This window comes from Chitinophaga qingshengii (assembly GCF_014529935.1).
Classification (GTDB): Bacteria; Bacteroidota; Bacteroidia; order Chitinophagales; family Chitinophagaceae; genus Chitinophaga; species Chitinophaga qingshengii.
Window position 1 is genome coordinate 57,672 of sequence record NZ_JACVFC010000007.1, and the last position, 196,316, is coordinate 253,987.

Below are 196,316 nucleotides of genomic sequence, written 5' to 3' on the forward strand. Positions count from 1 at the left end.
AATCTACATCGCTGATCAGGACTGCATAAGGACATTTGTCCTATAATAAGCCGGATTTGTGTATTTGCCCCTTTGCCCTCGTCAGCGATCGCTGCGTGATGCCCAGGTAGGATGCCAGGTCCTGCGTAGCTATGCGCTGAACGAGCATCGGTTCGCTGGACAGAACATGACGGTATTTATCTGCAGCCGACCTGTTATTGTAATTCAGCAGATAACGTTCCTTTTGGTTATATTCCTGCTCCATCACCGATTTTATAACTCCGTTCCAGGCAGTCACCTGGCCGAGCAGATACTGATAGTCCGGGTAACTTATTCTATAGATTACACTATCTTCTATAGCCCTGATACTCCTTCTGGATTTTTCCTGCGCCACAAAATCCGGAAACGAGGTGACAAATTCATTTTCAAACTTAAAGCAGGTTATATTTTCCTTCCCTTCTTTGTCGATAGCATATGCCTTTACAGCGCCGCTGGCGATAAATCCAATATGACGGCAGTATTCATCCTCACGAATAAAAAAATCACCCTTTTTTAAGCGGATCGGTTTGAAGAACTGCGCGGAAAAGTTGATTTCTTCGGCTGATAGTCCTCCGGTTGAGGATAGGTAATTTTCAAATACGTCAGTCATTTCGCAATCTTTTCATCCTTTTATTTTCTTCTTAACCGTCTATGGATCACAGACCAAATCCAGCGTCCAAATCCAGCGTCCAAATCTAAGAATTATTGTACATTCTAAACTGATAATTATTTATTGTATATTCAAAAAAGGGTTGCAGATGCAGCCTTTTTAGTGTACTTTATTTGCCCGTGAATATCAAAGGAAATTGAAGCCGCCTGAATCGTAGGATGCAGGCGGCTTTTTTTTTGTATTTTTTCGATATGCCGGGTCAGGTATACCGTAGTACCATCACTCCCAGTGATACCAGCAGCAGGAATATATTAAGAGCCATGGAGGCGTATTCGCCGCGTTTGTAGTGTATGGGAGCAGCCATCATCATTATCAATGTAAAACCCAGGGCGGAAAAGGAAGTCAGCAGTGGCAGTATACCAATGGCCACCGGAACGATAACACCAATCGCGCCCAATATCTCCATAATGCCAATAAGCCGGATAACCGGATAGGATAAGCTGGCTACCCCCGTTTGGCCTATCTGTACCAGTTTGTCTCTTTTTTGGGTGGATTTCATCATGCCGGAATAGCCAAAAACGGCGGCCAATAAGCCTTGTGCGATCCATAAAAGCGTGTTCATAACCTTATAGTTTTATACCACAAAGTTTGGCACAGCACAGCTTTTTTCTCTTGACATTTATCAAAAAGTATAATCCGCCCGGATACGGCTCAGTGTTTCCGGTGTAATGCCCAGGTAGGAAGCCACCATCCCCAGTGGCACCCGCTGTACGATGGAGGGCATTTGTTCCATCAGTTTCCGGTAGCGCTCCCGGGCGGTGGCAAAGTGAAGATCGTCAAAGCGTTGTTGCAATTGTACCAGTCCGTAGCTTACCAACAATCGCCCGAAACGCTCTATTTCATGGTTTTCATCATATAATCTTTGCAAATCGTCATGACCAATGGTCCATAATACCGTTGGTTCCAGCAGCTCTATACTGCGTATATCCGGCATGCCGGTAATAAAACTGACAATAGACGTGGCGAAGGTTTTCTCTACACTGATCCAGTCGGTAACATCCTTTCCATCTTTTGTATAATAGGTCCGGGTAAGCCCTTTTTCTATAAAATATACATGCCGGCATACTGATCCTGCTTCCAGCAGATGATGGCCCTTTGGAAAGGATACCTTTTTAAGAACGCCTGCCATCGCCAACTTGCTATCGGCAGAAAGCGTGATGAATGTTTTTATCACATCAAAAAAATCATTCAGGTGCGGATCGTAAATCGGAGCCTGCATAGCTGTAAATTAAATAACGCATTAAAAATAGTATAAATATTTTTTTATATGTAAATTCACCCCTCAGAATACTAGCAACACGAGAGACAACCACTATCCTATGCCTACAAAAATACGCCTGCTGCTCATCACTTTGGCAGCCGCCACCTTCGTTTCCTGCAAAGCTACTACCGAGCTGGTTTACATTAACGTATGGAAGCCTGCGCCGGTAACCATACCGGCCCATGTGAAATCTGCCGGTGTAGTGAACAGGACCACCATTACCGCACAAAACAAAGCGATAGACGTCGTGGACAAGATATTGAGCCTGGAAGGAGCGCAACTGGACAAAGAAGGGGCGCAGAGTAGTGTAAGCGGACTGGCAGACGAACTACGGAAGAACAACCGTTTCAGCGAGGTAAAAGCGCTGGGTGAGCTGGACTTGACCACCAATGCTCCGGGACTTTTTTCCGCGCCGCTTTCCTGGGAAACCGTAGATAAAATATGCCGGGAATATCAGGTGGACGCCCTTTTCTCCCTGGAGCTTTTTGACACCGATTCGAAGATCAGTTATGCGGCTATTCCGGTTTCTTTGAAAACACCACTGGGTAATGTACCTGGTATAGAGCATAGGGCCAGCATGCTGACCAGTGTAAAAACCGGCTGGCGGATCTATGATCCTGCCGGCAGGAATATTGTGGATGAATTTCCTCTTAACAGGGATCTTACGTTTTCCGGCAGAGGTATTAACCCGGTCGCAGCTGCCGCTGCGCTGATCAACCGTAAAGAGGCGGTAAAGGCAGTGGGCTTACAGGCAGGACAGTATTATGCGACGCGACTTATTCCTTATCGTACAAGGGTAACCAGGGATTACTATGTGAAAGGCACTGATAATTTCAGGACGGCCCGGCGTAAAGCACAAACCGGCAACTGGGACGGCGCGGCGGTGCTATGGAAAAAAGAAACCGCAAACCCTAACCGCACGGTAGCCGGCAGGGCGTGCTATAATATGGCTATCATCTGTGAGATCAACGGGGAGCTTGATCTGGCGATTGAATGGGTGCAGAAAGCTTACGAGGAATATAATAACCGGCTTGCGCTGAAGTATATCCGGTTGCTGAAGAACCGGCAGGCCGGCAATGAAGTGCTGAAACAGCAGGAGGTAGAGTAAACATTTATGAATAATTCCTGCCACTTATCAGTTGAAAACTGCCAGTTAGGCAAATAATGGCTTTGCTTGCAGGAGGCGATTATTTTTTTACTATTTTTAATCCTGATAAAGAGAACGCACTACTTATGTCCTAATGATCAGTATTGTGAAAATTTTTTATTATTCAATGATGCAAAAGTTTGTAGCAGCCAACCCCGCTGGTACCCCAAAACGTAAATTGATAAAATGAAAATCATGCCATGAGTGCATTGGCCGTAGCCCCATATGTGCAGTACATTGAAGCGTAATCTCCGCCTGTGCGGTTTACCCAATTGTAATTAAAATATAGCCCCAGCTATTACGGGGTGCCGGTTTGCAGCCTTCGATCGGTTATGCGCTGTCATTGACAGAATACCAAAGAATATTTTCTGTGGTGGAGAGATAGTGTGTAAACTATCTACCGGTTCTCTATGCCTGTATGGGAATATCATTACGTCATACATATACCTGTCTATCAACTTCAATCATTTATAAAAACCAATTTAGCATGAAACGGTTATCACATGTAACGATGTTTTTTTTCTGTATGTTCCTGGTATCGGCAGGCTGTAAAAAAGGTGATCAGGGACCTGCCGGCCCGCAGGGAGAAAAAGGCGCAACGGGACAACAAGGTGTACAAGGCCCCGCCGGTAGCAGGATTTATAGCGGGAATGGGGCAGCAGCAACCACGCTTGGGACTAATGGTGATTTTTATCTGGATCTTTCCAGTTCCGATTTTTATGGCCCGAAGACAGCCAACGGCTGGGGAACACCGATTAAACTGATGGGTGCTACAGGAGCAACCGGAGCTACAGGCGCCACTGGAGCCACCGGTGCTACAGGTGCTACCGGCGCTACCGGCGCAGCGGGTAGCCAGATACTCAGCGGTACCGGCGCACCTGCCGCTACTGTAGGAAACGACGGTGATTACTATTTGGATAAATCCAGTTATAATTTATACGGACCTAAAACAGCAGGAGCATGGGGTGCTGCCTTATCATTGCAAGGCCCGCAAGGTCCGCAGGGGCCTGTAGGTCCGCAAGGTCCGGCAGGCACGGCCAATGTGATTTATTCTACCTGGAAATATGCGACTAACTTCAGTGATACAACAGTAGATAACTCCTCTGTGAAGGCAGGGTATGTATCAGCGCCCGGTATTACTGCCAATATTCTCAATTCGGGAACAGTGATAGTCTATTTTACCTATGGCAGCGGAACTTTCGTGCTGCCCTATACCGGCAATGCCGGTGGTAAAGTCAGTACCATATCATTTATACCAATGTTAAACAAAATACTGGTGACACGCTTTACGCATGATAACTCTAACAGCATCAACCTGAGTACGGTGTTGCAGTACCGTTATATCATTATTCCCGGAGGGGTAGCCGGCGGCAGACAGGCTGATCATCCTGATTACAGTGATTATATTGCTGTGTGCAGATATTATCATATCCCGGAATAACCGGAAATATGGTGACGTTATCGAAACCGCTGCCAGGTGAAATTTGTTTAATGAACGATAATTATCCTTAAATTACAGGCCGTTTTTTTAAATCATACCGGAAAAAATATATGAAGATAATTGATAAACTCGCCTGGATAGAAATTGAAAATAAGTCGATATTATCCACCAGGTCTCTCGGAAAACAGAGGTACTATATTCCGGGAGGGAAAAGAGAAGAAGGTGAAAATGATGAGCAGGCACTCTGCCGCGAAATATGGGAAGAGCTGAGTGTTGAACTGGATGTCCCCACACTGAAATTTGTAGGAACATTTGAAGCGCAGGCGGACAGTCACCCTGATGGGGTGTTGGTGAAAATGACCTGCTACATGGCAAACTACAAAGGCACGTTAAAAGAGTGCTCGGAAATAGAAGATTTCAGGTGGTTGAAGTATGCCGATAAAGACAAGATATCTGAAGTGGATAAATTGATTTTTGATTTTCTAAAAGAACAGGATTTGATTGACTAATAAAAGCGAAACTGTGTCAATGGCTGATCATTTTTCAGCCATTGACACAGTCTTTTAAACATCAAACACTCAATACAAGCGCTTTTGCCCTTCCCATCCTGTACTGCGCAGGAATTGTTCCCAGTTAAGGCTCCCGGGGTTGATTTTTCTGCTCCAGGCTAAGTCCCGGTCTCCCCTGAAATATCCATATTCTACTGCATACTCCACCATGCCGGTGAGTTCCTGTACTAACAGTTCATTTGAACCGAATGCCGGAAAATGATACAGCAGCTCTTCCCGTGAATAGGCTGAACTATACACAGCCTTCTTGCCGGTGACGCTGATAAATGTATCCACCATTTCCTGCGGGGAGATAATATCGCCGATGACAGGCAGGGACTGGCCTGCGTACTGGTCCGGGTGGGAAAGAATCTCCAGAACGGCCGGTCCGGTAGCAGTAAGCGGGTCCACAAACGGAGCGCGGAAGTCTTTAGGTAAATAGATAGGAAATACCAGGGTATCCTCCTTTAAGACCGGCGTGTAAAATTCCATCAGGTTCGTATAAAAGAAAGCCATGTAGATAAATGAGCTTTTAACGGGCAGGGTACGGATATAGGCTTCAACGTTAGCCTTGTCCGTAAAATGCGGGGCTGATTTTTTACCTGCTGTCCGTTGATCGACATTTTCCAGGCTGCTGAAGATGATATAGGGTACCTGCGCTTCCACGGCTGCATCCGCCAGCTGTTTACCTAATTCAAACTCGTGGGTGGCTGGTGGCGCAATGTTAGGCGTCATCAGGAACGCGGCATCAGCGCCCCGGAATGCCTGCACAAACGCTTCTTTGTACCCCAGGTCAAGGGGAATACTTACCAGTTCCGCACCCTGCTGAGAGAGGGACTGCGCTTCCGGCGAATCAATACGGCGGGTAATACCCCGTACCCGGTATTTACCGGAAGCTAAAAGGGTACGGGCCGCACTGAGTCCCTGTTTACCCAAAATTCCCACAATGGTCACCAGTGGTTTATCTATTGTTGAATGGTTCGTCATGTTCATGAATTTTTATACTATAAAGATTATAGTTGCAAAACTATTTTTAGTAGGGTACATTTGCAATAACTATCAAAACAGATAGGTACCAAAAATCGATTACATGAAAACAGAATGTATTGGTGACCATGTAAAACTGAACGGCAAAGTATATCCCTGCACCGTGAGTTTGACCATGGATCTGGTAGGCGGAAAATGGAAGGCGGTGATCTTATATCATTTAAAAGGAGAACCGAAAAGATACAATGAACTGCGTAAAGAAATGCCTTCCGTTACGGAAATGACCCTGAGTTTGCAGTTAAAACAGTTGGAGAAAGACGGGTTGGTAATAAGAAAGGTGTACGGTAAGAAGCCGCCGATCAAAGTGGTGTATAGTCTGACAGATTTTGGCAAGACATTGATTCCTGTTCTGGAAGCGATTACTGCATGGGGAAACCAGGTGGTGAAGGAGAAAGGAGAGTTTGTGTATTAATCTTGTGTATAGATTAAATAAGGCTGTATACGTATGGACCAGTCGCCCGGAGCAAGATAATTTTTTACGATGGGAATGAAGTCCTGTAGTGTGGCGTCAAAAAACGTTTCAGTATGCAAGATCCCCGACAAAAGATCCAGGTGTTTTTCACCGGATGGATTGACGTGGGTAGGGTAGGGCGCCCACTGAAAATTTCGGGGATGCAATTCTTTTATAACCCTGATCAGCAGCCAGCCGGCAGCTACCGGAAGAAAAGAGACAGGGTCAGTTACATGTAACATCACACCGTGACAGGTCTGACCGGCATATTTGCCTTCAGCAGGTGTAAATACTATCGGGCGTGCATATACGTTGTTGGAGAGGGCGGGTATCATTTCATTGAACAGCCGGGCCGTTTCATTGGCCAGTAACCAGGGGGCGCCGGCTATACGAAATGGAGTTGCGGTTCCTCTGCCTTCACTGCAATTCGTTGCTTCCAGGAAACACAGCCCCGGATATAATAAAGCCGATTCAAACACCGGAATGGCCGGAGATAAGGGAACAAAGGAAAAGTTCCAGTCGGCATAATACATATGCCGTTGCCAGTGGTGGCAGGCGATCACTTCCAGCTGACAATGAATTCCCCGTGACTGATTGAAATAACGGGCCAGTTCTCCCAGGGTACAGTTATGCCTGACCGGTATTGACCAACGGCCTATAAAGCTGCTGCAGTGTATTTCATCGAGTAGCGGGCCTTCCGCCAGTATCAGATTACCCGATAAGGGGTTGGGCCGGTCGGCTATGATAAAGGGGATATTAAAAGCAGCACAGGCTTCCAGTACATGCGACATCGTCCATAAGTAGGTATAAAACCTGCTGCCGATATCAGGAATGTCGAACAATACCACGTCAATATCACTAAGATCGGACTTCGATGGCGCCAGCTTGTCGCCATACAGACTGGTGACCGGCAGACCGGTCAGCGTATCGGTCATATTACCCATCGCATGTCCATCGGCGCCGGTGGTATCCAGGCCATGTTCGGGAGAGAATAATTTTACAACGTTAAACTCCTGTTGCAACAAAGCTACCCGTGATGGAACGAACTGCCTCGTGGTGGCCGCGTGATTGGTCACCAGGGCGATACGTTTGTTTTTCCAGAGGGGCGGTTGTGCGAGTAACACATCGATGCCAGATAGTAGTGTATGCATGTGAAACGAAGGTAATGATTTTCAATAGGTCATGTTTTTGGTATTAATTGTTTGTAATAAAAAGATTATGAATTTTATTATTGTTTAATGTGTATTGTTGGGAGATGTTAACCGCCGGATGTTTTGCATTCCTATCTATAATTTGTTTTTCGGGTATAAAAAAAGTTTATATTAGCAATACGGAAATCGGATAAAACCGGTACCGGATACAGTAACCTGTAAGCGATACCTGTAAAACCGTTTCTTTATGATGAACCGATACTGTTGTTGAGTTATTGTTGACCCGATACGTTAACCAGACGTTTGTTTATCATAGTATATAAACCATATTTTTCCCTGATCCAAAATCAGCTTATTGAACCGATATTCTTATGTCCGCCATTTGTTTATCCTAAAAAACATCAGGTTGTATGTCTCTTAACACCACTACCACCATTTCCATTGATGGGCATGAGTTCCGTCAGTTTCACCGTCTTACGCTTGAACAAACGATTGATGGCCATCATACGTTTGAATTGCTTATCAGCTACGATTGGCTGGCCAGCCTGGGAAAAGGGATATTTACTGCCAGCCGTAAATTCCTCGGAAAAGAGATCAGTATCCTGGTGTCGCCGGTAGAAAAAGGTGATGAACCACTTACTTTCAATGGCCTGGTCACCGCCGTCAACACCGGTAAGGAAAACGACGGTACCCATGGATTCTGCGTGATCAGTGGCTGTAGTCCCACTATCATCCTGGATGGGGAACCTCATATCCAATCCTTCGAGCGGCAGTCTCTCTCTGAAATGGTACAGACCTGCTTTAGAAACGGCAACCCCTATATTGGCCGGCCAATGGTATCCCCGGCATTTACCGGCGTATTGCCGTATACGGTACAGTATAAGGAAAGTCATTATGCCTTTCTGCAAAGGATGGCCAACCGGTATGGTGAATGGTTCTTTTACGATGGCCAGCAGATTGTTTTCGGTACCTATACGCCCCGTAAAATCAAACTAACCCATCAAACCAATCTTGTGAGCTTTGACCTGCAACTGAAGGTGCTGCCCAACAACCGGCAGTTTCACGGCTATGAGTACAGCCAGGACAGCTCTTTACAAACAGCCCTCAAGGCAGGCGGCAAGATGAACGGTTATACGGAAGAAGTGGCCGGCATCAGCAAAAAATTGTATAGTAAACCTTCCTTATATAAAAACGACCAGGGTTATGACGATGCCAAAGTACACCTGGAACAACTGTCCGACGTGCATCAGCAAAGCCGGCAGGCGCAACAGGTACAGCTACAGGCGGCCAGCAAACATCCTGGTATACGTGTAGGCGATACCGTTTCTATCCTGGAAAGGCAGTATGGCATCGAAGACCATGGCTCGTTTACAGTAACTTCTATCCGCCATCAATGCACGGGTAACGGTCAATATTCCAATCAGCTGACCGGCATACCGGATGATATTGCCAGGCCGCAGCGCCAGCCAGGTATACCGCCTGTCTGCGAAGCACAGAGTGCTATCGTAATTGACAATAACGACCCCGCAGGACTGGGACGCATAAAGGTCCGCTTCCGCTGGCAGCAACAGGGCGCAACGCCCTGGATCCGGCAGATAGCGCCGCATGGCGGCGGACAGAAAGGGATCTACTTTATCCCTGAAACAGGAGAAGAGGTATGGGTCGATTTTGAAGGGGGAAATCCCGAATTGCCTTTTGTACTCGGCGCAGTGTATAACGGTAACGCCAAAAGCGACTTCGCCGACGCAGAGAATAATATTAAAGCCATCAAAACCCGCAGCGGACACATTATCCGCCTGGACGATACCAATGGAAAGGAAAGCATCACCATCACCGATAAAAACAACAACATTATCGTACTGGATACCAGTACTTCTTCCATCACCATTACCGCCCCTGAGACGATGACGCTCAACGCGAAGAATATGAAGATTAATGTGGAGAATAATCTTGAAACCCGCGTTGGCAACAACAGTACCCTGCATGTAGAGAATAATATCAATACCATCGCTAAAAATAAGATCGACTACCAGGCCGGGCATGACTTCGCATTGGGAACAGCCCGCAATTTTTATGTAAATTCCAATGCGGTGGTGGATATCTTTGGTAAAAAACAGATCATCCAGTACGGTGAGAAGATCGATATGGGCGCCGCACAAAATATGCATCTGCATGGTCAGCAAACACTGGTCAGCGCAAAAGACAAAATAGAATATAAGGCGCCGGAAATGAATAAAGTCCCCAATAAAGGCGGGTTCAGCTACACCAAAGAACCTGCTATTGTGGACGTGTTCTGGATGGATGGCGATATGGCAAAAGAAATCGGCAGCATCAAACCCGGCGAAAAGGCCAGTATCTATGTACAAACCAGGAATGTGGATGCCGGCGAAACAGTAAAAATTACCTTACTGGAATCCTTTACCGATGGCAGCGAAAAGGAGAAACAACTGGAAGGTACGGTAGATGAACAGGGCCTTGCGCAGATGAAGGAAGTTTATGAAATGAAACATTAATCGCCGGTATCATGAAAGTAACCAGTAAAGTCGCCATCAAACAAGTGACCGCCGGTAAAGCGGAAGAACACTACAAAGACAAAATATTAAGTAATCCTCAGCTGGAGGAACATATTATTGTTATCGGCACGCAGCAGTTTAATCACTCGCTGTTAGGCGCTATCAAACGCGGTTTTGACGCCGGTCCCAACGGTAAGTTTATGTTTATCCACCAGGCTATCCGGCGTATCCGTCTCAACCCTGAATTAAACTGGACGGTTGTCATCTACAAAGAGGGATACACCTCCGGCCAGATTGGCGCTATGTCAGTGGCATTGGCAAATATAATAAATGGGATAAGGGTAATTGAAGCCGCAAGAAGGGAACACGTTATTAATTATATCAATACGCAAGATGGAAACAACGGTGCAGATACGAGTGATGTCCGAAAAGCTGTGAAGGTGAAACGGTTGCTATTTTATTGTCATGGTTTGGTGAACAGGCTGGCTATTGGGATCACGAACCTGAGTACCACGGATGATATGCTGGATATTACACACAGTGCGGTACAGCAGTTTAATAAAGCCGCTTTCCTGCCGGATGCCATCATTTATTGTTTTGCATGCCGTACAGGATTGGGGAATCCAAAAATTGATACCTCCGTATATAAAACGGATTTCTGGGGAAAAGAGACCACGGAAAGATATGATCTCTATTCTGCACAGAGCCTGGCTCAGGCGTTCGCCAACATTACCGGCGCCGTTACCTACGCATACCTGTGCAGGTCTGATTATGAAGATACCCTGAACACATCGGATGAACTGGATTTTATGGATTATTATAAGTCGGGCGCCAAACACGAACGGGAAAACAGCCAATATGACTACCTGTTGCAGAAAGATGGCAAGACGCCTGCTGACGATAAACGTTATGCAGAATTAAAGGCGGTATCTGCCGGAAGAAGAACCGTTGATGGCGGGGTTTTTGATCCTCAGGGAGCAAGAAATAACGTGAAGGGAGGCGAAACACCAAGAGGATTGCCACAGGATATGAAAACATTCAGACCTTTAAATTAAGATAAAATGAGGAAGATCCTTGTCGTCCTGATGATGGCGCTTACCGCCTATACTTCAGGCTGCAAAAGTCAAAATAAAAACAGCATGAGCAAAGAATACACTGTACAAACACTGGAAGGTCCCTATCCTGTAAATAAACGTGTGGAAAAATTAGGTTATAAGGTAATCGGGGAGTGGAAGCTCTGGAATCCCAACCCCCTGCCTGTTTCCGATAGTGATATTGTATTTATTAAAACCAAACTGCCGGAATGGCTGGCTGAAAAAGCCGGTAAACCCGACGATCGGGCTGTCAGCGCTTTTCAGCAGGTGCCGGATACGGAATTGCGTAAACAGCTACGCTATAGCTTTACTTTTTTTGGTCCCGGTCTGACGGAAACAGACGCTTACCTGTTGCAGCTGAAATATGATAATAAACCGGTGAATATATACATCCCGAAGAGTGACAGCGGTATTGTGTATCCTTTTAAAGACGAGGAGTGGAACAGAAATTTAAGCTATAATGACAAAAAGTAAGATCGTTGTAATTATCGTGCTGAGTATTTGTTTGGCTTTTGTATCCTGGATATACACTGAGAATAAAGCCATAACCCTGCAATCAGACGGAACATATCACTATTGGCCCATTGTAACGGAATATATTGTATTTGACCCTTATGGAGATGCAGCGTTGAGCGACGGCGCAAGGTGGCTAATAATGATATCCTATTTTATTATTTATAGCATCCTGTTACTGATCATACTGAAATTGTGGAACAAATATAAAACCCGCCCTTATGTCAAAGGTTTTAAAAGCTGAAATCACGAAAGTGGAAACTGCCGGCGTACAGCAGGAATTCTACGGAAAGATGCTGGATGCAAGTCCGCTGAAAGTAATGCTGGACCCCGGCCATGGTGATCAATACATCAGTAAAAAAACAGGAAAGCTGATTGCTGGTATAGATCCGGGAGCGGTAGCCAATGACGGTAAAACCTATGAGAAAGACATTACCCTGCTGGTATGCAATTCCATCAAAAAGTACCTGGATGCCTTTGGCGTAGCGAATGCCATGACCAGGACCGGAGACCTGAAAAATGCCGGTAAGAAACTGGAATGGCGTATTCAGAAAGCACTGGATGTAGCGGCGGATTTTTTCCTGTGTATCCATGTGGATGCCGCCGGGGTACCGAACAAGGCCGCCGGCACTTCGGTGTTTTATTGCAAGGGCGATGAAAAACAACAGGCGTTCGCCCAGGCCATTATGGATGAGATCACACTATTCGAAAAAAGAGGCGTAAAGGATGATACACAAACCCAGCACCCCCGTTTATACGTGCTGAGGGAATTCAACAAAGAAAAGAAAGAAGGGGCGGCATTGGTGGAATTAGCCTTTCTGGATAATGATAAGGAGCTCAAAATATTACAGGAGCAGCACGATCAGATCGGAAAAGAAATAGCGACAGGCGTATATAAACACATCTTCAAAAAAGCGCCTGTGGAAACACCTAAGGAGCAAAAGAGCAGCTTCTTTATTGATTTTTTTCAAATGCCGAAATTATGAGGAAAGTATGGATAGGACTGTTACTGTTATTAGGTGGCGTATTGATGTGCAGTGCGCGTACCGCTGACTTTACGCTGCTAAAGGATTTACAGGGGAAATATGCCGCGCAACTGTTAACCAACTGCGCACTCAACGGCACTTTCCTGAAGCCTTTTTCAGCGCCCCTGCGGAATAAATACTATAAAGATGAGACTGATTTTTATCTGAAGGAACAACGGACAGACTCGCTAAACCAGTTGCTTTATTCCCTGGAAGAATATCTGAAAAAACTACCGCCAGCGAAGAAAGAGCAGGTATTGCAACAGATGGATAGCTGGTGCTTTTTCTGGATTACGGTCCAGCATTCCACTACCCGGGCGGAAATATCATCGGAGTTTTTACTGGAAGATATCCTCTATGAGATAGTACCCTTTAAAAAACTGATCGGCAAATACTTTAAAGTACCCGCTCAAACACCTTCCAGTCTGTCATCTACGCAGATGGACCTGGTGATGAATGATATCTACAACTACTATGCAACGCAGCCGGTAAAGAGCCAGCAGAAGATACTCAACAATTATTTTATGCTACTGGGCAAATATAAAAATTGACAAGATGGGCGATCAAAAATATTATGTAGTAGATGGGGCTACACTGCAATGCGATAAAGGCAGCGCTCCCACGAAGCTAAAGGTAACCTCCCAGCAGACAGAAAAGCTGAAGGACAAGCTGCAGGCTACGGTACAGGACTGCAAGCCCAACGAAAACATCATGCCCTTCGGTAGCTGCAGCATCACCAAAGGCAGCTGTTCACCTGCTACCATGCCCTGGAAAGATCCTTCAAAGTTTGTCGATAACAACGGTATAGATGAGTTACTGGATAAATCTACCTGCCAATGTACGGTAGGGGGTAAGATCTCTATCATGGACCCGGGACAAAAATTTATTTTTGAAACGGTGTCAAAAGACGATCAGTCCAATGAAATCGTGGAGCACAAAGAATGCCATTGTGTGGAGGATGCTGCATGGATGAAACTGGTGCTGAGCGAAAACGCTAAAAACATTGTGGAATCTGCTGGTAAACGATCGCCGGAGATCATGAAGTATTATGCCAATACGCCGTATGAAAATGATCAGAAGATCACCGATAGCAATAATTCCTGGTGCGCGTCTTTTGTCAACTGGATCATGGAAAATTCCGGGATGGAAGGCCTTAAATCAAAGGATGCCTATGATAAAACCCGGGCTTTAAAATGGAAGGAATGGCAGGGAGGTAAGGTGATCGCTAACCCGGTGTATGGGGCTTTGGCCATCAAACAGCGTAAGGGCGGCGGCCATATCGGGTTTGTAGCCGGTACCCGGGAGGTAAAAGGGAAGGGGAAAAAACTGGTTGTTATTGGCGGTAACCAGGGAAATGCACTGAAGGCTGCATTGTATGCACAAAGTGATTTTCTCGCGTTTGTGGTGCCCAAAGACTATGAGGTATGCCTGGCTTGTTATGAACTACCGGAATATTCCGATAAAGCGGAGAATTCTTCTACTGAATCATAATCCTATCTGTTATCATGATAAGAAAATTTTTTATGCTCCTGTTGGCAGGTTGCCTATGGCTGGCGGCTGTCACACAGGCACAGGTGAAACGTTACAGCTGGAACCATCAGGATACTACCTGGCAATTGATGGTCACCAACAAACAAACCCGGCAGGAGAAAAATAAGACCATCACTTTTTCGCTGCTGAAAACTATTGGTCCCCGGGTATTGCAGAAGGTGACCGGTGTTGGAAAACTCAATGCAGAAGGGGACACCGAGAGTTTTACCGATGAAGATGATATCGCCATTGACGCCCTTGAATATATCTATGAAACCCCTGCCAGTTATCTTTCTGTAAAATTACCCTACGACAAAGTAGAACTGGCCTTTGTGGAGCTGCATGACAAACGAAAAGATACCGCCGTTCGTTTGCTGATGAAGCAGGCTACGCACAAATAGGTGATGAAGGCTGTGAAAAAATGGCTATCTTCATGGGCCCTATTATTTACCTATGGTTCAACTACTTACCTTTAAACGCTTTCATACTGCAGAGCAGGCTGCCGAAATAATCACCCTTTTGCAGGAACATCATATCCCTGTGGAGTATGAAGAAGAGGTCCTGCTGGATAAAATATATGCTGGTCAGAACTTTGATCAGCGACACCTGGTTAAAATTCCGGCTGGTTATTTCTCACAGGCAGACTCCCTGTTGAAAAGCCAGATCAGGGTGTCTCTTGATGAGGTGGAGCCGGACTACTACCTGTTGGCTTTTTCTACAGAGGAACTGAAAGAAGTCATCGATAAAAAAGACGAATGGGGCGACTATGATTATGCATTAGCCCTGAAACTATTGGAGAAGCAGGGTATTTCCTATTCACCCGAACAATTGAAGCAACAGGGAGAGAGCCGGTTGGATACACTTTCTCAGCCGCAGGCGCTACCGCTCTGGTGGTTGGTGGTAGGTTATATTTCCCCATTGTTCATTTTTACCATGATTCCTTTTACCCTTGTTTGTTCCCTGTTAGGCATTTTCATTGGAGGATTTGTTTATCTGACAAAAAAGACGTTGCCGGATGGTTCCCGGGTGCCTGCGTTCACTGCCAAAGCGCGGACCCAGGGTAAGTGGATGATGGTCATTGTCTTCGTTTTGGACGTGATATGCTGGCGGGAATTGATCAGCCGGATGTAATACTATCCCGCAGGGATATACGTATTAATGGTTTCCAGGTGTTTATAGGAAACCGACTTAATCAGTGTCAGTGGTTTCTTATCCCTGAAAATCCTGAGCCCACGGCCGATCGCTACCGGGATAACAAACAGGTGATATTCATCGATCAGGTTATGGTCAATGAGACTGCTGACGAAGTCGGCGCCTCCATAAACGAGGAGGTCCTTACCGGGTTCTTTTTTAAGCGCCTGTATGGTAGTAACGAGGTCGCCGTTGGCGACTTCCGCGTTTCGGCCCCTGATGGTAGTTGTCGTATGGCTAAAAACAATTTTACGCATGTGCACCATTCTTTGTGCCAGCGGTTGTTCCCGGCTACCGGGTTGATGGTCGAGGATATTTTCCCAGTGATCAATGAACCCCTGGGCCATTTTACGGCCTATCAGAATGGTGTCGCAACTGTCAGCCAGTTCAATAACGGGTTGTTGACCGGAACCGGTATGTATCCAGTCCAATTCTCCATGGGGACCGCCAACAAAACCATCGATGCTGATGTGTACCTGAAGTTTTAGTTTACGCATGGATGTAAAGATGGAAAGAAGATCGGAGTTGGACAGGGGCTGTATGCGACAATTTAAGGGGCTGTTTGTAACATTTTGTTTAACTTGAAAAACCAACAGTGAATGTTATGAATAAACTCCTGATTGTACTGGGCGCTCCTAATGATCACCTGGGCAATTTATCGGCCGTCGCGAAAGACCGGTTGACCTGTGCGGCTCATTTTTATACCTCCAACGATGATTTTAAGCTGGTGTGTACCGGCGGTTTTGGCGAACACTTCAATACCACAGATCAGCCGCATTATTACTACGCTAAACAATTCCTGATCAATAACGGGGTACCGGAAAATGTTTTCCTGGATTGCCCGCCTTCCGCCAATACCTGGGAAGATTTTCAGCTGACAAAGGACCTGGTATGGGACCTGCAGCCCGATATACTGGTCATTATCACGTCTGATTTTCATCTTCCCAGGGCGAAAACATTATTTGATAAAATTATTCACTACCCTAAAGTTGTTTTTGTGCCTGCATCGTCGTCTCTCACGGAGGCAGAGCTATTGCCTTTGCTGGAACATGAGCAGCGGGCATTGACAAAAATAAGGACGACTACTGTTTAGCCAGTTTCGGAACCAGGGTGGTGCCTGGTTTTATTTCGTCTGAAGCTCTTGTCAGCAGGGTGTCTCCAGCTGTAAGGTTACCAAATATTTCTATTTTATCTCCCAGGTTGATACCATTACGCACGTCCACCCATTCGGTTTGACCGTTTCTCAGGCGGATCACAAAACGTTTTTCCAGGTTGGTCACAACCGCAGAGGAGGGTACCAGGAAGGTAGGCGCTTTTCTGCCCAGTTTCAGCACGGCATTGGCATACATGCCGGATTTGAGCTGTTGCTGAGGGTTTGCAAAAAGAAACTCCCAGGTTTCTGTTCTGTTGCTGAGATTTAATGCGCCGGCTTTACGGGATAACGTTGCCTGGTAAACAACATCCGGTTGGGCATCTACCGTAAAATCAATGGCGGGCGATTCGGCAGTGGCGGCGGTATAAGCCTCGGGCACGGGTACCCGTAAACGAAGTGTGCTGATGTTTTCCAGTACCAGCAATGGTTTGGGATTACCGGCACTCACTAACGTGCCCGGATCTACGTTTCTTTGTGTCACAATACCGTTAAAGGGCGCACGGATGGTGAGGTAATCTTTCAATTGAGCGAAGGCACTGGTTTTGGAGCGGGCGGCATTGAGCGCGGCGCTGTCTGCCATCATCTGGCTGTTGGCTTTTTCCAGTTCTCCGGCGGCGATTGTGCCCTCTACCCGGGCGGCGTTCACAATACGTTTGTAGGCGTCCAGGCTACCCAGGTAACGGGAGCGCGCTGTTTGCACATCTGCATTGGCCTGGGAATAGTTGGCCAGTGCTTCGGGGGCCTCCAGTACGGCCAGTAGCTGTCCTTTGCTCACTTTGTCGCCTATATCCACTTTCAGGCTGCCTACATACCCACTTACTTTCGCAAAAATCTCTGCACGCTCCAGGGGTATTAACTCCGCCGGAAAAGTCATGCGTTTGTTCACCGTGTCTTTATGAAGCAGGAAGACCGCCACGGAATCAGGGGCAGCCCTCCGGGATACTTCAGCATTTTTTTCGTTGGATTGACATCCTGCCCCCATTATCAGCAACACAAGTCCTATCGTGGTATATGAAAATCTCATGGTATCTTTTTTTATATCTGGTCAGTTGATGAATTCGTTTCGTAGTACCTGCTCTCCGGATCTTCCGGATGCAGGGAAGGGCTATGCCAGGCTTTTTTACCAGCTATACCGGCGTAAATGGAAGGCAGGAAGATAAGGGTGCTGATCGTTGAAAAAATCAATCCGCCGATAACCGCTATACCCAATGGCGCTGTTTGATCACCTCCTTCGCTGAACCCGATGGCCATCGGAATCATGCCGGCAATCATTGCGAGGCTGGTCATGAGTATGGGACGTAAACGGTTGCCGGCGCCGGTGACGGCGAAACCAGCGGTTGATTGTTTACGGTATAGCTCCCCGTTGGTGATCAGCAGAATAGCATTGGCGACGGCGACGCCTACCGCCATGATGGTGCCCATGTAGGACTGTATGTTCAGGGATTGCCCGGTTACCCATAGCAGCAGCAGCGCCCCGGCAATAACGGCCGGGATAACGGATAACACGGCCAGGGATAAACGAAAGGACTGAAAATTGACGGTCAGCATCAGGAAGATCACCACGATGGCAATCAGCAATCCGGTTGACAACTCATTCATGGTTTGTGCGAGCAGGTCGGCCTGTCCGCGGAGCATAATTTTAACGCCTGGCGGCAACTCTCCCAATGACGCGATGGCGCTTTTCACTGCTTTCACTGCGGTGCCCACATCTTTTTTATGAATATTCGCTGTCAGCGTAATGAAGCGTTGTTGGTTGATACGGTCATACTCTCCGGGGGAGGTTACCCTTTGGGTGGTGGCCACATCTCTGAGGAAAACGCCGTTTGCAACGGGTACCAGTCCCAGCGCATCGCTGTTGTTGACGCGGTACTGCGGGTATTCCACCTGTACCTGGTAAGCGGTACCGGTGTTTTTATCCAGCCAGTAATTCGGTTGCGTAAAGCGGCTGGAAGAGGTGGCCGCTACGGTTGATTTAGTGATCTGGTCTACCGTTAAACCTAATTGACCGGCCTTTACCCGGTCGATGTTCAGTTTTACGCCGGGATACTCCAGTGGTGTGGCTACCTGCACATCCCGCAGGTAGCTGATGGCCTGTAGTTTTTGATTCAAGGCTGCGGCTATCTTACGGCTTTGGGAAAGGTTTTTACCCATCACTGCAATTTCGATAGGGTTGGAAGTCCCCATATTCACCACCTGTTCGGTCATATCTCCCGGCTCGAAGGAAAGCATAGCAGCCGGCATCTCTTTTTTCACTGCCTTGCGTAAGGCCTCTTTAAACGTTTCAATGGCGATGCCGTTACCCTTTTGCAGTTTTATTTTTAATACGGCTTCGTGTGGGCCGCTGGTCCAGAGATGAATAAGATTTACCGGATAGCTGGACGGCTGTACGCCCACAAAGGCGGAGCTGATCTCTATCTGGTGGCGGCTGATACTGTCGGCCAGGTGCAGCAGCCGTTGGGTGGCTTCTTCAGTTCTTTCCACACGGGTACCGGTGGGAAGCCTTAGCCGTACCTGCGCCTGGCCGGCATCTGTTTTCGGAAATATGTCGGTGCCCAGCAAATAAAAACCGGCGGCCATGAGGCTTAATGCCAGTACCAGGTAAACAGGCGTAGCCCATGCGGCGGCTTTCATAAAGCGGGTCAACCAGTTTTCGTACTGTGTCCTGAACTGTTTGAATCGTTGGGTGGCATGCGCTTCTCCGCTTTGAAGACGGTCTTTCAGCAGCCAATGCGAAAAAACCGGGACCACCGTTTGTGACAACACGAAAGAGGCTATCATGGCAAAACCTACTGCCAGCGATAAAGGCAGGAACATCGCACCGGGAATGCCTGTCATAAACAAGGCTGGTACAAATACAGCAATTACGCAGAGGAGAATCAGCAGTTTGGGTAAAGCTATCTCCCGGCAGGCATCCCATATCGCCCGGGCCTTCGACTTCCCTGATTCCTGGTGGTGATGTATGTTTTCAATGGTAACGGTCGATTCATCTACCAGGATACCGATGGCGAGCGCCAGTCCGCCCAGGGTCATGATGTTCAGCGTTTGTCCGAAAATGCGCAGGCAGATGATGGCAGATAACAATGCCAGCGGGATCGTCATCACCACAATCAGCGCGCCCCGCAGGTCGCGCAGGAATAATAACACCATCAGCCCGGTGAGTAAGGCGCCGAGTATACCTTCCATGGTAAGACTTCTCAGCGCATTGATCACATAACCCGACTGGTCAAACGCATAGGTGACTTTGATATCGTCGGGTACCGCGGCCTGCATATCCGGCAATGCTGCTTTCACGCGTTGTACCACGTCCCAGGTGGCGGCGTCCGCGCGTTTGGTAACGGGGATGTACACGGAGCGTTTGCCGTTGATGAGTGCATAACTGGTGGTGACATCGCTGCCCAGTTCTACCTGGCCGATATCCCTGACATAGACCGCCGGGCCAGCGCCCAACTTCAGGGGCACGTTCTCCAGTTCTTTCACATTTTCCACGACTGCATTCTGAGACGTGATCAGTGTCTGATCGCCTTCGCGGATATTGCCTGCGGGTGTAATACTGTTGGATTTCGCCAGCGCCTGTACCACTTCATCGGGCGAGAGGTTGTAATTCCTGATTTTTTCGGGATCTACCTTGATGATAACGGTTTTCTGGTTACCACCGAAGGGTGGCGGCGCAGACACGCCGGGCAGGGTAGAGAACATAGGCCTCACCTTAAACAACGCCAGATCCTGTATTTCACCGAGGGAACGGGTGTCCGACGTAAATACCAGTTGACCTACCGGCACGCTGCCGGCGTCAAACCGGGTTACAAAAGGGGGAACGGTGCCCGGCGGCATAAAGGCCCTGGCGCGGTTCACATACCCCACTACTTCACCCATTGCCTGGCTCATGTCAGTGCCTTCGTTAAACTGTATTTTGATAATGGTCGCTCCCTGAATAGATTTGGATTCTACATATTTCACACCGGTCACATACAGGAAATGGTATTCATAGTAGGAAGTAATAAACCCCTCCATTTGTTCCGGAGAAAGCCCGCCATAGGGCTGCGCCACATAAATAGTGGGCAGACCCATTTTAGGGAAGATGTCTATTTTCATGTTTTTGATACTCAGCCATGAAAAAAAGACGATCGCCATAAAGGCTACCACCACCGCCACGGGTTTACGCAATGCCATTGCTATTAATCGGATCATACCCTTGCTAGTTAACCTGGTTTAAAAATAAATTCAGATCGCCGTTCACTGCGGCTTTATACAACAACGCCTTCCATACCGCCATATAGGCTGTTTTATTGTCCGTCGCTGCTTTTACAAGGGCGTATTGGGCCTGCATCAGATCTGAAAAATTGGCCAGTCCGGATTGGTAGCGGGACTGCATGGCTTTGTAGGAGAATGCCGCCGATTCGTAAAACAGCGGACTTTCTTTGGATACCATCAGCGCGGTGCTCAGGGTGGTATCCGCCAGTTCGCTTTGTTTCCTGACCTGCAGGGTGATTTCATTCATTTTTTCTTCATTGGAGCGGATGAGGAAGTCCTGCTGTTGTACCTGTGATTTTATCCGGGCAAACTGAAGAATAGGTATACTTAATTGTAAACCGGCGCCATAGTTATATCGTTGGAAAGCCAGTCCCTCTGTGGATTTTACGTTGCCGTTATAGTCGATGCCGGAGCCCCTGGCATAGGCGGTACCCCATACACCGAGGGTGGGCATAGTGGTTTTGCCCAGTACTTTCCTGCGGGCTTTGCTCAGTGCTATATTGGAAGCATAGAGGGAGAGGAGCGGGTTGCGGGCGGTGTCGGCTGCCAGGTAAGCCGTGGGTACCCTGCTGAAGTAGCTGGTATCGGAAACGGCTGGCGGCTGGTCTGTTGCCAGCAGGGCTGAGAGCGTGATGATGGTTTGTTCCCGGTACTTGCGGCTATTCAGCAGTTCTACCTTTGCCCTGGACATTTCCGCCTTCAGCAGGGCGGTATCTACGCCGGGTTTGATACCGTTGACCACCAACGTTTTAGCCACTGATAGATTGGCTTCCGTTCTGGCGACGTTTTCCAGGAAAACTTTCTCCAGTTCCTTGGCCATAATGATATCCAGGTAGGCGTTGATCACTTTTACCTGGTGCTGAAAGATTTCGTTGCCGGCATCGGCGTGGGCGAATTGGGCGCCGGCCCGGGACAGGTCCACCTGTGAACCCCGTTGCCCGAAAGTGACGGGCTGCCAGTTGAGGAGCAGACTGGTAGCGCTGCCAAATACGCCATCATAGTGATTGGCGGCTGAAGGCGGGCCACTGATAGGCATCAGCAGTTGAGGATAGGACATGCCGGTGATATTGTTGTAGGTGGCATAGTTGACCTGATAGGCTGCATCCAGTGAAGGAATAAGCGTGCTTTTACTGGCTGTGATGCCTTTTTGGGCGGCTTTTGTTTCCCATGCCCTGGATTTTAATAGGGGATAATTTTGGGTAGCTTGTTGTAATAATGCTTTCAGCGGTATTTGCGAAAACAGCTCCGGTGGGCCTGCAGTTAACAGGCAGACCAGGCATAATAATAGCCTCCGCGGCAATCGATACATATGTTCGGATGTTTAGAAAGATAACATAGGATAACAGCGTCTGGTTCAGGCAGGTACCGGCATATCCCTCTCCATGCACCTGCAAGGGTGGCGGACGCAAATATGGTAATTAAAGGGGGCGTTTTATGGTATATTTGAAAATATCGTGGTATGCACGATTAGTTGTTTTTCCGGAAGGCAAGCGGTGTTTGGCCGGTTTTCCGTTTGAAGTATTTCACAAAATGAGAGGGGTCGTGGAAATCGAGCACAAAAGAGATTTCCGCGATGGTATTATCGGTATAGATCAGTTGCCTTTTGGCTTCGCTCACAATAAATTCCGCCAGTATATCTTCCGCCGGCTGATTCACCGCTTTGCGACAGGCAGCACTTAAATTCTGCGGAGAAGTGCTGAGCTGTTCGGCGTAGTAATGCACTTTATTTTTGACGGTTTGTTCGCTGTTTAACAATGCAAGAAAGGAGTGATACAGGTTGGCGCTCGTTTCCATTTTGCCGGCCATGGGTTTTACATCTTCCAATACCAATGCCAGCAACGCTTTCAACAAACCTTCGATGATATGGAAAGCGTATTTTCCTTCCCGTTTATTGGTTTGCGTGAGCAGCTCGAAGAGGCTGTGGACCGCAGCGGTCTGCTCGGGGTAAATACAACTCTCCCGGCTGATCTGTGTCATCAGGGCCTTTAACTCACTATCCAGGCTGTCTTCTATGAAACTTTTTTTGATAATGATCACGAATCCATCCGGTTCGCTATCCAGCTCCCAATAGTGTACCTGGTCTTTCCGGATAAAGTACATCACCGGCGGCGCCACCTCGAATTTCCGGGAGTCGATGAAATGTTGGCCGCTTCCCTGTGACAGGTAAAGTATCTCAAAATAGTTATTGTGTTTGTGAGGAGTCGTCTTTCTGATTTCTTTTTTAAAAGGAGCAATCTTGATCGACTTACCCGACTCACTTTTATCTTTTATTTGCAGTTTGGTCACCATACAGCAGTAGTGCCTTTGTGGCCAATTTACAACGTTTTATCGTTTTTTACCGGTTAAAATTTTCCTATCTCTATCATACAAGCCCCCCTTTCCTCCAGCTGATAGCTGACCTCCACTATGCCTTTTTTATAGGTAGATAGTAGCCTTCTTCCTGACACGCTGGTCACATATACCTTACCCGTTGCCGGTAACCCATAGTCACGGGCACGCATATGGAACCTTACCGGCAGCGCTTCTTCGCTGATACTGGCAACGGCTACGCCCAGCCTGCCATTGGCGGCTTTCCAGGCGCCGGTGTACAACAGCGGCACCCGTTGCTCCTGCCGGGTAACGCGGTCCTGGTGTTGCCCGGTGTAAATAGACAACCTGGAAACAGCGATGTTTTTCTCCGGAATAACCATTTCCGGCGGCCGCATAAACCGTCCATAGAGCAGGTAGGGCAGACTTTTGTATCTCGTTTGTACGAGCCTTATCAGATAATCGATTTCCTTTTTTTTATCGATAGCCAGTGTTTCGTGGTAGTTGGCGATGGTGGGCTGCTGTCCCCATACGAAGGCGCGCGCCTGTTCCATCAGGAACTGCTCATCAAATTCAGCAGGAAGTGGCTGTTCGGAGGTGGCAGGTGCATATGCCGCCGGCCACAGCTCATCATAAGGTGGGGATACCAGGGAAGCGTAACTGCCGAAAGTAATGGCATAATCATGATACACTGCCTGGAAGAAGGGAATGGTGGCTGGTCCGGTTACGCCGGCATAACGTTCCCTGCTTACCTGCAATGACAAAAAAGCATCCAGGTAGGGGAGCCATGATTCGCCACAGCCTTCACCTGCCAGGATGGTGTTGTTTTGAGTACGGATCTGCTGCGTGAGTTTTCCAAAGTGAGATACCCAGTAATTACCACCGCCGGTGCTATGGCCGTGCGATGGGTCGTAACAGCGCTGATGCAGACAGGCCTGGTCCATGTAAATACCGCTGGTACCATAGTCATGGATCGCCTGGCGGGCGAGTGCCGCATACTTGTTTTTCCAGAAGCTGGTGGCCAGACACATCGGTGTTAAGGAATGTTGGGTAAAGATGTTGTATATATGTGCGCCGGTATTGCCTGCCTTATCTTTCACGGCCCAATTCAGCGCATGTTCAGCTTCAAAACTTTTGGTAGCGGTGCCCCATTGGAATGCGTTCATATATACGAGCGCGTTAACACCTTGCTCCCGTGCCTTGTCAATAGCGGATTTGAAGGCGGTGTCGCCTTCCCGTGGCGGGAAGTATTCCGGGAATCCATCGTCGTAAGAGCAACCATGCCACCAATGCCACAATACATTCACGGGCAGACCTATACGTTGTTTGATATCCAGGGCCGGGGTGAGTACGTTACCGGAACGGCCCCGGTTCCAAACCCATAGCGCTGTCGCTGCCGTTGGGTTTGGGATAGCCTGTTTCCGGAAACGGCTGTCCCGGCACCATCGCTGTCGGATAGCCCATTCCCGGTAAATGGTAGCGGCTGAAAGCCAGTCACCTTTAAACGCGCCGATAACGGCATCATACGGTAAAGTATATACGCCGTCGCCGGCGGCAATAACAGGGTAATGCTCCATTTGGTAACTCAGGCGCCGGAGGCTATCCGTGGAGATGGAAAACGATTTGGCATAACTCTGTGCATCGTTGCAGGCGGCGTAAAAGCCATGGGTACGTGGATTGTACAACGACAGCACCTGCATAGACAATAGGCCGGGATAATGCCAGGTATAGTGTTGTGCCCCGCTACGGGGGGATTTATACAATTCACCCAACCATACCGGTACTGCCAATTCTTCGTCGCCCATATCCTGTAAACCGCTGATTTGGGGAAAAACAATCTTATCGGGCCGTTGGCCGCTAAGGCCGGATAGTGCAATATTCCAGTCCGCAAAAGGTTGTTCACCCTGCAAACGGATAGTCACCTTCACCGCCAACGCAGCCAGCTTGTCTTTAAACCGGCTCCACTCCAGGACCAACGTATGTGCGTCGGGCCTGGAGAAATGGAAGGTTCCGGCCTGGGGTATCGTTATCTTCGATTGGAATAGTGCAAGCTCCCAGAGGGAAGCCCCCTCCGTACTTTTACGATCCAGGAACTCTAAAGCGTTCTTCAGATCATAAAAAGAAAGGAGGGTACCGGTGTTGGCGTCAAATGTAAGCCGGATGGACTTGTTCTGCAGCACGATGTCCGCGGCATAGGAACGGGTAGCCGTCGTCAGCCATAGCAACGCTGTCAGCGATAAAAAATATAGCCTGTTCATCAGTTATTTTTCCATGTAAGCCGGAGCGGCTGCCTTTTGTCGTTTTACGATGATCCCGCACAAACGTTTATACAAGTCCTTATCGGCGGTATTGGTGGACTGGTACAGCTTTAGTATCGTATTTTCCGATTGATAGTAAGCCAGTTTTTTGGTATCGTAAACCTTGTTTTGTTCAAACACTTCCAGGTAGTCATATAGTTTTTGACCTTTGCCGCCCAATACTCTTTCATCAAATTCCACTTCGAGGTTGATGTGATATTTATTGGCTTCGTTGCAGGCTTCCTGTAAACGGGCATAGGGCACATCATCGGCGAAGAAGTAATTGGGTTGCAGGTATACGTCGCTGAAGCCATAGGGCTTGTAGTTATCGTAGCCGGGCGATTTCCACCAGGGTATCCAAAGAAAGGCGTTTTTCCCTTTTTTCGAATAATCGCCAATAGAAGCGATGATAGGGGCGGTGTTTTCTACTTCTTCCGCTATCCAGTAAAAGCCTTCCAGCTCAATGTTAGCATAGGCTGCCGCGGTGAATTTTTCTTTCACCTGGTCCATGAACCATTTGCAGGCGGTGATCCTGTCTGCGTCTTTAGAGAAATCGAGCATTTTACCATTGAGGGTTCCCCATTGGGTAGCGGCTTTCATGGGTTCGGGAATACCTACGATCACTTTCCTTTTACGGGTAGGCGTGCCCGTTTTAGCGATCACCCCGGTGATACATTCATCCAGTGCAGCAAAGGAATAACCTTTCCGGAAGTATTTGCTGATGAGCGCATCCCAGTGTTCTTTGAGCGCCGGTTCGGGGGAGTGACCGGTAGTATAGGCGTGCCCGTTACCATCCTTCAATTCCAGGAACAGGAACCCGTCAAACATCCAGTCGGTGGTGGCATTGTCGTCGTATGCCACGTATGGATAGAAGGCGTCTTTGGTCCATGTCTGTGGCCCATCGGCGCCGCCGCCATAGATGAGTACCAGGTCGCGGATACTTGTTTTTTGCACATCGTCTGTACCTGCCGGCGGCGTGGCGGTGGTATCTTTCTTTTCATTCCCGTCATAGTCGGGATACATATATTTTTTATTGCACGACGTGGTGGGTATGGCCAGCAGCATCAGTATCCAAAGGAGAATATTCTTCTTCATGTTCAGGTATCTTTTAAAAAGTTGAGCGTTAATTCATATACGGTGGGTTCACGACCTTCTGACGGGCGGTTACGATTTCGCAGAACTTCCGGTATATGCTGTCCAGTGGCGGATGGTAATCTTTCTGTGTATAGAGTTGCAGGATAGTGTTTTTCGATTGGTAATAAGCCAGTTTCATATTGCCGTACACGTTATTACTGCCGAAAACATCCATGTATTCATTCATTTTAGTCCGGTAGGAGGCCGTGTACAATACGTTTTCATCGAACTCCATTTCCAGGTAGGTATGATTGGCGTAGGCGGCGTTACAGGCGTCTTGCAGGCGGGAATACGGCACGGTAGGGTAGAAGAAGTAATTCGGCTGCAGATAGGTATCGCTGAACCCGAAAGCTGTCGGATTATTGTATCCCGGCGATTGCCACCACGGTATCCAGGTAAAACAGTAGTTTTTGGGCGCCAGGTAATTAGCTACATCGAGTGTGACGGTGCTGGCATTGCCTACTTCTTCTCCGATCCAGTAAAAACCATCCAGCACCAGGTGCCGGAAGTTAGCGGCGTTGAAACGGGCGATCACCTCGTCTATGAACCATTTGCAGGCCATGGTCCGGTGCGCATCATTTTGGAAATCGAGCCATATGCCCTGTGCCATGCCCCAGTTGGTACCGGCAGATTTTAGAGGTTCGGGGATGCCGATAATGATCTTCCGTTTGTTAGGAGGCTGACCGGCGCTCCAGGTGGCGTCGTCTATGGCCTGGTCTAATGCGTGCAGCGAACGCCCGGCGGTGAAATATTTATCGAGCATCGTGTTCCAATTGGCTTTCAGCGCAGGTTTATTCGGATCGCCATGACCTGCGGTAAAGGAATAATCCCACTGGTCTTTTAATTCCAGGAATAAAAATCCATCGAACATCCAGTCATATAGATTCTGTTTGTTTTTATATACTACGTATGGATGAAAGGCATAAGGGTCCCATTGCTGGTCGCTTTCCGTGCCCGCGCCGTATATGAGTACCATATCGCGGGCTTTTGTTTTAGGCATGGTCAGGGTAAGACCGGAAGCTCCGGTGGTGACAGTAGCGGAGCGATTATTTTCAATACCTGTTTCACTCAGTCCTTTTCTGCAGGAGGTTGCGGCGAGCATCAGTAATATGCCCAGGCAACCGTAAATCGTCTTATAGGTGATCTTAAAACAATTCATAAAGGTGTGTTTTAAACAGTGAAAAACAGGGGCGCCGCGGCGCCCCGTTAAAGCTATTCTACCTGGTATTCCATGTTGAATTTTCTGACGCCGGCATTAGCGGCGGCTTGTGAAGAAATAGCCGTGGTGGCTACGTATATATCTGCACGAAGACCATTCACCACTACCTGCACATCACCGGAACTGAGATCGGTTGTCATGCCCAGCGGTGCGGATTGGAACAGTTTCAGGTCTGTATAACCCGGATCTCCCGGCGCCAGCGGCAGTTTGGTTTTGTCGGTGATTTCAAATACCAATACCCTGGATTCGCTGTTGCTCCGGATACCTTGCGCCAGCATGGCTACAAAACGATCTCCGTTGACGGTGAATACATCATAAGCCAGTATTTTGTAGGGATGGTTCACAGGATTCAACCGGTAGTAGGTACCGGCGGCGTCCTGTATTTCAAAGCGGCTGCCTTTGCCGTCCGTTTCTGCAGCGCCTTCATTATACCAGCAAAAGTATTTATCGGAAGCTGCATCGGCAGTAAGTCTTTTAACGGCGGCAATATCCCAGGTACCGCCTGTTTTAGCAGGATCAAACCGGGTAACAACCGGGCGCGGAGAGGCGGCAGCTCCGTTGTTCAGTTCCCACGTATAGTACTGCCCGTTAGGCATAGTGGTATACATATAGGCTTTACCGGATTTACTATCGCCTTTGATATTCACTTTGTTGATACCCAGTTGTGCAGGAATGAATGTTGGATCATCCCAGGAAACCAGGTTCATGATTTGCTCCGGGCTGCTTTGCAGGTCGTTATAACGGTAAAGGATAAACCCTTTTCCGGATTCGTTCCAGGTGGTTACCAGGAACCGGCCCTGCTCATCGGTCATTACGCGGGAAGAGAAAGTGGTAGGTGGATCTATCTTTTTCATCAGGCGGCCGTCATTGGTACTGAAGGCAAACAGTTTGCCGTCTGTATTCCAGTCGTTGAATTCGGGAATGAAGAAGTAATCTGCTGATACGGCGAGGTTCCTGATGTTGGTCCGGGTAAGTCCCAGTTCTTCTACGGATTTAAACCATACTTCCCTGAAACGTGCTTTTATAAAGTTCGTGGGCCGGATGGCAATGTAGTGGGTGCGTACGGTACCAACACCATCTGTTACTTTTATTTCCAGAGGATGGGTGAAGTCTACCGGCACATCTTCTTTCAGCTCCGGCGTCATGGTACAGGTAGGTTCCAGTTTCACTTTCGTTAACAACTGTGTAACGTTCAGCGGGTCTTTGGGCGTATTGGGAATATCGATGAAGAGCGTATCTCCGTTATTATACGGTGCTGCCTGGGAGGACTGGTAAACTTTTGTCTGTCCTGCCTTGTGTACGGTAAATTCCAGCAAACCTTTCGTATAGTTCATGCCCGTTTTCCGGACGGTTAACGTATACGGCTGCCGGGCGCCATTGGCAGCTGTAACGGCAATCTCCATCGGGTCTGAGAGATTCTTGATGCCAGTCAGCCCCGGAGCGATGGTAGCGCCTATGGGGATAGAGGCCACAATTTCCATCTTTGAAATATCGGTGGAGATCAGGGTGTCATTGCCTGGCAGGTAGATAGGCACGTCGAAAGATATCTTACCATCCGTGATAACGCCGGGATATTGTTTGTCGGTGCCGGCAAACTTCACGTAGATAGATCTGACTTTATTATCGCTGCTGTCGATGAGCGCATCCGGCTTGTGACAGGCCATGATCAGCAGGCAGAGCAGGAACCCTATATATTGGAATGTTTTCATGAAACGACTGTTTAGAGATGAATTATTGCCAGGCGGGATCTTGTTTACACGCGAGATTGTTTTTGATCTCGAAATCAGGAATAGGCATAGTGTAATATCGTTCCGGGAAAAAGCGGTCGGCTTTGTCGCAGTCTACGAGGTTGTATTCATAACTGTCGCCTGTCTTTTTGATTTCCATTCCGTGCATCCGTACGCCGTTAAGCACGGTGCCGGCTTTTTTCCATCTTCTTAAATCCCAGTAGCGGTGCCCTTCAAACGCGAATTCGCACATCTTTTCTTTCTGCAGATCGTTTAAATATTCTTCCGGTTTGTCTTTAACAGGTAGCGGTGGAAGTCCCACGCCTGGCCGTTCCCGCAACATGTTCAGGTAGCGGTAAGCCGTAATGAAATCATTTTTACCTCTGCCATAGGCTTCTGATAAAATGGTGATGATTTCTGCATAACGGATCTCTATCCAGTATTGATCTCCTTTTTCTGCCACAAAATCTTTCACTTTGTTTTCCAGGAATTTACGGATGAAATAGCCGGTTACAGAGCGGTTCCGGGCGTTCCCATCGAAGTATTCAATGTAGCTGTCGGTGCCGCCTGCATAAGTCTGTAATGTCCGGCCTTTCCAGGGAGCGCCGTTATACAGGATGGTGGCATAAAAACGCGGGTCGCGGTTCGTATAGGGGTTAGCTTTATGATCGGGATTATCCCAGCTGAAACGTTCCCAGCGGTTTCCTGTTTTGATGTCGAATTGGGACACTAGTTCTTCTGTGGGAGAAGCGTAGCCGCCGTAACGTTCTATATCGCCGGTAGGCGCAAAATAACGGTCAAAGTTGTTGGTCAGGTCAGGCCTTTTGTAATAGGCTGCCAATATGATTTCTTTGTTATGAGGCGTGCTGAATACTTCTTCGAAGTTATTCACCAGTGCATATTTCATGGCTTCCACTTTTCTGCCGGCACTGATAGCATCATCCCATTGCTCCGCATAGAGGGCGGCCCTGGCGAGGAGCGCATAGGCGGCGCCTTTGGTAATACGGCCGGTACCGTTATTGTCCCACGCTTCGGGAAGCTGTTCGGCAATGGCTTTCAGTTCACCGGTCACCCACTGCCAGCTGGCGGCAGTGGTGGCGCGTGCTTTGTTTTTCTCCGCAGGGCCGTCCAGTTTTTCGTCGTCTACCCGCAGTACCACGCCACCGTGACGGGTAATCAGTTTGCTGTATACAAACGCCCGCAGAAAGCGGATCTCCGCCAGGCGTACGGCTAAGTCGCTGGCATTGATATTGGAGCCATACTTCCCCGCATCAATGATAAACTCGTTCAGTTTCCGGATATGCCCGTAGGCGGCAGACCAGGGACTTACCGCTTCCGTGGTGGCGGGCGACAGGAAAGCCGGGGAGAGGCATACCCTGTTATGGTAAGTGTCCATGTAGGTTTGGGAATACTTGAGGATATCGGAGTATCCGTCACTCAGATCCGGGCCGCCTATTTCGGAGAATTGGTACAGGGCGCCATAGAGGCTGTTGACGTAAAGATCAAGGTTGCTGGTATTTTTCCAGACGACGCCGTTGGAATACTTATCACCGGGAGCAACATCCAGGGTCCGGGTGCAGGACCAGGCGCAGGATACCAGCAGGAGTATGTATATTATCTTTCTCATGTGTACGTGAATTAAAAGGTCAGGTTAGCGCCGGCGCTATAGGTGCGTTGCTGCGGATAATAGCCGTTGTTGACGCTGGGGCTCTCCGGATCAATGTATTTGAACCGGGAGAAAGTGAGCAGGTTGGTACCGGCGACATATAGCCTCAGTCCTTTGATGTTGATGGTGCGCAGGGCGGCCGGCGACAGCGTATAGCCGAACACGGTATTCTTCAGGCGGATGTATCCTCCCGGTTCTATCCACCAGGTAGCGTCGAGCGAGTTACCACCGCTGGGAATCAGTGACAGCCTGGGATACCGAGCATTGGTATGCTCCGGTGTCCAGGAATTTTCCAGCAGGTAGCGCGGACTGTTGTAGCCGTTGCCGTAAAAAGGTTTGGTAAAGATGGTGTTGTCGGGGATACCGTTGTCGTACATACCGCTCAACAGGATGTCGTTCAGCGCTGCCCCCTGCCACATCATGGAGAAGTCGAAGTTATGATACCGCAGTTCGAGATTGAAGGCGTACATCAGTGGCGGCATACCGGGACGTGTAGCGACGGCCATATCATCTTCACGGGTCAGTTTACCGTCACCATTCATATCCTTGTACATGATATCGCCCAATCTTTTGTAACCCCCGCCCGGAGGAGCGGGACTGTTTTTTAATTGTTCCTCCGTTTGGAATAAACCGGTGGCTACATAGGCCAGGCGTTGCCCGATGGATTTCCCGATCATATTTTGCCATGGCTGCACGTTCTCTGGCTGGATGATAGACAGGATACGGTTTTTGGAGTAACTGAAGTTACCGGACAAGGTATATTGCAGTTGGCCGATATGATGTTTGTGGGAGAGCTGTAATTCGATACCGCGTACATCTACCGACCCGCTGTTTTCTATTTCGGGATAGTTACCCCCTAACGACGATGGGTATACGCTGCCGGTGTGTTGCAATATATCGTACGTGTATTTATAAAAAACATCTACTTCCGCGCTCAGCAATCCTTTCCACATGGTGAGTTCCGCGCCCAGGTTGTAGGTGCGGGTTTTTTCCCAGGTGAGATGGGTGCTGGGATAGGAGGTGGAAGAACTCAATCCGTAAAGCGTATTCAGTTTATCGCCCAGCGCTATCACAGGGGATTGTGTGAGGTTGAAGTATTGTTCATAGAGAAAAGGCGTTACGTTATCGCGGCCCAGCATACCGGCGGAGCCGCGCAGCTTCAGGAAATCGACGTTCCGCACCTGATCTTTGAAAAACTTTTCTTCAGAGATCACCCAGCCGGCTGATACGGAAGGGAAGAAACCCCAGCGCGACGCTTTGGGAAATTTATAAGAGGCATCATACCGGAAAGCTACTTCCATCAGGTATTTATGGGCATAGGCGTAATTCAGCCGGCCGACATAACCTGCCTGTACGCTGGTGGTGCTGCCGCCAGCATTGGGTATGGGCGGAAGCTGTTGCCCGAAAGACAGCTGCGGGATATCTTTCAACAGGTATCCCCAGCGGGATGCATAGAGGTTATTGCTGTTGCCTTTCTGCCATTCATAGAGGAACAGCGCACCGATATGATGTTTACCGGTTTCGCGTTCATATTCCAGGGAAGGTCTTACCACCGTATAGTCGAAATTATCGGCGGTTTGTATCAGGCTGCCGTTGGCCATAAAGCCGTCTGCCAGTGATTTACCGTATTTCCCGGTTTCTGAAATAAAAGCATTTACGTAATAGGGAGTAGCAAATGTTTTGGCATCGGCATATTTCCGGTCGTAGCTGCCAAACAGCGATGCTTTTAATCCGCTGATGAAAGCGGGCGTATAGCTGATTTTGGCAGAAGATTCTATCATCGTATTGGCGGATTGCTGAAACCCGCTGAGTTCCGCCACTGCAAAGGGATTTAGCGTCATGTAGGAAGACCCTGTGGGTAATCCTTTGTATTCAAAGGGAAGGAAAGGGTACATGTACAACGCCTGGGAGATGGGACTGAAGATAGATTGTTTTTCATACGAAGCAGCGCCCGGCGTGTGCAGCTTTTCCGTACGGCCGGCCAGGTTCAGGGATATAGCCCAGTTTTTGGCGGGTGTCATATCGAGGTTGGCCCTTACGTTGTATCGTTCCAGTTTCATGTCTTTTACGATACCTCCCTGTTGCATAGCGCCGATGCTGGTGAAATAGCGGATATTGTCTGAACCGCCGCTGACGGAGAGGTTGTGTTGATTCACGAAAGCCGGTTTGTTGAGGAACTCCCGTTGCCAGTTGGTATTTTCCAGTCCGTCGGATGGATCGCCGTTAGTCATGGCGGCGATCTGTTCATCGGAGAACCATTTTCTGTTCCCATCCATTTCATTGGCTTTATTGTGCCAGTAGGCATATTCGGTGCCGGTGAGGAAGTCGGGGAGCTGGGTGTTTTTAGAGACCGTGGCGGAGCCGGTATAGGAAAAGAGCGGTTTGCCACCGGCTTTACCTCTTTTAGTGGTGATGAGGATCACGCCGTGGGCACCTTTTACGCCGTATACCGCCGAGGCGGCGGCGTCTTTTAAGACAGACACCGTTTCAATATCATTCGGGTCTATATGGCCAAATGCACGTTCTACACCGTCTACCAGGAACAATGGGGACGAGTTGTTGAAGGTACCGAAACCTCGTACCAGCATATTCGCATCATCGTAGCCTGGTTGACCGCTGGGCTGCTGGAAGCTTACCCCGGGCAGTTTGCCTGTCAGCATCTGGCTTACGTTGGTCATGGGTGCGCGAACGAGGTCGTTGGCGGATACCTGGGCCACAGCGCCGGTGACATCCATTTTCTTTTGGGTGGAGTAACCTACTACAATTACTTCGCCCAGCTCACCGCGACTGGCTTTGAGCCGGATATCGATGTGTTCGCGGGAGAGTACAGCTACTTCCTGTGTTTCGAACCCCAGTAGTTTGAAGGACAGGGTGGCGGAACTGCCGGCTTCCACCTGGTAGCGGCCTTTGTCGTCCGTGACGGCACCTTTGCCGGTACCTTTCACCTGTACGGTAACACCCGGCAGGGGATTACCGGTGCTGTCGGTCACGATGCCACTGATGATCCCTGGAGGGGGTAGTGTGGCATTCGTTTTTACCGCGGTAATAAATACATTCTTTTCGGCGATGCGGTACACGTAGTTCAATCCTTTGAAACACTGTGCCAGGGCAGCGTTAATGTCGGCATCCTTAACCTGGACGCTGGCATTGATACCTTGCAGTTGAGCGTCATTATAGAAAAACACATAACCAGTTTGTGCCTTGATCCGCTGAAGGATGGTGGTCAGCGGTTTGTGTTGTTCATCCAGTGTGATTTGCCCATATCCTTTGGCACTTATCTGCAGCAATGCAAGGAGCAGCAGCAGGGTGGTCAAACTTATCCGCATAATCAGTTGTTTTGTAAAACCGTATGGCCTGGCCGGCGTTGGCTTAATACTGGCCCATAACGGGGTACAGGGATATAAAATATCCCGTGATGTGGTGGAATTCATTAATTTTAGACTGTTTTAGGCTGAAACTGTTTTTGAAATGTCATCATCTAAGAGAACGGTTAGCCTGAACGTAGCCGGAATGTGCCGCAAACACTTCCGGCTTTTCAGTATCTACCGGGTAAGCGGACGCTGTTTTTTCATAATTGTTTTGATTAATGGTTGATAAAATAAATATGGATACTGTTGTTATGGCATTTATGGTCTGACGACAATCGTTTTATCGTTCCCGTTATTAACTACTTCAAATTTAAATCCTACGAATTCCAGCATTTCCAGTGCTTTCGAAAGGGGGAGATTGCGGTAAATGTCGCCGGAGAATGTCTGCGGAGGCATACCTCCTTCGTATTCCACGGTTACATTGTACCAGCGGCTTAGCTGTCGCATGACAGTTTGTATATTGGCTTGCTCAAAGCTGAAAAGACCGTTCTTCCAGGCGACAGCCAGGCTTGTATTCACCGTTTTGACGTTTATTTTACCGGTCTGCGGCTGGTACAACGCCTGTTGGCCGGGACGCAGTATGATGGCTTTACCGGCGTTGTTTAGTGGTGTTACGCTTACCGATCCTTCCAGCAGTGTGGTGTTGACAGACGCTTCATCCGTATAGGCGTTGACGTTGAAGCTGGTACCCAGTACGGCTATACGTTGCTGGCTGGTTGTCACCATAAAAGGTTGTCGTGCATTAGCGGCTACTTCCAGGTATACCTCGCCGGTAATGGTAACATCGCGTTCTTTACCGGTAAAAGCAGTTGGATAGGTAATGGAAGACGCCGCGTTGAGCCAGGCGGTGGTGCCATCCGGCAGCAACAGTTTAAACTGGCCGCCGGGGGGCGTAGTCAGCGTGTTATAGCTGATGTTTTGTATGCCATCGCCGCCTTTATAGGCAATGCTGCCGCTGTCGAGCTGTAGCACGGTGGCGCCGGATTGCCTCGCCAGTTCGCCGGTACCGGTTTTATCCAGGATGATTTTTTTGCCGTTGGACAGGGTCAGTACCGCTTTATTGCCAGGTGTGGTATCCTGACTGGCTAATGGAGACACGATAGGTTTACCGCCGGGGTGCATAAAGTAATAGTAACCGCTGCCTGCCAGCAGGCCTGTTACTACAGCGGCAGCTGCCCATTTCCATAGCACGCGTACCCTGGAATGCCGCTGCCGTGATCCGGTAGCAGCCTGCATCATCGCATTTTTTTCTGCCTGAGAAAAAAAGATTGTGGTATCGGCAGTATCGTCGTAGGTGGCATCCATCAGCTGTGTGATCAGCTCCTGGTTGGTTTCATCGGCCAGCACCTGGTTCAGTGCCTGCTTTTCTTCTGCTGAAGCGGCGCCTGAAAATACTTTATACCATAAATCGCGTACTTGTTCGGGTGACATACTATAAAGACACCGGGAAAGATGCCAGGGGTATATGCCGGGGGAAATATTTTTTTATTAATAGGAGAGGGGAAGTAATACGACCAGCAAAACCGGGAAGGGCACACGGTGACGCACATACTCCCGGATGAATTGCAGCGCCAGTTTCCGGTATTTTTTAACAGATTCCGGGGATAACTGCATTTGTTCCGCAATTTGTTTGTGGGACAGTCCCTGCTTTCTCACCAGTTCAAATACTTTCCGCTGCTGCGGTGGCAGCTGGCTGACCGCCTGTTCGATGACAGGCAGGTACTGTGCCAGGCCTTCGTCATCGCCGGGCGTAGCGTCGCTGTTCTCCATATCCTGCAGCCAGTCCTGGTATTTGAGCGTCATGCGTGCCTGGTCCCTGATATGATTGTAGGTGAGGTTACGGGCGATGATAAAGAGATATTTTCCCGCGTGGCCTACTTCCGGCAGCGTAGCGCGTTTATGCCACACCTTTATAAAGGTGTCCTGTACAATTTCCTGGGCTACCTCCCTGGAATGGGTGAGTTTATATACAAAAGCCCCCAGCCGGTCGCTATAGGCATACAACAGCTGTTGGAAGGCTGTTTCATCGCCTTCGGATACCCGCAGCAGTAACTGCTGCTCATTATGTAGCTGCCGTGTTGACAATCAGTTGTTGCAATTCTCCGTACAATCTTAATAATTTTATACAAGAAAGGGAAGTGAAACTATTTTATCTGTTTAAAATGCAGGTGTCTGTATTCATCTTTTGGAAGATGAATATTGACTATCCTACAAGATAAATTCCATGCAACAATCTGAAATTTATCAGGCTGGTTTTCAAATAACACGCTACCTTCGCGATTGATTTTTTAGTTTACATGTTACCATTGAACCTCCGGGATACTCCGGATGCTGAGTTATGGCGGATGGCCCGGGAAGGCAGCCTGCCGGCTTACGGAGAGCTATACGAACGCTATTGGGAAACGCTATATGAAACCGCTTACTGGCGCCTGTACGACAAACCCGCTGCCAAAGACATCGTGCAGGAAGTATTTATATATTGCTGGCAAAAAAGAGAACAGATACAGATTACTGAATCTGTGATAGCCTATTTGCGGGCGGCGGTACGATTTAAAATACTCAACTATCTGAAGTCGGAACAGGCGAGAGATAAATATCGTCATCTCGCCGGCAGGGAGCTGCCGGAGATCACGCATGCCACAGAAGAAACCCTGGCCAGCGCCGACCTGGAAGCCAGCTACCGCCGCGAACTGTTACGGCTACCCGAAAAAATGAGACTACTATTTATGGATAGCCGCGACAACGGTCTCTCCGTCCGCGAAATAGCGGAAAAGCACGCCCTTTCTGAACAAACCGTTAAAAACCAATTGTCATCAGCCCTTAAAAAACTAAGGGAAGGACTGGGTAATTTTTTCCTGGAATAATTTTTTTTCTCCGGCATAGTACTACCGGAATTTGAGGATTGTCTATTAAACAACAGCATATGAGTCACCCTGATCAACATATCATCGAACGACTGCTTGAAAGGCACGAACTGGGTATCTGTACGCCAGAAGAACGTGCGATTCTGGAACGGTGGTATGCTGCTTTTCCCACTGAAGGGAGTGTTTTTGAAGATGAAGTAGAACGGCAAACCACGCGGGAATCGATGAAAGCAGGGCTCTTTGCTGCGATTGGCGCCTCTACAGAGGTGGCTGCCGATCCTGTTCCGGAGAAAAGGCCTGTCCGGCATTTGTATTGGCGTGCCGCTGCAGCGGTGTTAGTGCTGATAGCAGCCGGCGGACTGTTTTATCTCTTTAGCAGCAAACCAACACCGGTGACTTACACCCTGGTGACTGCACCAGCCGGAAATAGTATTTATCACCTGCAACTGCCGGATGGTTCTGCACTATGGCTGGAACCAGGTACCAGGCTGCGTTATGCTGATCAATTCGGGAAGCAGAGCCGGGATATTCAGATGGTGGATGGCATGGCTTATTTTACGGTCGCCAAAGGAGCGTCGCATCCTTTCACGGTCAGCACGCCTGCCGGTATACAGGCAAAAGTGCTGGGCACTGAATTCACGGTGAAGGCCTACGAAGGCGTGCCGTATGTAGCGGTCGCCGTGCGGGAGGGCGTCGTCCAGGTATCGGACAGCAATGCGGTGATAGGAACACTCAAAGCAGATCAGGAAATCGTTTATCAACTGGATGCCCATACGGCCACCCGTACCGATGGCCCGGTGAACGATTGGCGAAAAGGCAGCCTGACACTGCAGAACAGCAGCTTTACGGAAGTTGCCCGTATCCTGCAGAACCGTTACCAGGCAAAGGTAACCTTCGATACAGCGATGATGGCACCTTACCGTTTTAATCTGCAAATAAACGAACAGACCTCGCTGAAGGATGTGATGGAGATACTCAAAGCACTGAGTGGCATAACCTATACGCTCAGCAACGGCCAGGTAGCGGTTACCGGCATGCAACAATAATCATTTAACAACAGGGCTACACCCGATGAAAGTCGCCATGGATGCGACCAGGGATTGCCATGCTTTTTAAAAACGAAATAATGCGTCATTTTTTAATTGTCCTGTTACTCTTATGCGGATTGGCAGCTGCCAGCCAGCAACAAGCCATAAATGTCAGCATCAGTATTCCGGAAACCACCCTGGAAAACGCGCTGAAGTTATTACAGCAACAAACAGGGATACAAATATCTTACGAATATACCCGGGTGCGGGGAATAACCATTAAAGCACGTCATTATAAAGATGTATCACCGGAAATTATTTTAAAAGACCTGCTGAAAGGCACTACGTTGACGTTTAAGCGCCGGGGAGACCAGTTTATTATTGGTCCGGCGGTAAAAATGGACCGTACCCTGAGCGGCTTTGTGGAAGATGCCGTTTCCGGTGAAAGATTGATTGGCGCCTCTTTAGCGGTGCCGGAATACCAAACGGGAACCATTACCAATGCTTATGGATTTTACAGCCTCACCCTGCCGGGCGATTCCGTCAGGGTAGTGCTGTCCAGCATGGGCTATGAACGGTTGGATACCGTGGTGGCCATGCAACAAACAAAAAGTATCTCCTTTCGCCTGAAGACACTGAGCAGCCGGTTGGAGGAAGTAACTATCCGTGGAGTGAAGACAGAAAATATCGTCACCTCTTCCCAGATGAGCCATATCAATGTATCAGCAGCGCTCGTACGGGCTACGCCGCGTTTGCTGGGAGAAGCGGATCTGTTCAAAACCCTCCAGCTGTTGCCAGGTGTTAAACAAGGTTCGGATGCTACCAGTGCCCTGTTGGTTAGAGGGGGAACGCCGGATCAGAACCTCATCCTGCTCGATGGTGCTCCCTTATATAATCCTATGCACCTGATGGGTGTTTTTTCCACCTTCAATACCAGTATATTGAAAGATGTAACGCTTTATAAGGGCGCATTCCCCGCCCGTTATGGCGGCAGGTTGTCTTCTGTGGTGGACATCTCTACAAAAGATGGTGATATGCATAAAATGCACGGTGATTTTTCTGTTGGCCTGCTGTCTGCTCAAGCCATGGTCGAAGGTCCTATCAAAAAGGAAAAAACCACTTTTGTATTATCTGCCCGAAGGTCCTATCCGGATCTCTTCGCCCCAATATACCTGAATACGCAGGACGATGTACCGGATAAATTCGGCTTGCATTTCTACGATCTCAATGCAAAACTGCATCATAAGTTCTCGGATAAAGACAAATTGTATGTGGGGTTTTACGGTGGCCGCGACAAGTTTAGGACCCGGTACAAATATTTCGGAAAGGACTCCCAGGGTGATGAGGGCAATTATTACGTGACGAATACCAGTATGCAATGGGGAAACTATAGTGGTACTATCCGCTGGAATCACGTGTATTCGCCGAAGTTATTCTCCAACCTCATGGTACTGGGCAGCGACTACCGTTTTAAATCTGATTTTGATCAGCAGGGGGAGTCCAAAGGGGAGCGTTACTCCGATCAGCAAAAGCTCGTTTCCGGTATCAGTGACTACGGCGCCAGAATAGACTTTGATTATCTGCCCAGGCCCGGCCATGTTATCAAAGCCGGTGCTGCATATATGTTTCGCAACTTTACGCCGGGTGCATTAAGGACCAGGCAAACCGATAAAGACGCGGTAACGGTGGATTCCGTTAATAATAACCACGATATCCGCGCCACTGAAACAAACCTGTACGCAGAAGATGACTGGAACGTAACGCGGCAGCTGAAAATAAATGCCGGTTTGCATTTCAGTGCGTTTAAGGTAGAAGGACGTAACTATACCTCGTTGCAGCCCCGCATGAATGTCCGTTACCTGTTGCCGGGCGATTGGGCGTTGAAAGCCTCCTATTCACGAATGACGCAGTATATCCACCTGTTGGCTACCAACTCCATCACGTTGCCGGCAGATCTTTGGGTACCAGCTACCAATAAGATAAAACCGCAGGAAGCTGACCAGTTTGCATTGGGTATCGCTAAAAATTTTTTAGGTGGACAATTGGAGTTTTCTGCGGAAGGTTATTATAAGAAAATGCGCCATGTGATTGAATATAAGGAAGGCGCGGATTATCTCACCAGCAGCAAAGGAGATACCTGGCAAAGCCTGGTGGCTGCCGGTGAAGGGAAGTCCTACGGAATGGAGTTGTTCCTGCAAAAGAAAACAGGAAAGCTGACCGGCTGGATTGGTTATACGCTGGCCTGGACCTACCGTACAATACCTGAGGTGAATGATGGCCGGGAGTTTCCCTATAAATATGATCGCCGGCACGACCTGCATATCGTTGGTATTTACCAATTGCGCAAAGGGATTGAACTCTCTGCGTCCTGGACCTACCAAAGCGCTTCACCCTTCACGATTCCGGTATCGGTGTATGAAAAAGTCGTGGAGCCTCTGCGTGACGAGGGCTGGTTCTACTTCCCTTCCTCCCAACGTGTCGATGGACGCAATAATGTCCGCTTACTGGCATATCACCGGCTGGATCTCGGAATCAGTTTTATCCGGTATAAAAAGAATGGTCTGATACGTACGTGGAATGTCAGTGTACTCAACGCCTATAATCGCCTGAATCCCTTTTTCTATTACCTGGAAACAATTAATCCGATGGAGGTGCAGACTTCCATTACCTCGGTTAGCCTGATGCCTGTTCTACCGAGCGTTTCCTACAACCTGAAATTTTAAGAAATGAAAAAAGTATACATGCTGCTGATATGTAGCTGGTTAATAATGGCCTGTAAAAAACAAGTGCCCATACATTTCCCGGAAGAGGCAAGCCGGCCTGTATTGAGTCTGTTGATGGAAAAGGATAGCATATTGGTCGCGCGTCTGACACGTTCCGCCCGTGCGGTGTTCGCAAACAAGTTTCCTCAAATAACAGATGCAACTATACAGTTGTATGAAGATGGGCAATTCAGGGAAAACCTGACCATGTTCGAAAAGTACGAATACGTGTTTTATAAAAGTACTGTTAAGGTAAAGGCAGGCTCAACCTATCGTTTGGTGGCCAAAATACCAGGTTACGGCGATTTAGAGGGTAGCGATTATATACCTGCACCGGTGAATGTGGGGGAATTGAGCGTCAATCCAATACCTGGCAGTAAAGGGCACCAGTCCGGCGAGATAAAAGCCCGGATATCCGTACAAATACACGACAAAGGGGGAGAGCGGAACTACTACCGTATCCGGATATACATACCCTATTATTACAAGGATCCCGACGGGACCCTGTATACAGAAAAATACCCGACCTCCTTCACCACAGGCAATCCGCAGGATACCTGGTTCGATGCCAAACAAAGAGATCAGTTCTTTATAGAGGATGCCCTTTTTGACGGCGGCAGTCCGCGTTTTAACCTCGTGATAGACAGGTGGAATAAAGTAAATGAAGCGATAGTAGAGGTGACGGCCCTTACTGCTGATAGTTATAAATATCTGTACAGTACTGCTATGGCCGAAGAAAAAAATGATGACCCGTTATCGGAAAAAGTAGTTGTTTTCAACAATATTAAGAATGGCTATGGGATCGTTGGCGGAATGTTGCAACAACTATATTCCGTAAAGCCCTAAAGACGCTAACATGTACTTTCATCTCCCGGATATATTGTAACAGTTTTGTTTGGGAGCATGTAAAGACTACTTTCGAAAACCCGCCCGGAACTCTTTCCGGGCGGGCTTGTTTTATATAACGGTTACTTTTGAAAGATCAGCTACATGCAGACCTTTTAGTGCAGTATAAGTGAGTTTATCCATCGTTGATCCCTCAAAACGAATGGTCTTGAAATCAAGATGCGATCTGTTGGTCAGGGAAAAAGGAAGGGTAAAAGATACGTTCCTCAGGGTAGCGCCGCAGAAGGACACATCTTTCAGGGCAGACTTGTTGAACCACACACCGGCTAATGTTTGTCCTTCAAAGTTAAGTCCCCGCAAATCACAGTGATTAAAATCAACACCCTTAAAGATGCAATTATCAAAACGTGTTTTGCTGAGATCGGCTTTGATGAAATGGACCTCAACCAGCATTACGTCTGTAAACTTCGCACCGTGTCCGGACATGTGCAGCTTGGTACGTACCAGAATAGTTTCATGAAAACTGGCATCGGTGAGGTCTGTGATAGAAAATTCACAGTCTGTCAGATTAGCGCCGTCGAAATTGGCTCCCTGTGCATCCAGGATTTCAAATGAACTGCCGGTTAAGTCGGCGCCGGCAAAGTTGGCTTTGCGCAATGAGCTTGTCCTGAATTTTCCTTTATGTAAAGTAACACCGGCAAAGTCGTGTTCCTGCAGATTGGTAGCACGGAGGTCTATCTGCACCTGCCGTTCTGCGGAAGGCGCCGCCTCTTTTTCCGCTGGTGTAACCGGTACTTTCGCAGGTGTGATGGTTGTGGCCTCGTTATCCAAAAAATAATTAAGCTCTACACCCAGTGTTGCTGCCAGCCGGTTAAAGGTGGTGATATCGGGCATGGATTCTCCCCGTTCCCATTTCCCGACTGCCTGGGGGCTGATGAATAGTTGCTGACCAAGCTGTGCCTGGGACATCCTTTTCGCTTTCCGCGCTTGGGCAATTTTACCGCCGATGATCCTGGTATCCATATGAAGTATATTTTTATTTTTTGGATACTGCAAAGATATCCTGCTTCATCTTTGCCATCTGCCAAAAGAACGCAACCAATAGTTGTAAAGCCACTACTTATAGTTGGTTGCTTAGGGTGAAGGTATCTAAACTTATTGAAGTGTCCATATCAACCCGTTACAAAGTCGGTTTAGCCCTACCCCAAAGTTCACGATGGATAATACCTTCGCTAAGTAAGATTTCATCAAACAAAAAAATAAAACCATGACACAGGTAGCACATAAAGTGTTGACCACACAGGAAGTGGCAGCAAGGTTTCATGAACTGGCGCAACAGGAAAAATGGTTCGACATCCAGCAGGAGTTTTTTTCCGATGATGTGAAAAGCATTGATCCGCCGGGTTCTCCTTTTATGGGGTATGCAGAAGGTAAAGCAGCGGTACGTCAAAAAGGGGAGGAGTTTGTATCCCGCATTGAAGCGGTACACCGGGTATATACCAGCGCGCCGATTGTCACAGCCAATCACTTCGCGGTGGTAAGGGAAAAAGACCTGACCGTAAGGCCACATGGCCGGATTCAAATCAATGAAATCATGTTGTACGAAGTAAAAGACGGGCAGATTATTGCGGAACAGTTTTTCTACTAACACCAATTGATAACTTCCCCCGGGACTTCAGTCCCGGGTATCTCCCCATCATCGGGCCGATGGGGAGATAGGTGTGTTTGTTTATTGTCTGCTTAATACAGCCTTGGGTACAAATAGCGTTTCGCTGAAATCCGGGATATCCGGACAAATACCATTTTTCCATTTTTCAAGGGGAGATATTTCTCCGGCCGCTATCAGCGCCTCCAGTGGCCCCGTCAGTCCTGCATCCTTCAACATTTCAAACAAAGGCCGGTTGATTAATTCATGCGGAGATAAAAAGGATGTTTTTACCAGCCATACTAAACCGAATATCTCCGGCTGATTAAAATTCACCGCAAAACGGGTCGTCTGTTCCATGAAAATACGGGTAAAATCGAGCCCCCGCTGTGGTACGGAATATAAATGTTTAACCTCGGTGCTGCCGGAATCGGATACGGCATTCATCCACCAGGCCGGCGCTATTATCTGATGAGCGGTCGCCAGGAATTCTTTCGACAGGGCAGGCGTTATGCTTCCCCTGGCCTGCAATGTTTTCTGCAGTAAATCCGCCTGCATCACGGCAATAGACATGCCGGTACCATGAATAGGGTCGAAGCTGCAAAAAGCGTCCCCCATAGCGATAAGCCCTACGGGCCAGTCTCCCATCTTCTCATAATGCCGCAGCGTAACGTCTTTGATCCGGTAGCCTCTGGGCGCCTCCAGTGGGATAGCCTGTTGCAGGATATCGTTTAAAACAGGGATGTTCAGTTTTTGCAATTCCTTTTCAAAACCTTCGGTGTCTGTAGGCGGGTACAAACCGCCGATGTTTCCCAGGATAATTTCCATAGTAGCGTTTTCCATGAAAGTCACCACACAGGTTGGCGACTCCGGTTGCTCCGGATTTTCGATGTGTAGCAGGTTCCATGGGAAGGACCGGAAATGGGGCACCGTATAATGCCGCGTGCTGTATCCCAGCTGTGTATGCACCACTTCGGCTTCCGGAATCGTATAGCCGTGCCTGATAAGCCATTCATTCAGCCTGGAGTAAAAGCCGGTAGCCACTACCACCAGATCTGCCGCTATCGGGAAAGCCCCGTTTCCTTTGGTAACCGCTACGCCTGTACAGTTATTGAACTGGTCGATGATCAGATCATTGACAGTGGTGGCGGGCATGATTTTTATGTTCCTGTTTTTTAAAACACGTTGCCGGATATGCCACTCCAGGAACGGCCGGCTGCAGGCTGCGTCATTACCGGGATCGGACAGGGTCAGCTCCCCGAAAGGATAAAAAAAACAGATGTTTTTTCCCAGAGAACCGGGAGCGCCGTTTTGCAGCAGTTCGTTGTTGAGTCCCGGAAACAGCTGTTCCAGGATCATCCGTCCCCTGGGGGTCAGGTGATGGGGATGATAGGCCTGCGGTGTGCCTGGCCTGGTTTCCGGTGTGGCGGGTAAAGTGTCCCGTTCAATAATGGTTACTTCCTGGCAGTAGTCTGATAATACATGCGCTGCTGTGAGTCCGGCGATACCGCCACCGATGATGACCGCTTTTTTCATATGGATCATTTTTTAGGTAAAGCTCCATTTTCGGTTTCCATCGCCGTGGTACCAGCGGGATTAAATTTTATACCAGCCGGATTTTGTGAGAACGGTGCTGGTATAGTAGCGGCTAACAGGTAAATTTGTTACCGGTAATCGTATGCTCATGGACAATACAAAGTTTATCTGCAGTAATAATCCCGATGATCTTTTCCTCAACAGCCTGGTAGGGGCGGAGTTTCAATCCAGGGAGTTTATAGAGAAGAAGTTCAGCTTTTCTGCGCCCGCACTGGAAGCCAATGTGCGCAACACATGGTTCGATGGGATACGCATCGGGTATTCGGAATGGGAATTTAAAAAAGACCAGGACTTCAGCTGGACAGGCGATCTTGAACTGGTGACCCTTTATTTTAACCTCCGGGGAAAAGTGAGCACCGATACATCGGTGTATGGGTATGACTTTACATTTGGCAACTATCAGCATAACGTGTCCTATGCACCACGAAGCGGCGGGTTGATTAAAAGCCACGACGGAAAGCTGGTCAATTTTATGGTACAGTTCCAGACAACTAAATTCCTGGAGCTGATCAATGACTTTGGGCCTGCCTTGCAGCAATTTGGTGAATCTGTGAGCAAAGGCATTCCCTGCCGGCTGTCGCCGGAGAATATGTATATCAATGCCGCTTTGTTAGGGGTGATCAATAGTATTCTGCATTGCCCGTTTGAAGGCGGTATGCGGAAAATAATGTTGTATGCCCGGTGCCTGGAACTATTGGTATTGCAAACCGATGCCAGCCAAAAGCTGCAGCACGCCGGTAGCACCATCCTGAAAACGGATCATGATAAGGAATGTGTATTATATGCCAGGGAATATTTACTAGAACACATGGACAATCCGCCTACATTGCCCGAATTGGCGAGACTGTCAGGAATCAATGAGTTTAAACTGAAGAATGGATTTAAGCAGTTGTTTGGCAACACGGTATTTGGTTACCTGGCAGATCAGCGGCTGGAGCTGGCAGCCAACCAGATGGCCGATAATTCCCAGAGCATCAGCAGCATCGCGTTAAAAGCAGGTTATTCGTCTGTGCAGCATTTTAATAAAGCCTTCCGGAAAAAATTCGGTGCGCCGCCGGGAAAACTGCGGAAATACTAGTACTTTACGATTAAACAGTACTCATCTTGAGCCTCGATACATTATATGAAAGCCTTTGCCTGCGCAAGCGGCCTGAAGATATCGCCGTCCTGATCAGGGATGAGACAGGCGCGCATCTTTCTTCAGCAGAATTGGCATTATTGGATAAAGCAGCGTCGCTCGCGCTGCGCAACCAGGTATGGCAGTATACTTCCATGCTGGAATCATTTGCGGCTGTAGTGGGCGCGGAGCAACAGATTAATACGGCCATTCAGTTGTTTAAGGTAGACCATCCGAACGGTGCTGTTACAGACCCGCAGGTAGTAGATACATTTTTAGCAACGGTGAGTCCGTTGATACATAAAAATCCTGGTTTCAGCAGTTATAAAACAGACCGGTTAAACCGCGAGGCGCGGGCCGCCGCAGGGCTGGACCTCTCCAAACGCCGGTACAATAAGTTGTTCCGTTGTTTGCGTCATTTGGAAAAGAAACTGCGTACCATGATCAGTCAGGCGGAAAAAAGCAGGTTTCAGCGTATTGGTAAACATGCGTTTGCGGAAGATATTTCCCGGGAAGATTTTATGGCAGATACCCACAGTGCCTGTTTTATCGCCTACTATACTGCCCGTTGTAACCTGCGCAGCGAATTTACGATAGACGGGCAACAACGTCCTTACGATGAAATTGCGGATATGTTGTTGCAACGTTGTCTGCTTCATCCCGAAACGGCCAACTGGTGGGCTATTGCCCAGGTGTATGTTGCCCCGCATGTACTGGATAAACTGACGGCGGAACAACAGGGCTTTTTACTCGGTAAATGGACTACCTTATTGCAACAAATAGCTACGCTTTTGGAAAATCTCTGGACCACCAACGAGTTTAACCAGATGACCATGGTGGTAAAGCGGGGTAATGATTCTTCTACCTGGAATAATACCGCCGCTGCCTGGAACAAGGCCCGTGATAGCTGGATAAACCTGCACTACGCCCTGGGAATGGACTTTATGCTGGATGAGATATGTTTTGGAAAAGCAATGCGGCTGATAGCCGGTGATGTGGCGGCCTGGCACCATGCCATGGGTAATAACGGCGATAAAAACCTGTTGGTATGGAATCAGCTGCCCTTACCCTGGGAGGTATTGTCAGGAAAAACTACGTGTAACCGTGAGCGTGTGGCGGCTGCTTGCAGGAAAGTGGGGCTGGACCCACAGCAATCCGGCTGGCTGGCGCCCAGAAAACATCAGGCAGTGCCTTTTCGTGCTACGCCGGAATTGGTGCATGGTGTTACCATTACAAATCCCTATCTTGCTAAAATATTAAAACAACACAAATACTTTTCAGGAAAAATAACTGAATAATATTAACGGAGTAGTTCAGTGGCAGAACGTCCGGCACTTCATCCGGATGGACGCAGGTTCGAGCCCTGCCTCCGTTTACTTTTAAACAAAGGTTGCTTCCTGAGCAGCCTTTTGTATTTTATATAGAATAAATTATATCTTGTTCTGATAAAACAAATAACCCTCTATGAAAAAGTTCTGTTTAACCTATGGCCTCTTATTAGGCAGTGTCCTGTCATTGTCTGTTCAAGCGCAAAATTTAAACCCTCCTGTGGGTATTGGTACCACTACTCCTAATCCTGATTTTTCCCTGCATGTAGTAGGCAAGTCCCGGTTCGATGGCACTGCTCATTTTGGAGACTGGTATGATCCTAGTGTTTATGGAAAAGGTATCCAGATTTCAAGGCCTCCCGATCAGGGGGACAATCAATTCCATCTTTCTTTTATCCGCGCAGGGATAAGTGTTGCGGGGATTGGATTTTTGAGAAACAGCAGCGTGCTCGCTATTCAGAATACAGGTGATAATGCCCAAACAAACGGCATTTTCCTGGATAGCGAAGGCCGCACAGGAATTGGTGTGCGTAATCCCGACCAGAAGTTGCTGGTAGCCGGAAATATTGCCGTAGCCAATGTGGGCGACAAAATTGGTGTGGGCATGCATGATCAAATGGTCTATGACGGTCAAAACCAACCACATTATGGTATGCAGTGGACGCTCGATAGCTGGGCCGCCAACGAAGGTCCTACTTATTGGTTAAGCGGATACGGTGGCATGAAGTTTTTCACCGGTGGCGCGCCACAAATGGCGATCACCCGCAACGGCAATGTCGGTATCGGCAATATTGCCCGCAGTAATCCATATAAACTCGCTGTAGAAGGCACCATCGCTGCCAGAAGGGTAAAAGTAACGCAGGAAACCTGGGCCGACTTTGTGTTTGATTCGTCCTATGTGTTGCCTTCATTGAAGGAGGTAGAACACTTTACTAAGCTCAAAGGGCATCTTCCCGGTATTCCTGCTGCTACCGAAATCGCGGAGCAAGGCCTGGATCTGGGAGATATGCAGTTACGTCACATGCAGAAGATCGAAGAGCTGACGCTCTATTTAATTCAGCAGCAACAGCAACTGGAAACACAACAAACCAAAATGACAGCACAGGAAGATTTGATTATCCGTTTGCAACAGCAACTAAAAGACCAGGAAAAGCGTTTGCAGGCCCTGGAAAAGAAATAAGCTATCATCAGTTTATACAAAGACGTTATCCCGCAGGATAACGTCTTTTTGTATCTTGCAGGCTGATGGATAAATAGCATAAAACATGGATTTTGGCGCTAACTGGCAACAATATGATCAATTGGACCTGGCCCTGCCGCCTGATGGCTGGCCTGCCGCTTCAGTCTTAAAAGGCGCGCCGGCCGATAGTGTGCTGAGAATAGGCACGTCAGGCTGGAGCCGGAAAGAGTACCCCGGTACGCTGTATCCTAAAGGAACCAAAGATATGCTGGCCACCTACAGCCAGCTGTTCAACTGCGTAGAACTGAACGCTACCCATTACAAGATTTACAGTCCCGATGATATCCGTAAATGGGCGGAAAAAGTAAAAGGACGGGATTTTCGTTTCTGTCCGAAAGTACCGCAGTCTATCAGTCATCATAGTACTTTGTTGAATGCCGCTACGGAAACAGCCGCTTTTCTGGAAGGAATAAGAGCGTTTGAAACCCAGCTGGGACCGGTATTCCTGCAACTGAGCGAACACTTCTCTCCGGTACGTAAACTCAACCTGTATAAATACCTGGAGCAGTTACCCCAGGATATCCGCTTTTATGTGGAAGTACGGCATCCTGATTGGTTTGGCAACGCTGCCGAAAGGGAAACATTTTTCCGTACCCTGCATCAATTGGGTATCGGGGTAGTGATGACGGATACGCCCGACAGACGGGATTGCCTGCATATGACGCACACGATCCCGCACCTGTTCCTGCGTTTTGTTACCAAGGGCGGGCATCCGCTGGATGTAACCCGGTTACATGCCTGGAAGGAGAGGATCGATACCTGGAAAGAGCAGGGATTGCAGGATATTTATTTTTTCCTGCATGTGCATCAGGGGCAATATGAGGCGGACTTTTACCAGACGGTGAGAACGGTTTTTGGACTGGCCGGACAGCCGGCACAGCCGCAACAGCAGCAGATGTCGCTGTTTTAAGGCGCCGGAGATTATAACGTTCGGATAACATTTCCGCTGCCGGAAAAGTGCGAACTTACAGCATCACTAATACCCCAAAGTTATGCGTACCCTATTAAAAGTCATTATGGATGTGACAGCCGGTAATGAAGCCATTAAGAATAACCGGCTTCCTGAAATTATCAAAGCTACCATCGAAAAAATCAAACCTGAAGCGGCATTTTTTCTTGCAGAAGAAGGTTGCCGTACCGGTTATTTTGTATTTGATATGAAAGATCCTGCTGAGATTCCCGGGATAGCAGAACCATTTTTTATGGAGCTGAAAGCTAAACTGAGTTTCCAGCCAGTAATGAACCCGGAAGATTTGAAAAAGGGACTGGCGGCTGCCATCAAATGATGACGATTTTCTGCGGAGAAAATATAAAAATAGCCGGTGTGACATAAAATTACACTGGCTATTTTCGTCAGACCGTAAATTCAACTTCTCTTCAAAATGTTTTTTATGGCCCTGTACGTCCCGTTTTTATGATATTACTGTGTCAATACATAATATACTAACACCTAATTTTGCGGCGTAATCGAATCATTAGCCGCAAAAAAAATGACCAACAGCACTGTTAAACGCATCAAAGAGCGGAATATCGGTATCGGCACCTTCCTCGCTTTTGCCATGATACCCATGTCAGGCTTCGCTACTGACATTTACATTCCCTCGCTGCCAGGTATGACCCACTCCCTCGGCATCTCAGATAGCCAGGCTCAGTTAACACTCAGCCTGTTCCTGATCAGCTATGGCCTTTCGCAACTTTTTATCGGTGGTCTGCTCGACAGCTTCGGCCGGTATAGGATTGCCCTGGTGTCCATGTTCCTCTTTTGTATGTCCTGCGTTGTTATCGCCAATACCCATAGCGTATACGTCGTATATGCCATGAGGATAGTTCATGGTATTACCATCGCAGCTATGGTGGTGGCTAAACGCGCCTTTTTCGTAGACCTCTTCGCCGGCGAAAAACTAAAACATTATCTGAGCTTTTTTACCATCATATGGTCTACAGGGCCTATCGTGGCGCCTTTCATTGGAGGATACCTGGAAGAAAGTTTCGGTTGGGAATCCAACTTTTATTTCCTGGGTGGTTTTGCAGCACTGCTGTTTATACTCGAATTATTTTTCAGCGGGGAAACCATCAAACAAACTGTTCCCTTCCATCCTGCCAGAATAGTAGCGGTATATTACGAAATGATACGCACCAGCAGCTTTACGCTGGGTATCGGCATGTTGGGACTGGCTTATTCTATGGTGATGATTTATAACATGTCTGGTCCGTTTATCATTGAACATCATTTTAACCTGTCACCCGTGATCACCGGTTATTGTTCCCTCTTCCTGGGATTTGCCTGGATGGTAGGAGGTTTCGTAGGCAAGGGTTTAATCAGCAAGCCCTTTGTCCGGAAAATGAATATCAATGTGCTGCTGCAGCTGGTATTCGCAGTGGCGCTGTGGGGAACTTCCCTGATATTTAACCAGCTATGGCCTATCCTCGTATTTGCCTTCCTGGTGCATGTGGGAGCAGGATTCACGTATAACAACTATTTCACCTACTGCCTGCAACGATTTCCCAAAAATGCGGGTATCGCCGGAGGGCTTACCGGTGGTACGGTGTATATCATCGTATCTATGCTCAGCGCCGGTATCACCTATGTGTTGCCCGCTAAAGACGGTCAGAACCTTTCTTTCAGCTACATAGTGCTCATTGTGGCCAGCGGGCTGACGATGTACCGGGTATTGACAGTGAACAGAAAAGAAGAAGCTGCTTTACGACAGGGGACAGCGGGTGTGGTTTAAAGCGCTTTAAATTGGGAGACGTTGACACCCGTATACATTTTAAAAAACCGGCTGAAATGGGCGGGACTTTCAAAACCAAGTTCATAGGCGACTTCCTTGGCGGTTTTATCCGTATAAAGCAGGTGACGCTTCGCCTCCAGGACGATCCTTTGTTGGATCAGCCTGGAGGGAGCGGGCTGCTCGAGCAACGCAAAAATGTTACTCAGTGTTTTAGGCGATTTGTTTAATGCTTCTGCATAATACTTCACGCTGTGCTCTTTTTTGTAGGAACATTCCAGCAGCAGGGAGAATTTCCGGACGATATCCATTCTTTCATCAGAAAATCGCTGATAACTTTCACACTGCTGTTTGGCAGTACGCGTGGTTTTAATGATCAGGTGTTTGAGCAGCGTGCGTAACATTTCGCCCTGGAAATTATCTTTGGACCGGCATTCGGCCATGAACATTTTCTCCAGGCATTGTATTTCTCTTTTTTCTGTTTGATTTAGTTTGATGAACATAGGATGTTTGATTCCGTAAAACAGGAATCCCACACAACCTACTTCGGTATCATGATCCACGATGCAGTAAAACTCCCGGTTAAACTGCCAGGCAACCAGGTTTTGCGGCTTTTCAAAAACAAAATGCTGAGCGGATACCAAGGGTAATATGGAATCTTCCGGCATTATATACGACAATCCATCTATGGTCACCTGCTGTCTTTTACCTTTGTTGCAGACAAAAGTATTGATAGGCACCGTGGGCTGATGCAGCCCCGCTCCTTTAAAGTGCTGATTGTTCACATGCATCGTGAATCGCGCCAATGTTGATTTTTCTTCGTATTCGTTCACCATTTTCTAAAAGATGACCTGCTATTGCATCGTTACCTTCATGATGCCGGAAATGGCAGGCAGGGTAGTAAATGCGTTGGGATTGGGTACCTCCTCGATATTTTTGCTGTCCGGCTGTGGCGTGCCGCCCATGTTTACCTGGTTAACACCCGCTCCGGGGAATTGATTCAGTGCTGTTCCATTATCAAAAAGCCCGATGGTACCGGAAATATCTCCTTTCTGCATGGCATCGGCCCCATTGCCTTTTGAGGCGAAAAACCAATCATTCGATAATCCATACATGGTAGCAATAGCTACTCTGTCTCCTGAAGTTACACTCAATTGTTGAGAAACCTTACTACCCGCCTGATTACCGATTTTAGGCAACAGTACCGTACTACCGGACGCTGCTAGTATATACACGTTTTTAACACCCTGAACGGTTTTCAGGTAGGCCGCCAAATCGCTGGCATCACCGGTTTGTGCGAGCTTTTTTAATCCTTTGCCGGCATCCATCTGCCCGGTTTTATAAATAGGATTGTCAATACCATTGTACACCACCACCAATACAGGCGATAACGGTGTGAAGATGCCGGTTTGTCCGCTGATGTAGTTGCCCAATACGCTGTTATCACCCATTTCGGCCAGGTTAGTTAACCCGTTGGCACTGGGTTTGGTAGGGTCGTACAGGGGAGTGGGAGAGAGCAGGTTGCCGCCGGCGATATAGGATACTGCCCATACGCCCGGACTAAATGGCGTTGGATTGGTAGTGTTCCCGGAGGTATTCGTAATGGTCAGGGTGAAAATGGAATTGCCATTATAATGGAGGGAGGCCTTCATCAGGGATGGTGCCGGCGCATAGGTATTCCCCTGGCTATCGGTTCCATTTACCTCCGTTACATTTTTGGGTGTACTTTCAGCGGTCCCCGGATGTGCTACCATTGCGCCAGGGGATTGATTGATCCGGGTACCGTTGTCCCATAGTTTAATCTGACCGGATACATCGCCTTCAACCGGTGTACCATCATCCTTAAAAACCTTGATACCCGGATTGGCTGGTGCAAAGAAAAGGTCGTTAGACCATCCATACATGGTAGCAAAAGAAACGGCTTGCCCCTTTCCGGCGGAAAACTGAATGGAGATAGACTCTCCGGGCATAACAACCGGCGAGGCGCCGCCGTTCTTAAACAGCCCGGATTCTACCAGTGGCCGGGAGTCCAGTACATTTTCTATCGTTATTGTCGCGGAAGATGGCATGTTCATATCACCATCGTCTTTGCTGCATGCGGACAAGAACAGGGAAATACCTGCCAGGGCTGCCCATCCCGGATATTTGTTTTTCATACTTGTGTCAATTAAGGATGAAAACAAAGATAAAGGTCGATGCAGGGCGTTTCGGTATCTATATTTCCCTCAGACTTGACGAATTTTCCCGAATATATGTGAAAATCGAGCTGATCAGTCAGCCATGGGATTGGCTTTTAGATTGGTAACCAGGTTCACGTGCTGAATATGCTGATCCCTGAAAGTGGCCAGTAGTTTTTTAACATGCTGGTAAGGGGCTTCATTATCGGCTTTTACACAGTATTTCAGGGAACGAAGCTGCTCATGCTGTGCGGAGGTGGCATATTCCAGCCATACGGCTACCTCATTGGCAGTACTGTCGGTAGGAATGCCGGTTTCGATGGCATGCCCTTTCCGCTGACCGGCGCTCATGGCCAGATAGTTTTTCAGGTGTTTCAGTTCTGTGCCAATACTGGTACCGATTACAAAATTGTATTTCTCTCCGGCAGTGAGGCCCAGCTTAAACTGCTTGTCCAACGCATCGATGAGCTGTTGCCGTTTGGGTTGCCCGTCCATATCAAAGAATACCCTGCCTTTTTTATCCATCGTGAAGAGTATCACATCTGAATCAGGCAATAGCTGGGTATTGATGGAGGAGGGTGTTACCACCGCTACGGGTTCGGCTGGTTTGAAACGGGTAGCCAGCATAAAAAAAGTGAGGAGCAGGAACACCATGTCTGTCATGGCTGTCATATCTACGAGCGTGCTCTTGCGGGTAACTTTTGACCTTGGCATAAGTGGATCTTTTAGCAACAAAATTCCGCTGAATGCCAATGGTAAGAAAGGTACGTTTACGCCTTTTTATGATACTTTTACGCCTCCAGTAACGCCGCTTTTCTGTAGGCGGCAGGGGTAAGGTCCGCATGTTTGCGGAAATATTTGATAAAGTTGGATACCTGTAGAAATCCTAATTCAAAAGAAATTTCACTGGTGGTTTTACTGCTGTATATCAGTAACCGCCGGGCTTCCAGCATCACTTTCTCATCAATTACCTGTTTGGGCGATTTGTCCAGCAGTGCGGTAGTGGCGGCATGTAACCGTTTTTCGGTGAGATGTAGTCGTGCTGCATAAGCAGCTACTGATTTAACGGAGCGATAGTCCCGGTCCAGTAACTGCCGGAAGGCGTTCAATTGCTGACTGTCTTTGCTGATAACCGCCGGTGCAACGGTATCCTTTAATTTTCGTTCTGCGGCAATAATGAAATGCTGGAGCAGGTTACGTGTTACAATGCGGGAAGTGGCACCGTTTTCCGGCGCATTTTCCAGTTCCAGCATCGTTACCAGCATGGGAAATACTTTGTCTTCAGCAGTTACTTTGATATATTGTAATGGCTGAAGCCTATTGAACAAGGGACTGTTGTTTAAGAAATCAGCATCATCCGGCGTAACACAGAAAAACTGTTCAGTAAAGCAGATAGCGGTACCGTCATACTGTTCGTCCATCAGTATATGTACACGGTCTTTACCGATAAACAGGATGGTGTCTTTAGTGATGGCTATCTCTTCCTGGTCTACCTGTATCCGGGTGGCCGTATTGTGGAACCAGAACATCATATAGGCATCCGTCCTTAACGCATTGTGTAACCAGTCACGGTTTTGTTTTACAAAAGGCGCCATCGGCTGTATCCGGAACTCGGTATTTTCCACATCGGCGAGGTGAAGTGATTGGATGTTTTTTTGTTGTTTGGTGATCCGTTTTTTCATGTTGATAAATTTCGGTGCTACACTTTTTTCATCTTCCATATACCAGCTCCGCCTCCGATAAAGGCGCCTTCAGCTGTCTCGAGTATTTCTCCCAAATGCTCCCATTCCCCGAAAAATGTTTCCTGTAATGGGTTGTAATAGCCGCTATAGGAAATCTCAGGTGTAGTAACGGGTGCTGAATATTCTTTGACGAAACTAATGAACTGATCGTCTATATAACCTTTGATCGTTGTCGGTGAAGAGGGTTTATCGTCCAAATCGGTACATGTTCCTTCAAATTCTTCGTTGCCGGTATCGTGCAGCTCCAGTTCAAACATTACCCTGGTTCCGAAGTAGTGATCACTGTAACCTTCTCCGTAGACATAGAAGCCGCGCCATTTACCGGCGATAGAAAACTGGGACATAGGGATTTTTATTTGCTGTAAATATAAAACAAACCGCGGTAGAAAACAGATCTGCCGCGGTTGTATCATTATGCTGTCCGCAGCTTTTCTTCCAGCTGTTGCAGCGCATTGTTAATCACTGATAGTTGTTCTTTCACCTGTCGCGTGTGCGGGTAACGTGCCAGCAGGTCTTTCAGTAGCTGATAGCCTTCGGCGAGTTTGTCGGACTGTAGTGTTTTAGCCGCCTGTTGAAATAACTGCACTGCTGCTTCCTGGTCCGGATCGTATACCGGGAAATGTTTATAGGCAAAGGCTTCCCACAAATCCTGGTCCCAGGGCCAGTGTTGTTGCAGGAGGTCTTTGTTCATATTTTTCAGCACCTGCGGAAACTGTTTGTTTTTCAGCACCGGGTCCAGCTGATGCGCCAGCTGGCATACGCCGGCATAGATGAGCGTAGCGGCGTCGGAGAGAGCCGCAGGTACCGGCTGGCCATTCAAACGGTTCACATAGTCATTCCATTTTTTCCAGAAGGTATATAACATACGGTCCCCCAGCGGATTGTGGCGGGTGAGCTGCTGATATCCCTTGAAGAGCACCGTTAGAAACTGTTCCAGCTGCTGATTGTCGCCGTATAACTGTTTCGCCCATACGCTGTTGGTGTTGCGGAACAGGTGTTCCAGCACCAGGTAGGGCAGGGTGGCATTGGCATCGTCTCCGGCGGGAAGTTCGCCGAATACCTGTGTGATCAGATCGCCCGGCTCTATGGCAAATACGAGGTCGGCAACAGGCCATTGTCCGTAGGGGCAGGTCCAGCCACCGGCATACTCCCAGTCATTGAAAGTTTGTATGCGTCGTTTGGAGTGTATCTGTGGCATATGATGCTGCATGAACTGCGCATACCGCTCTTGCGTAAAGAGGCGGGTAAGCCGCTCCCGGTAGGCCAGATCAATAAAGCCTACCTGCTCCAGGTATTTGCGCACTACATACACGCCTTCGGTGTCCGGTGAAGTGAGGATATAATCCAGGCTAAGTGTTACCAATTCCGGCGTGACGAGCTTGCCTTGTTGCAGGATACCGGTTACCTGCTGTAACAGTCCCGAGGATTTCGGTGTTTGCAGCAGCATTTGGTACAAGGCAATGATTTCTGCTTTTTTGATGGTGCGGTTGTTCCAGGCATCGTTGATGAGGCGTTGTACTTCCATGAAACTCTGCATGCCGTTATTTTTCAGCATGGCTTCTTTGAGCGTAGGCAGGAAAGCGCCGGTTTGATCGGTTTTCTCTGCGCCCTGTAATAGCCAGCTGGCGCCGGTAACGGACACGAGGTAGGGCAGTTCGGCCCGAAGGGACGGATGTTGTTCTGCCAGTTGCCCGATCAGTTTAACCCATTCATCGAGTGGCTGCTGCGGATACCAGGCAATGTGCCGGTAAAGCGCCTGCAAGAGGGAAGGGGCAAGCTGACTGAAATCTGCTTCCAGTGTTTTCAGCACCCGGTACACCCGGTCCAGTTCATGGATGTCTTTGGCCTGATCCAGCAGCAGGCCCAGGCTTTTACGCAGGTGCGGATCGTTGCGGTAGGAGAAGGTCTGTAGCCGGTCAATGACCAGTTGTTTCAGGGTGGCCGGGTACCACTGTCCTTCCAGTATATCACCGTACAATTGCAGCAATGCCGGTTGGAAGCTCTCCTGTATGGTCACTTCACAGGCGGCTGTCGCCAGTTGTACCTTTAGTGAATGATCGGTTTCGCTGACGGCCAGTTCTACCAGCAACTGGTCTGTGGCGGCGGATTTGCGGCCGGTTTGCAGGACCACCTGTACCAGCGCGCTACGCAGTGCCAACAGCGGCTCTTTCCGGATAGCGGCTGTCAGTGCGGGCTCCAGCTGTTCCTGCCAGGCGGCGAAGCGATGCGCGAGCAGCGGTAGCGTGGCTTCTCTTACATACGGATTGTTATCCTGCAATCCACTGATGATCAGTTGCGGCAGGTCTGCCTGTTGCAGCAGGTGCAGCAAACGGATCTTCAGGCCGGCAGATGGTGTAGTGGTAAACAATTCCACAAAGGAAGATTGTAATTCCGGATAGGCGGTGAGCCTGTCGGCCACGAGTGCCAGCAGATCGGGCAGGTCCGGCATTTGTTGCAATGCCTGGAAAATGTTTTTAAACAGGGCCTCGTCTACCGTGCGCATACCAGCCAGCAACTGAATGATGGCGCCACGTACCGGTAAGGAAGTCTCCGTGGGTATCAGGGCCGTGAGCTGTGACAATACGTTAACCGGCACTTGTGGTAAGGTGGACAGGAACTGCAATGCGGCCAGGCGCAGCCGGGTAGGTTCCAGCGGACCGGTAAAGTATACCGCCATGTCAGCGGCGGCAGGCAGCGGTAGCTGTTGCACCAGTACCAGCAGTGCCTCATGACATGCTACCGGCGACTGTGGCAAATAGGCGCCGATTTTTTCGATGGTGGCGGCAGATTTGCTGACACAGTGTTGCAATCCTTCAATGCTGGCCTGTTGTATTTCGGTGTCCAGATCATAGGCCATGGTTTCGGCCAGTACATCCTGTATCCCGCTGATATGGGCGGCCAGGGCAGCGAGCCTGCTCACGGCCATATAGCGTAAGGGGCGTTCCGGATCGAGACAGGCTACCCCGGCCAGTGTCTGAATATACGTAGGGTGATTAGTGACACGGGCGCCGTCCAGTTCACATAACTGTTGCAGGATCGCCTGTTTCACAGCAATCGTGGATTCTGCGGAAACGGCTTCACATAGTTTGGTGATGCCTTCTGCCGTCTCCAGGAAAGGACGCAGCTGGGAGAGGGCGGTCAACCGCTCTTCGGTACTGCGTTCTGTAGATAATAGTATATCGAATAATGCGATTTCTTCCGGCATATGCTGTTAATGAAGATGATGAAATGGGTTAATCGGCAAAACCAGGACCGGCGGCTTCCGGTGCGACAGGAGGAGCGACGCTGCGCAGCAGGTCGTCTATATCCATACCCGCAGCGCGGCAAGACCGTTGGAGGGCGTCCTTAAAAGAATTGTCTTCCGGCATACCGGGCAACTGTGCAGCGATTTTCAGCAATGCCGGCGCCGGCTCCCAGGTGTTGTTGGCCTCGAGATATTGCAGGTAAGGTACTACGCCGGCAGCGGTGGTCTGCTGCTGCAAGTGTTGCCGGAAAACATTCTCCAGCTGGGCTTTCCAGATGATGCGCAGCAGCTCGTCCAGCTGAATCATGTTGATATACCGGCCTCTTTTCTCCAGCAGCTGCCAGAGTCCTTCGCGCAATTCTGCGTTGGCAGGGTTGCTCTTCAGGATGAGCAGGTACCATTTAAATTTGGATTCATTGCCCAGATCGGTGTGCAGCAGCTGATTCAGCGCATACCGGCTCATATCGTCATTGATACCGGCTTTGACGGAAAGGAAGTTGAGTATTTCTATATCGGTCACGCCGGACTGGTACAGACTATTACTATTAGCAGGATTGATGGCGGCAAACAGCACTTTGTTAGCCATCTCCGGATTATCATCATAAAAAAGCCACAGGTGTGGGAAAATACCACTCAGGTCGCGGGTTACTTCAGCTTTGTGCAGCCACTGTTCCCAGTTGATCTGTGCGCCGCCGTTATGTGCGATGGCTTTCTCCTGTACTTTGGTGGCGAGTTGCTGTAGCTCCTGGTCGTTGCTATGGTCTGCCAGTTTACCGAACACCTGCACGGCCGCAGCGGATAACTGTGGAATAAAGCTGATTTTGCGGGCCAGCAGCCGTTGTTGTTGCTGCGGCAGTTCTTTATGCAGCAATACCGGTGCGGCTGCGGCAATAGTGGCGTTGTTCTCCGGCGTAAGCGGGAGGTAGAGGATGGCTTGCACCGCCCAGCTCCGGATGGCCGTGGAAGGTGCTTCCAGGGCGCGGAGATAAAAACGGTTCCAGGTGTCGCCGGTATTCATGGCACTGGTGATCGCTTTCAGGATAATGGCTTTGCAGGCATCATGCTGTTCTTTTTCATAAGCGGTCATGAATTTCTCCAGCAGCGTTGGTTTGACGGGCACCAGCCGGCCCAGGATATCATAAACAGCGACGGCGAGGTCCAGTGGAACATCGCGGTCCGGCAGCTGCCACAGGGCGTCTGCCAGCGCTTCGTTTTTTTCGGTGTAGGGCGCCAGCAGTTGCAGCAGCTGTAAGGCTACGGCTATATGTTTTTCCGTTTGCAGGCATTGCGTCAGATGGCGGATGGTATCAGGCGTCAGCGTGAGGCTGTAGGCAAAAACAGACATGGCGGCCTGGCGTACGGCCGGATCAGGATCTTCGCGCAGCGCATGCAGCAGGGTATCCAGTACATCGTTATCACTCACGCCATGCACGGCCAGCAGCTGTATGCTCCATTTGCGGAGCAGCGGATTTTTATCGGAGCGGACCAGCGTGCACAACGCCGCTTCCGGAACGGTAGAACGGTCGAAACAAAAACGTAACACCATTTCTTTGATAACATCCGGGGTGGCGGGTTGCAGCTGTTGCGCCAGCAGTGCCGGTTCCAGCTGGTCGCGCAGCAGGAGGCGGTTGAGCAACAGCAGTTTATCGTCGGTATCGGTACTGTCCAGCAGGCTGTGATAGAAGGCCAGGTCTGCTTCCGTAGCATGGACGGGAATCAGCAGCCAGCTCAGTATCTGCCGGTTTACATCGGCATTTTGTTGTTGTTGATAAAAAGCGATGAGCCGTTCCCGTGCCGGGGCATAGGTCAGTGAAAGCCTGCCCAGCAGCGGCAGGATAATATCCCGCGATTCGTCCTGTTGAAGGGAGACCGCCAGCAGGTCGGCGAAACCTTGTTTGTCCGGGATCTGTTGCAGATCTACGGCAGCGAGTCGTTGCAGCATAGCAGCTTTCAGCCGGGTATCTGTCTCTGCGGCCAGTAGTTCCATCCACTTGCTGATCACGGCAGGATCATGGAGGGAGCCGGCTGCGGTGGAGAGTAAGGAGTATTTATTGTCCGTATCGGAGAGCGGCGCCATGTCGAGCATCAGGAGCGCCTGTTCTGTGCCGGCATTCCTGCGTTCGCGGATGGTGGCGATAGTTTGACTTAGGTCCATGTTGACATGCTTTTATCAGGAGGTCTTCAGTGTGCCGGGTTTTAATCCGGACAAGGCGTTGGCCAGCGTCTCCTGTTGTTGTTCATCTAAAGAAAGTTTCAGCACGGCATCCAGTGCTTTTTGCCGGGAGCCGGTATCTGCCAGTTCGTTTTTGACTACGTTGATCAGGATATCGAACTTTTTTTCTACGCCCGGGCGCAGGTAGCCATCGAGGGCAAGCCGTACCAGTTCACGGTCGTTGTCATACAGCAGTACGTCTTCCAATGCCGGCGGTATCTGCGGATACAGCTCTGCTGCATTGGCGAGTATACCGGCGCAGGTAACCCGGAAAGGAGATCCCGGCTCGGTGAGTTCGGCGCAGAAGACATCCACCAGCTGCGGATGGCGGGATACAGACAGGGCTTTGATCTGGTTGAACAATACCTCGCGTAATGTTTCGTTGTGTTCGCGCGTGAAGAGCTGTACCACCGGGTCCAGCATTTTCTCCAGGCTGATTTTGCCGATGAGCAATTGCAGTACTTTCTGGCGTTGTGCGGTGCTGGGCAGGTCTTTTATGCTCTGCAACAGCAGCTGGCTGATCTGCTCATCCCTGCCGGCATAAGGCGCCAGCATGTCCGTGAGCTGATTAAATTCTTCATCATTAAAAACACCGGGGTTGCCTGCGAAGGCAGTGGCCACGCTGTTTCTGATCTCCGCGATGCGCATCATCGGTTTCAACTGCTGCAACAATGTGAGGCGAACGCCTTCCGAGCGGTCGGTCGCCAACAGGCCGGCCATGCTGATGAGCTGTTCGTTGGTGCGTTCGGGTTGTTCGCCCTGTAGTTGCAATGCCTGACTGCGGATAGAAGCATCGCCATCATGGGAGGCGGACCACAGCAGCTGTAGCAGGATGGCTTCATTCCAGGGTTTAATACGGGATAATGCTGTCAGCGCTTCGTGACGGGCATCTACATCGTTGTCTGTACGCAGCACCGGAATCAATACATCCGCATAAGCTGCTTCCAGCAGCCGTGCTGCCGCCAGCCGCTGCAGGATGCGGAACCGGATACCACGGTCGTTTTTTACATCCAGATAAGGCTGCAGACCGGCCACCATCTGCGCACTCCAGGAGGGGCATTTTTCGGCGATCTCCACAGCCTGCAACTGTAATATCGTAGGGGCGTTGACGTTCTTCAGCAGCGCGGAAAGTGCCACTTCTTCCGAAATAGCAGGAAGGGAAGAAAGGGTATCCTGTACGGCTATACGCTCTTGTTCACTCAAGGTTTCCTGGCCAGACAGCTCTACGAAGAATACGGCCAGGCGCGGGTCCTGATGGATGCTATCCTGCAACCGGTATAACAGGGCGGTACGGGTGTCGCGGTCTTTCTCCTGTTTGTATACATCCAGCAGCGCCTGAAACAGCGGTGCGGTATCAGCAAAACGGGAAGTGTTGAGGGCCGACAGGAAACGCAGCAGCTGATCGCGTGTTTCTTTGTCTTTGGTGAGGGGCAGTACTTCCAGTAACGCGGTGGTTACTTCGGGTACATGCAGGTTCTGGGAAGCCATCTGGATAATCTGTGCTTTGATCACCTGTTCGGAATGGGGGCTGCCCAGTACTTTGCGGATAAGCCCGGGCAAAGCATGCTCGGGGCGTTGGGTCGTATTTTCCATGCGGTCGTTTTGATGGTTTAATGGAATCAGGCGGCGCTGACTGCGTCAATTTTATCCAGTAAAATGATGGTGCGATGGCCATCATCCGTTCTGAGCTCTACCACGCTGGCGCTGATTTGGGCCACAATACCCCTGACGGTGTGGCAGGAGAAATAGATATGGACGGGTAACTGTTCTTGTTTACTACTCTCGAGCATGACAAGGAATACATTCGATTCGGACATATGGTTAACATTTTTGTTTTGTTTCCGGATGGCGTAAATATAAAGTATTTCGTGGTGGCAGCCATCGCTGAAAACGGGTAATTACCTTACCATTTTGATAAAAACCTTTCCGTTTTGGTAGGGTTTCTTTCTAGGGGAAAAATCACAATATATTAATAATCAAATAATTAAATAGATAAATGCTTGTGGCATTCCTTTGGTGGCGTTTTTTTTAAAACACTATACCATGTTACGGTTAAGAACAAAATTGATCCTCGGTCTTACCTTCCTGTTTGCCGTGACATTAGCCATCAGTATGCAGGGGATTTACCGGATTTATCAGCTGGACCGCGACGCACGGCAGATCCTGCAGCAGAATCTGCACTCTATCGTTTACAGCAACAATATGTTGCGGGCGCTGGAAACATCGCCGGTGCAACTTTCCCTGCTGCAACAGAACCTGGAACTGCAACAGCATAACATAACGGAACACGGGGAAGATGCATTAACCGCCAGTGCCGCCGCCCTGGTAAAACAATTGCAGGCCGATCCCGGAAATGAAGCGTTGGTGAAATCCCTGCGGCATAACGTTCTGCAGATAGCGGAACTCAACCAGGAAGCGATTGCCCGGAAAAGTACTGTGGCGTCGAAAACGGCGTCCAACGCTATCCTGGCACTGTCTGTATTTACGCTGTTATCCCTGAGCGTATACATCATCTTTATCCTCAGTTTCCCACAGATTATCAGCCGGCCAGTGGGTATGCTGTCTACTGGTATCCGCCAGATCGCGGAAAAAAATTACCGTACCCGCATTGATCTCCGTCCCGGCGATGAGTTTGGTGAGCTGGCAGCCGGCGTGAACAGCATGGCGGAAAAATTACAGGTCTATGAAAGCAGTAACCTGGAACAGCTGAAAGCCGAGAAAACAAGATTGGAAACGATCATCAACAGTATGCATGATGGTGTGATCGGGTTTGATGAAAAAAGAAATATCCTGTTTATGAATACGGTGGCCAAGCGGCTCTGCGGACCGGTAAAAGCGCCTGGCAATACCGTGCTGGAGACTATCGTCCGGCATCCGGCGCAGCAACAGCTTACTATCGCCCACAGCGGTCAAACCTATACTTTCATCAAAGAAATAATGCAGGTGGAAAATAACAGCGAAGTGATGGTATTACGGGACATCAGCGCTATACAGGAACTGGCGGCCGCTAAAACCAAATTTATTGCCACCGCTTCCCATGAACTGAAAACACCCATCGCGTCTATGCAATTGAGTCTCAGCCTGCTGGGCGATATCCGTACCGGTCCGTTGCTGCCGGCGCAGCACGAACTGGTGAACAGCCTCGGGGAAGATGTGGACCGTATACTCAAGATCAGCACTGCAATATTGGATGCGACAGACGAACAGTTATATGCTGTCTGACCGGCATGATCGATCATATTTAATCTCACCAAAACATGACAACGGGAAATATTTTGTTGGTAGAAGATGAGGAAAAGGTCCGTCATCTGTTAAAACGTATTATTACCCTCGAAGGCTTCGCGGTACAGGAAGGTGCTCACCTCAAAGGGGCCCGCCGCCTGTTGGAAGAAGGGGGCGTAGACGTGGTGCTGTGCGATGTGATGTTACCGGATGGCAATGGTATAGACCTGGTAAATTATATCCGCGAGCGGCAACTCCCGGCGGAAGTGATCCTGCTGACGGCCTATGGCAATATTCCCGATAGCGTACGCGCTATCAAATCGGGAGCCTTCGATTATCTCACCAAAGGTAATGACAACACCCGTATTATACCTCAGCTGTTTCGTGCCATGGAAAAGGTCCAACTGCAACAGCGGATACAGCATCTCGAAACCCGTATTGGCAGCAATTATGCTTCCTTCCAGGAAATCATCGGTACGGCGCCGGATATTAAAATGGCCCGTCAACTGGCGGCGCAGGCAGCACCCAGCGATGCGCCGGTATTGCTGCTCGGAGAAACCGGTACCGGTAAGGAGATGTTTGCACAAGCCATTCATCATGCCAGTGGCCGCGCTGCCAGAGACTTTGTGGCGATCAACTGCAGCGCTATCGGAAAGGATATCCTGGAAAGTGAACTGTTCGGATATAAAGCCGGCGCTTTCACCGGCGCGGCAAAAAACAAAAAGGGCCTCATGGAAGAAGCCCATCAGGGTACCCTTTTCCTGGATGAAATAGGAGAGATGCCCATCGCATTGCAGGCTAAACTCCTGCGCGTACTGGAAAGCGGCGAGTTCATCAAAGTCGGCGATACCAAACCAACGAAAACGGATATACGGATTATTGCAGCTACCAACCGTGATATTACCCGGGAAATAGCCGAAGGGCACTTCCGCGAGGACCTCTTCTACCGCCTGAATATGTTCACCATCCTGTTACCGCCTTTGCGCGACAGACAGGAAGATATACCTGTATTTGCTGCCTATTTTATGCAGTGCTTTGCCCGTAGAAGTGGTAAAGCAGTGAATGGAATGAGCAGTGAGTTTATTGCACAGCTAAAGCAGCATGACTGGCGTGGTAATATCCGCGAACTGAAGAATGTCATGGAGAGAGCTGTTATCGTTGCCAACGGCCCGGAACTAACACCGGATACGTTGCCGCTGGAAGTTCGCTGGCAGAAAGGGGCGCGGCATACTTCAGGTACCTTCGATCTTGCCGATGTGGAAAGGGAACATATACAATGGGTGGTCCGTTATGCTGCCGGTAACAAAGCCAAAGCAGCCAGATTGCTGAATATAGGTTTATCTACCCTCTACAGGAAAATGGAAGAATACAACCTGGTTAAATAGGAAACCCAGGGCTGAAAGCCCTGGGTTTGTTTAAAAACGTACTATCAGGTCCATGGCAGCTGTGAACTGGTCCCGGCGCAGCCCGTTATCATAAGGGGTGGCATCATTGCGCCAGGCCCGCTCGTAGCGCACTTCCGGGCGTATACGTAACAACGGGTTAAAGTGATGGACCCAACCAATGGTATGACTGGTATACAGTGTGGGAAAGCCGGTACGGTTGCCCTGCGGATCGTTGAGCAGATCGTTGCGCACACAGAGATAGTCTTTCTGTGATGAGAGTTGTATCAGAAAATAATTCACCGCACCCACCGCAGAGGCGATACCGGGGATCGTGGCGCCCAGCCCCGTATTCATGTACCATTCTTTCGGTGGGCCATCGATAGCGGTACCTCCCACCGCTGCATCATGCTGCCAGATATAGTAGACCTCTGTATTCATATGCACTTTGGGACTAAAGCGGTGTCCCCAGGTAGCCACGACCATTTGCAGATTGTCGTGTTCGTTTTTGTAGCGCCCCTGGCCCAATGAATTGATACCACCATACAGCGAATTATTGTTATTGCCGGAAACCCAGCGGGCCATTAACAGACCATTTACACTGGATGAGTTGCTCCAGGGGGCCATGTCGTTGCCGCCATGTACGCCGGCAAACAACTGCCAGTGCGCGTTTAACCGTAGCGCAGCATGAACGCCGGTGAAGGTGTAGGGATCTACGGTAAACATCAGCGAATGGGAATACAGGTAATTGTCCGGTGCCCATTGGGCTTCGATGTCCGCCGGCGAAATAAAACGACCGGCTTTAATCAGTAATCCTTCTGCTACTTTAGGCAGGTACAACATGGCGTATACCTGTGTGGGGTCATACCCGTAAAGCTGATTCCGTTTCAGTAACTGGTCGCTGAAAATACCTTTCGCCAGTGTGTACCGGTAGTCGGTCCCGAAAATATTATCTACCACGAAGCCCCAGTCGGCATGGTCTGTTTGTACGGTATTGGGTTGTCTTTCCACCCGCAGGATCAACTGGTCCAGCACCACCCTGTTGGGCACCAGGTTATAGGAGGTGGGGGCATTGGAGTTTTTAGAGGTGCTGAAATTAGCGCCCACACTGGCCCAACCATAAACTTTAATGCGGCTTTTGTTGCGGGCGAGGCCCAGCAATTTCGTTAGCGGATAGTCCGGGGCATCAGCAGGAATACCAATTAAAGGGTTGCCTACCCATTCCCCGCTGGGAAAAGGCGGGGAGGCCAGCGGCGAAGGAAGACTTCTGCCATTAGTGCTGCTGTCGGCAGCGATGGATGATAAGTGCGTACTGTCTTGTTGTGCGTATCCCTTCGTAATGATTAGTGTGAAAATCAGCGGGATAATAAATCCATGTTTCATGTCCGGGTAAAATTGATTTTGTTGAACGCTCAGGAGTTACCAAACCTATGCCCTGATTACCCACTTTGTTGCGCTCTGTCTTAATAATATTTACCATAAAGGATTACAGCTGATGACTGCTTTTTGTTGGCATTAAAAAAAGATAATATCTTCCTGTTCAAAATGATAAAGTGCTTCAAAATGGTAAAAGCGTACCTCACCTGATTCAAACTGATACTGTTTTTTCATAGTGATAAAGACGATATACGCAGTGGCTGGTTTTAAAAAATTGATAATCAGTTTTTTTAGTGTAGTCCTTTTTATGGCATCCCGGTTGATGCCCTTTCTTTAAAACAACAAAATCATGAAAGGAATTAAATTATCCCTATGGTTGATGATAGCCGGTTTCAGTGCATCAGGGCAACAAAAAATTACCGGTATCTATTTAACACAGACCGATTATCTTCAGGATCATCCAAGTTATACTGCTACTAATGGGATAGCTTATAAAGCTAAACTATATACATTCGCTCCCAAAAAATATATCCTGCTAACGGGTGGTGGGGAACAGGTGAAACTGGAGAAAGATCATTTTTTTGCTTTACAGTTGAAAGATGGGAAAACATTCAGTATGCAGGGCGGCGAAAGTTATGAGCTGCTAAACCGTAATCCCCGGTTGTTATTATACCGGCGTAAACTACCGGTTGCGCCCAAAAGCTTCCCGACCACCCCTTACCTTTATTATTTTTCCGCCGGAAATAGTACGATACAGCAACTAACCATAACGAATATCAAGAGGGCTTTTGCAGATATAAAAGACCTGTCCTACTGGCTGGATGCTACTTTCCGGAGCAATGATGAGCTGACAGCGTATGATACTTTCCATCATATGTATAAGCTGGAATGGCTGGTCCGGTAGCCTGAAAAAAAACTGCTTTTTCGCTTGACTCTTACCTTACGTCATACCCTATATTTGTCCCGACAAGGTATAAATCCAAACGATGGACAACTATTCTGTAAAAAAGATTTCCAAACTGGCAGGGGTGAGCGTGCGCACCTTACACCTGTATGACAAGATGGACTTACTGAAGCCTTCCGTCCGTACTGCAGCCGGGTACCGGCTATATGGCGAAAAAGAACTGCTGCGTTTGCAGCAGATCCTCTTTTACCGGGAACTGGATTTCCCGCTGAAAGAAATCTGTACCATTCTGGATGATCCTGCATTTGATCTGATGCAGGCGCTGGAAGGGCATAGAAAAGCGCTGTTAGCCAGGAAGGAAAGGATAAACACATTGATTGGTACCATCGACAAAACATTGGTAACACTTAAAAACAAGACTATGTTACAGGTAGAAGATTTATACGAAGGTATCCCGCAGGAAAAAATGCGGGCCTACAGAGCAGAAGCCATGTCCAAATGGGGGAAGGAAACCATTTTATCCGTAGAGGACACTTTGCGCAGCTTCAGTAAAGCCGAAGTGGAGAACATGAAAACAGAGCTCAGTTACACTACCGCCCGGCTGGCGGAGCTGATGTCCGGCGACCCGGCAGACAAGGAAGTGCAGGAATATATAGGCCGGCGCTTCAATGTCATACTCCGGCTTACCAACGGAAAAGTAGAGATGGGCAAGCTGGAGTATTTCAGAAAGCTGTCTGAACTCTATGTGGCAGAAAACAGCTATACACCGGTAAATGGTATACCCAGTATGGAACTGGCACTGTTTATCCAGAAAGCGACGGCGTATTACACGAAATCGCAACGACCATAAATAACAGGAGGCCGTCTTACAGGACGGCCTCTCTTTTTACCCTTCAACTGGAATACCCAAATACTGAAGATATCTATCCAGCACAGCTTTATCAAACACCGGCTCCGGTATGCCAGACCCCTGCATGAATTTGTCCACGTTATCGCGGTGCCATACATAGGTATCCTGGTACAGTTCTACCGTGGAAAGCCCTTCGTGCATATTATCCCTGAAAAGACTGGTCAGCGGATAGAGACGGTTGGTGCTGTCATCTTCCCATTGCTTGCGCCAGTCCAGGTAGGAGAGCGGTTTCAGCTCAAAACCATAGGTGTCGATCAGGCGCTGGAAAAATTGTTCCAGGGTAAGATTGGTTTCCGGTGAACAGATCAGGTTAAACTTTTGCCCGATGGCGTCGCGGTTTTTGGTGATGTGTACAATGGCTTTTGCCATGTAGTCTACCGTAATAAGTCCTTCCCGCAGTTCGCGGAGTGCGGGATAGGAAGCATACTGCACGCAGTTTTTGACCAGGCTGGCCCACCACTGATACGGCGCGCTGGCGCCGGACTGGCTATGGCACATAGCATATCCCAGGCGGTAAGTGATCACCGGCACTCCCGCTGCGGCGGCAAGATCCGCTACTGCTTCCATCACCCATTTACTTCTCACATAGCCAATATCTTTGCTGACAGCGAGCAGGTTTTGGGAGATGTCATCGCTTTCTTTCATGATGGTTTTATGTGTGAACACATGACCCCAGCTATACACCGAGATGGTAGACAGCAGCGACAGGCACTTCATTTTGCCTGTGGCGGCAAAACGGATGATCTCCCGGAGGCCGTCTACATTCGGCTTTTTCATGAAGGAGTAAGGTTCAATGAAGTTCACCGAACTACCGGAGTGATAGATCACTTCTATCTTAGCAGCCAGCTCCTGGTAGGCTGTTTCCGCAATACCCAATGATGCCTGCGCAAAATCCCCCACTACCGGCACAATCCGATACCGGGTATTTTCGGCTACCGGAATATGATAGGCGATGAAAGCCTGATGAATTTTATCCAATGCATGGTGTTCGTCGCGGGCGCGAACGAGGCAATACACGGTAGCGGCGGTATTGTTCAGCAATTCCTGTAGCAGGTGAATGCCTACAAAACCGGTGGCGCCGGTGAGTAATACGGCCGACTGGCGCTCCAGCACACTGGCATCAAACGGTTGCCGGTACTGCACATCCGGCAGTAGCCACGCATCCTGTTGCAGCGACACGTAAGGCTCCACATCTTCTTCGGGGATACCGGTTTCGCCGGTTTTAACGCGGTTGTCGATCATACCGGCCAATGCCCGCAGTTCAGGATACTGGTACAGATCGCGGAGATACATTTTAATGCTGAAACGGTCTTTCAGTTTGGTGACCACCGTGGCTACCAGCAAGGAATCACCTCCGATATCGAAGAAGTTATCACTGTAATGGATATACGGTCTTTCCAATATATCGGACCAAACTTCTGCAATGATACGTTCCGTTTCGCTGATGGGTTCCGTGGTTGCCTGGGAGCTGCCGGTAGTCTGTTCGGACAAGGCTGTGAGAGCGACTTTGTCTATTTTACCATTGGCGTTGACCGGTAATTCACGCACGGTGATAAAACGGGCGGGTACCATATAACCGGGCAGGTCCTGTTTGAGTTGCTGCCGTGCGAGTGCGATGCCTTGTTGCTCGTTGGGATGGTCCTGCACAATAAACGCTACCAGCTGTTTTTGCTGCCGGTTGTTATCTACCGCAATGAGGGCGGCGGCTTTCACATGTGGTACCTGTAGCAGTGCTGCTTCTATCTCTCCCAATTCCACGCGGAAACCGCGGATTTTAACCTGGTTGTCGATACGGCCCAGGAACTGGAGGTTACCATCGGGCAGGCGGCGGGCCAGATCGCCGGTGCGATACAGTTTTTGACCCGGCATAAAAGGATGCGGCACAAATTTACTGCCCGTGAGCGCCGGATTTTTAAAGTACCCCTGTGCTATGCCAATGCCGCTGATACATAGTTCCCCAACGGCGCCAGGTGGCAGCAGTTGCAGGTCGCGGTCCAGGATAAAAGCCTGGGTGTTGGCGATAGGCTGACCGATCGTCGGAAAATATTGTCCGTCTACATCTTCCACAAGGCGGTGGGTGGCGTATACGGTGTACTCGGTAGGACCGTAGTAGTCGATCAGCTGATACGGCAGGCCACTGGTTAATACGGGTTTCATTTGTTCACCGCCGGAGAACAGGTATTGCAGCGCTATGCCCGGTGTTTGCCGGCTAAGGGCTATCAGTTCCGGCGCCAGCACGGGAGGCGCAAAGGCGTGTGTGAGCTGGTTATGCTGATAGAAATCCAGCAAACGCCCGGCATGGGTTCTTTCCTCATCATCGGCGATAAAGAGGGCGGCTCCTGACAGGAGGGCCGACCAGCATTCCCACACGGAAATATCGAATGCCAGCCCCGCTACGAGCGATAGCCGGCTGCTGCCGGTTACAGCATACTGCTGTTTATGCCAGCAGATCAGGTGCTGGATAGACAGGTGGGTGATCATTACACCTTTAGGCTGACCGGTAGATCCGGAAGTATAGATGATATACGCCAGGTCTGTCGGCGCAGGGAGCTTGTCCGGCGCAGTAATGGGCTGGTCCTGGAGGATACTGAGGTGGTCCAGGTAAACCACGGCCGTGTGGTGTACCTGGAAAAGCCGTGAGCCCAGTGATAACTGCGTAATGATCACTTTAGCTTCCACTTCTTCCAGGATAAAGGCCACTCTTTTACCGGGATAGATGGCATCTACCGGGATGTAGGCCGCGCCTGTTTTCAGGATGCCCAATATCGCGATCGCCCATTCGGCGCTGCGCTCCAGGTATACCGGTACATAGCTGCCGGTGGTGACGCCCTGCGCCAGCAGGTAATGCGCCAGCTGGTTGCTTTTTTCATCCAGCTCCCGGTAGGTGAGCGTGTGGCCTTTGAAAGATACCGCCAGGTTGTTAGGCGTGCTGGCTGCCTGTTTACGGAACAGGGAGACCAATGTTTCCCGGGAGTTGTACTCTTCCCAGGGTGTGTGTTTCAATAATTCAGCCAGGTGCTGATTGCCATCGGTTGCAGCAACAGGGTACTGTTGCCCGTTGGCATCGTGGTGGATCGCGTGGTCCATAGGATTACGGTTTAAATTGAGGGTGTAAAAAAGGAGATTTAGAAAAACAAGTGATTACGTGGAAAAGTGTGGTTTAAAGGTCTGTAAAATAGGTGTACCTAGTGACATTCGAAAGATTAGCAAAAAAGGTGTTCACTTCATTTAATTGTTCACATCATAAAGATGGTAATAGATTAGAAAAAAAGACGCCTGAAAAAATGTTATGCGTGGAAAAATGGTTACTGAGTATTGAACGGCAAATTAGTTTGCCTCACTGAAATATGGCCGCAGTTTGAAAATATTATCTAACTGGCTCATAATAAACCTTCTGTATGCCGGATCGATATAGTTTACAAGGGGTGGTTTTCAGTGGAATCCGCTGATGGATGGCAGTGGATAACGGAGTCTTTTGCCATCACTGCCATACGGAGCATGTTTTTTCGCATTACCCTGATTTTTTACAGAAAACTTAAATTTAATGAAAACTTTTGCTGGTAAAATGAACCAGCTTGCTTTCATCTTGTTTCTGTAAAAAAGGATCTATGCGAAAACCCATAGCAGATATTGAACAACTGACGGCTGCCGTAATGGCTCATTATGGCAGTATTTCACATATGGAGCCGGTACCCGATAGTATGGAGTCGTTTGCATTCCGGGTGGTCATCTCCGGAAAAAAATACATACTACGGGTCAATCATCAGGCGAATGGATTTGAAAAAGATGATTTCGCTAACCGGCATTTCAACGCGCCGGCGTTGCCGGTACCGGAGATAGAAGCCATCGGGTTGCTGGATAACGGCGTGGCCTGGTGTTTATCGGTACAGGCGCCGGGTGTTACCCTGGAAGACCTGCCGGAGGCTTACCTGTCGGTGATGACGGCGCCGGTAGCGGCAGTGATGGAAGCGATGGCAGTGGCGCCGCTGCAAGGGATGACAGGCTTCGGTCCTTTTAATGCGATGGGCGAAGGGCGGTATCCCAGCTGGAATGCCTACCTGGAAAGCATTTGCAACAACGAATTTTACGACTGGTCCACGGCTGGTAAAAGGGTGCCTCTAAGGCGGGTCCGCCCTTTGCAGGAAAGACTGTCGCAAAACATAGCCGGTATCCCGGAAGTACGGCAACTGGTGCATGGCGATTTCGGGTCCAACAATGTGCTGACAGACGGACACGTAATCACCGGCGTGATTGACTGGTCAGAAGCCATGGTGGGCGATAGTCTTTACGATATGGCCAATATCTTTTTCTGGCGTACCTGGCTGGATTGTATGGAGTACCAGGCACGTTATTTTGAAACAAAGCCATTGGACAAAACACGGCTGGACTGTTACCAGCTGCGTATCGGTTTGGAGGAAGTATATCAAACGGCTATCGCGGGTGATATGGACGAATTGGACTGGGCACTGGTAAGATGCGAGCATATCGCCGGTATTTCCCACTGAATTGGGAGGAAAAAAAAATTCGTGTAATATTGTAACTTTCATCGGTTTCCTATTTGACATGCAAGACAAAGAACTTTGGTCCTGGTACAAATCCGGAGAAATCAGTGGATTGGAAGGGTTGTATAATTCCTATTATATGCCCCTTACCAACTATGGATTTAAATTCACTGCGGATAAATCATTTATTGAGGAGAGCATACAGGACCTCTTTTTGAAACTGTGGCGCAATAGAGATTCGATTGTCACACCCCAGGTAGTGAAACAATACCTGCTATTATCCTTCCGGCGCATCTTATTGCGCAAGCTGGAGTACAGCCCTTCCCGGCTGGAGGAAGCGTTTTCCGGAGAACATATTCCTTTTTATTTGGAACTGTCTTATGAGCATCCTATGATCAGAGCGGAGCGGGCAACGGAATTGAAGCGAAAAGTAGATGCCTTAATGGATACACTGACGCATAGACAACGGGAGGCCATCTTTTTGAAATTTTACGAAGATCTGTCATACGAAGAGATTGCAGAGATCCTGCAAATCAATACAGGCGGTACCTACAAACTCGTCTATCGTGCGCTGGAACGCTTGAGAGAGCAATTCGGCGACTTCTCCCTGCTCGTGTTGTTATACCTGTTACAACGCCGCTAAAAAAACTTTTTTTAAAATTTTTTTCCGGAAATGGGATAATCCGGATATCCCGTTGTGTCTTATGGGATGATGAACAAAAACTATCAAGATTATCTGATGGAAGATTTTCTGGCGGATGAATATTTTATCCGCTGGGTGAAATCTCCTGACGCCTCGGCTAACGCTTTCTGGAAGCAGCTTTCCGCTGATATGCCGGAGAAGGCTGCGCTGATGCGGGAAGCGAAGGAGATCGTATATGCATTGTCCACACCGGTGGTCGATAAAAACGATGAAGGCAAAACGAAAGTGTGGCAGGCCGTCCTGGAAAACATAGCGCAGCAGCCAGTACAGCGTATTCCGCGTTATCGCCGGCCCTTGCTGGCAGCGGCTTCTGTGTTGTTACTCCTGGCGCTGGGCGCCACCTGGTATTTTACTTCTACCGTCACCATTCGTACAGGATATGGAGAAACCAGGCAAATCCGGTTACCCGACAATTCTTCATTGGTGCTCAACGCACGCTCCGAAGCATCGTATGCCCGTAGCTGGTCTGTTACGGGGAAACGGGTGGTGACCGTGGAAGGCGAAGCCTTCTTCGATGTAAAACATACCGGCGATACATTCCGCGTACAGGCAGGGGATGCCCGCATCACCGTACTGGGCACGGCTTTTAACGTTCGTCAGCGGAGCGGTATTACCGCCGTGGTATTACAACGCGGACGTGTACGCGTCGACGTGATAAACGGCAGGGAACTACCAGCCTTCCTGCTGCCGGGCGATGGATGGTCGCTTGCCCGTCAACACCCCCCGGTGGTGATGCATGCCGTAGATACCCTGGCCGCCACCGCCTGGACACGGCATGAACTATTGCTCAACGCCACCAAAGTAAAAGATATCATTCAGCTATTGAAAGAAAACTACGGGTATACGGTCATATTGCAGGACACTACCCTCGGTGAACGTGAAATTAAGGGCAGGATACCTATGCAACAGGAGAAAGACCTGCTTTTCGTATTGTCCAGGATATTGGATATAGACATTCAACAGAAAAAAGATACGCTTTTGTTCACTGCGAAATAGTGATCGATTATTTATCAACCAAACAACCAACCAAGTCAATGATGAAGGAAGCACAGTTACGCAAAACTGTGGCGATGGTTTGTTCATTGCTGTTTTGTATGCAACTCGCATACGCACAAATGAAAACCATGCCGCTGACCGCTGCGTTAAAGGAAATTACCCGCCTCTATGGTACCAGTTTCGTGTATGAAAACAGCCTGCTGGACGACATTTCCACCTCGGTGGACATCGGCGCATTTAAGGGCAAATCGGTGGAAGCCGTGCTGAAAGAAGTACTATACCAAAAGGGATACCTCTTTCTGTATGTTAACGACAATACCTATACGATTGTGAAAGATGTACGGCGTAAAACAGCACCGGCAAACACCGCAGCGGTTAATGCACCAGTGCGGGAACTAACGGCCATCAACGATCCGCTGCTGGTGCGTGGCCGGGTGACCGACGAAAACGGCAACCCGTTACCAGGTGTCACCATCAAACCTGCCTCGGGAAAAGCCGGCGCCTTTACGGATGGTAATGGTCAATATATCTTACGGCTATCCAAACCAGGTGAACTGCTCACCTTTACGTTTATAGGTTACCGTACGCAGTCAGTTGCCGGGAAACCCAATCTGGACGTTGCCCTGACATCAGATAATATCCAGCTGAAACAGGTGGAAGTGTCTACCGGTTACCAGACTATCGCTAAAGAAAGAGCTACCGGCTCTTTCGCACAGGTACAGGCCAAAGACATGGAGCGCAAAATCACTACCAACGTAATAGACAAGATGGAAGGTATGGTCAGCGGTCTATTGGTGACCAGCAATCCACCGGATGCCAGCGGCCGTCCTTCTAAAGGTTCTTCACTGGCACTTCGCGGGCGTAATACCTTCAAAGCGGCGCAGGACCCGTTGATCGTTATAGATGGCTTCCCATACGAAGGAGATCTCTCCATGATCAACCCGGAAGATATTGACCGCATCACCTTTCTGAAAGATGCTGCGGCAGCCTCCATCTGGGGTGTTCGTGCAGCCAATGGCGTAGTGGTGATAGAAACACAAAAAGGAAAACAACAACGCCGGCAAATCAATTTCTCTACCAACTTCACGCTGGGAGGCCGGCCCAACCTGGATTACCGCCCGATAGCCGGTGCTGCGGCCTACCTCGATTTTGAAAAAGAAGCAGTCGATAAAAATCTGTTGCCTGATCCCACCGGCCGTCTGTTGCCCGCGGTGAGCGCCGGTTCCGATATCTTCTTCCGCTACAAACGCGGGGAAATTACGGCTGCACAGCGGGATGCACTGGTAGCCCAGCTCGCCGGCTATGACTATAAATCACAATACCAGCAATACCTGCTGCAACGGCAACAGGTGCAGCAATACAACCTATCCATGAGCGGAGGCAACGACTTCGCTCAGTACTACATCTCCGGTTCTATCAGCGATGAACTGCCCGTGGCCAAAGGGAACCGCAATACCCGCGTAACCCTCAACTCCACCAACAACTTCAAACTCAATAAAAAGCTGGACGCCAACCTGGGCATCATGGCCGTGATGAATACCGCCAAACTCAACGGCCTGGGCTTGTCGCCACTGGAACCTGGTCCCGGTACCCTGTTGCCTTATGATCGTATCGTAGACGACAACGGTCGCGCGATACAATATGCCCGCGCTTTCAACGGCCGCGCACTGGACTCCCTGCAACGGCTGGGATACCTGCCCTGGCGCTACGACTACCTCGCTGAACTGGCAAATGCCGATAATACCAGCCGTCTGAACCTCTACCGCATCAACGGCGGTTTTAACTATCGTGTCGTTCCCGGTCTGACAGCTACTTTAAGCGGACTGTATGAACGCTCTTTCCAGCGTAACCGCAAGTATTCCAATCCGGATACCTATCTGAGCAGGAACACGTTTAACAACGCAACCTCCACTACCGGCACCAACCCTGTAACCCTGGTGTACGGACTGCCACAGGGCGGTATACTGGACCTCAGCAACGCAGACATGGAACATTACGATATCCGCGGACAGCTGAACCTTAACCGGCAGTTTGGAAAACGCCACCGGATTGATGCCGTTGCCGGCAGTGAAATCCGGCAGGTGTGGACCAGCACCGCCGCTACCCGTCTGTACGGATACGACGATCAAACACTGGCTTCTATGCCGGTGAACTATAACACCAACTACAAAACCGCAGTGAGCGGCAACAATAATAAGCCCGCATTGCCTAACAGCCTGGGTGACATGAGGGATCGTTTCCTGTCGTGGTACGGCAACGCCAACTACACCTATAACAACCGGTATGTATTTTCCGGTAGCGCCAGGCTGGATGATTCCAACCTGTTCGGCGCCAGTAAACAATATCGCGCCACACCTTTATGGTCGCTCGGCGGTATGTGGAAACTGGGAGAGGAGTCGTTTATGCAACTGGCTTTTCTGAACCGCCTTAATCTGCGCGTAACCTATGGCGTGAACGGAAACGTGGATAAAAGCACCAGTCCCTTCCTGATAGCGGCGGTATCTTCTTTCCCGGACTATTACAGCGGACAGCCCTATGCCAGTATCAGCAATCCTGCTAACCCGTTACTGCGTTGGGAAAAAACAAAAACTTTCAACGTCGGCGCCGACTTCTCTTTCTGGGACAGCCGCCTCGATGTAACGGTAGACGTATACCGCAAACACAGCTACGATCTGTTGGGGCCGGCTGAGTTCAACGCTACCTATGGTTTTACCACCCTCACCGTGAACACCGCTGAACTGCGTAACCATGGTGTAGATGTAAATCTGTCTGCTGCCCTCATACAACGGAAAAACATCAACTGGCGGGCCATCATGAACCTGGGGTATAATGAAAATAAAGTCGCTTCTTCCAACCTGCAACGGGAAAACGTGAACTATTATGTGAACAGCGGCACCGGTGTAAACCCTGTCAAAGGAAAACCGATTGAAGGTATTTACAGCTACCACTATGGCGGTCTTGACAGCATCGGCAGACCTACGGTGCTCTCTGAAAGTGGTAAACGTAACCTGGCCAACAGCGATATCTCCGGCGATTTGTCTACCCTTGCCTACAGCGGCACCACGGTACCCCGTTACTTTGGCGGACTAACCAACATCGTGCGTTATAAACAGCTGGAGCTGTCATTTTTGATCACGTTTAAAATGGGATATGTGTTCCGCCGCCCTACGGTAGAATACTTCAGCTATTCCACGCAGAAATCGGTACACAGCGATATCGCCGATCGCTGGCGCAGCGCCGGTGATGAAGCACATACCAACGTACCGGTAGTACCATCCAGCACCATCAACTATGATAACGGCTGGTATGCGAAATCAGACAAGCTGATTGAAAGCGGTAATCATATCCGTTTGCGGGAAATATCGCTGTCATATGATTTGCCGGCTTACCTGCTGCGTCCCATACATATGCAGCGTTTGTCGCTGATGGCCTATGGCCGTAACCTGGCGTTGTGGACGCAGAATAAAGCAGGCATCGATCCGGACTATGTTCCCGGCTCCTACTATTCCATGCTGCCACCTGCGCGTTCTTTTGCAGTGGGCCTGAAAACAACTTTCTAATCTTAAAACCATTGACTGATGTTGCGTACTTTGATATATGCCACTGCATTGATAACCCTGGCGGGTTGCGGCAGAGACTACCTCGATATAAAACCGAAAGGAAAAGTAATTCCATCTTCGTATAAGGATTACCGTTTGTTGCTGAATAATGAAAACAACCTGACGCCCTCATATGGCACCGATGAACTGGCGTCCGACAACGTGGAGTATTACGAGCAGACCGGGATCGACTACCTGGGTACCTCCGGCTATAAGATACACACCTGGCAGGACGGAGCGTTTATGTCTACAGACAATGACGCCCAATGGAGCAATTTGTACAAACAGGTGTATCTCGCCAATGTGGTGCTGGATGGTATGAAAACGCTGACCGATGCCGCTGAAAAGGACCGCAATCAACTGATGGGGGAGGCACTGGTGCACCGGTCGTTTGCGTACCTGTCGCTCGTCAATCTCTATGCTGTACAATATGATGCCGCCTCCGCGGCTACCGACAAAGGCGTACCGTTGCTGCTGACGCCTTCCACCGATGCCAAATTAAACCGCGCTTCCGTGAAGGCCGTCTATGATCAGTTGCTGGCCGATCTGCGCCAGGCGACCACATTGCTGGGCACTGCCAGTACCAGTGCTTACGAGCCCTCACTGGCAGCCGCTTATGCCTTGCAAGCCCGGGCTTATCTTATCCGGGGTGAATACCAGGAAGCATTAAACGCAGCTTCCAAAACGCTGGAAATAAAAAATAAGCTGTCGGACTATAACCAGTTTGCAGCAAATCCCCGTAATACCTATCCGGAAAACAGAAACAATCCGGAGACCATTCTCATGAAAACGGTATCCAACACCTATGGCTGGTTTTCGCTGAGTAAAGACCTGCAAACGGAATTTAAGGACTCTATCATAGACCTGCGCTATAAGATATTGTTTACCACTACTACCGCGCCTTTTGTGGGACGGCTGTATTATTATGGGGAGTTCCTGTTGTTTGACGCCCGACTGGTAGGGCCTACCGTACCGGAGATGTATTTAATACGTGCCGAGTGCCAGGCCCGTCTGAACCATCCCGCAGAAGCTATGCAGGACCTGAACACCCTGCGTAAAATGCGCATCCTGCAAGCTGCTTATGTACCGGCTACAGCCGCCACGGCAGACGATGCCCTGTTGCAGGTGTTGTCCGAACGGCGGCGGGAACTGTGTTTCAAAGGTGCGCGTTTGTTCGATTTGAAACGGCTCAACAAAGAGCCGCGTTTTGCAAAAACACTCACGCATACCTATAACGGACAAACCTATACGCTGAAGCCCAACGACTATCACTATGTGTATCCCGTTGTACCCAAGCTGATACAGATGAACCCGGAGCTGGAACCGAATGAAAGAAAATAACCAACCATCAAAAAACGGCGGCGGATATCCCCTCATCCAGGATTCCGCCGTCTTATATGGCTAAAGATCGCCGCCGGGATGGTGTTTTGAACCGCTGATAAAAAACGGGGGGACAACAGCAGCACTATACACGAAAGACGCTTAAATTGAGCTGGTAAAAACAAACCAACACATTAACTTATCATGAAAAAATTATTATTACTGTTAACCGCCTGGTTGCCGTTAGCCACGATGGCACAGGAGCAGGGTATTCATTTTGAACATGCCCTCAGCTGGAAGGAAGTGAAGGCGAAAGCCAAAAAAGAAGGCAAGTTTATTTTTATGGATTGTTTCACCACCTGGTGCGGTCCCTGTAAGATGATGAGCCGCGAAATCTTCCCCCTGCAGGTAGTCGGTGAGTTCTTCAACGACAAATTTGTATCGGTGAAAGTACAGATGGACAAAACACCACAGGACGACGAGGCGGTAAAAAGCTGGTACGCCGACGCTGCCGCTATTGCAAAGGAGTATAGCGTGATGGCTTACCCTACGTTTCTGTATTTCTCTCCGGAGGGCAAGCTGGTGCACCTGGTGGTGGGCGGCGACAGCGCCACCGGATTTATTGCCGCTTCTGCAAAAGCCCTGAAGCCGGAAACGCAGTATTACACCCGTATGGAGACAACGGTCAAACAGGCAGGCAATCAGCCTGATACGCTGAAACGCCTGGCGGAAGAAGCGCTGGAAGTCTATGACGGCCGCTACTCCGTATTGTTTGCCGGGCGGTATCTTAAAGCCGTTCCCGATGTTTTTGCGCCGGAGGTAGTACGTTTTATGGATAAGTTTACCCGCAGCAGCAAGGACCCTGGCTTTGCTATCTTCCGTAAAAATCCGGAAAAAATCAACCAGGTAATGGGATCACATTTTGCGGAAAACAGGGTACAGCAGATTATCATGGGAGAGGAGATCTACAAAGACATGAGAGGTGGTATTCCACCAGATGTAAAAGCTGTTACGGCGCGTTTGCAGAAGAAATACCCCGATCTGGCGCCTATGCTCGTGCAGCGCTTTCAGTTGAGCGAGTACCTGCGTAACAAAGCCTACGATCAGTTTGAGAAAAACGTACAGGCTTATGTTAAAAAGTATAACAAACAACTTTCTCCATCGGAATTAAACGGCTATGCCCGTTCTATTGGCCGGTTTGGCACGGACACGGCTATGCTGCGTACTGCGCTGGCCTGGAGCGAAAGCGCCTCAAAAGAAAATGCCACACCGGATGCCGCTACCGTGCAGGCGGTGTTGTGGTATAAACTGGGTGATGCAGCTAAAGCTGTCAGTATGCAGGAAACGGCTGTCAATATGCTCCCTGCTGGTGAGGAATACAAATACATGAGAGAATCTTACCAGAAAACACTGGACAAGATGAAGAAGGGCGAGAAGCTCTGATATAGAAGTTACTGGAATAATTATACAGGGCGCCTCCATCAGAGGGGGCGCCCTTTTCTTTTGGCTTTAACTTGTCTAGTGGGTGCTGGCCGTCGGGATCGTGTTTTTACCGTTGGTCAAAAACGAAACTATAACAAAGGGGCGTATACGAAAAATACTTAAATTGAAGTCGTAAAACCAAACCAACACATTAATTTATGATCAAGAAATTATTATTGTTAGCCTCCTGGTTGCCGTTTGCTGCTATGGCACAGGAAAAAGGTATGCACTTCGAGCATGGCTCCACCTGGGCCGAGATCAAAGCCAAAGCCAAAGCAGAGAACAAATACATCTTCGTGGACTGCTTCACTACCTGGTGCGGCCCTTGTAAGTATATGTCGGCCAACGTTTTCCCCCAGGAAAAAGTAGGGGAGTTCATGAATGCGAAGTACCTCAACGTAAAGGTGCAAATGGACCAGACCCCCAAAGACGATGAAGAGGTGAAAAAATGGTATGATGATGCCCAAAAGATAGCGAAAGACTATAGCGTCCGTGCTTATCCAACCTTCCTGGTGTTTTCACCGGATGGTACCATCGTCGACCGTCAGATAGGCGGTGGAGAAGCAGACCAGTTCATTGAGAGATTCACTGCTTCCCTGGACCCTAATCAACAATATTACCCCCAGCTGGAAAAGTATAAGAACGGTCAGAAAGACACCGCTTTCCTGCGTAAACTGGCCTACCTGGCGCGGGATAAATATGATGAAAAGAACGCCTCCGAGGTTGCGAAAGCTTATCTTGCCCAACAGAAAGATCTTTACACACCCGGTAATATTGATTTCGTAGGTAAATTTACCAATAGTTCCAAAGACCCTGGTTTTGACATGTTCCTGCATCATGGCGATAAAATCAATAAGGTTCTGGGACCCGGCACGGCAGAAGCCAAAATAATGGACATCGCCGGTAGGGAAGAAGTATTCCCTGCACTGCGTACAAAAGATGACAGTGCACCGGACTGGGCAGCCCTCGAAAAAAAGGTAAAAGCTAAATATCCATCTGTTGCAGAAGAACTGATACTGAAAACCAAAATCCAGTATTTCAGTTATAAAAACGACGGTGATAACGCGGTCGCCAGCATTGTCGCCTATATGAAAAAATATGGTCACAAAGCTGATCCGCAGGCACTCAACGAATATGCCTGGACCATCTTTGAAAAATGCAACGATCTGAAATGCATAGAACAAGCGCTGGAATGGAGCAAACGTTCCTTCAAAGACAACGAAATGCCCGCATTCATGGATACCTACGCCAACCTGCTGTACAAAGCCGGTAAAAAGGCGGATGCCCTGGCCTGGGAAGAAAAAGCGATGAACAAAGCTAATGGCGACGAGAAAAAGAACTACGAAACTACCCTGGAGAAAATGAAAAAAGGGGAGAAGTACTGGAATTAAGAGATAGCTGTTTATCAGCCATGAGGCCTACCGAAAGGTAGGCCTTTTTTATTACCAGGATTTCCTGCATTCGTAAACAATAATCGTAAAGCAACAATACCCGGTTTATTATCTGTACCCATTCACCCATTCTCATGGGTATCCCGGGTGCACGGCTATCCGAAATACACGACAAAGGCATGCAGCAGGTGGATTTCCGGGATACTGAACATTATCGTATCACCCATTTCTTTTCTGAATAATCCGGACATGTATCTCCGGTATCTGTAGCCGTTTGCCCGTTTCCCCGGATTTACCTACATTGCCTGCCTAACAATGTTATATCAAACAACATGGAACTAACATCACTGGCCCCGCAGCCGCTGTGGCAATATTTCAGTCAGCTGAACGCCATACCCAGGGCCTCTAAGAAAGAAGAAAAGGTGGTTGCCTTTATGGAAGCCTTTGGTCAACAGCTGGGCCTGGAAACGAAGAAAGATGCGGTAGGCAACGTGTGTATCAAAAAGCCGGCGACGGCTGGTATGGAAGACCGCCAGACGGTTATCCTGCAATCCCACCTGGACATGGTACACCAAAAAAATAACGATACCGTATTTGATTTTGATACGCAAGGTATTGATATGTATGTAGACGGCGATTGGGTAAGGGCCCGCGGCACTACGCTGGGTGCCGACAATGGTATCGGCGTGGCTACTATCATGGCTATCCTGGCCTCAAAAGATATCCCACACCCCGCTATCGAAGCGATGTTTACCATCGACGAAGAAACCGGTATGACCGGCGCCATGCAGCTGGACCCTGCACCTTACACCGGGAAAATACTGCTCAACCTGGATACCGAAGAAGATGATGAAATCACCATCGGTTGCGCTGGCGGCCTGGATACCAATAGTAAAGGTACCTACCAGCAGGTGCCTGCCCTGGCTGGCGGCGCCGCTTATGATATCATCGTCAAAGGTCTGCTGGGCGGCCACTCCGGTATGGATATCAACCGTGGCCGGGCGAATGCCAATAAACTGATGAACCGCCTGCTGTTCAAAGCGCGGCAGTCATTTGATGTGCAGCTGGCTTCGCTCGACGGCGGCAGCCTGCGTAACGCCATCCCCCGCGAGTCCCACGCAACGGTGGTCGTGCCGGGCGCCGACAAAGCAGGTTTTGAGGCGCTGGTAAATGCTTTTGCGGCCACCCTGCAGGAAGAATATAAAAGCGTGGAAGAAGGCCTTACGGTAGAAATAAAGCCTGTAGCTACGCCTGCTTCCGTGGTGGAACCAGCATATTTCGACCGGCTGCTGCGTGCCATCTACGCTATTCCTAATGGCGTATTCCGCATGAGTCCTGATATTCCCGGCCTCGTGGAAACATCCAACAACCTGGCTAAAGTAATCGTAAAAGACGGTCAGTTTATAACACAGTCACTGCAACGTAGCAACGTAGACAGTACCAAGGAAGATGTAGCCCTGGCCGTGAGAGCTGCCCTGGAAAATATGGGCTGCGAGGTAATGCAGGTGGGCGGTTACCCCGGTTGGAAACCTAACCCGGATTCAGCTATCCTGCAAGTACTGTTATCGCTGCATGGTAAACATTTCGATAGCAAACCCAAAGTAGGCGCTATCCACGCCGGATTGGAATGTGGTATCCTCGGTTCCTTGCTGAACGGGCCGGATATGATTTCTTTCGGGCCTACTATCCGTGGTGCTCACTCCCCAAAGGAATGTGTGCAGATATCTTCCGTAAAGCTGTTCTATGCGTTCCTGCTGGATATTTTAAAGGAGATACCGAAGCAGTAAATAATATGTCTTTTATCTTGTCCTTATATACGGACAAGATAAAAGACTACTCCGATTTTAAGAGACCGGAGAGCCGTGAAGCATCTTCAAAATAAGTGGGGAAATAATAAAACAGTTGCTTTGTTTCAGCAACAGAGATACGGATAGTTGGATTTATTTTATAAATATCCCTTTTACCGGAAGTGCGGTGCAAATCCTGCATATTAACCTCATACACCCGGGCTTTAGACCATAGCGGCGCATAGCAGATGAAGCGGACAATCCCTTCTGCCGCCACTTCATATCCGGCAATCGTTTTTCTGCAGGTATTGGCGCCAATCAGCGGCAGTGCGACAAAAGCATTCACTAAAATGAGCAGCGGAATAGGAATGGCATATAACGGAATTTGCTTTCCCGCACGTAAATAAATCATCACGCCCAGAAACAAAACGGCCAGTGGAAACAATAATAGTCCCCGTTTTTGGAGAGCTATTTGTTTGGTGAAAAAAAGATGACCTGCGGAATTCATTGTATACTTCATATAATCCGGTATAAAATGGTGGCGGTGGTTTGTGCTTTCAATGATAGTATCGGGTTCAAAATATCAGGGCATACAAAACGGCGTTCCTGAACTAAGGTAAAGAATTGGGAGAATGCACAACAGGTATGTAGACGCTTTTAAGTTCATTTTAAGGCCTTTCTAATCTTCCTTCCGAAAATAGCCGTGGGTATAGATACAAGATAATTTTCTGTTGGAATTCGTTTATCCTGCTTGCAGAAGTAGCCGCAAAAATTGGGGATATGCCATGCACCAAGCTCCAGGTTAATAAAAAATTCATTTCTTGCTGATTCCTCCCCCGCTACACATATTAATTTAAAAATATGTTCCACCCATTCTGAATTAAAAATACTATCTTACCTACGTTTTAAATTTTTCGAAAAATGGCTATTAACTTACAAAAGGGACAAAGGATTGATATTGGCCTGTCCAGCATCAGTGTAGGACTGGGATGGGAGCCGAACGAAGGCACCGGTGCGGCTTTCGACCTCGATGCATCCGCTTTTATGATCGGAGAAAACAGGTTAATCCCCGAAGAACGTTATTTCGTTTTCTATGGCAACACCGACTCACCGGACGGCGCGCTGCATCATACCGGCGACGACCCTACCGGCGGCAACAGCGACGGCGGCGACGATGAAACCATCATGGTGGATCTCACCAAAATAGATCCACGGGTAAAAGAAATCCTGTTCGTGGTAACCATCCACGACGCTATCGCCAGAAGACAGAACTACGGCCAGGTAAGGGATTCGTATATCCGTATCGTGGATAACGCTACTTCCCAGGAAATCGCTAAGTACGAACTGGGAGAGGACTTCTCCATCGAAACCGGCGTGGAATTCGGCCGCCTGTACGAAAAAGACGGTAAATGGAAATTTGAAGCTTCCGGTAAAGGATACAAGGAAGACCTGGCATTTTTCCTCTCTAAATATTTTCAGGGACAGATCATTAAATAACCTATATATGGCGATCAATTTAGTAAAAGGTCAAACCATTGACCTCCGTAAAAATGACCAGGGAGAAGAATTTGACCTCTCTACGGTAACCATCGGACTGGGATGGGATGTTAGACAGAAAAAAGCGGAAGGCGGCGGCGGTTTCTTCGGAAAACTTTTCGGCGGCGGTGCCCAAAAAGAAGAAGAATATGACCTCGATGCGGTAGCTTTCCTGCTGGATAACAACGGTAAGGTAGCCAACCTCGGTCGTACGATGCAAACCCGCGACGGTAGAAGCGTTGGTCTGTATGAAGGAGACGTGATTTTCTTCAACTCCATGAAACATCCTTCCGGCCATATCTGGCTCACAGGCGATAACCGTACCGGCGCCGGCGATGGCGACGATGAACAGATCATCATTAAACTGAACCAGATGGATCAGCGCTATGATAAAATCCTGTTTATGGTGACCATCTACCAGGGCCGCGCCAACAACCAGCACTTCGGTATGATCGAAAACGCCTTCATCCGCGCCGTAGACGCCAGAGGTAAAGAGATCGCGAAATTCAGCCTCTCCGGTGATAGCACCTACAACGGTATGTGCTCCATGACTTTTGCTGAAATATACCGTAAAGACGGCGCCTGGAAATTCAGAGCCATCGGTAACCCGCACCAGTCAGATAACTTCGTGGACGAACTGAAAAAACTGGTGTACTCCTGATCCCCGGAAAAATGATTTAACTTACTGTAGCAAAAATTGTTAGCCCTGTCAACAAAAGCAGCGCATTTAACCAACATTTTATGAGAAGACTACCTGTATACCTCTTGCTGGACACCTCCGGCTCTATGAGCGGAGAACCAATAGAGGCCGTGAAGAATGGCGTGCAGATAATGATCAGTTCATTACGTCAGAACCCGCAAGCCATAGAGACTGCGTTCATCAGTATTATTACTTTCGATAGCTCCGCCAGACAAGCCATCCCCTTAACGGACCTGGCTTCCTTCCAGATGCCGGATATCCGCGCTACCGGTACCACCGCCCTCGGTGAAGCCCTGCAACTGGTCAGCCAGTGCATCGACAGGGAAGTGGCTAAAACCACCACCGAACAAAAAGGCGACTGGAAACCACTGGTATTCATCATGACGGACGGTGTGCCTACCGATAGCTGGCAGAATGGCCTCACTGCCTTCAAACAGCGTAAAACCGCGTATACCGTAGCCTGCGCCGCCGGTCATGCTGCGGATACTGCTGTACTCAAACAGATCACGGAAAATGTGGTCAGCCTGGACACTGCCGACAGCGCCACCATCTCCCGCTTCTTTGCCTGGGTAACCGCCTCCATCGGCGTAACCTCTACCCGCGTGGAAGACTCCGGGAAAGAAGTGACCGGCCTCCATGAACTGCCACCACCACCCGCTGAACTGAATATTGTAGTGTAAGACTTAACGTACATATATGCGACGACTACCGGTATATTTCCTGCTGGACACCTCCGGTTCCATGTATGGGGAGCCCATTCAGGCATTGAACAATGCCCTGAGCGGAATGATCAACAATCTTCGTATGGATGCCCACGCCCTGGATTCCCTGTGGCTCAGCATTATCACGTTCGACAGGGAAGTAAAGGAACTGGTTCCGCTCACCGAACTGGTGAGCTTCCAGTTGCCCGAAATCACCTGCCCGCAGAGTGGCCCTACCCATACCGGCCAGGGACTGGAATATCTTTACGGTAAAGTGGTCAAGGAAGTACAACGCGGAACGCCCACCCAGAAAGGAGACTGGCGTCCGCTGTTGTTTATTTTTACGGATGGCAAACCATCGGACCAACAACTGTACCGGGAGATGATCCCCAAAATCAAAAGCCTCAACTTCGGCGCTATCGTAGGATGCGCCGCCGGTAAAGCGGCCGATAACGATATGCTCAAAGAACTCACCGGTACCGTGGTACACCTCGATACCGCCGATAGCGCTACGCTGCGCCAGTTCTTTAAGTGGGTGTCCGATACCATCGAACAAGGAAACAAAAGCATGGGCACAACGGAACAGGTTACCCTGCCGCCGCCACCCCAGGAAGTGAATTTAGTGATCTGATCAACAACTTATGAACGTAAAATTGATAGGGCATGACTTTAAAAGTCTGCAGGTAGAACTGACACACAACGAGAAATTCTATTGTGAAAAAGGCGCGCTGATTTATTATGAGGAAGGTATCAACTCTTCTGTCAACGTTTTCGATAAAGGCATCGCCGGCGTACTCAAAAGAAAACTCACCGGTGAAAGCATTTTCCAGGTAGAGCTTTGCAATACCAACATTAATCCAAAAAAACTGATGGTAGCCGGCAAAGTCGGTTTGTTACCCATCAACCTGAAAAATATCCCCGGTGGCATCATCTGCCGCTCCGGTTATTATGTGGCCTCTTCTGATAAGGTAGATATCGACGCGAAGCTGAACCTTACCTCCCTCATCGGCGGTACCGGCCTCATTATGCAGAAAATCACCGGCCACTGTACGGTATTCCTGGACGTGATCGGAACACCTACCACGCTTGACCTGGGCGCGGGGCAGACGGTTTTTGTGGATGAAAAAAGTTTTATCTGTATGAATGCTGATATGCAAAACAGAATGTCGTCCCACTTTTCCGGCAGCAATATGCTCGGCGGAGAAGGGATCTCGATGCTTAAAATTACCGGACCAGGCACCGTATACGTAACCTCCGTAAACTTCAGATAATGAGAAGACTCCCCATTTATTTTCTGATAGATGTCTCCGAATCCATGGTCGGAGAACCGGTTCAACAGGTGGAAGAAGGCCTGTCCCAAATTATTCAGGCCCTCAAAGCCGACCCCTACGCTATTGAAACCGTCTGGGTTTCTATCATCGTCTTCGCAGGACAGGCCAAAACACTGGTACCCCTGCAGGAGATCATCAATTTTTACCCGCCCCGTTTCCCCATCGGCGGCGGTACCTCGCTCAGCAAAGGCCTCGGTCATCTCATGTATGAGCTGCGCAAAAACCAGGTGAAAACCACCTACGAACAGAAAGGCGATTGGAAACCCATCGTATTCCTGTTCACCGATGGCGTGCCGACGGATGATACCCGCCCGGCTATCGCTGAATGGAAACAGAACTGGCAACGTACGGCTAATATGGTCGCGGTTTCCTTCGGCAACGAAGCGGATGTGCATGTGCTGAAAGAACTGACGGAAAATATCATCCACTTCAAAAACAGCAACGCTGCGGCGTATAAACAGTTCTTCAAATGGGTGACGGATTCTATTAAAACCAGCAGTGAAAGTGTGGAGAAAAACGCCTCCGGCTTTGAACTGGCGAATATATACGGCGGCGATACACTGAGTAAGGTTGATCTTACGAAACCTATTCCGCCCCAAAGTTATACAGACAGTAACTACGCGGTGCTGGTAGGCAAATGCCAGAACCTGCAACGTAATTACCTGGTGAAATACCGCCGCTCGGAAGAAGAGGCGAAGATATATGGACTGGATCTCAACCGCCTGTCATACCGGCTGGTAGGGGCTTTTCAGGTAGATAATACCTACCAGGAACTGTCCGATAGCTCCGCAGGCCCTTCCCGCATCAACAGCGATGAACTGATCGGTAATCCTACCTGTCCCTGCTGTGGCAACCAGGTGGGTTTCGCCATGTGCGTATGCGGCCAGATACACTGTATCGGGGAAGAACATATCAGTACCTGCCCCTGGTGCGGCAATAAAGGTACCTACGGTATCGGGGAAGGCGGGTTTGATGTTAACCGCGCCCAGGGCTAAAAGGCAGCAACAGCATGGGAAAAAAGTATATACGCGAACTATTTGCTGCGAAACAAATTACGATTGCCAGCAGCAAAGAACAGCTGTTTGACGCCTTTCTGAATGATACTGCTAATCAACAGATCGCGCAACAGATTCTGGAAAATCAACAACGACTCATGGACATATGGCAGTATAAAAACCGGTTGGCAGATATACAACAACAACCCGTGACCATTCCCAATGCCACGGTGGGCAAGCCTTACCAGGCTACGCTCGACTTCCGGCAGCTGAATTGGTCCGATGTAACGTGGACGGCTATCGAAGGACTGGAAGAATTCGGTCTGCAATACGACGCGGCTACCGGCGCCATTGAAGGTACGCCGGTAAAACCCGGCGATTACCGCCTGCGTTTACAGTTCCGACTGGCAGGTGGAGATGCGGAGGCTGCGGCACATGAGAAACTGCTGCCGCTGGTCATAAATCCGAACCCACGGTCTCTATGGAAAAATATTCCCAGCGATACCGCCGATCCTTTCTGGAAAGCCGATGAGGTGGCCGAATGCGCGCCCCTCGGCGATCGCTGGGTGACGGTAGCTTCCAAACGGGGACGCTCCCACGCCAACGTGGGCTCGTTCCGCGACGACGACTACGCCTTCCGCCACCTGGAACCCTCCGGCTGGAGTGTGCTGGCCGTGTCCGATGGAGCGGGCAGTGCGAAGCTCTCCCGCGAGGGCTCCCGCCTGGCTTGCGCCGGCATTACCGATTACTTTGAACAATACTTCAACACTGCGCCCACAGCGGATATCGATAAGTTATTCGAAGAGCACGCCAGTGGCACGGGCATGGATACCCAGAAAAAAATCAACCACCTGGTATACGATACCCTGGGAAAAGCCGCTTTTGCCGTTCATAAAAAACTGGAGGATTTTGCCACCGCACAGCAGGTTTCCATAAAAGATCTGCATTCCACCCTTATCTTTGTGCTGCTGAAAAAATATGCATTTGGCTATGTCATCATGAGCTTTGGGGTGGGAGACTGTCCCATTGGACTGCTGAACAAAGACTGTTCGGCCATCACCCTGATGAACCGGCTCGACGTAGGAGAATTTGGCGGCGGCACCCGGTTTATTACTATGCCTGAAATCTTTACGAGCGACAAGTTCCCGACACGCTTCGGGTTTAAACTGGTACCGGATTTCGCGTATCTCATGCTGATGACCGACGGTATCTACGACCCTAAATTCGTGGTGGAGGCCAACCTGGAGAAGATCGACATCTGGAAAACATTCCTGGACGACCTGAACGGCAATAACCCGGAAAATACCGCGCTGCCGTTAGGCGATCATTCCCCGGAAAGCGCCGGCCGACTCGCCGCCTGGATGGACTTCTGGAGCCCCGGAAATCACGACGACCGGACCCTGATGATCATCAGTTAATTGCATTTTGATTAGGTAACACCGTAATATCATGAACACAAAAACCGTCCATTCCGTCATCAATGCAGGCAAGTCTTATCAATACGTTGATAACGGCGAACCTATGCGCGGCGGTATGAAAGATGTGTATTTCAGCCCCGATAAATCATACGTGGTGGCCTTCTACCGGGATGACCAGGATTTCAGCTCCCGCGAACGGCTACGTAAAATCGTCACCGAATACTATAACAGTTTCTTTAACCGCGAAGGCGGTCATTACTACAAGGACCTGTACTGCTGGCCTACCGACATGGTGGAACTGGACAAAAAAGTAGGGCTCATCGTTCCCTGCTATAATCAGAATTTCTTTTTCAAAAAAGGATACGCTTCCAACGATCTGATCAAAGGAAAAGAAAAAGAGGGCAAATGGTTCGCTTCTCCCAAATTCCGGAATAAACAGTTCGCACTGCGCCTGGATGAAGCAGAACTGGGCAACTGGCTCAGCTATTTCCAGATCGGCGTCAATATCGCCAGGGGTGTAAAACGCCTGCATGCCGCCGGACTGGCCCATTCCGACCTTTCCTATAAAAACGTGCTGGTGGACCCCGTGAGCAAATCGGCCGCCATCATCGATATAGATGGACTGGTAGTACCCGGCCTGTTTCCGCCGGATGTAATCGGCACCGCCGATTTTATTGCACCGGAAGTACTGGCTACCAAACACCTCGATGTTAAAGATCCTAACCGCAAGCTGCCGAACCGTCTTACCGACCTGCACGCACTGGCGGTAATGCTCTATATGTACCTGCTGTACCGCCATCCGCTGAAAGGAGGTAAGGTACACGACCTGGATACGGAAAAAGACGATCTGCTGTCTATGGGCGAAAAAGCCCTGTTCATTGAACATCCGCAGGATACCTCCAACCGGCCCAAGCCCAACCAGCTGAACCCGAAGGAACTACCCTGGGCAGATGTGAACAAAATGCCCTACACCATCGTGGGCCCGTACCTGAAAGAGCTGTTTGATCAGGCTTTCATTACCGGCCTGCATCAGCCCAACAACCGGCCGCCGGCTGAAATGTGGGAACAGGCATTGCTCAAAACCACCGACCTGATGCAGCCTTGCAGCAATGCGGCCTGTGAACAGAAGTGGTATGTGTTTGACAATACCATCTCCCCGAAATGCCCTTTCTGTGGTACGCCCCATAAAGGCACACTGCCGGTACTGGACCTCTACTACGAGTTTAAACCCACCGTCTGGAAACCGGAAAACCACCGGTTGATGGTGTACCATAACCAATACCTGTTTCAATGGCATGCCAACCGCAATATTATCCGTAATGAGCGGCTCACGCCCGAACAGAAAGTGCCGGTAGGCTACTTCACCTTCCATCAGGGCAAATGGGTGCTGGTGAATCAAAAACTGAACTCCCTGAAAGACCTGACGGAAGATAAGGAGATACCCATCGGCACCATGGTGGAACTGACAGATGGTAAAAAACTGCTGCTGTCCCGCGAAGAAGGAGGGAGGGTAGTGATTATTACAATGGCGAACAAATAAGAACAATAAAAAAACACACTAAAAATGAATTTTGCAGAACTATTCCAACAAATTATTGACAATCCCGTCCCATCGGCGATCGTGGTGGGAAACCTGATTATCATCGAAAGTCTGCTTTCGGTAGATAACGCTGCCGTGCTGGCCACGATGGTGATGGACCTGCCGGAACACCAGCGCGACCGTGCGTTGAAGTACGGTATCTTCGGCGCTTATTTGTTCCGTGGCCTGGCCATGTTATTTGCCTCTTTCCTCATCCAGTTCTGGTGGCTGAAAGCACTGGGCGGCCTGTACCTGCTGTACCTGGTATTTAGCTGGGCAAAAGAAAAACGTGCTAAAGCCAAAGCTGCCGAAGCGGAGGAAGAAGAATCCATTGACAAGGAAAAGAACTGGCTGTATAAGATGACAGTAGGCGCTATCGGTCCCTTCTGGGCTACAGTAGCCCTGGTGGAGCTAATGGACATGGCCTTCTCTATCGACAATATCTTTGCGGCAGTAGCCTTTACAGATAATATCCTGCTGGTATGCCTCGGCGTATTCATCGGTATCCTCGCCATGCGTTTTGTGGCACAGGCTTTCGTACGACTGATGACGAAGTTCTCTTTCCTGGAAACAGCAGCCTATGTGGTGATTGCGATCCTGGGCCTGAAACTGTCGCTGTCCCTGTGGGAACACTACAATACAGAATCGCCGATCACTAAATTCCTGGAAAGCCACATTGCTGACGTATGGACATCCATCCTGACAGTAGGCGTGTTCGTTATTCCGATCCTTACTTCTTTCCTGTTCAACGTACCTAAAAAAGGGCGCGCTGTTGAGCTGGAAAGCAAAAAAGCATAACCAATAACCAAATAAGAAAATAACCAAATAAAAAAAATTGCATTGGTCTTCGGGCTGATGCAATTTTTTTTAGAGGGTATCGGTATTGAGCATCGTGCGGAGGATGTTGGTCTGCACATCGTAGTTGCCGATTTTCTGGAGGAAATCTACTTCGGAGATTTTATCATAATACTGTTGTAACAAAGCCCGTACATTGTCCGGGATAGCGGTTTTCAGGATATTGGCCCTGCTTTCGAGCTGATCGTTTTTATCGGTCAGTTCGTGCATGATCCTGGCTTTTTTAGACAGGCTGTTGCTCCAATCGATATCCGGGATGGTGGATAGATCGCACAGCAGGAAGAGATTTTTGGACGGGAAGAAGAGGAAATGCCGGTCAACATCCAGGAAACGGTACACTTCCGCGATCATGCCACCGGTTTTAAGACCGCAGAAAAACTCCGTACGGAAATCGTGTTTGCACAATAGTCCCATGAGTTTTTTCTGGATGGTGGCGTAATTGTTTTTGTAAACATCGGCCGCATCATATTGAACGAGGGCCATCATCTGGTCGGCGGAGATATCGTAATAAAAATCCTGCGAGAAGCGGCTGCTGAAGGTATTGATGTTTTTGGAGAAGGGATATTCATCCGTATTATCAGACAGGGTCTGGTACAACCTGCGGAGGGACAGGTTTATTTTCAGCGCTTGTTTCTGTTTGTCGAGATCGTAATTTTTTTCCGAAAAGACGGAGCTGTTCAGCTTTTCTATCATCTCCTTGTTGAGCTGTATTTCATCGTAGATCAGGCTTACGTTTCTTTCGTTGGCGGCCTTGATCTTCCGTAGCAGTTCGATGGCGGAGGCAGTGTATTGTAAGTGGAACAGCTCCAGCTTATTAATATCCAGTTCGGGATTGCTTTCAAATAACTTATGGACAACCTGGCTTCGGAGATATATTTTGTAAATAATCTCTTCTTCAAAAAAAGCGGACAGCAACTGTAGTTTGCTGTTGGTTTTATTTGAGTCACTTAATATAATCGCCAGGTTATCCTCCATTATCTAAACACGGTTAGCTCACGTTAGTTACATTTTTCTTCAGCTCTGATTCCAGGTTTTGCAGTTCACCGTTCAGCACTTTACGGCTTTCGGCGCCCTGGTCGTGGATTCTCTTCACTTCATGCAACGTTTCGATCAGCGACTGTGTGGTACGTTTCAGTGTTTCGATAGATACCACGGTCTTCTCGTTTTCCCTGGCTACCTCGATACTGTTCTGTTTGAGCAGGTCTGCATTTTTCTGCAGGATGGTATTGGTAGTTTCAGAAACTTTGCGTTGCATTTCCACATTGGCCTTCTGGCGTTGCAGCGCTACCGCGATGGTAAGCTGGTTTTTCCAGACAGGGATGGTAGTGGAAATGATAGATTGTGCTTTTTCAGCGATAGAAGTGTTGTTGTTCTGCACTAACCGGATCTGTGCCAGGGACTGCAGCATGATGAAGCGTACAATCTTCATGTCTGCCAGTCTTTTATCCAGGCGGCTCACGAAATCCCGGAGGTCCGCAATTTCATAGTCCTGGTAGTTGCCGGCATTGGCTTCCATTTCCGCCAGTTTCTGGCTCAGTTCATTGTATTTGAGCTGACCGGAAATGATCAGGTCTTCCATCTGCTTGATGTAGTTGACATTGCTGTCGAACATGGTTTGCAGGGAACTGTTGTCTTTCAGGGAATTGATACGGCCCGCCTTGATCTTGTTGGTGATCTTGTCGATATTGGCAACTACGGTATCATATTTCTGGAAGAGTTTCTGTGTATCCAGCACGAGTTTTTTCAGGAACGGTACTTTAGAGAGGAAGCTCTTAAAACCGCCCTGGTTCAGCTCATCTACATCGATGTAATTGAGTTCGGTGAGCAGGTCGTTGATCAGGCCACCTACTTCTCCGGAGTTGTAGGTACGCACAGAGGTGAGGAACTCGTTGCTGTAGCGCTCCATGGAGCTTTGTACGTCGGCGCCGTAGTTCAGGATAGAGTTCACGTCGGAGGTAACCAGCGACTTGTTGAGCTCATTGTATTTCTGCGTTTCTTCCGGGGTGATACGGGTAAGGTCGGTGTTGCCGTCCTTGTCCAGTCTTACCGCGGGAAGCGCTGCCTGATCAGTTATGTTTGGATTAGATTCCATAAGGTATCATGATTAATAAGTGATAGCATTACAAAGGTAAGGACTACAGGTATTGCCTGGACACAGTGTCCACGGTTTCCTGCAGCTTACGGTCGCGGGTGGGTTCACCGATGGCGTTGAACTTCCATTCGCCGTTTTTCTTATAGAAAACGCCCATTACCATCGATACGTGGCCGGCAAATCCGGGACCGCTGGCGATGTCGTAGGTGGCAAATACTTCATTCACACGGGAAGGGGTGCCTTCGTATATGCGGATGGAAGCAAACGGAATAGTCCCAAAGTCGTGTCCACGGAAGCTGTTGAGTACAAAAGCCACATAGTTCACGCTGGGATTCAGGCGGGAGAGGTCCACGGTGATCACTTCGTTGTCCAGGCCATCGTTGCCGTTCATATCGCCGGTGAGGTCATCACCGCTGTGGCGGATGGAGTTGTCCTGGGACCGGAGGTTACCGAAGTAAACCACTTCCAGCAGTTGTTTTTGTTCATTGAACAAAGCGCAGCTACCGTCCAGGTCTACCGCTTCCTTGGTTTTAGACATGCCAAAAAGCCCTTTCTTTTCGATAGCGCCCCAGTTGATGCCTACACAGATATTTTGGAGTTTGGAGCCATTGCTTTTTTCAAGACTGATGCGTTGGCCCTTTTGAAGATTGATTGCCATTTGTTGTGGGTGATTTAATGGAACAGATTAGTTGTATTTGTTCAGGTAATCCTGCAGACCGCCTTTCATGCCTACGCCTACGGCTTCGAATTTCCATTCGTCGTTGCGTTTGTAGATACGGCCAAATTCTACGGCTGTTTCGATGGAGAAATCTTCTTCCAGCTCATATTTCAGAATTACTTCGTTGGTAGCGGCATCCACTACTCTCACGTAGGAGTTTCTTACCTGGCCGAAGTTCTGCCTTCTGGCTTCAGCTTCGTGAATGGTTACTACCACGCATATCTCGGAAACATTTGCATCAATTTTGGAGAGGTCAATTTTGATTTGTTCGTCATCGCCGCTGCCTTCACCGGTGAGGTTATCGCCAGTATGTTCTACTGCGCCGTCGGGAGTTTTAAGGTTGTTGTAAAACACAAAGTGCTGGTCGGACAGGAGTTTTCTGTTATCTCCCATCACAAAGATAGAAGCGTCCAGGTCGAACGCGCTGCCGGTGGAAGATGAGTTGGTATCCCATCCCAGTCCGATCGTGAATTTGGGAGCATTAATCGCCTGCCGTTGTCCTTTTTGCAAATTAATTGCCATGTTGTATGCTTTTATGTTTTCTAAAAATATACTGGTTAATATACTGAAGATTTCGCTGATATGCTTCGATGGTATGGTAACCGTTGCCGATAGCCATATCATACAAAATATTGATAAACTGGTCTGACTGATTTTGCAGGAAAATACAAAATGAATCGAAATCGTAGTTGAGAATATATTTTACGATCCGGGTATTGATGGCAAACCGTTCATCCTGCACAATTTTCTCCAGGTGGAAGATGGATTTAACAAAATGATAGTTCAGGTGGTTTTCGATGTTGGGATGGATGTTGTGGTTCTGTAACTCCGCATAGTACAGCAGGTACATGTCATTGGTCAGCTGGTAGGCATCCACCATTTTGAGTATCATCCGCTCGTGTCCGCCGGTAATGCGGATATCATCCAGGAACACGACGGTTTTGCCGGCCAGGAATTCCCGGTCTATATGAAACGAATCGTTCCCGATCAGTTTCATGCGTTGTTCGGCATCCAGTTCACCGTAATCTTCCTTGTAGGTGATGGTACGGTGTACTTTCGTTTCCTGTAATACCGGGTGCCCGTGGGCTGCCAGCCAGCGGTTGAGCCGGCACACGAAGTGGTTCTTCATGGCAAAGGTAGCCGTGGGAATGAACGCATACGGACTGGATACCACCACCAGTTGCGGCACTTCCCGTCCTTTCAGGTGATGGTCTATAAACCCATCGGCCAGGGCGGTGCCGAACTTTTCCGCTACCAGATCGTCTCCAAATTTGAAACGGCTGTAGTCATCCGGACAAAACCCGAACTGGCTGGTATCTGTGATTTTATGTAAGGAATAAGTCTGTGTCATTAGTTGAGCAGGCTTGAGATACATTGATGATTGGAGTTGACCAGTAACGTATGAATGCCGGCCTTGCTGGCGCCTTCGATATCTGCTTTTACGTTATCGCCTATATGTATGATCTGTTGGGGAAGAATCGTTTCCCCGTTCCTGGTAGTGGTAACGGTTTCCAGCATGAGCCGGAACATTTCCGGATTGGGTTTGGACACCCCGGTTTCATCTGAATACAGCTGAAAATGCAGGTAATTGCCCAGTTCCAGTTCCTGTAATACTTTACGCAGGGTGCGTCCTTTAATGAACGCCGTGTTGCTCAACAGGCCCAGGGTACAATCCTGTCGCTGGTGCAGTGTGCGCAGCACATTTTTGGTAGCGGAACAATACGCCATCGGCGGGTATTTGAAGACAATCGCTTCCATTTCGTCGTACAACGCCGCCAGGTCGATGGTACTAAAATCAACTTCATGGTCATTCATCTCACTGATCACCATCAGGTGCAGGGTATCCGTATCTATATTACCGCCGGTTTTTTCATTGATGGCATTGCTCATCAGGTCTATCCGCCGGAAGATACGTTCCACTTCTTCCAGGGATTTCTGCCGGTGGTTAAAGTGATCGAAAAAAAACTTCGTCCGCTCCTTTTTGTAGGACGGATTAGATCTGATCAAGGTTAACCAGAGGTCAAAAGAGTAATGCTGATAGCTGTTCATTCGTTGGTTATGGTGTATAATACTGCACAAATCGGGGTTAAACCTATTTATGAGAGCATAGTGTGAAAATAACTATTGTTTACAAACGGGACATTCATTTTTCGATTTGCATGACTAAGCCGGGTAGGTATCAAAAAGCCTGCCGTAGTGTTTGTTAGCTAATATAATACTTAATCGGGCAAGGAAAATGAAAAAATTGCAGGATTAAAGGTTTGATAATAAATGAAAGTTGCCAAAATGACAACTTATCTAGTGGTGCCGCACAAAAAAAGAAGGCGCCGGGTTTACCGGTGCCTCCCTGGTGTTTCCTGCTTTCCTACGCTGGTATTACCCAGTTCAGGTTATGTGGGTATCATCTCAGATTTGTTTTACCAAAACCACCCCATTTCAGAAACATCTTGCTAACTATGATAACAGAATCATGCCGGGAGATACCATGTCAAAAAATGCCTGGTTTTCAATCAAAACCTTTGCTGACACAGCCTTTTACTGTAGCAATGTTTGCACAAACGGTTCCGCATTCCGGGGAAATATTGCCTGTCCGCTTGCCGTGGTTTGGGACGGTAAGCCGCTACTAGAGGGAGCCTGGCAAACCGGTAGAGTCTTTGATCCTGATAAAACCTGTCGTATTGTTTCACCATTAAAAACCTTTCTTATGGCTATTGTTAAAGTGATTGAGGTGATTGCCTCCTCCGAAAAAAGTTTCGAAGATGCCGTGCAGAATGCGGTACAGGAAGTGACCAAAACGATTCACAATGTAGACTCTGTATTTGTAAAAGATTTGAAGGTACATGTGAATGACGGAAAAATCACTACATACGGCGCTATCTGCAAAGTGGCTTTCCGGCTTGATGACAAACGTTGACCAGCGAATGGGGATTGAGCCGGATTAAACGTTCAATCCCTTTTTCACCACACATATAAATGAAGACGATATGAAATCGATGCTCATATTAACCGACTTTTCCGATGCCGCCTTCCGGGCGGCGGAATACGCGACGCATCTGGCGCCTTTACTGGGGGCAGAGCGGCTTATCCTGTATCATGCCTACCGGACAATGGTCGTTGGCAGCGATGTTCCGGTACCCGCCCCACAGGTAGAAAACCTCCTGTATATCGAAAATATGGAAAAGCTGGCGGCCCTGCAGGACCAGCTGCGCATGATGACCGACACCGATACCAAATACGAATTGCTGGCGGAAGATGCTTTCCTGCCAGATCAACTGAATAAACTCTGCCGGGAAAATGAGGTGGAATTGGTAGTAATGGGCGTAGCGGGTAAAACCGGGCTGCAACAGTTTTTTATGGGCAGTAATACGGCACAGGTACTGAAAACAAGCGAATTTCCCGTATTGGTAGTACCCCTGGAAGCGGTAGTCGGCAAGGAGATCACCAGTATCGTATTTTCCACAGACCTGGAGAATATTTCAAAAGCGTCCCTGGAGAAACTACACCATTACCTCGACCTGTTCAAGCCGGAGGTACATGTCATCAATGTAGAATCCGCCACGGAGGACAGGTATTCCGAGGAATCCAGGAAACAGATCACCCGTTTACATGAGCTGCTGGAAAAATATAATCCCGCTTTCCATTATGTAACGGGCACCCATATAGCAGACAGTGTGATAGCATTTTCCAAAGAACATCATGCCTCGCTGATTGTGACGGTGCCTAAAAAACATTCTTTTCTGTCTTCCATCTTCCATAAAAGCATTTCGAAGGAATTGGCCTATAATTCCAACGTGCCGTTATTATCGATACCGGCGTTACCGGATTGATGAGGCGGGGCGTTCATTGGTTTCACAGGGCTAAAGCCCTGTGAACTCCGAGGCATCTCCCTCCGGAACAGCTATGCTTTTACCGTATTCACCACCCCTTTGAAATACCCCAATGATTCTGCGATACCTGGCAGTGGATCGTTCATATCTTTCTCGTATTCGATGCTACAGATACCTTTGTAGCGGATTTTATCCAATGCTTCCACCAGGCTGCGGTAATCAATCACGCCCCGGCCAATTTCTGTCGGTTTGCCGTCTTTAGAGGCGGCGGTTACATCTTTCAGGTGCAGGTCAAATACCCGGTCCTTATAGGCGAGTACAGCCTTGGCGGGGTCTTCGCCGGCACGGGTAGCATGACCGATATCGATACAAAGCCCCATCCGGGCGTCCCTGTTTTTGATATGGTCCCAGGCGTTGCGGGGACCGGGATAAAGTGCATCCTCGGGGCCATGGTTATGCACGGCGAGGCGGATATTGTATTGTTTTACCTGTTGTTCGGTGTAGTCCAGCAGTTCGGGCGTAGGTACGCCTACAATCATGGGTACGCCTGCTCTTTTGGCGTAGGCAAACGCGTCGTCCACTGCCTGTTTCGTTTTCATATAAATAACGCCTACCGCGTATACCTCAATTTCGGCTGCGCGGAATTTACTGAGTACAGCCGCTATTTGCTCCGGGCTGCTTTGCAGCGGCAGGTGAATATCTTTCACGGAAATATGGCGGATATTGGTCCGTTTCATCATGGCAATGGCCTGGTCCAGGTCGAATTTGGCGAAGGTGTAACCGGCTACTCCCATAGCGTGACGGTCTTTCCCCCGGGTATCGGCTGCCGGGCGTGCAGCTGCGGCCAACATAGGGGAGAGGCCGGTGGCGGCCAGTCCCAGCGATGCCTGCAACAAAAAGTTTCTTCTCGAAGACATATGCAAACGATTGTTATAAGGCCAATATCTTCAAATTTTCCGGTATTTTCCGGGCAAATTTTACCGGCGGCTGTTGTTTTCTGAACAGGATGATAATGTTACATTTGTTTTAACCTATAAAACGAGGACCGATGAAACCACGGATGCAAGCCTATACGCCACACCCTGCGCTGCAGGAGTTTGTCAGTAATATCACGATATATGAAGCTGACTTTGCCCGCTCACCGGGGCTCTCCAATATGTACCGGTTTGTTCCTACCTATCAGCGGTATATCATGTTTTATATCAAAGATCCTATAAAGGTGCTGCGGGTGTATAGTAATGAGTTTCAGACCAAATCCGTATCCCTGACCGTGGGACCGCTGGAACGGGCGGTGACGCTTGACCTGGGTCAGCATCATATGGCCCTGGGCGTGGCTTTTAAACCAGGTGGGTTGTTCCGCCTGCTCAAAATTCCGATGACAGAAATGCATGAACAGGATTTTGATACCAGTCTATTGCTGGGAGCCGAAATACGGGAAATCAACGAACAACTGCAGGAACATACAGAGGACTGGGACCTGATGGTACGCATCGTGGAACGTTACCTGCTCAGGAAACTATCAAAGCTGAAACCCATGCTGCCGGTGGATATCGTGATGAACACCCTGGTGGCACATGCCGGCAACCTTACCATCGAACAGCTGGCCGCCGATGCCTGTGTAGGCGTACGCCAATTTGAACGGAAATGTGTGGAACGCACCGGTATGTCCCCCAAACGATATGCACGCCTGATCCGCTTCTGTAAAGCCTATCACCTGAAAGAACTGCATCCCGAAGCCACCTGGACCCGCATCGCCCACCTGAGCGGATATTACGACCAGATGCACTTTATCCGCGATTTTAAGGAGTTTGCAGGTGTTACACCCTCTTTCCTCAATGAAGCATCGCTGGTGAACACCATCCGCCTGCACCGGATGATGACCCAGTAAAAAAAGATGTCGTATTTGTACTATTCATCAGTGCTTAATCACGATAAATTTGTGCGTGAAGAGGGGGTGCTTTGTCTGCCTATCACTATACCTATTGGCATGATGTGATGACAGGCAGGGGTTTCTCAGATAGTATCCATGCACCTTTCCTTCCGCCATGCAAATAAGTCGTCTTAATCAGTAAAAACCATTGTTTGGTTCTCCCCAAAAAAATTTGAAGGTCAAGGGTTTTCGGCCTTGCATATAGTAGTTAATTGGTTTAGAAGTGTAAAAAGCCGCAGCATCATCCGATGACTGCGGTTCTTTTTGTTATCTTTAGTTAAACCTTTTATTCCCCTGTTTATGCTGAAACCGCTATTGCTTTCTTTAGGGTTGATGATCTGTTGCGCAGCTGCCTATGCGCAAACGCCTGTTAAACCGCCAACCCCACTGAACTATCCCCCAAAACCAGATAACCAGCGTAAGGTTACTTTCAAAGACCCCAATCAGCCACCTCCGGATTATTTTGTAGATAGTATACTCAGGAAAAACACAGATCTGCAAGACATCGATCCGAACACCGTCGCCCATATCACTGTCCGGAAACCCACGACACCGGATGCGCACCCGAATGGCGTTGTCTACATCGAAACAAAACCGTTTGTCCGTAACCGTTATTGGCTCATTTTCAGCCAGGATGCCGCTTATCGCAAACTGGTGCCCTCGCCGGGAGAAGATAATGACATCGTTTATGTGGTAGATGGCAAGGTGGTGACAAAAGATCCGGAAGGCAGTCTTGCTGTAGTAAATGCCAATACTTTCGAGGGGCTGACCATACTCAATCGAAAAACACTGGAGCAACAGTACGGCGTGAAAGGGAGAAAACATGGTGTCCTGGTAAAGCTGAAAAACATAAAGTGATCATCCTGGCTGCTTTCCGGTCGTCCCATTTCTGTTAGGTTTGTATGAATATTTTATTATTTTTCGGCCTTCCGGTAAATTTCATGGAATGATCAATTTGAATCTGAAGGCCGAAGCGGCCAATACATACGACGCCATCGTAGTGGGCTCCGGCATCACAGGGGGCTGGGCAGCCAAAGAGCTGTGTGAGAAAGGACTGAAAGTGCTCATGATAGAAAGGGGCCGCCAGCTGGAACATGTAAAAGACTACACCACCGCTACCGCCGCTCCCTGGGAAGTGCCACATCGTGGCGTACTGACCAACGAACTGAAAAAAGACCATCAATTTCTGATCCGCGAACGGGTATACACGGAATTCAACCATAGCTACTGGATGAAAGACGGCGATAACCCGTATACCGAAACCAAACGGTTCGACTGGCAACGCGCCGACATCGTAGGCGGCCGCTCCATCATGTGGGGCCGTGGCTCCCTGCGCCTCAGCGACCTGGATTTTGAAGCCAACGCCAAAGAAGGCATCGGCATTGACTGGCCTATCCGGTACAAAGACCTGGCGCCCTGGTATTCCCATGTGGAGGCCTTCGCTGGTATCAGCGGCCAGGCAGAAGGGCTGCCACACCTGCCGGATGGCGTGTTTCAGCCTCCCATGGAAATGAACTGTTTTGAAAAACATGTGAAAGGCAAACTGGAAGGGGCTTTCCCTGACCGGCGCATGACCATCTTCCGGACGGCTAACCTCACACAGCCTATCGGCGACAGGGGCAAATGCCAGTTCCGCGACCGCTGCAGCCGCGGATGCCCTTTCGGTGCTTATTTCAGCACCCAGGCATCTACCTTGCCGGCGGCGGTAAAAACCGGCAACCTCACCCTGCTCACCGATGCTATCGTTAACAGTGTGATCTATGATGAGGCGAAAGGCAAAGCTACCGGCGTTCGCGTGATTGATAAACACACGAAACAGATGACCGAATATTACGCGAAGGTCATCTTCCTCAACGCTTCTGCACTGGCCAGCACTTTTGTGCTGCTTAATTCCACGTCCAGCCGCTTCCCGCAGGGACTGGGCAACGACAGCGGCGTGTTGGGCCATTACCTGATGGACCATCACTTCCACGCCGGCGCCAGCGGTATCTCGGAAGATTTCAATGATAAATATTACTACGGCCAGCGTCCGGCCGGATTTTATATTCCCCGCTTTGCCAATGTGGGTAAAGACAAACGTTCCTACCTGCGGGGATTCGGTTATACCGGTTACAGCAACCGCACCGGATGGTCGCGCGGTATAGCGGAACTGGGCGTAGGCGATGCGTTTAAAGACTATCTCACCGAACCCGGTCCCTGGCAGATGGGACTGATGGGCTTCGGCGAATGCCTGCCCTACAAAGAGAATATGGTCAGCCTGGACACCAGCGTGAAAGACGCCTGGGGCCAGCCGGTACTCAATATCAACTGCGAATTCAAAGAAAATGAAATGAAGATGCGCAAGGACATGTCGGCAGAAGCAGTTGCCATGCTCGAAGCCGCCGGCCTGAAGAATGTGCAGCCTTTTAACCGCGACTCCTTCCCGGGAATGGCCATCCATGAAATGGGTACCGCCAGAATGGGCAGAGATCCTAAAACGTCTGTGCTCAATGAATGGAACCAGGTACATGCCGTAAAAAACGTGTTCGTGACCGATGGGGCCTGCATGACTTCCTCGGCGTGCCAGAATCCGAGCCTGACCTACATGGCGCTCACCGCCAGGGCAGCCAATCACGCGGTAGATGAGCTGAAACGGCAGTCTTTATAACTATTTTTATTAACTTTATAGCGCACACAGCGCGAAGAGGTGCCTCATCGGCGGATGAGGCACCTCCTTCTTTTTGCCACCTTTTTAAAAGCCGGCCGGCGCCAGGCTGTCACCAAAACTAAAAACCTATGCATCCTTATTCTGAATGGACAGTAATATTGGTTTTCCTGGTCATCGAAATCGCCTTGATGGTGAAATATGGGAAACGTGTGGTGGAAACCTATCAGCAATACCGGGAAAGTGAAGCCCGTGGCGTGGTGCTGGCCATCAGGATACTCATTTTTATGCTGTTGCTGACCGCCGCCGTCCTGTTGGATATCACTTTATGGCCCTCCGGAAAAGAAAGCTGACAGCCAGCAGACAGGGTTATGCTTGATAAGCGGATTTTCGCGGTATATTTGTAGTCCTATGCAGAAGGGTCCTTCCGGCTTTTTATACCGATTTATACAACGTGCGTGGAATTATATCGTCAATATTGGCGTAGACCCGCTCATGCCCTTTATTGAGTCCAGGCGTACCAAACTGCTCAACCTGCTGGCTATTCCCTGTATTCCCTTCATGCTTTTTTTTGCTGTGCTGAATACCTGCCAGGGCCGTTACCTGTTGGCCTTTTTTAATGTACTGACCAGCGCCATTAACGTATTTGTGTTGTGGCTGCACTGGAAACAACGTTACCTGAGCGCCCGCCTGGTGGCCATTGTATGCAGCATTGTGATATACACGGTAGTCGGGCTTTTTTTCCATAATGGCGCCGAATACTTCCTGCTCAATATCCTGATCTGTTGTATCCTGGTATACGATAACCGCTGGATCACCGTCAGTTTGAGTTTGCTCACCATCGCCGCTTTCCTGGCCATCATCTTTTTCCCGCAACACTGGGCCCTGGCCGATCCTGTACCGGCCCAACGGGTATGGGCCAACGTCGCTACGTCGCTGGTGTTTATCATTGTGGCGCTGAACTTTTTTAAACATATCCAGTCAGATTACCAGCGGGAAATAGAAAAACAACGCGAGGTGCTGGCTACTATGAACAAAGACAAGGAAAAACTATTCTCCATCGTCGCACATGATATCCGCAGCCCACTGGCCACGCTGGAAGTGTTGCTGGACATGTTCGGCAAAGGACAATACCCCGAAGAAGAGATGGGAGAGGCGGCAGCCGTGCTGCATAAAAAAATATCGCAACTCGGCGGCTCGCTGGATAATGTACTGCGCTGGAGCTCCCGCAGTATGAAAGGAATTCAGGCGCAGCCGGTCAACTTTTTACTGGAACCGCTGGCCACAGAAGTATTGTATTTTTTTGATATGATCATCCAGCAGAAAAATATTAAGGTGGAGAATAGTATCCCACCGGACTTACTGCTGTATGCAGATAAAGACCAGGTATCCGTCATCCTGCGTAATTTCCTCAGCAATGCTTTAAAATTCAGTTATACCGGTGGCCGGATAGAGCTGAGAGCGCAGCCGGCAGGGCAGCAGGTAGCCATTAGTATTACCGACCATGGTACGGGGATGCTGCCTACGCAGGTGGTTAACCTGTTTTCCTATAAACAAAGTCCCGGCTATGGTACCAGCGGAGAACGCGGCACCGGCCTGGGACTGATCCTCTGTAAAGAGTTTGCCCAACAGAATGGCGGCGAAATCACGGTAGAGAGCCATATTGATAAAGGCACCCGCTTCACCGTTTTCCTTCCCCAGGGCCTGCCCGGTTAAACAGCCTTCGCTACAGCCTTGCGGCGGGATAGTGTAGCCGTTTTCTTTAATTCCACTTCGGGCGCTGTCCCCATCGCCAGCTGCTTATTCTCCATCAGCTGCTTAAATGTTTCCATATAACGGATACCCCAGTTCTCCATGGCAGCTACCACCGGCAACATCGACTCACCGAAGGAGGTGAGGTAATACTCCACTTTTGGTGGCATTTCCGGATAAATCACTCTCCTGATGATACCATGAAATTCCAGTTCGCGTAACTGGAGGTCCAGTACCCGGCGGCTGGCGGAAGGTACCGCCCGTTGCAGTTCAGCAGGCCTTCTTACCCCATTGTTGATGAGGTAGATCAGGTAGGATTTCCATTTGCCGCCGATGATTTCCATCAGGACAGCCATGCCACAGGTGAAGTTTTTCGGGATTTTCTTTTCGTACATCGTCTTGCGTTTTTATACCCGGACAAATTTATCCCTATTTCCGCAAACGGGACATACGGAAAAAATTATCCGTATCCGAACATAATTCCCCTTATTGACTCTTCTGCTTTATTGGCGTCCCTTTGCAGGAGCAAAACGAACAACAAACACACAAAAAAATCAACACATGCGTACAGGAAAGTATGAAGGAAAAAAAGCCGTCGTGACCGGTGGAACACACGGTATGGGGCTTGCCACCGTAAAAATGTTGCTGGAAGGGGGCGCTACCGTGTTATTGACCGCCCGTAATCCCGCCAATGTGGAGAAAGTCCGCCAAACGCTGGGCGGCAAGGTGCATGCCATCGTGTCCGACGCCTCCCGCATCGCCGATATCAGAGAACTGGGCGTTATTGCCCGGGAAAAACTGGGAGAGATCGATCTGCTGTTTATCAACGTTGGTATTTCAGCCTTGACACCGCTGTCGGCGGTTACGCCCGAAGAATATGACGGGATGTTTACCGTTAATACCAGGGGCAGTTATTTCACCGTACAGGAGCTGGCGCCGATCATCAACCGCGGCGGTTCCATCGTATTCACCACCTCCGTAGCCGATAGTACCGGCTTCGCCGGCATGAGCGTGTACTCCGGTACCAAAGCGGCGCTCCGGGCTTTTGCCAGATGTTTCGCCGCAGAACTGCTGCCACAAGGTGTTCGCGTAAATGCGGTGAGCCCTGGTTTTATCGACACGCCTACAATGGGCGTTACCAACGCTACAGAAGAAGAAAGGGCGGCCTTTCGTAAGATAGGCGACCAGGCTACCCCGATGCACCGCCACGGCACCCCGGAAGAAGTGGCCAAAGCCGTATTGTTCCTCGCTTTTGACGCCACGTTTACCACCGGCGAAGAACTGCTGGTAGATGGCGGTATCGGGCAGAGCCTCACTCCGGCTGATGACCATGCCTGACGGCTCGAGGTCGTTTTCCCTCAATTCAACAGAAATTCGTTTGCAGTAGCTCCCCGCTACTGCATTTTTGTGTGCAGTAACAAGAACGAAACTGTTTACACAAAGCCAACAATCATATGCAACCAGCAAAATATACAATGATTACGGGGGCCAGCTCAGGGCTGGGGAAGGAGTTTGCCCGGCAATGTGCAGCGATGGGCAGAAACCTCATCCTCATGGCCTTGCCAGGGGGTAATATGTTCTCCCTGGCGGAAAGCCTGGAACTTGAATACGGTGTAGATGTCCGCTTTTTAGAGTTCGACATGACCAATACAGCGTTATTGCAACAGTCCCTCCAGGAGGTCATGTCACAATACCAGGTAGATTTCCTGATCAACAACGCCGGTATCGGTGGCACTTCTGCGATCACGGATACTTCCCTGGAAAGGATCGACAGTATTATTCAGCTCAATATCCGCAGTACGGTGATCATTACCCGGATGCTGATACCACACCTGCTGCAGCATAAAGAGAGTTATATCATGAATATCGCCAGTATGGCGGCTTTTACGCCGATCGCCTATAAAACGGTGTACCCGGCATCCAAGGCCTTTATCTCTTCCTTTTTCCTCGGGTTACGGGAGGAGTTATCCGGTACCGGTTTATTCGTAAGCGTGGTGTATCCCGGGCCGATCATGACGAATTCGCATACCTCGCGCCGCATTATCGGGCAGGGTTTTAAAGGTAAGATGGGCTTGCTGAATACATCGGAAATAGCGGCGATTGCATTGAAAGGCACTTTCAGCAAATACCGGGTGATCATCCCCGGATTGATGAACCGCATCAATCATAAACTAATGCAGCTGTTGCCATTGTCATTCAGGTTAAAACTGGTGTCAAGAGAAGTCAAAAAGGAAATACAATTTACCATCTGAGCAAAACATGAAGACAGTACTAGTGACAGGAGCCAATGGTTTCCTGGGCTCCAATCTAACCCGGGAACTATACCGGCAGGGTTATGATATCAAAGCGATGATACGGCCTACCGCCGATCTGAAAGGCATCGCAGATATTCCCTGTGAGGTGTACTATGGGCATATCGACAACCCCGATGAAGTGATGGCGGCGGTGAAAGGCTGCGATATCGTGGTGCATGCGGCCTGTATTACCGATCAATGGGATATCCCGTTTGAAGCGTACGAACGGATCAATTATACCAGTACCCGGTATATCGTAGAAGCGTGTATCCGTCACCGGGTGGAACGGTTTATCTATGTCAGTACGGCCAATACCATCGGTCCGGGTAGCCTGCAGCGGCCGGGCAGCGAGTTGAACGGCTTCACCCTGTTCAACGCCAATTCCGGCTACATCAATACCAAATACCTGGCGCAGCAGTATGTGCTGGAACAGGTAGCGGCAGCACAGTTGCCGGGAGTGGTGGTCAATCCCACCTTTATGCTGGGCCCCTGTGATATAAAGCCCAGTTCCGGTAAATTACTCTTGTACGGCCTGGGCAAGAAAATATTATTTTATCCACCCGGAGGGAAAAATTTCGTACATATACAGGATGTGTGCAGGGGAATTATCAATGCCATCACTCATGGTAAACCGGGCGATTGTTACCTGCTGGCCGGTCAAAACCTTAGCTACAGGGAGTTCTTTACAATGGTGAACCGTGTAGCGGGGGAGAAAAAGCTGATGGTACGGATTCCGAAAACGTTCCTGAAAATGGCGGGTATGACGGCCTCGCTGTTACAGCGTTTCACACGGGTACGCAGTAAACTGAGTTATACAGCAGCTTACCTGTTATGCATCGATAACTATTATTCAGGGAAAAAATCAGAACGGGAGCTACAGGTAAGGTATACGCCGATTGAAGAAGCAGTCAGCGGCGCATTTAACTGGTTCCGGGAAAATAACTATTTTTAGGAGTACGGTATACTATGAATTTCCAGGAAAACGAACCTTTATTCTCCAGCAAACTGTTCCTGTATCTGTCCAGGATACTGGTATTATTCACTTTCAGCATCATTTTCAAATCTTTCGATCATACGTTTGTCAACGATCTGAGATTGATGGATGTGAGGGGCTGGGCTTTCAGTGCGTTCTATGTAGCTTTCGGGCTGCTGGTATGGGAAGGAGCCGTATGGCTGGCCCGTGTGCTGGAGAAGAGGATTGGCGGCGGCAGCGCTTCCCGCCGGCTTACCTTCCTGTGTTGCGCGCTGGTGTTATATGGCATGGTAGCTGCCCTGGGTTTTGGCTTCCTGTATGCCATTTCAGATATCGTGTTGTTTCATCGCTATGAGGCATGGGAGAGTTTTAAGCGGTTGAGTTATGATCTCAACTTCGGTATCTTTATGTTTTACCTGCTGATACTCACTTTCAACGGTATTATCTATTACTATACCGCCTGGAAGGAGTACCAGGTGCAGGCGGAACGGCTCAAGCGGGAGAATATACAGGCGCGGTACGATGCCTTACGTAACCAGATAGATCCGCATTTCTTTTTTAACTCGCTGAGTGTGCTCACCAACCTGGTGTATAAAAGCCCGGACCTGTCGGCCGATTACATCACACAGCTGGCGAAGACCTACCGTTATATCCTGGATAAAAAATTTGAGAACCTGGTCACCGTACAGACAGAGCTGGATTTTTTGGAATCCTACCTGTTCCTGATGCGGATACGGCATCAGCAGAGCATACAATTTCGTATAGACATTGACGATAAAGTGCGCCACAAGGGGATGATACCGCCGGTATCGCTCCAGCTGCTGATTGAGAACGCGATCAAACACAATCGTTTTTCTTCTGCTGATCCGCTGGTAATTGAGGTGAAAGATGAAGGAGATTGCCTGGTGGTAGCTAACCGTATCCGCCGGAAAAACAGTACAGAAATATCATCCGGCATAGGCCTGGAGAACATACAAAAGCGTTACGCGCTGATCAGTGACCACGGAATTGAAGTGATACAATCGGATGATCTTTTTATCGTAAAAATTCCCATCATAACTGCCACATGAAGATAGTCATTTTTGAAGATGAGATGCATAATGCCGAACGCCTGATACAACTGTTACGCCAATACGATCCGCAGATGGAGATTGAAGCGGTGATAGAATCCGTAGCTGAGGGTATCAAATGGCTGGAACAGGGTATCGCCGTTGATTTGATGATGATGGACATTCAATTGTCCGACGGCAATTGTTTTGAAATGTTCAGCCAGGTGAAGGTAACAACGCCGATCATCTTCACCACTGCCTACGATGGTTTTGCGTTACAGGCGTTTAAAGTGAACAGCATCGACTACCTGATGAAGCCGATAGATGCAGCAGAACTGAGAAGAGCATTGCAGAAATATGAAAATTTCCGGCCAACTGCCACTACTGCCATCAGTATAGAGAAGATTGCCGAGGAGTTCATGAAACGCAACAACACCCGCTTCATCGGGAAAATCAACAATCAGCTGGTATATGTGAAAGCGCAGGACATTGCCTATCTGCAGTTCGCCAAGGGAATGACAGTGGCCACTACGGTCTCGAATCAACGTTTTCCGCTGGATTATTCGCTGGACCAGATAGAAAAAATGCTGGACCGGAACCTGTTTTTCCGTATCAACCGGCAGTTTATTATCCATATCGATGCGATAAAAAAAATAACGACTTATTACAATAGCAGATTAATTCTTCAATTAGCGCCTTATGTTGATACTGATGTTATTATTAGCCGTGAGAGGGTGGCGGAATTCAAGAGCTGGCTTGAAGGCAAAAGCTAATGCCGGGAAGCAGCCCGTTTAACCTTTCTGTACAGATTTTTACAAGACAAATTTTATTGGTGGTTTTTAAGATACCGGGAATGATATTCCCGGTTTTTTTATGCATGGGCCGCCAGAACAAACAACAAGTAGTGTTTGCTTTCCTTTCTCCTTTTGGGTAATTTTAGGGAGAACCAAATGTAGCAGTCATGAAAAGTACCGGTACTTTATGCGTGCATCCACTCGAACCCTCGGGTACCCTGGACGGAGCCGCTACGGCGGCAGTAATGCCGGCTACCGCCTACGCCTATGCGGATACGGAGACCCTGCGGTACCCGGGATTTTACAGCACCTATAATCAGCAACGGCTGGGGCAAATTATCGCTAACCTGGAACAGGGGAGCTGGGGTATGGCCTATAGCTCCGGTATGGCGGCTATCAGCACCGCTATCCTGTCTTTTGCGCAACACGGTGATCATGTGCTTTTTTCGCGGGACCTGTACGGCGGCACCTGGAAACTGGCGGAACAGGAACTGCCCAAACGGGGTATCCGTTGCAGTTATGCCGGCAATACACTGGCCGATTTTGAAGCCATGCTGGAAAAACATACAAAAGTTATTTACCTGGAAACGCCGGCCAATCCGTTGTTGAGCATAGTCCCTCTGAAAGAAATTGCCACCCTGGCTGCCAGTCGCGGTATCATAACCATCGTAGACAATACCTTTGCTACGCCTATCAACCAGCAACCATTGCTGCACGGCATCGATATTGTGATACACAGCGGCACCAAGTACCTGGGTGGTCATAATGACCTGCCTTTCGGTGTACTCGTATCTGCCCATGCAGACCACCGCGGCCGTATTATGGACACTGCTAAAATGTATGGCGGTTCCCTGGCGCCACAGGAATGTTACCTGGCGGAACGAAGCCTGAAAACACTGGCCTTGCGGGTACAACAACACAATGACAATGCGTTGGCACTGGCGCAGTACCTGTCGGTATGCCCGCAAGTGGGACAGGTGTTTTACCCCGGATTGCCCACGCACCGGGATTATCAGCTGGCTTGTGAACAGATGTACGGCTTCGGCGGGATGCTTTCCTTTGAACTGAATACCACACCCGACAAGCTGGAAGCTTTCCTGGAGCACCTGGAGCTCATCAAACCGGCGCTGAGCCTGGGTGGGGTGGAGAGTCTTATTTGTCAGCCTTCCACTACTTCGCACCGGGCCTTGTCGGCCGCCGACCGGCAACAACTGGGTATTGCAGATAACCTGTTGCGGCTGTCTGCCGGCATCGAAGATCTGGCGGACCTGAAAGCAGATATTGATCAGGCCATGCAGCGCGCGGGCATTTGATATATGCCTTGCCGTTAATTGTCGTATTTTTGTGGGCTATGAACAATCAGTTGACAGCCTTATCCGAAAAATTGTTTGCAGAAAAGGATGGTAGCGCCTTTTCCACCCTGAAAGATAAACTCATCCGCAGTTTCGCCGGTAAGGAACGGCAGGCGGTTATTACAATATTGGTACAGTATTCCCGGGAAGGCCAGCTGTTGCACTGGCGCACCTACCTGCTCACAGACATTATAGGACTGGTAGTTCCCGGTGAAACCGAATGGCGGTCTTTTTTTGAATGGACTATCACTCAACCAGCCCTTACCTATTGGGGAATTGACGGTTTACTTAAAACGGCGGGCCGTGAGGCTTACCCTACCTTGATCGCACTGGCGATAGACGAAACCGTGAAGACAGATCAACGCGCCAAGGCTATCAAAAGTATGGCGATGTATAGCCGTCAGCCGTTCGACAGGGAACTGCCTGCTGATCCGGGTTATTGGAAACCGGAGCAGCTGCGTTTAACTGAACTGCTGGCGTGGCAGGAGCAGGGGTATCCTGATGGCGCTGGTTATGCGCCGCCGCCGGTGCATCCTTCGTTGCAACATCCCGGTAATGACTTCGAGAAACTGATAGCGAAACTGGATAAACAGCTGGAGAAGAAACGCCGTAAAAATAAAGATCTCGCCAACCCGCATAGCTGGCTGGTGATGGCAGATGAAAAAGATATAGCGGATATCCGTCACCGTTGGGCATTGCCGAACCTGTATGAAACCTTCCTGCGATATTATTCCCCGCTGAAGGTAACATTCACCGGAGCCGATTTTGTGGAAGGTCTGTATCTGTATGGTGCACATGAACTGGTAGCGCGGCAGGCCGGTTACGCCTATAACGGGGTTACCGGAGAGCTGGTAGCAGATTGGCCTGGTAACATGCTGGTCATCGGTGACGATGGAGCCGATCCTTATTGCCTGGATCTGTCTGCTATTCATGACGGTGATGCGCCTGTTTATACCGCAGAACATGGCCAGGGACAGTGGGATTTTGAATTGTATGCGGAGAGTTTTACCGGCTTTCTGCAAAAGATGATCAGTCATAAATAATCGTTCAATATACCTATGCGTCATCTCCCTTTTTTACAATTACTTGTCATCAAAACCAATCAGCCTGAAAGGCTGGCTGCTTTTTATACGATGTTGGGAATTGAATTTGAATACCACCGGCATGGTAAAGGCCCTTTTCACTACGCCAGTAAAAATGGTCTGCCAGTTCTAGAAATTTATCCGCTACCTTCGGATGATGTCGTTCCGGATAATACCACCCGCCTGGGTTTCGGGGTATCAAATCTCGATGAACTGATTGTGCGGTTAACGGAGCAATATATAATCGTGGTTACAATGCCCGTAAAAACGGAATGGGGTTATCGTGCGGTAGTACAAGATCCTGATGGCAGAAAAATCGAACTAACGGAAACGCCTAATTGAAATCATATACCGTCACCTGCACCCCTTTATCTGTCAGTTCCTGCTCAATGATAGGCGCTATTTTATCCCAGGAGCCTCCCGCCAGGCCGCAACCAATACGGGGCATATGGACGGAAGCCTGATGAGTAGTTGCAAAGGCATATACTTCCCGCAAACCTTCCTGTACAGCCTCATAACGAATTGGAGGGGTGCCGCTTTTGCCGTTGGCGATCTTATGCTGACCAATCACATTCACCACCCAAAGACCTGCTTCCACGGGTACTAGTTGTGCTTTTCCCAACACAAAATCCTTCTTTGAAGCAAACCAGTCCCGGTATTGTTGCTCCGGCTCCGGCCAGCGGGCCGATATAGCCAACACAAATCCTTTGCCCCAGCGACCGACATCATTGCAAATATGGACGATTATTTTATTACCGCTGCCAGTGGGTTGGGTGGCATCTCCCTGTATATATCCGATATGGTTCATCTCCCTGAAAATTGCTTTGCGTCAAAAATACGTTAACAAAATTAAACTTCCAAAATTGCCGCTTGAACGAGTAATGAATTAATGATATATGTTTAATGTATTTTTGACAGATGAGATCAGGATTTCAATAATTCAGGATCAGGAAACAGCATGAGCGGGTAGATCTAGATGCTTTGGAAGCGCAATACAATATTACACTGCCGCCATTATACAAACTCTTTGTCAGCACGTTTTTCCTTGGGCCGGAGGCTCCTATTGATGAAGAATACTATTGGCCCGCTTATCAGCAGCATCGCAGGGCCACAACCGTGATCTGTATAACAATCCGGAAAGGGCGAGTATTGGCAAATAAAAGAAGTATAATCCCCTGTCTGCCGTTTGCTAACAGACAGGGGCAATAACTCAGGCAACAGACAAACGCGCATCACCGCTTTCTTTCAGCCTTTTTTGGTGATAGACATAAGAACCTGCCAATATACCGTAGAAGATCAGCATTGGCCACACCGTAGCTATTTGCCCGATGGCGATGAGGGAATAAGTGGCGCCGGTGAAGTCGAAAAACACGCCGGCATAAGCCCATTCCTTCAACCGTGGATGACCAGGTGTCACGATAGCGATAGCACCGAGTAATTTAGCGATGCCCAGAAATGGCAGCAGGTACATCGGATAACCGAGTTGCTGAAAGATAGCTTTGGAATCTGAGGTAGACAGGGCATTTGGAATGCCGGACATGATCAGGCCCACGACCAGCAGTCCGGTGAAAATCCAGTAGAGAACAATTGTCTTTTTCATATGGATGGTATTTATGTATTATTGTATCGTTGCCAGGAATGCTCCCAGCTTATTCATGGTCTGCTGTGCACCTTCTATGGCGCCGTATTCGCGGATCACTTTCTCCCGTACTGCCGGTGAGTGGAAGATGGAACGCATCGTCACGATGGTTTTACTGTCTTCTTCTTCAAAAAGCACTTCTACATCGAACCCTTCCGGATCGTTGTCTATGCCGGAATCATGCAGGTAAACGAGGCGGGACGGCGGTTCTACTATCCGGTAGGTGACGCGGTTGGGAAAGTCCCGGCCCCAGCCATGCATGGTGTAGCTCCAAATACCACCCGGACGAACATCGATGGAGTGGAAGGTGTTGGTAAAACCATCCGGTCCCCACCAGCGGATCAGTAGTTCCGGTTCTGTCCACGCCCTGAAAACCAACGTCCGGGGCGCCTGAAAAGTCCTGGTAATTACCAGCTCGCGGTCAGCAGTAGCGCTGTCATTTTTTGTTGCCATGTTTTTTATTTTTGGTTTGTAGGTCTTCCAATACGTTGTCCAGTAAGTCAAAACGGGCGTTCCACATCTTCTTATACTGTTCTACCCAGTCGGATACTGCCTGTAGTTTCTCCAGCTTGGCCTCACAGAATCGTTCCCGCCCTTTTTGCCGCATCACGATCAGCCCGCATTCCGTGAGTATCTTGATATGCTTGTACACCGCTGTCCGGCTTACATCAAACCGCTCCGTTACCGTGTTCACGTTCAGTGGGGTGGTAGCGATCATCTGAATAATTTCCCGTCTTGTTGGATCGGCAATTGCCTGGAATACATCTCTTCTCATAATATGCAACCTTTTGGTTGTACAAATATATGCAACCTTTCGGTTGTATAACAAATTTTTTTTTCGGGAGATGACCGGGTTATGATTTACGCCCCTGGTTTGATAGTTTTGTGTGAACAGGTAACATCTTCTATTTCACGTTAAAAGAAAAATCACCTTGATAAAAAAGATTCCCTTGTTGTGCTTGCTTGTGCTGGGATACAGCCAGTGGCTTTCCGCTCAGCAGTATTATTTGTTTATCGGCTCCTATAACAAGGATAAAAACAAGACAGGTATCTATATCTACCGGTTTAATCGGGCCACCGGAAAATCAGACATGACGGATACCATTGGTAACGTGCTGAACCCTGGTTACCTGGTGCCATCGGCCAATGGCAGCTACCTGTACGCCTGTACGGAAGCACAAACACCCAAAGCAGGCAGCGTCAGCAGCTATGCGTTTAATCCGGAAACAGGAAAAGCGGTATGGATCAATAGTCAATCCAGCGGGGGAGATAACCCGGTGTACATTACGGAACATAAGAGCGGCCGCTGGTTGGCGGTAGCCAATTATACGGGCGGAAGTGCGGCGGTATTGCCCGTAGAGAATGGTCATGTCGGCAAAGCGGCACAGGTGTTTGCGTTTAAGGATAGCAGTCTCACCGACCGGCAGCGGAGTGCGCATATTCACTCGGCAGTACTGGACCCGGCGCATCGTTTTCTGTTCCTGCCCGATCTGGGCGCAGATAAAATCCGCTGTTTTGCTTTCGACGCGCAACTGCCGGCGCCTTTACAACCCGCCACGCCGCCTTTTACCGCCACAGTGCCCGGCAGCGGACCGCGGCATTTTGCTTTCCATCCTACACTGCCGCTGGCTTACAGCATAGAAGAATTATCCGGTATGGTGACAGCCTATCATTATGCCAATGGTAAACTGGACAGTCTGCAACGGATAAAGGCGCATTACAAACGCGGGCAGGATATCGACTATAGCGGTGCTGATATCCACGTATCGCCCGATGGCCGTTTTTTATATGCCTCGATCCGGGCAGAAGAGAACATCATTGTGATCTATGCGATAGATCCGGCAACAGGTTTGCTGACGAGGATAGCCCGGCAATCTACCGGCGGCGATCATCCGCGTAATTTTGTGATCGACCCTACCGGCAAATATTTACTGGTGGCTAATATGATGAGCAATAATGTAGTGGTGTTTGAACGCAACGCGCAAACCGGGTTACTGAAGAAAACCGGAACAACGCTGAACATGCCGGCGCCTTCCTGTTTACAGATAAAAGCGTACTGATTGTTACCAGAGAAACGGCAGCAAAACACGTCGCCGTGATGGATAGTCGGGGAACTGCTGCCGGTACCAGCGTTGATTGGCGGCAGCCCTGGGTACCAGGTTGGCGCAGGTCCAGATAAAGAAGGCCAGCGCTGGCGCACTCCAGGTAAGCATCGCATAACCACCCCATTCCAGGATCTCGCCCATCAGGTTGGGAGAAGTAACGTATTCGAAAAGTCCGCCCTGTGGCAACTTATAGCCGGTTTCATGTTTACCCCGCAAACCGATCAAATGATAATCCGCCGACCAGTTGATGATCATACCACTGAAAAAGAACAGGGTACCCAGTATAAAAGGAAAACTGGTCCACCAGTCGTCGGGATAATGGGCGTAATGCGCAAACCAGGAACCCAGCAACGAACCATTGACGGTATTAAACAACATGGCCGATAACATAATCACCAGCGGCATTTTTTTACCCCGGGTACGTATCATAAACGGATATACGAAGCTGCGGTGCAGGTAATGGAGCAGGAACATACCGGTCATGATACCCGCCGGTGAGGCCCATTGTACCCTGGTGGGGGGCTGCCATACAAAAAAAGATACCAGGACGGTCGTCTCCATTAATACCCATCCCAGTTTATTACTCACCATAGGACCCCACTTTTCGGAGGTATAGCGGCCATAGGGCGCTTCCCGGCGTAACAGGTAAAACGCTGCGATGATGCCGATGACAGACCAGCCGCCAATAAAAAGATAATACTGCTGAAGAGAAGGATATTGATTCATGAGAGCATCCTGTTTTCTTTAAACCATGCAATGGTATCCTGCAAGGTGTTCACCAGGCTGCCGGGCTGAAACCCCAACTCCCTGCGGGCCTTGCTATTGTCTATTTTACGATTGCTGCGGGTAAGATTATACACCGACTGCCGGGTGTAATATGGCGCTCCGCCGGTAAGCCGAGCCCATGCCCGCACCAGCGGTAACGATCCCATCACCAGCCATAACGGTACTACGGGTAGGAATATACGTTTCCCTTTGATACGGGCTATGTGGGCGGACAGTGTTTTCAGCGTCATCCATTCACCGCTGAGGATGTAGGCCTGGCCGGGTGTACCGGCTGTCAGCGCCTGAACAATCGCATTGGCTACCTGGCGTACATCTACAAAATCAACGCCGCCGGGAAATATAGCCGGTATCTTCCCCTGGTAAATACGAATCACGGCATCTCCTATGAGGGAAGGCCGCTGGTCAAACGGACCGATAACAGCTGTCGGCGCCAGTACGAGCACTTCCAATGAAGGGCCATTGGCCGCCAGCGCTGTTTCCTGGGACACTGCTTTGGAATGATCATAACTGTAACGCATACCCTGCGTATACGGCCGGGTTTCATCCATCGGCATATCATAGGGCGCCTGTTCGTAAGCGGTAATGGAACTGATCAGTAAAAACCGCCGTACGCGGGAGCGTTGCGCCACTTCAGTCAACAGCCGGGTGGTAGCGGTATTGAAATGAAACGCGTCCATATCAGGAGTATCACTCACGGAAATCACCGCTGCCATATGGATCACGGCATCCATATCCTGTACAAAAGCGGCCACAAAATCAGGGTCTAACAGGGAACCATATACGTAGGTGACACCGGTAACGGGCGCTTGTGTTTTTCGGGCATGTATCCTCAACTGGTGTCCCTGAGCCAGCAGCAAAGGGGTGAGTACGGAACCGATATACCCCATTGCGCCGGTGATTGCGATTTTCATGCATCGAATATAATATTTTATTCTATGTTATGAGGTTTGGAGTGGGTGTCATTTTAGGCGACGTGGGATGGGGGACAAATCCTGAACCCCAGGGTTTTAAAGTCCCGGGGAATGCGTAAATCGCCCCCCGGCTCCATGTATCAATATGACAACGTAATCCCCGCGCCAAATCCCATATCGCTGTCGTAGTGTGTGGAAAGTGCAAAATTACGGGTGAAGATATACCGGAAACCGGCCATGTACTCTTTGTCGGTATTCACCATAAAGTTAAAACGCAATCTTCTCGTGATGGGTACGTCTTCGCGCATCAGCTGTATACGTAGCTTGCCATCGGTATCGAGAGAGGCATCTGCTACGAGCAGCATGGGAAGGGTGTACTGTACACCCAGGTGCAGCACCTGCCGGGAGTCTTTGCTGTTACGCTGACCGAAAAGGTTCTTTTCTTCTTCCTGCATTTTGCGGTAGCGGACATCCCAACCTACATAGCCCAGCAGCCATTGTTGTTTACCAAAGTAACGGCCGAAGTGGGTTTCGTTTTCATAACCATGTCTATCGTTGAGGCCTATACGCCATTCGGCGGAGAGGCGGTAGCGGGTATTGGCCAGCATAATTTCGCCGTCGCTGCCGTTGCTTTCCAGTCCTACCTGACCCATGAGATGCAGCATACGATCATCGCGTTTGAGCATGCGGTAAGCTTTTACAGGGTCGGGTACCTGCGGATTGGGAGGGGAGTTTTCATAGCTGAACACCCGGCCCATGCCGCTCATCATGTGGTACAGGATGTGGCAGTGGAAGAACCAGTCGCCGCTTTCGGTGGCTGCAAATTCGATGGTGTCTGTCTCCATCGGCATAATATCCAACACGGTTTTCAGCGGGGAATAGTCGCCCTGCCCGTTGAGTACCCGGAAAAAATGCCCGTGCAGGTGCATCGGGTGACGCATCATGGTATTGTTGTACAGGATGATGCGTACATTCTCACCTTTCTTAATCAGGATTTTATCGGTCTCGGAAACGGTTTTATTGTTGATGGTCCATACATAGCGGTTCATGTTACCGGTCAGCTCGAAGTTCAGCACTTTGGTGGGAGCTTCGGGCAGCGTGGTTTTCTGCGGCGCTTTCAGCATACCATAGTTGAGCGTTACGATATCGCCGGCGCTGGAGTCGGGATTGGTGATTTCGGGGTACATCACGGTGTTCATGTCCATGGTCTGGTTGGTCATGGCCATACCGCCGCTGGTATCGAGGTTACCATCCATGCGCATCATGTCGTTCATCATTTTCATCCCTTCGAAGTATTTCAGTTTAGGGAGATGGCGGGCTGCCACTTTTTCGCCGGTACCCAACCAGAAGGAGGTACTGTTCGTACGGTCTTCAGCGGTAGCCAGGAACTCATAACTTTTATTATCAGGGATGGTGACTACCACGTCGTAGGTTTCGGATACGCCTACCAGCAGCCGGTCTACTTCCACAGGTTCTACTTCGGCGCCGTCATTGGCAACTACGGTGAGTTTACCGCCGCCATAGCCGAGCCAGAAATAGGTGGATGAACTGCCGTTGATGACCCGCAACCTCACTTTGTCGCCAGCTTTGTATTTGGGCGCGGCGGCCTGGGGCTGACCGTTGGTGAGGAAACGTTCGTAGTACACGTCGCTCACGTCCATGGCGGTCATACGTTTCCATTCGTTGGTGACTTTAGTGCCGAAATAACCCTTTTTAACGGCTTCTGCATAGCTCTGGGTAGAACCTTTTTTGATGGCAAACCAATCGCTGGCATTGTGCAGCATACGGTTTACCTGATGTGGGTGAATGTCTGTCCAGTCGCTCAGCAGCACTACTTCTTCCTTTTCAGGGGCCGCATTTCTTTTATGGAATACGATCGCGCCGTACATACCGCTCTGTTCCTGGAACATGGTATGACTATGATACCAGTAGGTGCCGTTTTGTACGATCGGGAAACGGAATTTATGGGTCTGACCTGCTTTAATGGGTTGCGTGGTCAGGTAGGGCACACCATCTTCCTCGTTGGGTAATATCAGGCCATGCCAGTGGATGGAAGTTTCTTCATGCAGGGTATTGTGAACATATATTTCGGCGGTATCGCCTTCGGTGAAATGCAGGGTAGGGCCGGGAATGGTGCCGTTGATGGCCAGGGCGTGCTTCATTTTCCCGGAGTAGTGGACCATGGTATCGCCCACGTAAAGATCGTAACGGATGGTCTTTTGCGAAAATACGGTGTGACTGGTAATGAGTAACAGTAGCAGTGCGAGAAGCTGTTTCATAAGAGATGTTTATCGACAGAAGGCGGGAGGCGGAAACCAGCAAGGCGGCAAGGGGGCGGGAAAAGGGCCCGCTCCCTTGCCACGGCTGAGTTATTTGATGGTTTCGTTTATTTTACCGCAACTCAGCATCTGGGCGCCGTAGTACGGATTTTTGATAGCGGTGCTGTTACTGAGCCAGGAGGCTTTTTTCATCGGGCAGTAATCCTGGTAGATTGGCTGGTCAGACAGTTTGGAAGATTTAGCCAGCTGATAGAGGTTGTCAGACAGGGTTTTAAATGCTTCCCGTTGACGGGCCAGGTCTTTGGTGCCAGAGATGCCGGTAGCGTCTGTAATCAGTTTGTCCTTGTTGGAAGCATCGGATGCTTTGGCAGCCTGAACAAAAGAGGCGGCAGCGCTGGCGGCATTGTCGGCATTACCGCTTACCAGGGCGTCCTTGATGCTGTAGTAATTGGTCAGGAGAGGTGATTGTCCTTTGTCCTGGGCTTCACTGCGAAAGGAAAAGAGTGCGGTGAGCATAGATGCGGCTAAAATAAACTTTTTCATATCCAATAATTTTAGGCGATGTTTTCGGCTTTGTAACCAGCTGTTTCTACGGCTTTGCGGATGGCAGCTGCGTCTACATTGTCTGCAGAAATAGTGAGTACTTTATCGGGAGACTGCAGGTCTACTTCCCAGTTGTCGGCGCCCGCGGTTTCATTTAATCCGGGTGTTACTTTTTCCAGGCAGCCGGTGCATTTGATATTAGTCTTGAATTGAACTGTTTGCATCTTATTATTTTTTTAATGTGGTGAATGTCTTTGTTTTTGTTGATGATGTAAAATTACATCGGAAGCGGGGCTGAACTGTTATACAATTGAGTAATCGTTTTATATAATTATGGGCTGTTATTCCCCGATGTTGACGGTTACCTCGTTGTTGAGCGGGAAGCTCTGGCAAAGCAGCACGTAGCCCGCATCCAGCTCTTCTTTGCGCAGGGCGTAGTTCTGTTGCATATGCACGGCACCCTGGGTAAGCCGGGCCGCGCAGCGGCCACAGGTACCCGACTGGCAGGAGTGTGATAACGGTATCCTTTCTTCCAGCGCTGCCGCCAGGATAGTTTGCCCCGGTTGTACTTCCAGCAGGTTGCATTGTTCGTAATAATGCAGCAGTACTTCCTGCGGCGTATCGGGTAATGCTATCGCAGGGGCGCTGCTTTCTACTGCAAATGATTCCTGACGTATATGCGTTTCCGGTATACCCAGTGATGATAATGATTCCTGGTGCAGTTTCATCAGTTCCGCAGGCCCGCAGAGAAAAAAATGCGCAGGTGCGGTGGTATTACCAATGGCCTGTTTGATCAGCTTTTTGATAATAATCCTGTTTAAACGGCCGGTCATGATATTGGCCGGGTCATCAGCCGCAGCAGTATGTTTTGATAAAACATATTGTATGCGGATATTGTTGTGTTGAGCTTCCCAGTTGTCCAGCGCCGTTTTGAAGATCGTATCCGGAACCGAGCGGCTGGCATACAATAGCGTAATTTTCGTATCCGGTTGTTGATGCGCGATGCTGCGGGCAATGGAAAATAATGGGGTGATACCGCTGCCGCCTGCAAGTAACACTACGTGGCGGTAGTGACTGGTATCATCATCCAGGGTGAAGGCGCCATAAGGACCATCAATATCCCAGCTGTGAATATTTTCTGCGTTATCGATAATGTAGCTGCTCATCACACCTCCGGCAACTTTCTTAATGGTAATGGATGGGGTGGTATCTGTATGTGGAACGGAGCTGAGGGAGTAAGACCGGGAGACCGGCCGTCCATCAATCCTTAGTGTGAGATTGATGAACTGGCCGGCCAGGTAATGGAAAGTTTCTCCGCGGGTATCAAATATAATGGTAACGGTATCTGCTGTTTCCCGGATGATTTGTTGTGTGTTCCAGGTATATGATGAAGGCATGTAGTTGTGTTAATGAATACGAATAGATCAGAGTTTAACAGTTTTGAGTCGCAGACTGTTGGACACTACGCTCACGGAGCTAAGCGCCATAGCTGCACCGGCAATCATCGGGTCGAGCAGGAAGCCGTAGGCCGGGAAGAGGATGCCTGCGGCCACCGGTATGCCGATGATATTGTAGATGAAGGCCCAGAACAGGTTCTGTTTGATGGTAGCCACTGTTTTGCCGGACAGTTTCAGTGCTTTCGGGATGCTGTTCAGATCAGAAGTGATCAGCGTCATTTTGGCTACGTCCATGGCTATATCGGAACCTTTACCCATAGCAATGCTTACGTCTGCCTGTGCCAGCGCCTGGGAGTCGTTGATACCATCGCCTACCATGGCTACGGTTTTACCCTGGTCCTGCAGTTGTTTTACAAAAGTGGCTTTGAAAGAAGGCATTACTTCCGCGGTATATTGCGTGATGCCTACCTGTTGCGCGACAGCGGCGGCGGTTTGCTGGTTATCACCGGTGAGCATGTATACTTCAATTCCCTGGCGTTGCAGTGCGGCGATAGCAGCAGCGGAACTTTCTTTGATGCGGTCCGCGATGGCTACTACGGCGAGTATCTGTTTGCCGCGGGCGAAGTAGATCACGGTTTTAGCCGCTGCCTGCAGGCCCTGTGCGAGGGTGACGGATTTGTTGTCTAATACAACCCCGTTTTCCTGCAGCAGTTTTTTATTACCGGCGAAGTAAGTCTCGCCGTTGTAAGTACCTTTTACACCCTGACCGGTAACGCTTTCAAAGCTGCTGAGTGTAAGGTTATTTATGCCGGCTTGTTGCAGGTGTTGTGCAATAGCCGCTGCCAGCGGGTGTTCTGACTGTTGTTCGAGGGCATACAATACAGCCTGGTCAACGGGATGTTGCTGGTCATCTGCATAAATCAGATCCGTCACAACAGGTTTACCTTCTGTGATGGTACCGGTTTTATCGAGGATGATGGCATTTACTTTATGGGCCAGCTCCAGGCTTTCAGCATCTTTAATCAGGATGTTGTTTTCTGCGCCTTTACCAACACCTACCATGATAGCGGTGGGCGTAGCAAGGCCCAGCGCACAAGGGCAGGCGATTACGAGCACGGTCACGGAAGTGAGCAGTGCATGGGTGAAGGCATTATCACCGCCGAATACCATCCAGGTGATAAAGGTAAGGATAGCGATACCGATCACTACGGGAACGAATATACCGGCAATTTTATCGACCAGTTTTTGTACCGGTGCTTTACTGCCCTGCGCTTCCTGTACCATTTTGATGATGTGGGCTAACAGGGTGTCTGCGCCTACTTTATCGGCTTTGAAACGGAAGCTGCCTTTCTGGTTAATGGTACCGGCAAAAACGGATTCCCCTTCTTTTTTCAGCACAGGCACGGGTTCACCGGTGATCATACTTTCATCTACATAAGAGTCGCCGCCGGTGACGGTACCATCTACCGGTATTTTTTCACCTGGTTTTACCAGCAGGACATCATTTACTTTGACAGTAGAGATAGGCACTTCGCGGGTTTCACCGGAGGCGTCTACCAGCAGTACTGTTTTGGGTTGCAGGCCAATCAGTTTTTTGATGGCCGAAGATGTATTGGATTTAGCCCTTTCTTCCAGCAATTTACCCAGGGAGATAAAGGCAATCACCACGGCGGCAGCTTCAAAATAAACGTGTGCATGCAAACCGCGCTGGTGCCAGAAATCAGGATAGATGGTGTTGAAGGCGCTGAATATCCACGCGATACCGGTACTGAGGGCAACCAGGGTATCCATATTGGCTTTACCGTGACGGGCCTGTTTCCATGCGTTTACGAAGAAATTACGACCCAGGAAAAATACGACAGGCGTAGCGAGCGCCATCATGATCCAGTTGCCATATGGCATGTCCATGAAAAACATACCGATGATAACGATAGGTAGCGACAGTACGGAAGCCCAGATGGTACGCTGTTTTACAGCCTGGTAATGTTGTTGCTGTGCGGCTTCTTTAATTTCGTCCTGGTTTTCTTTTTCAATCACGATATCATATCCGATGCTTCTTACCGCTTCGCGTAATTTTTCAGGTGTTACGGCAGCGGGATTGTATTCTACCCAGGCGCTTTGGTTGGCGAAGTTAACGCCTGCAGCGCTAACCCCTTCTACGGAACCCAGTGTGGATTCCACGCTGACGGCGCAGGCGGCGCAGGTCATCTCCAGTACGGGATAGGTTTCTTTGATCAGTCCTTTATGTTGATGGCTGGAGGCCCGGGATGTATTGTTTAATGTTAAGGTGCTCATAGTGGTGAGTTTGTAAGTTTCGTCAAAGGTACCACCGGTGTGAGGCGGTATTGTTATATGATTAAGGGTGATTTGTATATAATTTTAAGGTCGTTTGCGGGGCATTTGCTGTATGGACTGCCTGGACTTCCGGATTTCCTTAAAATAGCCCGGATTTAAGCCCGTAATGGCCTTAAAATGGGCCGATAGTTGCCTGGCATTGTGAAATCCCAGTTTAGCGGCAATCTGCGGCAGGGTGTCATCGGTGTAAACGAGCCACTCCTTGGTTTTCTCGATACACAGATTTTCTATATATTTTTCAAGTGTAATATCTTCAGTAGCCAGGAAAGCCTGGCAGACAGTAGCATATTCCAGCCGGAGCGATTGGCTCAGCAGTTCAGGCAGACTGAAATTTTCCGGGAACACAAAATCGCCACCGTAGATTTTTTCTGCCAGCTGTTTTACGGCCAGGGTAATGTTTTCGGGTGTGGACGTAAGCGGTTGCATGTCATCAGTTTTTTATGATGACAAAATTGGCAGACTTAGGGAGGAATATCGTTATACAATTACGACAAACACTTATAAAATTTAGACGGGCTTCCCATAAAAAAGCCGGCTATAAGCCGGCCTGAAATTAACTGCGGGATTTTTTGTAGTCTCCTCTCGAGAAAAATTTTTCTATCAGACAATACAGCAGTATAAAGAAATACCGGCTGCCCATTTCCTTGATCTTTAGTTTGGAAACACCATGTTTGCGGTTATGCCAACTGTTGGGTACCACGGCATAGGTATATCCTCTTACAATGGCTTTTAACGGCAGCTCCAGCGTGAGATTGAAATGATGGGAGAGCAGGGGCTGTAAACCCTGTATCGTCTCTTTTCTGTATAGTTTGAAGGCATTCGTGCAGTCGTTGTATTTAAGAGCAAGGCTATATCTGACAATAGTATTGGCCATCCGGTTAATCACTTTTTTGACGAAAGGATAGTCTACTACTTTACCACCGTTGCTCCAGCGGGTACCGAATACACAATCATAACCTTCCTGTAGTTTTTGATAGAACTGCAGCAGGTCATCCGGAGAGTCGGAGAGGTCGGCCATCATGATGGCTACACAGTCGCCGTTAAACCGCGCCAGCCCATAACGGATGGCGTTGCCGAAACCTCCCGGCCCATCGTTATTATAATAGACCAGGGTATTTATAGCAGTGGTCATGCCCGCGAGAATGGTCTCAGTATTGTCTTTGGAGTGATCGTTTATAACCACGATCTCATGCGGGATATTATGCTCCTTCAGTTTCGTATATAGTTGACTGATGGTTTCTTCAATGCTCCCTTCTTCATTATGCGCGGGAATGACTATACTCAGTTTCATCAAGGTGGATCGTCGTTTGGGATGATTGTTTTAAAAGCGTGATCAACATACCGGTGTAGTATAGCAAGAGCACGATGCAGAACAGGGAGTCCATTAATTCCGCTACGCCGGGAAACGGTTTGCCCAGCAAACGGGTGAGGCCGCCCAGGATAATATAGGCCAGTCCCATCCGGATACCATGCCAGGGATAACAGGTACCGATGATCATGATCACCGATAAAAAACCGATGTTCATCCGGTCAATAGACCCTGCATTGAGGGTAATGTCTACAAAAAACAGCAGTACGCTGCAACAGATCAGCAAAAGGCTGATTTTCTTTTTATAGATGGCCCACAGGTGAAGGAGCACGAACAAAGCCATCACGGCATAACGGACCGTTTCCCAATACCGGGGCGTAAGCTGGTACACCGGCACCCAGATGGAGCTGTGTTCCGGTATGTTGGCGATGTTATCGGACAGCCGGGTTTGCATCATGCCAAATACTTCGGGCATATAGGGAAGGAACCATATCAGGCAGGCGCCGGCAGACAACAATATGTACAAGGCGCCTCTTTTAAGGGCTGTTTTTTGAAGGCTGGTTACCTCATACAGACAAAGCGGAGCAATGAATATCCCTAATCCTTTAAAGGCAACGGACATCCCTAGCAGCACTGCGCTGAACCCCCATTTTTTCTCCCGCGCAAAGTACCAGGCACCGAGCATCAGCAGTATCTGTAAGCCTTTTTCTTCGGGAACGACGGCCCCCCAGTGTAGCAGAATAGGATTGCAGATGCCCAGCCCGCCAATCAGCAAAATATATTGCCACTGATGCTCCAGTCGCCAGTACCGGAGAATGATTTGTGCTATCAGCACTGCCAGCAGCGCGTCGAAGAACATAAACACCAGCCGGTATAATAGCCCGTTGGCACTGGATACCGAATCGATGGCGCCATATAACAACAAGGATAGGGGAAGGTTGCTGCTGGCATAGTTATCCCATCGTTCCTGGGTTTCGTCTACAAAGTCAAAATGGGCGACGGAGTCTGTACGCAGCGCATGGCGGAGCGCCGTGGCTTCCTGGTGTTTGTAGGGGTTCACCCCCTTACTGACCAGCTGTCCACCGTCCATATAGATGCATAGGTCTATGCTGTGATGAGTGCTATTTTCATATGTTGTTAGAGTATGTCTTTCAGAATTTTTTCGTTTGTACGCAGCCAGTTGAGTATGTCGGTAATCAGCTGTGCTGTGGTAATCATGGGTTGCCAGCCGATAAGTTCCCTGATCCGGCTGCTGTCGGTAATAAATGTTTTAATGTCTGCCGGCCTGGTTTCCGGTACCTGTTGAATAGGTACTTTATTGCCGGTGATTTCCCGGCAGAGCGCTGTAAGCTCCAGCAACGAGGTGCTGGATGCCCGTCCGCCGCCTACATTCAGGCATTTCCCATCCATCTGTTCCATATGATGAAGCTGGTAGTCGATGCAGTGAAACAGGTCGGCTATATGTAATACATCGCGTGTTTGTTTGCCACTGCCACCAAAGCCGATGTAGCTAAGCGGCTGTTTCCGGAAATGCCTTGCCACCCACAGGCCTACTACGCCCTGGTCTGCCTTGCCCATCTGCCATGGACCTGACAACAATCCACATCGGTTAATGACCGTGCGGATTTGATAAAATTGCCGGTATTCCTGTATAAAATGTTCGGCGGATAGTTTGGTGCAACCATACAGGGAGCGGTAACCATCCAATGGAAAATCTTCTGTTAATCCTTCCGGGCCAACACCTGCCAGGCTTTGTACCGGAGATATGTCAAATCGTGTATCCGTTTCTGTGGTATGTATGTTTTCTATCTGATTGATGGGATAAATCCGGCTGGTAGAAAGGAAGATAAAATCGGCTTTATGACGGACAGCCAGATTGAGGCAATTTACCGCGCCTACCAGGTTGGTATTGAACAGGTAGTCCGGCGCAGACGTGATGCCCGCCAGTACAGAAGGTTCTGCCGAAGCCTCAATAATTACATCTACGGGTGGTAATTGGAGGAGATCTTCCGGTACACGGATATCCCCATGGAAAAAGATAACACCGGCCTCTTTTAATCTGGGGAGGTTCAGCTCTGATCCTCTTCTTTTTAGGTTGTCAAGAACATACACAGCGTAAGATGGATACTTCTCCTTTAAGGCAATAGACAGCCAGGAGCCAACAAAACCGGCCCCTCCTGTAATCAGGATGTTTTTCATTGGAATATTTAGTAAATAAAGGAATGCAATTACCTGCCTGCATAAAATATGCAAGCGGATGATAGCTTTTACATGACGAACATTACATTATACTTTTTAAGTGCAACCAGATACAATAACACATGTTTACGGTGATCGGAATATTTTATATCGTACAAAACGTGGTTCGTCAGGAACTTGTTACAGGAGTGTGAAATAATTTTTATCTCTCGATAGGACAGTTGAATTCTTATTGGTGGCGGAATACGATCATAGTATAAATACGACATAATTGAAGTGAAGCGCTGGAAAATTGTAAAATCTGCATAAAAAAATAAACGCTTCCTGTAGAAACAGGAGGCGTTTGTCGGGTTCTTAGGATAGTATGTAGTTAGGATAACTACTTAAATATTAATAAGATGCTTTCATTCCTTTCTGTTCCCAATAACTGATCACCGGCTGAAACGGTCCATACTTATGTTGTTTCGCGGAGAAGGTATCTGCAAAAGGCCCCTTGTCGTAATCAATGGCTTTTTCGGCTATATACGGATAATCGTAATTCTTTACATCCGGACGGGCATGCAGACTGTCATTGTTCACAAAGGCGGCGATATCAAGTGCTTCCTCATCAGTAAGGAATGGTTTGTTCCAGGTGGCTTTATCATAGGGCATATTGGCTTTCAGCCATTGCGCCTGTTTGATAACCCGGTGCATACTGGAACCGGGCTGGTAGCTGAAACGGCCCCACAGCGGCGGATATGTGTAGGTAACGCCGGCCAGTTGGCCTTCGCCATCTTTGCCATGACAACGGGCGCAATACTCCTGGTAGAGCGTTTTACCTTTCTCCGGATCAGCAGGCCTGTCCGGCAGTTTTACAGCCAGGTTATGTTGTCCCTGGTAGGGCTGGTCTTTCGGTACAAAAGTATTGATCCACCGGAGATAGGCGAGGAATGCCACCATTTCTTTACTATCCAGGGGCAACGGTTTCCCGTTGTGCGGCCGGGTAATGCAGTTGTTGATACGTTCTGCCAGTGTCAGCACTTTGCCTTCACGGGCGCGGTACTGCGGATATTGCTGGTGAGACAACATTAAGTTGAAGGAAAATGCTTTAGTGCCGCCGTCCTGGTGACAGTTGTTACAGTTCATCCGGTTACCCAGGTAACGGCCGTTTACACCATCCGGACCAATATAATAGGCGGTATTGTACATCAGGGCGCGGCCGTAACGTACCATCTCACCGTATTTGTCTGTTGGCAGGGCGTTGGTATCTACCCGTAGTATTTCCGGTGCTTTAGCAGCAACCGGCGTTGGTGCTTTGGCGTTACTATCGCTATTGCAGGACCATATCACCACCGCAGCTACGGCTGCCAGGAAACTACCGGTACGGATGTATTGTATTGTGTTCATAGACAAAAGTTTGGTATGTTATTCCGCGATGACATAGGGTAATAAGGCAGATGGGGCGATAAACTCAGCCCGGTAGGGAATAAAGGTGGTGCGCAACGTCCACAGCGGATAACCGTCGCGGGTGGTGAGCACAACGGTGTTGCGGCGGGAGCAGCACTGTACAATATGGTCATGTCCTGCGAAGTAGGCGCTGCCCATTCTTTCATTAAAAAGAAAGGCGGGGAGTACAGACCGCAGGGTTACGGTAGCCTGCCGGGTGCTGGTGTTCAGATGAAAAGCCAATGCCTGGGATTGTTGCCGGGAAACGCCGTTGTCAAACAGCATCAGGTCATTGTCGGCGTTTATATGTACGGCATGTCCCATGTCGAAAGCGGCGGAATCAGGAATGGAAAAATCGCCGCCCCGGCCAAACTTCCACATTACCTTACCGGTTTGGGCGTTGAGTTTCCATATCTGACCGTTGTTGTAAAACGAAATAAGGTAGTTGCTATCTTTGTCGAAAGACAGGCTGTTGGCGTGCATCCAGTCGTGGCGCGTACGCAGGATGGTTGTATCGGCAGTAGGTTCCAGCGCGTCAAATACCGTCCACTGCCAGCGGCGGCGGCCCTGGTGGTCAAATACTACGATGCCATCGCTTTTGACGGTATCCTGCTCACTGCCGCCCTGCAGGGAGAGGTCTGTTATTCTTTCTACGGACGTAAGGGCCACAATTTCGTTGGTGCCTTTACGTAGTACTTCATGATGCACGTCACTGGTAAAGTCCTGCTGGCCCTTCTTTAAATGCAGTAGTGTATCGCCATTCAAACCAATCTCCAGTATCTCGTTGCCATAACTGGTAGGCATGGTCTTATCTCCTAAAATACAGAGGAAAGTCTGCTGACCGGTCAGGTGCGCGGTTTTGAAACCGGTACCTTTTACCTGGTGGTACCAGACGATACGGCCGTTTGCGTTGACGAGATAAATCATACCTGGATCATCGCGCCGGTTGAGCAACAGGTAACCCTTACGGAAAGTTTCCGGCAAACTATCACCGGGTGCGGAGGTTACTTTCAGCTGGTCCTGGAGGGCAGATGGCACATCCATTTTGATGTGGATGGTGCGGGCGGTACAGCTGCAGAACAGGAGCAGCAGACAAAACAGGCGTGTGTGCATGATAGTTAGCTGGTTAGGTGGCGCTATAAAGACGTGGATATATCGGCCCCGGGCTTCCCCGGGCATATTAACCCCGGGAAACCGGGGCCGATATCATTTATTTCCACAGATCGCTCTGTGTGGCTTTGGGATTGGCATTCAGCTCCCTGGCCGGAATCGGGAATACATAATGTTTCGGCTTAAAGGTGTTGGCGCCTTGTTTTTCGTGGGCGGTCAGCACGGAGGCCAGTTGAGCGGCGGATTTATTCCAGCGGCGCAGGTCATAGATCCTGTTTTGTTCGTAGAACAGCTCCAGCAGTTTCTGGTGGTCTATCTCCGCCATCAGCTGATCAGGAGAGGCCAGGTCAGCGGCCGTTTTTGTAGCCAGACCGGCACGGGTCCGTATCTGGTTGATGTCTGCCAGCGCTATATCGGGATGGTTGTTACGGGTAGCTGCTTCTGCACGCATCAGCAGTACTTCCGCAAAACGCATCACGCGATAATTGGCGGTGGAAGGAGTGGCGCCCCAGTAGTTGTCGGCATCGGGCACATTACGCCACGCACCGGTGTATTTTTTAATGAGGAAACGTCCGTTGGTAACGGTATCCAGCTTGGTATCCGGATAGAGGCGCACAATTTTGGAACGGGCAGAACTCCACAGCTCATCAAATGTTTTACCGTTGTACCAGGTGGTATCAGTTTCACCCAGTGTAGAGCGTTTCCAGGTCAGGGTGGCATACATCCGTTTGTCGAATTTGGTATCGGAACCAGCGGGACGGACTTCTTTTACGAACTGGGATACGAGGTAGTTGGAGGGTACGTATTTAAACCATCCGCCACCTGCCGGGGGGCCGATGAATTGCGGGATGTAATTAAACATAGGCGAATTGGCTGTTTCCGCGCCCCAGGGGCCGTAGGGATCACCCAGCGGTGCGCATACCCACTCAAAGATGGACTCTTTATTGAACTCATTACGGTCGGTGAAGTTATCTTCGAAATTATCGACCAGTCCGTAGTTAAACGGCGCTTTTGTCAGCAGGCTTAATGTCGTTTCTGCCAGCGGATAATTCTCCATATACAGGTAAGCCTTACCGAGGAAGCCAATGGCTGCGCCACTGGTGGCCCTGCCTTGTTCCTTCGGATCGCGTGTTACCGGCAGTTTGTCTTTAGCGGCACTCAGATCACTGATTACCTGTTGCCATACTTCTTCTTTGCTGGCGCAGGGAGCGGCGTATTCATTGGTAGTTTCAACGGGCATGGTACGCAAAGGCACCCCGCCCCAGTTGGAAGCCAGTATAAAATAAGAGAGGCCACGGAGGAATTTTGCTTCCGCGATATAGATATCTTTCTTAGCGCCATCGATGGGCACCTGGTCTATACGGGCCAGTATCAGGTTGGCCCGGTGAATACACCAATAGGTTTTCTCGAAGATATCGGCGGCATCGCTGTTGTTTTCATCGTTGGTATAGGAAGCGATGGCCCAGGTAGGCGGTTCTTCGCCGGGGAGGGTAAACACGTCGTCGCCGAGCGCGTTGATATCCTGTACACCGGTGAAAGCACCCCAATAACCATAGAGAGGCAGGCGCAGCGGGCTGTAAGTGGCTGCCAGCGCCATGCTCAGGCTGCTTTCATCTTTCCAGAAATTGCTTTCGGTGATCCTGTTGGGATCTGTTTGTGTCAGGAAGCTGCGTTCATTGCAACTGCTGGCCAGCGCCATCGTCAGGGCCAGTGCGCCGATATATTTGAAGGATTTTTTCATTGCGTACAACATTTTGGATGGTTAGAAGGAAAGGTTCAGACCCAGCAGGAAGGTGCGTGACAGGGGATAGGCATCCCAGGAATTGTCCATACCGCGGGAGAGCACATTGGGGCTCTCATCGGTGCTGTTCACTTTGTACATCATACCGCCCAGGTCGGGATTGTAGCCTTTGTAGCCGGTGATGGTGAACAGGTTTTCTGCTGAGCCGAACACGCGGATTTTGTCGATACCCCATCTGTGGGTGAGGGCAGAAGGTACCGTGTAACCTATTTCCAGGCGTTTGAAACGCAGGTAGGAACCGTTTTCCAGCCATCTGTCGCTGTTTTCTCTTTTGTTGTTGTTAGGATCGGAGAGGGTGAACCGGGGGAAGTTGGAATGATGTTCCGGTGTCCAGGCATCCAGTACGGAAGTAGAGAAGTTGGTTACTTCCGTCATCTTCTCCATCCATTGTCTTCTGCCATTATAGATTTTGTTGCCGGTGATCGCCTCCAGGAACAGCGCCAGGTCAAACCCTTTGTAGGAGAGGTTAGCGGACAGGCCCATGGTCATTTTAGGAAAGGGGCTGCCCAGGTTCTGCACATCCTGGTTATCGATTTTACCATCGCCGTTATAGTCTACGAAACGGATGTCGCCGGGTTTGGCATCGGGTTGGATAAGGCTGCCATCTTTGCTTTTGTAGGCTTTGATCTCCTCTTCTGAATTAAAGATGCCATCGGTTTTGATGAGGAAGAAGGAGCCGATCGGTGCGCCTACGCGGGCTCTGGAGATATCGCCGAATTCCTGTCTGCCGCTACCGATGGAGATAGCGGTCATTTCATTGGCGGTATGCGATAAGCTGGCCATCACGCGGTATTTGAGACCGCTGTTGGTTTGATTGGCATATTCCAGCGAAGCTTCAAATCCTTTGTTTTCGATTTCGCCGGCATTGAGTGTAGGCGTACCCGTTTTACCTACCGACAATGGGAACGGTACGCCCAGCAATACGCCGCTGGTTTTTTTACGGAACACTTCAAAGATGAAGAACAATTTATTATCGAGGAAACCCGCGTCGATACCACCGTTGATGATTTTGGTTTCTTCCCAGGACAGGTCCGTGGGCGATGCGTAAGCACTGGCGGTGCCCCCGGGCCATAACGCGGTGCCCTGTACGTAGTTGATACCACTGGTAATAGCAGACTGTGTGAGGTAGTTACCGATTTCCTGGTTACCCAGTACGCCCCAGCTGCCACGCAGTTTCAGGTTGCTGACTACATTACGAAGGCCGGAGAAAAATGCTTCGTTGTGAATGTTCCATCCGGCGGAGAAAGACGGGAAGGAACCGAACTGGTAATCATGTGCAAAACGGGAGGAGCCATCTCTCCGGATAGAGGCGGTCAGCAGGTATTTGGAGTCGTAGTTATACATGATACGGCCGAAAGTGGAGAGGATAGCGCTGACGCTAGCGCTGCCATCGTTTTTCTGGGAGGCGGCGGTACCAGCGCCCAGTACGGAAGTACCTACCGGCAGATCATTGCGGGAAGCGCTGAAACCGGAGTAGGTGTTTTTCTGGGCGGTATAACCCGCAACAGCGTCCAGGTTATGTTTACCCAGTTTTTTGGTATAGCTGAGGGTGTTTTCTACCAGCCAGGAATTGGCAATAGAGCTGCCTTCCTGCAGATCGGGCAGGGTATTGGCGGCGTTACCATCGTTGTAAACACCGGTATAGGTGCGGGTATAACCTTGTGTTTCCGTCAAACCTACGTTGAACCGGTACCGTAGTCCATCAATGATTTTCACTTCCACGAAAGCGTTAGCCAGCAGGTTCAGGTCTTTGGCGTTTTTGTCGATTTGTTCCAGCAGGGCTACGGGGTTGGACAGGTTTTTCATATATACCGGTCTTCTGCCGTATCCGCCGAGGTCCTGGGAAGGATCGTATACCGGCACGGTAGCTGGCATAACAAGGGCGCTGCCTACGAGGCTGTGGGTTTGGTCGCCTCCGCCGGGCGCCAGCCGGCTGACCCCTCTTTTAATGATAACGGTCTCGCCTATCTTAATGCGGCCTTTTTCGTATTGTGTTTTCACGCGGAAGTTGGCGGCGGAGTAGTCGGTGTTGATCATGGCGCCGTTTTCTTTCAGGTATCCGCCGGAGAGGTTGTAGGTGAAGTTTTTGGAGCCGCCGCTGAAGTTAACGTTAGTGCGGGTAATGGCAGCCTGGCGGAAGATAGCGTCTTGCCAGTTGCTGTTAACGCCGTTGTAATCGGGGATGCCGGTCATATTGGCCTGCATCAGTTTAGTCCATTGTTCGCCGTTGAGGAGGCTCATTCTCCTGGGAACGGACTGCACGCCGAACCAGCTGTCTATTTCCAGTTTGGGCGCTGTTTCTTTTAAGCCGCCTTTGGTGGTAACGATGACTACGCCGTTGGCCGCGCGGGAACCGTAGATACTGGCAGTAGCCGCATCTTTCAGTACTTCGATGGATTCCACATCGTTGGGACTTACGCCGTCGATGCTGTTAACAAAAACACCGTCCACGATGAACAGCGGGGCATTGTTGCCCAGGGTGCTAAGACCACGGATGGTGATATTGAGGCCGGAGCCGGGAGCGCCGCTGGCGGATTCTACTGACACGCCGGGCACGCGTCCCTGGATGGCGCTGCTGATATTTTTAGAGACATTGGCGCTGATGGTGTTCACGCGTACGGAAGAAACGGAGCCAGTCACGTCTTTCCTTTTTTGGGTACCGTAGCCTACTACCACCAGTTCTTCCGTTTGCACGGCTTTTTGTTGAAGGGAGATATTGAGCGGACCTGCCTGTGTTACGTTTTTCTCGATGGTTTCATAACCAATAAAGGAGATTACCAGCGTACCGCCACCATCGGGCAGTTCCAGGGTGAAGTTACCTTTTGCATCGGTGCTGGTACCTTTGGAGGTGCCTTTGAGTTTAACCGAGGCGCCGGTCAGCGGTTCACCGGTGAGGGCATCGGTGATACGGCCAAACACGGAAATATTAGCTACCGGCTTCACTTCCGTGCCGCCGGTCTTCACCGAGAGGATGATGGTATTATCTACCACGCTGTAGTTAAGCGTATTGCCGGCCAATACCTGGGCCATCACCTCCTCCAGGCTGGCCTGGTTAGCGGAAACGGACACCTTGTCGGCCGTTTTAAGCATTTCATTATTGTAAAAAAAGGTATAGCCGGTTTGTTTTCTGATCTCCCGGAGCACTTTCGTGAGAGGCACCCGATGCATGTCCAGGGTCAGCTTTTGCGAGTAACCGGTGGCACTGACCTGCAGGGCGAGCACCAGCATCAGAAAAGCAGTTAGCTTCATAATTTTGAGCATTTGCGCGCACACCGGGGACCACCGGTGTTTGACGGCATTTCTAAATGGCATAACTTTGTTAGGTTTTTGGTGAGCAATAAGGCTTTACGACAATGATGTTTTTTTGTTTTGCCAGAACTTTATGACCGGGCATGTGGCGACAGGCCCGGTTTTTTTATTTAGGGATTTACGGATTTTTTGATTTACGGATTTCGGGGATGAATACCCTGATTTACTTGTTTCATGAGTGTTCACGAAAATCAAAATCCCCGAAATCCGTAAATCAAAAAATCCGTAAATCCCTAAATGTTCCTGATGGTGATAGTTTTGTTGGTGATGGAATATTGAATACCGGCTGTCTGCAGGATGCGTAAGGCCTGTGACAGGGTAGCCTGTTTACGGATAGAACCGGAATAGTGCAGTGGTGGAATATCGCCGCTATAGATCACATCCACATCGTACCACCGGGCGAGCTGTCGCATGATAGCGGGCAGGCCGTCGTTTTCAAACTCAAACATCCCTGTCTTCCAGGCGATGGTTTTATCGATGTCGGCTTCGGATACCGTGATACGGTTTTCTCCTTTAACAATGACCGCCTGTTCGGAGGGGGCCAGGATAGCCTGTTGTCCGCCGGGTTGGGATACCATAACTTTCCCGGTGACCAGGGTGGTGGTGATGTTGGTTTCATCGGCATAATTCATAACGTTGAAACTGGTGCCCAGTACGGTGATTTGCTGGCCGTCACTGAGTTGTACATGGAATGGTTGATGTGCGTCGGGTGTTATTTCAAAGTAGGCTTCCCCGTTAAGGTACACAGTGCGGTCATTGCCGGCAAAGCGGGTAGGGAAGCGGAGCGACGAAGCGGCGTTAAGCCATACTTTGCTGCCGTCGGGAAGGGTGACCTGGTATTCGCCGCCACGGGGCGTAGCCAGGGTGTTGAATAGTATTTTTGCTGCGGCATTGCCGGAGTGATTATAGACAAGGGCGCCCTGACCTTTGTTGATACGGGTACCGTCTTTTTCCTCGAAGCGGCCGGTGCCGGTAGAATCGAGGGGGACGGTAGTGCCGTCTGCCAGGGTAAGTACGGCTTTGGATGTACCGGGCAGTGCATCGTGGAGGCGTGCGACAGCCAGGTGCTGTTGGTTACGGTAACGGCTATACTGGTACCAGCCACCGGTGGCGGTAAGCAACAGCAGTGCGGCGGCGGCGGCATGCCACCATTGAAGCCGGCGTTGCCGGCCGCGGACAGGAAGGGTAGCCGTGGTATTGGCTACGTGTGCTCCCAGCAACGTCCTGAACTGGCCAACGGCAGCGTGTAGTTGTCCCTGTTGCCCGTTGAGGATGTCAAATATTTTGCGGGCTTGCTGAAAGGGAGCTTCGCGTTCCGGATGTTCCCGGAGCCAGTTTTCCCAATAACGGGTATCTTCCTCACTAACGCCCATGCAGAAACGCAGAAAGGAATCGTCCTGTAAAAAATCTTCAGCGGTGGTAAATAAGTGTTCCATGACGTGTTGCTATGATATAGTGTGCAGAACCCCGGGTTATTCCCAAAGAATGGCAAAGTTTTTTTTTGGTAGAAGGAAAAAGGAAGATACAAGGCGCTATTGCAAGGTGTTAACCATGTTTAAATAGAGGTTAACGGGTAGCGGTCTGTTACCGGGACCGCCTTTATGCAGGCTCATAGTCACGTCCTGTGCCGGCAGGGCACGGAGTGATTTAATATGTAAGAGCAGCAACAGGGAGAAAACGGCGGATAATAATTTAAGGGCAGCGCCCAGGGTATTATAGGCCGTTTTGGTGGTGATGCCGGTGCGGCGGGCGACTTCCTCCATCGGGAGACCCTCAAAATAACGGAGCTCCACCAGTTGTTGCTGGCGGGGAGTGAGTTGTGCAATGGCCCGGCGTACTTTCTGCCGGAGTTCTTCGGTGGTTTGTACAGCCACAATACGGGCTTCGTAGGACAGTTCAAACGGTGCTTCGGTGGCGAAGGCGTCGGCAGCCTGACCGGTTTGCTCTGTCTTACGGATACCGGCAAATATCTTGCGGCGCAGGTAGGTGAAAAGGTAAGATTTTACATTCCGGACGGTATGCAGCTGTTGCCGTTTGTCCCATATCTCCAGGAAAACGTCGTTGATAGCGTCTTTGGTGAGTTCAGCGTCTCCGCAGCTACGGATACCGTAGTTAACGAGGGACAGGTACATTTTTTCGTATAGGGCTACCAGTGCCTCCTGATTATCGCGGCGCACTTCTTCCCACAGCAGTGTATTGGCAGTATCTGCAGGTGGCTGGTTACTGAAAGTTGCTGGTTCATTGTTCATCCCGGATTATTCAGCTGTTTATCAGGACGGTTTGGCCGGTCCTGTTCATATTCACGTGGTAACAGTTTTGACTTTGGTTGTTTTCGTTCAGACGGGAAGGTAGTAATAATTGGGGAGAAAAAACGGGGAGCCTCTTTTATTTGAGGCTTCCCGCGATGTAGCTGCAATAATCTTTATACTTATCTTGTTCGGCTGCCGGGTAAATGATCATGATGGTCTGAAATACCTCTGAATCAGCACTGCCCATATAATTGATTTTGTGTTTGACGGTTTTACAGTAAACGATATCGCCTTTTTCATTGGTACCCGAAAAGATGTAGAAGTTGAGTTTAATGACTTTATAGGCCACTTTTATCCCTTCTATAGCGGATTTAAACTTATACTGCAGTGGGTCAGTACCCGGTTTTACATCATCGTAAAGTTCGGAGGGGTCCATCACCAGGTTGCCCCAGGCCCATATTTTAGCCGTGCCTTTACGGGCAGAAAATGTTTGACCGTCACCGTTACCGGATTCGCCATCGGCTTTAAAATCTTCCGGGTATTCCATACAGAACTGGAAACGGTTGTTACAGTACTGTTTCCTGGCCAATGTGGAGAAAGACAGGCATAATACAGCCAGCACAAGGGAGGTTATACAAATTTTAGCTTTCATAATATATGTTAAACCACAAATGTAAGGTGTGGGAATGACAGTGCTGTTTTTTTCCTACTTTCGCCCCGTAAAATCCCGCGCTACGTTCCATGAAACAACTCTTTACCGCCCTGTTTTGCCTGGCTTTGTTCCAGGCGCATGCCCAAACTTTATATGTCAAAACTTATGGCCGCCCGAAAGACAAGCCCGTTATTTTCCTGCATGGCGGTCCGGGGTACAACGCTGTATTTTTTGAAGCTACTACCGCCGCCCGGCTGGCCGGCAAGGGTTTCTTTGTGATCGTGTATGACCGCAGGGGGGAAGGTCGTTCGCCCGACAGCACCGCGAAGTTCACTTTCGATGAAGCGCTGGCCGACATCGAAGGACTGTATAAGACCTATCAACTCAAAAAAGCCGTTTTGCTGGGTCATAGTTTTGGCGGGGTGCTGGCCCTGCGTTATGCAGCAAAACATGCTGCTTCGGTAGATGCCATTGTATTGGCAGATGCCCTGCTGAGTGCCCAGGAAACTTACCGTACTGTGCTCGCAAAAGTGAAGGACATATATGAGCAAAAAAAAGACAGTATGAACCTCCGTTATGTAGCCATGATCGAACAAATGGATACTGCCGGTTTGGCATATAACTCCTATACGCTGGGTCACGCTATGATGAACGGACTATATGGTCCGGTACATTTTTCTGAAGAAGCGAAAGCCATTTATCAGGAAACGAAAAAAGATTCGCTGGTCAAAAAGTACGGTAGCCAGATGACCCGTTGGGCGCCCATCGGTTATGCGGAGCATGAACATTACACTACTTTGAACATGTTGCCGGAGCTTAAAAACCTGGTAGCAAAGAAGGTAAAAGTGTATGCGATTTATGGAAAGGAGGATGGACTGTTTTCTGAAAAACAGGTCGCAGCGGTAACGGAAATTATTGGTCAGGACAGGATCGATTATTTGGCCGGGGCGGGGCATAATGTGTTCGCTGATCAGCAAACTTCTTTCCTGAATGACCTCCAAAAATGGCTGAAATAAGCCATTTTTTATGTAGTACTTAATAAAAATGCAGGTTTTTTAGACCTGCATTTTTTGTATATAGGCTGATTATATAGTTCTATTATAACTAGCAGATTATCAATTGTTTTATGTGATTTGTTTAAAGTGAAGTAAAACTTCAAATAAATACTGTAAATTGTTGTTATACCGTTTCTCCGGCTCCTGGTCTGACGCCTGTTTCGGCAAATACCAGGTCGTTCAGTTCTTCCAGTGAGGTGACGGTGACGAGGGAGACATGTTCCATCGGTAAAGGTGAAAATAACCACCGGGTACCACTCTCTACTACCCCAAATGCTGACCCCCCGATTTCAATTTTATACGACCTTTTTGATGGTTGAAAAACGAAACCCAACCCGAGCAGGTTCTCATGACTGATTGCGGTCATTGCGTATATATATTTTCACGAATATAATAATTATATTTAAATTGATAAAGTCCTTTGGAAGTTTTTAAAAAGACAGCCGTTCATCCTTTACCAGGGCATACATGAAAAGTTAAAAGTCTATAAATTTGGTAGACTAAAAACTTGTGAGTACTTTTATTGCGCTTACAGAACACGCATCAAGCGGCTGACAAAAGGGCAGCATTGCAACAACCGGAATCGATCGCAGTTGACATATTAATATAACAGTACCGCCTGTACGCAGAGACTAAACTGAACATTTTAACCCTGGAAAATGTTGGGCAATTTTATGCTGTTTCAGGGCAGAAATGTTGAAATAATATCCCCTGCTATCATGTTGTGCTGTTATCGCGCTGGCACCCCTGCGCCGTTCATTTTTTCAAAGAAGATTGTCAAGCGGTTACCACCGGACCTATTACCAGCCGCCTGGTAAAGTCACTCATTTGTATAAACCAAAAGTTACCTATGGACTTATTTTACAGGAATGCACGCAAACGGACATGGGCTGTCACCCTGCTGGTACTGACCTTCATGTCTCCGATGTTTTTGCTGGCGCAACAGCGTGCAGGCGTAAGCGGTACCGTACGCAACGACCGCAACGAAGCACTGCCGGGTGCTTCGGTTACCGCCACCAACACGGCCACCGGCGCCGCCACTTCTACACAAACCGACGCTACCGGTGTATTTCAATTTCCCAACCTGCCGGCCGGCGGCCCCTACACTTTCCGCATTACTTTCGTGGGCCTGGAGCCACAGGTACTCACGGGGTACACCGTCAAAGCCGGTACGCCGCTACAGCTGACGGTCACCCTGAAAGAATCGGCTTCCTCGCTCAACCAGGTAGTGGTAGTGGGCTACGGCGTGCAACGCCGCCGGGAGGTAACCGGCGCGGTAGCCTCTATCCGCGCGGCTGAACTGAAAGATCAGCCGGTATCCAGCTTTGCACAGGCGATAGCCGGCAAAGTGGCAGGTGTACAGGTAATCCAGAACACCGGCGCTCCCGGCGGGAGCCTCAGCGTCCGCATCAGGGGCCTCAACTCCATCTCCGCCGGCACCGATCCGCTGTATGTCGTAGATGGGTTCCCGTTATCCAACGACCTGAAGAACCTCCAGGGCACGACAGACATTGTCGGCATCACCGGCCAGGCCTCCTTTCAGAAATCGCCCGACCCTATGAGTACCCTCAACAGCGACGATATTGAGTCCATCGAAATACTGAAAGACGCCTCTGCCGCTTCCATCTATGGTTCCCGGGCGTCTAACGGGGTAGTGCTCATCTCCACAAAAAAAGGAAAAAAAGAAGGGCCTCCCTCTTTCAGCTATAACGCCTATGGCGGGTTTCAGCAGGTAAGCAAAAAAATCAAGATGATGGATGCCTACGAGTGGGCCAAACTCTCCTACGACGCTAAAAACAACGCCTACCTGGATGCCAAACCTACCGGCAGCATCAACGACGACAACGCCACCCGCGGCAACTCCAACTACCAGATACCACCGGAAATACTGCCGTACCTCAAAGGTGAGCAGGGACTGGTGAACACCGATTGGCAGGATGCCGTATTCCGCCAGGCGCCGGTGCAAAACCACACCCTCTCCGCTTCCGGAGGCAACGACAAATTCCAGTACTATATCTCCGGCAATTACCTCGATCAAAAGGGGATCGTTATCGCTTCAGGGTATAAAAGATATGGGGTGCGCGCCAACCTGACGGCCAACCTCACGTCCCGTCTGAAAGTTGGCCTCTCCCTGAATCCCACCTTCGATCACTATGACCTGATCAACAGTGAAGGCCCCTGGACTTTCGACGGTATCCTGAGTAACGCGCTGAAAGCAGCGCCCATCTTCCCGGTTTATAATCCCGATGGTTCCCTGGCCACCAATAAACAAAATACCTGGGCCTATGGCTATTCCGGTGGTGAAAACCCCGTCGCCCTGGCTACACAGATAGAAGATAAGCTGGACCATGTGCGCAACCTCGGGCATATCTACGGAGAATACACCATTATCAAAGGGCTGACCTTCAAAACCTTCTTCGGTACTGATATCAACTATTTCAACCGCAACTATTACCGGCCTTCCACCCTGGGCAGCTACAAACCTATCCAGCAGGCAGCGCCTACGGTGCCCAAAGGCTCCGCACAAACGGCGCAGTCGGTGAACTGGCTTTGGGAAAATACACTCAACTATCACTTTGAAACATCCAAACACCGTTTCGATGTGCTGGCCGGCTACACCTCCCAGAAAAACACGACCAAAGCCAATGAAACTGTCGGTACCGGCTTCCCTAACGATGCCGTACATACGATTAATGCGGCTACCATCACCAGCGGTACTTCCAATACCTCCCAATGGTCGCTGCTCTCGTACCTGGGCCGTGCCAACTATAACTACGACGACAAATATTTCGTGAGCGCCAGTATCCGGGCAGACGGCTCTTCCCGCTTCGGCGCCAATAACAAATGGGGCTATTTCCCGTCTATCTCGGGCGGATGGCTCATCAGCAACGAAGCCTTCTTTAAAGTGCCAGTCATCTCCGAACTGAAAGCCCGCGTGAGCTACGGTACCTCCGGTAACTTCCAGATCGCTAACTACGCCTCCTACGACCTGCTGGCCTCCAACAACTATATCCTGGGCGCCGGTAATGGCAATGTGGTGAATGGCGCCGGTCTGGCACAGCCGGCCAATCCGGACCTGACCTGGGAAAAGACCAAACAGTTCAACGTTGGGCTGGACCTTGGTCTCTTTACTAATCGTATTTATCTCAGCGCCGACTATTATAAAGCCACCACCTCCGACCTGTTGCTGAATGTGCCTGTGCCGTTTAGCTCCGGTTTTGCTACCGCGCTGAAAAACGTAGGCAAGGTGCAGAACAGCGGGGTGGAGTTCGGGCTTACCACCCGCAATTTTACCGGCCCTTTCAGCTGGACAACCAGCTTTAACCTGTCGGCCAACAAAAACAAGGTGCTCCAGCTGGGGCCCGGCAATGCCCCGATCCTGTCTGATGGGGGTAACGGCACTATCTCCCAGCTGTTCATCACGGCGGTAGGACAACCGATTGGCAGCTACTATGGTTATGTAAACGGCGGCGTGTTTAAAAACCAGGATGAGATCAACAGTTACCCGCATTACGCCACTGCCAAACCCGGCGACCGTCGTTTTGTGGATGTGAATGACGATAAAAAGATTGATGCCAACGACCGTACCGCCATCGGCAGCTATTTCCCGGACTTTATCTGGGGACTCACCAATGAATTCCGTTACAAGGGTTTCGACCTGTCTTTTTCCCTGCAGGGTGTACACGGCAACGAGATCCTGAACCTGCAACGCCGCTTTATCTTTAATATGGAAGGTAACGCCAACCAGATGGCCGATGCCCTGGCTTACTGGAAATCTCCCGGCGACCCCGGCAATGGCAACGTGATGCGCGCCAACCGTGTTACCAACGCCAACAGTGCGCAGATCAGCTCTTTCCATGTAGAAGACGGTTCGTTTGTGCGTTTACGTAACCTGACCATCGGCTACACTTTTAATAAAAAGCTGTTGGGCAACCAGGTAAATGCATTGCGGCTATATGTATCCGGGCAGAACATTTACACCTGGACACATTATACCGGTTATAATCCGGAGGTAAATGCCCGGCCCGACAGTCCGCTGTCGCAGGGAGAGGACTATGGTACCTACCCGTTACCAAGGACTTATATCGCCGGCTTAAATCTTTCATTCTAAAATCAGGGCTATATGAAACATCCATATATATTACCGTTGTTGGGAATACTTACCCTCAGTGCCTGCAGCAAGGATTTTATCAACCTGGCGCCACAGTCCAACCAAACAACGTCCACTTTCTTTAAAACCGCGTCCGACTTTGAGCAGGGCGTTAATGCGATATACGACGGGTTACAGAGTAACCAGACTTACGGTAAAACTTACTATTACCTGATGGAAGTACGCAGCGACAACACCGATATCTGGGACCGTGGAGCGCTGGCGGGTGTTGCTTCCCAGATTGATTTCTTTACCGAAGTCACCACCAACCCTTTTGTCAGCGATGGTTATGCCGGCGCCTATGTGATCATTACCCGCGCCAACGCCGTGCTGGACCAGATAGATGCGTCAGCCATTCCTGATGCGTCGAAGAAGCAGTATAAAGGAGAAGCCCTGTTCCTGCGGGCCTTGTCTTATTTCAACCTGGTACGGCTATACGGTCCGGTGCCGCTGGTCACCAAAATGGAAACTACCTCACAGGCTTTGAATCATAAAAGGAATGCCGTAGCGGAAGTGTACGGCCAGATAGAAAACGATCTGCAAGCGGCAGCCTCGCTGCTACCGGCTGTATATACTAACGTCAACGACTATGGCCGGGCTACAGCCGGCAGCGCCTGGGGATTGTTAGGTAAAGTGCGGGTGACGCAGAAAAAATGGAATGACGCGCTGGCAGCCCTGAAAAATGTTACCGGTTACAATCTGCTCACCGACTACGCAGACCTCTACAAACCGGCCAATGTGGTGAATTCAGAAATATTGTTTGCCGTGCGTTACAAAAAAGGGCTTAATCCATCTGAGGGGAACAACTATTTCGCCGATATGGTGCCGGTGTCTTTCTATTATAATGGTGTATTGTATGGCGGCTCCAATAACAACAGGCCTACACATGACCTGGTGGCCGCTTACGAGTCGGGCGACAAACGTTTGGGCGTATCGCTCGATACTACCTATAACAACAGTGCCACCAATGTAGTCAAAGGCAACTATGTCAAAAAATACCTGGATGTACCGGGTGCTACCAATGATGGCGGCAGTAATTTCCCTGTATTGCGTTATGCCGACATCCTGTTGTTACAGGCAGAAGCGCTTAATGAGCAGGGGTACAATCCTGCTACCGGCGTAGGGACCGCTTTCGGTTTCCTGAATGCTGTCCGTACCCGTGCCGGTTTGCCGGAAAAGAAGCCGGCCGATTTGCCGGACCAGGCTAGTTTCCGGGCGGCTGTCTTCCAGGAGAGGCGTGTGGAGCTGGCTTTTGAAAATGACCGCTGGTTTGATCTGGCGCGTAGTACCAACGGGGTGGCCGTGTTGCAGGCATACCTGAAACAGGAGTATAATCTGACCACACCGGTACTGAATGCCGATCGCCTGCTGTTTCCGATACCGCAAAGTGAAATCAATATACACAACGATCCCGCCAATTTCCCGCAGAACAAAGGGTACTAGCGGCGGATAAACAGGGGAACCATGAAACATATTTATGCCGGCGTGTTGTGCGTGCTGCTGTCGTTGACAGCAGCCGCGCGGACCGCCGGGGACTCTGCATGGGTACATACCCACTATGTCAAAAAAGAACAGTATATCCGTATGCGTGATGGGGTACAATTGTTCACCGTTATTTACCAGCCTGTGGATAGCAGTGAGCGGCATCCGGTACTCATGACCCGCACACCTTACTCCTGTGCGCCCTATGGCGCGGCTTTGTCGCCCAACCTGTGGAATTCCTACTGGCATCAGTATGTCCGTGAGGGTTATATCATTGTGATGCAGGATGTGCGTGGCCGTTGGATGAGCGAAGGGCAGTTTGCCGACATCCGTCCCTTTAATCCGGATAAAAAGGGAACCGCTACTGATGAAGCCAGTGATACCTACGATACTATCGATTGGTTGTTGCAGCACGTATCGCACAATAACGGGAGGGTGGGGCTTTTCGGTATTTCCTATCCCGGTTTCTACACTACCATGGGCGCATTATGCGGGCATCCCGCGTTGAAGGCTGCCAGTCCGCAGGCGCCGGTGACCGATTGGTTTCATGGCGACGATTTCCATCATAACGGCGCCTTTTTCCTGATGGACTGTTTCGGGTTTTATACCAAAGGGTTCGGGTATCCGCATCCGCGGCCGATATCGGTCGCGCCCGTACAGGCGTTGCAGTTACCCTGCGCCGATAACTACCAGACCTTTCTGCAGATAGGCGCCATCCCTAATTTCACCAAACTAACCGGCGATAGTCTCGCGTTCTGGAAAGAGCTGATGGTCCATCCGAACTATGACGACTGGTGGAAGGCCCGTGATCCGAGGCAGCATGTGGGACGTATACAACCGGCGATATTAGTGGTGGGTGGGCTTTTTGATGCAGAAGATTGTTACGGCGCCTGGAACTTGTACAAAGCGATTGAACAACAAAAGCCGGCCACCCATTTTAATAAACTGGTGATGGGCCCGTGGTATCATGGACAGTGGGCATCCTCTGACGGCTCGCGGTTAGGCAATGTACAATTTGGCGGTAATACGGCCACCTGGTACCAGGAACATATAGAGGTACCTTTCTTTAATTATTATCTCAAAGACAAAGGGTCGCTGGCAAATTTGCCGGAAGCAACCATCTTTTTCACCGGGGAGAACCGCTGGCGGCAGTTTACCGCCTGGCCATCCGCAGCAGTGCAGTACAAGTCATTGTACCTGCAGCCCGGCTGCGCGCTGGGATGGACGCCGCCTGCCGGTGCAACGAAGCCCTACAGTGAGTATATCAGTGATCCCGCCCATCCGGTGCCTTATACCGGTGAGGTGCATTATGTCCGTACCCGTGACTATATGACCGATGATCAGCGTTTTGCTGCCCGCCGGGCGGATGTGCTGACGTTTGAAACCGCGCCGCTTACCGAAGCAGTAAGTATAGGCGGTACCGTTACAGCGGATCTTCGTGTAAGCATTACCGGTACCGATGCCGATTTTGTGGTGAAGATCATTGATGTGTTTCCGGATGATTTCAGTTATCCCGGGGCGCCGCAGCCTAATAAAACCCGTGACGCCGGCGGCCCGCACCCGATGGGCGGTTACCAGATGCTGGTCCGTGGGGAGATTTTCCGGGGGCGTTACCGGCATAGTTTCACCCATCCGGAAGCATTTACGCCCGGAAAAGTGGAGCAGGTACGGTTTGACCTGCCCGATATTGCCCACACCTTTTTAAAAGGACATCGTATGATGGTGCAGATACAAAGCAGCTGGTTTCCATTGGCCGACAGGAATCCGCAGCAGTTCATTAATATATACGAGGCGCAGGATAAAGATTTTCAGAAAGCCGGTATCCGGGTATATCATGATGCGGCACATCCTTCGGGGGTAATATTGCCGGTGATCCCCGCAGTTGTTTTGAACGGGCAATAGAGACATTTCCCCTATTACCCCGGAATAGCCGCTTCATCTGAAGGAAACTGAATGACATCTTAGTCCTGGGTTTCAGCCCTGGAGGACCATATATCCCGTTTCATCAGGATATCCGTTTGTTCATCCGCACCTAAGCGGAAGATATGGGTCCCAAAAGGAACGAAGTTATGTTTACGATAGAAGCCTTGTGCCTTTTCATTTTTATCCCATACGCCCAGCCATAGGAAAGCGACTTTTTTCTCCCGGGCTACGGCGATGGCTTTATCCAGCAGTTGCCTGCCGGCTTTCAGTCCCTGGTGTTGTTGCAGGACATAGATTCTTTCTATTTCCAGGGTGTTTTGGTCCCGGAGGTCTGTCTGTGCGTTGCCGGTGTTTAGTTTGATGTATCCGATGGGAGCGTCCTGGTGAAAAGCCAGGTAGTAGCTGCTGTCCGGCGAATTGATTTCGTGTGTCAGCTGCGCTTCATTAAAATACCGGGATAGGTAGTCCCGCATATCTTCCGGTGTATTAAAGGTTTCATAGGTTTCCCTAAAAGTGGTGATGGCGAGGGGTTGTAGTTGTGTGATATTTTCCGTCGTTGCGCGAATAATATGTATAGCCGTCATGAATTCCTTTTTTGCAAAGATACTTCAGGCGTGATATACCATCATCATTCCGACAGTTTCCTTTTAGTACCTTCGCGGTATGACGAGACAAGAAACGCAACTGACTGACAGGGATATTCAATTGCTGAAAAGCCTGGGGAAGGTGAAGGGGCGCCGTTTGAGGTTGCTGTTGTTTTTTACCCTGGTTACGCTGGTATTTGGGTTGTTATTAATAATGCCGCTGCAGGAAGCAGCTGGTTTTACGATTGGAGTAGGACTAATATTCCTGCTGATGTTCTCGCTTTGCTATTTTATGTGGCGGGGGGTGTGGCTAATGCGGCGGCGTAGTGAGCGGAGTATTGCCAACGGGAAAAAGGGCATTATAGAAATGCCGTTAAAAACATTGCAGGCCAATGGTCGTGGCGGGGTGGATTATGTGGCCGACAATGGCGAGGTGTACCGGGTAGCGGTTCCTTTGCCGGGTGTTTCTGTATTAGGAAAACAGCTGCCGTCCTGGTACCCGGGCGTAATAGAGCGGGCCGCCGGAATTACCGGTGAGCGGGTACAGCTGCATATCAGTGTTACCGGTGTGTTGCTGCAGGCGACTTACCCCGATGCGCCGGCAGTGAGTGCGCCGGCGGTGTTAACGGAAACGGATAAACACCTGGTGCATCAGTACCGCGACCGGGAGAAAACGATCGTCATCGGAAAAATTACAGAGATATTATACCCCTTACAACGGCGGAAAAGCGGCCCGGAAACGTATATCCGTTTGGGTGATACCCTTTATCTGCTGAAGCCGTTGCGGCAGACCGAACATCCAGTTACGCCCGGGCTGGAAGTGCATCTGCATGTGCTGCCGGGAAAAAATGGAGAGGCAGATCAGCTGTTGTATTTGCTGGGGGCATAGGGAACCGGGTAACCTAGGTAGCCCTGGGCTAAAATGGTTGTTTCTCCCAAATGAATGCAAATTCAAATCGCTAAAACGAAAAGGGTTATTCCTGGTTACAGGGTAGGTTCATCCTTATTCTGCCTTCAGGCTGTCGGCCGGATTGGTCATTGCCGCTTTAATACCCTGGTAGCTGATCGTCAGCAGTGCTATCAGTGTGGCGAGCAGGCCGGCCATTACAAACATCCACCAGGAAAGGGATATGTGATAGTCCATATGTTGTAACAGCACCTGCATGGCCCAGGCAGCCAGGGGAGTGGCAAGCAGGAAGGCCAGGAATACCGGTTTCATCAGATCGGCTGACAGCATCAGCCACAGGCGTGTAACACTGGCGCCAAAAACTTTACGGATACCAATTTCGCGGATACGTTTTTCTGCCATAAATGTAGATAACCCCAGTAACCCCAGGCAGGAAATGATAATAGCCAGCGTACCAACCACACTGACCATATGCCAGGTGGATTGGATACCCCGGAACTTACGTTCCTGTGCATCCTGCGTAAAATGGAATTCAAAAGGAAAACCTGGGGCCGCTTTCTTAAACGCGGCTTCAAGTTGTTGTACCTGTTGTTTCCATTGCCCGTCGTTGACGAGCCGCACAAAAATATGATTCAGGGTACCGGTATTGAGAAATACGGCGAGCGGCGGAGTGGTTTCAAACGGATCATTAAAAGAGAAGTTTTTGACTACGCCGATGACCATATTCTGGCCGATTAATGTACCCACTATAGGTGGTTTTAATCCCATTTTTTTGACGGCAGCCTCATTCAGGATACAGCCCAGCGTATCGCCGAAGTCGCGGCTAAAGTCCCGCCCCTCCGCGAGGGACAGCCCGGTTGTTTTAATCCAGTCGTATTGTACCTGGCTGAGACAGACCATAAAGTTCTGATCAGCGGTTTTACCAGGCCATACCATGTCATTGGTAGCGCCGTTGAAACGCACCAGGTCATCATTGCCGGCGGAAACGCTTTGCACCCCCGGGATCTGCAGAAATGCTTCGCGGAGAGTATTGTACCTGCCGGCCATATTGCCGCGGGTGGGAATATCGATCAGGTTTTCGGCATCATAGCCGATCGGAAGCTGCTGTACATACTGGTGCTGCCGGAATATAACGATGGTAGTAATGATGAGGAAAATGGAAATCATGAACTGAAAGGTGACGAGGCCTTTGCGGAAAATAGCGCTCCCACGGTGACTGAGTACCTGTCCTTTTAATACTTTAACAGGGCGGAAAGCACTGAGGAAAAAAGCGGGGTAACTGCCGGCAATAAGGCCGGTCATCAGCGCCAGTCCAACAATGGACAGCCACAGCTGCCAGTTGGCCAGGTCCATCACCAGGTGGGTACGGAGCAGGGTATTCATCGCATGGATACTCAGTTTAGCCAGAATGATACCTGTCACCAGGGCTAACAGGGCCATGGCAACGGATTCAGAGAGAAACTGATATATAAGCTGCTGCCGGGTGGCGCCAAGGGTTTTACGGACGCCTACTTCCCGGGCACGTTGGGCAGAGCGGGCAGTAGCCAGGTTCATAAAGTTGATACAGGCCAGCAGTAACACAAAAATGCCGATAATAACGGCGAACTGGATAATCTGTATTCTGCCACCAGCGGGGCGCCCATTCTTAAATTTCCCATAGAGGTGGAAGTCAGCAAAGGGATAGGCAAAAGCGGTGCTGTTACCGTAACGGGTACCGATTAGTTTTTTGAGTTTATCGTTAAATACCTTCGGATCAACATGGGGTTTGAGGGTGATGAAAGTCTGCATGGCATTATAATCCCAGCGGTCTGATATACCCGGCGTCTGTTGTTCCACGAGGCGGTAGGGTAATACCACATCAAAACGAAGGGTACTGTGTTCGGGGATATCCTGTATAACGGCGCCTACTTTCAGGCTACGTGTCTGATTATGCTGGAATACTTTGCCGACAGCATCGTCGGTGCCAAAGAATTTGCGCGCGGTGCTGGAGGAGATGACGATAGAACCGGGGTCAGAAAGGGCTGCTACCGGATCGCCGGCGATGACGGGGAACCGGAAAATGTGGAAGAAATCAGGATCGGCATAGATCCCGTTTTCGTAAGTGCTTTTCTCTCCGATATGTAACAGCTGATCGCCACCATTGGCAATACGGGCTACATGATCGGCGTCCGGCAGCCCGTCGCGGATAGCGGTGGCTAATGCGGGCGTAGTAGTGTAGCCGGTATACATCACGTTCTCCCTGGTATCATTGATCAGGATGCCATAAATGGAGGACAGGTTCTGATGAAACCGGTCGAACTGCAATTCATTTTTTACAAAGAGGATAAAAATGATGCCCAGCGCAAGGCCTATAGATAGTCCGCTGATATTCACAAAAGTGAAAAGCCTGTTTTTGACCATTCCGCGGAATATGGCGGCGTAGTAGTTTTTCAGCATAATCTGGAATTTTAACCTGCTGATAGCTGCTCCGCCAAGAAGGTGCCATAATTGAAACCTTTGCCTGGCGGGGAAGTGGCGGTGGAGGGGCGTCCGTTTTTGGAACAGATATGTCCGAATCCGTACGCACGGGTAGATCAACGGATGATCGCACCAACGATATGCATGACCAGGGAATGGGTCGGCGCCGGAAAACTGCTGTCGTAAACTGCTATGGGCAGTTAGAGCGGAGAAGCCATCGTGACAAGTAGCTGAAGAAAAGCCGCTGGTGGCGCATTCCTGGTAATCCTGATCACCAGTTGCCGTTGGGGGACTGCTGCAGGATGGTTTTGGCGCGCAGTTGTCCCTGTTTCATCCAGCTTTGCATCAGCAGTCTGTCGAACCGCAGGCCGGTCGGGAAATCGGGGTCCAGCTCAGCCTCCGGGCTGATATAATACACCTTCACCGGTGTGCTGGCTGACTGTTTGTAGGCGCTGAGTACTTCGAGATCATTTTCCCGTACCTCCTGTATAAAAATGGTGACGGCCCGCATGAGCACATCCAGCAGCGCGGTATAGTTGCCGGTGCCTGGTTGCTGGGCATCGGGATTATTACTGAGGATGTATATCCGGTGTTCCTGCTGCGGTGGCAGGTTGCTGACTACTGCGCGGGTAGGAATGACTTCGCGGTTGCCGCCATCCACGTACTGCAGGCCATTGATGGTAACGGGCGGCATAAAAACGGCCTGGTTGCTGCTGCTTTGCAATGCTTTCACCAACATTTCCGTGGTGCTGATAACCAGGTTGTCATAATGTGGATTGGCAGCCAGCGGCCGGGAGGAGAAAACCGTCAGCCGCCCTGTTTGCAGGCAGACCGCATTGAGGCACAGCAGGGCAGGGGACTGTTGTATGGTATGCCACGCTGCATCCGTCATCTGTTGCCGGATCTGGTTTTCCAGTGGTGTAGTATCATACAGGTAAGGTTTGTTGTTGATGATATTATCGATCGCATTTTGTTTGTTGAGAATATCCGCGTTGCTGTTACTGAGGTAGATATCTGTGACCTCCGGTATTTTACCGGCGGCCACCATGGCGGCGATGAGTGCGCCGGTGCTGGTACCGCTGATGAGATCGAAGTTGCGGATGCCGGTGGTGGTCATCAGTTGCCGGAGCGCGCCTACGCTGAAGGCGCCTTTAGCACCACCACCGCTGGTAATAAGTACGTTCATGATCTTTTTTTGAAAGGCTGATGAAACAGGACAAGGCCAACGGCGAAGCCCATCCGGGTGGATTTCAGTTCATTGTTGACCGACAGATTGATACCGAAAGGTCCCAGCTGTAATTCGGCGCCCAATGCTACCTGGTTGAAATGTACGAAGCTGGTGTTATATTCCGTATAAGCGTTAAGGTTACCAACGCCGACGGGTATCTTTTTTACCGAGATATCGGTCACCCGTACGGCCAGCCGGGTGCTGAGCGTTGTATAGAAAGTATTGCCACGGAGGAAAACAGCGGGACCAGCCATCAGGCGAAGCCTGCCACCACATTGACCGGGCGGGGCGAAGGTGTAGCTAAGATAACCCCGCAGGGTACCCAGGTAGGCTACCTGGTTGCTGAAGATGTTGGCCGCGCCCTGGCTAAGCTCCAACCTTTTTTCAAAACCGCTGCAGAACTCAGATGAGGGAAAGTCCGGATGGGCAATACCGGAGCGGTTCATATAAACGAGCCACTGAAAAACGTTATTGGCTTCATCGTCCGGCAGGGCATCGGCGAAGCAGGTACCGTTCAGGGTGTCGTTAATGAAAGTCGCGGTTTGCCGGCTCACGCGGACAAAATCGCGGTAGCCCTGAGGATTTTTTTGTTTCAGCTGTGAGAGCAGCTGTTCGTTGGCGCTGTCCTGCGGCTGATATTTTCCGAGGGTTTTCGTGAGCGCAGATATGGTGTTTGCATAGGAGACCGCTTTAGCTCTGCAGATGGCATTATCACAGCATTTCTCAGTCGTTTGTGCAGTGAGCTCCCGGATGCTGCCTATGCATAGTAACAATAGCAGCAGGGTGTTTTTCATAACCGGAAGTTAGGGTATTTCAGGGAAGTATCCATGCAGTTCACGCAAAGGCGCAAAGCAGCAAAGGCGCAAAGATGATTGAAGCGAATATAAGAAAACGAAGGAGTCTCGCAAAGGTTACATAAGTGAGCAAAGAAAGCAAAGGAGCGAAGAGCAACTGTTGATCTTCGTTCCTTTGTTTTCTTACTAATTAACAAAAAACCTTTGCGCCTTTGCTGCTTTGCGCCTTTGCGTGAAAAAAAATCGCTTTGCGGGAAAATTTGAGTAGTTTAACCGGGTGCATGCATTATTAAAAACTATTGTATGGAAGACGCTGAAGTAAACTACCTGTGGCAGTCAGTTTGCGAGGCGGATGATCAGTCGGCTTTCCGTGCGTTATTTGACTATTTCTATAACCGGTTGGTCCGTTTTGCGGCCGATCTGGCTGGTACCCGGGAGGCGGCGGAAGAAATTGTGGCGGATGTATTTGTGCAACTTTGGAAAAACCGCCGGCAAACGGCAGGGGTTATACGATTGAAGACCTATTTATATACCGCGGTCCGTCATCGCAGCTATAATTATATACGTGATCATCAGCAGCACCAGTGGCTGGGACTGGACTGTATTGAAGAACCGGCTGCGGCTACCCAGCAACCCTCGCTGGAATGGAAAGAACTGCGCCAACAGCTGGATGCGGCGGTAGACCGGTTGTCGCCGCAATGCCGTACCGTGTTTCGTATGGTGCGGGAAGAAGGATTTAAATATAAGGAGGTGGCTGCTATCCTGGATGTTTCGCCACGCACGGTGGAAACGCAGCTGGTCAGAGCGGTAGCGCGCCTGCGGGAGGTGCTGCAGGCAGCGCAGCATCCGGCCAGGTGATGGCTGCGGCTGTTGTGTATCATCGGCGACGGCCTGCAAAAACGTGGCTGCCGGCGCCAACCCAATGGACCTGGGCAGTTTGATCAGCATCCCCGGTGGATACCGTTTATTCTTCCTGCTGCGGGAAACCGGGTATGATTCCGGTCGTCTTCTCCCGCGGCTGCTTTCCCAATTTTTTTTTCGGCTTTGTACGTAATCTCCTCTTTTTTCGTGTCTGGTTATCGGGAGAGCACTTCTTTCCGGATAAATGATGACCACAGAACAACGTCTGAATGAACTGATAGCAGCCCGGCTGGCCGGTGCCATCGATGCGGAGGGTATGGCTGAGCTGGAATCTTTGTTGCACCGGCACCCGGAGCAACGATCCACCCTCGCGTTGCTGGAACAGTACTGGGAGGCCGTTCCGGCAGCCGTTCAATCGCCCGAATCCGCGTTCCGGTCCATAATGGCCGTGGCGGAGCCGGATATTCCATCTACCGGAAAAATAAAAACAAAGGGTATCCTTTCCCGTTACTGGCGATGGGGAGCAGCTGCTGCCATACTGTTGGGTATATTCATTTACCTGCGTCCGGGAAGTCAGCAACATCAACAGATAGTGCGTACCAACGATGGAGAAAGAAAAACTTTCCGTCTCGCAGATGCCAGCACGGTGCACCTCAACGGGGGCAGTCAGCTGCGTTGCGTACTGGATGGCTCCCGTCGTGAACTATGGCTGGAAGGGGAGGCCTATTTTGAAGTAGCGCCTGATCCCGCCCGTCCTTTTATTGTACACGCTTCCGGTGTTAATATTCATGCACTGGGAACGGCTTTCAACGTGAAAGCCTACCATGGCCAGTCTACCTGTGAAACCACCCTGCTGGAAGGAGCCGTAGAAGTATATGCGGACAAAACCCCTGATAGCAGGATACGGTTGCGGCCCTACGAAAAAATAGCCCTCGACGGGTCGGCATCTATCGCGGCGCCGATTAAGAAAATAAACCTGAAAACCATCGCTGCTGCTATTCCGGCTACGAAAGCGGTAGTAGCGCCGCTGGCGGACAGCAGCCTGACAGAAACAGCCTGGGTGAGCAACCGGCTGCAATTTGATGAAGTTGACTTTGAAGAACTGGCCCGGCTGCTGCAACGCTGGTATGGCGTGCACATCAGCTTCCGCGATGAAAAACCGAAACATTATGTTTTCAGCGGCGCCTTTGCAGGAGAAACCGTTACCCAGGCACTGGATGCCCTGCAGCTAACGGAAGATTTTCGTTATGAAGTAGTGGATAACACGATTACCATATTTAGCACGTCAACAAAAAATAAGCAGTAAAACCGTTATGAATCCGTAAAAAACAAACAGTAGAACAACCAGAAAAAGAACAGGAAATGCTACGAACATTTCCTGTTTACAGGTAAAGAAACAATGCACATCCTCCTTTGGCCGGGCGGTAAGGGCATTGTCATTTTTCTCACCCATCATCACAAATTTATGCAAAATGTCAACCAATCGCGTTGTCGCCGGCGAAGAACGGCGATACTAAAGCCTCTAGTCATTATGAAGCTGTCTTTTGTAATTGTCTTAATCTCCTGTATGCAAGTGGCGGCCACAGGCTATTCCCAGCGTAAGGTAACCTTGTCGGTAAAGGATACGGAGATCAAAAAAGTGCTGGACCGGATCTCCGGACAAACAGACGTACGTTTTCTGTACAGCGACCGGAAAGTGGACCTCCACCGGAAAGTAAGCCTGCAGGCGGCCAACGAGCCATTGCCGGCATTGCTGGACCGGCTGCTGGCCGGCAGCGGCCTGGCCTATAAAGAATTGGAAAATAAGCTGGTGGTCATTATCCCCGAAAATACCGGCTGGGAAAATATCCAGGTAAAAGGAAAAGTAACGGGTGTGGACGATGATAACGGTCTGCCCGGTGTGACCGTCCAGGTGAAAGGGACGGCCATCGGTACGGTGACAGACGAAAACGGTAATTTCCTGCTCAACGCTCCTGCCGGCGGCACGCTTGTATTCCGTTACGTAGGCTATGATCAGCTGGAACTGCCGGTGAAAGGCAATATGCAGGTACAACTGAAAAAATCTTCCAGCGCCCTCTCTGAAGTGGTTGTGGTAGGATACGGTACCACACAGAAAAAAGACCTCACCGGCTCCGTAGTCAGTGTCAGCCCAAAAGATTTTAATAAAGGTATTATCAGCAACCCGGTACAGGTGCTGCAAGGCAAAGTGGCCGGCCTGGTGATCAGCAAACCCGGCGGCAACCCCAACGGAAAAATCAGCATCCGCCTGAGAGGCGCCTCGTCCCTCTCGGCCAGCAGCCAGCCCCTCTTTGTAGTGGACGGTATTCCCGGTATAGACATCAACGTGGTACCGCCGGATGATATCGTATCTATCGATGTGCTGAAAGACGCCTCGGCGGCAGCGATCTACGGCTCCCGTGGCGCCAACGGCGTTATCATTGTGACTACCCGCCGCGGAAAAGAAGGTGCGCCGCAAGTATCCTACAGCGGTTATGCAGGCTTCGACAAAATTGCCAATACCTATGATGTACTGAGCGCCGACCAATATCGCCAATACCTGAAAGATAATAATATCAACCCCAACGGCTTTGACCTGGGCTCCGGCACCAACTGGCAGAAAGCTATCGCCCGCACAGGCGTGAGCCATAACCACAACCTCTCCATGGGAGGCGGTAAAGGAGATACCCGTTACAGCGCGTCGGTGAACTACCTGAACAATGAAGGCGCTATCATCAACTCCGGCCTGGAACGTATCATCGGCCGTATTACCCTGGACCAGGGCATCTTTGATAACAAACTGCGCATAGGCTTGTCCATGAACTATGTGGGAGAGAAAAACCGTTACCAGGGCCTCGATCCGGACGATAAAGGGGACAACCGCATCTGGGAACAGTCCATCGCCTACAACCCGACAGCGCCCATCTACAACCCTGACGGCACCTATTTTGAAAAACTCGATATCAACGATAACTACAACCCGGTGGCTTTGGCCAACCAGATCAAACATCAGCGTGCGTACAATAAATTCATCGGGTCTGCCAAGGTAACCTATGATATCACCAAAAACCTGAGCTATGATCTGTTACTCGGACTGGAAAGAGCTTCCAGCGACCGGGGATTGTATTATTCCAAAAAATCACCGGTGATAGAAGGCGCCGGCAGTAATGGTACGGCCACCCGGGAATCCAAAACATGGGACAATAAAACCCTGGAAACCTACTTCACCTATGGTAAACAATGGCAGCAGCACAACCTGAAAATAACTGCCGGTTATTCCTATCAGAACTTCTACAACAATTTTATGAACGCCGGCAATACCCAGTTCGTGTCCGATATCTTCGGCTACAACAACCTGGGCGCCGGACAGGCAGACCTGCCCACCGTTGGTTCAGGAGCGGGGGAGAACTCGCTGGTGTCATTTATTGGCCGCGCTTTTTATAGTTACCACGATAAATACCTGCTCACCGGTACCATCCGCCGCGATGGCTCCACCCGTTTCGGTAAGGACAAAAAATGGGGCACCTTCCCCTCAGCATCCTTCGCCTGGCGTATGACACAGGAACCATTCCTCTCCGGCGCCAAATGGCTGGAAGACCTGAAACTGCGTGTAGGCTACGGCGTTACCGGTAACCAGGAAATCGATAACTATAAATCACCGCTGACGTATAGCCCTGGTGGTAAAGTGCTGGACAACGGCCGCTGGGTGACTTCTTATAATATTGGTCAAAACGAAAACCCTAACCTGCGTTGGGAGTCTACCGCACAGTTCAATGCCGGCATCGACTTCAGCATATTCAAAGGCCGGTTGACCGGTACCCTCGAATACTACGATAAACGCACCAAAGACCTCCTGTTTAACTACAACGTGCCTTCGCCGCCCTACCTGTTCCCCACCATCCTCGCCAACGTAGGACAGATCAGTAACAAAGGCGTGGAGCTGTCATTGAGCGCGGGCGTTATTCAACGGAAAGATTTCAGCTGGGACGTTTCGTTCAATATCTCCCGTAACTATAACGAGATATTGTCCATCGCCAACGACCAGTTTAAGAGCGATGCCATCTATGCCGGTACAGTAGGCGCCCGTGGCCTCACTGCCGTACAGATTGTGAAAGTAGTACCCGGTTATTCCATCGGTACTTTCTATATCCCGCAATACGACGGCGTAGATGCCAACGGTAACCAGCAGTTCAAAGACCTGGACGGCAACGGTTCCTTCGACTTCCGCAGCGACAGCCGCGTAGCAGGTAACGGTCTGCCTAAATACCAGGCTGGTCTTGCCAATACCTTCCGGTATAAAAACTTCGATCTCAATTTCCTGCTGCGCAGCTTGTTCGGCTACCAGATCTTCAATGCTACCGAACTGGTGCTCAGCGATCGTTTCAGCCGCATGCCCGGCAGAAATATTATCGCCAGACATGCTGACAGTAATATCCGCGGTACGTATGTCTCTGACCGTTTCATTGAAAACGGCGCCTTCCTGCGGCTGGATAACTTCACGCTGGGGTACAACATTCCTGCTGCCAATAGTAAACACTTCGCCAATCCGCGTGTATACGTGTCCGGTCAGAACTTGTTTATCCTGACCGCCTACTCCGGTCTGGACCCCGAACTGCCCATCGACGGGCTTGCGCCGGGTATCGATAACCGGAACGTATATCCGAAAACGCGCTCCCTGGCAGTAGGCTTTACGGTGAACTTTAAATAAAAATGACGACCATGAAAACAAGTATCCTGAAATATACATTAGCGGCCGGCCTGGCCTGTGCCGTTTTCAGCTGTACCAAGCTGGATGAAACCTTTTACGACCGCGGTACCGATGATAACTTCCTGAAAACGGAAGATGAACTCAATGCTTTCGCTAACAGCGCCTATGCCAATATGCGGAATTACCGTGACGCCTATTGGAAAATGAATGAAGTCACCACCGACGAAACAACGGTGCCCTCCCGTGGCGCCGACTGGAACGAAGGCGGTTTGTGGCGTGTATTGATCAGTCACCAGTTCCCGGTCACACATCAGTATATCAACGATATGTGGAACAGCATTTACCAGAATGGCGTGAACCCTATCAATGCTATCCTGCAGAAGCTGGACCAGTCTAAGATCCAACTGCCTACCAAAGATCAGATTCAGGCGCAGATGAAAGTACTGCGTGCTTTCCATTTTTACCTGGCTATGGATGCGTTCGGTAATATCCCTATTGTGACTTCCTTCAGTCAGGCAGACCCGCCTAAAAACACGCCACGGGCGCAGGCCTTTACATTCATTGAAAAAGAGATCCTGGACAATATCCAGGCGTTACCCGCAGAATTGAATACCAAAAATTACGGTAAGGTCACTAAAGGCATGGGCTTCATGTTGCTGGCCAGACTGTATGCTAACGCAGAAGTATACACGGGCACTGCCCGCTGGAATGATTGTATTCGTATGTGTGATTCCGTTACCAAGCAGGGGTATCAGCTGGAAGCGGACTATTTCACCAATTTCTCCACGCACAACGAAACATCGAAAGAAAATATCTTCGTGGTACCCTACGATGCCATTAATGCCAAAGGTATGATGCTGCATTACCTCACCCTGCATTATAATAACCGTTATACCTATGGATTGCCCAGCAGTCCCTGGAATGGCTGGTGTACGCTGAAAGCGCACTACGAATCCTACGATAACGACGATAAACGCAAAACCATGTTCCTGGTAGGGCAGCAGTATTCCCAGGATGGCACGCCGCTTAAAACAGAACAGGGTGATCCGCTGATCTTTACCCCGGAAATCAATGATCTGGCTAACGCTACCCAGGTAGAAGGGGTTCGTATTGTGAAATACGAGATCCAGAAGAATACGCCTTATGCCGATCAGGACAACGACCTGGTGATTTTCCGTTATGCAGATGCCCTGATGCTGAAAGCGGAGTGCTTACTGCGCACCGGGCAACAGGGGCCCGCGCTCACACTGGTGAATGAAGTACGGGCGCGTAACTTCGCCACCGCTAAACCGCTTGTTACGCTTACCCTCGACAACCTGCTGGCAGAGAGAGGCCGTGAGTTTATATGGGAAGGTTGCCGCCGGCAGGATTTGATCCGCTTTGGCAAATGGAACAGCGCCTGGCAGTTCCACGCGCCGGACCAGGACTTCCGCAAACTGTTTCCTATCCCGCAAGCCCAGCTGGATGCCAATCCTAACCTGGAGCAGAATATGGGATATAAATAGCTGATGTACTAAAAAAGCGCAGACCTGCAACCATGCAGGTCTGCGCTTTTTTATAGGTAGTAACTGTTAGTATTCCGGGTTCTGCGGGAAATTCATGATATCTATTTCCTGTTGTGGAATAGGATACAACAACCGGTATGCAGGAAGCGTAACTTTTTTATTGGCGAGGATTTCGGAGATAGCCCGCCCGGTGCGTACCAGATCGAACCAGCGGTCGCATTCGAAGGGAAGTTCCAGCCTGCGTTGTTTGTATACTTCCGCCCGGAAACTGGCCTGGTCCGGGAGATTGGCTGCGGTCAGGGCTGCCAGCCCGGCGCGGGTGCGAACGTTGTTCAGATAAGTAAAGGCGTTGCCATTGGCCACATATCCTAATTCATTCAATACTTCCGTCTGCATCAGCAGCACATCGGCAAAACGCAACACCGGAAAATCGTTACCGGCATTCCCGTTGATAGGCTGGTCGAGAAACTTCCGGGGCATGATGTTGGCGTTGCCGGAAGGTTTTACCGGATCAATGAGCGTTTTACGCAAGTCGTTGGCGTCATAGGCTTTGGTGAGGGTGGTGTCTACCGTGATAACCTGGGAGTTGGCGTACCAGAAGCCATGGTCCTGGTTAGCCACCCCCTTGGCATAACGAACGGCAAATACGATTTCGGCGTTGTATTTATTACCGGTATTAAACACGTCTTCTACTTTCGGTAACAAGGAGAAAACTTTTGTATCAATGACATCCTGCAATACCGTTTGTGCGTTACCGTATTTTTTTTCGTACAGATATACTTTTCCCAGTAAGCTTTTGGCGGCTCCGGCGGTGATACGTCCCAGCTCATTAGCCGGATAGCTGTTGGGCAGGTTGGCAGCGGCAAAAGTGAGGTCGTCTTCTATCTGCTTGTAGGCGGTGGCTACATCATCCCTTTTCAGATTAACAGCACTGATAGGGTCCACTACAGCGGTTAATACAGGAACTCCTCCCCAGAGCCTTACCAGGTTGAAATAATCCAATGCACGGATAAACCGGGCTTCCGCCTTGATACGGTTTTTCAGCCGATCGTCCATTTTTATACCGTCAATAGCCCCCAGCAGGGTGTTGCAGCGAAAGATACCATTGTAAACACCTACCCAGGTGTTGTAGAAGTTGGTGTTACCGGGGTTGTCGGAGTAGCGGTTGATCTGATAATTCTGGCCTGCATTGGAAGACGGGTCCTGATCTGTAAAGTTATCTGCCCTGGCTTCCATCAATATCTGGAAATTATTGCCATACTGACTGTTTAATGCGAGGGATTCATAACAGCCGTTGACAGCGGTAATGGCATCATCCTGGGTTTTGAAGAAGGTCCCGGGCGAGATCACTGATGGCGGTGTCAGGTTCAGAAAATCTTTACTACAGGAACTTAACAGGAGTAATAGTATCGATAAATAAAGTGTCTGCTTTTTCATGATCGTTCATTAAAAGGTGATGTTAAGACCAACAGAATAAGTACGGGCAATCGGATAGGAGCCATAGTCTTCTCCTGCAGTCAGTGCATTGTCTGTACGGTTGCTGATTTCGGGGTTGAATAAGGAATATTTGGTGAAGGTGAAAGGATTTTGTACAGCGCCATAAATTCTCGCTGCGGAGATATGCGCCCGTTCCAGCAGGGATGAAGGAAGGTTGTATCCCAGAGCAATATTTCTTACCCTCACGAAAGAACCATCTTCCACATGCCAGGTGGAGGTGATACCGTTGCCACCCGTAGCCAGGCGGTTGGCCCTGTTGATATAGCCGTTACCGATATTATCCGGAGAAACGTAATGGTCTTTTACAAAACTCAGGTTATTAAAGTTGCCTTCCACATTGGCGATATAACGTCTGAAAAGATTAAGGATTTTATTGCCCTGGCTACCCTGGATGGAGAAGCTAAGGTCCAGCTGTTTGTAGCGCACGGTATGACTGAAACCAAAAATATATTTAGGCTGAAAGCTACCCACGATGGCCCGGTCGTTGGCATCTATTTTTCCATCGTTGTTAATGTCTTTGAATTTCAGATCGCCCACATAGGTTGGATTACTGGTTTTGGCAGAGCCGTCGAGATCCGCTTTGTCGCGGTAGATGCCATCGGCCACGTACAGGTAGTAGGAACCGATTGTTTCCCCGATTTTGGTGATAAAATAGGCGTTGCCGGTACCGCCGGTAGCGATGATGGGAGAGCCGGAGGGACCCAGCCGGGTGACTTTGTTTTTGTTAAAGGAGATATTGGCGTTGCCCTCCAGGGACCAGTCTTTCCCCAGTTTTTTGTTATAGGATAAGGTTATCTCCACGCCGCGGTTATTCAACGCGCCGATATTTTGCAGGTAGGTGCTGAATCCGGATATCCCGGGTACCGGCAGGTTCAGCAACAGTTTGGTAGTATTGGAATTATAGTAGTCCACTGTCAGGTTCAGCACATCTTTAAAGAATCCGATTTCCAGGCCAGCATCAAAGCTGGCGGTGCTTTCCCAGGTGAGATCAGGATTGGCGGGCGTTACCACAGACACGCCGTTTACCAGCGTTTGATTACCCAATATGTAGTTGCTGTTGGTGCTGTTAGTACCGTTGTAGTTGGCCAGCTGTGCCAGCGAGCCATAGTTGGGTATCTGGAAGTTACCCGTAAGGCCATAGCTGCTCCTCACTTTCAGGGAACTGATGACAGGTACGTTTTTAAAGAAGGGCTCATTGGATACCTGCCAGGCTGCGGAAATAGCAGGGAAGGAAGCCCATTTTTTGTTGATACCGAAGCGGGACGATCCGTCTCTTCTGACAGAGCCAGTCACGAAATATTTGCCGGCATAACTATACTGTACCCTCGCCAGCCAGGAATTCAGGCTCCATTGTTCCTGGGAGGAAGAACCGGCGTTGATTTGGCCGGCATTGAGTGTGGTGACAATATCCGTCGGAAAGTTGATGGCGGTGAGTGTATTATGCTCCTGGTTTTCTTTCTGTACCGTAAAACCAGCCAGGGCGTCTATCTTATGTTTTCCGAACAGCTTCGCATACGACAGGGTATGTTCCATCAGCCAGTTCGTATATTGGTCGGTGTTGGAAAAACCGGTAGCCACGGAAGGCAGGGTGCCGGAGGGAACCGGTAAGGTAGATGGACGGTAATAATCCCGGCGAAAAGTATTGATATCAGTACCGGCGGTAATTTTGTATTTCAGTCCGTTCAGTATTTCATATTCCATATAGGCATTAGCCATCAGGCGGAAATTTTTCATACGGTCCCTGATCAGGGTAGCCACTGCAACGGGGTTGAGCTGATTGGTCTGACCATATCCCCAAACGTTGACAGAGTCGGCAAAAGTACCGTCCGGATTATGTACCGGGAAGATAGGAGCATATCCCAGCGCCAGCGCCACCACGCCTGAATTAGGGGCAAACCAGGGTCCTTCTGCGTTCACCAGGCGGTTGTCTGTAAAGGATGGGTTCATATTCACCCCAAAGCGGAACCGTTTGCTGCCTCCGTCGATGCGGAAGCGGCTGGCATAACGTTTATAGTTATTGTTGATCACAATACCATCCTGGTTAAGATAGTTGCCGGAGAAATAATAGGAGAGACCTTCATTACCACCGGAGATACTGACGGTATGACTTTGCATGGGCGCCTGCCGGAAGATTTCTTTTTGCCAGTCGGTGTTGGTGAGACCCTGTTGACCAGCCAGGTAAGGCAATACCTGCGGCGGTATCCAGGTGGATGGATTCTGTGGCCGTACACTATTAGGGTCAGTAGGTTTGCCGGTAGGAACGGCATCCAGGTAGGCATTGTTATGACCGTCGTATACCAGTTTGGCATAGTCATAGGCATTGAGCACGTCTACATGTTTATTAACCTGTTGAATACCATAGTTCACATCATAGTTGACCGTGAGTTTGCCGGCAACGCCCTTTTTGGTACGGATAAGTACTACGCCGGTGGAGCCTCTGGAGCCATAGATGGCTGCGGAAGCGGCATCTTTCAATACATCGATAGACGCAATATCATTGATGTTGATAGCTGCCAGCGGGTTAGCCGGCTGTTGATAACTGTTGAGACCCGGAGATGCATTGCGGGTATCATTGGTAACAGGCATGCCATCTATCACAAACAGCGGGTTGTTACCGGCACTGATAGAGCCAACACCACGTACGCGGATAGACACGTTGCCACCGGGTGCGCCGTTGGTTTGCATGACCTGTATACCCGCCATTTTCCCCGCCAGGGCCTGATCGAAGGAGGTAACGGGTTGCTGCATCAGGTCGGCAGAACGAACGGAGGCCACCGCACCGGTCAGCTCTTTCCGGGTACGGCTGCCGTAACCTACCACCACCAGCTCATTCAAACCATGGCTGGATTCTTTCATCCTCACCAGCAGCAGATTGCCTTCCCCGTTTTTCACCATGAAACCATTGATCCGGTTGTTTTCATAGCCGATAAAGCTGAAGGAGAAATCGTATTGGGCGCCTGCTTTCAGCCCTTGTAGCTGAAACACGCCTTTTTCGTTGGTGGAGGCGTTATACGTTTCCGTTCCATTTCGTTGTTTAACGCTAATGGATACACCGATGAGGGGTTCTCCGTTTTCACTGACTACACTTCCCTTTACCAGCACAGGTTTCCCTGTCTCCTGGGCATGCGTGTACAAGGCGCATAGCAGTAATAAAAGCATACTGGCGTACCTTTTTAAAAGTCTGATCATATGTTGATGTATTTATACGATTTGCGAAAAAGCACCCCCTTCACCTGTTATTGAAGCAGGTGTCATGTTCATAAAAGGGCTGTTTGATTTTATTTCCTGATAATGATACTATCGCCCACAGACCTGAATTCCAGCTGATTCATCGCGCATATGGCGGCCAGCATATTTTTGAGTGAATCTTTTTTCAGCACTTTGCCGGTGAAGTATAATGCATTGACATCTTCCTGCTGAAAACAGATCTGCGTTTTAAAATGTGTCCCCAGTGTATGTAAAACCTGATCGAGCGGTTCGTTGTTAAAGGAGAGCACGGTCGTGTTGATGCCCCGAACCTTGCTGCCAGCCGCATGTTCCATGACATCAGGCTTGCTGATATGGAAGGCGCGGGTGATAGTATTGATGGCATATGCTTCACCCGGTAACAAGTAAACGTCGTTGTTGTCCGGCGTATGAATTTGTACTTTACCGGAGGACAGTTTTACGGTGATATTATTTTGTATTTGTGTATTGATAGTGAACCGGGTACCCAATGCGGTAACCGTTATCCCTGCTGCTTCTACGATAAAAGGCCTTTTGGTATCGGCGGTCACGGTGAAATCGGCTTGTCCCTGTAAGGCCATCCGGCGTTGCTGATAGGTGATACTGTCTTGCCAGGAAAGGCTGCTGTTGGGCGCCAGCTTTACCACAGAGCCGTCGGGTAGTGTCAGTATTTTTATTTCACCGCCGTTATTGCTGATATGCTGTCCGGAAATGGCTGCCGTCAGTGCTTTGGACTGCTTATGTACATCGATGTAATGTTTCAGATAAACAGATCCCGCCAGTATCGCAATAGATGCCGCTACCGATAATGGTAACAGCAACGTTTTCAGTGACCGTTTTTTTACCGGTTGTATGACAGCCGCTTCTGCTTCCATAGCAGCATGTAGCCGGTCCAGCAGCACGGCGCTTTTTTCCGGCGGCAGCACCTGTTCTTTCTCCGCGATGCTGCCGAGATAGGCTTCCATCAGCGTTGCTTTTAATGGCTCGTCTGCTCCCTGCTGCAGCAGGGTTTCCAGTTGAGCTATATCTGCGGCGCCGGCCTGTCCGGTTTTGAATTTCTCTAATAATAAGTAGAACTGTTCCATGTGTTCATCTATAAAAACTCAATAACCGGAAAAGAGGGGGGAGGGTGTTATGTTACCAATATGTTAACTAACGGGAATTAATATTGGAAATAAATGCTAAGGAACAGCAAACCCGCTACAGGCGTAGTGGCCTGATGAGCGGCGATATATGTTTTAATAAAGGTGGACGAGGCTTTCAGGTATTCTTTGGCGGTATGTGTTGAAATGCCCAGTATAACAGCTGCTTCCTGCAAGGATTTTCCTTCCAGCCGGCAAAGCTGAAAAATCATTTTTTTTCTGGGCGATAATTTTTCGATCGCATCGCTGATCAGGTCCAGTTGCAGGTCTTTCAGCAGTGCGCTGCAGTCATCTTCCGTTGCGACAGGAAGTTCCGGATGTGCGGCCAGTATGGTTTTTTCCCTGGCTGCTGTTTTCAGGTATTGAATAGATTTATTATAACTGACAACAAATAACCAGCGGGCCGCATCGTTTGTCAGGGCCAGTTTGTGGCGGTTGTTCCACAACGCCAGAAATACCTCCTGTAAAATATCTTCGGCGGCTTCAGGCTGTAGCACCAGCTTGCAGATGTTTTTGAACACCGCCTGGTGATATTGGGCGTAAACACTGTCAAATGCAGCCACTTCTGCTTTATGGAGGAATGTAGTCATTTCAGGTGCACTATTTCTGACCACCAAAAATAGGTTCGGGAATACAAAACCAATGATCTGCAAGGTTATATTATGATTATCATTATCGGATTTTTATTTACTTTTGCGGCACCATGTATTACAGAAAAATCTATCTACCGTTGTTGGCCTGTGCCATGGCCGCTTGTGGCTCTTGTGTTAAAGAAAATACTAAAGAACCTGTTACCAGCGAAACTGGCAAAGACGCTGATCCTGCTGATCTGAACAGTATTTCCCTGACGATAGAAGGAGAGGTGAACCAGAAAATTGAGACCCGGGGACAGGACGTTAACGTCGCCTTGCTGAAGTTTACCAAAACTTCCCTGGAGGGATTTGGTATTGGCGCCACAGTGGTGAATGCCTCCACGCATGTCACTACCTCTACCAGCACCGGGTTGATGAAAATAGACCTGGGAGCAAGAACGGAGCAGGAGGGGCTGGTAGCTGGTTCCGTAACCGTTGAAAGTGGAAACAGCAGACCGACCTATTCCGGGCAGTCTTATTTCCTGTATTATGAAACAGCTACTGATCAGCGTAACAGTAAAGCTTACCTGACGCTGACCGAGGTAACGGATACGGCTAACCTGTTGAAGGTGAGAGGCCAGTTCCGGTATAATGCAGCGTATGGACCAGAACCTATGTCGAATGACTGTGCGTTGGAAGCCATTAAAAACAGCGGTCGCATGCCAATGTACAACGCAGACTATTGCGGTGCGAAAAAGGTGGCTGTCAAGGGTACGTTTACCATCTATCTCGATAAAGTTATGCAACAAAAATAGTCAGCTGCTCTTAAAGGAACAGTTCACCATAGGCGTTATTCTCCGGTGTATCCGGTTAATAGCGCCTATGCTGCTTTTAGGTGGATTTCAACAAAAAGCAGTAACTTCCCCATTACCATGAAATTTTGTAGTATATGCTGAGATGTTGTTTGTGCGCCCTGATTTTTGCCGTTTGTTTTATGATGATGCCATTTGCCGGGCAGGCGCAGGCAGATACGGCTGTTTTCAATCGTTACTATGAAAAAGCCTATCGTGCGATGAACTTTGATAAAGTGATCACTCAAACCAAAACGCCGGTAATCGTGATGGTATATACAGTCGAAAAAGGAAAGAAGATTATCTCCTATTTTCCGGAGCAGGTTCCTGATACCCTGATACAATGTGCCAAAGGAGCAGAGAAGGTGATCATGGAAACTGATTGGAAAGCCATATTTCCCGCCCTGAACCCCAGGAAACCTTTTTGTATTGTGCAGCCGGTGGCAGTGCTGGAAATGGAAAATGACCGCATTGATCACAAACGGCTGTATAGCGTTATCAATAATTCCTTTAGCTTTTGGCGGCAAATGAAATACCCCATTTGGGTTTGTATGCCTATGCAGATTATTTATGTGCCTACCCGGCTTTTAGATTAATATTGGTAAGGATGAAAAACCGATGATTATACTATGTTGATAGGACCCTTTGTTGGAGTGGCGCTAGCCCTTATTTATATGCTATGGCGGGAGCATACCGCGTCGAAGTATGCTATGTCAGATATACCGGCTTCCGAACCGGTGCATGTACCAGCACCTTTTGGCGGCAACAAGCCTATTCCCGCAATACAACAGGAGCAATTTTTAGACCGTTTGCTGAAAGTCGTTGCGTGGACGGAGCTGCTGATGAAAGAACACTCCGGAGTGGAATTTAACTACCATAGCATTTTCAGAAAAACAAACCCGGTCATTGATGGAGCGCCTGCGTATCATTTGACGGATGATAGCCTGCATTGGAGTATTGATCTGTATCAGGAGTACCATATCAGTAACCTGTTGGAAATAGCCATCAAGGCCAGAGAAGGCGTTACACCTGCTATCCTGAAGGAGATCACACAAAAAGGGAAAATACTGGCTTATCAAACCTGTGTGACTATCGTAGATGGCGCCTCTGAAGCGGAGAGCGATGGATATGTTGATGTTTACGACCTGCCGCCGATTGATACCTGGTTCTTCCTGGCGGCTGCTCCAAAAAATCAATATGGAATCTTGTATTGTTGGGTGCCCAACGCCTTTGTGGATGCAATAGACCAGGCCCAGGCGGTTAATGCAATAGAGCCTTATGAATGGGCGACTATTGAAAACCTGCTGCCTGGCCAAATATCCTGATGGCTAAACATGGTCATTGAACAAAAATAAGGCAGCTCTTGTTTAAGTACTGTATAGTGCTATTCCCGAACGAAAATGACCATTTATGGAGTGGATTACCCATGTATTGCAGCAGTATCCGGAGCTGGCAATTTTCCTCACTATTGCATTGGGCTTTGCTATTGGGCCGCTTAAAATCAAAACCTTCAGTCTGGGTACCGTTACCGCCGTACTGTTGATTGGCGTACTGATAGGCCAGTTAAAGATCGATATTTCCCCTACAGTAAAATCTGTTTTTTTCCTGCTGTTTTTATTTGCGGTAGGATATAGCGTAGGTCCGCAATTTTTCCGGGGACTGAAAAAAACGGGTTTGCCACAGATGGGTTTTGCGGTGCTGATGTTGATTACCTGCCTCATTTTTCCGTGGCTCTGCGCGCGTTTTATGGGGTATAATATGGGACAGGCAGCCGGTTTGCTGGCGGGGTCACAAACGATATCCGCCGTGATCGGCGTAGCCGGGGATACCATTAACGGCCTGCCACTAACGGCAGCGCAGAAGCAGGATTTTAACAATGCCATCCCGGTTTGTTATGCGGTGACCTACATCTTCGGTACCGCCGGTTCCGCCTGGGTGCTGGCCAGCCTGGCGCCGGCCATGCTGGGCGGACTGGAAAAGGTGAAGAAAGCCTGCAAAGAGCTGGAAGCCTCTATGGGCGCAGGTGATGAAAGTAATCAGCCAGGCATGATCGCTGCCGATAACGAGATCGTTTTCCGGGCATACACGATTACCGCCGATTGGTTTGAGGGAGGTAAAACCGTACAACAACTGGAAAAACACCTGCAGGAGGCGCAGGTGCGTTTGTTCGTGGAGCGGCTGCGGCAGCAAACTAAACTGGTGGATGCCCAACCAAATATTGTCATTCACAAAGGAGACCGTATTGTACTGAGTGGCCGTAAAGAAGATGTGATGGGAGAAAGAGGGTTGATAGGCCCGGAAATACAGGATGCGGAGCTACTGCATTTTCCGGCGGAAATATTACAGGTACTGATCGCGAAAAAAAGTATTTCCGGTATGAAGGTCAGTGAGCTGAGAGCGCAACCATATATGCATGGCATCTTTATCCGTACCATCAAAGCCGCGGATATTGATGTGCCGGTATTGCCGGATACCGTGCTGGAAAGGGGAGATGTGCTGGAGCTGGTAGGGTTGAAAAAAGAAGTAGATAAAGCGGCAAAGGAAATCGGCTACGCCGACAGGCCTACGGAGAAAACGGATATGACTTTTGTGGGACTGGGTATTTTTATTGGAGGATTGATAGGATTGCTGACGGTTCGTGTAGGCGGAGTGCCTATCAGTCTGAGTACCAGTGGCGGTGCGCTGATCATCGGGCTGGTATTCGGCTGGCTTCGCTCGCAGCATCCTACCTTTGGCCGTATTCCCGGCCCGGCGTTGTGGGTGATGAACAATGTAGGGCTGAATATGTTTATAGCTGTAGTAGGTATTTCTGCCGGTCCGGGTTTCGTAGCCGGATTTAAACAGGTGGGTGTGAGCCTTTTCCTGGTCGGCGCCATCGCCACCGCTTTGCCGCTGCTGGCAGGCGTACTGATGGGTAAATATATTTTTAAGTTCCATCCTGCACTGATACTGGGTTGCACAGCCGGCGCCCGAACTACCACCGCCGCGCTGGGCGCCATACAGGATGCGGTAGACAGTAAAACACCTGCCCTCGGATATACCGTTACCTACGCAGTGGGAAACACGTTGTTGATCATCTGGGGCGTCGTAATTGTGATGCTCATGCAATGAAATCTTCCTGACCAGTCGTCAGATATCTCCCAAAAAAACATTATCATATGGCCCTTACAAAAATCAAAACCAGTAGAAAAAAAGAACATTTACTGGAGAGCCTCAGTCCTTTCCAGTTGAAAGATAACCTGATCAGCCTGGCTGAGGAGGAGAGCCGTAAAACCGCTACTGTGATGCTGAACGCCGGCAGAGGTAACCCCAACTGGATTGCTACGACTCCCCGCGAAGCCTTCTTTACCCTGGGCCTTTTCGGCGTGGAAGAATGCAGAAGGGTGATGGATAATGCAGAGGGGCTGGCGGGCATCCCGGAGAAAAAAGGTATCGCCAAAAGATTTGAAAAATTCCTGTCCACCAATAAAACCGCGCCGGGTATCGACCTGCTGCAGAAAGCCTATAAATATGGCCTGAAACAACATCAATACGATGCGGATGCCTGGGTACATGAACTGGCCGAAAGTGTGATCGGTGATCAATATCCGGTACCCGACCGGATGCTGTCGCACATGGAGCCTATCGTGCACGACTATATTATCCAGGAGATGTGTAACAACGAGCCACCCGCCGGCAAGTACGATCTGTTTGCCGTGGAAGGCGGTACGGCAGCGATGTGTTACATCTTTGATTCGCTGATGCAGAATTTCCTGATTAAAAAAGGAGATAAAATAGCGTTGATGGTGCCGGTATTTACACCTTATATCGAAATTCCCCGGCTGGACCGTTACAACTTTGAGGTGGTGGAGATCAAATCCAGCACCATGAACAAGGATGGCCGCCATACCTGGCAGTATCCTGATAAGGAGCTGGATAAACTCAAAGATCCGGCTATTCGTATATTGTTTACCGTGAATCCCAGCAATCCGCCTTCAGCTGCCATTCATCCGGATTCCCTGAAAAAGATTGTTAAGATCGTGAAGAATAATCCCGGGTTGATGGTGGTGACCGATGACGTATACGGTACTTTTGTGCCTGGTTTCAAATCCTTGATGGGAGCCATTCCATATAATACCATCGGCGTATATTCCTTCTCCAAATATTTTGGTTGCACCGGTTGGCGTTTAGGCGTGATCGCTATACACCGGAAAAATATGTTTGATGACAACATCCGCCGGTTATCTGCCACGGCTACCAAAACACTCAACAGGCGATACGGCAGTATCACGCTGGAACCGCAGAAACTCAAATTCATTGACCGTATGGTAGCGGATAGCCGGCAGGTGGCGCTCAATCACACCGCGGGCCTTTCGTTACCCCAGCAAACGCAGATGATGCTGTTTGCCGTTTTCGCCCTGCTGGATACAAAAAATAAATACAAACAGCTTACCGGTGCCCTGGTACAGAAGCGTCTGCAATTGTTGTGGAATGAACTGGAGATACCGTTGGTGAAAGACCCGCTCAATGCCGGCTATTATTCCGAAATAGACATACAGGTGTGGAGTGAAAAGGTATATGGAGATAAATTCTTTGCATGGTTACAACAACATTTTGAGCCGGTAGATATCCTGTTCCGGCTGGCAGAAAAGACAGGCGTGGTATTGCTGAACGGCGGCGGGTTCGATGGTCCGGAGTGGTCGGTGCGTGTATCGCTGGCGAATCTGCCCACTGAATCTTATGCAGTTATTGGCCGCAGTATCACGGAAATTATGCGTGAATACGCCAGTGTATGGAAAAGTAACGGAACTTTGAAAAAATAAACTTACCCAACATTAAAAAGCGGTTGTATGAAAAAACTGTTATGTGTTATCTGTTCGTTGATGATTTGTTTCGCGGTATCCGCGCAGAAACTGCCCCGTGTAAAGATACTGGCCACCGGCGGTACGATTGCCGGGAAAGGCGCCTCTGCGGACCGTGCGGCGTACAAGGCCGGATCATTACCCATCAAGGACCTGATAGACGCGGTACCTGGTATTGACAAGGTAGCGGAGATTTCAGGAGAACAGATTTCCAATGTGGGCAGCCAGGACATGACGGTAGATATCTGGATTAAGCTCAACAAAAGGATCAATGAAATTTTTAAGAACAACGAAGCAGATGGTATTGTGATCACGCATGGTACCGATACGCAGGAAGAAACGGCTTATTTCCTGAGCCTTACCAGTCGTTATGATTTGCCGGTAGTGCTGACGGGTTCTATGCGTCCGGCGACTGCCATCAGTGCAGACGGTCCCAAAAACCTCTACGATGCCGTGACCGTAGCGGCCAGTCCTAATTCAAAAGGCCGTGGTGTGATGGTGGTTTTCAGCGAAAATATTTTCGATGGCCGTGGCGTGGAGAAGGTCAGCACCACCCATGTGGATGCCTTTAAATCGCCCAATAGCGGTCCGTTGGGACAGGTATACGATGGTAAGGTGGTATTTTATATGCACGATCTGCGCAAGGCGAATAAGAACACGCCGTTTGATATAACGGGGCTGGATAAACTGCCCAATGTAGCTGTAGCGGAGTTATATGCCGATGCGCCTTCTACCGCTATCGATGCTTACGTGGCCTCCGGTGTAGACGGGATCGTGGTGTCCGGCCTGGGTAACGGTAACCTGAATAAAGCCAATACCGAAGCGGTGATGCGTGCCGTCGCCAAAGGGGTAACGGTATGTCGCGGCTCCCGCGTGGTAACCGGCAGGGTAACATTGTACGATGAAACAGACGATGCCAAACTGGGTACTTTCGTCGCCGATGACCTGAGCTCGCAGAAAGCCCGGATCCTGCTGATGTTGGGGCTGACCAAAACAAAGGATAAAAAGACCTTACAAGAGTGTTTCTTTACTTATTAATACATCCCCCCAAAGAAGAGAGCATAAAAAAGGGAGGCTGGCCGAAAGGGCCGGCCTCTTTGCATTTGTGAACGGCTACTGTAATATTATCTAGTATAATAAAATGGTTTCTTTTTTTTGATTTTATATTTTAATCATATAGCTTTAATAACTATATCAACCTATGAACTGAAATACAAAAATATTTCACGAAAAGCACGTCAGATATGCTGCTTGATGTAATTACCCTTACTAATTTACTATACGATAAATATGTTAAGTGTATCCAAGTACCTGTTTGTTTGCTCAGTACCTGTTTTAATATTGATTTGTGTAAGCCCAGTTTTTTCTCAGCAAACAACTTTTAAGCTTCAAGGAAGAGTAATAGACGATCACGGAAAGGGATTAGCTTATGTTACAGTACGTGCAATAAGCGCAACTGATTCCACGCTCTATGGAGGAGCTGTCACTGTGATGGATGGCTCTTTTATTATTCATCCCCTGGAAGTAAAATCCGCGCTGCTGGTTTTCAGCCTTCTCGGTTATGCAACCAGGTATGTTCCTGTTACATTTCCGGGTAATACGGATAGTATTTTCCAGATGAAAAGTATCGGTAGAACAATCGCCACTATTGATATCAGATCAGGCAAGCCCATGTTTGAAATGAAGAGCGACAAAATTGTATACCATGTAGAGCCTTTAAATGACCCGGCAGCCAAACTGGAAGAAGTGCTGAGCAATGCACCCGGCGTGATGATCAGTAAAGACGGTGTATGGCTGAATGGAAAGCCGGGAACAGCCATCCTGGTAGATGGCCAGCAAAAAGGGGCATTGGAGCAGTTGAAAAATATTATTCCTGTTTCCAATATCCAGCGCATAGAAATAATAAATAACCCTTCCGCCAAATATGACGCACAAGGTACGGCCGGTATCATAAACATCATACTGAAAAAGAGATACTCTGAGAAATTCAATATGACCTTTGATGCAGGCTGGGGTGTCGCCAGGGAAAACCGCTATAATGCCAATGTAAACTGGAACTATGGCAGTAAACGGCTTCGGTTGTACGGAAATACCGGGTATTATAAAATTGGTTCTTTCGACCGCAATTTAAATAACCAGGTTGGGAGCAATTTTACACAAGCCGGTATGCAGGAGCATACATTGCAGCGCTATCTTGGGAATCTGACTGCAGGTCTTGGATATGCTATCAATAAGCGGCATGAAGTTACGGTGGAAATATCCCCTGGCTTTAGTAAAGAGAAAAATTACAGCGAGCGCGGTACTATACGTATTATCCCTGAAAGTAAGACCCGGAATCAATTGTACAGCAATGAAAGAATCCAGGGAAATAGCTTTTCGGGAAGTTTCTTTTACACAGGTTACCTGGATACCGCTTCCTCCCGTAAACTGACGGGAGACGTTAACTACGTAAAATACAAGACTCGTACCTGGGGACAATATGATAACGATTTTGACGGAAGTATTCCTCCGGTGTTCCTGCAATCAGATAATCCGCTGGATATATCGCTTACCAGTGGGGCCATCAATTATGAAGGCCCAATAGGAAAAAAAATGTCGCTGGAAGCTGGAGTCAAAACTGCCTTTACCAGGACAGATGCCATTGCCAGCTATGATACTGTAATAAGGCCTGGCGTTTTAAAAGAAGATATTTACCGCAACAGTAGCAATTGGTATAAGGAAAGTATTCATGCTGCCTATGCAACAATTTCCGGAAAATTCTGGAACACCGATCTCAAATTTGGGTTAAGGCTGGAAAATACTGTATACGAAACCGGCACAAAGGAAAGCAGGGCGTCAGATAATTATTTTAGCCTGTTTCCGAGTGTTTCTATTGGCCGGCAACTGAATGATAAACACTCGCTGAGCCTGGGGTTTTCCCGTCGCATACAAAGGCAACAGTACGAGTATATGACACCTGTGATCAGGTATGTGAATGACTACACTTATATTCAGGGGAATCCAGGAACCAAGCCGGCGTTTTCCTACAATGCAGACTTTAACTACGCTTATAATCACATCCTGTTTATCAGCGCTGGTTATTCATATACTTACCATGCCATTATGCAAACCCAGGAACTTGTGGCGGATAGTGCTACTAAAATCAGTATGGATAATGTAGCGGCTTACCAGAACTACTATTTTTCGGTGTCTGTGCCACTTACTGTTACAAAGTGGTGGACGATGAATAATAGTGCAGGAGGATACACGAATATGACCAGCAGTGATTCGAAGGTAATACCTTATAATGATGGGTATAATTTTACATTTCACGCAAGAAACATCAACAGATTCACTATTCCTGGTGGATTTAGACTAAGTTTAATATCCGGATATAAGAGTCCTGCTGTTTTTAACCAGGTACGAAGCCTGTCTGTTTTTACTATGAGCATAGGTATTCGAAGAACGTCTAAAGACCAGCGCTTTGCCGTTTCTTGTGGTATAGACGACTTACTGAATACAGATAAGGACCGGTACATCCTGCGATACACCGGTATTGTAGATGAGTCTTCGAGAAAATATGACAGCAGAAGATTCAGTATAGGCATATATTATAAAATTGGAGAAAGAAAAAATAATACTTACCGACAGAAGAGCAACGACGAAGAAATCGGACGTTTCAACAACAAAACTTCCAACTAGTAAGGGGCGCATTAAATGTGCAAATGCTAACCTAAGCAAACCATCAATTTTAAGAACAGGTAATTACTAAACAGGTTCTCCGAACTGAAGTTGATTTTATTTTCCGTACAAAACGGAGAGTTGGTATTGTATTGCCTTAACAATAATTATAACAACTTATTTATAGCAGCAATAATTGCTGTCAGGGAGCGTATTGCTCAACCCTGTAAGGTTTTCGCGAATAAGATCATTGGCCATGATCGGGCCATCATGCAGGCCTAATCAGCATGAATCACTATTGCCTGCCGACTATAAACAGGCGCTATTTAAATAACCTTTCAATTCCAGAATTATGAAAAAGGAAAACAGCGGCAAAAAGCTGCAAATTAACAAAACCCTGTTGGGTAATCTTTCCCAAAGCTCCATGGCGAACATCTTAGGTGGATTAGCCTTTGGTGTAACCGGAAGTACCTGCTCCTCCGGATGCAGTACTTCTAACCAGGTAACCTGTGATGGCTCGCAGTGCACCAAATGTACTTCCACCTGCCCTTGTCAGCCACAGGATTAATAAATGGGGCTGACCGGTCAGCCCCATTTTTATGGTGCGCCCGGCAGGGGCGCAAACTCCAGCGTGTAAGTACCGAACGCACCTTGATAGTAGGAAGCGTTAAACCGCCCCTACTCAATTTTTTAGACCAGCACTATATTGTATGAAGCTATTTCATGATCAGCAAACCAGGATCGAAAATCTGACGACAAAACTCTTTCATATTATCCAGCCATTGCAAATAGAGCGATGCGGATTATTAGATGGTGCGGCCGGAGAAATCCTTTTCGCCGCCACACTTTTTAAATATAGAGGAGAGGAAGAATACCTCGAATTTGCTACAACCCGCCTGGAATCCTGCCTGGAACAGGTTTACCAGGGTACTGTTAAAGATCTCTCTTTTGTGGCAGGTGTAAGCGGCATCTCCTGGCTACTGCAGTACCTGGTGGCAAATGGATTCCTGGACGAAGATGTTCTACAGGCCATAGATCCATTGGAGGATGCGGTTATAGCAGCTGCAAGGATGGATATGGATAACGATCGCTTTGATCCATTGTATGGGCTGGTAGGTAAAGCCGTGTACCTTAACCTGTCGTCCCGCACTGTCAGCAATGATATTCTGGAGGAAATTGTACAGTACTTTGCAGAAACCCGTATCCGGGAAGGGGAGGCTTGTTACTGGATGAGGAAAGCCAAATTCCAGTCAGATACTTCTCCGGAGGCCATTAATTTTCATGATGTTTGCGATCTGGGGATTGCTCATGGAATGACGGGTATTATACTACTTTTTTGCCAGCTATTTGAAAGTAATATCTGCCGTAAACAGCTTACAGAAATGGTGTATGCTTCCATTCATTGGTTGTTATCCAAAGAGCAACAAGGCAATATCTATCAATTCCCGGCCACCATTTCTGGTGTTTACAACGATACTGAATCCAGGATAGGCTGGTGTTATGGTGATCTTGGAATAGCCTATATGCTGATTAAGTCAGGAAAGACTTTCCAAAACGATCACTGGGTGAAGAAAGGTATTGAAGTTGCCAGACGCTGCACTGCCCGTAATGTCCGCACCGCCGGCATTACTTCTTATTCCCGGTATCCTTACATAGATGGAACATTTTGTCATGGGGCATCCGGCATTTATTATCTCTTCCATAAAATAAACAGCATTACCCAGGATGATCAGTTGTTATCCGCCATTAAAGACTGGGGATTGCTTACGCTCCGTCTGACTGAACGGTATATTCAACGCAATGAATTACGTAGTGGGTACTATACAGAAAAACATCACAGCGGCTTACTCAACGGATATACGGGAATTGGCCTTACGCTGCTTTCCATGCTGGATGAGGAGAACGCCACATGGGATAAATGCCTGTTTTTATAAACAATAAATCCAGTCAGTAATGAACAATAAGGTAGAATTACATCCGGTCTTTACGCTTCGAACGCCCTTTTTTCCTATAAGCCACTTCAACAACATTCCGAACCACGCTGATACGACATTCATTTTTGAGGTGCTGATGCAGGATACCTATTTTATGGAAGCGCTGTTCCTGGCTTCTCCCACTCTTTATGAAGAAGCGGTACGATTAAGGAAAGATAAAGGCACCGTCGAGAAGAAAGGAAGTAAAATTGTTCTTTCTGTATTGAAATATTATATCCGCATGTGCACACGTTGTACCCCTTTCGGTTTGTTCTCCGGATGTAGTACCGGGAAAATTACAGCACATGCAACGGGACTGGAATTTTTGCACTCCTCGATGCTGCGCCGGCACTCCAGGCTTGACATGGATTATCTGAATAATGTGGCACTATATCTATCCAGGGAACCCATCATACAACAATATGCCCGTTATTATCCGAATACCAGTCTTTACCGGGTAGGTAACGTTTATAGATACGTGGAATGCAAATACCCTGGCGGACGAAAAACCTATCACCTGGTCTCCGTCGATTACTCGGCGTATATTGATCTCGTATTGCAAACAGCTACGTCCGGTGCTTTAAAAGCAACGCTTGCCGCTGTTGTATGCTCAGAAGAAATCAGTGAGGCGGATGCCAACGAATTCATCGACGATCTGATAGCTTCACAGATCCTGGTTAGTGAAATAGAGCCCGCATTGACCAGCAGCATGGAAGGAGAAGAACAAATCATCCAGTCGCTCGCTAACCTTACCCATCGCATTAATGATGAAGTACACCAGCAATGGCTGGACATGTTCTCGAACAACCTGCAATTGTTATCTGGTCAGGTCAAATCCCTCGATCATCAGGCTTCCCGGTGTTTCCCTCAAAATTATTATGATATTGAAGCCACCTTAAAAAAAATAGGTATTGACTTTAATAGGAGCTTTAGCATTCAAACAGACCTTGTCCGGCAATTAACTCCGTCAAGTGGACTGGATGCAGACACTGCAAAGGATTTACAGGAGGCTGTCACCCTACTTAGCCGCATTAGTCTTCCGCAGGAAGATAAAGAGTTGAAAGATTTTATTCAGGCATTCAAAGACCGTTACGAGGACATGGAAGTGCCATTGGTGCATGCACTGGATACAGAAACCGGAATTGGTTATCTCCAATTGGGTGATAAATGTCTCGTTACAGATGTCAGTTGGTTATTGGAAGAGCTGAGGTTTAAACCCAGAGAAAACGACCAGCGATCTGTAGATTGGAATGTTTCTCTTCATAATTTTCTGTTTACTAAAATACTGAACGCTCATAAAGGACGACAACAGGAAATAATTCTGACCGAGGAGGAACTACAGTCATTTCCCGCAAGGGTAAATAAGATAAACCCATCATTTACTATGTTCGTTAGTATGATACCTCCCGGACCCACTATTGGTAGCGAATATGCGGGATATTACGTTATACCGGGAATGGGTGGATCAAGCGCTGCCAATATGATTGCCCGTTTTGGGTTTAATGAGGAAATTGCAGCCAATATCCGGGAAATAACGAAACAGGAGAATAGCCTTTTCCCTGATGCCATACTGGCTGAAATAGTACACCTTCCCCAGGCGAGGGTCGGTAATGTAATTTTCCGGCCAGATAATTTACGTCCATATGAAATACCTTACCTCGGCAGGTCCGGTATGAATGAAGACTGTCAGCTGCCATTGACAGATTTAATGTTGTCAGTCAGGGGTGACAGGCTTATCCTACGCTCTGTTAAATTAAACAGGGAGATCATCCCACGATTGACCAATTCCCATAATTTTCAGTATGATAGCCTCCCCATTTACCATCTTCTCTGTGATCTTCAAAATCAGTATTTTGAAAAAGCCTTCTATCTGGATGTAGGTTTCCTGCTGGGATTATTCCGGTATGTTCCCCGCATACGGTATAAGCAGATCATTTTTCCTGCTCAGTGGAGGCTGCAACGTCCTGACTATATTAGCCTTGTTGACGGGGATGCAGGTGACTTTCAAAAAAATCTCCAACTGCTGAGGGAAAAGTATCAGCTTCCACGGTACCTGACGATAGTAGAAGGAGACAACGAATTATTAATAGACCTCGAAAATCATTGGGGACAGCGCCTTTTAGTGGATGAATTGAAATCCCTTGATAATGTCGCACTCAAAGAATTTTTGTTTGCAGATAAAATTCAAAGTGCCGGAAATGATCCGGAACAGGTAGAAAATTATTCCAACCAATTTCTTTTCAGCTGTTTTGTGGAAAATAAGTCTGATATACTTCCTGTACAGGAAGCTGCTACTTTAACCAGCAGGCGCTCATTTCATATTGATGATGAATGGATATATTTTAAAATTTACCTCGGTGCTAAAACATCAGACCGGTTTCTGGTGGAGCTATATGAAACCATAACCGGGTTACAAGAGACTGGCCTCGTTGAAAAATGGTTCTTTATCAGATATGTAGACGCTGATTATCACATCCGTTTGCGCCTGCGTAGCGGGAAGCAGGAAAATAATGCACAAATTATTTCATTGATAAAGGAGGCGATGAGGGAAGATATAGACACTGGGCAGGTATGGAAGTTACAATTGGATACCTATACCCGGGAATTGGAACGCTATGGACATGACAGGATAGAAACAGCGGAAGCCATCTTTTTTTATGACAGCACTGCCTGTATACAGTTTATAAGCCAGTTGGATGATTCTATAGAAGGAGAAACGATCCGCATCCTCCTGGCAATTAAAGGAATGGATGAATATCTTAATAATGCAGGAATGAATATAACCGAAAAACATCGATGGGTTGAACATCACCGGCAATATTTTGAACAGGAGTTTAATGCGGATAAAAATAGTAAAGTTACGATGGGAAAGATTTTCCGTAAGCTAAAAAAGCCTATTGAGATGATATTGGAAGAGCAGTATCCCATAGATGAAGATATCGCACAATTGTCCCGTTTGGTGACCCAAAGAACTGCCCAGGTCCTTCAGCATGGCCCGTTGATACAAGATCCGAATAATAACAAGGATCACACTTTTCTATCCGGTATCATACATATGAGTATCAACAGGATATTTCGTACCCGTCAAAGATTGTATGAATATCTGCTGTATGATCACCTTGAAGTATACTATAAATCAGTTGTGGCCCGGAAGAAAATATTATCAAAATGAAAAAATTTCCGATATACCGGCCCGGATCCTGCTGATATTGGGCCAGACCAAAACGAAAGACAAAAAGACCTTACAAGAATATTTCTTTGACTACCAATACATCCCCCCAAAGAAGAGAGCATAAAAAAGGGAGGCTGGCCGAAAGGGCCGGCCTCTTTGCATTTGTGAACAGCAATTGTATCAAAATCGAACATATTATATTATTTATAATATAAAAATTATTGGTTTATTGTTGTCATCGGTTTTGGCATTTTTATTAGTTTGTCAACAGCATGATCAAGAATTACTTCCTGGTTGCCTGGCGCAACCTTCGCAACAATAAAGGCTACAGTGCCATTAATATTTTCGGGTTGGCGGCCGGTATTGCCGTAGCCATGGTGATTGCGTTGTGGGTGGTACACGAATATTCCTATGATCGTTTTCTGCCGGACCACGACCGGTTATACCGGGTGCAGCGCAACTTTGACAGTAATGGCGATACGCTTACTTTCCAGACTACATCCCTGAAGCTCGCGGAGGTGCTGCGTAGTGAGATCCCTGAAATGGAATATGTATGTGAAACAGACTGGATGGGCAAACATGCCCTGAAAGTGGGGGAGCGTAAAGTGGTCATGAATGGGGGCGCCGTACAGGCAGATTTTCTGAAGGCATTTAAGTTTCGGTTGCTGCAGGGCGATGCAACTTCCGTATTTAACGACCCATTCTCTATTGTATTGACACAATCGGCTGCGAAAGCATTGTTTGGGGAGGAAAACCCGGTGGGCAAGATGGTGCGTTTAGACAATCAGCACGACCTGGCTGTGACCGGCGTGTTACAGGATTTACCGGCTAATTCTTCCTTTCAGTTCAAATATCTTTTCCCTTTCAGTTTCCTGGACCAAACGAACAAATTTGTACAGGAAGATCGTAAGAGCGGCGGTTTTGGTAACAATGGGCATCAGCTGTTTGTGAAACTGCAACGGGGTGTGAATGTGCCGCAACTGGCTGCCAAGATCGCATTTATCGAAAAAAGGCAAAAGGAGAGTATCAATGCGCAGAAGTCGATCGTGATTTTACAGCCGATGGATCATTGGCGGCTTTTCAGTGAATACAAAAATGGAAAGGAAGCGGGCGGTTTTATCGATTATATCCGGATATTCAGCGGTGTTGGCGCCCTGGTATTGCTCATCGCGGGTATCAACTTTGTAAACCTAACCACAGCACGTTCTGAGAAACGTGCCAGGGAAGTGGGCATCCGCAAGGCGATTGGGTCACGACGCCGGTCGCTGGTAGTACAGTTTCTAACGGAATCACTTTTGCTGACCTTTATCGCTTTGGTTTGCAGCCTCCTGATGGTGGTGCTGGCATTGCCTGCCTTTAATAAAATGGCTGGTGTTGCTGTTCATGTTCCATTTGAAGATATCCGTTTCTGGGTCATCACGCTGACAGGTGTGTTCCTGGTGGGCGTAGTAGCAGGACTGAAGCCTGCTTTTTATCTCTCGTCTTTTAATCCGGTAAAAACATTGAAGGGCAGCCATAAAATCGGCACTTCCGCGGCATGGTCCCGCAGAGGACTGGTAGTATTGCAATTCACCTGCTCCGTGGTGTTGGTGATCAGCACGATGGTTGTCTACCGCCAGATGCAATATGCGAAAGACCGGCCTACTGGTTTTGAAAAAGACCGGCTGATGGTGTCTGAATTGACAGAGGACATGATGAAAAACAACGACGCCTTAAAGCAGGACCTGTTGCAAAGTGGATTGGTAAACCATGTGAGCGTTTCTTCCTCGCCACCGGCAGATATGGACTGGCACGCTGATTTACAGGATTTTCCCGGGAAACAGCCGGGAGAGACAGTGGAAATGGGGATGGTTATGGCCGGAGATGATTATATAAACACCATGGGTATGGCATTGATGGCGGGCCGCGATTTCAGGGCGGGTATGTCCGATACGCTGAATGTGATGCTGAATGAGGCTGCGGTGAAACGTTTACGCCTGAAAGATCCGTTAAATACTTCCGTCAAATGGGATAACCGTTTGTATCGTGTAGTAGGCGTGGTGCATAATGCGCTGATGTTAAGTCCTTTTCAGCAGGCAGATCCTACTATGTTTATAAAATCTTCCGGCAATGAACGGTATTTGCTGTACCAGCTGGCGCCCGGTGTAGCGCCGCATAGTGCTGTGGACAAACTGGGGGCTATTTTTAATAAACATAACCCGGCCTATCCTTACCAATATGAATTTGTCAACGACGCCTATAATCAGAAATTCCGCCAGGAGATGCTTACCGGAAGGTTATCTGGTATCTTTGCGGTGCTCGCCATCCTGATATCCTGCCTGGGGCTGCTGGGATTGGCCGCTTATATGGCCGAGCAAAGGACCAAGGAGATAGGTGTGCGCAAAGTATTGGGCGCCTCTATTGCGCAGGTTTGGTTCCTGTTGTCCAAAGACTTTCTTGTCCTGGTGCTGGCCAGTTGCCTGATCGCCTCTCCGCTGGCGTTGTATTTCCTGGAGCGCTGGCTGTCACAGTATGCGTACCGTATCACCCTGGGGCCTGCCGTATTCGTGTTGGCCGCTTCCATAGCGTTGGTGATAACCCTGGCGACGGTCAGTTTTCAGTCCATCAAAGCGGCGATGGTCAACCCCGTGAGGAGCCTCCGTTCTGAATAGAGTGTCTTTGCGTATATTTATGCCTGAAAACAAAGAGAACGGGCATGGCACTGACAACAGAATCAACATACCAGGCAGCATCCACGGTAGCCGACATCATAGAAGCGCATTTTATTAAACATCTGGAAACGGCAGCGGAGGAGGGCGTCGATAATTTGGCGACTGCTCCTACAGCCCGTGTGGTGGAGAAAATTATAGATGTGGCTTTCTGGGCCAGCCTCCGCCGGGAGGAAGGCAATGCCACCCGTATGTCGCTGGCGTTTGTCAGCCCTGAACAAGCCGGTAAACCGTTACTGTTTGAACAACCATTACCACTGACACCACAGGTGCTCACCAAACTGGCGCCGGGGGTGGAAAGGGCAGGGGTGCACGTAGGTATCTGGTTTAATGGTGATGAGCTGTGTATTTGGGGCACTACCATCAAACTACCTAATTTCTGTTTTGTGCTCGACGTGTCAGAACCCGGACTGCTGGTGGTAAAACATCGCCGTATCATGGGACTGGGCAAGTTCACCAATGTGGCCATGCTTAAAGGCGACCAGGTGAAGGTGGTGGATGAAAATTCGGGCACTTCTGTCTGTAGTCCTCCCTTACTGCGTTCCCTGCTGGGTGTTGATTCCTCCACGTTTTGGAACAATCCTGAAAACGTACTCATACAAATAGCCGTGTCCATGCGGGCACATAAAAGAGGGGGCATCCTGCTGGTGGTGCCTAATAATACCCAATCCTGGAAAGAATCCATCGTACAACCGTTGCAATACCCGATATCACCGGCTTTCGCCGGGGTGGCCGACCTGTTGCGGCAGGAAAGCTCCACGGTCAGCGAGATATTCTGGCAGAACGCCCTGCGGCGGGAAGTAGAGAATATCAGCGGCCTTACGGCTGTTGACGGTGCTACCATCATCAACCAGCGGCATGAATTGCTGGCTTTTGGCGCCAAGATCACCCGGGCGCACTATTCTTCTCCCGTAGAAAAAGTACTGATGATGGAACCGGTCATGGGCGGCAGTCCGGCTTATGTACACCCTTCCAGTATTGGCGGTACCCGTCATCTTTCCGCTGCCCAGTTTGTGCATGATCAGCCGGATGCTATTGCCCTTGTGGCTTCCCAGGATGGCTATTTCACTATTTTCTCCTGGTCCGTCACCAAACAGATGGTACAAGCCCATAGAATAGACATCCTGCTGCTCTAATCCATAACTCAACCGAATGAAGTTTTCTTTGCTGACCACCCTACCGCTGCTGTTTGCGTTGCCGCTGGCAGCCCAGCAGGATACGTTGCGTCGCCTGCCGGAAGTAGAGGTGAAATCCTACTTATCGAAAGAATCATTATTACGTATACCCACAGCCGTTAGTGTGTTGTCGCCACGGCAATTGTCGCTGCAACAGGGGGCCTCTCTGGTGCCGGCCTTCAATCATGTTGCCGGTGTGCGCATGGAAGAGCGGTCGCCCGGCAGCTACCGGTTATCGATCCGCGGTAGCCTGCTGCGTTCCCCCTTTGGTGTTCGTAATGTAAAAGTATATATGGATGAGCTGCCGCTCACCGATGCCGGCGGCAACACCTATCTCAATCTCCTGGACCCGTCAGTACTCAGTAGCGCTGAGGTGCTGAAAGGGCCGGATGGCAGCCTCTTTGGGGCCAACTCCGGCGGCGTGGTACGTCTGGATGTATTACCGCCTCCGGGAGATAGTACCTGTTTACAGGCATCTGTACAGGGAGGCAGTTATGGTCTTTTTCATGCTGCCGCCGGTTACCGGCAACAGCTGGGGAACTACGGCTTTCAACTGTTTCAGGGTTATCAGCAGTCAGACGGCTACCGGCAAAATACCGCCATGCGCCGTTCCTATACGCAGTTAGGGCAACGCTGGGAGTACAAACCCGGTTACACCCTGAAGATGCTGGGCTTTTATGCCGATCTGGGATATCGTACCCCCGGCGGTTTAACCCTGGCGCAGCTGGACAAAGATCCGCGTGCTGCGCGCCCTGCCACGGCTACCTTGCCCGGCGCCGTGGCACAAAAAGCGGGTATCTATAACCGTACCGTACAAGGCGGGCTGGTACATGAAGCGCAGTTCAGTCCCCGCTGGCAGCATGTGGTGGCCGTATTCGGAGAGAACACCCATTTTGAAAATCCGTTCATCACCAATTACGAATCGCGGGATGAAAATACAGCCGGCTTCCGGACTTATCTCTCCTGGATGAACAAACCCTCCGCCACCCTGTTTCAATGGAAATGGCAGGCCGGTATGGAGTGGCAGCGCACTGTTTCCGATATTATCAACTATGGCAATAACCGTGGTGCGCGCGATACAATTCAGGTCGCCGATAAGCTCACTGCCGGACAGTATTTTTATTTTACGCGGTTTCATACACAGCTACACCGCTGGACTTTAGAGGCTGCCGCCAGTATGAACTATTATCATTGCACCTATAACCGTAACGGCAATACGAAAGTGGCCTTTACGCCACAGCTGATGCCGCGGGTATCCTTGTCTTACCTGATCAATGATCAGCTGACAGGCAGGGTGAGTGTGAGCAGGGGGTATTCTCCCCCGGCAACAGCAGAAGTAAGGGCATCAGATAATATCATCAATACTGCTCTTCGTCCGGAAACAGGCTGGAACTATGAAGCCGGTCTGCGTTTGCTGCCCTTATCGCGGCGTTATTCCCTGGATGTGACCGGGTTTCACTACCGTATGAAAGACGCTATCGTGCGGAAGCTGCGGGATAATGGCGCAGAGTTTTTTGTCAATGCCGGTGGTGTGAACCAGACAGGCGTGGAAGCAGAAGGTATGCTGCAAATCCTGCAACCCCGTACCCGCGGGTTTATCCGCGGACTTGAATGGCGCAGCAGTTATACCTGGAGTGATTTTTATTTCCGGGATTACGTGAGCAGTGGCAAGGATTTTTCCGGCAACCGGGTAACCGGCGTACCACGTAGTGTAGTCGTTTCCGGTATGACCGTATATTTCCCGAAGGCTGTTTATGTATATGTAGCGCATAACTTTACCAGCAGTATTCCGTTGAATGACGCCAACAGTGCCTATGCGCGTGGGTATCACCTGATGCAATGTAAGGCCGCGTGGCAGTTACCCATCTCCGGAAAATGTAAAATAAGTGTACAGGCAGGAGCAGATAATTTACTGAACCAGTCCTATAGCCTGGGGAATGATTTAAATGCGGTAGGAGAGCGGTATTATAATCCGGCGCCCGGCCGTACTTATTTTGGTGGTATCCAGATGGTGCTGTAATATTTACAGCACCATCTGATTAGCGTTCATTGAGCAGAAATTTGTTGGATATCGCCTTGAACGATATGCTCCTGTCGATGGAGCGGATAACGATCCCTTCACGTTCCACCGGTCTGCCTGCCGGGCTCAGTGCAGAAGCACCTTCTGCGGCGAGCAGGAGTTCGTCGATCGTATCAGGCAGCATAAAGGCCGTATCCAGTATAGGCACATGTTCCAGCTCCAACTGCGTTATCATCTCCCGAAAAGCATCCAGGGGAAGGTAAGCATACGCATCGATGTCAAACACGTTGAAGAAGCGTACCGTCTGCGCTTTGATGCAATAAGGATTGCTCTGTATACCTTCACCGATCAGTTCCCCCTGCAGCGCGATGTTTTTACCAACGGCCGCCAGTTTAGCCGGCAGGTCCAGCTGGTGCGCTATTTTCCAGAAGGTGTTATCTGCTGTTTCCATCAGGTCAAGATTACGGGAGCACACGCCGAATTCGCCATCGCGATGGTAGAAGGTGGCAGAGGAGCCATCCAGTTTCTCCGTGATGTAGAAGATGGTATTTTTCAGCCGTTCGTATATGCCGCTGAGGTTCTGTACCCTTTCTTCATCCGTTTTAGGGATAAAAGAAGGGAAGTTGCCTTTCGCTACACCGGCCAGGGCTGCGGGAACCGGCGGTTCGTACTTCACAATGCCCAGTTTTTCCGATACATCCTCTCCCAGCGTGTAAGCGTCACCGTTAAGTACCGATATCGGGAGCAAGAGGCCTTGCGATATCTGTCCGCGCATACGCATAGTTTTCAGCCGGAAGCCAGGGATGCCGGCCATTGTACGGAAAGACGTCCTCCGCAAAAATTCGAATACTTCTTTTTCAGGCAGGAAAGAATCGATTTCACAGTATACAGCGGGGTCGCCGATATTAAATTCCTGTTTTTTTACCACCAGTTTCCATCCTTTAACGGTGGCCACTTCAATGAGGTCTGCCCCTTCAATAGGCTGAAGGTCGTCTATCACTACGACAGACGCCAGTTTGCGTTCCATGAATTGGGTTTATTTTTTAAGGTTAACAAATTATATAAGGGTGCAAAGATATATATTATTTTCTATTTGTGAAGAAAAATAAGGGGATGCTTTTACCTTTGCGGGATGAGCGAGTCTATTCTGCAAACAAGATATATTGAGAAACTGGTGCGTGCACTGGAAGATGAACCGGGACGGCATATCCACTTGCCGGTAAGGGGCTTGAAAGGGGATATTGTGGCTTCTCTGGTGGATGACAGTCCGCTGCCGGCGGGGCTGCCACCGTTGAAATTTAATACCGCGCTGAAGGTGCGTTATCCATCCGATCCGGTGGAAGTATATTCTATATTCACCGGGCGGCAGCCTGTTATTTTTTACAAGGACCAGCTATTGGAAGCTCCCGCAGTCCACCTGGAAATCGCGCTCATCGCCTTATTACGGGAAATGCATATTGCCATCGCCCGTGCGGTGGAGATCCCGGAAATACTGCGTCACCGTACTGCCGAAGAAGAGCTGGCCGATCTCCGGGAGCTGATCGGGTTGCTGGCATCCGGGGTGTATCCTGAAGAATCCGACCTGGACACCATTGCCCAGGCGCTGTACCTGGCCTGGAGTGCGCCTTCCTCTTTCGCTGCTTTTCATCCGGAGTTTATGGAAGATGTAAAAGGAGAGGAGGACCTGTTTCTTTTAGTCCTGGAGAAAGCGCTGCCGGTAGTCTATTGTGAACCGCATCCCGATGCCGCAACATTGGAAGCGTGCATCAGTGAGCTGACGGGAGAAGATGTTAGTCTGCCTCCCGGAAAGGATTTATTCACCCGGGCCCAGGTATTACTCGCCCCGCTGGGGTGGCAGCTTCTTCACCTGGATACCGCCACTGACGGGTATTGCCTGCTGGTGGTGAACCCATCAGATACACAGCAGGTAACGGCACTGGCCCAGCGTTTTAATGTGACGCTTACCGCGTTGTAAAAATTTTTTTCGATCCTGCTGACATAGGGTTGTCACATGCCTGTTTTTACTTTGTTCTTAACAAACAAAAATTATACTGTCATGGAAATCATTCAAGCACTACTGAAAGAAATGGACCAGGAAGCGGCCACCACCCGTAAGATGTTGTCACGCGTACCTGAAGATAAATATGACTGGCAGCCACATCCTAAAAGCATGAAGATGCTGCGGTTGGCTACTCATATCGCTGAACTGCCTGGTTGGGTAACCATGGCCATTCATACCGATGGGCTGGATTTTCAGGCTAATCCGTATAAGCCTGTTGTATTGAAGAATGCAGCCGAATTAATGGAATACTTCGAAACCACGCTGGCAGATGGCCGGAAAAACCTGGAGGCAGTGTCCCTGTCCCGCCTGGACGAACCCTGGACCCTCAGCGATGGCGACCAGGTGCTGGTTAAACAAACCGTGGGAGAGATGATCCGCGTGGCCTACAGCCAGATTGTGCATCACAGGGCACAGCTGGGCGTATACCTCCGCCTGCTGGACATCCCCATCCCCGGCAGCTACGGTCCCAGCGCCGACGAATACTAGTGAAAAAGCCTTTCTGCCGGTCGGGCCCCGGTGGAAAGGCTTTACACTTTACAGTACTGAATGAAATGCTCCAGAATAGCATCCCATCCTTCCGGACTGTTCATCATCTCCCGGTATAATCCTCCTTTTTGTCCGTGCCGGTGAAAATGACGGTGCCCGAAGTCGATCCGCGTTTTCTGATCACTCTCCTTAAAAAAATGCAGGAATACCTCACTGGCCTTGTCTGGGTCCGGCTCCGGAATGCGGTCCGGTCCGATCTGCCATAAAAAAGCGATGCTTTCCCCTTCGGTGATGTAGATCACCCGGCCCCAGTCGCACCGGAACTCATATGGCCCGGTTTCAGTACATAATCCATTTACCGCAGGATGAATACGGATGTTCAGTAGTTTCTCCCCTGACCAGGTATAAGCTTTAGGCCACCATTCATTGATTTCATAGACGAATTTCGTATAGGCCTGGTCCGGTGGCAAGGGGACCTGTAAATGCCTGGTGATGTTTGATATTTCCATGGTTGTCTTCGCACAATTTTCAGGCCGGTGTGAGGTGATAAATTATTTTGTGATGTGGAATATTTGGTTATCTTTGCAACCCATTTAACGATTCCGTAGCTCAGTTGGTAGAGCAATACACTTTTAATGTATGGGCCCTGGGTTCGAGTCCCAGCGGGATCACAGACAACTTATAAACCTCGCGCATGGCGCGGGGTTTTGTTTTTTAGTTGAGCGTTTAGTCGAGTTCCTTTTGTATAACCCCGATTTCTTTCCCGTACTTTATACAGGTTAATCAGCTTTTACTGTTGTAGAAATATACACATTGAGATTTACAAAAAAATTTGACGCCGGAATCCCAAGAAATCACCGGAAAGTTTCAAAACTTGCCTTAGTCGAGAGTTTTATCTATTTGCTAGTCTATCAAAGTGCGGATTCGTTGTTCTGGTTTACTTAGTTTTATTTGCGTTGACTTGGGGATGCTAATTTACTTATTATTTATGAAACCTATACTCTAACCCTTTTGTTAAAAGAGTGTTTTTGTTAGTTTATCCGTGCCCTTTATCAAATCATCAATTTGTTCCTTGGTTGGCTCAGTTCCAGTGTGATGATCACATTGATTTCTAATATCACCCAAAAATTGAATGGTCCGCCATTGAGGGATCTCTATTATATTCTGTTGTTTTAATAATTCATTCAGATTATTAATTGTCGCATTTCTGGTTGTGATTGTTAGGTTGTGATTAAGGCATACTTGTTTTAGGTGCTTTTCTAAAACGACACCTGCAATAGCACCTGCCGCCCTGTAAAAATTCTTTTTTAGAAGTTCTTTAGATGATTCTAATTCTGAATCAAACAAATCCGCCTGTACCAGTTGCTTAATGTCAAATAGTGAACTAGAAAAGCGCTGCTGAACAGATTTTAAAATGTTTAATTGTATTAGATATTTTGGAATAGCGGAAGTTGTATCGACAACTACGTCTTTGTAGATACCGCGAGTAGCTCGAAGGTTAATCATATAATCTTCAATAACATAATTTTCATGACTGAGTTCTTTTCTGCTTTTGGGTTTTTCATATTGTTTTATAAAGTCTTCCAAGCGGTCTGGTAGTAAAACTTTGATAACTAATTTAGATTCGGAATACCATGTTTGATAATGGTCATTGAAAGGAAATAAGTTCTTTAAAATTTTGTCAGCCTCTTTCCCAAATCTCTGATTAATAGATTGTTCAATTTCTTTTGGATAACATTCATACTTAATTGAAATTAGTAGTTGGTCGCCTTTAGAGATTAAGCTTGCTAATTCTGACTTGTATTTATCAAGGTTGGATATATTCGACATGAAAAATTATTTATTTTAACTGGGTTATTAAACAGCTTCTTTAAAGTTGTGAAACCTTTTTTGCATTTTATTGGTTTGGTTTATAGTAATTAATTACTATAAACCAAACCAAATGTAAGAAAATCAAGTAGATTATAGAATTTGAAGAGCTTTAAAAAGGCCACGATGTATAACGATGTTTTCTTGAAAATTAAAACGAGCTTCTGGGTTACTGTATTTAAAAAAGGAAACGAACCTATTTTTAGGACGATTACCAATTACGCTAAAATCAAACATCATTTGAAGGACATAGTCCACATTACCATTGGTAACGGTTTTATTTTTATAATATGAATTGTAGGTATCCTTGAATTCTTGGATACTAAAATTCCACTTTCTAATTTGGGAAATTATCGATAAGATGTTTATAATGTCTGGCAATAACGCATGAACTTCATCTACAATTTCATCTCTCAAATAATTGGAGAAAGCTTTATCAAGAGATTTTACTGTTTTGGCGGTTATTCTTGCTCCTCCTTCACTGCTTGTTCTTTCTGAGCAGACTTGAATATATTTTATGTAATCTCTCGGGCGAAGTTGCGTGCTTAGGGTTATGTAGTCAAAAATATTCATGCGCTTGTTGCCTCCGTCTCCCATAGATACTTCTTCTCTTTTAAATACTTTTGCCCATGCAACATCGAAAGGAAGCACATCTCCGTTTGGATCAATAGCTTTTGATATCCTAAAGGCTAACATTCTTTTGATTTTATCTTCATCCCATTCCAATGAAATTTTAAAATCGCCCCACTTATTTTTGTCAGTGTCTTTTATTAAATTGTAGATGTCATCTCTAAGAAATACAATTGGACAGATTACTTCTTTCTTGTCACGAAAAATTGATTTTACATCCTGTACCGCTTTAAATAAACTTGTTATTAAGTTGATGTATTGTTGTTGTTCTTTAGGATTTTCGAATACCCTATAATCTTCGTCAAGTTCATCAAAGACGACATAATATTTTGACGTATCTATGTATTGCTCTATTATGTCTTCAAGGATATTGGTCTTTTCAATCCATGATAGGTCCTGAAATGAACTGATTTGGTCAACTTTTATATTGCCTCCCGTCCCCAATATTTGTGCACCAAATTCTTTAGTGGTCCATTTGTCAATAAGCCTAGACAGTGACTTTACTGGATCAGGCGGATACAATTTTTCTAAAACCTTTCTAACTTCTGAATCAATAGATTCATTTTTTACCACAAGTCTACATATGCAGGAATAAATTATATATTTCCATATTGTAATGTATTGGTTAGGCTGTGTATACTTGTCGTTTCCCAAGGAATAGAGTTCATTAAAAGGAAAATTCTTAAATGAGAGTTTCTCTGTAAATATATTATATCCTTTTTCTATATCAACTTTAGGTAAATTTAGTATGTATTCACTAATTGCTGATTTACCACTGCCTTTTCTTCCTATAACGTAAAATCTTTCCCCACTCAATACCTTCTTTGATTCGTCTATATGGAAGAAGTATCTTATGTTGTTTTCTTGCTTTGCCTCAAGTTTCCATGTGTCAGCGATTTCCTTCAGTAAATTATTGGTTGCTACCATGAGATTTTTAGGTTTAAGTTGATTTATAGCATTATTAGTTTGAGACTAGTTTGTAACCAGCATAGGGAACAATGAATTGTAACTTGTTACTCCTAAAGTTTTTTATGATTGTTTGGTATAGCTGGAACGTTGTTACTCAAAAGAAAATAGCATGAGAACGTCAATTGTAACTGCCTTAATTTCCAATTTGTGCCTCCAGTAGTTTGTTTTCTTTTAATATGTTTTGGATAATTCAATAGCATTGAGATTAAGTTATAGGGTCCATTTTGAGTTTTTTATCTTGAGTTTTTAAATATAATCACATGGAACTTAACGAATTATTTGTTTAAGATAAATATTTTTTTAATTTAAACCAAAGGATTTGTGTTATGAAAAAAAATTTGCAGCGTTTGGCATCCTTCGCCACTTTTGATCTCCCTCTTAACATAGGCTATAATCAGCTACTACTCAATACAATTCACAAAGAGCAAACAGCTGTCATTCCCCGTTGGAGTATTGAAGGCACTCGAAGAAAACTAATCGCCCATTATTGGTATAGGCAAGTGCTTTATCACTTCCTATCATTGTTCGGTATTGCGCTACTTATTGTTTTGCCGTTTACGCCTTACATGACGTCCCCCCGAAAAAATGTAGCGCTGTAAGTTGGAAATTTCGGGGCAATGAGGTCCTCCCCAAATCTGTAGCAATCAAAAGTAGAATTCCGGGGCGTTTTTGGACAAAAAAACCGCTGTTCATCTGGATGATTTTTTTGACACTGCTGAGGCATGTTTTGACCTTGCAAAAATCGTCCGGTTAACAGCGGAAGCCGCCGGCACGGCTTCATTTCCTTTTCTGCCTTCTTTGCATAAATTTACAAATTGAGCAGGTGTAAGATCGTTTAATGAACTGTGTGGACGATATTCGTTATAGTCCCTTCTCCATATTTCAATCTTTTCAGCCGCGTCCTCCAAAGATAAGAACCAATGGGCATTTAAACACTCATCTCTTAAACTTCCGTTGAAAGATTCTACAAAAGGATTATCCGTTGGTGTACCTGGTCTCGAATAGGCCATTACTACTTTGTGCTCATAGGCCCATCTATCCATTTCCTTTGAGATAAACTCGCTGCCATTGTCAGTTTGGATACGTTTAGGGATGATCCCGTTACCCACGCGAAGCTGCTCTAACACACTGACAACATCGCTCCCTTTTAGTGATTTTCCTATGTGAATTGCAAGACACTCCCGACTATAATTATCCACTACAGTTAAGGCCCGGAATTTTCGTCCGTCAAACAGCGCGTCGGAGACAAAATCCATGGAAATACACTGGTATAATTCGCTGGCCTTTATGTTCTC

Annotated in this window: 160 protein-coding genes, 2 tRNA genes and 1 pseudogene; 87 read left to right on the forward strand and 76 right to left on the reverse strand. The window is 48.9% G+C overall.

Annotation, left to right across the window (positions count from 1 at the left end; translation table 11 throughout):
- Nucleotides 1-40: 40 nt before the first annotated feature.
- From ICL07_RS31295 to ICL07_RS31305, 3 genes are all read right to left on the reverse strand, one after another.
- Nucleotides 41-628, reverse strand: coding sequence for a Crp/Fnr family transcriptional regulator (locus tag ICL07_RS31295; RefSeq protein WP_188092001.1), 588 nt, complete (start codon nucleotides 626-628; stop codon nucleotides 41-43).
- A 259-nt stretch (nucleotides 629-887) separates the two neighbouring features.
- On the reverse strand, nucleotides 888-1,250 hold the full coding sequence (locus ICL07_RS31300; protein ID WP_188092002.1) for a DoxX family protein: 363 nt from the start codon (nucleotides 1,248-1,250) through the stop codon (nucleotides 888-890).
- 60 nt (nucleotides 1,251-1,310) lie between these two features.
- Nucleotides 1,311-1,907, reverse strand: coding sequence for a Crp/Fnr family transcriptional regulator (locus ICL07_RS31305; protein WP_188092003.1), 597 nt, complete (start codon nucleotides 1,905-1,907; stop codon nucleotides 1,311-1,313).
- Between the two features lie 100 nt (nucleotides 1,908-2,007).
- On the opposite strand from ICL07_RS31305, the gene ICL07_RS31310 reads away from it, so the two are divergent.
- From ICL07_RS31310 to ICL07_RS31320, 3 genes are all read left to right on the forward strand, one after another.
- Nucleotides 2,008-3,057, forward strand: coding sequence for a DUF6340 family protein (locus ICL07_RS31310; RefSeq protein ID WP_188092004.1), 1,050 nt, complete (start codon nucleotides 2,008-2,010; stop codon nucleotides 3,055-3,057).
- Nucleotides 3,058-3,583: 526 nt separating this feature from the next.
- Nucleotides 3,584-4,537, forward strand: coding sequence for a collagen-like domain-containing protein (locus ICL07_RS31315; RefSeq protein ID WP_188092160.1), 954 nt, complete (start codon nucleotides 3,584-3,586; stop codon nucleotides 4,535-4,537).
- Nucleotides 4,538-4,647: 110 nt separating this feature from the next.
- Nucleotides 4,648-5,046: an NUDIX hydrolase gene (locus ICL07_RS31320; protein ID WP_188092005.1), complete on the forward strand. Its 399-nt coding sequence runs from the start codon at nucleotides 4,648-4,650 to the stop codon at nucleotides 5,044-5,046.
- Nucleotides 5,047-5,115: 69 nt separating this feature from the next.
- Here ICL07_RS31320 and ICL07_RS31325 read toward each other — a convergent pair whose 3' ends face one another.
- The gene (locus tag ICL07_RS31325) at nucleotides 5,116-6,072 is read right to left on the reverse strand and encodes an NmrA/HSCARG family protein (protein WP_188092006.1); all 957 of its coding nucleotides are present in this window, start codon (nucleotides 6,070-6,072) and stop codon (nucleotides 5,116-5,118) included.
- A gap of 103 nt (nucleotides 6,073-6,175) precedes the next feature.
- Between ICL07_RS31325 and ICL07_RS31330 the strand changes: the two genes are divergently transcribed.
- The gene (locus ICL07_RS31330) at nucleotides 6,176-6,544 is read left to right on the forward strand and encodes a winged helix-turn-helix transcriptional regulator (RefSeq protein ID WP_188092007.1); all 369 of its coding nucleotides are present in this window, start codon (nucleotides 6,176-6,178) and stop codon (nucleotides 6,542-6,544) included.
- On the opposite strand, the gene ICL07_RS31335 is transcribed toward ICL07_RS31330, so the two are convergent.
- Nucleotides 6,541-7,734, reverse strand: a complete 1,194-nt coding sequence (locus tag ICL07_RS31335; protein ID WP_188092008.1) for an exo-beta-N-acetylmuramidase NamZ family protein — start codon at nucleotides 7,732-7,734, stop codon at nucleotides 6,541-6,543. The genes ICL07_RS31330 and ICL07_RS31335 overlap by 4 nt on opposite strands.
- A gap of 410 nt (nucleotides 7,735-8,144) precedes the next feature.
- On the opposite strand from ICL07_RS31335, the gene ICL07_RS31340 reads away from it, so the two are divergent.
- The 8 genes from ICL07_RS31340 to ICL07_RS31375 all read left to right on the forward strand — a co-directional run bounded on the left by ICL07_RS31340 (nucleotide 8,145) and on the right by ICL07_RS31375 (nucleotide 15,540).
- Nucleotides 8,145-10,247, forward strand: a complete 2,103-nt coding sequence (locus ICL07_RS31340) for a type VI secretion system Vgr family protein (protein WP_188092009.1) — start codon at nucleotides 8,145-8,147, stop codon at nucleotides 10,245-10,247.
- Between the two features lie 11 nt (nucleotides 10,248-10,258).
- Nucleotides 10,259-11,302, forward strand: a complete 1,044-nt coding sequence (locus tag ICL07_RS31345; RefSeq protein ID WP_188092010.1) for a hypothetical protein — start codon at nucleotides 10,259-10,261, stop codon at nucleotides 11,300-11,302.
- 6 nt (nucleotides 11,303-11,308) lie between these two features.
- Nucleotides 11,309-11,815: a hypothetical protein gene (locus ICL07_RS31350; RefSeq protein ID WP_188092011.1), complete on the forward strand. Its 507-nt coding sequence runs from the start codon at nucleotides 11,309-11,311 to the stop codon at nucleotides 11,813-11,815.
- 260 nt (nucleotides 11,816-12,075) lie between these two features.
- Entirely contained in the window at nucleotides 12,076-12,840 is a 765-nt protein-coding gene (locus ICL07_RS31355; protein WP_188092012.1) for an N-acetylmuramoyl-L-alanine amidase, read from the forward strand.
- A complete protein-coding gene (locus tag ICL07_RS31360; protein WP_188092013.1) occupies nucleotides 12,837-13,430 on the forward strand; it encodes a hypothetical protein in 594 nt (197 codons plus the stop codon). The genes ICL07_RS31355 and ICL07_RS31360 overlap by 4 nt, the downstream gene beginning before the upstream one ends.
- A 4-nt stretch (nucleotides 13,431-13,434) precedes the next feature.
- Nucleotides 13,435-14,370, forward strand: coding sequence for a TIGR02594 family protein (locus ICL07_RS31365; protein ID WP_188092014.1), 936 nt, complete (start codon nucleotides 13,435-13,437; stop codon nucleotides 14,368-14,370).
- A gap of 14 nt (nucleotides 14,371-14,384) precedes the next feature.
- A complete protein-coding gene (locus ICL07_RS31370; protein ID WP_188092015.1) occupies nucleotides 14,385-14,810 on the forward strand; it encodes a hypothetical protein in 426 nt (141 codons plus the stop codon).
- A gap of 52 nt (nucleotides 14,811-14,862) precedes the next feature.
- Nucleotides 14,863-15,540: a hypothetical protein gene (locus ICL07_RS31375; RefSeq protein ID WP_188092016.1), complete on the forward strand. Its 678-nt coding sequence runs from the start codon at nucleotides 14,863-14,865 to the stop codon at nucleotides 15,538-15,540.
- Between the two features lie 2 nt (nucleotides 15,541-15,542).
- Here the strand turns inward: ICL07_RS31375 and ICL07_RS31380 are convergent, their stop codons facing one another.
- The gene (locus ICL07_RS31380) at nucleotides 15,543-16,097 is read right to left on the reverse strand and encodes a dihydrofolate reductase family protein (RefSeq protein ID WP_188092017.1); all 555 of its coding nucleotides are present in this window, start codon (nucleotides 16,095-16,097) and stop codon (nucleotides 15,543-15,545) included.
- A gap of 107 nt (nucleotides 16,098-16,204) precedes the next feature.
- Here ICL07_RS31380 and ICL07_RS31385 point away from each other — a divergent pair, with 107 nt between their 5' ends.
- Complete coding sequence (locus ICL07_RS31385) at nucleotides 16,205-16,693, forward strand: YdcF family protein (RefSeq protein ID WP_188092018.1); 489 nt, start codon at nucleotides 16,205-16,207, stop codon at nucleotides 16,691-16,693.
- Here the strand turns inward: ICL07_RS31385 and ICL07_RS31390 are convergent.
- The 12 genes from ICL07_RS31390 to ICL07_RS31445 form a co-directional block, all read right to left on the reverse strand.
- Entirely contained in the window at nucleotides 16,683-17,777 is a 1,095-nt protein-coding gene (locus tag ICL07_RS31390) for an efflux RND transporter periplasmic adaptor subunit (protein WP_188092019.1), read from the reverse strand. The genes ICL07_RS31385 and ICL07_RS31390 overlap by 11 nt on opposite strands.
- Nucleotides 17,778-17,788: 11 nt before the next feature.
- On the reverse strand, nucleotides 17,789-20,941 hold the full coding sequence (locus tag ICL07_RS31395) for an efflux RND transporter permease subunit (protein ID WP_188092020.1): 3,153 nt from the start codon (nucleotides 20,939-20,941) through the stop codon (nucleotides 17,789-17,791).
- 7 nt (nucleotides 20,942-20,948) lie between these two features.
- Nucleotides 20,949-22,313 (reverse strand): TolC family protein, encoded by a 1,365-nt coding sequence (locus ICL07_RS31400; RefSeq protein WP_188092021.1) that lies wholly within the window; start codon nucleotides 22,311-22,313, stop codon nucleotides 20,949-20,951.
- Between the two features lie 158 nt (nucleotides 22,314-22,471).
- Nucleotides 22,472-23,293, reverse strand: a complete 822-nt coding sequence (locus tag ICL07_RS31405; protein ID WP_188092022.1) for an AraC family transcriptional regulator — start codon at nucleotides 23,291-23,293, stop codon at nucleotides 22,472-22,474.
- Between the two features lie 53 nt (nucleotides 23,294-23,346).
- Nucleotides 23,347-25,569, reverse strand: coding sequence for a DUF6259 domain-containing protein (locus ICL07_RS31410; RefSeq protein WP_188092023.1), 2,223 nt, complete (start codon nucleotides 25,567-25,569; stop codon nucleotides 23,347-23,349).
- A gap of 3 nt (nucleotides 25,570-25,572) precedes the next feature.
- On the reverse strand, nucleotides 25,573-26,703 hold the full coding sequence (locus ICL07_RS31415) for a DUF4855 domain-containing protein (protein WP_188092024.1): 1,131 nt from the start codon (nucleotides 26,701-26,703) through the stop codon (nucleotides 25,573-25,575).
- A 28-nt stretch (nucleotides 26,704-26,731) separates the two neighbouring features.
- Nucleotides 26,732-27,901 carry a DUF4855 domain-containing protein gene (locus tag ICL07_RS31420; protein ID WP_188092025.1) on the reverse strand — a complete coding sequence of 390 codons (1,170 nt, stop codon included), beginning with the start codon at nucleotides 27,899-27,901 and terminating at the stop codon, nucleotides 26,732-26,734.
- A 53-nt stretch (nucleotides 27,902-27,954) separates the two neighbouring features.
- On the reverse strand, nucleotides 27,955-29,670 hold the full coding sequence (locus ICL07_RS31425; protein WP_188092026.1) for a DUF5018 domain-containing protein: 1,716 nt from the start codon (nucleotides 29,668-29,670) through the stop codon (nucleotides 27,955-27,957).
- Between the two features lie 22 nt (nucleotides 29,671-29,692).
- A complete protein-coding gene (locus tag ICL07_RS31430; RefSeq protein ID WP_188092027.1) occupies nucleotides 29,693-31,315 on the reverse strand; it encodes a RagB/SusD family nutrient uptake outer membrane protein in 1,623 nt (540 codons plus the stop codon).
- 11 nt (nucleotides 31,316-31,326) lie between these two features.
- The gene (locus ICL07_RS31435; protein ID WP_188092028.1) at nucleotides 31,327-34,680 is read right to left on the reverse strand and encodes a SusC/RagA family TonB-linked outer membrane protein; all 3,354 of its coding nucleotides are present in this window, start codon (nucleotides 34,678-34,680) and stop codon (nucleotides 31,327-31,329) included.
- Nucleotides 34,681-34,980: 300 nt separating this feature from the next.
- Nucleotides 34,981-36,153, reverse strand: a complete 1,173-nt coding sequence (locus tag ICL07_RS31440; RefSeq protein ID WP_188092029.1) for a FecR family protein — start codon at nucleotides 36,151-36,153, stop codon at nucleotides 34,981-34,983.
- Between the two features lie 57 nt (nucleotides 36,154-36,210).
- A complete protein-coding gene (locus ICL07_RS31445; RefSeq protein ID WP_188092030.1) occupies nucleotides 36,211-36,807 on the reverse strand; it encodes an RNA polymerase sigma factor in 597 nt (198 codons plus the stop codon).
- Nucleotides 36,808-37,019: 212 nt separating this feature from the next.
- Here ICL07_RS31445 and ICL07_RS31450 point away from each other — a divergent pair, with 212 nt between their 5' ends.
- The 4 genes from ICL07_RS31450 to ICL07_RS31465 all read left to right on the forward strand — a co-directional run bounded on the left by ICL07_RS31450 (nucleotide 37,020) and on the right by ICL07_RS31465 (nucleotide 42,222).
- Nucleotides 37,020-37,586 (forward strand): RNA polymerase sigma factor, encoded by a 567-nt coding sequence (locus ICL07_RS31450; RefSeq protein ID WP_188092031.1) that lies wholly within the window; start codon nucleotides 37,020-37,022, stop codon nucleotides 37,584-37,586.
- 59 nt (nucleotides 37,587-37,645) lie between these two features.
- A complete protein-coding gene (locus tag ICL07_RS31455) occupies nucleotides 37,646-38,632 on the forward strand; it encodes a FecR family protein (protein WP_188092032.1) in 987 nt (328 codons plus the stop codon).
- 80 nt (nucleotides 38,633-38,712) lie between these two features.
- Nucleotides 38,713-41,337 (forward strand): TonB-dependent receptor, encoded by a 2,625-nt coding sequence (locus ICL07_RS31460; RefSeq protein WP_188092033.1) that lies wholly within the window; start codon nucleotides 38,713-38,715, stop codon nucleotides 41,335-41,337.
- A 3-nt stretch (nucleotides 41,338-41,340) separates the two neighbouring features.
- Nucleotides 41,341-42,222, forward strand: a complete 882-nt coding sequence (locus tag ICL07_RS31465; RefSeq protein ID WP_188092034.1) for a DUF4249 domain-containing protein — start codon at nucleotides 41,341-41,343, stop codon at nucleotides 42,220-42,222.
- A 111-nt stretch (nucleotides 42,223-42,333) separates the two neighbouring features.
- Here ICL07_RS31465 and ICL07_RS31470 read toward each other — a convergent pair whose 3' ends face one another.
- Nucleotides 42,334-43,245 (reverse strand): pentapeptide repeat-containing protein, encoded by a 912-nt coding sequence (locus ICL07_RS31470; protein ID WP_188092035.1) that lies wholly within the window; start codon nucleotides 43,243-43,245, stop codon nucleotides 42,334-42,336.
- 244 nt (nucleotides 43,246-43,489) lie between these two features.
- Between ICL07_RS31470 and ICL07_RS31475 the strand changes: the two genes are divergently transcribed.
- On the forward strand, nucleotides 43,490-43,870 hold the full coding sequence (locus ICL07_RS31475) for a SnoaL-like domain-containing protein (protein ID WP_188092036.1): 381 nt from the start codon (nucleotides 43,490-43,492) through the stop codon (nucleotides 43,868-43,870).
- 81 nt (nucleotides 43,871-43,951) lie between these two features.
- On the opposite strand, the gene ICL07_RS31480 is transcribed toward ICL07_RS31475, so the two are convergent.
- Nucleotides 43,952-45,403, reverse strand: coding sequence for an FAD-dependent oxidoreductase (locus ICL07_RS31480; protein ID WP_188092037.1), 1,452 nt, complete (start codon nucleotides 45,401-45,403; stop codon nucleotides 43,952-43,954).
- 148 nt (nucleotides 45,404-45,551) lie between these two features.
- Here ICL07_RS31480 and ICL07_RS31485 point away from each other — a divergent pair, with 148 nt between their 5' ends.
- The 7 genes from ICL07_RS31485 (at nucleotide 45,552) to ICL07_RS31515 (ending at nucleotide 51,880) form a co-directional block, all read left to right on the forward strand.
- Complete coding sequence (locus tag ICL07_RS31485; RefSeq protein WP_188092038.1) at nucleotides 45,552-46,541, forward strand: helix-turn-helix domain-containing protein; 990 nt, start codon at nucleotides 45,552-45,554, stop codon at nucleotides 46,539-46,541.
- 26 nt (nucleotides 46,542-46,567) lie between these two features.
- Nucleotides 46,568-47,878: a hypothetical protein gene (locus ICL07_RS31490; protein WP_223152158.1), complete on the forward strand. Its 1,311-nt coding sequence runs from the start codon at nucleotides 46,568-46,570 to the stop codon at nucleotides 47,876-47,878.
- 4 nt (nucleotides 47,879-47,882) lie between these two features.
- A tRNA-Lys gene (locus ICL07_RS31495) sits at nucleotides 47,883-47,955 on the forward strand.
- An 89-nt stretch (nucleotides 47,956-48,044) separates the two neighbouring features.
- A complete protein-coding gene (locus ICL07_RS31500) occupies nucleotides 48,045-49,088 on the forward strand; it encodes a hypothetical protein (protein ID WP_188092039.1) in 1,044 nt (347 codons plus the stop codon).
- A gap of 85 nt (nucleotides 49,089-49,173) precedes the next feature.
- A complete protein-coding gene (locus tag ICL07_RS31505; RefSeq protein ID WP_188092040.1) occupies nucleotides 49,174-50,058 on the forward strand; it encodes a DUF72 domain-containing protein in 885 nt (294 codons plus the stop codon).
- A gap of 82 nt (nucleotides 50,059-50,140) precedes the next feature.
- The gene (locus ICL07_RS31510; protein ID WP_188092041.1) at nucleotides 50,141-50,434 is read left to right on the forward strand and encodes a hypothetical protein; all 294 of its coding nucleotides are present in this window, start codon (nucleotides 50,141-50,143) and stop codon (nucleotides 50,432-50,434) included.
- Nucleotides 50,435-50,638: 204 nt separating this feature from the next.
- Complete coding sequence (locus ICL07_RS31515) at nucleotides 50,639-51,880, forward strand: MFS transporter (RefSeq protein ID WP_188092042.1); 1,242 nt, start codon at nucleotides 50,639-50,641, stop codon at nucleotides 51,878-51,880.
- Here the strand turns inward: ICL07_RS31515 and ICL07_RS31520 are convergent.
- The 9 genes from ICL07_RS31520 to ICL07_RS31560 form a co-directional block, all read right to left on the reverse strand.
- Nucleotides 51,877-52,713, reverse strand: coding sequence for a helix-turn-helix domain-containing protein (locus ICL07_RS31520; RefSeq protein WP_188092043.1), 837 nt, complete (start codon nucleotides 52,711-52,713; stop codon nucleotides 51,877-51,879). The two genes, ICL07_RS31515 and ICL07_RS31520, sit on opposite strands and share 4 nt — an antisense overlap.
- 18 nt (nucleotides 52,714-52,731) lie before the next feature.
- The gene (locus ICL07_RS31525) at nucleotides 52,732-54,033 is read right to left on the reverse strand and encodes a spondin domain-containing protein (RefSeq protein ID WP_188092044.1); all 1,302 of its coding nucleotides are present in this window, start codon (nucleotides 54,031-54,033) and stop codon (nucleotides 52,732-52,734) included.
- A 114-nt stretch (nucleotides 54,034-54,147) separates the two neighbouring features.
- On the reverse strand, nucleotides 54,148-54,768 hold the full coding sequence (locus ICL07_RS31530) for an ExbD/TolR family protein (protein WP_188092045.1): 621 nt from the start codon (nucleotides 54,766-54,768) through the stop codon (nucleotides 54,148-54,150).
- 77 nt (nucleotides 54,769-54,845) lie between these two features.
- Nucleotides 54,846-55,736, reverse strand: a complete 891-nt coding sequence (locus ICL07_RS31535) for a helix-turn-helix domain-containing protein (protein ID WP_188092046.1) — start codon at nucleotides 55,734-55,736, stop codon at nucleotides 54,846-54,848.
- A gap of 17 nt (nucleotides 55,737-55,753) precedes the next feature.
- Nucleotides 55,754-56,140, reverse strand: a complete 387-nt coding sequence (locus ICL07_RS31540) for a hypothetical protein (protein WP_188092047.1) — start codon at nucleotides 56,138-56,140, stop codon at nucleotides 55,754-55,756.
- A gap of 68 nt (nucleotides 56,141-56,208) precedes the next feature.
- Nucleotides 56,209-59,001, reverse strand: a complete 2,793-nt coding sequence (locus ICL07_RS31545) for a hypothetical protein (RefSeq protein WP_188092048.1) — start codon at nucleotides 58,999-59,001, stop codon at nucleotides 56,209-56,211.
- Between the two features lie 28 nt (nucleotides 59,002-59,029).
- Nucleotides 59,030-61,195 carry a HEAT repeat domain-containing protein gene (locus tag ICL07_RS31550; protein ID WP_188092049.1) on the reverse strand — a complete coding sequence of 722 codons (2,166 nt, stop codon included), beginning with the start codon at nucleotides 61,193-61,195 and terminating at the stop codon, nucleotides 59,030-59,032.
- Nucleotides 61,196-61,210: 15 nt separating this feature from the next.
- The gene (locus tag ICL07_RS31555) at nucleotides 61,211-62,845 is read right to left on the reverse strand and encodes a HEAT repeat domain-containing protein (RefSeq protein WP_188092050.1); all 1,635 of its coding nucleotides are present in this window, start codon (nucleotides 62,843-62,845) and stop codon (nucleotides 61,211-61,213) included.
- Between the two features lie 26 nt (nucleotides 62,846-62,871).
- Nucleotides 62,872-63,069, reverse strand: a complete 198-nt coding sequence (locus ICL07_RS31560) for a hypothetical protein (RefSeq protein ID WP_188092051.1) — start codon at nucleotides 63,067-63,069, stop codon at nucleotides 62,872-62,874.
- Nucleotides 63,070-63,295: 226 nt separating this feature from the next.
- On the opposite strand from ICL07_RS31560, the gene ICL07_RS31565 reads away from it, so the two are divergent.
- Nucleotides 63,296-64,474, forward strand: coding sequence for a histidine kinase dimerization/phospho-acceptor domain-containing protein (locus ICL07_RS31565; protein WP_188092052.1), 1,179 nt, complete (start codon nucleotides 63,296-63,298; stop codon nucleotides 64,472-64,474).
- Nucleotides 64,475-64,509: 35 nt separating this feature from the next.
- Nucleotides 64,510-65,859 (forward strand): sigma-54-dependent transcriptional regulator, encoded by a 1,350-nt coding sequence (locus ICL07_RS31570; protein ID WP_188092053.1) that lies wholly within the window; start codon nucleotides 64,510-64,512, stop codon nucleotides 65,857-65,859.
- A gap of 30 nt (nucleotides 65,860-65,889) precedes the next feature.
- On the opposite strand, the gene ICL07_RS31575 is transcribed toward ICL07_RS31570, so the two are convergent.
- Nucleotides 65,890-67,239 (reverse strand): outer membrane beta-barrel protein, encoded by a 1,350-nt coding sequence (locus ICL07_RS31575; RefSeq protein ID WP_188092054.1) that lies wholly within the window; start codon nucleotides 67,237-67,239, stop codon nucleotides 65,890-65,892.
- Nucleotides 67,240-67,582: 343 nt separating this feature from the next.
- Here ICL07_RS31575 and ICL07_RS31580 point away from each other — a divergent pair, with 343 nt between their 5' ends.
- Both ICL07_RS31580 and ICL07_RS31585 read left to right on the forward strand, forming a co-directional pair.
- A complete protein-coding gene (locus ICL07_RS31580; RefSeq protein ID WP_188092055.1) occupies nucleotides 67,583-68,137 on the forward strand; it encodes a hypothetical protein in 555 nt (184 codons plus the stop codon).
- An 82-nt stretch (nucleotides 68,138-68,219) separates the two neighbouring features.
- Nucleotides 68,220-68,987, forward strand: coding sequence for a MerR family transcriptional regulator (locus ICL07_RS31585; protein ID WP_188092056.1), 768 nt, complete (start codon nucleotides 68,220-68,222; stop codon nucleotides 68,985-68,987).
- 36 nt (nucleotides 68,988-69,023) lie between these two features.
- Here ICL07_RS31585 and ICL07_RS31590 read toward each other — a convergent pair whose 3' ends face one another.
- The gene (locus ICL07_RS31590) at nucleotides 69,024-72,134 is read right to left on the reverse strand and encodes a non-ribosomal peptide synthetase family protein (RefSeq protein ID WP_188092057.1); all 3,111 of its coding nucleotides are present in this window, start codon (nucleotides 72,132-72,134) and stop codon (nucleotides 69,024-69,026) included.
- 521 nt (nucleotides 72,135-72,655) lie between these two features.
- On the opposite strand from ICL07_RS31590, the gene ICL07_RS31595 reads away from it, so the two are divergent.
- The 8 genes from ICL07_RS31595 to ICL07_RS31630 all read left to right on the forward strand — a co-directional run bounded on the left by ICL07_RS31595 (nucleotide 72,656) and on the right by ICL07_RS31630 (nucleotide 84,827).
- Nucleotides 72,656-73,552 (forward strand): aminoglycoside phosphotransferase family protein, encoded by an 897-nt coding sequence (locus ICL07_RS31595; RefSeq protein WP_223152159.1) that lies wholly within the window; start codon nucleotides 72,656-72,658, stop codon nucleotides 73,550-73,552.
- 58 nt (nucleotides 73,553-73,610) lie between these two features.
- Nucleotides 73,611-74,192, forward strand: a complete 582-nt coding sequence (locus tag ICL07_RS31600; RefSeq protein WP_188092058.1) for an RNA polymerase sigma factor — start codon at nucleotides 73,611-73,613, stop codon at nucleotides 74,190-74,192.
- 96 nt (nucleotides 74,193-74,288) lie between these two features.
- Complete coding sequence (locus ICL07_RS31605; protein ID WP_188092059.1) at nucleotides 74,289-75,248, forward strand: FecR family protein; 960 nt, start codon at nucleotides 74,289-74,291, stop codon at nucleotides 75,246-75,248.
- Between the two features lie 38 nt (nucleotides 75,249-75,286).
- Nucleotides 75,287-78,808 (forward strand): SusC/RagA family TonB-linked outer membrane protein, encoded by a 3,522-nt coding sequence (locus ICL07_RS31610; protein ID WP_188092060.1) that lies wholly within the window; start codon nucleotides 75,287-75,289, stop codon nucleotides 78,806-78,808.
- 18 nt (nucleotides 78,809-78,826) lie between these two features.
- Entirely contained in the window at nucleotides 78,827-80,188 is a 1,362-nt protein-coding gene (locus tag ICL07_RS31615; protein ID WP_188092061.1) for a RagB/SusD family nutrient uptake outer membrane protein, read from the forward strand.
- 183 nt (nucleotides 80,189-80,371) lie between these two features.
- A complete protein-coding gene (locus ICL07_RS31620) occupies nucleotides 80,372-81,610 on the forward strand; it encodes a thioredoxin fold domain-containing protein (protein WP_188092062.1) in 1,239 nt (412 codons plus the stop codon).
- 197 nt (nucleotides 81,611-81,807) lie between these two features.
- Nucleotides 81,808-83,040, forward strand: a complete 1,233-nt coding sequence (locus ICL07_RS31625; RefSeq protein WP_188092063.1) for a thioredoxin family protein — start codon at nucleotides 81,808-81,810, stop codon at nucleotides 83,038-83,040.
- A gap of 332 nt (nucleotides 83,041-83,372) precedes the next feature.
- Nucleotides 83,373-84,827: an aminoacyl-histidine dipeptidase gene (locus ICL07_RS31630; protein ID WP_188092064.1), complete on the forward strand. Its 1,455-nt coding sequence runs from the start codon at nucleotides 83,373-83,375 to the stop codon at nucleotides 84,825-84,827.
- A gap of 46 nt (nucleotides 84,828-84,873) precedes the next feature.
- Here the strand turns inward: ICL07_RS31630 and ICL07_RS31635 are convergent, their stop codons facing one another.
- Nucleotides 84,874-85,347, reverse strand: a complete 474-nt coding sequence (locus ICL07_RS31635; RefSeq protein ID WP_188092065.1) for a hypothetical protein — start codon at nucleotides 85,345-85,347, stop codon at nucleotides 84,874-84,876.
- A 401-nt stretch (nucleotides 85,348-85,748) separates the two neighbouring features.
- Between ICL07_RS31635 and ICL07_RS31640 the strand changes: the two genes are divergently transcribed.
- From ICL07_RS31640 to ICL07_RS31680, 9 genes are all read left to right on the forward strand, one after another.
- Nucleotides 85,749-86,324, forward strand: a complete 576-nt coding sequence (locus tag ICL07_RS31640; RefSeq protein WP_188092066.1) for a TerD family protein — start codon at nucleotides 85,749-85,751, stop codon at nucleotides 86,322-86,324.
- Between the two features lie 7 nt (nucleotides 86,325-86,331).
- Nucleotides 86,332-87,024, forward strand: a complete 693-nt coding sequence (locus tag ICL07_RS31645) for a TerD family protein (protein ID WP_188092067.1) — start codon at nucleotides 86,332-86,334, stop codon at nucleotides 87,022-87,024.
- Between the two features lie 80 nt (nucleotides 87,025-87,104).
- Nucleotides 87,105-87,743 (forward strand): vWA domain-containing protein, encoded by a 639-nt coding sequence (locus ICL07_RS31650; protein ID WP_188092068.1) that lies wholly within the window; start codon nucleotides 87,105-87,107, stop codon nucleotides 87,741-87,743.
- A gap of 16 nt (nucleotides 87,744-87,759) precedes the next feature.
- Nucleotides 87,760-88,395 carry a vWA domain-containing protein gene (locus ICL07_RS31655; protein WP_188092069.1) on the forward strand — a complete coding sequence of 212 codons (636 nt, stop codon included), beginning with the start codon at nucleotides 87,760-87,762 and terminating at the stop codon, nucleotides 88,393-88,395.
- A 10-nt stretch (nucleotides 88,396-88,405) separates the two neighbouring features.
- Nucleotides 88,406-89,035, forward strand: a complete 630-nt coding sequence (locus ICL07_RS31660) for an AIM24 family protein (RefSeq protein ID WP_188092070.1) — start codon at nucleotides 88,406-88,408, stop codon at nucleotides 89,033-89,035.
- Nucleotides 89,035-90,090: a TerY-C metal binding domain-containing protein gene (locus ICL07_RS31665; protein ID WP_188092071.1), complete on the forward strand. Its 1,056-nt coding sequence runs from the start codon at nucleotides 89,035-89,037 to the stop codon at nucleotides 90,088-90,090. The genes ICL07_RS31660 and ICL07_RS31665 overlap by 1 nt, the downstream gene beginning before the upstream one ends.
- Before the next feature lie 14 nt (nucleotides 90,091-90,104).
- Nucleotides 90,105-91,508 (forward strand): PP2C family serine/threonine-protein phosphatase, encoded by a 1,404-nt coding sequence (locus tag ICL07_RS31670; RefSeq protein ID WP_188092072.1) that lies wholly within the window; start codon nucleotides 90,105-90,107, stop codon nucleotides 91,506-91,508.
- Nucleotides 91,509-91,539: 31 nt separating this feature from the next.
- A complete protein-coding gene (locus tag ICL07_RS31675) occupies nucleotides 91,540-93,048 on the forward strand; it encodes a helix-hairpin-helix domain-containing protein (protein ID WP_188092073.1) in 1,509 nt (502 codons plus the stop codon).
- A gap of 24 nt (nucleotides 93,049-93,072) precedes the next feature.
- The gene (locus ICL07_RS31680) at nucleotides 93,073-93,885 is read left to right on the forward strand and encodes a TerC family protein (RefSeq protein WP_188092074.1); all 813 of its coding nucleotides are present in this window, start codon (nucleotides 93,073-93,075) and stop codon (nucleotides 93,883-93,885) included.
- Nucleotides 93,886-93,954: 69 nt separating this feature from the next.
- Here ICL07_RS31680 and ICL07_RS31685 read toward each other — a convergent pair whose 3' ends face one another.
- Genes ICL07_RS31685 through ICL07_RS31710 form a run of 6 tightly spaced genes read right to left on the reverse strand, consistent with a single transcriptional unit; the run spans nucleotide 93,955 to nucleotide 98,759 of the window.
- Nucleotides 93,955-94,917, reverse strand: coding sequence for a hypothetical protein (locus tag ICL07_RS31685; RefSeq protein ID WP_188092075.1), 963 nt, complete (start codon nucleotides 94,915-94,917; stop codon nucleotides 93,955-93,957).
- Nucleotides 94,918-94,930: 13 nt separating this feature from the next.
- Nucleotides 94,931-96,034, reverse strand: coding sequence for a toxic anion resistance protein (locus tag ICL07_RS31690; protein ID WP_188092076.1), 1,104 nt, complete (start codon nucleotides 96,032-96,034; stop codon nucleotides 94,931-94,933).
- A gap of 43 nt (nucleotides 96,035-96,077) precedes the next feature.
- Nucleotides 96,078-96,692, reverse strand: a complete 615-nt coding sequence (locus ICL07_RS31695; RefSeq protein ID WP_188092077.1) for a TerD family protein — start codon at nucleotides 96,690-96,692, stop codon at nucleotides 96,078-96,080.
- Between the two features lie 27 nt (nucleotides 96,693-96,719).
- Nucleotides 96,720-97,274 (reverse strand): TerD family protein, encoded by a 555-nt coding sequence (locus tag ICL07_RS31700; protein WP_188092078.1) that lies wholly within the window; start codon nucleotides 97,272-97,274, stop codon nucleotides 96,720-96,722.
- Nucleotides 97,264-98,103, reverse strand: a complete 840-nt coding sequence (locus ICL07_RS31705; RefSeq protein ID WP_188092079.1) for a phosphoribosyltransferase family protein — start codon at nucleotides 98,101-98,103, stop codon at nucleotides 97,264-97,266. The genes ICL07_RS31700 and ICL07_RS31705 overlap by 11 nt, the downstream gene beginning before the upstream one ends.
- Nucleotides 98,103-98,759 (reverse strand): HAD family hydrolase, encoded by a 657-nt coding sequence (locus ICL07_RS31710; protein ID WP_223152160.1) that lies wholly within the window; start codon nucleotides 98,757-98,759, stop codon nucleotides 98,103-98,105. The genes ICL07_RS31705 and ICL07_RS31710 overlap by 1 nt, the downstream gene beginning before the upstream one ends.
- A gap of 697 nt (nucleotides 98,760-99,456) precedes the next feature.
- Here ICL07_RS31710 and ICL07_RS31715 point away from each other — a divergent pair.
- Nucleotides 99,457-99,666, forward strand: a complete 210-nt coding sequence (locus tag ICL07_RS31715) for a dodecin family protein (protein ID WP_188092081.1) — start codon at nucleotides 99,457-99,459, stop codon at nucleotides 99,664-99,666.
- A gap of 70 nt (nucleotides 99,667-99,736) precedes the next feature.
- Nucleotides 99,737-100,579, forward strand: coding sequence for a universal stress protein (locus ICL07_RS31720; RefSeq protein ID WP_188092082.1), 843 nt, complete (start codon nucleotides 99,737-99,739; stop codon nucleotides 100,577-100,579).
- Nucleotides 100,580-100,650: 71 nt separating this feature from the next.
- Here the strand turns inward: ICL07_RS31720 and ICL07_RS31725 are convergent, their stop codons facing one another.
- Nucleotides 100,651-101,496 (reverse strand): sugar phosphate isomerase/epimerase family protein, encoded by an 846-nt coding sequence (locus tag ICL07_RS31725; RefSeq protein WP_188092083.1) that lies wholly within the window; start codon nucleotides 101,494-101,496, stop codon nucleotides 100,651-100,653.
- A 131-nt stretch (nucleotides 101,497-101,627) separates the two neighbouring features.
- Between ICL07_RS31725 and ICL07_RS31730 the strand changes: the two genes are divergently transcribed.
- From ICL07_RS31730 to ICL07_RS31750, 5 genes are all read left to right on the forward strand, one after another.
- Nucleotides 101,628-102,467 (forward strand): helix-turn-helix domain-containing protein, encoded by an 840-nt coding sequence (locus ICL07_RS31730; protein ID WP_188092084.1) that lies wholly within the window; start codon nucleotides 101,628-101,630, stop codon nucleotides 102,465-102,467.
- Nucleotides 102,468-102,809: 342 nt separating this feature from the next.
- Nucleotides 102,810-103,367 carry a hypothetical protein gene (locus ICL07_RS31735; RefSeq protein ID WP_188092085.1) on the forward strand — a complete coding sequence of 186 codons (558 nt, stop codon included), beginning with the start codon at nucleotides 102,810-102,812 and terminating at the stop codon, nucleotides 103,365-103,367.
- An 88-nt stretch (nucleotides 103,368-103,455) separates the two neighbouring features.
- Nucleotides 103,456-105,156, forward strand: a complete 1,701-nt coding sequence (locus ICL07_RS31740; RefSeq protein WP_188092086.1) for a GMC oxidoreductase — start codon at nucleotides 103,456-103,458, stop codon at nucleotides 105,154-105,156.
- A 128-nt stretch (nucleotides 105,157-105,284) separates the two neighbouring features.
- Nucleotides 105,285-105,506: a hypothetical protein gene (locus tag ICL07_RS31745; RefSeq protein ID WP_188092087.1), complete on the forward strand. Its 222-nt coding sequence runs from the start codon at nucleotides 105,285-105,287 to the stop codon at nucleotides 105,504-105,506.
- Nucleotides 105,507-105,564: 58 nt separating this feature from the next.
- A complete protein-coding gene (locus ICL07_RS31750) occupies nucleotides 105,565-106,869 on the forward strand; it encodes a sensor histidine kinase (RefSeq protein WP_188092088.1) in 1,305 nt (434 codons plus the stop codon).
- Here the strand turns inward: ICL07_RS31750 and ICL07_RS31755 are convergent.
- Nucleotides 106,866-107,300: a winged helix-turn-helix transcriptional regulator gene (locus ICL07_RS31755; RefSeq protein ID WP_188092089.1), complete on the reverse strand. Its 435-nt coding sequence runs from the start codon at nucleotides 107,298-107,300 to the stop codon at nucleotides 106,866-106,868. The two genes, ICL07_RS31750 and ICL07_RS31755, sit on opposite strands and share 4 nt — an antisense overlap.
- Nucleotides 107,301-107,466: 166 nt before the next feature.
- On the opposite strand from ICL07_RS31755, the gene ICL07_RS31760 reads away from it, so the two are divergent.
- From ICL07_RS31760 to ICL07_RS31795, 8 genes are all read left to right on the forward strand, one after another.
- Nucleotides 107,467-108,243 (forward strand): SDR family oxidoreductase, encoded by a 777-nt coding sequence (locus tag ICL07_RS31760; protein WP_188092090.1) that lies wholly within the window; start codon nucleotides 107,467-107,469, stop codon nucleotides 108,241-108,243.
- 116 nt (nucleotides 108,244-108,359) lie between these two features.
- On the forward strand, nucleotides 108,360-109,157 hold the full coding sequence (locus tag ICL07_RS31765; protein WP_188092091.1) for an SDR family NAD(P)-dependent oxidoreductase: 798 nt from the start codon (nucleotides 108,360-108,362) through the stop codon (nucleotides 109,155-109,157).
- A 7-nt stretch (nucleotides 109,158-109,164) separates the two neighbouring features.
- Nucleotides 109,165-110,151 (forward strand): NAD-dependent epimerase/dehydratase family protein, encoded by a 987-nt coding sequence (locus ICL07_RS31770; RefSeq protein ID WP_188092092.1) that lies wholly within the window; start codon nucleotides 109,165-109,167, stop codon nucleotides 110,149-110,151.
- A gap of 14 nt (nucleotides 110,152-110,165) precedes the next feature.
- A complete protein-coding gene (locus tag ICL07_RS31775; RefSeq protein WP_188092093.1) occupies nucleotides 110,166-111,242 on the forward strand; it encodes a sensor histidine kinase in 1,077 nt (358 codons plus the stop codon).
- On the forward strand, nucleotides 111,239-111,994 hold the full coding sequence (locus ICL07_RS31780; RefSeq protein ID WP_188092094.1) for a LytR/AlgR family response regulator transcription factor: 756 nt from the start codon (nucleotides 111,239-111,241) through the stop codon (nucleotides 111,992-111,994). The genes ICL07_RS31775 and ICL07_RS31780 overlap by 4 nt, the downstream gene beginning before the upstream one ends.
- Nucleotides 111,995-112,182: 188 nt before the next feature.
- Nucleotides 112,183-113,328 (forward strand): trans-sulfuration enzyme family protein, encoded by a 1,146-nt coding sequence (locus ICL07_RS31785; RefSeq protein ID WP_188092095.1) that lies wholly within the window; start codon nucleotides 112,183-112,185, stop codon nucleotides 113,326-113,328.
- A 38-nt stretch (nucleotides 113,329-113,366) separates the two neighbouring features.
- A complete protein-coding gene (locus ICL07_RS31790; protein WP_188092096.1) occupies nucleotides 113,367-114,410 on the forward strand; it encodes an SMI1/KNR4 family protein in 1,044 nt (347 codons plus the stop codon).
- Between the two features lie 15 nt (nucleotides 114,411-114,425).
- Nucleotides 114,426-114,791: a VOC family protein gene (locus tag ICL07_RS31795; protein WP_188092097.1), complete on the forward strand. Its 366-nt coding sequence runs from the start codon at nucleotides 114,426-114,428 to the stop codon at nucleotides 114,789-114,791.
- Here ICL07_RS31795 and ICL07_RS31800 read toward each other — a convergent pair.
- The 4 genes from ICL07_RS31800 to ICL07_RS31815 all read right to left on the reverse strand — a co-directional run bounded on the left by ICL07_RS31800 (nucleotide 114,784) and on the right by ICL07_RS31815 (nucleotide 116,863).
- Entirely contained in the window at nucleotides 114,784-115,257 is a 474-nt protein-coding gene (locus tag ICL07_RS31800; protein WP_188092098.1) for a macro domain-containing protein, read from the reverse strand. The two genes, ICL07_RS31795 and ICL07_RS31800, sit on opposite strands and share 8 nt — an antisense overlap.
- 402 nt (nucleotides 115,258-115,659) lie before the next feature.
- Nucleotides 115,660-116,049 carry a DoxX family protein gene (locus ICL07_RS31805; RefSeq protein ID WP_188092099.1) on the reverse strand — a complete coding sequence of 130 codons (390 nt, stop codon included), beginning with the start codon at nucleotides 116,047-116,049 and terminating at the stop codon, nucleotides 115,660-115,662.
- A gap of 18 nt (nucleotides 116,050-116,067) precedes the next feature.
- A complete protein-coding gene (locus ICL07_RS31810; protein WP_188092100.1) occupies nucleotides 116,068-116,541 on the reverse strand; it encodes an SRPBCC family protein in 474 nt (157 codons plus the stop codon).
- Nucleotides 116,525-116,863: an ArsR/SmtB family transcription factor gene (locus ICL07_RS31815; protein WP_188092101.1), complete on the reverse strand. Its 339-nt coding sequence runs from the start codon at nucleotides 116,861-116,863 to the stop codon at nucleotides 116,525-116,527. Before ICL07_RS31815 ends, ICL07_RS31810 begins: the two co-directional genes overlap by 17 nt.
- 175 nt (nucleotides 116,864-117,038) lie before the next feature.
- On the opposite strand from ICL07_RS31815, the gene ICL07_RS31820 reads away from it, so the two are divergent.
- Complete coding sequence (locus ICL07_RS31820) at nucleotides 117,039-118,148, forward strand: lactonase family protein (protein ID WP_246485219.1); 1,110 nt, start codon at nucleotides 117,039-117,041, stop codon at nucleotides 118,146-118,148.
- A 3-nt stretch (nucleotides 118,149-118,151) separates the two neighbouring features.
- On the opposite strand, the gene ICL07_RS31825 is transcribed toward ICL07_RS31820, so the two are convergent.
- The 18 genes from ICL07_RS31825 to ICL07_RS31910 form a co-directional block, all read right to left on the reverse strand.
- The gene (locus ICL07_RS31825; protein ID WP_188092103.1) at nucleotides 118,152-118,919 is read right to left on the reverse strand and encodes a phosphatidylethanolamine N-methyltransferase family domain-containing protein; all 768 of its coding nucleotides are present in this window, start codon (nucleotides 118,917-118,919) and stop codon (nucleotides 118,152-118,154) included.
- Nucleotides 118,916-119,890, reverse strand: a complete 975-nt coding sequence (locus tag ICL07_RS31830) for an NAD-dependent epimerase/dehydratase family protein (RefSeq protein ID WP_188092104.1) — start codon at nucleotides 119,888-119,890, stop codon at nucleotides 118,916-118,918. Before ICL07_RS31830 ends, ICL07_RS31825 begins: the two co-directional genes overlap by 4 nt.
- Before the next feature lie 140 nt (nucleotides 119,891-120,030).
- Complete coding sequence (locus tag ICL07_RS31835) at nucleotides 120,031-122,169, reverse strand: multicopper oxidase domain-containing protein (RefSeq protein WP_188092105.1); 2,139 nt, start codon at nucleotides 122,167-122,169, stop codon at nucleotides 120,031-120,033.
- A gap of 90 nt (nucleotides 122,170-122,259) precedes the next feature.
- On the reverse strand, nucleotides 122,260-122,712 hold the full coding sequence (locus tag ICL07_RS31840; RefSeq protein ID WP_188092106.1) for a DUF3347 domain-containing protein: 453 nt from the start codon (nucleotides 122,710-122,712) through the stop codon (nucleotides 122,260-122,262).
- Nucleotides 122,713-122,723: 11 nt separating this feature from the next.
- Nucleotides 122,724-122,936, reverse strand: a complete 213-nt coding sequence (locus ICL07_RS31845; RefSeq protein ID WP_188092107.1) for a heavy-metal-associated domain-containing protein — start codon at nucleotides 122,934-122,936, stop codon at nucleotides 122,724-122,726.
- Nucleotides 122,937-123,053: 117 nt separating this feature from the next.
- Nucleotides 123,054-124,109: a ferredoxin--NADP reductase gene (locus ICL07_RS31850; protein ID WP_188092108.1), complete on the reverse strand. Its 1,056-nt coding sequence runs from the start codon at nucleotides 124,107-124,109 to the stop codon at nucleotides 123,054-123,056.
- Between the two features lie 27 nt (nucleotides 124,110-124,136).
- Nucleotides 124,137-126,404, reverse strand: coding sequence for a heavy metal translocating P-type ATPase (locus ICL07_RS31855; RefSeq protein WP_188092109.1), 2,268 nt, complete (start codon nucleotides 126,402-126,404; stop codon nucleotides 124,137-124,139).
- Nucleotides 126,405-126,488: 84 nt separating this feature from the next.
- Nucleotides 126,489-126,890 carry a helix-turn-helix domain-containing protein gene (locus tag ICL07_RS31860; protein WP_188092110.1) on the reverse strand — a complete coding sequence of 134 codons (402 nt, stop codon included), beginning with the start codon at nucleotides 126,888-126,890 and terminating at the stop codon, nucleotides 126,489-126,491.
- Nucleotides 126,891-127,017: 127 nt separating this feature from the next.
- Nucleotides 127,018-127,755, reverse strand: coding sequence for a glycosyltransferase family 2 protein (locus tag ICL07_RS31865; RefSeq protein ID WP_188092111.1), 738 nt, complete (start codon nucleotides 127,753-127,755; stop codon nucleotides 127,018-127,020).
- Nucleotides 127,724-129,001: an MptA/MptB family glycosyltransferase gene (locus tag ICL07_RS31870; protein WP_484484277.1), complete on the reverse strand. Its 1,278-nt coding sequence runs from the start codon at nucleotides 128,999-129,001 to the stop codon at nucleotides 127,724-127,726. Before ICL07_RS31870 ends, ICL07_RS31865 begins: the two co-directional genes overlap by 32 nt.
- Nucleotides 128,911-129,972, reverse strand: coding sequence for an NAD-dependent epimerase/dehydratase family protein (locus ICL07_RS31875; protein ID WP_188092113.1), 1,062 nt, complete (start codon nucleotides 129,970-129,972; stop codon nucleotides 128,911-128,913). Before ICL07_RS31875 ends, ICL07_RS31870 begins: the two co-directional genes overlap by 91 nt.
- 390 nt (nucleotides 129,973-130,362) lie before the next feature.
- Entirely contained in the window at nucleotides 130,363-131,358 is a 996-nt protein-coding gene (locus ICL07_RS31880; protein ID WP_188092114.1) for a c-type cytochrome, read from the reverse strand.
- Nucleotides 131,359-131,376: 18 nt separating this feature from the next.
- Entirely contained in the window at nucleotides 131,377-132,510 is a 1,134-nt protein-coding gene (locus ICL07_RS31885; protein ID WP_188092115.1) for an aryl-sulfate sulfotransferase, read from the reverse strand.
- Between the two features lie 97 nt (nucleotides 132,511-132,607).
- On the reverse strand, nucleotides 132,608-134,248 hold the full coding sequence (locus ICL07_RS31890; RefSeq protein ID WP_188092116.1) for a RagB/SusD family nutrient uptake outer membrane protein: 1,641 nt from the start codon (nucleotides 134,246-134,248) through the stop codon (nucleotides 132,608-132,610).
- 21 nt (nucleotides 134,249-134,269) lie between these two features.
- Nucleotides 134,270-137,557 carry a TonB-dependent receptor gene (locus tag ICL07_RS31895; protein ID WP_188092117.1) on the reverse strand — a complete coding sequence of 1,096 codons (3,288 nt, stop codon included), beginning with the start codon at nucleotides 137,555-137,557 and terminating at the stop codon, nucleotides 134,270-134,272.
- Nucleotides 137,558-137,850: 293 nt separating this feature from the next.
- Nucleotides 137,851-139,053: a FecR family protein gene (locus tag ICL07_RS31900; protein WP_188092118.1), complete on the reverse strand. Its 1,203-nt coding sequence runs from the start codon at nucleotides 139,051-139,053 to the stop codon at nucleotides 137,851-137,853.
- A 96-nt stretch (nucleotides 139,054-139,149) separates the two neighbouring features.
- A complete protein-coding gene (locus tag ICL07_RS31905; protein ID WP_188092119.1) occupies nucleotides 139,150-139,866 on the reverse strand; it encodes an RNA polymerase sigma factor in 717 nt (238 codons plus the stop codon).
- Between the two features lie 136 nt (nucleotides 139,867-140,002).
- Nucleotides 140,003-140,518 (reverse strand): hypothetical protein, encoded by a 516-nt coding sequence (locus ICL07_RS31910; protein WP_188092120.1) that lies wholly within the window; start codon nucleotides 140,516-140,518, stop codon nucleotides 140,003-140,005.
- 89 nt (nucleotides 140,519-140,607) lie between these two features.
- Between ICL07_RS31910 and ICL07_RS31915 the strand changes: the two genes are divergently transcribed.
- Nucleotides 140,608-141,534 (forward strand): alpha/beta fold hydrolase, encoded by a 927-nt coding sequence (locus ICL07_RS31915; protein ID WP_188092121.1) that lies wholly within the window; start codon nucleotides 140,608-140,610, stop codon nucleotides 141,532-141,534.
- Nucleotides 141,535-141,697: 163 nt separating this feature from the next.
- On the opposite strand, the gene ICL07_RS31920 is transcribed toward ICL07_RS31915, so the two are convergent.
- Nucleotides 141,698-141,940: a hypothetical protein gene (locus ICL07_RS31920; RefSeq protein ID WP_188092122.1), complete on the reverse strand. Its 243-nt coding sequence runs from the start codon at nucleotides 141,938-141,940 to the stop codon at nucleotides 141,698-141,700.
- Nucleotides 141,941-142,423: 483 nt separating this feature from the next.
- Here ICL07_RS31920 and ICL07_RS31925 point away from each other — a divergent pair, with 483 nt between their 5' ends.
- Genes ICL07_RS31925 through ICL07_RS31935 form a run of 3 tightly spaced genes read left to right on the forward strand, consistent with a single transcriptional unit; the run spans nucleotide 142,424 to nucleotide 149,107 of the window.
- Nucleotides 142,424-145,684: a SusC/RagA family TonB-linked outer membrane protein gene (locus ICL07_RS31925; protein ID WP_188092123.1), complete on the forward strand. Its 3,261-nt coding sequence runs from the start codon at nucleotides 142,424-142,426 to the stop codon at nucleotides 145,682-145,684.
- 12 nt (nucleotides 145,685-145,696) lie between these two features.
- Entirely contained in the window at nucleotides 145,697-147,166 is a 1,470-nt protein-coding gene (locus ICL07_RS31930) for a RagB/SusD family nutrient uptake outer membrane protein (RefSeq protein WP_188092124.1), read from the forward strand.
- A gap of 21 nt (nucleotides 147,167-147,187) precedes the next feature.
- On the forward strand, nucleotides 147,188-149,107 hold the full coding sequence (locus ICL07_RS31935) for a CocE/NonD family hydrolase (RefSeq protein ID WP_188092125.1): 1,920 nt from the start codon (nucleotides 147,188-147,190) through the stop codon (nucleotides 149,105-149,107).
- A 59-nt stretch (nucleotides 149,108-149,166) separates the two neighbouring features.
- Here ICL07_RS31935 and ICL07_RS31940 read toward each other — a convergent pair whose 3' ends face one another.
- Nucleotides 149,167-149,712, reverse strand: coding sequence for a GNAT family N-acetyltransferase (locus ICL07_RS31940; RefSeq protein ID WP_188092126.1), 546 nt, complete (start codon nucleotides 149,710-149,712; stop codon nucleotides 149,167-149,169).
- Nucleotides 149,713-149,791: 79 nt separating this feature from the next.
- Here ICL07_RS31940 and ICL07_RS31945 point away from each other — a divergent pair, with 79 nt between their 5' ends.
- Nucleotides 149,792-150,601, forward strand: coding sequence for a hypothetical protein (locus tag ICL07_RS31945; protein WP_188092127.1), 810 nt, complete (start codon nucleotides 149,792-149,794; stop codon nucleotides 150,599-150,601).
- A 114-nt stretch (nucleotides 150,602-150,715) separates the two neighbouring features.
- On the opposite strand, the gene ICL07_RS31950 is transcribed toward ICL07_RS31945, so the two are convergent.
- The 3 genes from ICL07_RS31950 to ICL07_RS31960 all read right to left on the reverse strand — a co-directional run bounded on the left by ICL07_RS31950 (nucleotide 150,716) and on the right by ICL07_RS31960 (nucleotide 155,098).
- Complete coding sequence (locus tag ICL07_RS31950) at nucleotides 150,716-153,055, reverse strand: ABC transporter permease (protein WP_188092128.1); 2,340 nt, start codon at nucleotides 153,053-153,055, stop codon at nucleotides 150,716-150,718.
- 292 nt (nucleotides 153,056-153,347) lie between these two features.
- Nucleotides 153,348-154,262: a patatin-like phospholipase family protein gene (locus ICL07_RS31955; RefSeq protein ID WP_188092129.1), complete on the reverse strand. Its 915-nt coding sequence runs from the start codon at nucleotides 154,260-154,262 to the stop codon at nucleotides 153,348-153,350.
- Nucleotides 154,259-155,098, reverse strand: a complete 840-nt coding sequence (locus tag ICL07_RS31960; protein WP_188092130.1) for a hypothetical protein — start codon at nucleotides 155,096-155,098, stop codon at nucleotides 154,259-154,261. The genes ICL07_RS31955 and ICL07_RS31960 overlap by 4 nt, the downstream gene beginning before the upstream one ends.
- A gap of 303 nt (nucleotides 155,099-155,401) precedes the next feature.
- Between ICL07_RS31960 and ICL07_RS31965 the strand changes: the two genes are divergently transcribed.
- The 4 genes from ICL07_RS31965 (at nucleotide 155,402) to ICL07_RS31980 (ending at nucleotide 162,169) form a co-directional block, all read left to right on the forward strand.
- Entirely contained in the window at nucleotides 155,402-155,956 is a 555-nt protein-coding gene (locus ICL07_RS31965; protein ID WP_188092131.1) for an RNA polymerase sigma-70 factor, read from the forward strand.
- A 247-nt stretch (nucleotides 155,957-156,203) separates the two neighbouring features.
- Nucleotides 156,204-157,265, forward strand: coding sequence for a FecR family protein (locus ICL07_RS31970; RefSeq protein ID WP_188092132.1), 1,062 nt, complete (start codon nucleotides 156,204-156,206; stop codon nucleotides 157,263-157,265).
- A 225-nt stretch (nucleotides 157,266-157,490) separates the two neighbouring features.
- Nucleotides 157,491-160,664 carry a TonB-dependent receptor gene (locus ICL07_RS31975; RefSeq protein WP_188092133.1) on the forward strand — a complete coding sequence of 1,058 codons (3,174 nt, stop codon included), beginning with the start codon at nucleotides 157,491-157,493 and terminating at the stop codon, nucleotides 160,662-160,664.
- An 11-nt stretch (nucleotides 160,665-160,675) separates the two neighbouring features.
- Complete coding sequence (locus tag ICL07_RS31980) at nucleotides 160,676-162,169, forward strand: RagB/SusD family nutrient uptake outer membrane protein (protein ID WP_188092134.1); 1,494 nt, start codon at nucleotides 160,676-160,678, stop codon at nucleotides 162,167-162,169.
- 66 nt (nucleotides 162,170-162,235) lie between these two features.
- On the opposite strand, the gene ICL07_RS31985 is transcribed toward ICL07_RS31980, so the two are convergent.
- The 4 genes from ICL07_RS31985 to ICL07_RS32000 all read right to left on the reverse strand — a co-directional run bounded on the left by ICL07_RS31985 (nucleotide 162,236) and on the right by ICL07_RS32000 (nucleotide 168,623).
- A complete protein-coding gene (locus ICL07_RS31985) occupies nucleotides 162,236-163,606 on the reverse strand; it encodes a RagB/SusD family nutrient uptake outer membrane protein (protein ID WP_188092135.1) in 1,371 nt (456 codons plus the stop codon).
- Between the two features lie 9 nt (nucleotides 163,607-163,615).
- Nucleotides 163,616-166,855, reverse strand: a complete 3,240-nt coding sequence (locus ICL07_RS31990) for a SusC/RagA family TonB-linked outer membrane protein (RefSeq protein WP_188092136.1) — start codon at nucleotides 166,853-166,855, stop codon at nucleotides 163,616-163,618.
- Nucleotides 166,856-166,944: 89 nt separating this feature from the next.
- Nucleotides 166,945-167,976, reverse strand: a complete 1,032-nt coding sequence (locus ICL07_RS31995; RefSeq protein ID WP_188092137.1) for a FecR family protein — start codon at nucleotides 167,974-167,976, stop codon at nucleotides 166,945-166,947.
- A 77-nt stretch (nucleotides 167,977-168,053) separates the two neighbouring features.
- Nucleotides 168,054-168,623, reverse strand: coding sequence for an RNA polymerase sigma factor (locus ICL07_RS32000; RefSeq protein WP_188092138.1), 570 nt, complete (start codon nucleotides 168,621-168,623; stop codon nucleotides 168,054-168,056).
- A 113-nt stretch (nucleotides 168,624-168,736) separates the two neighbouring features.
- Here ICL07_RS32000 and ICL07_RS32005 point away from each other — a divergent pair, with 113 nt between their 5' ends.
- From ICL07_RS32005 to ICL07_RS32065, 13 genes are all read left to right on the forward strand, one after another.
- A complete protein-coding gene (locus ICL07_RS32005; protein WP_188092139.1) occupies nucleotides 168,737-169,420 on the forward strand; it encodes a hypothetical protein in 684 nt (227 codons plus the stop codon).
- A gap of 134 nt (nucleotides 169,421-169,554) precedes the next feature.
- A complete protein-coding gene (locus tag ICL07_RS32010) occupies nucleotides 169,555-170,052 on the forward strand; it encodes a hypothetical protein (protein WP_188092140.1) in 498 nt (165 codons plus the stop codon).
- A 33-nt stretch (nucleotides 170,053-170,085) separates the two neighbouring features.
- On the forward strand, nucleotides 170,086-170,781 hold the full coding sequence (locus ICL07_RS32015) for a hypothetical protein (RefSeq protein ID WP_188092141.1): 696 nt from the start codon (nucleotides 170,086-170,088) through the stop codon (nucleotides 170,779-170,781).
- 85 nt (nucleotides 170,782-170,866) lie between these two features.
- Nucleotides 170,867-172,567 (forward strand): aspartate-alanine antiporter, encoded by a 1,701-nt coding sequence (gene aspT / locus ICL07_RS32020; protein WP_188092142.1) that lies wholly within the window; start codon nucleotides 170,867-170,869, stop codon nucleotides 172,565-172,567.
- Nucleotides 172,568-172,614: 47 nt separating this feature from the next.
- Entirely contained in the window at nucleotides 172,615-174,258 is a 1,644-nt protein-coding gene (gene aspD / locus ICL07_RS32025; protein ID WP_188092143.1) for an aspartate 4-decarboxylase, read from the forward strand.
- 27 nt (nucleotides 174,259-174,285) lie between these two features.
- Complete coding sequence (locus tag ICL07_RS32030; protein WP_188092144.1) at nucleotides 174,286-175,335, forward strand: type II asparaginase; 1,050 nt, start codon at nucleotides 174,286-174,288, stop codon at nucleotides 175,333-175,335.
- Between the two features lie 453 nt (nucleotides 175,336-175,788).
- Nucleotides 175,789-177,978, forward strand: coding sequence for an outer membrane beta-barrel family protein (locus tag ICL07_RS32035; RefSeq protein WP_188092145.1), 2,190 nt, complete (start codon nucleotides 175,789-175,791; stop codon nucleotides 177,976-177,978).
- 331 nt (nucleotides 177,979-178,309) lie between these two features.
- On the forward strand, nucleotides 178,310-178,525 hold the full coding sequence (locus ICL07_RS32040; RefSeq protein WP_188092146.1) for a class I lanthipeptide: 216 nt from the start codon (nucleotides 178,310-178,312) through the stop codon (nucleotides 178,523-178,525).
- 142 nt (nucleotides 178,526-178,667) lie between these two features.
- Nucleotides 178,668-179,891, forward strand: a complete 1,224-nt coding sequence (locus ICL07_RS32045) for a lanthionine synthetase C family protein (RefSeq protein WP_188092147.1) — start codon at nucleotides 178,668-178,670, stop codon at nucleotides 179,889-179,891.
- 19 nt (nucleotides 179,892-179,910) lie between these two features.
- Nucleotides 179,911-183,102, forward strand: a complete 3,192-nt coding sequence (locus tag ICL07_RS32050) for a lantibiotic dehydratase (RefSeq protein WP_188092148.1) — start codon at nucleotides 179,911-179,913, stop codon at nucleotides 183,100-183,102.
- Nucleotides 183,103-183,374: 272 nt separating this feature from the next.
- Nucleotides 183,375-185,753 carry an ABC transporter permease gene (locus ICL07_RS32055; RefSeq protein WP_188092149.1) on the forward strand — a complete coding sequence of 793 codons (2,379 nt, stop codon included), beginning with the start codon at nucleotides 183,375-183,377 and terminating at the stop codon, nucleotides 185,751-185,753.
- A 44-nt stretch (nucleotides 185,754-185,797) separates the two neighbouring features.
- Nucleotides 185,798-186,946: a putative sensor domain DACNV-containing protein gene (locus tag ICL07_RS32060; RefSeq protein ID WP_188092150.1), complete on the forward strand. Its 1,149-nt coding sequence runs from the start codon at nucleotides 185,798-185,800 to the stop codon at nucleotides 186,944-186,946.
- 16 nt (nucleotides 186,947-186,962) lie between these two features.
- Nucleotides 186,963-189,005, forward strand: a complete 2,043-nt coding sequence (locus ICL07_RS32065; RefSeq protein ID WP_188092151.1) for a TonB-dependent receptor — start codon at nucleotides 186,963-186,965, stop codon at nucleotides 189,003-189,005.
- 19 nt (nucleotides 189,006-189,024) lie between these two features.
- Here the strand turns inward: ICL07_RS32065 and ICL07_RS32070 are convergent, their stop codons facing one another.
- Nucleotides 189,025-190,032, reverse strand: coding sequence for an RNA ligase (ATP) (locus ICL07_RS32070; RefSeq protein ID WP_188092152.1), 1,008 nt, complete (start codon nucleotides 190,030-190,032; stop codon nucleotides 189,025-189,027).
- 105 nt (nucleotides 190,033-190,137) lie between these two features.
- Between ICL07_RS32070 and ICL07_RS32075 the strand changes: the two genes are divergently transcribed.
- Entirely contained in the window at nucleotides 190,138-190,980 is an 843-nt protein-coding gene (locus tag ICL07_RS32075) for a DUF6630 family protein (RefSeq protein ID WP_188092153.1), read from the forward strand.
- A gap of 81 nt (nucleotides 190,981-191,061) precedes the next feature.
- On the forward strand, nucleotides 191,062-191,553 hold the full coding sequence (locus ICL07_RS32080) for a DinB family protein (protein WP_188092154.1): 492 nt from the start codon (nucleotides 191,062-191,064) through the stop codon (nucleotides 191,551-191,553).
- A 41-nt stretch (nucleotides 191,554-191,594) separates the two neighbouring features.
- On the opposite strand, the gene ICL07_RS32085 is transcribed toward ICL07_RS32080, so the two are convergent.
- Nucleotides 191,595-192,062: an SRPBCC family protein gene (locus tag ICL07_RS32085; RefSeq protein WP_188092155.1), complete on the reverse strand. Its 468-nt coding sequence runs from the start codon at nucleotides 192,060-192,062 to the stop codon at nucleotides 191,595-191,597.
- A gap of 89 nt (nucleotides 192,063-192,151) precedes the next feature.
- On the opposite strand from ICL07_RS32085, the gene ICL07_RS32090 reads away from it, so the two are divergent.
- A tRNA-Lys gene (locus tag ICL07_RS32090) sits at nucleotides 192,152-192,224 on the forward strand.
- A gap of 343 nt (nucleotides 192,225-192,567) precedes the next feature.
- On the opposite strand, the gene ICL07_RS32095 is transcribed toward ICL07_RS32090, so the two are convergent.
- From ICL07_RS32095 to ICL07_RS32105, 3 genes and pseudogenes are all read right to left on the reverse strand, one after another.
- Nucleotides 192,568-193,383, reverse strand: coding sequence for a hypothetical protein (locus ICL07_RS32095; RefSeq protein WP_188092156.1), 816 nt, complete (start codon nucleotides 193,381-193,383; stop codon nucleotides 192,568-192,570).
- Between the two features lie 132 nt (nucleotides 193,384-193,515).
- Nucleotides 193,516-194,979 (reverse strand): P-loop ATPase, Sll1717 family, encoded by a 1,464-nt coding sequence (locus tag ICL07_RS32100; protein WP_188092157.1) that lies wholly within the window; start codon nucleotides 194,977-194,979, stop codon nucleotides 193,516-193,518.
- An 833-nt stretch (nucleotides 194,980-195,812) separates the two neighbouring features.
- Nucleotides 195,813-196,316, reverse strand: a pseudogene (locus ICL07_RS32105) (IS3 family transposase); the annotation flags it as partial.

Coding starts and splice junctions, on each gene's coding strand:
- ICL07_RS31610 (WP_188092060.1), top strand. CDS start 75,287: ATGATGAAGGAAGCACAGTTACGCAAAACTGTGGCGATGGTTTGTTCA.
- ICL07_RS31830 (WP_188092104.1), bottom strand. CDS start 119,890: ATGAAAATCGCAATCACCGGCGCAATGGGGTATATCGGTTCCGTACTC.
- ICL07_RS31350 (WP_188092011.1), top strand. CDS start 11,309: ATGAGGAAGATCCTTGTCGTCCTGATGATGGCGCTTACCGCCTATACT.
- ICL07_RS31815 (WP_188092101.1), bottom strand. CDS start 116,863: ATGAGAAGAGATGTATTCCAGGCAATTGCCGATCCAACAAGACGGGAA.
- ICL07_RS31845 (WP_188092107.1), bottom strand. CDS start 122,936: ATGCAAACAGTTCAATTCAAGACTAATATCAAATGCACCGGCTGCCTG.
- ICL07_RS31980 (WP_188092134.1), top strand. CDS start 160,676: ATGAAAACAAGTATCCTGAAATATACATTAGCGGCCGGCCTGGCCTGT.
- ICL07_RS31405 (WP_188092022.1), bottom strand. CDS start 23,293: ATGGTGACCAAACTGCAAATAAAAGATAAAAGTGAGTCGGGTAAGTCG.
- ICL07_RS31650 (WP_188092068.1), top strand. CDS start 87,105: ATGAGAAGACTACCTGTATACCTCTTGCTGGACACCTCCGGCTCTATG.
- ICL07_RS31940 (WP_188092126.1), bottom strand. CDS start 149,712: ATGACGGCTATACATATTATTCGCGCAACGACGGAAAATATCACACAA.
- ICL07_RS31865 (WP_188092111.1), bottom strand. CDS start 127,755: ATGAAACTGAGTATAGTCATTCCCGCGCATAATGAAGAAGGGAGCATT.
- ICL07_RS31380 (WP_188092017.1), bottom strand. CDS start 16,097: ATGCGTAAACTAAAACTTCAGGTACACATCAGCATCGATGGTTTTGTT.
- ICL07_RS31370 (WP_188092015.1), top strand. CDS start 14,385: ATGATAAGAAAATTTTTTATGCTCCTGTTGGCAGGTTGCCTATGGCTG.
- ICL07_RS31590 (WP_188092057.1), bottom strand. CDS start 72,134: ATGGACCACGCGATCCACCACGATGCCAACGGGCAACAGTACCCTGTT.
- ICL07_RS31595 (WP_223152159.1), top strand. CDS start 72,656: ATGCGAAAACCCATAGCAGATATTGAACAACTGACGGCTGCCGTAATG.
- ICL07_RS31385 (WP_188092018.1), top strand. CDS start 16,205: ATGAATAAACTCCTGATTGTACTGGGCGCTCCTAATGATCACCTGGGC.
- ICL07_RS32050 (WP_188092148.1), top strand. CDS start 179,911: ATGAACAATAAGGTAGAATTACATCCGGTCTTTACGCTTCGAACGCCC.
- ICL07_RS31905 (WP_188092119.1), bottom strand. CDS start 139,866: ATGAACAATGAACCAGCAACTTTCAGTAACCAGCCACCTGCAGATACT.
- aspD (WP_188092143.1), top strand. CDS start 172,615: ATGGCCCTTACAAAAATCAAAACCAGTAGAAAAAAAGAACATTTACTG.
- ICL07_RS31945 (WP_188092127.1), top strand. CDS start 149,792: ATGACGAGACAAGAAACGCAACTGACTGACAGGGATATTCAATTGCTG.
- ICL07_RS31805 (WP_188092099.1), bottom strand. CDS start 116,049: ATGAAAAAGACAATTGTTCTCTACTGGATTTTCACCGGACTGCTGGTC.
- ICL07_RS31340 (WP_188092009.1), top strand. CDS start 8,145: ATGTCTCTTAACACCACTACCACCATTTCCATTGATGGGCATGAGTTC.
- ICL07_RS31410 (WP_188092023.1), bottom strand. CDS start 25,569: ATGAACAGGCTATATTTTTTATCGCTGACAGCGTTGCTATGGCTGACG.
- ICL07_RS31500 (WP_188092039.1), top strand. CDS start 48,045: ATGAAAAAGTTCTGTTTAACCTATGGCCTCTTATTAGGCAGTGTCCTG.
- ICL07_RS31520 (WP_188092043.1), bottom strand. CDS start 52,713: ATGGTGAACGAATACGAAGAAAAATCAACATTGGCGCGATTCACGATG.
- ICL07_RS31990 (WP_188092136.1), bottom strand. CDS start 166,855: ATGATCAGACTTTTAAAAAGGTACGCCAGTATGCTTTTATTACTGCTA.
- ICL07_RS31400 (WP_188092021.1), bottom strand. CDS start 22,313: ATGTATCGATTGCCGCGGAGGCTATTATTATGCCTGGTCTGCCTGTTA.
- ICL07_RS31675 (WP_188092073.1), top strand. CDS start 91,540: ATGAACACAAAAACCGTCCATTCCGTCATCAATGCAGGCAAGTCTTAT.
- ICL07_RS31680 (WP_188092074.1), top strand. CDS start 93,073: ATGAATTTTGCAGAACTATTCCAACAAATTATTGACAATCCCGTCCCA.
- ICL07_RS31335 (WP_188092008.1), bottom strand. CDS start 7,734: ATGCATACACTACTATCTGGCATCGATGTGTTACTCGCACAACCGCCC.
- ICL07_RS31790 (WP_188092096.1), top strand. CDS start 113,367: ATGAACAATCAGTTGACAGCCTTATCCGAAAAATTGTTTGCAGAAAAG.
- ICL07_RS31570 (WP_188092053.1), top strand. CDS start 64,510: ATGACAACGGGAAATATTTTGTTGGTAGAAGATGAGGAAAAGGTCCGT.
- ICL07_RS31395 (WP_188092020.1), bottom strand. CDS start 20,941: ATGATCCGATTAATAGCAATGGCATTGCGTAAACCCGTGGCGGTGGTG.
- ICL07_RS31915 (WP_188092121.1), top strand. CDS start 140,608: ATGAAACAACTCTTTACCGCCCTGTTTTGCCTGGCTTTGTTCCAGGCG.
- ICL07_RS31360 (WP_188092013.1), top strand. CDS start 12,837: ATGAGGAAAGTATGGATAGGACTGTTACTGTTATTAGGTGGCGTATTG.
- ICL07_RS31635 (WP_188092065.1), bottom strand. CDS start 85,347: ATGAAGTATACAATGAATTCCGCAGGTCATCTTTTTTTCACCAAACAA.
- ICL07_RS31795 (WP_188092097.1), top strand. CDS start 114,426: ATGCGTCATCTCCCTTTTTTACAATTACTTGTCATCAAAACCAATCAG.
- ICL07_RS31765 (WP_188092091.1), top strand. CDS start 108,360: ATGCAACCAGCAAAATATACAATGATTACGGGGGCCAGCTCAGGGCTG.
- ICL07_RS31450 (WP_188092031.1), top strand. CDS start 37,020: ATGTTACCATTGAACCTCCGGGATACTCCGGATGCTGAGTTATGGCGG.
- ICL07_RS31535 (WP_188092046.1), bottom strand. CDS start 55,736: ATGAAAAAACGGATCACCAAACAACAAAAAAACATCCAATCACTTCAC.
- ICL07_RS31760 (WP_188092090.1), top strand. CDS start 107,467: ATGCGTACAGGAAAGTATGAAGGAAAAAAAGCCGTCGTGACCGGTGGA.
- ICL07_RS31855 (WP_188092109.1), bottom strand. CDS start 126,404: ATGAGCACCTTAACATTAAACAATACATCCCGGGCCTCCAGCCATCAA.
- ICL07_RS31430 (WP_188092027.1), bottom strand. CDS start 31,315: ATGAGAAAGATAATATACATACTCCTGCTGGTATCCTGCGCCTGGTCC.
- ICL07_RS31985 (WP_188092135.1), bottom strand. CDS start 163,606: ATGAAAAAGCAGACACTTTATTTATCGATACTATTACTCCTGTTAAGT.
- ICL07_RS31555 (WP_188092050.1), bottom strand. CDS start 62,845: ATGGAAAATACGACCCAACGCCCCGAGCATGCTTTGCCCGGGCTTATC.
- ICL07_RS31415 (WP_188092024.1), bottom strand. CDS start 26,703: ATGAAGAAGAATATTCTCCTTTGGATACTGATGCTGCTGGCCATACCC.
- ICL07_RS31585 (WP_188092056.1), top strand. CDS start 68,220: ATGGACAACTATTCTGTAAAAAAGATTTCCAAACTGGCAGGGGTGAGC.
- ICL07_RS31365 (WP_188092014.1), top strand. CDS start 13,435: ATGGGCGATCAAAAATATTATGTAGTAGATGGGGCTACACTGCAATGC.
- ICL07_RS31300 (WP_188092002.1), bottom strand. CDS start 1,250: ATGAACACGCTTTTATGGATCGCACAAGGCTTATTGGCCGCCGTTTTT.
- ICL07_RS31745 (WP_188092087.1), top strand. CDS start 105,285: ATGCATCCTTATTCTGAATGGACAGTAATATTGGTTTTCCTGGTCATC.
- ICL07_RS32080 (WP_188092154.1), top strand. CDS start 191,062: ATGGAAATCATTCAAGCACTACTGAAAGAAATGGACCAGGAAGCGGCC.
- ICL07_RS31835 (WP_188092105.1), bottom strand. CDS start 122,169: ATGAAACAGCTTCTCGCACTGCTACTGTTACTCATTACCAGTCACACC.
- ICL07_RS32070 (WP_188092152.1), bottom strand. CDS start 190,032: ATGGAACGCAAACTGGCGTCTGTCGTAGTGATAGACGACCTTCAGCCT.
- ICL07_RS31850 (WP_188092108.1), bottom strand. CDS start 124,109: ATGCCTTCATCATATACCTGGAACACACAACAAATCATCCGGGAAACA.
- ICL07_RS31305 (WP_188092003.1), bottom strand. CDS start 1,907: ATGCAGGCTCCGATTTACGATCCGCACCTGAATGATTTTTTTGATGTG.
- ICL07_RS31575 (WP_188092054.1), bottom strand. CDS start 67,239: ATGAAACATGGATTTATTATCCCGCTGATTTTCACACTAATCATTACG.
- ICL07_RS31545 (WP_188092048.1), bottom strand. CDS start 59,001: ATGCCGGAAGAAATCGCATTATTCGATATACTATTATCTACAGAACGC.
- ICL07_RS32045 (WP_188092147.1), top strand. CDS start 178,668: ATGAAGCTATTTCATGATCAGCAAACCAGGATCGAAAATCTGACGACA.
- ICL07_RS31330 (WP_188092007.1), top strand. CDS start 6,176: ATGAAAACAGAATGTATTGGTGACCATGTAAAACTGAACGGCAAAGTA.
- ICL07_RS31295 (WP_188092001.1), bottom strand. CDS start 628: ATGACTGACGTATTTGAAAATTACCTATCCTCAACCGGAGGACTATCA.
- ICL07_RS32000 (WP_188092138.1), bottom strand. CDS start 168,623: ATGACTACATTCCTCCATAAAGCAGAAGTGGCTGCATTTGACAGTGTT.
- ICL07_RS31700 (WP_188092078.1), bottom strand. CDS start 97,274: ATGGCAATTAATTTGCAAAAAGGACAACGGCAGGCGATTAATGCTCCC.
- ICL07_RS31895 (WP_188092117.1), bottom strand. CDS start 137,557: ATGAAGCTAACTGCTTTTCTGATGCTGGTGCTCGCCCTGCAGGTCAGT.
- ICL07_RS31875 (WP_188092113.1), bottom strand. CDS start 129,972: ATGAAAAACATCCTGATTACAGGAGGGGCCGGTTTTGTTGGCTCCTGG.
- ICL07_RS31655 (WP_188092069.1), top strand. CDS start 87,760: ATGCGACGACTACCGGTATATTTCCTGCTGGACACCTCCGGTTCCATG.
- ICL07_RS31660 (WP_188092070.1), top strand. CDS start 88,406: ATGAACGTAAAATTGATAGGGCATGACTTTAAAAGTCTGCAGGTAGAA.
- ICL07_RS31645 (WP_188092067.1), top strand. CDS start 86,332: ATGGCGATCAATTTAGTAAAAGGTCAAACCATTGACCTCCGTAAAAAT.
- ICL07_RS31840 (WP_188092106.1), bottom strand. CDS start 122,712: ATGAAAAAGTTTATTTTAGCCGCATCTATGCTCACCGCACTCTTTTCC.
- ICL07_RS31825 (WP_188092103.1), bottom strand. CDS start 118,919: ATGAATCAATATCCTTCTCTTCAGCAGTATTATCTTTTTATTGGCGGC.
- ICL07_RS31615 (WP_188092061.1), top strand. CDS start 78,827: ATGTTGCGTACTTTGATATATGCCACTGCATTGATAACCCTGGCGGGT.
- ICL07_RS31550 (WP_188092049.1), bottom strand. CDS start 61,195: ATGGACCTAAGTCAAACTATCGCCACCATCCGCGAACGCAGGAATGCC.
- ICL07_RS31620 (WP_188092062.1), top strand. CDS start 80,372: ATGAAAAAATTATTATTACTGTTAACCGCCTGGTTGCCGTTAGCCACG.
- ICL07_RS31775 (WP_188092093.1), top strand. CDS start 110,166: ATGAATTTCCAGGAAAACGAACCTTTATTCTCCAGCAAACTGTTCCTG.
- ICL07_RS31720 (WP_188092082.1), top strand. CDS start 99,737: ATGAAATCGATGCTCATATTAACCGACTTTTCCGATGCCGCCTTCCGG.
- ICL07_RS31630 (WP_188092064.1), top strand. CDS start 83,373: ATGGAACTAACATCACTGGCCCCGCAGCCGCTGTGGCAATATTTCAGT.
- ICL07_RS31860 (WP_188092110.1), bottom strand. CDS start 126,890: ATGCAACCGCTTACGTCCACACCCGAAAACATTACCCTGGCCGTAAAA.
- ICL07_RS31670 (WP_188092072.1), top strand. CDS start 90,105: ATGGGAAAAAAGTATATACGCGAACTATTTGCTGCGAAACAAATTACG.
- ICL07_RS31960 (WP_188092130.1), bottom strand. CDS start 155,098: ATGAAAAACACCCTGCTGCTATTGTTACTATGCATAGGCAGCATCCGG.
- ICL07_RS31470 (WP_188092035.1), bottom strand. CDS start 43,245: ATGGATACCAGGATCATCGGCGGTAAAATTGCCCAAGCGCGGAAAGCG.
- ICL07_RS31975 (WP_188092133.1), top strand. CDS start 157,491: ATGAAGCTGTCTTTTGTAATTGTCTTAATCTCCTGTATGCAAGTGGCG.
- ICL07_RS31695 (WP_188092077.1), bottom strand. CDS start 96,692: ATGGCAATCAATCTTCAAAAGGGCCAACGCATCAGTCTTGAAAAAAGC.
- ICL07_RS31310 (WP_188092004.1), top strand. CDS start 2,008: ATGCCTACAAAAATACGCCTGCTGCTCATCACTTTGGCAGCCGCCACC.
- ICL07_RS32015 (WP_188092141.1), top strand. CDS start 170,086: ATGTTGATAGGACCCTTTGTTGGAGTGGCGCTAGCCCTTATTTATATG.
- ICL07_RS31780 (WP_188092094.1), top strand. CDS start 111,239: ATGAAGATAGTCATTTTTGAAGATGAGATGCATAATGCCGAACGCCTG.
- ICL07_RS31530 (WP_188092045.1), bottom strand. CDS start 54,768: ATGCCAAGGTCAAAAGTTACCCGCAAGAGCACGCTCGTAGATATGACA.
- ICL07_RS32085 (WP_188092155.1), bottom strand. CDS start 192,062: ATGGAAATATCAAACATCACCAGGCATTTACAGGTCCCCTTGCCACCG.
- ICL07_RS31970 (WP_188092132.1), top strand. CDS start 156,204: ATGATGACCACAGAACAACGTCTGAATGAACTGATAGCAGCCCGGCTG.
- ICL07_RS31600 (WP_188092058.1), top strand. CDS start 73,611: ATGCAAGACAAAGAACTTTGGTCCTGGTACAAATCCGGAGAAATCAGT.
- ICL07_RS31965 (WP_188092131.1), top strand. CDS start 155,402: ATGGAAGACGCTGAAGTAAACTACCTGTGGCAGTCAGTTTGCGAGGCG.
- ICL07_RS31525 (WP_188092044.1), bottom strand. CDS start 54,033: ATGAAAAACAAATATCCGGGATGGGCAGCCCTGGCAGGTATTTCCCTG.
- ICL07_RS31880 (WP_188092114.1), bottom strand. CDS start 131,358: ATGAACACAATACAATACATCCGTACCGGTAGTTTCCTGGCAGCCGTA.
- ICL07_RS31690 (WP_188092076.1), bottom strand. CDS start 96,034: ATGGAATCTAATCCAAACATAACTGATCAGGCAGCGCTTCCCGCGGTA.
- ICL07_RS31465 (WP_188092034.1), top strand. CDS start 41,341: ATGAAAAAAGTATACATGCTGCTGATATGTAGCTGGTTAATAATGGCC.
- ICL07_RS31475 (WP_188092036.1), top strand. CDS start 43,490: ATGACACAGGTAGCACATAAAGTGTTGACCACACAGGAAGTGGCAGCA.
- ICL07_RS31345 (WP_188092010.1), top strand. CDS start 10,259: ATGAAAGTAACCAGTAAAGTCGCCATCAAACAAGTGACCGCCGGTAAA.
- ICL07_RS31910 (WP_188092120.1), bottom strand. CDS start 140,518: ATGAAAGCTAAAATTTGTATAACCTCCCTTGTGCTGGCTGTATTATGC.
- ICL07_RS31565 (WP_188092052.1), top strand. CDS start 63,296: ATGTTACGGTTAAGAACAAAATTGATCCTCGGTCTTACCTTCCTGTTT.
- ICL07_RS32060 (WP_188092150.1), top strand. CDS start 185,798: ATGGCACTGACAACAGAATCAACATACCAGGCAGCATCCACGGTAGCC.
- ICL07_RS32010 (WP_188092140.1), top strand. CDS start 169,555: ATGCTGAGATGTTGTTTGTGCGCCCTGATTTTTGCCGTTTGTTTTATG.
- ICL07_RS32095 (WP_188092156.1), bottom strand. CDS start 193,383: ATGTCGAATATATCCAACCTTGATAAATACAAGTCAGAATTAGCAAGC.
- ICL07_RS31735 (WP_188092085.1), top strand. CDS start 102,810: ATGCTGAAACCGCTATTGCTTTCTTTAGGGTTGATGATCTGTTGCGCA.
- ICL07_RS32040 (WP_188092146.1), top strand. CDS start 178,310: ATGAAAAAGGAAAACAGCGGCAAAAAGCTGCAAATTAACAAAACCCTG.
- ICL07_RS31800 (WP_188092098.1), bottom strand. CDS start 115,257: ATGAACCATATCGGATATATACAGGGAGATGCCACCCAACCCACTGGC.
- ICL07_RS31640 (WP_188092066.1), top strand. CDS start 85,749: ATGGCTATTAACTTACAAAAGGGACAAAGGATTGATATTGGCCTGTCC.
- ICL07_RS31605 (WP_188092059.1), top strand. CDS start 74,289: ATGGAAGATTTTCTGGCGGATGAATATTTTATCCGCTGGGTGAAATCT.
- ICL07_RS31750 (WP_188092088.1), top strand. CDS start 105,565: ATGCAGAAGGGTCCTTCCGGCTTTTTATACCGATTTATACAACGTGCG.
- ICL07_RS31320 (WP_188092005.1), top strand. CDS start 4,648: ATGAAGATAATTGATAAACTCGCCTGGATAGAAATTGAAAATAAGTCG.
- ICL07_RS31755 (WP_188092089.1), bottom strand. CDS start 107,300: ATGTACGAAAAGAAAATCCCGAAAAACTTCACCTGTGGCATGGCTGTC.
- ICL07_RS31455 (WP_188092032.1), top strand. CDS start 37,646: ATGAGTCACCCTGATCAACATATCATCGAACGACTGCTTGAAAGGCAC.
- ICL07_RS31425 (WP_188092026.1), bottom strand. CDS start 29,670: ATGAAAACATTCCAATATATAGGGTTCCTGCTCTGCCTGCTGATCATG.
- ICL07_RS31785 (WP_188092095.1), top strand. CDS start 112,183: ATGAAAAGTACCGGTACTTTATGCGTGCATCCACTCGAACCCTCGGGT.
- ICL07_RS31510 (WP_188092041.1), top strand. CDS start 50,141: ATGCGTACCCTATTAAAAGTCATTATGGATGTGACAGCCGGTAATGAA.
- ICL07_RS31730 (WP_188092084.1), top strand. CDS start 101,628: ATGAAACCACGGATGCAAGCCTATACGCCACACCCTGCGCTGCAGGAG.
- ICL07_RS31705 (WP_188092079.1), bottom strand. CDS start 98,103: ATGACACAGACTTATTCCTTACATAAAATCACAGATACCAGCCAGTTC.
- ICL07_RS31770 (WP_188092092.1), top strand. CDS start 109,165: ATGAAGACAGTACTAGTGACAGGAGCCAATGGTTTCCTGGGCTCCAAT.
- ICL07_RS32055 (WP_188092149.1), top strand. CDS start 183,375: ATGATCAAGAATTACTTCCTGGTTGCCTGGCGCAACCTTCGCAACAAT.
- ICL07_RS31440 (WP_188092029.1), bottom strand. CDS start 36,153: ATGTCACCCGAACAAGTACGCGATTTATGGTATAAAGTATTTTCAGGC.
- ICL07_RS31625 (WP_188092063.1), top strand. CDS start 81,808: ATGATCAAGAAATTATTATTGTTAGCCTCCTGGTTGCCGTTTGCTGCT.
- ICL07_RS31540 (WP_188092047.1), bottom strand. CDS start 56,140: ATGTCCCAGTTTTCTATCGCCGGTAAATGGCGCGGCTTCTATGTCTAC.
- ICL07_RS31955 (WP_188092129.1), bottom strand. CDS start 154,262: ATGAACGTACTTATTACCAGCGGTGGTGGTGCTAAAGGCGCCTTCAGC.
- ICL07_RS31505 (WP_188092040.1), top strand. CDS start 49,174: ATGGATTTTGGCGCTAACTGGCAACAATATGATCAATTGGACCTGGCC.
- ICL07_RS31515 (WP_188092042.1), top strand. CDS start 50,639: ATGACCAACAGCACTGTTAAACGCATCAAAGAGCGGAATATCGGTATC.
- ICL07_RS31685 (WP_188092075.1), bottom strand. CDS start 94,917: ATGGAGGATAACCTGGCGATTATATTAAGTGACTCAAATAAAACCAAC.
- ICL07_RS31930 (WP_188092124.1), top strand. CDS start 145,697: ATGAAACATCCATATATATTACCGTTGTTGGGAATACTTACCCTCAGT.
- ICL07_RS31715 (WP_188092081.1), top strand. CDS start 99,457: ATGGCTATTGTTAAAGTGATTGAGGTGATTGCCTCCTCCGAAAAAAGT.
- ICL07_RS32100 (WP_188092157.1), bottom strand. CDS start 194,979: ATGGTAGCAACCAATAATTTACTGAAGGAAATCGCTGACACATGGAAA.
- ICL07_RS31725 (WP_188092083.1), bottom strand. CDS start 101,496: ATGTCTTCGAGAAGAAACTTTTTGTTGCAGGCATCGCTGGGACTGGCC.
- ICL07_RS32035 (WP_188092145.1), top strand. CDS start 175,789: ATGGATGGCTCTTTTATTATTCATCCCCTGGAAGTAAAATCCGCGCTG.
- ICL07_RS31420 (WP_188092025.1), bottom strand. CDS start 27,901: ATGAATTGTTTTAAGATCACCTATAAGACGATTTACGGTTGCCTGGGC.
- ICL07_RS31925 (WP_188092123.1), top strand. CDS start 142,424: ATGGACTTATTTTACAGGAATGCACGCAAACGGACATGGGCTGTCACC.
- ICL07_RS31950 (WP_188092128.1), bottom strand. CDS start 153,055: ATGCTGAAAAACTACTACGCCGCCATATTCCGCGGAATGGTCAAAAAC.
- ICL07_RS32065 (WP_188092151.1), top strand. CDS start 186,963: ATGAAGTTTTCTTTGCTGACCACCCTACCGCTGCTGTTTGCGTTGCCG.
- ICL07_RS31480 (WP_188092037.1), bottom strand. CDS start 45,403: ATGAAAAAAGCGGTCATCATCGGTGGCGGTATCGCCGGACTCACAGCA.
- ICL07_RS32030 (WP_188092144.1), top strand. CDS start 174,286: ATGAAAAAACTGTTATGTGTTATCTGTTCGTTGATGATTTGTTTCGCG.
- ICL07_RS31890 (WP_188092116.1), bottom strand. CDS start 134,248: ATGAAAAAATCCTTCAAATATATCGGCGCACTGGCCCTGACGATGGCG.
- ICL07_RS31900 (WP_188092118.1), bottom strand. CDS start 139,053: ATGGAACACTTATTTACCACCGCTGAAGATTTTTTACAGGACGATTCC.
- ICL07_RS31460 (WP_188092033.1), top strand. CDS start 38,713: ATGCGTCATTTTTTAATTGTCCTGTTACTCTTATGCGGATTGGCAGCT.
- ICL07_RS31920 (WP_188092122.1), bottom strand. CDS start 141,940: ATGACCGCAATCAGTCATGAGAACCTGCTCGGGTTGGGTTTCGTTTTT.
- aspT (WP_188092142.1), top strand. CDS start 170,867: ATGGAGTGGATTACCCATGTATTGCAGCAGTATCCGGAGCTGGCAATT.
- ICL07_RS31740 (WP_188092086.1), top strand. CDS start 103,456: ATGATCAATTTGAATCTGAAGGCCGAAGCGGCCAATACATACGACGCC.
- ICL07_RS31935 (WP_188092125.1), top strand. CDS start 147,188: ATGAAACATATTTATGCCGGCGTGTTGTGCGTGCTGCTGTCGTTGACA.
- ICL07_RS31390 (WP_188092019.1), bottom strand. CDS start 17,777: ATGAGATTTTCATATACCACGATAGGACTTGTGTTGCTGATAATGGGG.
- ICL07_RS31665 (WP_188092071.1), top strand. CDS start 89,035: ATGAGAAGACTCCCCATTTATTTTCTGATAGATGTCTCCGAATCCATG.
- ICL07_RS31435 (WP_188092028.1), bottom strand. CDS start 34,680: ATGCGGATAAGTTTGACCACCCTGCTGCTGCTCCTTGCATTGCTGCAG.
- ICL07_RS31995 (WP_188092137.1), bottom strand. CDS start 167,976: ATGGAACAGTTCTACTTATTATTAGAGAAATTCAAAACCGGACAGGCC.
- ICL07_RS31375 (WP_188092016.1), top strand. CDS start 14,863: ATGGTTCAACTACTTACCTTTAAACGCTTTCATACTGCAGAGCAGGCT.
- ICL07_RS31485 (WP_188092038.1), top strand. CDS start 45,552: ATGGACAATACAAAGTTTATCTGCAGTAATAATCCCGATGATCTTTTC.
- ICL07_RS31810 (WP_188092100.1), bottom strand. CDS start 116,541: ATGGCAACAAAAAATGACAGCGCTACTGCTGACCGCGAGCTGGTAATT.
- ICL07_RS31315 (WP_188092160.1), top strand. CDS start 3,584: ATGAAACGGTTATCACATGTAACGATGTTTTTTTTCTGTATGTTCCTG.
- ICL07_RS31325 (WP_188092006.1), bottom strand. CDS start 6,072: ATGACGAACCATTCAACAATAGATAAACCACTGGTGACCATTGTGGGA.
- ICL07_RS31560 (WP_188092051.1), bottom strand. CDS start 63,069: ATGTCCGAATCGAATGTATTCCTTGTCATGCTCGAGAGTAGTAAACAA.
- ICL07_RS32005 (WP_188092139.1), top strand. CDS start 168,737: ATGTATTACAGAAAAATCTATCTACCGTTGTTGGCCTGTGCCATGGCC.
- ICL07_RS32075 (WP_188092153.1), top strand. CDS start 190,138: ATGAGCGAGTCTATTCTGCAAACAAGATATATTGAGAAACTGGTGCGT.
- ICL07_RS31885 (WP_188092115.1), bottom strand. CDS start 132,510: ATGCACACACGCCTGTTTTGTCTGCTGCTCCTGTTCTGCAGCTGTACC.
- ICL07_RS31355 (WP_188092012.1), top strand. CDS start 12,076: ATGTCAAAGGTTTTAAAAGCTGAAATCACGAAAGTGGAAACTGCCGGC.
- ICL07_RS31580 (WP_188092055.1), top strand. CDS start 67,583: ATGAAAGGAATTAAATTATCCCTATGGTTGATGATAGCCGGTTTCAGT.